The 228080-nt window shown below is 71.3% G+C and carries 207 protein-coding genes, 7 tRNA genes, 1 pseudogene and 1 riboswitch (2 of these 216 only partly in view); of the genes and pseudogenes, 65 read left to right on the plus strand and 150 right to left on the minus strand.

From position 1 onward, the window contains the following. Positions 1-367, minus strand: partial view of a hypothetical protein gene (locus ACTWOL_RS05740; protein WP_474294976.1) — the beginning only. Its footprint begins 1160 nt before the window's first position; only the first 367 of its 1527 coding nucleotides appear in the window; the start codon lies at positions 365-367; the stop codon falls past the left edge of the window. A 320-nt stretch (positions 368-687) separates the two neighbouring features. On the opposite strand from ACTWOL_RS05740, the gene ACTWOL_RS05745 reads away from it, so the two are divergent. Further along, positions 688-1974: a hypothetical protein gene (locus ACTWOL_RS05745; protein WP_474294979.1), complete on the plus strand. Its 1287-nt coding sequence runs from the start codon at positions 688-690 to the stop codon at positions 1972-1974. 130 nt (positions 1975-2104) lie between these two features. On the opposite strand, the gene ACTWOL_RS05750 is transcribed toward ACTWOL_RS05745, so the two are convergent. Further along, positions 2105-2815 (minus strand): GntR family transcriptional regulator, encoded by a 711-nt coding sequence (locus tag ACTWOL_RS05750; protein WP_474294981.1) that lies wholly within the window; start codon positions 2813-2815, stop codon positions 2105-2107. A gap of 316 nt (positions 2816-3131) precedes the next feature. Here ACTWOL_RS05750 and ACTWOL_RS05755 point away from each other — a divergent pair, with 316 nt between their 5' ends. From ACTWOL_RS05755 to ACTWOL_RS05770, 4 genes are all read left to right on the plus strand, one after another. Further along, a complete protein-coding gene (locus ACTWOL_RS05755; RefSeq protein WP_474294983.1) occupies positions 3132-4409 on the plus strand; it encodes an MFS transporter in 1278 nt (425 codons plus the stop codon). Between the two features lie 86 nt (positions 4410-4495). Beyond that, complete coding sequence (locus tag ACTWOL_RS05760) at positions 4496-5245, plus strand: LamB/YcsF family protein (RefSeq protein ID WP_474301091.1); 750 nt, start codon at positions 4496-4498, stop codon at positions 5243-5245. Further along, positions 5242-5877: a 5-oxoprolinase subunit PxpB gene (gene pxpB / locus ACTWOL_RS05765; RefSeq protein ID WP_474294985.1), complete on the plus strand. Its 636-nt coding sequence runs from the start codon at positions 5242-5244 to the stop codon at positions 5875-5877. Before ACTWOL_RS05760 ends, pxpB begins: the two co-directional genes overlap by 4 nt. Further along, positions 5874-6773 carry a 5-oxoprolinase subunit C family protein gene (locus tag ACTWOL_RS05770; RefSeq protein ID WP_474294987.1) on the plus strand — a complete coding sequence of 300 codons (900 nt, stop codon included), beginning with the start codon at positions 5874-5876 and terminating at the stop codon, positions 6771-6773. Before pxpB ends, ACTWOL_RS05770 begins: the two co-directional genes overlap by 4 nt. Here the strand turns inward: ACTWOL_RS05770 and ACTWOL_RS05775 are convergent. The 5 genes from ACTWOL_RS05775 to ACTWOL_RS05795 all read right to left on the minus strand — a co-directional run bounded on the left by ACTWOL_RS05775 (position 6758) and on the right by ACTWOL_RS05795 (position 15460). After that, complete coding sequence (locus ACTWOL_RS05775; RefSeq protein ID WP_474294989.1) at positions 6758-10375, minus strand: hydantoinase B/oxoprolinase family protein; 3618 nt, start codon at positions 10373-10375, stop codon at positions 6758-6760. The genes ACTWOL_RS05770 and ACTWOL_RS05775 overlap by 16 nt on opposite strands. After that, positions 10372-11490: an SGNH/GDSL hydrolase family protein gene (locus ACTWOL_RS05780; protein ID WP_474294990.1), complete on the minus strand. Its 1119-nt coding sequence runs from the start codon at positions 11488-11490 to the stop codon at positions 10372-10374. The genes ACTWOL_RS05775 and ACTWOL_RS05780 overlap by 4 nt, the downstream gene beginning before the upstream one ends. Then, positions 11487-12668, minus strand: a complete 1182-nt coding sequence (locus ACTWOL_RS05785) for a glycosyltransferase (protein WP_474294992.1) — start codon at positions 12666-12668, stop codon at positions 11487-11489. The genes ACTWOL_RS05780 and ACTWOL_RS05785 overlap by 4 nt, the downstream gene beginning before the upstream one ends. Then, positions 12665-13780 (minus strand): glycosyltransferase family 4 protein, encoded by a 1116-nt coding sequence (locus ACTWOL_RS05790; RefSeq protein ID WP_474294994.1) that lies wholly within the window; start codon positions 13778-13780, stop codon positions 12665-12667. Before ACTWOL_RS05790 ends, ACTWOL_RS05785 begins: the two co-directional genes overlap by 4 nt. 261 nt (positions 13781-14041) lie before the next feature. Beyond that, a complete protein-coding gene (locus ACTWOL_RS05795) occupies positions 14042-15460 on the minus strand; it encodes a hypothetical protein (RefSeq protein WP_474294996.1) in 1419 nt (472 codons plus the stop codon). A gap of 738 nt (positions 15461-16198) precedes the next feature. Here ACTWOL_RS05795 and ACTWOL_RS05800 point away from each other — a divergent pair. After that, a complete protein-coding gene (locus ACTWOL_RS05800) occupies positions 16199-16393 on the plus strand; it encodes a hypothetical protein (RefSeq protein ID WP_338675385.1) in 195 nt (64 codons plus the stop codon). A 46-nt stretch (positions 16394-16439) separates the two neighbouring features. Beyond that, the gene (locus tag ACTWOL_RS05805; protein WP_474294998.1) at positions 16440-18137 is read left to right on the plus strand and encodes an ATP-binding protein; all 1698 of its coding nucleotides are present in this window, start codon (positions 16440-16442) and stop codon (positions 18135-18137) included. Between the two features lie 24 nt (positions 18138-18161). On the opposite strand, the gene ACTWOL_RS05810 is transcribed toward ACTWOL_RS05805, so the two are convergent. Then, on the minus strand, positions 18162-19661 hold the full coding sequence (locus tag ACTWOL_RS05810) for an SCO1417 family PLP biosynthesis transcription factor (protein ID WP_474295000.1): 1500 nt from the start codon (positions 19659-19661) through the stop codon (positions 18162-18164). A gap of 193 nt (positions 19662-19854) precedes the next feature. Between ACTWOL_RS05810 and yczE the strand changes: the two genes are divergently transcribed. The 4 genes from yczE (at position 19855) to ACTWOL_RS05830 (ending at position 23305) form a co-directional block, all read left to right on the plus strand. Then, complete coding sequence (yczE, locus tag ACTWOL_RS05815) at positions 19855-20478, plus strand: membrane protein YczE (RefSeq protein WP_474301092.1); 624 nt, start codon at positions 19855-19857, stop codon at positions 20476-20478. Next, complete coding sequence (locus ACTWOL_RS05820; RefSeq protein ID WP_474295002.1) at positions 20475-21248, plus strand: glycerophosphodiester phosphodiesterase family protein; 774 nt, start codon at positions 20475-20477, stop codon at positions 21246-21248. Before yczE ends, ACTWOL_RS05820 begins: the two co-directional genes overlap by 4 nt. A gap of 52 nt (positions 21249-21300) precedes the next feature. Further along, the gene (locus ACTWOL_RS05825; RefSeq protein ID WP_474295005.1) at positions 21301-22662 is read left to right on the plus strand and encodes an MFS transporter; all 1362 of its coding nucleotides are present in this window, start codon (positions 21301-21303) and stop codon (positions 22660-22662) included. A 268-nt stretch (positions 22663-22930) separates the two neighbouring features. Beyond that, entirely contained in the window at positions 22931-23305 is a 375-nt protein-coding gene (locus ACTWOL_RS05830; RefSeq protein WP_030757047.1) for an RNA polymerase-binding protein RbpA, read from the plus strand. A gap of 240 nt (positions 23306-23545) precedes the next feature. Here the strand turns inward: ACTWOL_RS05830 and fxsA are convergent, their stop codons facing one another. The 4 genes from fxsA to ACTWOL_RS05850 all read right to left on the minus strand — a co-directional run bounded on the left by fxsA (position 23546) and on the right by ACTWOL_RS05850 (position 27745). Then, a complete protein-coding gene (gene fxsA / locus ACTWOL_RS05835) occupies positions 23546-24136 on the minus strand; it encodes an FxsA family membrane protein (RefSeq protein WP_474295008.1) in 591 nt (196 codons plus the stop codon). A gap of 47 nt (positions 24137-24183) precedes the next feature. Further along, entirely contained in the window at positions 24184-24999 is an 816-nt protein-coding gene (locus ACTWOL_RS05840; RefSeq protein ID WP_474295010.1) for a polyprenol monophosphomannose synthase, read from the minus strand. A gap of 672 nt (positions 25000-25671) precedes the next feature. Next, positions 25672-27294 (minus strand): amidohydrolase, encoded by a 1623-nt coding sequence (locus tag ACTWOL_RS05845; protein WP_474295013.1) that lies wholly within the window; start codon positions 27292-27294, stop codon positions 25672-25674. Between the two features lie 10 nt (positions 27295-27304). Beyond that, the gene (locus ACTWOL_RS05850; protein ID WP_474295015.1) at positions 27305-27745 is read right to left on the minus strand and encodes an Lrp/AsnC family transcriptional regulator; all 441 of its coding nucleotides are present in this window, start codon (positions 27743-27745) and stop codon (positions 27305-27307) included. Between the two features lie 246 nt (positions 27746-27991). Between ACTWOL_RS05850 and ACTWOL_RS05855 the strand changes: the two genes are divergently transcribed. Beyond that, on the plus strand, positions 27992-28405 hold the full coding sequence (locus ACTWOL_RS05855) for a hypothetical protein (protein ID WP_474295017.1): 414 nt from the start codon (positions 27992-27994) through the stop codon (positions 28403-28405). A gap of 451 nt (positions 28406-28856) precedes the next feature. Here the strand turns inward: ACTWOL_RS05855 and ACTWOL_RS05860 are convergent, their stop codons facing one another. From ACTWOL_RS05860 to ACTWOL_RS05870, 3 genes are all read right to left on the minus strand, one after another. After that, on the minus strand, positions 28857-30029 hold the full coding sequence (locus tag ACTWOL_RS05860) for an acyl-CoA dehydrogenase family protein (protein ID WP_474295019.1): 1173 nt from the start codon (positions 30027-30029) through the stop codon (positions 28857-28859). Between the two features lie 307 nt (positions 30030-30336). Further along, positions 30337-30504, minus strand: coding sequence for an SCO1431 family membrane protein (locus ACTWOL_RS05865; RefSeq protein ID WP_474295020.1), 168 nt, complete (start codon positions 30502-30504; stop codon positions 30337-30339). Between the two features lie 114 nt (positions 30505-30618). Beyond that, entirely contained in the window at positions 30619-32028 is a 1410-nt protein-coding gene (locus tag ACTWOL_RS05870; protein WP_474295022.1) for a C39 family peptidase, read from the minus strand. Positions 32029-32283: 255 nt separating this feature from the next. Here ACTWOL_RS05870 and ACTWOL_RS05875 point away from each other — a divergent pair, with 255 nt between their 5' ends. Both ACTWOL_RS05875 and ACTWOL_RS05880 read left to right on the plus strand, forming a co-directional pair. Then, positions 32284-32928, plus strand: coding sequence for a uridine kinase family protein (locus tag ACTWOL_RS05875; RefSeq protein ID WP_474295024.1), 645 nt, complete (start codon positions 32284-32286; stop codon positions 32926-32928). Positions 32929-33288: 360 nt separating this feature from the next. Beyond that, on the plus strand, positions 33289-35217 hold the full coding sequence (locus tag ACTWOL_RS05880; protein ID WP_474295026.1) for an AAA family ATPase: 1929 nt from the start codon (positions 33289-33291) through the stop codon (positions 35215-35217). 76 nt (positions 35218-35293) lie between these two features. Here ACTWOL_RS05880 and ACTWOL_RS05885 read toward each other — a convergent pair whose 3' ends face one another. The 11 genes from ACTWOL_RS05885 to ACTWOL_RS05935 all read right to left on the minus strand — a co-directional run bounded on the left by ACTWOL_RS05885 (position 35294) and on the right by ACTWOL_RS05935 (position 45887). Next, the gene (locus ACTWOL_RS05885; RefSeq protein WP_474295027.1) at positions 35294-36451 is read right to left on the minus strand and encodes a hemolysin family protein; all 1158 of its coding nucleotides are present in this window, start codon (positions 36449-36451) and stop codon (positions 35294-35296) included. Next, positions 36448-37788 (minus strand): hemolysin family protein, encoded by a 1341-nt coding sequence (locus ACTWOL_RS05890; RefSeq protein ID WP_474295029.1) that lies wholly within the window; start codon positions 37786-37788, stop codon positions 36448-36450. Before ACTWOL_RS05890 ends, ACTWOL_RS05885 begins: the two co-directional genes overlap by 4 nt. 183 nt (positions 37789-37971) lie before the next feature. Continuing rightward, positions 37972-38457, minus strand: coding sequence for a PH domain-containing protein (locus tag ACTWOL_RS05895; RefSeq protein WP_474295031.1), 486 nt, complete (start codon positions 38455-38457; stop codon positions 37972-37974). 202 nt (positions 38458-38659) lie between these two features. After that, a complete protein-coding gene (gene hisG / locus ACTWOL_RS05900; protein ID WP_474295034.1) occupies positions 38660-39508 on the minus strand; it encodes an ATP phosphoribosyltransferase in 849 nt (282 codons plus the stop codon). Between the two features lie 68 nt (positions 39509-39576). Continuing rightward, entirely contained in the window at positions 39577-39849 is a 273-nt protein-coding gene (locus ACTWOL_RS05905; RefSeq protein WP_093658196.1) for a phosphoribosyl-ATP diphosphatase, read from the minus strand. Positions 39850-39882: 33 nt separating this feature from the next. Further along, positions 39883-40368 carry a 6,7-dimethyl-8-ribityllumazine synthase gene (gene ribH / locus ACTWOL_RS05910; protein ID WP_474295036.1) on the minus strand — a complete coding sequence of 162 codons (486 nt, stop codon included), beginning with the start codon at positions 40366-40368 and terminating at the stop codon, positions 39883-39885. 51 nt (positions 40369-40419) lie between these two features. After that, positions 40420-41736, minus strand: coding sequence for a bifunctional 3,4-dihydroxy-2-butanone-4-phosphate synthase/GTP cyclohydrolase II (locus tag ACTWOL_RS05915; RefSeq protein ID WP_474295038.1), 1317 nt, complete (start codon positions 41734-41736; stop codon positions 40420-40422). Next, on the minus strand, positions 41733-42380 hold the full coding sequence (locus ACTWOL_RS05920; RefSeq protein ID WP_474295040.1) for a nicotinamide mononucleotide transporter family protein: 648 nt from the start codon (positions 42378-42380) through the stop codon (positions 41733-41735). The genes ACTWOL_RS05915 and ACTWOL_RS05920 overlap by 4 nt, the downstream gene beginning before the upstream one ends. Further along, positions 42377-42985: a riboflavin synthase gene (locus ACTWOL_RS05925; protein ID WP_474295043.1), complete on the minus strand. Its 609-nt coding sequence runs from the start codon at positions 42983-42985 to the stop codon at positions 42377-42379. The genes ACTWOL_RS05920 and ACTWOL_RS05925 overlap by 4 nt, the downstream gene beginning before the upstream one ends. Next, on the minus strand, positions 42986-44068 hold the full coding sequence (gene ribD, locus ACTWOL_RS05930) for a bifunctional diaminohydroxyphosphoribosylaminopyrimidine deaminase/5-amino-6-(5-phosphoribosylamino)uracil reductase RibD (protein WP_474295045.1): 1083 nt from the start codon (positions 44066-44068) through the stop codon (positions 42986-42988). It lies immediately after the preceding gene. 156 nt (positions 44069-44224) lie between these two features. After that, positions 44225-44355: riboswitch (FMN riboswitch) on the minus strand. A gap of 305 nt (positions 44356-44660) precedes the next feature. Next, positions 44661-45887 carry an ROK family transcriptional regulator gene (locus ACTWOL_RS05935; RefSeq protein ID WP_474295047.1) on the minus strand — a complete coding sequence of 409 codons (1227 nt, stop codon included), beginning with the start codon at positions 45885-45887 and terminating at the stop codon, positions 44661-44663. Positions 45888-45999: 112 nt separating this feature from the next. Here ACTWOL_RS05935 and ACTWOL_RS05940 point away from each other — a divergent pair, with 112 nt between their 5' ends. After that, complete coding sequence (locus ACTWOL_RS05940; protein WP_474295049.1) at positions 46000-47220, plus strand: MFS transporter; 1221 nt, start codon at positions 46000-46002, stop codon at positions 47218-47220. A gap of 100 nt (positions 47221-47320) precedes the next feature. Here the strand turns inward: ACTWOL_RS05940 and ACTWOL_RS05945 are convergent, their stop codons facing one another. Continuing rightward, complete coding sequence (locus ACTWOL_RS05945) at positions 47321-48085, minus strand: hypothetical protein (protein WP_474295051.1); 765 nt, start codon at positions 48083-48085, stop codon at positions 47321-47323. Positions 48086-48365: 280 nt separating this feature from the next. Beyond that, positions 48366-49571 (minus strand): glycoside hydrolase family 6 protein, encoded by a 1206-nt coding sequence (locus tag ACTWOL_RS05950; RefSeq protein WP_474295053.1) that lies wholly within the window; start codon positions 49569-49571, stop codon positions 48366-48368. A 133-nt stretch (positions 49572-49704) separates the two neighbouring features. On the opposite strand from ACTWOL_RS05950, the gene ACTWOL_RS05955 reads away from it, so the two are divergent. Continuing rightward, complete coding sequence (locus ACTWOL_RS05955) at positions 49705-50427, plus strand: DUF5995 family protein (protein ID WP_474295055.1); 723 nt, start codon at positions 49705-49707, stop codon at positions 50425-50427. 34 nt (positions 50428-50461) lie between these two features. Continuing rightward, a complete protein-coding gene (locus ACTWOL_RS05960; RefSeq protein WP_474295057.1) occupies positions 50462-51391 on the plus strand; it encodes an LLM class F420-dependent oxidoreductase in 930 nt (309 codons plus the stop codon). 150 nt (positions 51392-51541) lie between these two features. On the opposite strand, the gene ACTWOL_RS05965 is transcribed toward ACTWOL_RS05960, so the two are convergent. Further along, positions 51542-53245 (minus strand): flavin monoamine oxidase family protein, encoded by a 1704-nt coding sequence (locus ACTWOL_RS05965; protein WP_474295059.1) that lies wholly within the window; start codon positions 53243-53245, stop codon positions 51542-51544. Between the two features lie 42 nt (positions 53246-53287). Next, entirely contained in the window at positions 53288-54088 is an 801-nt protein-coding gene (locus tag ACTWOL_RS05970; RefSeq protein WP_474295061.1) for a carbon-nitrogen hydrolase family protein, read from the minus strand. A 277-nt stretch (positions 54089-54365) separates the two neighbouring features. Between ACTWOL_RS05970 and ACTWOL_RS05975 the strand changes: the two genes are divergently transcribed. Continuing rightward, complete coding sequence (locus tag ACTWOL_RS05975) at positions 54366-54914, plus strand: hypothetical protein (protein WP_474295063.1); 549 nt, start codon at positions 54366-54368, stop codon at positions 54912-54914. A gap of 20 nt (positions 54915-54934) precedes the next feature. Here ACTWOL_RS05975 and ACTWOL_RS05980 read toward each other — a convergent pair whose 3' ends face one another. The 5 genes from ACTWOL_RS05980 to ACTWOL_RS06000 all read right to left on the minus strand — a co-directional run bounded on the left by ACTWOL_RS05980 (position 54935) and on the right by ACTWOL_RS06000 (position 60798). Beyond that, positions 54935-55390: an Lrp/AsnC family transcriptional regulator gene (locus ACTWOL_RS05980; protein WP_474295065.1), complete on the minus strand. Its 456-nt coding sequence runs from the start codon at positions 55388-55390 to the stop codon at positions 54935-54937. A 10-nt stretch (positions 55391-55400) separates the two neighbouring features. Beyond that, complete coding sequence (locus tag ACTWOL_RS05985; protein WP_474295067.1) at positions 55401-56873, minus strand: amino acid permease; 1473 nt, start codon at positions 56871-56873, stop codon at positions 55401-55403. A gap of 269 nt (positions 56874-57142) precedes the next feature. Then, complete coding sequence (locus ACTWOL_RS05990; RefSeq protein WP_474295069.1) at positions 57143-57514, minus strand: DUF742 domain-containing protein; 372 nt, start codon at positions 57512-57514, stop codon at positions 57143-57145. A gap of 4 nt (positions 57515-57518) precedes the next feature. Further along, entirely contained in the window at positions 57519-57968 is a 450-nt protein-coding gene (locus tag ACTWOL_RS05995; protein WP_474295071.1) for a roadblock/LC7 domain-containing protein, read from the minus strand. Then, the gene (locus ACTWOL_RS06000; protein ID WP_474295073.1) at positions 57961-60798 is read right to left on the minus strand and encodes a sensor histidine kinase; all 2838 of its coding nucleotides are present in this window, start codon (positions 60796-60798) and stop codon (positions 57961-57963) included. Before ACTWOL_RS06000 ends, ACTWOL_RS05995 begins: the two co-directional genes overlap by 8 nt. Before the next feature lie 356 nt (positions 60799-61154). Here ACTWOL_RS06000 and ACTWOL_RS06005 point away from each other — a divergent pair, with 356 nt between their 5' ends. Then, positions 61155-62192 carry a GDSL-type esterase/lipase family protein gene (locus ACTWOL_RS06005; protein WP_474295076.1) on the plus strand — a complete coding sequence of 346 codons (1038 nt, stop codon included), beginning with the start codon at positions 61155-61157 and terminating at the stop codon, positions 62190-62192. A 251-nt stretch (positions 62193-62443) separates the two neighbouring features. Here the strand turns inward: ACTWOL_RS06005 and ACTWOL_RS06010 are convergent, their stop codons facing one another. From ACTWOL_RS06010 to ACTWOL_RS06020, 3 genes are all read right to left on the minus strand, one after another. Beyond that, positions 62444-63910: a GuaB1 family IMP dehydrogenase-related protein gene (locus ACTWOL_RS06010; RefSeq protein WP_474295079.1), complete on the minus strand. Its 1467-nt coding sequence runs from the start codon at positions 63908-63910 to the stop codon at positions 62444-62446. Positions 63911-64124: 214 nt separating this feature from the next. Further along, on the minus strand, positions 64125-64463 hold the full coding sequence (locus ACTWOL_RS06015) for a barstar family protein (protein WP_474295081.1): 339 nt from the start codon (positions 64461-64463) through the stop codon (positions 64125-64127). Continuing rightward, positions 64460-64852 (minus strand): guanyl-specific ribonuclease, encoded by a 393-nt coding sequence (locus ACTWOL_RS06020; RefSeq protein ID WP_474295083.1) that lies wholly within the window; start codon positions 64850-64852, stop codon positions 64460-64462. Before ACTWOL_RS06020 ends, ACTWOL_RS06015 begins: the two co-directional genes overlap by 4 nt. Positions 64853-64920: 68 nt before the next feature. Between ACTWOL_RS06020 and ACTWOL_RS06025 the strand changes: the two genes are divergently transcribed. Together ACTWOL_RS06025 and ACTWOL_RS06030 are read left to right on the plus strand one after the other, a co-directional pair. Beyond that, complete coding sequence (locus ACTWOL_RS06025; protein ID WP_474295085.1) at positions 64921-66441, plus strand: type I glutamate--ammonia ligase; 1521 nt, start codon at positions 64921-64923, stop codon at positions 66439-66441. Beyond that, positions 66442-67656: an amidohydrolase family protein gene (locus tag ACTWOL_RS06030; protein ID WP_474295087.1), complete on the plus strand. Its 1215-nt coding sequence runs from the start codon at positions 66442-66444 to the stop codon at positions 67654-67656. Here ACTWOL_RS06030 and ACTWOL_RS06035 read toward each other — a convergent pair. After that, positions 67598-68611 (minus strand): sugar-binding transcriptional regulator, encoded by a 1014-nt coding sequence (locus tag ACTWOL_RS06035; protein WP_474301093.1) that lies wholly within the window; start codon positions 68609-68611, stop codon positions 67598-67600. The genes ACTWOL_RS06030 and ACTWOL_RS06035 overlap by 59 nt on opposite strands. Before the next feature lie 108 nt (positions 68612-68719). Further along, a complete protein-coding gene (gene rpe, locus ACTWOL_RS06040) occupies positions 68720-69403 on the minus strand; it encodes a ribulose-phosphate 3-epimerase (RefSeq protein ID WP_474295089.1) in 684 nt (227 codons plus the stop codon). Positions 69404-70275: 872 nt separating this feature from the next. Here rpe and ACTWOL_RS06045 point away from each other — a divergent pair. The 5 genes from ACTWOL_RS06045 to ACTWOL_RS06065 are packed head-to-tail and all read left to right on the plus strand — an operon-like array spanning position 70276 to position 75290. Continuing rightward, positions 70276-70860: a type 2 periplasmic-binding domain-containing protein gene (locus ACTWOL_RS06045; protein WP_474295091.1), complete on the plus strand. Its 585-nt coding sequence runs from the start codon at positions 70276-70278 to the stop codon at positions 70858-70860. Next, complete coding sequence (locus ACTWOL_RS06050) at positions 70857-72140, plus strand: DUF6421 family protein (RefSeq protein ID WP_474295093.1); 1284 nt, start codon at positions 70857-70859, stop codon at positions 72138-72140. The genes ACTWOL_RS06045 and ACTWOL_RS06050 overlap by 4 nt, the downstream gene beginning before the upstream one ends. Beyond that, entirely contained in the window at positions 72134-73138 is a 1005-nt protein-coding gene (locus ACTWOL_RS06055; protein WP_474295095.1) for a DMT family transporter, read from the plus strand. Before ACTWOL_RS06050 ends, ACTWOL_RS06055 begins: the two co-directional genes overlap by 7 nt. Then, positions 73135-74421: an ATP-grasp domain-containing protein gene (locus ACTWOL_RS06060; protein WP_474295097.1), complete on the plus strand. Its 1287-nt coding sequence runs from the start codon at positions 73135-73137 to the stop codon at positions 74419-74421. Before ACTWOL_RS06055 ends, ACTWOL_RS06060 begins: the two co-directional genes overlap by 4 nt. Next, on the plus strand, positions 74418-75290 hold the full coding sequence (locus tag ACTWOL_RS06065) for a branched-chain amino acid aminotransferase (protein ID WP_474295100.1): 873 nt from the start codon (positions 74418-74420) through the stop codon (positions 75288-75290). The genes ACTWOL_RS06060 and ACTWOL_RS06065 overlap by 4 nt, the downstream gene beginning before the upstream one ends. A gap of 109 nt (positions 75291-75399) precedes the next feature. Here ACTWOL_RS06065 and ACTWOL_RS06070 read toward each other — a convergent pair whose 3' ends face one another. Both ACTWOL_RS06070 and fmt read right to left on the minus strand, forming a co-directional pair. Then, positions 75400-76833: an RsmB/NOP family class I SAM-dependent RNA methyltransferase gene (locus ACTWOL_RS06070; RefSeq protein ID WP_474295102.1), complete on the minus strand. Its 1434-nt coding sequence runs from the start codon at positions 76831-76833 to the stop codon at positions 75400-75402. 60 nt (positions 76834-76893) lie between these two features. Next, positions 76894-77838, minus strand: a complete 945-nt coding sequence (gene fmt, locus ACTWOL_RS06075; RefSeq protein WP_474295104.1) for a methionyl-tRNA formyltransferase — start codon at positions 77836-77838, stop codon at positions 76894-76896. A gap of 224 nt (positions 77839-78062) precedes the next feature. On the opposite strand from fmt, the gene ACTWOL_RS06080 reads away from it, so the two are divergent. Continuing rightward, positions 78063-78563 carry a hypothetical protein gene (locus tag ACTWOL_RS06080; RefSeq protein WP_474295106.1) on the plus strand — a complete coding sequence of 167 codons (501 nt, stop codon included), beginning with the start codon at positions 78063-78065 and terminating at the stop codon, positions 78561-78563. Positions 78564-78685: 122 nt separating this feature from the next. On the opposite strand, the gene ACTWOL_RS06085 is transcribed toward ACTWOL_RS06080, so the two are convergent. From ACTWOL_RS06085 to pyrR, 14 genes are all read right to left on the minus strand, one after another. Beyond that, a complete protein-coding gene (locus tag ACTWOL_RS06085) occupies positions 78686-80830 on the minus strand; it encodes a primosomal protein N' (RefSeq protein WP_474295108.1) in 2145 nt (714 codons plus the stop codon). A gap of 454 nt (positions 80831-81284) precedes the next feature. Then, the gene (gene metK, locus ACTWOL_RS06090) at positions 81285-82508 is read right to left on the minus strand and encodes a methionine adenosyltransferase (protein ID WP_474295111.1); all 1224 of its coding nucleotides are present in this window, start codon (positions 82506-82508) and stop codon (positions 81285-81287) included. A gap of 389 nt (positions 82509-82897) precedes the next feature. Further along, positions 82898-84115 carry a bifunctional phosphopantothenoylcysteine decarboxylase/phosphopantothenate--cysteine ligase CoaBC gene (gene coaBC, locus ACTWOL_RS06095; RefSeq protein WP_474295113.1) on the minus strand — a complete coding sequence of 406 codons (1218 nt, stop codon included), beginning with the start codon at positions 84113-84115 and terminating at the stop codon, positions 82898-82900. 161 nt (positions 84116-84276) lie between these two features. Beyond that, positions 84277-84549: a DNA-directed RNA polymerase subunit omega gene (rpoZ, locus tag ACTWOL_RS06100; protein ID WP_030810584.1), complete on the minus strand. Its 273-nt coding sequence runs from the start codon at positions 84547-84549 to the stop codon at positions 84277-84279. Between the two features lie 42 nt (positions 84550-84591). Continuing rightward, complete coding sequence (gene gmk / locus ACTWOL_RS06105) at positions 84592-85155, minus strand: guanylate kinase (RefSeq protein ID WP_474295116.1); 564 nt, start codon at positions 85153-85155, stop codon at positions 84592-84594. Between the two features lie 38 nt (positions 85156-85193). Beyond that, complete coding sequence (locus ACTWOL_RS06110) at positions 85194-85517, minus strand: integration host factor (RefSeq protein ID WP_005319887.1); 324 nt, start codon at positions 85515-85517, stop codon at positions 85194-85196. A gap of 388 nt (positions 85518-85905) precedes the next feature. Beyond that, positions 85906-86751: an orotidine-5'-phosphate decarboxylase gene (gene pyrF / locus ACTWOL_RS06115; RefSeq protein ID WP_474295118.1), complete on the minus strand. Its 846-nt coding sequence runs from the start codon at positions 86749-86751 to the stop codon at positions 85906-85908. Then, complete coding sequence (locus ACTWOL_RS06120; protein ID WP_474295120.1) at positions 86748-87860, minus strand: quinone-dependent dihydroorotate dehydrogenase; 1113 nt, start codon at positions 87858-87860, stop codon at positions 86748-86750. Before ACTWOL_RS06120 ends, pyrF begins: the two co-directional genes overlap by 4 nt. Positions 87861-88006: 146 nt before the next feature. Next, on the minus strand, positions 88007-91315 hold the full coding sequence (gene carB / locus ACTWOL_RS06125; RefSeq protein ID WP_474295122.1) for a carbamoyl-phosphate synthase large subunit: 3309 nt from the start codon (positions 91313-91315) through the stop codon (positions 88007-88009). Then, a complete protein-coding gene (gene carA, locus ACTWOL_RS06130; RefSeq protein ID WP_474295124.1) occupies positions 91308-92447 on the minus strand; it encodes a glutamine-hydrolyzing carbamoyl-phosphate synthase small subunit in 1140 nt (379 codons plus the stop codon). Before carA ends, carB begins: the two co-directional genes overlap by 8 nt. After that, positions 92444-93025 (minus strand): PH-like domain-containing protein, encoded by a 582-nt coding sequence (locus ACTWOL_RS06135; RefSeq protein ID WP_474295126.1) that lies wholly within the window; start codon positions 93023-93025, stop codon positions 92444-92446. The genes carA and ACTWOL_RS06135 overlap by 4 nt, the downstream gene beginning before the upstream one ends. Next, complete coding sequence (locus ACTWOL_RS06140; protein ID WP_474295128.1) at positions 93022-94329, minus strand: dihydroorotase; 1308 nt, start codon at positions 94327-94329, stop codon at positions 93022-93024. Before ACTWOL_RS06140 ends, ACTWOL_RS06135 begins: the two co-directional genes overlap by 4 nt. Positions 94330-94331: 2 nt before the next feature. Further along, positions 94332-95318, minus strand: coding sequence for an aspartate carbamoyltransferase catalytic subunit (locus tag ACTWOL_RS06145; protein WP_474295130.1), 987 nt, complete (start codon positions 95316-95318; stop codon positions 94332-94334). A gap of 135 nt (positions 95319-95453) precedes the next feature. Beyond that, the gene (gene pyrR, locus ACTWOL_RS06150; protein ID WP_474295132.1) at positions 95454-96029 is read right to left on the minus strand and encodes a bifunctional pyr operon transcriptional regulator/uracil phosphoribosyltransferase PyrR; all 576 of its coding nucleotides are present in this window, start codon (positions 96027-96029) and stop codon (positions 95454-95456) included. 221 nt (positions 96030-96250) lie between these two features. Between pyrR and bldD the strand changes: the two genes are divergently transcribed. Continuing rightward, positions 96251-96751 carry a transcriptional regulator BldD gene (gene bldD / locus ACTWOL_RS06155; RefSeq protein ID WP_017945577.1) on the plus strand — a complete coding sequence of 167 codons (501 nt, stop codon included), beginning with the start codon at positions 96251-96253 and terminating at the stop codon, positions 96749-96751. A 211-nt stretch (positions 96752-96962) separates the two neighbouring features. Here bldD and nusB read toward each other — a convergent pair whose 3' ends face one another. The 5 genes from nusB to ACTWOL_RS06180 form a co-directional block, all read right to left on the minus strand. After that, complete coding sequence (nusB, locus tag ACTWOL_RS06160; RefSeq protein ID WP_474295135.1) at positions 96963-97394, minus strand: transcription antitermination factor NusB; 432 nt, start codon at positions 97392-97394, stop codon at positions 96963-96965. Positions 97395-97396: 2 nt separating this feature from the next. Further along, a complete protein-coding gene (gene efp, locus ACTWOL_RS06165) occupies positions 97397-97963 on the minus strand; it encodes an elongation factor P (RefSeq protein ID WP_474295137.1) in 567 nt (188 codons plus the stop codon). Positions 97964-98021: 58 nt separating this feature from the next. After that, the gene (locus ACTWOL_RS06170; protein WP_474295139.1) at positions 98022-99137 is read right to left on the minus strand and encodes a M24 family metallopeptidase; all 1116 of its coding nucleotides are present in this window, start codon (positions 99135-99137) and stop codon (positions 98022-98024) included. A gap of 172 nt (positions 99138-99309) precedes the next feature. After that, the gene (locus ACTWOL_RS06175; RefSeq protein ID WP_474295140.1) at positions 99310-100614 is read right to left on the minus strand and encodes a cation:proton antiporter; all 1305 of its coding nucleotides are present in this window, start codon (positions 100612-100614) and stop codon (positions 99310-99312) included. 99 nt (positions 100615-100713) lie between these two features. After that, positions 100714-101061 carry a hypothetical protein gene (locus ACTWOL_RS06180; protein WP_474295142.1) on the minus strand — a complete coding sequence of 116 codons (348 nt, stop codon included), beginning with the start codon at positions 101059-101061 and terminating at the stop codon, positions 100714-100716. 260 nt (positions 101062-101321) lie between these two features. On the opposite strand from ACTWOL_RS06180, the gene ACTWOL_RS06185 reads away from it, so the two are divergent. Together ACTWOL_RS06185 and ACTWOL_RS06190 are read left to right on the plus strand one after the other, a co-directional pair. Further along, positions 101322-102275, plus strand: a complete 954-nt coding sequence (locus ACTWOL_RS06185) for a HAMP domain-containing sensor histidine kinase (RefSeq protein WP_474295144.1) — start codon at positions 101322-101324, stop codon at positions 102273-102275. 2 nt (positions 102276-102277) lie between these two features. Next, positions 102278-102937 carry a response regulator gene (locus ACTWOL_RS06190; protein ID WP_474295145.1) on the plus strand — a complete coding sequence of 220 codons (660 nt, stop codon included), beginning with the start codon at positions 102278-102280 and terminating at the stop codon, positions 102935-102937. A gap of 96 nt (positions 102938-103033) precedes the next feature. On the opposite strand, the gene ACTWOL_RS06195 is transcribed toward ACTWOL_RS06190, so the two are convergent. From ACTWOL_RS06195 to rpsD, 12 genes are all read right to left on the minus strand, one after another. Further along, positions 103034-103843, minus strand: a complete 810-nt coding sequence (locus ACTWOL_RS06195; protein ID WP_474295147.1) for an AAA family ATPase — start codon at positions 103841-103843, stop codon at positions 103034-103036. Positions 103844-103976: 133 nt separating this feature from the next. Further along, positions 103977-104417 carry a type II 3-dehydroquinate dehydratase gene (aroQ, locus tag ACTWOL_RS06200; RefSeq protein ID WP_474295149.1) on the minus strand — a complete coding sequence of 147 codons (441 nt, stop codon included), beginning with the start codon at positions 104415-104417 and terminating at the stop codon, positions 103977-103979. Beyond that, the gene (gene aroB, locus ACTWOL_RS06205; RefSeq protein ID WP_474295151.1) at positions 104414-105514 is read right to left on the minus strand and encodes a 3-dehydroquinate synthase; all 1101 of its coding nucleotides are present in this window, start codon (positions 105512-105514) and stop codon (positions 104414-104416) included. The genes aroQ and aroB overlap by 4 nt, the downstream gene beginning before the upstream one ends. Then, entirely contained in the window at positions 105511-105993 is a 483-nt protein-coding gene (locus ACTWOL_RS06210) for a shikimate kinase (protein WP_474301095.1), read from the minus strand. Before ACTWOL_RS06210 ends, aroB begins: the two co-directional genes overlap by 4 nt. A 47-nt stretch (positions 105994-106040) precedes the next feature. After that, on the minus strand, positions 106041-107225 hold the full coding sequence (aroC, locus tag ACTWOL_RS06215; RefSeq protein ID WP_474295153.1) for a chorismate synthase: 1185 nt from the start codon (positions 107223-107225) through the stop codon (positions 106041-106043). A 179-nt stretch (positions 107226-107404) separates the two neighbouring features. Further along, positions 107405-108244, minus strand: coding sequence for a shikimate dehydrogenase (locus ACTWOL_RS06220; RefSeq protein WP_474295155.1), 840 nt, complete (start codon positions 108242-108244; stop codon positions 107405-107407). Further along, positions 108225-110048, minus strand: coding sequence for an endolytic transglycosylase MltG (mltG, locus tag ACTWOL_RS06225; protein ID WP_474295156.1), 1824 nt, complete (start codon positions 110046-110048; stop codon positions 108225-108227). The genes ACTWOL_RS06220 and mltG overlap by 20 nt, the downstream gene beginning before the upstream one ends. A gap of 102 nt (positions 110049-110150) precedes the next feature. Beyond that, a complete protein-coding gene (ruvX, locus tag ACTWOL_RS06230) occupies positions 110151-110627 on the minus strand; it encodes a Holliday junction resolvase RuvX (protein WP_474295158.1) in 477 nt (158 codons plus the stop codon). Continuing rightward, the gene (gene alaS / locus ACTWOL_RS06235; RefSeq protein WP_474295160.1) at positions 110624-113308 is read right to left on the minus strand and encodes an alanine--tRNA ligase; all 2685 of its coding nucleotides are present in this window, start codon (positions 113306-113308) and stop codon (positions 110624-110626) included. The genes ruvX and alaS overlap by 4 nt, the downstream gene beginning before the upstream one ends. Continuing rightward, the gene (locus ACTWOL_RS06240; protein ID WP_474295161.1) at positions 113308-113667 is read right to left on the minus strand and encodes a hypothetical protein; all 360 of its coding nucleotides are present in this window, start codon (positions 113665-113667) and stop codon (positions 113308-113310) included. Before ACTWOL_RS06240 ends, alaS begins: the two co-directional genes overlap by 1 nt. Before the next feature lie 7 nt (positions 113668-113674). Next, positions 113675-114115 carry a DUF948 domain-containing protein gene (locus ACTWOL_RS06245; RefSeq protein WP_474295163.1) on the minus strand — a complete coding sequence of 147 codons (441 nt, stop codon included), beginning with the start codon at positions 114113-114115 and terminating at the stop codon, positions 113675-113677. A gap of 352 nt (positions 114116-114467) precedes the next feature. Beyond that, positions 114468-115079: a 30S ribosomal protein S4 gene (rpsD, locus tag ACTWOL_RS06250; protein ID WP_384938055.1), complete on the minus strand. Its 612-nt coding sequence runs from the start codon at positions 115077-115079 to the stop codon at positions 114468-114470. Positions 115080-115201: 122 nt separating this feature from the next. Between rpsD and ACTWOL_RS06255 the strand changes: the two genes are divergently transcribed. Continuing rightward, a complete protein-coding gene (locus tag ACTWOL_RS06255) occupies positions 115202-116026 on the plus strand; it encodes a DUF2470 domain-containing protein (RefSeq protein ID WP_474295166.1) in 825 nt (274 codons plus the stop codon). 76 nt (positions 116027-116102) lie between these two features. Here ACTWOL_RS06255 and ACTWOL_RS06260 read toward each other — a convergent pair whose 3' ends face one another. Further along, positions 116103-117452: a replication-associated recombination protein A gene (locus ACTWOL_RS06260; protein ID WP_474295168.1), complete on the minus strand. Its 1350-nt coding sequence runs from the start codon at positions 117450-117452 to the stop codon at positions 116103-116105. A 51-nt stretch (positions 117453-117503) separates the two neighbouring features. Continuing rightward, positions 117504-118154 (minus strand): vitamin K epoxide reductase family protein, encoded by a 651-nt coding sequence (locus tag ACTWOL_RS06265; protein WP_474295170.1) that lies wholly within the window; start codon positions 118152-118154, stop codon positions 117504-117506. 135 nt (positions 118155-118289) lie between these two features. On the opposite strand from ACTWOL_RS06265, the gene ACTWOL_RS06270 reads away from it, so the two are divergent. The 4 genes from ACTWOL_RS06270 to ACTWOL_RS06285 are packed head-to-tail and all read left to right on the plus strand — an operon-like array spanning position 118290 to position 121823. After that, positions 118290-119165: an ABC transporter ATP-binding protein gene (locus tag ACTWOL_RS06270; protein WP_474295172.1), complete on the plus strand. Its 876-nt coding sequence runs from the start codon at positions 118290-118292 to the stop codon at positions 119163-119165. Further along, a complete protein-coding gene (locus ACTWOL_RS06275) occupies positions 119162-120010 on the plus strand; it encodes an ABC transporter permease (protein WP_474295175.1) in 849 nt (282 codons plus the stop codon). The genes ACTWOL_RS06270 and ACTWOL_RS06275 overlap by 4 nt, the downstream gene beginning before the upstream one ends. Then, a complete protein-coding gene (locus ACTWOL_RS06280; RefSeq protein ID WP_474295177.1) occupies positions 119968-121206 on the plus strand; it encodes a sensor histidine kinase in 1239 nt (412 codons plus the stop codon). Before ACTWOL_RS06275 ends, ACTWOL_RS06280 begins: the two co-directional genes overlap by 43 nt. Further along, the gene (locus tag ACTWOL_RS06285; protein WP_474295179.1) at positions 121203-121823 is read left to right on the plus strand and encodes a response regulator; all 621 of its coding nucleotides are present in this window, start codon (positions 121203-121205) and stop codon (positions 121821-121823) included. The genes ACTWOL_RS06280 and ACTWOL_RS06285 overlap by 4 nt, the downstream gene beginning before the upstream one ends. Before the next feature lie 54 nt (positions 121824-121877). Here ACTWOL_RS06285 and hisS read toward each other — a convergent pair whose 3' ends face one another. Further along, positions 121878-123140 (minus strand): histidine--tRNA ligase, encoded by a 1263-nt coding sequence (hisS, locus tag ACTWOL_RS06290; RefSeq protein WP_474295181.1) that lies wholly within the window; start codon positions 123138-123140, stop codon positions 121878-121880. Between the two features lie 11 nt (positions 123141-123151). After that, a complete protein-coding gene (locus ACTWOL_RS06295; RefSeq protein WP_474301096.1) occupies positions 123152-123865 on the minus strand; it encodes an MBL fold metallo-hydrolase in 714 nt (237 codons plus the stop codon). 217 nt (positions 123866-124082) lie between these two features. Between ACTWOL_RS06295 and ACTWOL_RS06300 the strand changes: the two genes are divergently transcribed. Next, positions 124083-124880, plus strand: a complete 798-nt coding sequence (locus ACTWOL_RS06300) for a peptidylprolyl isomerase (RefSeq protein WP_474295182.1) — start codon at positions 124083-124085, stop codon at positions 124878-124880. 175 nt (positions 124881-125055) lie between these two features. Continuing rightward, positions 125056-126285 carry a DUF349 domain-containing protein gene (locus ACTWOL_RS06305; protein WP_474295184.1) on the plus strand — a complete coding sequence of 410 codons (1230 nt, stop codon included), beginning with the start codon at positions 125056-125058 and terminating at the stop codon, positions 126283-126285. A 419-nt stretch (positions 126286-126704) separates the two neighbouring features. Here ACTWOL_RS06305 and relA read toward each other — a convergent pair whose 3' ends face one another. The 16 genes from relA to pgsA all read right to left on the minus strand — a co-directional run bounded on the left by relA (position 126705) and on the right by pgsA (position 143431). Further along, a complete protein-coding gene (gene relA, locus ACTWOL_RS06310) occupies positions 126705-129047 on the minus strand; it encodes a GTP pyrophosphokinase (protein WP_474301097.1) in 2343 nt (780 codons plus the stop codon). 489 nt (positions 129048-129536) lie between these two features. Next, on the minus strand, positions 129537-129923 hold the full coding sequence (locus ACTWOL_RS06315) for a hypothetical protein (RefSeq protein ID WP_474295186.1): 387 nt from the start codon (positions 129921-129923) through the stop codon (positions 129537-129539). 212 nt (positions 129924-130135) lie between these two features. Further along, the gene (locus tag ACTWOL_RS06320; RefSeq protein WP_474295188.1) at positions 130136-130678 is read right to left on the minus strand and encodes an adenine phosphoribosyltransferase; all 543 of its coding nucleotides are present in this window, start codon (positions 130676-130678) and stop codon (positions 130136-130138) included. Further along, entirely contained in the window at positions 130675-131793 is a 1119-nt protein-coding gene (gene secF, locus ACTWOL_RS06325; protein ID WP_474295190.1) for a protein translocase subunit SecF, read from the minus strand. Before secF ends, ACTWOL_RS06320 begins: the two co-directional genes overlap by 4 nt. Before the next feature lies 1 nt (position 131794). Next, complete coding sequence (gene secD, locus ACTWOL_RS06330; RefSeq protein WP_474295192.1) at positions 131795-133579, minus strand: protein translocase subunit SecD; 1785 nt, start codon at positions 133577-133579, stop codon at positions 131795-131797. A 147-nt stretch (positions 133580-133726) separates the two neighbouring features. Further along, a complete protein-coding gene (gene yajC, locus ACTWOL_RS06335) occupies positions 133727-134215 on the minus strand; it encodes a preprotein translocase subunit YajC (RefSeq protein WP_474295194.1) in 489 nt (162 codons plus the stop codon). A 165-nt stretch (positions 134216-134380) separates the two neighbouring features. Then, positions 134381-135451, minus strand: a complete 1071-nt coding sequence (gene ruvB, locus ACTWOL_RS06340; protein ID WP_474295196.1) for a Holliday junction branch migration DNA helicase RuvB — start codon at positions 135449-135451, stop codon at positions 134381-134383. Positions 135452-135470: 19 nt separating this feature from the next. Continuing rightward, positions 135471-136082: a Holliday junction branch migration protein RuvA gene (ruvA, locus tag ACTWOL_RS06345; protein WP_474295198.1), complete on the minus strand. Its 612-nt coding sequence runs from the start codon at positions 136080-136082 to the stop codon at positions 135471-135473. After that, positions 136079-136612, minus strand: coding sequence for a crossover junction endodeoxyribonuclease RuvC (gene ruvC, locus ACTWOL_RS06350; RefSeq protein WP_474295200.1), 534 nt, complete (start codon positions 136610-136612; stop codon positions 136079-136081). The genes ruvA and ruvC overlap by 4 nt, the downstream gene beginning before the upstream one ends. 151 nt (positions 136613-136763) lie before the next feature. Then, a complete protein-coding gene (locus ACTWOL_RS06355) occupies positions 136764-137516 on the minus strand; it encodes a YebC/PmpR family DNA-binding transcriptional regulator (protein ID WP_474295202.1) in 753 nt (250 codons plus the stop codon). A 63-nt stretch (positions 137517-137579) separates the two neighbouring features. Next, entirely contained in the window at positions 137580-138170 is a 591-nt protein-coding gene (pdxT, locus tag ACTWOL_RS06360; RefSeq protein WP_474301098.1) for a pyridoxal 5'-phosphate synthase glutaminase subunit PdxT, read from the minus strand. Between the two features lie 24 nt (positions 138171-138194). After that, on the minus strand, positions 138195-139121 hold the full coding sequence (gene pdxS / locus ACTWOL_RS06365; RefSeq protein WP_474295204.1) for a pyridoxal 5'-phosphate synthase lyase subunit PdxS: 927 nt from the start codon (positions 139119-139121) through the stop codon (positions 138195-138197). A 113-nt stretch (positions 139122-139234) separates the two neighbouring features. Then, a complete protein-coding gene (locus tag ACTWOL_RS06370; protein ID WP_474295206.1) occupies positions 139235-139777 on the minus strand; it encodes a LemA family protein in 543 nt (180 codons plus the stop codon). Positions 139778-140637: 860 nt separating this feature from the next. Continuing rightward, positions 140638-141849, minus strand: coding sequence for a glycosyltransferase family 4 protein (locus tag ACTWOL_RS06375; protein ID WP_474295208.1), 1212 nt, complete (start codon positions 141847-141849; stop codon positions 140638-140640). After that, the gene (locus tag ACTWOL_RS06380; RefSeq protein ID WP_474295210.1) at positions 141846-142769 is read right to left on the minus strand and encodes a phosphatidylinositol mannoside acyltransferase; all 924 of its coding nucleotides are present in this window, start codon (positions 142767-142769) and stop codon (positions 141846-141848) included. The genes ACTWOL_RS06375 and ACTWOL_RS06380 overlap by 4 nt, the downstream gene beginning before the upstream one ends. After that, positions 142766-143431 carry a phosphatidylinositol phosphate synthase gene (pgsA, locus tag ACTWOL_RS06385; protein ID WP_474295212.1) on the minus strand — a complete coding sequence of 222 codons (666 nt, stop codon included), beginning with the start codon at positions 143429-143431 and terminating at the stop codon, positions 142766-142768. The genes ACTWOL_RS06380 and pgsA overlap by 4 nt, the downstream gene beginning before the upstream one ends. A gap of 260 nt (positions 143432-143691) precedes the next feature. On the opposite strand from pgsA, the gene ACTWOL_RS06390 reads away from it, so the two are divergent. Both ACTWOL_RS06390 and ACTWOL_RS06395 read left to right on the plus strand, forming a co-directional pair. Then, the gene (locus ACTWOL_RS06390; protein WP_474295214.1) at positions 143692-145896 is read left to right on the plus strand and encodes an elongation factor G-like protein EF-G2; all 2205 of its coding nucleotides are present in this window, start codon (positions 143692-143694) and stop codon (positions 145894-145896) included. A gap of 171 nt (positions 145897-146067) precedes the next feature. Next, the gene (locus ACTWOL_RS06395) at positions 146068-147726 is read left to right on the plus strand and encodes a hypothetical protein (RefSeq protein ID WP_474295216.1); all 1659 of its coding nucleotides are present in this window, start codon (positions 146068-146070) and stop codon (positions 147724-147726) included. A gap of 300 nt (positions 147727-148026) precedes the next feature. On the opposite strand, the gene ACTWOL_RS06400 is transcribed toward ACTWOL_RS06395, so the two are convergent. Further along, positions 148027-148575, minus strand: coding sequence for an HIT family protein (locus tag ACTWOL_RS06400; protein ID WP_474295217.1), 549 nt, complete (start codon positions 148573-148575; stop codon positions 148027-148029). Positions 148576-148654: 79 nt separating this feature from the next. On the opposite strand from ACTWOL_RS06400, the gene ACTWOL_RS06405 reads away from it, so the two are divergent. Then, positions 148655-149347: a potassium channel family protein gene (locus tag ACTWOL_RS06405; protein WP_474295219.1), complete on the plus strand. Its 693-nt coding sequence runs from the start codon at positions 148655-148657 to the stop codon at positions 149345-149347. A 36-nt stretch (positions 149348-149383) separates the two neighbouring features. Here the strand turns inward: ACTWOL_RS06405 and thrS are convergent, their stop codons facing one another. The 3 genes from thrS to ACTWOL_RS06420 all read right to left on the minus strand — a co-directional run bounded on the left by thrS (position 149384) and on the right by ACTWOL_RS06420 (position 153350). After that, the gene (thrS, locus tag ACTWOL_RS06410; protein WP_474295220.1) at positions 149384-151360 is read right to left on the minus strand and encodes a threonine--tRNA ligase; all 1977 of its coding nucleotides are present in this window, start codon (positions 151358-151360) and stop codon (positions 149384-149386) included. Positions 151361-151518: 158 nt separating this feature from the next. Beyond that, positions 151519-152787 carry a serine/threonine-protein kinase gene (locus ACTWOL_RS06415; RefSeq protein ID WP_474295222.1) on the minus strand — a complete coding sequence of 423 codons (1269 nt, stop codon included), beginning with the start codon at positions 152785-152787 and terminating at the stop codon, positions 151519-151521. Then, positions 152787-153350 (minus strand): DUF4365 domain-containing protein, encoded by a 564-nt coding sequence (locus tag ACTWOL_RS06420; protein WP_474295224.1) that lies wholly within the window; start codon positions 153348-153350, stop codon positions 152787-152789. The genes ACTWOL_RS06415 and ACTWOL_RS06420 overlap by 1 nt, the downstream gene beginning before the upstream one ends. A gap of 197 nt (positions 153351-153547) precedes the next feature. On the opposite strand from ACTWOL_RS06420, the gene ACTWOL_RS06425 reads away from it, so the two are divergent. Then, positions 153548-154276: an exonuclease domain-containing protein gene (locus tag ACTWOL_RS06425; protein WP_474295226.1), complete on the plus strand. Its 729-nt coding sequence runs from the start codon at positions 153548-153550 to the stop codon at positions 154274-154276. A 143-nt stretch (positions 154277-154419) separates the two neighbouring features. On the opposite strand, the gene ACTWOL_RS06430 is transcribed toward ACTWOL_RS06425, so the two are convergent. Then, positions 154420-154491: transfer RNA gene (locus ACTWOL_RS06430), tRNA-Val, on the minus strand. 39 nt (positions 154492-154530) lie between these two features. Continuing rightward, entirely contained in the window at positions 154531-154992 is a 462-nt protein-coding gene (locus ACTWOL_RS06435; RefSeq protein ID WP_474295228.1) for an SRPBCC family protein, read from the minus strand. Positions 154993-155085: 93 nt separating this feature from the next. On the opposite strand from ACTWOL_RS06435, the gene ACTWOL_RS06440 reads away from it, so the two are divergent. Next, entirely contained in the window at positions 155086-157596 is a 2511-nt protein-coding gene (locus ACTWOL_RS06440) for an SCO7613 C-terminal domain-containing membrane protein (RefSeq protein ID WP_474295229.1), read from the plus strand. A gap of 139 nt (positions 157597-157735) precedes the next feature. Here ACTWOL_RS06440 and ACTWOL_RS06445 read toward each other — a convergent pair. Together ACTWOL_RS06445 and ACTWOL_RS06450 are read right to left on the minus strand one after the other, a co-directional pair. After that, a tRNA-Val gene (locus ACTWOL_RS06445) sits at positions 157736-157807 on the minus strand. Between the two features lie 67 nt (positions 157808-157874). Then, a complete protein-coding gene (locus ACTWOL_RS06450) occupies positions 157875-158354 on the minus strand; it encodes a TIGR02611 family protein (protein ID WP_474295231.1) in 480 nt (159 codons plus the stop codon). Between the two features lie 189 nt (positions 158355-158543). Between ACTWOL_RS06450 and ACTWOL_RS06455 the strand changes: the two genes are divergently transcribed. Together ACTWOL_RS06455 and ACTWOL_RS06460 are read left to right on the plus strand one after the other, a co-directional pair. Next, positions 158544-158957: an SsgA family sporulation/cell division regulator gene (locus ACTWOL_RS06455; protein WP_003959770.1), complete on the plus strand. Its 414-nt coding sequence runs from the start codon at positions 158544-158546 to the stop codon at positions 158955-158957. Positions 158958-159152: 195 nt separating this feature from the next. Next, on the plus strand, positions 159153-159710 hold the full coding sequence (locus ACTWOL_RS06460) for a CGNR zinc finger domain-containing protein (RefSeq protein WP_474295233.1): 558 nt from the start codon (positions 159153-159155) through the stop codon (positions 159708-159710). A 42-nt stretch (positions 159711-159752) separates the two neighbouring features. On the opposite strand, the gene ACTWOL_RS06465 is transcribed toward ACTWOL_RS06460, so the two are convergent. After that, positions 159753-159905: a hypothetical protein gene (locus ACTWOL_RS06465; RefSeq protein WP_474295235.1), complete on the minus strand. Its 153-nt coding sequence runs from the start codon at positions 159903-159905 to the stop codon at positions 159753-159755. A gap of 286 nt (positions 159906-160191) precedes the next feature. Beyond that, positions 160192-160632 carry a hypothetical protein gene (locus ACTWOL_RS06470; protein WP_474295237.1) on the minus strand — a complete coding sequence of 147 codons (441 nt, stop codon included), beginning with the start codon at positions 160630-160632 and terminating at the stop codon, positions 160192-160194. 275 nt (positions 160633-160907) lie between these two features. Here ACTWOL_RS06470 and ACTWOL_RS06475 point away from each other — a divergent pair, with 275 nt between their 5' ends. Further along, positions 160908-161426, plus strand: a complete 519-nt coding sequence (locus ACTWOL_RS06475) for a DsbA family protein (protein WP_474295239.1) — start codon at positions 160908-160910, stop codon at positions 161424-161426. A 28-nt stretch (positions 161427-161454) separates the two neighbouring features. Here ACTWOL_RS06475 and ACTWOL_RS06480 read toward each other — a convergent pair whose 3' ends face one another. The 3 genes from ACTWOL_RS06480 to ACTWOL_RS06490 are packed head-to-tail and all read right to left on the minus strand — an operon-like array spanning position 161455 to position 164236. After that, entirely contained in the window at positions 161455-162300 is an 846-nt protein-coding gene (locus tag ACTWOL_RS06480; protein ID WP_474295241.1) for a GNAT family N-acetyltransferase, read from the minus strand. Between the two features lie 59 nt (positions 162301-162359). Then, positions 162360-163190, minus strand: a complete 831-nt coding sequence (locus ACTWOL_RS06485; protein ID WP_474295243.1) for an aminotransferase class IV — start codon at positions 163188-163190, stop codon at positions 162360-162362. After that, positions 163187-164236, minus strand: coding sequence for a chorismate-binding protein (locus ACTWOL_RS06490; RefSeq protein WP_474295246.1), 1050 nt, complete (start codon positions 164234-164236; stop codon positions 163187-163189). Before ACTWOL_RS06490 ends, ACTWOL_RS06485 begins: the two co-directional genes overlap by 4 nt. A 302-nt stretch (positions 164237-164538) precedes the next feature. On the opposite strand from ACTWOL_RS06490, the gene ACTWOL_RS06495 reads away from it, so the two are divergent. The 5 genes from ACTWOL_RS06495 to ACTWOL_RS06515 all read left to right on the plus strand — a co-directional run bounded on the left by ACTWOL_RS06495 (position 164539) and on the right by ACTWOL_RS06515 (position 165008). Then, a tRNA-Gly gene (locus ACTWOL_RS06495) sits at positions 164539-164611 on the plus strand. Positions 164612-164643: 32 nt separating this feature from the next. Beyond that, a tRNA-Cys gene (locus ACTWOL_RS06500) sits at positions 164644-164717 on the plus strand. 1 nt (position 164718) lies between these two features. Next, positions 164719-164790 (plus strand) — tRNA-Val (locus ACTWOL_RS06505). Between the two features lie 37 nt (positions 164791-164827). After that, positions 164828-164899, plus strand: a tRNA-Val gene (locus ACTWOL_RS06510). Positions 164900-164936: 37 nt separating this feature from the next. Then, positions 164937-165008, plus strand: a tRNA-Val gene (locus tag ACTWOL_RS06515). Between the two features lie 72 nt (positions 165009-165080). Here ACTWOL_RS06515 and ACTWOL_RS06520 read toward each other — a convergent pair. The 3 genes from ACTWOL_RS06520 to ACTWOL_RS06530 form a co-directional block, all read right to left on the minus strand. Continuing rightward, positions 165081-165359: a TFIIB-type zinc ribbon-containing protein gene (locus tag ACTWOL_RS06520; protein ID WP_474295248.1), complete on the minus strand. Its 279-nt coding sequence runs from the start codon at positions 165357-165359 to the stop codon at positions 165081-165083. Between the two features lie 48 nt (positions 165360-165407). Further along, positions 165408-166370: a phosphotransferase family protein gene (locus ACTWOL_RS06525; RefSeq protein WP_474295251.1), complete on the minus strand. Its 963-nt coding sequence runs from the start codon at positions 166368-166370 to the stop codon at positions 165408-165410. Between the two features lie 277 nt (positions 166371-166647). Continuing rightward, positions 166648-166854, minus strand: coding sequence for a hypothetical protein (locus ACTWOL_RS06530; protein ID WP_474295253.1), 207 nt, complete (start codon positions 166852-166854; stop codon positions 166648-166650). Between the two features lie 622 nt (positions 166855-167476). On the opposite strand from ACTWOL_RS06530, the gene ACTWOL_RS06535 reads away from it, so the two are divergent. Further along, on the plus strand, positions 167477-168652 hold the full coding sequence (locus ACTWOL_RS06535; RefSeq protein ID WP_474295255.1) for a serine/threonine-protein kinase: 1176 nt from the start codon (positions 167477-167479) through the stop codon (positions 168650-168652). A gap of 11 nt (positions 168653-168663) precedes the next feature. Here the strand turns inward: ACTWOL_RS06535 and ACTWOL_RS06540 are convergent, their stop codons facing one another. The 9 genes and pseudogenes from ACTWOL_RS06540 to ACTWOL_RS06580 all read right to left on the minus strand — a co-directional run bounded on the left by ACTWOL_RS06540 (position 168664) and on the right by ACTWOL_RS06580 (position 180128). Further along, positions 168664-169482: a TrmH family RNA methyltransferase gene (locus tag ACTWOL_RS06540; protein ID WP_474295257.1), complete on the minus strand. Its 819-nt coding sequence runs from the start codon at positions 169480-169482 to the stop codon at positions 168664-168666. Positions 169483-169546: 64 nt separating this feature from the next. Continuing rightward, positions 169547-170830 carry a uroporphyrinogen-III C-methyltransferase gene (gene cobA / locus ACTWOL_RS06545; protein ID WP_474295259.1) on the minus strand — a complete coding sequence of 428 codons (1284 nt, stop codon included), beginning with the start codon at positions 170828-170830 and terminating at the stop codon, positions 169547-169549. A gap of 337 nt (positions 170831-171167) precedes the next feature. Next, a complete protein-coding gene (gene cobT / locus ACTWOL_RS06550) occupies positions 171168-172217 on the minus strand; it encodes a nicotinate-nucleotide--dimethylbenzimidazole phosphoribosyltransferase (protein ID WP_474301099.1) in 1050 nt (349 codons plus the stop codon). Positions 172218-172277: 60 nt separating this feature from the next. After that, positions 172278-174800 (minus strand): annotated as a pseudogene (bluB, locus tag ACTWOL_RS06555) (5,6-dimethylbenzimidazole synthase); the annotation flags it as partial. Positions 174801-175282: 482 nt separating this feature from the next. Next, the gene (gene cbiE, locus ACTWOL_RS06560; protein ID WP_474295261.1) at positions 175283-176491 is read right to left on the minus strand and encodes a precorrin-6y C5,15-methyltransferase (decarboxylating) subunit CbiE; all 1209 of its coding nucleotides are present in this window, start codon (positions 176489-176491) and stop codon (positions 175283-175285) included. Positions 176492-176564: 73 nt separating this feature from the next. After that, positions 176565-177197 carry a GNAT family N-acetyltransferase gene (locus ACTWOL_RS06565; protein ID WP_474295263.1) on the minus strand — a complete coding sequence of 211 codons (633 nt, stop codon included), beginning with the start codon at positions 177195-177197 and terminating at the stop codon, positions 176565-176567. 200 nt (positions 177198-177397) lie between these two features. Further along, positions 177398-178270, minus strand: coding sequence for a MetQ/NlpA family ABC transporter substrate-binding protein (locus ACTWOL_RS06570; RefSeq protein ID WP_474295265.1), 873 nt, complete (start codon positions 178268-178270; stop codon positions 177398-177400). 89 nt (positions 178271-178359) lie between these two features. Continuing rightward, on the minus strand, positions 178360-179028 hold the full coding sequence (locus tag ACTWOL_RS06575; RefSeq protein WP_474295267.1) for a methionine ABC transporter permease: 669 nt from the start codon (positions 179026-179028) through the stop codon (positions 178360-178362). Continuing rightward, a complete protein-coding gene (locus ACTWOL_RS06580) occupies positions 179025-180128 on the minus strand; it encodes a methionine ABC transporter ATP-binding protein (RefSeq protein WP_474295269.1) in 1104 nt (367 codons plus the stop codon). The genes ACTWOL_RS06575 and ACTWOL_RS06580 overlap by 4 nt, the downstream gene beginning before the upstream one ends. A gap of 562 nt (positions 180129-180690) precedes the next feature. Here ACTWOL_RS06580 and ACTWOL_RS06585 point away from each other — a divergent pair. Further along, complete coding sequence (locus tag ACTWOL_RS06585) at positions 180691-181050, plus strand: hypothetical protein (protein WP_474295271.1); 360 nt, start codon at positions 180691-180693, stop codon at positions 181048-181050. Between the two features lie 2 nt (positions 181051-181052). After that, positions 181053-181496 (plus strand): hypothetical protein, encoded by a 444-nt coding sequence (locus tag ACTWOL_RS06590; RefSeq protein WP_474295275.1) that lies wholly within the window; start codon positions 181053-181055, stop codon positions 181494-181496. Positions 181497-181535: 39 nt separating this feature from the next. Here the strand turns inward: ACTWOL_RS06590 and ACTWOL_RS06595 are convergent, their stop codons facing one another. From ACTWOL_RS06595 to ACTWOL_RS06605, 3 genes are all read right to left on the minus strand, one after another. Next, the gene (locus ACTWOL_RS06595) at positions 181536-182054 is read right to left on the minus strand and encodes a GNAT family N-acetyltransferase (protein ID WP_474295278.1); all 519 of its coding nucleotides are present in this window, start codon (positions 182052-182054) and stop codon (positions 181536-181538) included. A 30-nt stretch (positions 182055-182084) separates the two neighbouring features. Beyond that, on the minus strand, positions 182085-182672 hold the full coding sequence (locus tag ACTWOL_RS06600; RefSeq protein WP_474295281.1) for a sigma-70 family RNA polymerase sigma factor: 588 nt from the start codon (positions 182670-182672) through the stop codon (positions 182085-182087). 135 nt (positions 182673-182807) lie between these two features. Beyond that, entirely contained in the window at positions 182808-183983 is a 1176-nt protein-coding gene (locus ACTWOL_RS06605; protein WP_474295283.1) for a glycerophosphodiester phosphodiesterase, read from the minus strand. Between the two features lie 275 nt (positions 183984-184258). On the opposite strand from ACTWOL_RS06605, the gene ACTWOL_RS06610 reads away from it, so the two are divergent. Next, entirely contained in the window at positions 184259-184948 is a 690-nt protein-coding gene (locus tag ACTWOL_RS06610; RefSeq protein WP_474295285.1) for a lysophospholipid acyltransferase family protein, read from the plus strand. A 180-nt stretch (positions 184949-185128) separates the two neighbouring features. Here ACTWOL_RS06610 and ACTWOL_RS06615 read toward each other — a convergent pair whose 3' ends face one another. Both ACTWOL_RS06615 and ACTWOL_RS06620 read right to left on the minus strand, forming a co-directional pair. Next, positions 185129-186676 carry an MFS transporter gene (locus tag ACTWOL_RS06615; protein WP_474295287.1) on the minus strand — a complete coding sequence of 516 codons (1548 nt, stop codon included), beginning with the start codon at positions 186674-186676 and terminating at the stop codon, positions 185129-185131. Next, a complete protein-coding gene (locus tag ACTWOL_RS06620; protein WP_474295290.1) occupies positions 186673-187224 on the minus strand; it encodes a TetR/AcrR family transcriptional regulator in 552 nt (183 codons plus the stop codon). Before ACTWOL_RS06620 ends, ACTWOL_RS06615 begins: the two co-directional genes overlap by 4 nt. Before the next feature lie 84 nt (positions 187225-187308). Here ACTWOL_RS06620 and ACTWOL_RS06625 point away from each other — a divergent pair, with 84 nt between their 5' ends. Then, the gene (locus tag ACTWOL_RS06625) at positions 187309-187815 is read left to right on the plus strand and encodes an HAD domain-containing protein (protein WP_474295292.1); all 507 of its coding nucleotides are present in this window, start codon (positions 187309-187311) and stop codon (positions 187813-187815) included. Positions 187816-187904: 89 nt separating this feature from the next. On the opposite strand, the gene ACTWOL_RS06630 is transcribed toward ACTWOL_RS06625, so the two are convergent. The 3 genes from ACTWOL_RS06630 to ACTWOL_RS06640 form a co-directional block, all read right to left on the minus strand. Next, positions 187905-190124 (minus strand): NADP-dependent isocitrate dehydrogenase, encoded by a 2220-nt coding sequence (locus ACTWOL_RS06630; protein WP_474295294.1) that lies wholly within the window; start codon positions 190122-190124, stop codon positions 187905-187907. 185 nt (positions 190125-190309) lie between these two features. After that, positions 190310-191737, minus strand: a complete 1428-nt coding sequence (argH, locus tag ACTWOL_RS06635) for an argininosuccinate lyase (protein ID WP_474295296.1) — start codon at positions 191735-191737, stop codon at positions 190310-190312. A 93-nt stretch (positions 191738-191830) separates the two neighbouring features. Then, positions 191831-193024, minus strand: coding sequence for an argininosuccinate synthase (locus ACTWOL_RS06640; RefSeq protein WP_474295298.1), 1194 nt, complete (start codon positions 193022-193024; stop codon positions 191831-191833). A gap of 117 nt (positions 193025-193141) precedes the next feature. Between ACTWOL_RS06640 and ACTWOL_RS06645 the strand changes: the two genes are divergently transcribed. The 5 genes from ACTWOL_RS06645 to ACTWOL_RS06665 all read left to right on the plus strand — a co-directional run bounded on the left by ACTWOL_RS06645 (position 193142) and on the right by ACTWOL_RS06665 (position 198623). After that, the gene (locus ACTWOL_RS06645; protein ID WP_474295300.1) at positions 193142-194677 is read left to right on the plus strand and encodes a hypothetical protein; all 1536 of its coding nucleotides are present in this window, start codon (positions 193142-193144) and stop codon (positions 194675-194677) included. A gap of 177 nt (positions 194678-194854) precedes the next feature. Further along, positions 194855-195436, plus strand: a complete 582-nt coding sequence (locus ACTWOL_RS06650) for a pyridoxamine 5'-phosphate oxidase family protein (RefSeq protein ID WP_474295301.1) — start codon at positions 194855-194857, stop codon at positions 195434-195436. 108 nt (positions 195437-195544) lie between these two features. After that, a complete protein-coding gene (locus ACTWOL_RS06655; RefSeq protein ID WP_474301101.1) occupies positions 195545-196912 on the plus strand; it encodes a ferredoxin reductase family protein in 1368 nt (455 codons plus the stop codon). An 8-nt stretch (positions 196913-196920) separates the two neighbouring features. After that, positions 196921-197817, plus strand: coding sequence for an FMN-binding protein (locus ACTWOL_RS06660; RefSeq protein WP_474295304.1), 897 nt, complete (start codon positions 196921-196923; stop codon positions 197815-197817). Beyond that, a complete protein-coding gene (locus ACTWOL_RS06665; RefSeq protein ID WP_474295306.1) occupies positions 197814-198623 on the plus strand; it encodes an FAD:protein FMN transferase in 810 nt (269 codons plus the stop codon). The genes ACTWOL_RS06660 and ACTWOL_RS06665 overlap by 4 nt, the downstream gene beginning before the upstream one ends. A 45-nt stretch (positions 198624-198668) precedes the next feature. Here the strand turns inward: ACTWOL_RS06665 and ACTWOL_RS06670 are convergent, their stop codons facing one another. The 7 genes from ACTWOL_RS06670 to ACTWOL_RS06700 all read right to left on the minus strand — a co-directional run bounded on the left by ACTWOL_RS06670 (position 198669) and on the right by ACTWOL_RS06700 (position 206062). Then, the gene (locus ACTWOL_RS06670) at positions 198669-199232 is read right to left on the minus strand and encodes an arginine repressor (RefSeq protein WP_474295308.1); all 564 of its coding nucleotides are present in this window, start codon (positions 199230-199232) and stop codon (positions 198669-198671) included. A gap of 7 nt (positions 199233-199239) precedes the next feature. Continuing rightward, positions 199240-200442: an acetylornithine transaminase gene (locus ACTWOL_RS06675; protein ID WP_474295310.1), complete on the minus strand. Its 1203-nt coding sequence runs from the start codon at positions 200440-200442 to the stop codon at positions 199240-199242. After that, positions 200439-201344, minus strand: a complete 906-nt coding sequence (argB, locus tag ACTWOL_RS06680) for an acetylglutamate kinase (RefSeq protein WP_474295311.1) — start codon at positions 201342-201344, stop codon at positions 200439-200441. The genes ACTWOL_RS06675 and argB overlap by 4 nt, the downstream gene beginning before the upstream one ends. Positions 201345-201364: 20 nt before the next feature. Then, positions 201365-202519, minus strand: coding sequence for a bifunctional glutamate N-acetyltransferase/amino-acid acetyltransferase ArgJ (argJ, locus tag ACTWOL_RS06685; RefSeq protein ID WP_474295313.1), 1155 nt, complete (start codon positions 202517-202519; stop codon positions 201365-201367). Further along, positions 202516-203544, minus strand: a complete 1029-nt coding sequence (gene argC / locus ACTWOL_RS06690) for an N-acetyl-gamma-glutamyl-phosphate reductase (RefSeq protein WP_474295315.1) — start codon at positions 203542-203544, stop codon at positions 202516-202518. The genes argJ and argC overlap by 4 nt, the downstream gene beginning before the upstream one ends. A gap of 333 nt (positions 203545-203877) precedes the next feature. Further along, positions 203878-205089, minus strand: a complete 1212-nt coding sequence (locus tag ACTWOL_RS06695; RefSeq protein ID WP_474295316.1) for an amino acid aminotransferase — start codon at positions 205087-205089, stop codon at positions 203878-203880. After that, the gene (locus ACTWOL_RS06700) at positions 205082-206062 is read right to left on the minus strand and encodes a DMT family transporter (protein WP_474295318.1); all 981 of its coding nucleotides are present in this window, start codon (positions 206060-206062) and stop codon (positions 205082-205084) included. The genes ACTWOL_RS06695 and ACTWOL_RS06700 overlap by 8 nt, the downstream gene beginning before the upstream one ends. 146 nt (positions 206063-206208) lie before the next feature. Here ACTWOL_RS06700 and ACTWOL_RS06705 point away from each other — a divergent pair, with 146 nt between their 5' ends. After that, positions 206209-206682 carry an Lrp/AsnC family transcriptional regulator gene (locus tag ACTWOL_RS06705; RefSeq protein ID WP_474295320.1) on the plus strand — a complete coding sequence of 158 codons (474 nt, stop codon included), beginning with the start codon at positions 206209-206211 and terminating at the stop codon, positions 206680-206682. A 61-nt stretch (positions 206683-206743) separates the two neighbouring features. Here ACTWOL_RS06705 and ACTWOL_RS06710 read toward each other — a convergent pair whose 3' ends face one another. Continuing rightward, a complete protein-coding gene (locus tag ACTWOL_RS06710) occupies positions 206744-207469 on the minus strand; it encodes a DUF899 domain-containing protein (protein WP_474295322.1) in 726 nt (241 codons plus the stop codon). Between the two features lie 316 nt (positions 207470-207785). On the opposite strand from ACTWOL_RS06710, the gene ACTWOL_RS06715 reads away from it, so the two are divergent. Next, positions 207786-208802, plus strand: coding sequence for a pyridoxal-phosphate dependent enzyme (locus ACTWOL_RS06715; protein ID WP_474295325.1), 1017 nt, complete (start codon positions 207786-207788; stop codon positions 208800-208802). On the opposite strand, the gene ACTWOL_RS06720 is transcribed toward ACTWOL_RS06715, so the two are convergent. Both ACTWOL_RS06720 and ACTWOL_RS06725 read right to left on the minus strand, forming a co-directional pair. Next, on the minus strand, positions 208779-209354 hold the full coding sequence (locus ACTWOL_RS06720) for a histidine phosphatase family protein (RefSeq protein WP_474295327.1): 576 nt from the start codon (positions 209352-209354) through the stop codon (positions 208779-208781). The two genes, ACTWOL_RS06715 and ACTWOL_RS06720, sit on opposite strands and share 24 nt — an antisense overlap. 169 nt (positions 209355-209523) lie before the next feature. Continuing rightward, on the minus strand, positions 209524-210960 hold the full coding sequence (locus ACTWOL_RS06725) for an aminotransferase-like domain-containing protein (protein WP_474295328.1): 1437 nt from the start codon (positions 210958-210960) through the stop codon (positions 209524-209526). Here ACTWOL_RS06725 and ACTWOL_RS06730 point away from each other — a divergent pair. Both ACTWOL_RS06730 and ACTWOL_RS06735 read left to right on the plus strand, forming a co-directional pair. Further along, a complete protein-coding gene (locus tag ACTWOL_RS06730) occupies positions 210959-211972 on the plus strand; it encodes a DMT family transporter (protein ID WP_474295331.1) in 1014 nt (337 codons plus the stop codon). The two genes, ACTWOL_RS06725 and ACTWOL_RS06730, sit on opposite strands and share 2 nt — an antisense overlap. 67 nt (positions 211973-212039) lie before the next feature. Continuing rightward, a complete protein-coding gene (locus ACTWOL_RS06735; RefSeq protein ID WP_474295333.1) occupies positions 212040-212234 on the plus strand; it encodes a DUF1918 domain-containing protein in 195 nt (64 codons plus the stop codon). Between the two features lie 8 nt (positions 212235-212242). Here ACTWOL_RS06735 and ACTWOL_RS06740 read toward each other — a convergent pair whose 3' ends face one another. Continuing rightward, entirely contained in the window at positions 212243-213502 is a 1260-nt protein-coding gene (locus tag ACTWOL_RS06740; RefSeq protein ID WP_474295335.1) for a glycoside hydrolase family 10-like protein, read from the minus strand. A 190-nt stretch (positions 213503-213692) separates the two neighbouring features. Here ACTWOL_RS06740 and ACTWOL_RS06745 point away from each other — a divergent pair, with 190 nt between their 5' ends. After that, positions 213693-214553 (plus strand): 3-hydroxybutyryl-CoA dehydrogenase, encoded by an 861-nt coding sequence (locus ACTWOL_RS06745; protein WP_474295337.1) that lies wholly within the window; start codon positions 213693-213695, stop codon positions 214551-214553. Positions 214554-214778: 225 nt separating this feature from the next. Here ACTWOL_RS06745 and ACTWOL_RS06750 read toward each other — a convergent pair whose 3' ends face one another. The 13 genes from ACTWOL_RS06750 to mycP all read right to left on the minus strand — a co-directional run. Further along, entirely contained in the window at positions 214779-215276 is a 498-nt protein-coding gene (locus tag ACTWOL_RS06750; RefSeq protein ID WP_474295339.1) for a hypothetical protein, read from the minus strand. 423 nt (positions 215277-215699) lie between these two features. After that, positions 215700-216230, minus strand: coding sequence for an NUDIX hydrolase (locus tag ACTWOL_RS06755; RefSeq protein WP_474295341.1), 531 nt, complete (start codon positions 216228-216230; stop codon positions 215700-215702). 299 nt (positions 216231-216529) lie between these two features. Then, the gene (locus ACTWOL_RS06760) at positions 216530-217900 is read right to left on the minus strand and encodes a hypothetical protein (protein ID WP_474295343.1); all 1371 of its coding nucleotides are present in this window, start codon (positions 217898-217900) and stop codon (positions 216530-216532) included. Between the two features lie 402 nt (positions 217901-218302). Continuing rightward, entirely contained in the window at positions 218303-220867 is a 2565-nt protein-coding gene (gene pheT / locus ACTWOL_RS06765) for a phenylalanine--tRNA ligase subunit beta (protein WP_474295345.1), read from the minus strand. Continuing rightward, positions 220867-222009 carry a phenylalanine--tRNA ligase subunit alpha gene (gene pheS / locus ACTWOL_RS06770; protein WP_474295347.1) on the minus strand — a complete coding sequence of 381 codons (1143 nt, stop codon included), beginning with the start codon at positions 222007-222009 and terminating at the stop codon, positions 220867-220869. The genes pheT and pheS overlap by 1 nt, the downstream gene beginning before the upstream one ends. Positions 222010-222143: 134 nt before the next feature. Next, positions 222144-223277, minus strand: coding sequence for a sensor histidine kinase (locus ACTWOL_RS06775; RefSeq protein ID WP_474295348.1), 1134 nt, complete (start codon positions 223275-223277; stop codon positions 222144-222146). Between the two features lie 217 nt (positions 223278-223494). Further along, a complete protein-coding gene (locus ACTWOL_RS06780; protein WP_474295350.1) occupies positions 223495-224343 on the minus strand; it encodes a TrmH family RNA methyltransferase in 849 nt (282 codons plus the stop codon). A 271-nt stretch (positions 224344-224614) separates the two neighbouring features. Next, on the minus strand, positions 224615-225007 hold the full coding sequence (gene rplT, locus ACTWOL_RS06785) for a 50S ribosomal protein L20 (RefSeq protein ID WP_474295352.1): 393 nt from the start codon (positions 225005-225007) through the stop codon (positions 224615-224617). 105 nt (positions 225008-225112) lie between these two features. Further along, positions 225113-225307: a 50S ribosomal protein L35 gene (gene rpmI, locus ACTWOL_RS06790; RefSeq protein ID WP_017945471.1), complete on the minus strand. Its 195-nt coding sequence runs from the start codon at positions 225305-225307 to the stop codon at positions 225113-225115. A 105-nt stretch (positions 225308-225412) separates the two neighbouring features. Beyond that, positions 225413-226063, minus strand: coding sequence for a translation initiation factor IF-3 (gene infC, locus ACTWOL_RS06795; protein ID WP_474301102.1), 651 nt, complete (start codon positions 226061-226063; stop codon positions 225413-225415). A 472-nt stretch (positions 226064-226535) separates the two neighbouring features. Further along, complete coding sequence (locus tag ACTWOL_RS06800) at positions 226536-226913, minus strand: DUF1844 domain-containing protein (protein ID WP_474295354.1); 378 nt, start codon at positions 226911-226913, stop codon at positions 226536-226538. Between the two features lie 24 nt (positions 226914-226937). Further along, positions 226938-227669 (minus strand): SseB family protein, encoded by a 732-nt coding sequence (locus tag ACTWOL_RS06805; RefSeq protein WP_474295357.1) that lies wholly within the window; start codon positions 227667-227669, stop codon positions 226938-226940. Positions 227670-227760: 91 nt separating this feature from the next. Then, a protein-coding gene (gene mycP / locus ACTWOL_RS06810) for a type VII secretion-associated serine protease mycosin (RefSeq protein WP_474295359.1) crosses the window boundary here: on the minus strand, positions 227761-228080 show its 3' end. Its footprint extends 907 nt past the window's final position; 320 of the gene's 1227 nt are visible here — the last part of the coding sequence; the start codon falls outside the window, past its right edge — the gene reads right to left on this strand; the stop codon is at positions 227761-227763.

Raw genomic sequence — 228080 nt, forward strand, 5'->3', positions numbered from 1 at the left:
CCACGTTGATCAGGTTCTCCAGCACCCAGCGTGCGACCCGCTCGTGCTCGGCGAGGGGCCGCGCGGGAGCCTGCGCGGCGATACGGGGAAGCACCTTCGCCACTATCTGGTCGTGGTCGGCGCCGGTGTCGAAGTCCATGTGGAGCGTGACGAGGTCGATGGCCGCGAGGGCGACTTCGGCCATCGCGTACACCGAATACTCACCGGCCAGATTCGCCTTGCGGGCGTCCAGGTCGTGCAGCGGCGCCGTGCACGCGAGCGCGCGGAGCCGCCGCGCCAGCCCTTCGTCGGCAGCCGGGCCCTGCGCGGGCCGCGGCCCCGTGCTGAGCTGGGGCGGAACGAATTCCGTCGAGGCAGGCGAAGTCACGGTGCACAGACTAGGTCCTCGCACTGACAACGGTCGAAACAGCGCAGATACGACGGGGGACGCGGCGGAGGAAGCCCGACCGCCGATGACATGGGTCACAGAAAATGTGCAGCCTCCCTGGGCAACTGGTCATGTTTGGGCAGTTTGTTCGCCCGGTCCTGCATTCCCGCCGTTCAGGGGTGCGGAAAACCGCTCCGACCCACGTCTGCGCTGGTCATACGATCTCGTCTCGTCGCACCGCGTGACCGTTCCGCAGACGCGACTGGCGCCCCCAAGCCTTTTTGCCCCTTTCGTCTTTTACCGACCAGAAAAGGTCTGCCTTGAACAATCGCCGTGTCCTCGCGACCGCTGTCGCCGCCGCCATGGCCGCACCGGTCGTTCTGCTGTCCGCCCCCGCCGTCTTCGCCGACGAGAAGCCGGCCGCGTCGCGGGCGCAGGGTGAGCAGCCGACGCTCGAGCAGCTGAAGCTCGCCGTCTCCGTGGCCCAGAAGGCCTACGACGACGCCGTGGCCGCGACCGCCGAGGCCAGGAAGGCCCTCGATGCCGTGGACGGCCCGGCGCACCCGCTCGCGATCGCCGAAGCGGAGGCGAAGAAGGCCGCCGAAGCAGCGGCCACAGCCGCTGCGGCCGCGGACAAGGCCGTCGCGGATGCGCAGGCCAAGCTGGACAACGCCGCCACCGACGAGGAGAAGGCCGCGGCGCAGCAGGCGCTGGACGAGGCCAGGAAGACCGCCGAGACCGCCGCGGCGGCCAAGAAGGCGGCGGACGCCAAGCGGACCGAGGCGGAGCAGGCTCGCCAGAACGAGCGGATCGCCAAGGCCGGGCTCCTCTCCGCCGCCGGCGACGCGGAGCGGGGCGCCAAGAAGCAGCTGAAGGCCGCGAAAAAGGCGCTGGCGGACGCCGAGGCTGCGGCCGAGGACTGCGTCCCCGAGCCCAAGTTCACCACCGTCGTGCGCGGTCTGCCGAAGAAGGTCGTCGGCGGCACCACCGTCGACTTCACCCTGCGTGTCACCAACGGCACCGGCAAGACGATGGACGAGGTGTACCCGTACGCCGCCGTTCACGCCTTCGACTCGAAGGGCCTGAAGGAACTCGACAAGCACCTGAATCTGAAGTGGTCCACCGCCGCCCACACCAACTGGGAGGACGTGGACCTGGACATGGGCCTGTTCGTCGGTTCACTGAAGGCGCACTCCTCGGTGGACGTCAAGCTGCGCCTGAAGGTCGACTCCAGGGTCCCGGCCGGCCAGGGCGCCGCCTTCGTCGCGGGCACCTACGTGAACAAGGACGACTCCTGCGGTGGCACGCCGGACGTCGACTTCTACGAGTTCCGGATCCTGCCCAAGGGCAGCAACCCGGGCAAGGTCGAGGACGCCGAGGCCGAGAAGGGCGGGAAGGACGGCAAGGGCGGGTCCAACGCCCCGACCGCTCAGGGCGGCACCGCGGACACCGCGGTGGACAAGACGGCCAAGTCCGACGGCTCGCTCGCCACGACGGGCTCGAGCAGCGTCATGCCGACGGTGGCCCTCGCGAGCGGTCTGGCCGTCGCGGTCGGCGCCGGAGCGATGTTCGTCGTCCGCCGCCGCAAGGCCGGCGCCGACGCCTGACACACACGGTGAGTCAAGGGCCCGCGTTCCTCCGGGGACGCGGGCCCGCCGCGTTCGGCACCCAAATGACCGCCCTTAGTGCTGTGACCGGCGACCGCCCGGTCGCCCCGGGGACCCGCCGCGATCTTCCTCAGCGCGCGACCGTGTTCCCGTCACGGACCAGCCCCGCGTACACCCGCACGAGCCTGTCGCGGGAGTCGTCGAGGTAAGCGGCGAGCAGTCCCTCCGCCCGGTCCGCTTCTCCCTCTGCAAGGGCGTGAAGAATCTCCCGGTTCCGCACGAGATAGGGCTCATACAGCGCCCGTGGGTCGTCCACGACGTGGAAGGCGAGCCGGAGTTCGGCGAGGACGCCGCGCATGAGCTCGTCGGTGCGGACACCGCGCGCGAGCGAGACGAGTTCCCGGTGGAAGTGGATGTTCGCCGTGGAGGCCCCCTTCCAGTCCTCCTCGCGCGCCGCCCGCTCACCGGCGGCGACGGCGGATCGCAGACCGTCCAGAGCGAACGGGGGCCGGCCGAGTCCGCGCACGACGGCGCACTCGACGAGTCTGCGGGTGCGGTAGATGTCCTCCACGTCCTCGACGGCGAGAACCTTCACGAACACTCCGCGGTTGAGCTGGTGGACGAGCAGCCGCTCATGGGTCAGCAGCCGGAAGGCCTCACGCAGGGTGTTCCGTGAGACGCCGAGCGCGCCCCCGATGCTGTCCTCGGAAAGCCGCGTACCGGGAGGGAAGAAGCCCTCGGCGATCCGGGTGCGCAGGATGTCCGCCACCCGCTCGGCCGTGCTGGTGCGGTCCAGCATCGGGCGGTCGTCCGCGAGTTGGCCCACATCGGACTCCGCCATCGTCACAGCGCCTTCCGTTCCGGCCGTTCCGGCCATCGTGGCCCCCCTCGCCCCGGGCCCCGCCGACGCTGTGGGGATTCAATCGCAGAAATCGGAACAGGACAACATGCCTCTTGTCGGATCGTTGAACAATCCTCTACGTTAGCTGTGGTCGGCGTCACAACCCCTGACGGCGGCGCACATCCGGGCAACTCCCCCGCCACACAACACCTCAGATGACCGGAAACATCACTTGTGTGGCAGTTCACCCTTTTCGCGCCTTTCCTCTTCATCCCCGCACGTCTCGGCAGCACCCCTCCCCCTCTGCGAGGTGCAGATGAGTACGACCCAGTCACAAGAGACTCACGGCGAACTCGCCCACGACGAAGGCCCGTTCGCCTGGCTGCGTGCCCTCGGTCCGCGCGGGCGGCGCGCCTTCGCCGGAGCCTTCGGCGGATTCGCCCTGGATTCCTACGACTTCTTCACGCTGCCGCTCAGCATGGTGGCGATCGCCGCGTACTTCGGTCTCGACAGCGGCGAGACCGGTCTCCTGACCACCGTCACCCTGGTCGTCTCGGCCGTCGGCGGCGCACTGGCCGGGATCCTCGCCGACCGCATCGGCCGGGTCCGGGCACTGATGATCACGGTGATCACCTACGCCGTCTTCACCGTTCTGTGCGGTTTCGCGCCCAACTACGAAACCCTGCTGGTCTTCCGCGCCCTCCAGGGACTCGGCTTCGGAGGGGAATGGGCCGTCGGCGCCATCCTGGTCGCGGAGTACGCCTCCGCCAGGCACCGGGGCCGCACCCTGGGGGCGATCCAGAGCTCCTGGGCCGTCGGATGGGCACTCGCCGTCGTCGTCTACACGGTGGTGTTCCAGTTCCTCGACGCCGACACCGCATGGCGGGTGATGTTCTGGACCGGCGCGCTTCCCGCCCTGCTGGTCGTCTACGTACGCCGGAACGTGAGCGACGCGCCCGAGGCGGCCGAACGCCGCCGGGCGAGCGGCGACCGCGGCTCGTTCTCCGCCATCTTCCGCGGCGGCATGCTGCGCACCACCCTCTTCGCGGTGCTGCTGTCCACCGGTGTCCAGGGCGGCTATTACACGCTGGCCACCTGGGTCCCCACGTATCTGAAGACCGAACGCGGTCTGACGGTGGTGGGCACCGGCGCCTATCTGACCTTTCTGATCTCGGGTGCCTTCATCGGCTATCTGACCGGCGGGATTCTCACCGACGTGCTCGGACGCAAGCGGAACATCGTCCTGTTCGCCGTGCTGTCCGCGGCGTGCATCCTCGCGTACACGAACATCCCGTCCGGGGCGAACGGGCTGCTGCTGGTCCTCGGATTCCCGCTCGGTTTCTGCATGTCGGCGATATTCAGCGGCTTCGGCTCCTTCCTCGCCGAGCTCTATCCGACGGCGGTGCGCGGCACCGGACAGGGCTTCACGTACAACACCGGACGTGCGGTGGGCGCGTTCTTCCCGGCCCTCGTCGGATTCCTCGCCGACAGCTGGGGGGTCGGCGGTGCACTGGTGTTCGGCGCGATCGGATACGGACTGGCCGTCCTCGCTCTGCTGGGTCTCCCGGAAACACGTGGCCGCGAGCTCGTATGACATCCGCGTGAAGGCCGTGCGACCCGCACGAGCCGCATGACCGGTACGACCCGCACGAAAGGACAACGCCCGTGACCTGGGCCTCGATCGATCTCAACGCCGACCTGGGTGAAGGTTTCGGCCGCTGGCGGCTCACCGACGACGAGCAGCTGCTCTCCGTCGTGACCAGCGCCAATGTGGCCTGTGGCTTCCACGCGGGGGACGCGGCCACCATGCGGCGGGTCTGCGCCCTGGCGGTCGAGCGCGGGGTACGGATCGGCGCCCAGGTCTCCTACCGCGATCTGGCGGGTTTCGGCCGCCGCTCGATGGACGTCCCCGCCGACGAACTCGCCGCCGAAGTCGCCTACCAGATCGGTGCGTTGGAGGTGTTCGCGCGAGCTGCCGGCGCCCGCGTCTCGTACGTCAAGCCGCACGGGGCGCTCTACAACCGCGTCGTCCACGACGAGATCCAGGCGGAGGCCGTCGTCGAGGGCATCGTCCTCACCGGCGAACGGCTGCCGGTGCTGGGGCTGCCCGGCTCGCGGCTGCACACCATGGCCGAGAAGGCCGGACTGCCCGCCGTCACCGAGGCGTTCGCGGACCGGGCGTACACGGCGGACGCCACCCTCGTGCCACGGGGGCAGGAGGGCGCCGTCCTCAGCGATCCGGACACCGTCGTGGAGCGGTCGGTCTCCATGGCCAGGTTCGGGACGGTCACCTCCCTGTGCGGCAAGCCCGTGCCCGTGCGCGCCCGCTCCCTGTGTCTGCACGGCGACACTCCCGGAGCCGTGGACCTGGCCCGCAGGGTCCGCTCGGAGCTGGTGGCCTCGGGGGTCCGCGTGGAGGCCTTCGTATGAGACTGCTGCCCGTCGGCGACCGTGCGCTCCTGGTGGAGCTGGACAGCGCGGCCGAGACCGAGTCGTTCCACGCCGAGCTGCTGCGGCGCCGGTCCGCGGGCACGCTGCCCGAGGTGCGGGAGATCGTGCCCGCGGCACGGACCGTGCTGCTCGACGGGGTCGACGATCCGCGGCGGCTGGCCGCCGAACTTCCCCACTGGACCGCACCGCCGCTCAGGGTGGACTCCGGCCCCGTGGTGGAGATCCCCGTACGCTACGACGGGCCGGACCTCGCCGAGGTCGCGGCGCTGTGGGGGGTCGGTGTGCACGAGGTCGCGGGCATCCACGCGGAGGCCGAATTCCATGTGGCCTTCTGCGGGTTCGCCCCCGGATTCGGCTATCTGACCGGGCTTTCCGAGCGGTTCGCGGTGCCGCGCCGGGGCACACCCCGGACATCGGTGCCCGCGGGATCGGTCGCACTGGCCGGCCCGTACACGGGCGTCTACCCCCGCTCGTCGCCGGGCGGCTGGCAGATCGTGGGGACGACCGACCTCACCCTGTGGGATCCGGCGCGCGAGCCCGCCGCCCTGCTGTCCCCGGGGGTGCGCGTGCACTTCGTGCCCGTGACCGGGCCGGCCGGAGGGGGACGGTGACCGACAGGGCCCTCGCCGTCGTCCGGGCCGGTGCGCTGACCACCGTGCAGGACCTGGGGCGACCGGGGTACGCGCACCTCGGGGTGCCGCGCTCGGGAGCGCTCGACCCGAACGCACTGCGGCTGGTCAACCGGCTGGTGGGCAACCCGGAAGGGGCCGCGGCCCTGGAGACCACGCTCACCGGGTGCGCGGTGCGCCCCCGGTGTGCGGTGACCGTGGCCGTGGGCGGGGCTCCCTGTCCGGTCCGCGTCGGCGGACGGCCCGTGGCCTGGGGTGCCCCGGTACACGTCGGGCCCGGCGCCCTGCTGGAGGTGGGAGCGGCGGTGCGCGGCGTGCGCGCGTACGTGGCGTTCGCCGGAGGCATCGGTGCCGAACCGGTGCTGGGCAGCCGCTCGGCCGACCTGCTGTCGGGGCTCGGCCCCGCACCGCTGGGCGACGGCACGGTGCTGCCACTCGGCGCTCCGGTGGGTATCCCGGCACGGTTCGACGGCGCACCGTGGCCCGCCCCGCCGTCGGAGCTGGTGCTGCGGGTGCGGTTCGGGCCCCGTGACGACTGGTTCACCGGGTCGGCGCTGCGGACGCTGACGGGCTCCGTCTACCGGGTCTCGGCCTCGAGCAACCGGATCGGTCTGCGCACCGAGGGTCCACCGCTGGAGCGCGCTCTCGCGGGCGAACTGCCCAGCGAGGGCATGGTGCTCGGCGCGGTCCAGGTGCCGCCGGACGGAAGGCCCGTCGTGTTCCTCGCCGACCATCCGACGACCGGCGGCTATCCGGTGGTGGCGGTGGTCCGCGAGCGGGACCTCAGGGCGGCGGCGCAGGCACTGCCCGGCATCCCGGTGCGTTTCGTGGCGGGGCCGCCCGGCGCGTCCCGGCTCCCGGGTCACGGCGCGCCGTAGCCGCCTCCGCCCGGTGTGCGCACCACCAGGACGTCATCCGCCCCGACCGCCAGCGAGTCCACTCCCCGCAGGTCCTCGACGCTCCCGTCCGCCCACTCCACGCAGTTCGCGCCCAGTGCCCCCGGCTCGCCGCCCGCCATGCCGTACGGCGCGACCCGCCGGTGGCCGGTGAGGAGCGCGATCGTCATGGGCTCGAGGAAGCGGATCCGGCGCACCACTCCGCAGCCGCCGTGCCAGCGCCCCGCGCCCCCGCTTTTCTCGCGGATGGTGAAGGAGTCGACCCGCACCGGGTAGCGCAGCTCCAGGACCTCCGGGTCGGTGAGACGCGAGTTGGTCATATGGGTCTGCACGGCGTCGGCGCCGTCGAAGCCGTCGCCCGCGCCGGAGCCGCTCGCCACGGTCTCGTAGTACTGCACACGGTCGTTGCCGAAGGTGACGTTGTTCATGGTGCCGGAACCCTCGGCCTGGATGCCCAGGGCGGCGTAGAGGGCGCCGGTGACGGCCTGGGAGGTCTCGACGTTCCCGGCCACCGTCGCTGCGGGATGGGCGGGGGCGAGCATCGAGCCGTCCGGCACCCGTACCTCGAGCGGCTCGAGGCAGCCGCTGTTGAGCGGGATGTCGTCGGCGACGAGCGTACGGAAGACGTACAGCACGGCGGCCATCACCACGGACTTGGGGGCGTTGAAGTTCCCTGGCTGCTGGGGCGACGTTCCGTCGAAGTCGATGACCGCACTGCGGGCCTCGCGGTCCACGGTCAGCGCGACCTCGATGACCGGGCCGCCGTCGGTCTCGTAGCGGTACGAGCCGTTGCTCAGGCCGGCGACGATCCGGCGCACCGACTCCTCGGCGTTGTCACGCACGTGCCGCATATACGCCTGGACCACGTCGAGGCCGAATTCCTCGACCATACGGGAGAGTTCGACGATGCCCTTCTCGTTCGCCGCGATCTGGGCCCGCAGATCGGCGAGATTGGCTTCCGGGTCACGGGAGGGGTGGGCGGCTTCGGTGAGGAGCTCCCTCGTCTCGGTCTCGCGGAGCTCTCCGCCGCGTACGAGCAGCCAGTTGTCGAAGAGGACGCCCTCTTCGTCGATCGTGTGGCTGAAGGCGGGCATGGAGCCGGGGGTGATACCGCCGATCTCGGCGTGGTGGCCGCGGGACGCCACCAGGAAGAGCAGCTCGGGTGTGTCCCCTTCGCCTCGCGGGCCGTCCGGGAACACGGGCGTCACGACCGTCACATCGGGAAGGTGGGTCCCGCCGTGGTACGGGTCGTTGATGGCGTACACATCGCCGGGGCGCACGGTGCCCTGGTTGCGGCGGAGCACTTCCTTGATGGACTCGCCCATCGAGCCGAGATGTACGGGGATATGGGGCGCGTTGGCGATGAGATTGCCTTCGGCGTCGAACAGCGCGCAGGAAAAGTCCAGCCGTTCCTTGATGTTGACGGAATGGGCGGTGTTCTCCAGCCGCACGCCCATCTGTTCGGCGATGGCCATGAAGAGGTTGTTGAAGACCTCCAGCAGCACCGGGTCGACGTCCGTCCCGACGGCCGTGCGTTCCGGCCGCGGCCGCACACGGGTGAGCAGCAGATGCCCGTGCTCGCCCACCGCGGCCTGCCAGCCGGGGTCGAGGACCGTGGTGGCGTCGGCCTCGGCGATGATCGCCGGCCCTTCGACGGTGTCGCCCGGGGACAGGTCCTCCCGCCGGTACAGGGGGGTGTCCGCCCGGCGCCCGTCCAGGACCATGCCCACGGTGGCCCGCACCCGGGGCCCCGCGCCGCCTTCGGTCGCCTCGTCGACGACCACGGAGCCATGGGTCCCCGCCGTCCCCACCGCCTCGACCGAGACCGCCTCCACCACGAGCGGCTTGTCCATGGTGAAGGCGTAGCGCGTCCGGTGCGCCGACTCGAACGCCTCCCGCATCCCGGCGACCGGGCCGAGCGGCACGGGCAGGGCCGCGTCCGTGCCCGCGTAGCGGACCAGCACGCGTGCGCGGGTGGTGATCGCGTCGTCGGGGACGGCGTCGTCGCGCAGTTCCGCCCTGGTGCGGTCGGCGAGTTCTCCGCACAGCTCCTCGACCCTGCCGATGGTGTGCTCGTCCAGTGGGTCCTCGACGGACTGCTCGCGCATGGCCGTCGCGTCGGCGAGACCGATGCCGTACGCGGAGAGCACCCCGGCGAGCGGCGGCACGATCACGGTGTCGACGCCGAGGGCGTCGGCCACGGCGCAGGCGTGCTGGCCGCCGGCGCCACCGAAGCAGGTCAGGGCATAGCGAGTGACGTCGTGACCGCGCTGCACGGAGATCTTCTTGACGGCGTTCGCCATGTTGAGGACGGCGATCTCCAGGAAGCCCGCGGCGACTTCCTCGGGGCTGCGGTCCGTGCCGGTCGCTTCGCGGACTTCCCCGGCCAGGGCCGTGAAGCGCTCCCGTACGACCCGCTCGTCCAGCTGCTGGTCGCCTTCGGGCCCGAAGACGGCGGGGAAGTGGGCGGGCTGGATGCGGCCGAGCATCACGTTCGCGTCGGTGACGGTGAGCGGGCCGCCGCGCCGGTAGCAGGCGGGGCCCGGGTCCGCGCCCGCGGAGTCCGGCCCCACACGGAAGCGCTGGCCGTCGAAGTGGAGGACGGAGCCGCCGCCGGCCGCGACGGTGTGGATGTTCATCATCGGGGAGCGCATCCGCACACCGGCGACCTGGGTCCCGAGCTCGCGCTCGAACTCGCCCGCGTAGTGCGACACATCGGTGGAGGTGCCGCCCATGTCGAAGCCGATGACACGGCCGAACCCGGCCTGTTCGGAAGTGCGGGCCATACCGACGACACCACCGGCCGGACCGGAGAGCACCGCGTCCTTGCCGCGGAAGTGGGCGGCCTCGCGCAGTCCGCCGTTGGACTGCATGAACATCAGGCGGACGGATCGGAGTTCGGCGGCGACCTCGTCCACGTACCGCCGCAGGATCGGGGAGAGATAGGCGTCCACGACGGTGGTGTCGCCCCGTGGGACCAGCTTGATCAGCGGGCTGACCTCATGGGAGCAGCTGACCTGGGTGAAGCCGGCGTCACGGGCGGCGTCGGCGACGGCGCACTCGTGGGCGGTGTGGCGGTAGCCGTGCATGAGGACGACGGCGGCGCTGGTGAAGCCGTCACGGCGGGCGGCCTCGAGCTGCCGGACGACCGGGTCCAGCTGGAGGGGCCGGACCACGCTGCCGTTCGCGTCGACCCTTTCGGGGACCTCGATGACACGGTCGTACACCGCTTCGGGGAGCAGGATCCGGCGGTCGAAGAGCCGCGGGCGGTTCTGGTACGCGATGCGCAGCGCGTCGCGGAAGCCCTCGGTGATGACGAGGACGGTCGGTTCACCGCGGCGCTCCAGCAGGGCGTTGGTGGCGACGGTGGTGCCCATCTTGACGACGTCGATGCGGTCGGCCGGTACGGGGGCGTCGGGGGCGAGCCCGAGGAGCAGCCGGATGCCCGCGACGGCCGCGTCGCGGTAGTGCTCGGGGTTGTGGGAGAGCAGTTTGCGGGTGACGAGATGTCCGTCGGGGCGTTTTCCGACGATATCGGTGAACGTCCCGCCACGGTCGATCCAGAATTCCCAGCGCCCGTTCATTCCCCCATTCTGGCAAGAGGCGGGTCCGGGGACAGGGAGGCGAGGGCGGAGGACAGGGCGCTTTCGGCTACGTGGTCCAGGCGGGCGCTGGTGCCACGGGCCCAGTGGCGCACCTCCGCACCGGCGAGTGCGAGGAGCTGGGGCAGCAGATCGGTGCACCGGCGCGTCACCCATGCGGTGCCGGCGGTCGCCAGCCACAGTGCCTTGGCGGCGCGGCTGGGCGCGGGCTGCTCGGGGGCGGCTCCGGGCGGGGTTCCGGTGGCGAGGCCCTCGGCGGCCAGCAGTTCGTGGAAGCGGCGGGCGATCATCCGGTGGCCGCGTTCGCCGGGGTGCAGCCGGTCCGCGCTCCACATGGTGCGGTCCTCGACCCAGGCGGCATCGGCGATGTGCAGATGGACGGCCCCGTAGCGTTCGGAGAGTGCGTGGACGACGGCGTTCACGGCCCGCTGCCGGCGGGCGAGCGGACGGGCGAGCGGTGCGGGCAGGGCGAGCATCGTGCCGGGGTCGGGGAGGCAGGCCGTCAGGACCCGGGTCCCGTTTCCGCTGAGCGCGGCGCAGATCTTGTCGAGGCGCACCGCGATGTCGTGGATGTCGAAGGTGTGGCGCAGGGTGTCATTGACCCCGACGACCACGGAGGCGACGTCGGGCGCGTAGGCGAGGACCTCGGGGGTCTGCCGCTCGTGCACATCGCGGGTCAGCGCCCCGCTCACGGCGAAATTGTGGAACGCGGCGGGTCTGCCGGGCTCACCCAGCCCCTGGGCGAGCAGTGCGGCCCAGCCGCGCCAGGTTCCGTCGACCCGGTCGCCGACGCCTTCGGTGAGCGAGTCGCCGAGTGCGGCGAAACGCGGGGGGTGCGCAGGTGCGGGGGCGGGAGGCCGTACCGGGGCGGGGGCCGGTACGCGGGCCGTGCCGTCCGCTCCGGTGGCCCGGGCCCCGGGAGTCCTGGTTGCGGTGCGGGCGCCGACGAGGGTCGCGGTCTGTCCCGTCGGCCGCACCAGCTGACGACCCGTGGGCTCCGCGCCACGGGAGGCACCGCATCCGGGGAGCCGGGCCTGCCCGGCCACCGCACCGGTCACGCCCGGGGCAGCGCCCGGCGGGCTCTGGTCCCCGGTCATGCCCGGACCTCCGGATGACCGGATATACGGTTCAGGGCGTCGTGCGCCGTGAGGAAGGCGGTGACCGCGCGGTCCCAGCCGAAGAGTTCAGCCCGGGCGCGGGCCGCCCCACGGCGCAGGGCCTCCGGGCGTGCCAGCAGCTCCCGGACCGCGCCGGCGAAGGCGTCGGGGGTGTCGGACGCCGCGATGCCCGCGTCGCCGATGACCTCGGGGAGTGCGGACGAGCCACTGGCGACGACCGGGGTGCCGCAGGCCAGGGCCTCCAGCGCGGACAGACCGAAGGTCTCCGCGGGCCCCGGCGCCAGACAGATGTCCGCCGCCGCCTGCAGATCCGCCAGGGTCTCGCGGTCCGCGACATGGCCGAGGAAGCGGACCGGCAGCCCGGCCTCCTGTGCGCGCCGCGCCAGTCCGCCGCGCAGCGGGCCGTCCCCGGCCACGACCAGGGCCGCACGCACTCCCCGCTCACGCAGTGCGGCGAGCGCGTCGAGCGCCATCCCGGGACGCTTCTCGACGGACAGCCGGGAGCAGAGCAGCAGCAGGACCTCGGCGCCCTCGGCGTAGCGGGCGCGCAGCACCGTGCTGCGCCGCCCGGGGCGGCAGCGGTCCAGCTCGACGCCCAGCGGAGCGCGCACCACATTGCCGGCGCCGATGCGGATGAACTCCCGCTCCGCCCACTCCGTCGTACACACGATCCGCGAGTACGACCAGGCGCTGCGCCGGTTGAGCCGGTCGGCGGTGCGCTCGGCGAAGGCACTCGGGACGCCCCAGGTGCGCAGCACGCCGTCGGCCGTCTCGTGGGACACCATCACCGAGGGGATACGACGGCGCCGGGCCCACTCACCGGTCCACCGCAGGGTGGTCCGGTCGGAGACCTCCAGCCGGTCGGGTGCGAGCTCGTCCAGCAGCCGGCCGAGCCGGGAGCGGCCCGCGAGGACGCGGTAGCCGCCGGTGCCCGGCAGTACGGGTCCGGGCAGGGTGATGACCCGCCCCTGCGGTGTCATCGTGTCGCTGTGCGCGTCACCGGGCACGACGAGCACCGGCTCGTGTCCGGCCGCCAGATAGCCGCGGCCGAGCTCACGCAGCGCGGTCCGCAGTCCGCCCGACGCGGGGGTCACGAAGTTGGCCAGACGCACGATGCGCAGGCCGTGTGCCCCGCGCCGGTCCTGGATGCCGCTCATGCCGCCACCGCCGTACGCTCGCTCAGCACCGCGTCGTAGTGGCCGAGGAGCTGGTCGCCGACGGCTGCCCAGGTGCGGCCCTCGACGGTGGCCCGGCCGGCACGCCCGTAGGCATCCCGGCGCGCGGGGTCGGCGACGAGTGCCGCCACCGCCTGGGTCACCGCGTCCGTGTCGCGGGGCGGCACCAGCAGTCCGGTGCGGCCGTGGTCGACCAGGTCCAGCGGTCCGCCGGCGGCGGGCGCGATCACGGGCACCCCGCTGGCCATGGCCTCCTGCACGGTCTGGCAGAAGGTCTCGTACGGGCCCGTGTGCGCGAACACGTCGAACGAGGCGAAGATGCGTGCGAGGTCCCCGCCGGTGCGGCGGCCCAGGAACACCGCGCCCGGGAGCGCTTCGCGCAGCGACACCTCGCTCGGGCCGTCGCCGACGACCACGACCCGTACGCCCGGCAGTCCGCAGGCTCCGGCGAGCAGTTCGACGCATTTCTCGGGGGCGAGGCGGCCGACGTACCCGACGATCGTCTCGCCGTTCGGTGCCAGCTCCCGGCGCAGCGCCTCGTCCCGCAGCTCGGGCCGGAAGCGCACCGTGTCGACACCGCGCGGCCACAGCCGTACCCGGGGAACCCCGTGCTCCTCGAGGTCGCGCAGTGCGGCGGTGGACGGAGCGAGGGTCCGGTCGGCGGCGGTGTGGACGGTGCGGATGCGCCGCCACGCCGTACTCTCGCCGGCGCCCATGTACGTCCGCGCGTAGCCGGCGAGGTCGGTCTGGTAGACCGCGACGGCGGGCAGCCCGAGCTTCGCCGCCACCCCCATGCCCCGGACCCCGAGCACGAACGGGCTGGCGAGATGGACGACATCGGCCCGGTGCGCGGTGAGAGCCGCTGCCAGCCGCCGGCTGGGCAGGGCCACCCGCACCTGTGGATAGCCGGGCAGCGGCAGAGACGGCACCCGTACCACGGGACAGGGCGCCTCGATGTCGGGCCCGGCGACGGCCGGGGCGATGACGAGCGGATCATGACCGCGGGCGGCGAGGTGCCGGGCGGTCTGCAGGGCGCAGTGCGCCACACCATTGACGTCTGGCGGGAAGGATTCGGTGACGATGACGACACGCATAGGGGTGTTGTCGTCCCACCGGTGGTGGTGCGGCCAACGTGGATCTTTCCGCTCGGGGAACGTCCCATGAGCGTTTGGGCCACGCCCCCGGATCCCGGACCGTACGGGCCCGGACCTGCCCCGCGATGTCCCGCCCTGCCCTTTTCGCCCCGCACCGGCCGGGCACCGGCGGTGTTCCCGCCACCGGCCGCCCGGTGCGGCGGATCCGTGCCGCGGGACAGCCCGCGGCAGCGTGGTGTGCGCGTGGTGCGGTAGCCGCGGTCAGACGGGGGGCGTGTCCGGTGCGATCCGGCTGCGGACCGCCGTCTGTACCTCGGCCTCCTCCGCGGGATCGGCGGCGAGCCTGCGCAGTCGCTCGGCCACGCGGGCGTCACCGGTCTCGGCGTGCAGGGCGGCGATCTCCCGGGTGGTCTCCTCGCAGTCCCAGAGGCATTCGACGGCGAAGCCGGTGGCGAACGAGGGATCGGTCGAGGCCAGCGCGCGGGCCGTCCGGCCGCGCAGCTGCGAGGAGGTGGTCTCGCGGTAGACGTGGCGCAGTACGGGAGCGGCGGCCTCGATGCCCAGTCGGCCCGTGCCGTCGACGAGGGTCCACAGCAACAGGGCGTCGGGGCCGTCGGCGCGCACGGTCTCGCGGAGCGCGCCGAGCACGAGACCGGCGTCCTCGGCGCCGCCTCTGCAGGCCAGCACCCCGGCGGCGGAGGCGCCGAGCGCGTCGGGGCGCTGGACCCAGCGGCGTGCCCGCTCCACCGCGGGCTCGCCGCATGTCCGCTCGAACGCGGAGACGGCCGCGTCGGCGACCGTGCGGGACGGGTCGCCCGCCGCGGTCTCGATGAGGTCGAGCACGGCGGGGTCCCGTGACTCGGCCAGGTAGTGCAGTGCGGTGCAGCGGGCGCCGTCGGGTCCGCTGCGCGCCACCTCGATGATCATGTCGCGGTCGTCGGGGCCCGCGACCGCGCCGAGACAGCGGGAGGCGGGCACATGCAGTTCGCTGCCGCGCTCGAGCCCCTGCTGGGCCCATGCGAAGACGGCATCGACGCTCCAGCCGGGGCGGGGTCCGCTGGGCTGTAGCTGGCGCTGCCAGCGGTCGAAGGAGCCGCGTTCCTGTGCGGCGCGCACCCGGGGGCCCACGGCTTCCCGCCGGTCCTCGGCCCACAGCCGCCACGGGCGCGGCTCGAAGGCGTCCCGTACCGCAGCGGCCAGTTCGGCATCGCCCTCCGGGGTGGCCGGAAAGCGTGCCAGCACCGGGCCTGCGAGCGAGCGCAGTCCGTTGTCGTCGTCGCGCAGGGCGAGCTCGTCGAGCGCCCAGGCCCAGTTGTGTCCGGTCGCGGCGTAGCGCCGCAGCAGGGACAGGGCGTCGTCGCGTCCGTAGGAGGCGAGATGGCCGAGCACCGCGAGCGCGAGCCCGGTCCTCGACTCGTCCGTGTCGAAGTGGTCGCGGGCCTCGAAGAGGTGGGTCTCGATCGCCTCGAGACCGCCGCCCAGGTCCAGGTAGAGGCGCGCGTAGTAGAGGGAGCGGTTCTCCACCTGCCAGTCGTGGCGGGGGTCGCTCAGCACACAGTGGTTGAGGGCCTCGAGGGCTTCGGCGCGGGGGGCGGCGAGCGCGTGCAGCGTGCCGTCGCCGCGACCTCTCTGCAGCAGGCCGAGCAAGGTACCGCTCGGCGCTATGACTGGTTCGAACATGGAAAGTGCCTCACATCAAGCTGTCGACGCAACCGGGGGTGTGTTCGCCTAGGCCGCGCGGCAACATGATCGGCTGCCCGTCGTCTTCCGCTTGATGAAGTCCATCTTCCTCTGCCTCTCGTCGGTGGCCCCGAGCGGGCCCGACGTCATGATGACCCAGCCGTTTCGCCACCGCGACCACATTTACGGTGACGCTCTCACCTGGTGTTCAGCACCCGTTCACCCGGCGCCGAACCGTTCCAGGAGGTCTCTCTGCCCAAACATCCGCGCAGTATCCACGGCGGACGGAGTTCCTGCCTCCGGATCGGCCCCGCCGTCGAGCAGGACCCGGATCACCGCGTCGCCACCGCCAGATCGAAGACCTCGGAGGCGAAATCGATCGCCTCGGAATCCGGGGTTTCACTCACCGGACGGACCGCCTTCCCATCCCCTTGACGCCCGACGACCGTGCACGGCCGAACACGAACGCGCACCGACCGGCGGCTGACCTGCACCGACCGGAACACCCGCCGGGACCTCGGCAGCACCGTACGAGTGAATCGCCAGGGTACTGCCCGTGGCACGACATGGCCGAGTCCGCGCACGGCAAAGATCGACGAGCCCCCGGCAACGATCCCCTGTGGTCCATTCGGGTGAAATATGCCACTTTTCACCCATTTGCCGCTTTTATCACATACATACTTCCTGTGAGGCTGGAAGAACTCATGGTGACCGTCCCCTCAACCAGGAGAGCACCTCATGATCCTGTCCATCTCAGGCGTCGTACTGCTGGGAATCATCGTCTTCCTCTTCTTCAAGAAGGACGGGCTGAAGGCGTCCCACATGCTGGTTTCCGCACTCTTCGGCTTCTATCTCGCAGGCACGGCCATCGCCCCGAGCATCACGGCGGGCGGCGCGAGCCTCGCCAGCCTCCTGGGCGGGATCAAGTTCTGACTCCCCCGCACGACCGCACCCACAGCTCGAGGAGCAGGAGTACCACGTGGCCCGGCGACCACTCCCCCGCATTCCGCTCGGCGGCACCGACCGGATCGCCCGCAGCCGAGAGTTCGCGCGGACGGCCGCCGACAACGCCACCGACGTTCTCCATCCGCTGATCACGATCAGCCGCGGTCTTCGGCTGCTGGCCGTCGCCGGGCGGCGCAAGTGGACCGGCACGCCCAAGGAGCGGCGTGGCCCCACCCTGTTCCTGGCGGCGGCCTGCCTGCTCGTGGTCGTGCTCCTCCCCTACGGCCCGCTGCTCGGCCTCATCACGGTGATGGGCGTGGCCGCGTGGGCGGGCCGTGAGCGTACGCCGGTCAAGACGGGGCCCGACGAGGCGGAGGTCGCGCGGCTCCGGGCGCTCTACGAGGCGCTGGTCCCGCACTTCTCGGTCCCGGAGGACCCCGCCCCGCTGTTCGCCCACGGCGGTGAGTGGGCCACCGTGTTCAGCGACCACGCGTTCGACGAGCACGGCCGGCTGACACGGCTGAAGGTCCGGTACCCGGCCTACTTCCCCGACGGCGAGGCCGAGGCCCGCACCCGGATCGAGCAGCTGATGCACGCCAAGTCGGGGCGCGGCCGCGAGTACCTCTTCGTCTGGGACGAGGAGAACAACCATCTGGTGCTGAACGTGCTGCCCGCGCTCCCCACGACGATCGCCGCCCAGCCGTTCGTCACCGCTCCCGGTGAGACGGTGCTGGGCTTCACCGACCCGGGCGCCGTGCCGCGGACCGTGCCGGTGGCCGACGTCGACGGCAGGAAGGACGCACCGCCGGTGATGTGGCGCACCGGCCCCCGCTCGACGGAGCCGCATCTGCTGGCCGTGGGACTTCCCGGCAGCGGTACGACGACGCTGCTGCGGTCGATCGCGCTCCAGGCCCTGCCGCACGGCGATGTGCTGGTCGTCGACGGCAGCGGGACCGGCGAATACACCTGCCTCGCCGGGCGCAGAGGTGTCCTGGCCGTCGAATGCGGACTCGCCGGGGCGCTCTCCAGCCTGGAGTGGGCCGCGCACGAGACGGAGCGCCGGCTGATCACCGCCAACCGGGCCCGCCAGGCAGGACACCAGGCCCCGGACGACACCCGCCGGCCGCTGTGGATCCTGGTGGACCGGCCCAGCGTCTTCGGTCATCTCGCCGCCGCGGACGGACGCCAGGATCCGCAGCAGTTGCTGCAGGTGCCGCTGCGGCACGGACGCGCGGCGTCGGTGACTGTGGTGGTGGCCGAGCAGACCGAAGGCCTCGAGTCCCTGTCCGAAGCGGTGCTCGGGCACACCCGCGCCCGGATCGCGCTCGGCCCCATGGCGCCCGGTCAGATCGAGAGCGTGCTCGGCGCCCCGCCGCACACGACCCCGACGCCCGAAGTCCCGCCGGGCCGCGGCTATGCCCGGCTGGGCGAGGGATCCGTGCTCCGCCTCCAGGTGCCGGCGACACCCGACCCCCACGACGACGACGCGGCCGAGGTCCACCGCCGGGCGGTGCTCGCTCTGCTTCCGGACCGTGAATCACCCGGCCCGGTGCCTGATGCGGTGCCCGGTGCCGTCCGCGAACCGGTGCTCGAAGCCGCGGCCGGGGCCGTGCCCGAAGCGCCCGCGCCGGAGGCCGCGGCCGAGCCCGTGGAAACCGCGCCCGGTCCGCGCGAGGCCGCTCCGGCCCCCCAGCGCCTTCCGTCCGCCGCCCCCGTACCCGCCGAAGGCTGAGCGCGGGGGAAGGCGGCGGGGCGCTCAGGCCACGAAGGTCCGCGGCGCCTCAGTGCCCGTCGACGCACCCGTCTCGACCAGGCGCGCCGCCGCGGCCAGCCGGGCCGCCGCCTCGTCGGCGACGGGGCCGCCGACCGTGAACGGCAGGCGGACATAGCCCTCGAAGGCACCGTCCACTCCGAAGCGGGGGCCGGAGGGGACTCGGACGCCGACGCGTTCGCCGACCTCGGCCAGCCGGGACCCGGACAGCCCGCCCGCACGCACCCAGAGGGTGAGCCCGCCCCCCGGGACCTCGAACTCCCAGTGCGGCAGCTCCCGCCGGACGGCCGCGACCAGGGCGTCGCGGTTCTCCCTGGCCTGGGTACGCCGGATGGCGACCGCCTCCTCCCATCCGCCGGTCTGCATCAGCCAGTTGACACCCAGCTGCTCCAGAACGGGTGTGCCGAGATCGGCGTAGGCACGGGCCGCCACCAGCGAGCGGATGACATCGGGCGCCGCCCGGACCCAACCGATGCGCATGCCCGCCCAGAAGGCCTTGCTCGCCGAGCCGACGGTGATGACCGTGGAACCGGCCGCGTCGAAGGCGGACACCGGCCGCGGCAGCTCCAGGTCCTCGTCGAGTCGCAGCTCGGACATGGTCTCGTCCACGACCAGCACGGTCCCCGCGGAGCGTGCTGCGTCCACGAGCCGCCGCCTCTGGTCCTCGTCGGCCAGCGCCCCGGTGGGGTTGTGGAAGTCTGCGACGACATAGGCGAGCCGGGGGGCGGCGTCGCGCAGGACCTGGCGCCATCGGGGCATGTCCCAGCCCGTCAGCCCCTCGGCCATGGCGACGGGCACCAGCCGCGCCCCGGCCTCCCGCATCAGCTGGAGGATGTTGGCGTAGGAAGGGGACTCGACGGCGATGCGCTCCCCGCGCCCCGCGAACAGATGGCAGATCGCGTCCATCGCACCCATCGCACCCGTGGTGACCATGATCTGCTCGGGCATCGTCGGGATCCCGCGTGCGGTGTACCGCTCCGCGATGGTCCGGCGCAGCGCGGGCAGGCCCGCCGGGTAGTCGCCGTGGGTGTGTGCGTACGGCGGCAGTTCCTCGAGGGCTCCCTGGACGCTGCGGGTGAGCCAGGGCTCGGGGGCAGGCAGCGCGGCGCAGCCCAGGTCGATCATCGATCCGAGCGTCTCGGGCGGCAGGGGTTCCAGACCGCGGGCGGGCAGCGGGTTGCCCGCGGGGACGGCGGTCCAGCTGCCGGCGCCCCTGCGTGACTCGAGGAAGCCCTCCGCCCGAAGCTCCTCGTAGGCGGCCGCCACCGTCGTACGGCTCACGGCGAGCGACACGGCGAGCTCGCGCTCGGCGGGGAGCCGTGCCGCTACGGGCACCCGGCCCTCGAGCACGAGGAGCCGGATGCCGTCGGCGAGCGCGCGGTAGGCGGGGGGCTTGCGCGTGCCGGGGCCGGCCGGACGCGGCTGCTGCGCGCTGAGCTGCCGGGCAAGCTGGGCCGCACCCACAGCCGAAGTCCAATGGGTCATGGAAGTCAGTCCACCTTCCTTGAATTGGCCATGGATGGCATCGGTTTCCCAGCCACAGAGTGTCACGAGTCAGTCCACTCACACCACCGGGGGGTACGTCATCGTGTCCATCACGTCAGCCGGCACGGACCACACAGGCTCGTCGGACGGGCCGGGCGCTTCACGTCTCAGGGGCAGACACGTCCCCCGTCGGCTGCTCCAGCTCTATGCCGGACTGGCCCTGTACGGCGCCAGCTCCGCCCTCCTGGTGCGCGGCGGCCTCGGCCTGGAGCCCTGGGGTGTGCTGCATCAGGGGCTGGCCGAACTGACCGGGCTGACGATCGGTGTCGTCTCGATCGTCGTCGGAGCCGTCGTCCTGCTGCTGTGGATCCCCATGCGCCAGAAGCCGGGCCTCGGCACGGTCTCGAACGTCGTCGTCATCGGCGTCGCGATGGACGGCACCCTGGCGGCCGTGCCCGGTCTGCACGGTCTCGCGGTGCGGATCCCGGTGGTGATCGCCGGGATCGTCCTCAACGGGGTCGCCACCGGCCTCTACATCTCGGCCCGCTTCGGCCCGGGGCCGCGCGACGGTCTGATGACCGGTCTGCACCGCCTCACGGGACGGTCGGTCCGCCTCGTCCGCACAGCCATCGAGATCGCGGTGGTGGGCACCGGTTTCGCACTCGGCGGCTCGGTGGGCATCGCCACCGTGGCCTACGCGCTGGCCATCGGGCCGCTCGCCCAGCTGTTCCTGCGCGTGTTCGCCGTCCCCGCTGCGGAATCCGGCAGCCGGGTGGTCGCCCGGTCGACACCTGAGCAGGTCATACTGCCCGGGTGACGCGTGTACAGCACCCCAGGCATCCGTATCTGGACCATCCCACCCCCATACCGTTCGCCCACCGGGGTGGCACGGCCGACGGTCTCGAGAACACGGCGGCCGCGTTCCGCCGGGCGGCGGCCACCGGCTACCGCTACTTCGAGACGGATGTGCACACCACCGCGGACGGCAGGCTGGTCGCCTTCCACGACGCGACCCTGGACCGCGTCACGGACGCGCGGGGCCGGATCGCGGAGCTCCCCTGGAGCGAGGTGGCCCAGGCCCGGGTGGCCGGCAAGGAGCCGCTGCCGCTGTTCGAAGAGCTCCTGACGGAGTTCCCCGAAGCCCGCTGGAACGTCGACATCAAGGCCGAAGGGGCCCTGGAGCCGCTCGTCGACCTGATCCGCCGCACGGCGGCCTGGGACCGCGTCTGCGTCGGTTCGTTCTCCGAGAGCCGGGTGGCGCGGGCGCACCGGCTCGCGGGCCCCCGTCTGGCGACCTCGTACGGGGTGCGGGGCGTGCTCGGACTGCGGCTGCGCTCGCTGGGGATTCCGGCGCCGCTGCGCTCGGGCACGGTCTGCGCCCAGGTCCCCGAGGCGCAGAGCGGCATCAAGGTCGTCGACCGGCGCTTCGTGCGGGAAGCCCATGCACGGGGACTCCAGGTGCACGTCTGGACGGTGAACGACGCCGAGCGGATGGCCGCCCTCCTGGACATCGGAGTGGATGGCATCATGACCGATCATCTGGAGACACTGCGCAGGGTGCTCACGGACCGGGGAGTCTGGCACTGAGCGGCCGCAGGCCGCGGCGCAGCTCCGCCGGCACGATCGAGGGGGGCGCGGCGTGACCGCTGAGACAGCGGACCGGACCGCCGGCACGGGCGACGGCGACCGCCGGCGCGAACAACGCGGCTGGTACTTCTACGACTTCGCCTGCTCCGTCTATTCGACGAGCGTGCTGACGGTCTTCCTCGGCCCCTACCTCACGGCCGTGGCCAAGTCGGCGGCGGACGCGGACGGCTTTGTGCATCCGCTCGGCGTCCCGGTCCGGGCCGGCTCGCTCTTCGCCTACGCGGTCTCGGCATCCGTGGTGGTCGCGGTGCTGCTGATGCCCCTCGTGGGCGCCATCGCGGACCGCACCGGTCGCAAGAAGCCGCTGCTCGCCGCCGCCGCGTACCTGGGCGCGACGGCCACGGCGGCGATGTTCTTCCTGGACGGCGACCGCTATCTGCTGGGCGCGTTCCTGCTGATCGTGGCGAACGCCTCGCTGTCGGTGTCGATGGTCCTCTACAACGCGTATCTGCCGCAGATCGCCGAGCCCGACGAACGCGACACGGTGTCGTCCCGCGGCTGGGCCTTCGGATACACGTCCGGAGCGCTCGTCCTGGTCGCCGATCTTGCGCTCTACACCGGGCACGAGTCCTTCGGGCTGACCGAGTCGGAGGCGGTGCGCATCTGCCTCGCCACGGCGGGTCTGTGGTGGGGCGCTTTCACCCTCGTGCCGCTGCGACGGCTGCGCGACCGGCGACTGGCACCGTCCGACGGGCACGCCGAGGGCGCGGTGGGGGCCGGCTGGCGTCAGCTCATCGCGACCCTGCGCGATATGCGCCGTCATCCGCTGACGCTGTCGTTCCTGCTCGCGTACCTCATCTACAACGACGGCGTGCAGACCGTGATCTCCCAGGCGTCCGTGTACGGCTCCGAGGAACTCAAGCTGGACCAGACGACACTCATCACGGCGATTCTGCTGGTGCAGGTGCTGGCGGTGGCGGGGGCACTGGGCATGGGACGCCTCGCCAGGTCGTACGGCGCCAAGCACACGATCCTCGGTTCCCTGGCCGTCTGGGCGGTGATCCTGGGCGCCGGATACTTCCTGCCGGCGCGGACACCCGGCTGGTTCTACGTACTCGCCGCCTCGATCGGACTGGTGCTCGGCGGCACCCAGGCGTTGTCGCGTTCGCTGTTCTCGCATCTGGTGCCGCGCGGCAAGGAGGCCGAGTACTTCTCCGCCTACGAGATGAGCGACCGCGGTCTGAGCTGGCTGGGGCCGCTGGTGTTCGGTCTGACGTTCCAGCTGACGGGCAGCTACCGGGATTCGATCATCTCGTTGGTGATCTTCTTCGTTATCGGTTTCGTCCTGCTCGCACGGGTGCCCGTACGGCGTGCCGTAGCCGCCGCGGGGAACCCGGTGCCGGAACGGATTTAGACGTCGAAGTGAAAGGCCGGTAGTATACGCCTTTGGCCTGCCAGGCGGACCGTTACTGCGCGCTGAAATCCTCAGGACGCTGGGTGACACTTTCTGCCAGATGTGACAAACCGGGCACTGGTGGGTACAACAAGGGGCGGCACGACGGGCAACGACGCATGGACCGTAATGGGCATGCGCGGGAATCTTTACCGCCGACCGGACGTTGACCGGATGACGACGACAGCGACACCTGTCCTGTGGGCGACAAGCCCGGGAGGCACGATTCATGAGTGAGCGAGCTCTTCGCGGCACGCGCCTCGTGGTGACCAGCTACGAGACCGACCGCGGCATCGATCTGGCCCCGCGCCAGGCGGTGGAGTACGCATGCCAGAACGGACATCGATTTGAGATGCCGTTCTCGGTTGAGGCGGAAATTCCGCCGGAGTGGGAGTGCAAGGCGTGCGGCGCCCAGGCACTTCTGGTGGACGGGGAAGGCCCCGAGGAGAAGAAGGGCAAGCCCGCGCGTACGCACTGGGACATGCTCATGGAGCGCCGTACGCGCGAGGAGCTCGAGGAGGTGCTGGCCGAGCGGCTGGCAGTCCTGCGCTCCGGGGCCATGAACATCGCGGTGCACCCCCGCGACAGCCGGAAGTCCGCGTAGCGACCGGACCGATCCGCTACGGATGACAGAAGCCGCGGGCTGCCGTACACGCATGTGTGCCGCAGCCCGCGGCTTCTGCATGTCCGCATGCGCGACCGTAGCCCGCGGCTTCTGCATGTCCGCGTGTCTGCCCGCGGCCGTCTGGCTGATGGCCGCCGCGCTCGGCGGCAGCGGACACCGGCACGGCCGCCGGAACCGCCAGGGGCGGGCAGACCGCTCGTACCGCGCCGTCGCGCCGAGCTACGGAGTCAGCGGAGGGCGGGGAGCCGTCTCCTCCTGCCGAGGCGCAGTCGACGCGTCCTGACGGATGACCTCACCCTGGACGACCTTTCCGTCCGGCCGGTGCATACGGGCCTGCCGGAGGGCGTCACCGAGTGAACCGGGGGCGGCTTTCCGCATCCGCCGCTCCAGCGACCTCTCCCCGTACCGCCCGAGCATCCGGCGCACGGGCGGGACGAGCAGCAGCAGCCCCATCGCGTCGGAGATCAGGCCGGGCAGCATCAGAAGCAGCCCTCCGAGCATCAGCAGGCCGTTGCCCTGGGTCTGGCCCTGGCGGTCGCCCGAGGACGCCGCCGGAGTGGCCCCGGGCTGCTGCTGCTGAAAGGTCTCGGCAAGGTTGCGGAAGGCGCGCCGGCCGGCTCGTTTGACGACCACGGCACCGAGCACCCCGCCGCCCACGAGCACGGCGAACACAGTGAAGCCGCTGGCCGCCGAGGCCAGGACCGTCAGCAGCCAGATCTCCAGCAGCAGCCAGACGGCGATGCCGACGGGGAGCAGGGTTCGGGCGCGTGAGCGCCTTGGGGCGGTCGGTGTCTGTACGCCGGTCGTCATGCCCCCCAGTGTGCCTGGCCGCCCGCTCGGACGGCGTAAGAGGGGGATCAGGACGACGAGGAGGGTGAGGACGGCGGTGGGGGCGGGGAGGGCCGCTTGGACGGGCGGCGCCCGAGCAGTCGGCCGGCTCGCGCGCCGACGCCCCAGGCGGTGACCCTCCACAGTGCCTCGACGAGGATGTCCTTGCTCATCTTGGAGTCGCCGCGCTCACGCTCGACGAAGGTGATCGGGACCTCCACGACATGGAAACCGGCGCCCACCGCACGACGGGCCAGGTCGACCTGGAAGCAGTAGCCCGCGGAGGCCACGTCGTCCAGGCCGAGGCCTTCCAGGGTCTCCTTGCGGAAGGCGCGGTAGCCGCCGGTGACATCGCGGATCGGCACGTCCAGCAGGACGCGCGAGTAGAGACTGCCGCCCCGGGAGATGAACTCGCGTGACTTGGGCCAGTTGACGATCCGGCCGCCGGGCACCCAGCGTGAGCCGAGGACGAGGTCCGCGCCCTTGAGCGCCGTGAGCAGCCGTGGCAGCTCCTCGGGCTGGTGCGAACCGTCGGCGTCCATCTCGACGAGGACTCCGTAGCCGTGCTCGATGCCCCACCGGAAGCCCGCGAGATAGGCGGCGCCGAGCCCCTCCTTGCCCTTGCGGTGCAGAACGTGCACCTGGGGGTCATCGGCGGAGAGCTCATCGGCGATCTTGCCGGTGCCGTCGGGGCTGTTGTCGTCGGCGACCAGGATGTCCGCCTCAGGCACGGCGGAGCGCACCCGGGAGACGATCGGCTCGATGTTCTCGGCCTCGTTGTAGGTGGGGATGATCACCAAGGCTCTGCCGAGCGGGCCGTACCGCCTTTGACCACCGTCGTTCACTGCTGCCCCTTAACGTCCGTAACGCAGGACCCAACCATAGCGAGCGCCGGTGACGCCGCCGCGACGGCACGGGCCCCAAGCGCACGCCGGCGGCGGGACGGGGCCGGCGCACGCCCCCCGGCCCGCGCCGGAGATCCGGGCAGAGGCGGGAACGGACGAGGACGGGCCGCGACGGGTCGGCCGGGTGTGCCGGCCGTCACCTGGGCCGGAAGGCCCTTCCCCGAGGGCCGGGAATCCGGAACGGTCGGAACCCGGCGTCCTTCGGGCCGGCCTGGGACCCGCTGGCTGCGGGTCGACCGAGTGCCGTTGTCTACTGAACGCCGGGCCCCACCCGGGTCGCACCTTCCCCCGAGCTCCTGTGGAGCAGGGGGGACCCCCACCGGCCGCAGCCTTCCCTCGCCCCGAGGCGCGGGCGCTGAACCTGGCTCCCGATGGTGGTGTGCCGGTGCGGCGCACCACCACATGACCCAGCGGCGTTCGACGACTGCGTGGAAGCTCGACCGGTCGGACGTCCTGTGGTGGACCCGGCCGAACCTACCGGCCTGCCGCGGCACTCTGTCAACAGTCGTGCCATCTGCGGCGATTGGCTGAACGGGCTGGTCAGGGACGAAGATCCGCAGGTAGCGCCCGAACCGCCGGCCACGGGAAGCGCCGGTGCGGAAAATCCCGATGTCACTCGTTAGGCCGCACATAGACCGTCTGTCCGAATACCACCGTGCGCAGACACACCGGAAGGGCCGTTCCCGGGGTGAGATCGGGCAGGCCAGGGGTGCCGGAGCGGGGGTCCGTCGACCAGCGGGCGACGCGGTCGTCGGGGGCCTGGACGACGAGTTCACCGGTCCGCCAGATCGCGTAGTCGGCCGGCGCACCGGGCACCAGGGTGCCCGCGTCGTCCCGGCCGATCGCCCGCCAGCCGCCCCGCGTATGGGCCGTGAACGCGGCGCGTACCGAGATCCGGTGCTCGGGTGTGCGGTGGAAGGCGGCGGCACGGACCGTGCCCCAGGGATCGAGCGGGGTCACCGGGCTGTCCGAGCCGAAGGCCAGCGGGACTCCGGCGCGCAACAGCGCGGCGTACGGGTTGAGGGTGCGCGCCCGCTCGATGCCGAGGCGCTGGGCGTACATGCCCGTGTCACCGCCCCACGCGGCGTCGAAGGCGGGCTGCACGGAGGCGGTGAGGCCGAGCTCGGCGAAGGCGGCGACGGTCTCCGGAGTCAGCATCTCGGCGTGCTCGACGCGGTGCCGGGCGGCGCGCACCCGGCCGAGGCCGAGAGCGCCCGCGGCGGCCCGTACGCCCTCGACCACATTGCTGATCGCATGGTCGCCGATCGCATGGAAGCCTGCCTGGATCCCGGCTTCCGTGCAGGCGGTGACATGGGCGGCGACGGCGGCCGCATCGAGGTGGGCGACACCGGAATGCGCCGCGTCGGCGTACGGCTCGTGCAGGCAGGCCGTGTGCGAACCGAGCGAGCCGTCGGCGAAGAGGTCCCCGGCCGCCCCCGCCGCCCCGAGCGCACATGCCCGCTCGACGTCCGTGTCGGCCCAGTAGCCGACCACCCGGGGACCGTGCCCCTCGGCCGCGGTCTTCAGCAGGCCGGTGAAGTCGTCCTCGGACGAGATATCGGGCCCCGCGCACTCATGGACGGTCCCGATCCCGAGCGAGGCCGCGTGCCGCAGTGCCGTGCGCTGGGCCTCGGCCCGCTGCTCCGGTGAGACGGCGGCGTACGCGGCGGAGCGCACGGCGTGGTGGGCATCCCCCGTGAGCGGTTCGCCGTCGCGGAAACCGTTCATGGAGCGGACACCCGGCACCTGGTCGAGCAGCGCGGTGGTGACGACCGCCGAGTGGACGTCGATCCGGGTGAGGTAGAGCGGCCGACCGCCGGTGAGGCCGTCGAGTTCGTCCCGTCGGGGCGGACGCTGCTCGGGCCAGCGGGAGGCGTCCCAGCCGTGTCCGATGAGGATGCGGTCGGCGGGCCTGGCCGCGGCGTAGTCGCGGATGCGGCCCGCCGCCTCGGCCAGGGAGGCGGCACCCGAGAGGTCGAGCCCGGTGAGCGCGAGACCGGTCGCCGTGGTGTGCACATGGGCGTCCACGAACGCCGGTGTCACCAGGGCGCCTTCCAGGTCGACGACCTCGTCGACGCCGGACGCGAAGGCGTCCGCCGCCCCTTCCGAGCCCACCCAGGCGACATGGCCGCGCTCGACGACCATGGCCGTGGCGAACGGATCAGCGGGGCTGTGTACGTCTCCGCCGCGCAGCAGCACGGTGCGGTGTTCGCCCGGGGGCACGCTCTCACTCATGGGGAACAGCCTAGATTCGCGGCGGCCGTGCCTCGTACGGGGTGGAGAGCACCACGGTCGTACGGGTCGACACCCCTGCCAGCGAACGGATCTGGCCGAGCAGTTCCTCCAGCTCGAGCGGTGATCCGACGCGCACCTTGAGGATGTAGTTCTCGTCGCCGGCCACGCTGTGGCAGGCCTCGATCTCGGGGACCCCGGCGAGCCGCTCGGCGATGTCGTCGGGAGCGCTGGGGTCGAACGGTTTCACCGAGATGAACGCGGTGAGCGGCAGTCCCACCTCTTCCGGGTCCACGACGGCGGCGTACCCGCGGATGACACCGCGCTGCTCGAGCCGCCGCACACGCTGGTGCACCGCCGAGGTGGACAGGCCCGTGGCCTTGCCCAGGTCGGTGTAGCTCATGCGCCCGTCCTTGACGAGCAACTCGACGATCTGACGATCCAGCTCCTCCATGCGGATCAACCTATTGCCCCCGACGGCTTCCGGCACAGTCGGGGGCGTCCGTGGAGGTCCGTGAGGGCGCGCGGGGGTGGTCCGTCGGGGTGCGGGAACCCGGCGGTGGCAAGCATGTGACGAATGCCACAGGGTCGTGACCGTGTCCTTCGGGACCGCATGGTTATCCAGGAAGCCGCAAGGGAAGTGCTTGCTGTGGTCGAGGCCGCATATGCCTGGTCGGCCCACCCGAGGGGGAGATTCTCCATGCAGAGTGTGAAGCGCACCGGACGTACCGAACCGGAGCCTGTTGATTTCGTCGGACCGGACGGCAACACCACGGACGACGAGCGAGACGCCTACGACACCTTCGAGATGTACCGGGTGATCTGCCCGGACTGCGCGCAGCCGATCGCGCTGCTCGCCGACGAGGACGCCCTGCCGGAACACGCACTGTGCCCCACCCCGTGGAATCCGTTCGTGCTCTCCGTCTGCCCCGGCACCGGGAGGCCTGCGGCGGACGCCGCCCCGGCCGACGAGTCGCTGGAGGTCCAGGAGCAGGACACCGCACTGCTGCTGACGCTCCCGCAGGGCCTCGACTGGCGGATGCAGCCCTTCTCGCACGTCGGCGGTCCGGGCTCGCGCCCGCTCAAGGTGCCCCCGATGCGCCGGGCCGCCTGAGCCGGCCCGATCCGCGCCCGCTTCCGCGCGACTTCCCCTGCACCAGGGCGGTGAGACCCGCCGTGGTGCAGGGTTTCGTCCCCGCCGGGACACCCCGCCGGACCTCCCCGCCCGGGGGTGTGCCGGGCCGGTGCCCCGGCACCCCGCGATGTACGCCGCCCCGCGATTCGGGGACATCACGAACTGGCTCTCGGATGGACGCGGCGGTGACCCGGCCGGGCAGCAGAGCGTTCTGACGGTATGACCCCGCAGTACTCCACGAGCAGCCCGGGCCGCCGGCGCCTGATGACAGCACGCGAGGAAGAATCGGTTCCGCGATCGGCGGATCCGCCCATCTACCGCGATCTGATGCGCAACTGGGCCAGCGCGGGACGCACCGTGCCGGGCCGCCGTGACCAGGAATGGAACAGACTCACGGCGGCGCCGGCGTGGACGCGGCGGACCGGATGGGTCAGCGGGACTCTGGCCCCGCGAGGTGACGGGCGATGACCATCCGCTGGATCTGATTGGTGCCTTCGACGATCTGCAGCACCTTGGCCTCGCGCATGAGCCGCTCGACCGGGAAGTCGGCCGTGTAGCCGTAGCCGCCCAGTATCTGCACCGCGTCGGTGGTCACCTGCATGGCGACGTCCGTGCAGAACAGCTTGGCCATGGCGGCCTGGCGGGAGTACGGCTTGCCCGCGTCCCGCAGCCGGGCGGCGGCGAGATACAGCGAGCGGCCCGCCTCGACCTTGGTCGCCATGTCGGCGAGCATGAAGCGCAGTCCCTGGAAGTCCGCGATGGGACGGCCGAACTGCTGCCGGCCGACGGCATACGAGAGCGCCTCGTCCACCGCCGCCTGGGCCACGCCGATACCGCAGGCCGCGATCCCGAGGCGCCCGGCGTCCAGCGCGGCCAGCGCGATCGCGAAGCCCTGCCCCTCGTCGCCGATACGGCGGGAATCGGGCACGCGCACACCGTCGAAGTGCAGCTGCGCGGTGGGCGAGCCCTTCATCCCCATCTTCTTCTCGGGCGCGGCGGCACTCAGCCCCACGGCGTCGCCCGGCACCAGGAACGCAGTGATCCCGCGCGCCCCCTCGCCGCCCGAGCGGGCGAGGACGGTGTAGAAGTCGGCGATCCCGCCGTGGGTGATCCAGGCCTTGGTGCCGTTGATCACCCAATCGTCCCCGTCGCGCACGGCCTTGGTACGCAGCGAGGCGGCGTCGGAGCCGGACGAAGGCTCGGAGAGACAGTACGCGCCGAGGAGCCCGCCTCCGAGCATCGCCGGGAGGAAGTCCGCCTGCTGCTCCTTGGTGCCGTAGTTGGCCAGAGCGTGGCACGCGAGGGAGTGGACGCTGACGCCGAGCCCGACGGTGAGCCGGGCGGCCGCGAGCTCTTCGAGGACCTGGAGATACACCTCGTACGGCTGGTCGCCACCACCGAACTCGGAGTCGTACGGAAGACCGAGCAGTCCGGACTCGGAGAGCAGGGCGAAGGTCTCCCGCGGGAAGACACCCGCTTCCTCCTCCTCGGCCGCACGGGGGGCGATCTCCCGCTGGACGAGCTCGTGGACCAGGGCGATCAGATCCCTGGACTCCTCGGTGGGCAGTATCCGGTCCACCGGTTGCGGGGCGCGGTCGGGCATTGCGGCGCTCTCCTCCCTGTAGGGCGCTGCGGCGGACGCGCGCGGGGTGGGACGGCGCCGCCGGATTTCACCTGGTGCGCCGATGCTGCCCTCCCGGATCACGGAAGTGGCTGACCAGCGGCTGTGGCGGGTTGAGTATGCCCGATCGGACGCCGTCCGTCACTCGTCGCCCGGACGCCGGCCGTACGGCGGAAATCCGCGGAGGGACCGGGGTACCGGACCGGGGCGGCGGCACCGGGGAGGGAGCGGGGTGCCGGAGTGCCCGCGGAACCGGGGAGGATCCGGGAGGCGATCGCCCCGGAACGCGTCAGAGCAGACCGGTCTGCGTCACGAACATGGCGATGACGACCACGAGCGTCCAGCCCATGATGTGCTCGAGGATCTTGGGTCCGTTGTCCTTGGGGCCGCCGGTGCGGGCCCGGGTGCCGACTGCGGTGGTCGTGGTCATGGTGTCTCGCTCGGTCGTCTCGGTCATGGACGTCCCCCCGATGAAGCAGCCCCGCCAGAGTGCCAGGCGCACCCACGGGCGGGCAGTGACCGGTGTCACTGCCCGCCCGTGGTCCCGACGGCTCGCGCGGGCCGTCGGGACTCAGTGAATACCGAGCGCGGCGAGCGTGTTGCGCTGGGCGGCGGACGGGGCCTCGGGCCAGTAGAGGTAGCAGACGCCTCCGGTGCCGGACACCACTTTCCCGCTCGCGTTGTACCGCTTGGTCCGGAGCCAGATGTTCTCCCACTCCCGGCGCCGGTACACCCTGCGGACTGCCGCGTTGCCCGGGGACGCGGGATCGTTCGCGATCACGTCGCCGCGGGAGGTGAAGCCGATGGCGGTCATCAGATGGCCCGCGGTCCCGTACCCCGCGCCGGTGAGCTCCTCCTTGAGGAACGACTGCGAGGTGATGGCCGGGATCCCGGCCCGGACGAGCGTCTCGAGCTCGCCGAGCGACTGCAGTCGGGTCACGACACCGTTCATGCCCTGGTACGTCGCCGCGTAGGCGGCGTTGAAGGGCCAGTTGCCGCAGCCTTCGTACTGGTAGTCGTAGGTGTGGCGGGCCGCGTGGCAGACCTGCGGGTCGGCGAAGTCGGGATCGACCCAGGCGAGGTCCTTCGCGGTGGGTCTGCGGCCCCAGTACTCGATGATCATCTGCGAGGAGGTGGGGCTGCACCAGGCCTCACCGCCGCCGTCGTACTCGGGGTACTGGCCGATGTGGGTGTTCTGCGAGTACCGCGGCACCACCAGCTCGCGGGCGAGTCCGGGAGTGGATGCGGGCACGGTGAACCGGTCCGGCACGGCGGAGGCCATCGCTCCGGTCCGCCACACGGTCGGGGTGAGGAGGGTGCCGGGCTTGCGGCAGAGGGTGAGCCGCACCCGGTGGGAGACGATCCGCAGTCCGCTCGCCGGGTCGTCCACGGCCAGCGTGTCGGTCGAGACGGCGCTCTTGCCGTCGCCCTGGCCGTCCACGGAGGTGCGGCGGATGTCGCCGTCGCCGGAGGCCCAGCGGCCCATGACGTACCAGGGGGTCTTCGTGCCGTCCGGGTATACGCCCTGCAGTTCCGTCTGCAGCCAGGTCCCGGCCGGGGTGCGGGCGTTCCAGGAGGCGATGATCTCGGTCGCGGGGACGGCGGAGCGGTACCACGGCGAGGTCCAGCGGGCGTAGTCCCAGGACGTCGTGCGCCCCGTGTGCGGGTCGCGGTAGCCGAAGCGCCCGGCCGGAGCCGAGATGACCAGTCCGGGGCGGGAGCCCACGACCGGGCGGGTGCCCTGGTGGGAGCCGCCGGCCCAGTCGTTGTACGTGGCCCAGAAGCGGTTGTCGACAAGGCGGCTTCCGGCAGCCACCGAGACGACGGGCCCGGACCGGGCCGGCGCGGGTCCTGGAGCGGTGGACTCGCGGCTGGACGCGGCCGATGCGGACGCGGCCGGCGAGAGGCCGCCCGCTCCGGAGGCAGCGGCGGCGGCGAGTGCGGCGGTGAGGACGGTTCTGCGCGAAGCGGTTCCGGTCATGGGACCTCCGTCTTGTGGGCAGGACGGTCTGGCGTCTTGCGGACACGGCAGCGCGAGGGCGTGCGGCCCGGGAGCGCTCCGGGGCGCAGGTGCCGGAGCGCTCCCTGGGCGCGGGGCCCGTGCCACTATCCCGGGTCCTGTGCGCCTTCGGCCACAGACGCGCGCGGCGCCACCCGTTCGCCGGGCCGTGTCCGGCACCGGTACGGCCGGGCGGTCCCCGCCGGGTGCCGCGGTGCGCCCCGTAGGGTGACGCCTGTGAGTACCGGCGTCCGTCTCGATCCCGACCGCGCCGCCGCGGGTCTGCGCGCGCTGCCGCCGTCCTGCGGCCCCGTCCGGCTGATCGCGGTCGACGGGCACGCGGGCTCCGGCAAGAGCACCTTCTCGGCGCTGCTGGCCGCGGCCCTGGGGGATGCCCCGGTGCTCCATCTCGACGACATCGCCACGCACGACGAACTCTTCGCGTGGACGGAACGCTTGCTGGACCAGGTGATCGCACCCCTGTCGCGGGGAAGGGGCGCGCTCTACCGCCCGTACGACTGGAATGTGCGCCGCTTCGGTCCCCCGCGCCCGCTCCCTCCCGCGCCCGTCGTCCTGGTCGAGGGGGTCGGCGCCGGTCGGCGGGCCCTGCGTCCGCATCTGGCCTGGCTGCTCTGGATGGACCGGGGTGCCGAGGAGTCCTGGGCACGCGGGCGACGTCGCGACGGTCCGGCGCTCGCGGAGTTCTGGGACGCGTGGACGGCGGCGGAGGCGCGGCATTTCGCCGATGACCCTTCGCGCCCCTTCGCCGACACTGTGGTGCGCGAGTGTTTCGAGGGGTACGAGTGGCGCCCGGGACCTGGTATGACAGCGAGCACGAGTCAACTCCTCACGGAATGTGACGGGCCTCAGTCTCCGTACTGAGCAGTCGGAAATCGGCCGCGGTGAGTGCCTCAACTCCGCTTGACCCAAGGGCCTTACAGGTCTTACGTTCTCAATGTGCGGCTTTTCGGAGCCGCCCCCACACGCGAAGCCCCCGGTTGTTCCCCCGTGACCGGGGGCTTCGTTCTACCCTCTCCGCGCTCCCCGGAGCAGTCTCCCCCGCCGGGTGCTCACGCTGGGTCACCGGCCTGAGGCCCTTTGCGCCGCCCTTATTCACCTGCCCCTGCGCAGGTACGATGCACTTCGGTGCGGTCAATTCCCGTCCGCGACAAGGTGGTTCGGCACGCTCCGACGGGCGCCCGCCCGGCGGGAGGTCACGGGGGCACATATGTGGGGGACCCGATGGACATCGGCACGCAGGGCTCACCGGCCCCGGCCGACCTCGCTTGGGTGCGCGGCGTGGACGCCTACACCATGGGCGCGTACCCGCAGGCGGAAGAGGAGTTCAGAACCGCGGTGCGGCTCGACCCCGCGATGGCGGACGGCTGGCTCGGCCTGCACGCCCTGCGCGTCGACACCACGACCGCACTGCTGCGCATGTATCGCAACCGGGAGCGCTTCGGCGAGCAGCGCGCCCGCCACCGGCGCACGCTGAACTCCTGGTACTGGCTGGGCTGGTGGGTCCAGCCGGTGCTGGAGAGCCCGCGCGATCTGCTGCTCGCGCACGCCTCGCACTGGCTCGACGGCCGCCACGTACCCGAGCTGGACCGCGCGCTCGCAGGGCTGCCGCCCATCGACACCGACCCCCAGGTGCGCTTTCTGCACGCCTGCCGTGCCTACCTGGTCAAGGACTGGGATCAGCTCGTCCGGCACACGGAACCGCTGGTCGACGATCCGCTCCTCGGCATCGAGACGGGACTGTTCGGCGGAATGGCACGGGTACGGCTCGAGATGTACGGGCAGGCCGAACCGCTGCTGTCCGCGTCGCTGATGCGCTGCCGCAGCGAGCAGCCGCAGCGCAAGGAGCTGCGCTACTGGCTGGCGCGCGCCCATGAGGGCACCGGTCGCAGCGCGGCGGCGCTGCCGCTGTACCGGGCGGTGCACCGGGTCGACCCCGCGTTCATGGACACCTCGGCACGGCTCGCCGCGATCTCGGAGTACGACGGGATCGACGGGATCGACGGCCTTGGCGGCCCCGACGAGGCACCCGGGCTCGCCGCGGTCTCGCTCGCCGGCCCGGGCTACGGCCAGGACACGGTCGACGGCCAGCAGTCCGAGGCGGAGCCGCCCCCACCCGAGCCCCGGTTCGGGGGCGACTCGCAGACGCAGTTCGGCGCCGTGGGGCCGGCCGCGCCGGTGACCCCGCCCCACGGCGTACGGGAGAAGTCGGGTGTCCCGTCCCAGCCCCGTCCGCCCGCGTTCCCTGCGGGCCCCACGGACCCGGTGCTGCTCGCCGAGGCGCTGGCGGAACTGGAGCGGATGGTGGGTCTGGAGCCGGTGAAGCGGCAGGTGAAAGCACTGTCCGCGCAGCTGGAGATGGCCCGGCTGCGGGCCGGCCAGGGGCTGCCCGTGCAGCCGCCCAAGCGCCATTTCGTCTTCTCCGGGCCCTCGGGTACCGGGAAGACGACGGTGGCCCGCATCCTCGGCCGGGTCTTCTACGCTCTCGGGCTGCTCGGCGGGGACCATCTGGTGGAGGCGCAGCGCTCGGACCTGGTCGGCGAGTTCCTCGGCCAGACCGCGGTGAAGGCCAATGAGCTGATCGACTCCGCGCTCGGCGGGGTGCTGTTCGTCGACGAGGCCTACTCCCTCTCGAACACCGGCTACAGCAAGGGCGACGCCTACGGCGACGAGGCCCTGCAGGTGCTGCTGAAGCGCGCCGAGGACAACCGCGACCACCTGGTGGTCATCCTCGCCGGCTATCCGGAGGGCATGGACCGTCTGCTGGCCGCCAATCCGGGGCTGTCCTCGCGTTTCACGACCCGGGTCGACTTCCCCTCGTACCGCCCGCTGGAACTCACGGCGATAGGCGAGGTGCTCGCGGGCACCAACGGGGACTGCTGGGACGAGGAGGCGCTGGACGAACTGCGTTCGATCAGCGGGCATGTGGTCGACCAGGGCTGGATCGACGAGCTCGGCAACGGACGTTTCTTGCGCACGCTGTACGAGAAGAGCTGCGCCTACCGGGATCTGCGGCTCTCCGGCTATACCGGCACTCCCACCCGCGACGATCTGGCGACGCTGAGACTGCCCGATCTGATGCAGGCCTACGGGGAGGTGCTGTCGGGCCGCGGTCCCACGGGACGCGGCCCGCAGGACCCGATGGGGCCCTGAGACCCCGGGCGGCCCGTGAGAGCCCGGGGCCTCCCCACTCGGCTGTAGTCCACCCCACGGGGTGGACCCGGTCCGCTCAGAGGGCCGGTGCGTCCGTGCTCAGACTCCCCCGGACGGCGTCCGCGGAGATCGCCGGCACACCGGGAGACGGGGCCGTCGCCGACCCGTTCACCGGGCGGCGCGGGGCAGGGGCGGCGCGGTGCGCCGGGTCCCGCACCTCACCGACCAGCATCTCCAGGACGTCCTCCAGCGCCACCAGGCCCAGCACCCGGCCCGAGGCGTCGGCGACCTGGGCCAGATGGGTCGCGGCGCGGCGCATCACCGTCAGCGCGTCGTCGAGCGGCAGTTCCGCCCGAAGGGTGGCCATGGGGCGCCAGATCTGCTGGGGCACGGCCCGGTCGCCGTCCTCGAGGTCGAGGACGTCCTTGACGTGGAGGTAGCCCATGAACCGGCCGTTGCCCTCACCCCCGACCGGGAAGCGGGAGTAGCCCGTCCGTACCGTCAGCTCCTCGATCTGCCGGGGGGTCACCGCCGGCGGCACGGTCACCAGGGCCGAACGGGCGATGAGGACGTCCGTCACCGGGCGGCTGCCCAGCTCGAGTGCGTCCTCGAGGCGCTCCTGCTCCTCCGGGTCGAGCAGTCCGGCCTGGCCCGCGTCCTCGACCAGCTGGCCCAGCTGGTCGCTGGTGAAGACGGCCTCGACCTCGTCCTTGGGTTCGACCCGGAACAGCTTCAGCACGACCCGGGCACACGCCCCGAGCCCCACCGTCACCGGACGGCACAGCCGGGCGAAGCCGACCAGGGGCGGTCCGAGCCACAGCGCGGTCTTCTCCGGGGCCGCCATCGCCAGGTTCTTCGGGACCATCTCGCCGATGACGAGGTGCAGGAAGACCACGACGGCGAGGGCGACGACATAGCCGAGCGGATGGATCAGGGCATCGGGCACATGGACGGCGTGGAAGACGGGCTCCAGCAGGTGCGCCACCGTCGGCTCGGCGACCGCGCCGAGCGTCAGCGAGCAGACCGTGATGCCGAACTGGGCGGCGGCCATCATCTGGGGCAGGTTCTCCAGGCCGTGCAGGACCTGGCGGGCGCGCGCCGACCCCCCGCCGCGTGTGGCCGCGAGCGGCTCGATCTGGCTGCGCCGGACCGACACCAGGGCGAACTCGGCGCCCACGAAGAAGCCGTTGGCCAGCACCAGCAGCACGGCGAAGAGCAGTTGGAGCAGGCTCATCGGGCGCCCTCCATGACCGCGGGGACCTCTGCGGTGCGCACCAGCCGGACACGCTCGGCCCGGTAGCGGTCCACCTGGCGTACGGAGAGCTTCCAGCCGGGGAGCTCCGCCTTGTCGCCGGGGGCCGGGATGCGGCCGAGCAGATCGGCGACGAGCCCGGCGACGGTCTCGTACGGCCCGTCGGGCACCTCGAGGCCTATCCGGCGCAGGGTGAGCACCCGGCAGCTGCCGTCGGCCTCCCAGGCGGGCCTGCCCTCCTCCGGGGCGACCGGGGCGAGCTCGGGCCGGGCGTCGGCCTCGCGGTCGTGCTCGTCGCGGACCTCGCCGACGAGTTCCTCGACGATGTCCTCCAGGGTGACGACGCCCGCCGTGCCGCCGTACTCGTCCACGACGACGGCTATGGGCTGCTCGCTGCGCAGCCGCTCCAGCAGCTGGCGCACCGGCAGGGTCTCGGGCACCAGCAGCGGCTGCACCGCGATACGGCCGACCGGGGTACGCAGCCGCAGGTGCGCCGGTACGGCGAGCGCGTTCTTGAGGTGGACCATGCCGACGATCTCGTCGATGCGGTCGCGGTACACGGGGAAACGGGACAGGCCCGTGGCCCGGGTGAGGTTGAGGACGTCCGCCGCGGTCGCGTCGGACTGCAGGGCGCTCATCTTCACCCGTGGCGTCATCACGTGCTGGGCCGTGAGCCGGCCCAGTGACAGGGTCCGCACGAACAGGTCGGCCGTGTCCTGCTCGAGAGCTCCGGCACGGGCCGAGTGGCGGGCGAGGGAGACCAGTTCGCCGGGGGTGCGGGCCGATGCCAGCTCGTCGGCCGGTTCGACGCCGAGCATCCGCACCAGCCGGTTCGCGACCGCGTTGAGCAGCGCGATCACGGGCCGGAAGAGCGCGGAGAAACGGTGCTGCGGACCGGCCACGAACCGGGCGACCTGCAGCGGCCGGGACACGGCCCAGTTCTTCGGCACGAGCTCGCCGACCACCATCTGCACCGCCGACGCGAGCAGCATGCCGATCACGACGGCCGCACCGGGGACGGCGCCATCGGGGAGGCCCACCGCGGTCAGCGGCGGGCTGAGCAGCTGGGCCAGGGCCGGCTCGGCGAGCATGCCGACGACCAGGGAGGTGATCGTGATGCCGAGCTGGGTGCCGGACAGCTGGAACGACAGCTCGCGCAGGGCGCGTACGACACCGTGGGCACGGCGGTCACCCTCCGCCGCGGCGCGCTCCGCGTCCGCACGCTCGACGGTGACCAGGCCGAACTCGGCGGCCACGAAGAAGCCGTTCGCGAGGATGAGCACCAATGCCGCGCAGAGCAGCAGTAGCGGGATGATCATGCCGCCGCCTCGGGTGAGGGGGCGGCGCAGGTACTACCGGACGATCCGTCCATTGCCGGAGGGAGTCACTCCTCGGGTCGTAGGTGCCTCACGGGCCGGCGTGGCCCCGTGGGTGTGAGGCGGAGGTGCACTCGGCACCTCCGCCTCAAGAGTAATCATGTCCTTGCCCCCTGGGGCAGGGGCTCAGTCGCGGTCCGTTCCGGTGCCGCGCGCTTCGGCGAGGGCGCGCAGGGCGCGTGCGTCGCGAATCGCTTGGTGCCGGGCGATTCCCGGCTGGATTCCGAGGGCCGGCAGACTCGTCCCGTCACTCAGATCGAGGAAGACCCAGGGGTCACCCGGCCGGAGGTTGACACGGAGGATCTCCGCCCACTCGAGCCGTCGGGTACGGGTGAGGTTGACCACAGTGACCCCCTGTTCCTCGGCGACGACCTTGGGGCGGCTGAGGAGGGCCAGCACCCCGAAGAAGAGCAGCGCGGTGAAGACGAAGCTGATCCGCTCCCCCGTGCCGAGCTTCTCCAGGGCGAGGGCGACGGCCGTGATGACGGCGAACATCACCGTGCCCACGGTCAGCAGCACGGCCCGGGTCCGGGTCGGCCTGAAGGTGACCGGGAGAGCCGGGAGTTCCTCCTGGTCCACGGGGGACGACGACGATGACGGTGGCGAAGACATGGCCCCTCTGCTGTGGTGTTCTCTTTGCCGTCGGCCGCTAGGGGGTTTCTGATGGATCTCCGTGGAGGAAGGAGCGGCGTCCGGTGCGTGCTCTCGGAGTGCCGGCCGGAAGCTCTCGTACGGGACGTACTTGGGCTTTCGGCCGGTGCGGCGAGAGTGAGGGCCGGGCGTCGCGACGCCGCGGAGATCCATCAGAAGCCCCCTAGAGGCGGCAGGCGTGGATCGCCGTGGTCAGGATCGCGCGGGCGCCCAGTGCGTAAAGGTCGTCCATCACGCGCTGCGCCTCCTTGGCGGGGACCATGGCGCGCACGGCGACCCAGCCCTCGTGGTGCAGCGGGGAGATGGTCGGCGACTCCAGGCCCGGGGTGAGGGCGACGGCCTGCTCCAGGTGCTCGACCCGGCAGTCGTAGTCCATCATCACGTAGGAGCGGGCGACCAGGACGCCCTGGAGCCGGCGCAGGAACTGCTGGACCTTCGGGTCGTCGGCGCCGGCACCGGTGCGGCGGATGACGACGGCCTCGGAGGTGAGGATCGGCTCGCCGATCACGGCGAGTCCCGCGTTGCGCAGGCTGGTGCCGGTCTCGACGACATCCGCGATGATTTCGGCGACGCCCAGCTCGATCGCGGTCTCGACGGCGCCGTCGAGGTGCACGACCGAGGCGTCGATGCCGTTGTCCGCGAGATGCTTGGCGACGATGCCCTCGTACGAGGTGGCGATCGTCATCCCGCCGAAGTCCTCGACGCCCGAGGCGGTGCCGGGCTTGGTGGCGTAGCGGAACGTGGAGCGGGCGAAGCCGAGCTGGAGGATCTCCTCGGCGCCGGCGCCGGAGTCGAGAAGCAGGTCGCGGCCGGTGATGCCGATGTCGAGGCGGCCCGAGCTGACGTAGATCGCGATGTCGCGCGGGCGCAGGTAGAAGAACTCGACCTCGTTCTCCGGGTCGACCAGCACGAGCTCTTTGGAGTCCTTGCGCTGCAGGTAGCCCGCCTCATGGAGCATCTCTCCCGCAGGCCCGGAGAGTGAACCCTTGTTGGGGACGGCGATGCGCAGCATGAGGTGGGCTTCCTTTGTGCGTAGGTGCGTGCGGGGTGGGTGTGCGTAGGGAACGAGTACGCGTGTGCTCAGAGGTGGGCGTAGACGTCGTCGAGGCTGATGCCCCGGGCGACCATCATCACCTGGACGTGGTACAGCAGCTGGGAGATCTCCTCGGCTGCCGCCTCCTTGCCCTCGTACTCGGCGGCCATCCAGACCTCGGCGGCCTCTTCGACGACCTTCTTGCCGATGGCATGGACGCCCTTGTCCACGAGCTCGGCGGTGCGGGAGGTGGCGGGATCGCCGTTGGCTGCCTTGTGCTGGAGCTCGGCGAAGAGCTCCTCGAACGTCTTCTTGGACATGGTGGTCCCACCCTACGCGGAAGTGCCCTCTCCTCAGCGCCAGGGTTCAGATACTGAACGCAGGGTGGCCGCGGTGGCCACGGCCGCGGTCACGGCCTCGTGTCCCTTGTCCTCGTTCGAGCCCTCGAGACCGGCCCGGTCGAGCGCCTGCTCCTCGGTGTCGCACGTCAGTACGCCGAAGCCGACGGGGACGCCCGTCTCGATGGAGACCTGGGTGAGGCCGTGGGTGACGCCCTGGCACACGTACTCGAAGTGGGGCGTGCCGCCCCGGATGACGACGCCGAGCGCGACGATCGCGTCGTAGCCGCGGCCGGCCAGGACCTTGGCGACGACGGGGAGCTCGAAGCTGCCGGGGACCCGCAGCAGGGTCGGCTCGTCGATGCCCAGCTCGTGCAGCGCGCGCAGGGCGCCGTCGACGAGGCCGTCCATGATCTTCTCGTGCCACTGGGCCGCGATCACGGCCACGCGGAGGTCTCCGCAGTTGCGTACGGACAGTTCGGGTGCGCCCTTGCCGCTCACGTTTCTCCTTGGTTCTGTGTGGTGCCGTCTGCCGGTGTCGCCGGGGACGCGTTACTGGTTGCCGCAGGTGGACGCGATCACCGGAGTCGCCCCGGGGGTCCGGGAGGAACCGTCCAGCCAGGGCAGGTCGTGTCCCATGCGGTCGCGCTTGGTCAGCAGGTAGCTCAGGTTGTGCTCGCCGGCCTGGATCGGCACGGCTTCGCGCCCTTCGACCTTCAGGCCGTGCCGCACCAGCGCGCTGATCTTGTCGGGATTGTTGGTCATCAGCCGGAGGCTGCGCACTCCGAGGTCGTCGAGGATCTGGGCGCCTGCGGCGTAGTCCCGGGCGTCGGCCGGCAGGCCGAGCTCCAGATTGGCGTCCAGGGTGTCCCGTCCGCGCTCCTGCAGTTCGTACGCCCGCAGCTTGGACACCAGGCCGATGCCGCGGCCCTCGTGGCCGCGGAGGTACACGACGACGCCGCGTCCGGCCTCGGTGATGCGCTCCATGGACGCCTGCAGCTGGGGGCCGCAGTCGCAGCGCTGCGAGTGGAAGATGTCGCCGGTCAGGCACTCGGAGTGGACGCGGACCAGCACGTCCTCGCCGTCGCCGATGTCCCCGTGGACGAGCGCGACGTGCTCGACGCCGTCGACGGTCGAGCGGTAGCCGTACGCCGTGAACGCACCGTGCGCGGTGGGCAGGTTCACCTCGGCCTCACGTCGCACGGTCGGCTCGGAGCTGCGCCGGTAGGCGATCAGGTCCTCGATGGAGATGATCGTCAGGCCGTGCTTGCGGGCGAACGGGATCAGTTCGGGCAGCCGCAGCATGGCGCCGTCCTCACCGGCGATCTCGACGATCGCTCCGGCGGGGCGCAGTCCGGCCAGGCGGGCCAGGTCGACGGCGGCCTCGGTGTGGCCGCTGCGCGCCAGGACACCGCCCGGCTTGGCGCGCAGCGGGAAGATATGGCCGGGGCGTACGAAGTCGGAGGCCCCGGCCCTGCCGCCGGCCAGCAGCCGCAGTGTGGTGGACCGGTCGGCCGCGGAGATTCCGGTGCTCACGCCGTGGGCGGCGGAGGCGTCGACGGACACGGTGAAGGCCGTACTCATCGACTCGGTGTTGTGCGCGACCATCTGGGGCAGCTCGAGCCGCTCCAGTTCGTCGCTCTCCATGGGGGCGCAGATCAGCCCGCGGCACTCGCTCATCATGAAGGCGACGATCTCGGGCGTGGCCTTCTCGGCCGCGATGACGAGGTCGCCCTCGTTCTCGCGGTCCTCGTCGTCGACGACCACGACGGGGCGCCCGGCGGCGATGTCGCGGATGGCCTGTTCGACGGGGTCGAGGCGGAGGTCCTCGATGTCGTCGGCCGGGTTCCAGACGGGCAGGGCACTCATGCTGCCACTCCTTCCAGGGCAGGAGCGGTGCGGGACCGCTGCCACCAGTCGCGCAGGCCCCACAGGACCAGCGCGCCGTAGATCACATAGACGAAACCGGAGAAGGCGTAACCGTTCGCGAAGTTGAGCGGTACGCCGACGAGGTCGACGAGCAGCCATGCGAACCAGAACTCGACCATGCCGCGGGCCTGGGCGTACATCGCCAGGAGCGAGCCGACGAAGATGTAGGCATCCGGCCACGGGTCCCAGGACAGGGCCGGGTACAGGGTGAACAGGCCGCCGACGGCGACGGTGCCGAGCAGTGCCGCGCCGGCCATCGCCCCGCGCTCGCGCCAGGTCGCGAAGCGGACGGCGATCGAGCCGTCCTGGGCCTGCTCACGGCCGCGGGTCCACTGCCACCAGCCCCAGGCCGCGACGGCCATGACCACGACCTGCTTGCCGGCGCTGCCGGTGAGGTGGGAGGTGGCGAAGGCGGCGAAGAGGATGAGGCCGGAGGCGAACTGGGCGGGCCAGGTCCACACGGAACGGCGCCAGCCGAGTGCGAGGGCCGTCAGACCGATCAGGTTGCCGGTCATGTCGGACCACTTGATGTGCTGGCCGAAGGCGGTGAACGCCTCCGCGTTCAGCCAGCTCAGGCTGCTCACTTGGCGTCCTCCTGGCTGCCGGCGCCGAGCAGCCGCTCGACGTACTTGGCGATCACGTCCACCTCGAGGTTGACCGGGTCGCCCGGCTGCTTGATGCCGAGCGTGGTCAGCGCGAGGGTGGTGGGGATCAGGCTGATGGTGAAGTAGTCGGGGCCCGCTTCGACGACGGTCAGGCTGACTCCGTCGACGGTGATGGAGCCCTTCTCGACGACGTAGCGCGAGAGGTCCGCCGGGAGGGAGATCCTGACGATCTCCCAGTTCTCGGACGGGGTGCGCTCGACGATCGCGCCGGTGCCGTCGACGTGGCCCTGGACGATGTGCCCGCCGAAGCGCCCGTCGGCGACCATGGGCCGCTCCAGATTGACCCGGGAGCCGACACCGAGCGCGCCCAGGCTGGAGCGCTTCAGGGTCTCGGCCATCACATCGGCGGTGAACTCGCCGTCGGCGGTGTCCACGACGGTCAGACAGACGCCGTTCACGGCGATGGAGTCGCCGTGCTTCGCGCCTTCGGTGACCACGGGGCCGCGCAGGCGGAAGCGGGAGGCGTCGCCGAGTTCCTCGACGGCGGTTACCTCACCCAGCTCTTCGACGATTCCGGTGAACACTCAAGCTCCCTTGGGGACGGTCGCGGAGATCCGCAGATCGGGGCCGATACGGACGGTCTCGGTCACGTCGAGCCGCAACGCCTCGGTGATGGTGGTGATTCCGGCGTCGGCGAGGGCCGGCCGGCCCCCGCCGAGGAGTACGGGCGCGATGTAGCCGACGACTCGGTCGACGGCGCCCGCGGCGATGAAGGATCCGGCCAGGGTCGGGCCGCCCTCGAGGAGTACGGAGCGGACGCCGCGCGCGTACAGCTCGCCGAGCAGGGCTTGGACGCCGATGCCGCGTTCGTCCGCGCTCAGCCGGGCGAGGTCGGCTCCGGGCAGATGCCGGGTGTCCGCGTCCTCGGCGACGACGACGAGCGTGGGCGCCGCGTCGTCCAGGACCCGGGCCGTCGGCCGGACGGTCGCGTGGGTGTCGAGGACCACGCGCAGCGGCTGAGTGGCGCCCTCGATGCCGCGTACGGCGAGGTGCGGGTCGTCGGCGCGCAGTGTTCCGGAGCCGACGACGACCGCGTCGGCCTCGGCGCGCAGCCGGTGGACGTCGGCACGGGACTCGGGCGAACTGATCCAGCGGCTGGTGCCGTCGGCGGCGGCGATACGCCCGTCGAGGGTGGCGGCATACTTCCACAGGACGTACGGCCTGCCGAGGCGTACCGAGGTGAGCCAGGCGATGTTGCCTTCCCCGGCCTCGTCGCCGAGCAGCCCCTGCTCGGCGTGGACGCCCGCGGCGCGCAGGGTCTCGGCGCCTCCGGTCGCCTGCGGGGTGGGGTCGGCGACCGCGTACACGACGCGGGCGATCCCGGCCTCGATCAGGGCCTGGGCACAGGGGCCGGTGCGGCCGGTGTGGTTGCAGGGCTCGAGGGTGACGTACGCGGTGCCGCCCCTGGCGCGCTCCCCCGCGTCCCGGAGCGCGTGGATCTCGGCGTGCGGGCCTCCGGCGCGCTGGTGGTAGCCCTCGCCGACGGTGGCTCCGGACGCGTCGGTGATGACGCACCCGACGACGGGGTTGGGGCTGGTGGAGCCGAGTGCACGGGCGGCGAGCTCGATGGCTCGGCGCATGGCGCTGATGTCGGCTGCGGTGGCCACCCGGTCCTCCTGCCTCTTCGGGCACGGACTCCGGGGGCTGTCGTCGAACGACAGAGCAAGCGGTACCAACGCCTCTGGGGAAGGTCGGGCCGACGGAACCGGTCGTCGACGAGGACGATCGGCCGCAGACGGCCGACGAACCACGAGGGTCGCCCGCCGCGCACTGCCTCCCATCCGGACTTTCACCGTCGGTCCAGGAATTTCACCTGGTCAACCGACCACTGGATGCGGTCGGGTCGCGGACTGTAACCGCCGGTTCGGAATTACACCGACCCCGGAGTGCGCTGCTGCTGATACAGGGCCAGTCTGCCACGCTCCGGAGTGGGCCATGCGAGTGACTTCCTGTGTCCTGGCTCACAGCGCGACGTCCGAGCATCGTCGACGGCGCATGGTCCAGACCTATTGACTTATTGGTCTAGTCCTCTTAGCCTCTCTGTCACTCCATGGACCAGTCCCCCGCCGCATCCCCGACCGGACGTCAACACAGCCCGGACGGCTTCGGGTTGAGCGGCGACAGGTCTCCCGGCGGCGGTTCACCGGCCCTTGCCGCCGCCGGGCCCCTCGCCGCCTTCCCCCGCCCCACCCCCGGGACTCACCTCTGGCCGGCGGGCGTGAACAGTTCGTCCTGCGCCGCGTCCCGCGCGGTCAGCAGTGCGCCGTGGAGCACCCCCGCGCCGCCGAGCCGGCCGGCCCGGACCTCGGTCATCAGCGGTGACAACCCGTTCAGCCGCCGCTCGACCCGCTTCGCCAGCGCCTCTCCGCCCGCGTGCCCGATCTCCCCGCCGAGCACCACACAGCCGGGGTCAAGCACGGCGACGGCCGCCGCGACCCCGACCGCGATGCGCTCGGCCAGTGCGTCCAGGAAGGCCTGTGCGCCGGAGAAGGAACCGGCGTCAGGAAGAGAACGGGCATCCAGGAGGGACCGTGCATCCGCGGTATCGGTGCCGGCCGCCGCGGCCGCCCGGACCGCGGACTCCGCATCACCCCGCAGCCCGCACTCCTGCGCGAGCCGGGCCACCGCGGCTCCGCTCGCCAGCGAATGGAATCCCCCCTCGCACCGATCCGCGGCGGGCAGACCGTCGGTGCCCGGCACCGGCAGAAAGCCGATCTCCCCGGCACCGCCCGAGGCCCCTCGCCGCAAACGGCCGTCGAGGACCAGCGCCGCACCGACCCCCTGGCCGAGCCAGAGCAGCACGAAGGTGTCCCGGTCGCGGGCGACCCCGAGGCGCTGCTCGGCGACCGCGGCCAGATTGGTCTCGTTCTCGACGAGCACCGTGGCGGGCAGCCGCAGTTGCAGGGCGGCGACCAGTCGGCGATGCCAGGCGGGCAGACCGGTGGAGTCCCTCAGTTCCCCCGTCGTGGGATCGATCAGCCCGGGTGCGCCGACGACGGCGGTGTGGAGCCGGTTCGCGCCCGCTTCGGCCGCCGTGCGTTCCAGCAGGGCGACGGCGCGTTCGACGGCCGGCCCGGTGTCCGTGTCCCCGCCGATCGGCAGTGTCGCCTCGGCGAGCGTCGCACCGAGCAGATCGGCGACCGCGACCGAGACACCCTGGGTGCGCACATCGAGGGCCGCGAGGTGGGCCTGATCGGCGACGATCCCGTAGAGCCGGGCGTTCGGGCCCCTGCGCTGCGCGCCCGCCTCGCCGACGACCCGGATCAGACCGGAACCCTGCAGCCGGTCCACCAGATCGGCGACGGTCGGCCGGGAGAGCCCGGTCAGGGTCTTCAGCTGCGTCGCCGTCAACGGGCCTTCGTCCTGCAGCAGTCGCAGGGCGAGCCGGTCGTTGATGGCCCGGGCGGTGCTCGGGGATGCGGGCATACCGGCGATCCTTCCAGAAGACCTCGCCGGCCCAGTGCCGCGGAGACTATTTATCAGGCAGGGTTCCTGATAATTTTACGTCCACGGGCAGCCCATGGGGAGGACGGCGCCGATGCCGAGCGAAGTGACCTTCGACCCACGGCAGTTGAACCGGGCGCGGTATGCCGTGGCGGCTGTCTTCTGTGTGCACGGCGCGGTGACCGGCAGCTTCGCCACCCGGATCCCCTGGATTCAGGACCATGCCGGGGTCGGGGCGGGACAGCTCGGCCTCGCGCTCGCCTTCCCCGCGATCGGGGCGTCGCTCGCGATGCCGCTCGCCGGAGCCGTCAGCCATCGCTTCGGTGCACGGGCCGCGCTGCGCGGACTGCTGACGCTGTGGACCCTCGCCCTCACGCTCCCCACGCTGTCGCCGAATATGTACGCGCTGTGCGCCGCACTGTTCGTGTACGGCGCCACCGCGGGGATGTCCGACGTCGCCATGAACGCGCTCGGCGTCGAGGTCGAGAACCGGCTCGACCGCTCGATCATGTCCGGTCTGCACGGGATGTGGAGCGCGGGCGCCCTGATCGGCTCCGCGGCGGGCACCCTCGCCGCCCATCTGGGCAGTGACGCACGGCTGCACCATCTGGTGGCTTCCCTGGCGCTCACCGCGCTGGGGCTGCTGGCCTGCCGGCATGTGCTGGATCTGCGCAGCGCCCCGGACACCGATCCGCCGCCGCGCTTCGCGCTGCCGCCCCGCTCGGCGGTGGTCATCGGCGCGATCGGCTTCTGCGGGGTGTTCGCGGAGGGTGCGAGCCTGGACTGGTCGGCGGTCTACCTGCGGGACGCACTGGGGACGTCGGCCGGTCTCGCCGCGGCTTCGACCACGGCGTTCGCCCTCACCATGGCGGTGGCCAGACTGCTGGGCGACAGGATCGTCGACCGGTTCGGACCGGTCCGTACCGTACGCGTCGGCGGGGTGCTGGCGACGGCGGGCGGCGTGCTGGTCGTCCTGGCCCCGCATCCCGTCGTGGCGATGGCCGGATTCGGGTGCATCGGGCTCGGTGTCGCGGTCGTCGTGCCACTGGCCTTCGCGGCGGCGGGACGCAGCGGCACGAATCCGAGCCTGTCGATAGCGGGTGTCGCCACGATCACGTACACCTCGGGGCTCATCGCCCCTTCGGCCATCGGCGGGATCGCCGATCTGACGTCGCTGGCCGTGTCGTTCGCGCTGGTGACCGTGCTGGCCTTCGGGCTGGTCGCCGGAGCGGGAGTGCTGCGCGGCAGCACGCGAACGGCCGCCGCCGACTCCGGGGTCACGGCCAGGGCGGCCGCACCGGAGATCCAGGCGTGAAGACGGCCGTCCGCAGCACCGGAGTTCAGACCACCCGGTGACCGGGCACGGGCATCGTGGCCCGCACCCGGCCGCCGCCGAACCCGCTGACGCGGATGACTCAGCCGAGCTTCTTCATCTGGGCGTCGATGACGGTCTTCGGCTGCTCGGCCTTGCCCGCGAAGCTCTGCGCGAGGAAGGAGGCGACCGTGCCGCCCTTGCGGACCACGACGAGGTGCGCCGTGCCGGTCTCGCCCTCGAGGTCCACGCTGAGCGTGAAGGCCACGGACTCCTCGCCCGCCGTGTAGGAGGCGGGCTCGACCTTGGTGATCTTCGTCTTGTCGGCACCCGCGATCAGGGTGAAGCCGCCGGTGCAGTCGGCCCCGGCCTTCTTGTAGGCGGCGACGGCGTCCGCGGCCCCCTTGCCGTCGTAGGAGCTCAGCGTGTCGGCCGTGACCGTGGCACCGAGGGCTCCGAGGGCGGCCTTCGCCTTCTCCTCCGGAGAGGCATTGGCACCGGGGGCCTTGGGGATGCCCACGATCTTCCGGCTGGCGGTCGCGCCGGGAGCTCCTACCGGCCGCAGGGCCATGGTGTCGACCAGGGTCTTGCACTCGGGCTTGTCACCGGTGACGGACTTCGCCGCGGCGAGGTCGGCCGCGTTGGGCTTGGCGATCTTGTGGTTCTGCAGATCGCTCTCGGCCAGGATCAGCTTCTCCACCTCGGCCTGGGACAGGGCCTTCGCCGCCGGCTCGGCAGCCGCCCCCGACGAACCGCCCTTGGACGAGTCCTTGCCGGCCGGCTCCTCGGAACCGCAGGCGCTGACGAGCATGGCCAGGGAGACGGCGGATACCGCGACGGCGGCGCGGCGGACGGTGATGCGACGCATGAGACTGCTTCCTTCTCGATCGGTGAAAAACGTTCCCCCCGCGACGAGTCCACCCAGCAGTACTCACGCGGAATCTGTTGCATGGTCAACTTAATGGCCGTACCGACGCGAGGACCTGCGGGGAGCCTTCGGCGAACGGATCGTGATCATGGCGCAATATCAGCTGTACACAACCGAGACGAACCGGAGGGCAACCCTCCTCGCGGCGGACGTCGAGTTCACCGGCGGATGCCGACCTCACCGGCCGACACCGACCTCGCCGCGCGCGTCTCGGCGCCGCTCAGCCCGTCGCCAGGTCGAAGGCTTCATCCGGACTGAAGGTGCCGGCCATGCCCCGGCAGCCGTCCGACTCACCGGGCAGTTTGATCCACAGATAGGCGTCGATGCGTGACTCCGCGGTCCGGGTCGTCGGCGCCCGGCCGAGCGCGCGCCCGGACGGATCGCACCACACCCCGGCCTCCGGTGCGCCGTTGCCGTTGCGGCTGGTGTCGATGACGGCGCCGAGGTGCGCGGGGCCGCCCAGCGCGTCCAGCACCTGCCTCGCGTAGCGGGCCTCGTCGGCCGTGCGCCGGAAGTTGGACACATTGGTGAAGACGCCGTCCCCGCTGGTCGCCGCCCCGGCGGCGCGCAGCAGCCGGGCCATCACCGCCGGGGGGTGCCATCCCGAGTGGCCCGCGTCGAAGTAGACCTTCGCCCGGGAGTTGGCGGCCTGCAGGGTGCGGCCGGCCCTGGCCAGCGAGGCGTTGCGGGCGGCCCGACCGCCGTCGGAGAGGCAGTCCGACAGCGCCAGCGAGTCGGGTTCGAGGACGACGATCACGGGTCCGGTCCCGAGGCCGTCCGCGAACTCCCCGATCCATCCGTCGTAGGCGGCGAGATCGGGCGCCCCGCCCTGGGACGCGCCCCCGCAGTCCCGGTCGGGGATCGCGTACGGCACGAGGACCGGGACCCGCCCGGCAGCCGCGGCCGCGGAGGTCACCGCGCTTACCTCACGGGTGATCTCGCCCGGGTTGTACGCGGTGAACCACACGGCGGCGGGCCGGTCCGCGATCCGCGACTCGATGAGCGGTCTGCGCGGGTCGTCCGGGTGGGCGCGTACCCAGTCGAGGACCTGCGACTCGGGGTGCCGGTACAGCGGTCCGCCGCCGGGGACCGGCCCCGGCGAGGCGGCTTGCGGCGCCCGCGGGGCGGATCGCGGGTTCACCTCCGGCGAGGGTCCGGGTGAGGACGGAGGGGACGAGGTGAGGGACGGGGCGGGCAAGGGGCCCGGGCGCACGGTCGACGGCACGGCCGTCGGTGAACTGCCCGTCTCCACACGCACCGTGTCGCGCGCGGTGCCCTGCCCGGCCGTGCCACCCGCTGCGGACACCAGTCCCGTGACCGTGCCCACGACCACGACCGCCGAGGCCCCTGCGGCCATGAATCCGCGGCGCGCCGCGCGGCGCCGCTCGATCCGCTGCGCCCGCCGCCGGATGCGTACGCCTGACACCGTCCGTTCCCCCCTGTGCCGAAGGCCCTCACCGGGCTCTCTGGTGGCCGCCCGTCATCCGGTCCTTCCCCCGTTCCGGGGAAGCCCGGGCCGGGCGGCACCCGTCCGAGCCTAGGACTGGGACGCTGCCTCCATGGCCCAGACCGAAGAGTTCGCAGCACACGTCGACGCCCCCTGCGGGCCTGGTGATCCCTCGGTCGGCCCGGTGGTGACGCGGATGCGCGCGCTCCGCTCGCGCTGGCCGGCACACGACGGCGTCGCGGTCTTCAACCGGGTGTACCTGGCGGTCACGGAGGAGCTCGGCCGGCGAATCGGCCGCGGGGAGTTCCCGGACCGGCGATCCGCCGTCACGCTGGGCGTTCTGTTCGCCGAGCGCTATCTCGACGCCGTCGAGGAGACCTCGGCGGGAGGCCGGGCGCCGGCCTGCTGGCGTCCGCTGTTCCAGTACCGGTGCCATCCCGGCGTACGTCCACTGCAGTTCGCGCTGGCCGGAATCAACGCGCACATCGGCCACGACCTCGCGCTCGCGGTCGTCGACACCTGCCGTAGGCTCGGCTGCGAACCGCCGCGACTGGAGGGGGCGTTCGACCGCGTGGGTGACATCCTCACCCTGCTGGAGGAGCGCATCCGCGAAGATCTGATGCCCGGTCCCGATCTGCTGGAGATCGCCGACCCCGTCACTCATCTGCTGGGCTCATGGAGTCTGGAGCGGGCCAGGGACGGCGCGTGGTCGGCCGCCCGGCTGCTGTGGAGCATCAGGGAACTCCCGGAACTGACCGATGAGTTCACCGAGAGGCTGGACGCGGGTGTCGGGCTCGTCGGGCGCTGCCTGCTCACCCCCTGGCCCCTGAGGTGACGCCCGCTGCGCGCCCCGACGCGAAGGAGCACAGATGACGATCCGGCTCGGACTCGGCCTCCCCCAGATGAGGCAGTACGACATCGGCCGCGACATCCCCGCGGTGGCCAGGGCCGCGGAGGAAACCGGCTACGACAGTCTGTGGGTGTTCGAGCGTGTGCTGTTCCCCGAGCCGATGGTGCACGGGCTGTACGGCATCCCCGGTCTGGCCTGGCCCGACGCCTACCGCGCGGTGGCGGATCCGCTGGTGTCGCTGACGCTCGCCGCGGCGGCGACGGACCGGGCGAGGCTCGGCACGAGTGTGCTGATCGCGCCCCTGCACATCCCCTTCCAGCTGTCGCGCGCCCTCGCCTCGCTGGACGCGGCCAGCGGCGGGCGGGTCGTCGCCGGTTTCGGCACCGGCTGGTCCGTCGACGAGTACGCGGCCGCTTCCGTCGCCCCCTTCGAACAGCGCGGGGCGGTCCTCGACGAACTGCTCGACGTCTGCCGCGCGGTGTGGGGCCCGGACCCCGTCGCATACGAGGGCCGGCTGACCCGGATCGCCCCGTCCGTGGTCGGACCCAAGCCGGCCCGGCCCATCCCGGTGCTGCTGCCGGCGCTGAGCCCGAAGGCCACCCGCCGGATGGTGGACCGGGCGGACGGCTGGATGCCGTTGGCCATGGGACCGGAGAAGCTGGCCGAGGACTGGCGGCGGGTCCGGGAGGCGGCGGCCGAGCGCGGGCGGGAGCGGCCCCTGGAGGTCGTCGTCCGTGCGAACGCGGTCTACAGCGAGAAGCCGCTGGAGGACACGGACCGCAAGCCGTTCCACGGCAGTGTGGACCAGATCGTGGCGGACCTCGCGGCCCATGTGGCTCCCGGACTGGGCGAGTTCCTGGTGGATCTGCAGGGCACCACGCGTGATGCCGAGGAACTCAAGGACGTCGCCGCCGCGGTGTACGAGGGCGTGCGGGGCGCGGGGCTCTGACCCGTTCCGCGCGGGAATCCGGGCGGATGCGGAGCCGCCGCCGACCGGGATGTCCGGCCGGCGGCGGCGTAGGCGACCTCCCGGGACCGACCGGGTCACGATCGGCGGCGGGGGCTCATCCATGGGGCACGGCTCTACGGGCAGAGCGGTTCAGTCCTCCGGCAGTTCCACCGGGGCGAGTTCGTCGAACAGGTCACCCGGACCGGGGTTGGTGGCGTCCGTGGCACCGCCGAAGTGGTGCATCACGCCCCACACCGCGTTCAGCGCCGTCTGCACCGCGCCCTCGGCCCAGCCGGCCGTCCACGAGATGTCGTCGCCGGCGAGGAAGACACCGCGCTTGTCGGCGGGCAGCCGGTCCTGCATGAAGTGGGTGAACAGGCGCCGCTGGTAGCGGTAGTGACCCGGCAGGTTGGCCTTGAACGCGCCCATGAAGTAGGGCTCGTTCTCCCAGGACACGGTCACCGGGTTGCCGATGATGTGCCCCCGGATGTCGACGTTCGGGTAGATCTCGCCGAGCGACTTGAGCATGACCTCCATACGCTCGTTCGCGGACAGCGGCAGCCACTTGAGGCTGTCGTCGCACCACGTGTACGAGAGGCAGATGACGGCCGGCTTGTCGGGACCGTCGTCGAGGAGGTACGTGCCGCGCGTCATACGGTCGGTGAGCGTCATCGACATGACGTCACGGCCCGTCTTCTCGTCCTTGTCCAGCCAGAACGGCCGGTCGACCGGCACGAACAGCTTGGACGACTCCATGTAGTGCGTCCGCTCCATCGCCGTCCAGTGGTCGATGGGGAAGAGCGAGTCATCGCAGTCGATCTTGGACAGCAGCATCCAGGACTGCGCGGTGAAGATCGCCGCCTGGTAGCTGCGGATGTCGCCTGCCGCGTCGGTGACCACGATCCGGTTGCCGGTCACACGGTGCAGACGGGTCACCGCGGGCCGCGGCTCGCCCTCGTGCAGGGACTTCAGCGAGGTGCCCTGCGGCCAGTGCACGATCTTCTGCGGCTCGCGCTCCCACAGTCGCAGCGGCAGCTGCTGGGAGCCGCCGACAATGCCGCGGTGGTGGTCGTCGGCCTCGGTGTAGACGACGCGCAGGATCTCCAGGATGGAGTTGGGGAAGTCGGTGTCCCAGCCGCCGGTGCCGAAGCCGACCTGGCCGAAGATCTCGCGGTGCCGGAAGGACTTGAACGCCTCGGAGTCGCAGAGGAAGCCGTAGAACGTCTGGTTGTCGAGCTTCTCGACGAGCCTCGCCCAGATCTCCCGGATGCGCGGGACGTCGCGCTCGCGCATGGCGCGGTTCATGTCGGTGAAGTCGGCGCCCTCCTCCAGGCAGGCGTTCCACGCGTTCATGACGTCGCGGTAGACCTGCGGGAGGTCGTCGATGGTCTCCGCGTAGTGCGACTCGCCCTTGAGATCGACGACGGTCGACGGGGTCGACTCCGCCAGCGGGTTGGGGAACGGCTCGGTCTTCAGGTCCACCAGGTCGATGTAGTGCTGCAGCGCGGTCGACGAGGGCGGGAAGCGCATGGCGCCCATCTCGGCGGTGAGCTCCTCGCCGCCCTGGGCGGCGACACCGTCGAAGCCGACGGTGCGCAGCCGTCCGCCGATCTGGTCCGCCTCGTAGACGACCGGCTTGAGGCCCATCTTCATCAGCTCGTACGCGGCGATGATGCCGGAGAGTCCGCCGCCGATCACCGCGACCTCGGCGCCGTGCTCGGTCGCCGGGATCTGGCCGAGGCCCGCCGGGTGGGCGAGGTAGTCGTCGTACGCGTAGGGGAAGTCCGGCCCGAACATGGTGATGGGCGGCTGGGCGTCGGAGTGCGGGACGGCAGTGGGCACCGTGGACGTCATGGGGGTGTTGCTCCTGGTGTGGCGGGGGCGGGGCGGCAGGTCTCAGCGGGTGAGCGACCCGTACAGGCCGGGGCGGCGGTCACGCAGATACGGGTTGGCCGCGCGAGAGGCGGCGAGGAAGTCGGGATCGGCGTCGGCGAGCACCAGGTCCTCGCCGTGGCCCGCGCGGGCCCGGGCGATGCCGTCGGGTCCGGCGAGGCAGCTCAGCCCGGCGAAGTCGAACTCGCCCTCGGGGCCGGTCCGGTTGGCGTACGCGATGTACATCTGGCTCTCGAAGGCGCGGACCGGGAGGAGCTTCTCGGCGACGAACTGGAAGGGGTTCATCAGCGCGGTCGGCACGAGCAGCAGATCGGTCCCGGCGAGGGCGTGGGCCCGTACGTTCTCGGGGAACTCGACGTCGTAGCAGATCAGCATGCCGATGCGGAGGCCGCCGAGCTCGGCCTGGACGACCTGCTCGTCACCGGGGGTGAACCACTCCTGCTCGAAGCAGCCGAAGAGATGCGTCTTGCGGTAGTTCGCGAGGGGCTCGCCGTCGGGGCCGATGAGCTGCGCGGAGTTGTAGACCCGCTCGCCGTCGCGCTCCGGGTAGCCGTAGAGAACGGCGATGCCGTGGCGACGGGCGATCCCGGCGACGGCCCGGGCGGAGACACCGGCGGCGGGCTCGGCGAGCCGGGGGATGTCGGCGCCGATCGCATAGCCGGTGAGGAACATCTCGGGGGTGACCAGCAGTCCGGCACCGGCCGCCACGGCATCGGCGGCGTGCGCGCCGAGGATCTCGAGGTTCTTCGCTGTGTCGCCGGGGGTCCCGGAGCTCTGGAGCAGGGCTGCGCGCAGCGGCGGCATGGGCGTACCTCGGAAGGGGGAACGGGGGTGTCAGGACGACGTCAAAACGGTACGTTCCGGCGCTCCACCCGGACAAGGCGAGACTGTTGCGTTCCTCGTGCCGATCCATTGCGCACATCGGCCACCCGGCGGCGATTCGTTGCGCGCGGGGTCCTCCCGCGGGTGTACCGGTCTCCCCGCCGGGCGGCGGAGGTGGTCACGACCGCGGGCCGATGTTCCGCGCGGCCCGGGCCGGAACAGTGGGTGATGGCCGGATCACCTGAGGAAAGGAAGTCATGTGAACCGACGTACGAAGGCCGTGGTGCTCGCCGCGGCGCTGCTGATCACTGTGGGGGTCACGGGCTCCGCCGCCGCCTCGGGGGATGGCGACGGAGGGGTCCACCCGCGCGAGGCGGCGGCGCTGACCGGGACGGCGAAGCTGTACCGCCCCGCCGGGGACGACATCACCTTCTCCTTCGACGCCCATCTCGCGGCGAAGGACAACATGGACCCGTACAAGGCCTACGGGACATTCCGCTTCAGCCACTACACGGCGAACGGCGGGGGCGGCTGGGCGAAGGTGAAGGTCGACTGCCTGACAACCGGGGGCAAGGTGGCGGTCGTGACGGGTGTCGTCACCGACAGCGACACCCCGTTCAAGGGGAAACGGGTCGGTGTCACCGTCCACGACCAGGGCAGCGGCGACCGTCTGGGCTACAGCTGGATCGGGGAGGGCGGGGCGGCGGACGTGCCCAGGTGCCTCAGCGCGGCACCGTTCGAAACCGTCAAGAAGGGCACCGGGGACTTCAAGGTCGTCCCATGGCAGCCGGAGTACCCGCGGGAATGAGCCTCTCGCAGGGCTGAGGATCAGCCGGGCGAGCCTGACGAGAACCGCCTGAGCAGCGGCGACAGCACCAGGACCGACTTGGTGCGCTCGACGAAGGGCTCGCCCGCGATCCGCTCGAGGACGCGCTCGAAGTGGCGCATGTCCGAGGCGAAGACCTGGACGATCGCGTCCGCCTCGCCGGTGACGGTGGAGGCGGACGCGACTTCCGGGTAGCGCTCGAGACCGCGCTGGATGGTCTCGGGCGAGGTGTTGCTCCGTGCGTAGATCTCGATGAAGCCCTCGGTCTCCCAGCCGAGCGCCGCGGGATCCACCCGCACCGTGAAGCCGGTGATGGCTCCCTCGGCCCGCAGCCTGTCCACGCGCCGCTTCACGGCGGGCGCGGACAGACCGACGAGTGCGCCGATGTCGGCATAGGAACGACGGGCATCCTCGGCGAGGGCGTGGACGATGCGTTCGTCGAGATCGTTCAGTCGCACAGGGGGTGGATCACTTCTCTGCTGTTGCCAACCGGGACCGGCGAAGGCCGTACAGGAAGTAGAACACGAGCCCGGCGACCATCCAGCCACCGAACCACAGCCAGGTGATGCCGGGCAGGCTGTACATCATGTAGGCGCAGAAGAGGAAGCCGAGGGCCGGCGTGACCGGGAAGAGCATCACCTTGAAGGTGCGGTTCATCTCCGGCCGCTTGTAGCGAAGGATGACCACGGCCACGTTGACCAGGGCGAAGGCGAAGAGCGTGCCGATGCTGGTGGCGTTGGCCAGCTCGCCCAGCGGGATGAAGGCGGCCAGGGCACCGCAGAAGAGCGAGACGATCACGGTGTTCGCCCGCGGGGCGCCGGTCTTGGCGTCGACCTTGGCGAACACCTTGGGCACCAGCCCGTCACGGGACATCGCGAACAGGATGCGGGTCTGGCCGTACAGCACGGCGAAGACGACGCTGGCGATCGCGACGACCGCTCCGGCGGCGAGCACCACGCCCCAGAAGCTCTGGCCCGTGACGTCCTTCATGATCTGCGCGAGCGCCGCCTCGGTACCCTCGAAGTCCTGCCAGGGCATGGCGCCGACGGCGACCAGGGCGACGAGGCAGTAGAGCACCGTGACGACCAGCAGCGACAGCATGATCGCGCGCGGGAGGTCCTTCTTCGGGTTCTTCGCTTCCTCACCGGCGGTGGAGGCGGCGTCGAAGCCGATGTACGAGAAGAACAGCGTGGCCGCGGCGGCGCTGATGCCCGTGACGCCCAGCGGGGCGAGCGGGGCGTAGTTGCCGGCCTTGATGCCCATGAAGCCGATGCCGATGAAGAGCAGCAGCGTGACGATCTTCACGCCCACCATGATCGAGTTGACCCGGGCGCTCTCCTTGGCGCCGCCCATCAGGAAGACCATGGCGAGCAGCACGACCACGAGGGCCGGCAGGTTGATGAAGCCGCCCTCACCGAGCGGGGCGGAGACCGACGCGGGAATCGTGACGCCGATCGTGCCGTCGAGCAGCTCGTTGAGGTACTCGCCCCAGCCGACCGCGACGGCGGCGACCGAGACCCCGTACTCCAGCACCAGGCACCAGCCGCAGACCCAGGCGACGAGTTCGCCCATGGTCGCGTACGAGTACGAGTACGAGGAGCCGGAGACCGGGATGGAGCCGGCGAGCTCGGCGTACGAGAGCGCCGAGAACAGGGCGGTCAGGCCCGCGACGACGAACGAGATCGCGACGGCGGGTCCGGCCAGGGGGGTGGCCTCGCCGAGCACGACGAAGATTCCGGTCCCGAGCGTCGCACCGATGCTGATCATGGTCAGCTGCCACATGGTGAGCGAGCGGCGGAGGCTGCCGCCCTCGCCCTGGCCGCCTTCGGCGACGAGTGTCTCAACGGGCTTGCGCCGCATGAGGCGGGCGCCGAGGCCGAGCTGCGGGCCCGCGGGCCCCTGCTGAGGGGTGACGGGCGGCGCTGCGCCGTGGTCCAACACTGGGGAGGCTCCTTATCGCTGCCTGGCGAGAGGCGGGCGACCTGGACGACTCCCCCTTAACGGATTCGCTCCGGTGAATTGCGGGCATGGCTGCGCAAGCCCTGAGCGGGGGGATCGCCGAGCAGACGGTCCCCGCCAAACTCCACGTACAGCGTGTGACCTTACGAGGCGAGCGTTCCGAACGGAAATGCACGAGCTTTGCGCATCCGCGAATGATCGTTGCGTGGTTCGGGCGACCGCGAAGGAACGTTGCACGGGCACGCAAAGCCTCACAGCTCGCGCAGCCGCTCGGCGATCTCACGCAGCAGGGAGGGGTCGTGCGAGCCCCGCTGGACCGGGGGCTCGGAGACGCGTACCAGCCCGGCCTCGACCAGGTCGGCGAGCAGCACGCGGACGACGGTGAGCGGCAGGTCCGCGTCGGCCGCGATCTCGGCGACCGGACGCGGCCCGCGGCGCACCAGGTCCAGCAGCGAGCTGCGGGCATGGTCCAGCGCAGCCGCCGGCCTTCCCTCCTGCTCGACTGCCGTGACCTGCGACATCATGTCGATGTGATGCTCGGCGGCGGGGCGGGTCCGGCCTCGGGTCACGGTGTACGGGCGCACCATCGACCCGGTCTCGTCCTCGTACCAGTGGTCACTCACGGGATCAGACGTCGGTCGCCTCGCGGACGGCGCGGGCGGGCACGGCCATATGCCGGCCCACCCGTCTGACCAGCAGGGTCATCTCGTGGGCGAGCTGTCCGACATCGGTCTCGATATCGGACAGCACCGCGAGACGGCTGCCGTCGCCGGCCGGCGTGATGAACAGGTACGCACCGTCGAGCATGACCATGGTCTGGCGGACGTTCCCCGCTCCGAAACGGTCCCCGGTCTCCCTGGCCAGGCTGTGGAATCCGGCGCAGACGGCGGAAAGGTGCTCGACGTCACGCGCCGGCAGCCCGCGGGACGCACAGGTGACCAGCCCGTCCGCGGTCAGCAGCACGGCCTGGCGGACGTGGTCGGTCCTGGCCACCAGTTCGTCGAGCAGCCAGCCGAGGTCGCCCGCGGCGGTCTGCTCGGCCGGCGCCGCCGGCGTGCGGTCTCTCGGGTCATCCATCCCGGCCCGTCCCTTCGTCACTCATGCTGTCCCGCCCGGCCGGATCGCCTTTGCGGCCCCGGTCGAGCCCTCGCTGAAACGCCCCGAAGATGGCGCGCATCTCCTCCGCGCTGACCTCCTTCGCGGGTTCGCCGCGCACTGCCTCGTCCGGCGCGTTCCGCAGCGGCGCAGCGAGCGACGCCTGCCGGACCCTCTTGGGCAAGCCCCCGGAGCCGGCGCCGCCGTCGGCCCCGGCCGGTGCCGCAGTCTCCATCGAAGCCGCCGTCGCGGTGTCCGGCTCCCCGGACCCGTACGCCGACGACGCGGCCGAGGTGGTGCCTGTCGGTGCGGGCTCGCTCGGGGTGTCCGGTCGCGACCGGCCGTCCGGGGTGAGCCCGCTCTGTGTCATCCGTACGTCGTCCTGCACGGGCGTAGCCTGCCCGCTGCCGTGCGGTCCGTCATGCCCTTGGGAATCGGGCGATTTCCCTTCGGTCCGCAGGCCGCGAGCCGCGCCTGGCTCGCCCGGAGCGCCGGGTTCCAGGGGGCCGTCCTGACCGGAGCCCGCGGTTGTGGCGTTTCGCACCCGCTGGGGCAGCGCCCTGGGCGCCGCACCCTCCGCACCCTCCGCACCGGAGGCCGAGGCCACGGCCCCGGGAGCACCGGAGGCCGAGACCACGGTGCCGGAAGCACCGGAGCCCGACGGCACGGTGCCAGAAGCAGCGGCCGGTGCCGGCTGGGGCGGCTCCGCGGCCCCGGTGTCGTTCCCCGCGCCCGGAACGGGACGGCCCGCCCCGGCCTCATCGGCCGGTCCGCCCTCCACCGCTCTCAGGCCACGGCCCGCGGAGCCGGAGCCGACGGCGGTCGTCGACGCCCTGCGCCCCGGTACCGGCAGCGCGCGGACCACGGCCCCCGAGGAGGTCTCCGGCGCCTCCTCACGGGGCTCGGGCACCTCGGTCTCCATGACGGAGGTGATCGTGTTCGGAAGGAGCACGACCGCGGTCGTACCCCCGAAGGGGGACCGGGTGAGGGTCACCGTGATGCCGTGCCGGGCCGCGAGGCGGCCGACGACGTAGAGGCCGAGGCGCTCGTCCTGCACCGGGTCGAAATCGCCGGGGCGCGCCAGTGTGCGGTGGGCCTGGTCGAGTTCGTCGCGGTCCATGCCGAGGCCGCGGTCGTCGATCTCGAGGACGAATCCGTTGCGGGCCGGGCTCGTACGCATGGTGACCTGGGTGTGCGGCGGGGAGAACACCGTCGCGTTCTCCACCAGCTCCGCGACGAGGTGCACCACATCGGCGACGGCCTCCGCGGCGACGCCGACCGGCGGCATCGTCGGTACGACCACCCGCGTGTAGTCCTCGATCTCCCCCACCGCGGCCGCCACGACGTCGACGAGGGGCACCGGCTGCCGCCAGCGCCGTCCCGGCGCCGCGCCCGAGAGAATGATCAGACCCTCGGCGTGACGCCGCATCCGGGTGGTCAGATGGTCGATGCGGAAGAGGTCCTCGAGTGTGTCCGGGTCGCTGGTGCGCCGCTCCAGCGTGTCGACGAGCTTGGACTGCCGGTGCACGAGCGCCTGGTTGCGCCGGGCGATGTTGAGCAGCACCGCGAACACCCCGCGCCGGAGCGTCGCCTGCTTGACCGCCGCAGCCACAGCGGCCCTGCGCGCCGCGTTCAGCGCATGGCCGACCTGCGCGATCTCGTCCGCACCCCGCTCGTCGTCGTGCTGGTCGTCGCCGAAGCGGATCGGCGGGGCGGCCTGGGCGGCGTCCACCTCCTCGCCCGCGGCGAGCCGTTCCATGACGTCCGGGAGCTGACGTGTCGCCAGCAGGTCGGCGGCGTCCCTGAGCTCCTCCAGCCGCCTCGCGATGCGGCGGCCCGCGGACACCGAGAGCCAGATCGAGACCACGACGGCGACGAGTCCCACACCGCCGACGACGCCCGCCTTGATCATCTCGCGATAGGCGAAGGCCCGTCCGCGATCCGCCGCGTTGAGCGCGGACTCGGTGCACAGCAGCATGTACCGCTTGACCGCGCGGTCGGTCGTCGTACGCCATGAGTCGGCGGCTATCGCCTCCCCCGCGCGGGACGCCCCGGCCCGCAGCAGTGCGTCCTCTCCGGAGACCAGCGCCCGGTACTCGGCGTCCTGCTCGAAGTCCGTGAAGAGGCGCAGTGAGTCGGCCGGGAGATCCGCGACGTAGGTCCGGTGGAAGACCCGCCGGTCCTCGATCGTGGCCGTCAGCGCGTCGTACTGGGTGTCTCCGAGGCGGCCGGCGGCCCGTGCCCCGGCGACCATGGCGTCCTCGCGGGAGACGAACTCCCGCACCCGCACCAGCTCCACCACCACCTGCGCCTCACGGGCCAGCTGACCGGCCTGCAGTGCCGTGAGGTTGGACTGCACGTCGAAGGTCGGCTCGACGACCGCGGTGTAGGCGTCCACGGCCCGGCTCCAGGACAGGTCCCGGTCGAGCACCTGCTTGCGCAGCCCCTCCAGACGCGCCGCCGCCGACTGCATCGCGTCCAGCGACTGCCGCTGGCGATCCGACAGGTCGTCGCGGCGTTCCGGGTCCGCGATGGCCTCGCGCATCGTCTGCACGGCCCGGTCGGTGGACCGTTGCTGGGCCAGATACGCGGCCGCGTCGGCCTTGCCTGCCTCGCGCTCCGCGGAACCCAGGTATCCGGCCGCCAGCCTGCGTTCGATCTGGATCTGCCCGACCGCGGTGTCGACGGGGGTGCCGAAGGTCTCGTAGACCCCCTGCAGGCGGATCAGCGCCCGCAGATCACCGGTAACGGACACCATCGCGAAGGTCCAGAGCGTCATCAGCGCGATGATCGGCAACACGGTGAGAGCCACGATCCGGCCTCGGACCGTGGGACGGCGCAATCGCCGGCGCATGAGCTCCCCAGAGCGTTCGTAACTGACTGACCAGCGGCTGTTACCGCTCGGTAGGGGCAGTCAAGCTACGCGATGCCGAGCACGGGGCGCAATGCTCCCCGCGGTAACCCTGGTGATCATGACCTCGAGGTCCGTATTGACACCGCACCAGGGCTGCTGCACGGTGCACGAAGCGGCCGACAGCAGCGGGGACGCGCCGCGACCGGGCAGGACAGGGCGCACGGACATGCGCGGGACGCCGGGATCCGGGCGCGGCACGACTCGCGCACGAGGGGGTAGGGGTCACCTTCCGTATCCGACGATCGGAGGCCCGTATGACGTCCGACACGGCGCGGGACAACGGCTGGCTCGACCCGGGGCCGTTCCTGCGCGGCATCGCCTGGCGGGACGGCGCACGGGCGGTGCGGGCCGATCCCCTGGACCTGGCCCGGCTGCCCTGGGACACCCGTGAGCGAGCGGCGCTGCCGATCGGTGTGCGGCTGGAGTTCACCGCCCCGGGCGGGGCGAGGGCGGTCCGGGTCCGCTACCGCGCCCGGGTTCCGGAGCTGACGGACGGGCTGCGCGACCTCGCCCACTGCTTCTCGCTCTGGCGGGGTGAGCGGTGTCTGTACGAGTCGTTCACCGAGCCCGCCGAAGAGGCCGCGGTCACCCTTGAACTCCCACCGGGAGAAGGGCCGTTCACCATCCACCCGCCGGAGTCCCAAGCGCCGGTGATCCTCGGGCTGCGGGGTATCGGCGGGACGGTGGCACCCGCCCCCGTACGCCCCCGCTGGGTGGTGCACGGGGACTCCATCACGGAGGGCTGGTGGTCGACCCGTCCCGCGCACTCCTGGCCGGCCGTCGCGGGCCGGGCCCTCGGTCTGGACACCGTCAATCTGGGCTACGCGGGCGCCGCCCGCGGCGAACTCCCCACGGCCCAGCAGCTCGCGACGCTCCCGGCGGATCTGCTCACCCTCGCCTTCGGCACCAACTGCTGGTCCCGCATCCCGTACAGCGCGGCCCTGATGTACGAGACGGTCCGCGTCTTCGTCTCCCTGGTGCGACAGGGGCATCCGGACACACCGCTGCTGCTGCTCTCCCCCGTGCTGCGTCCCGACGCCGAGTCGACGCCCAACGCGGTCGGCACCACGCTCGAGCAGCTGCGCACGGCGATGGAGTCCGCGGTGCGGGACCTCGTGGCGGCGGGAGACGGGCGGCTCGTTCTGCTGCCGGGCCGGGGGCTGCTGACGGACCGGCAGCTGGCCGACGGACTGCACCCGAACGACGCGGGGCACGCGCTGATCGCCTCCGCGGTGGCGGACGCCGTGCGCACGGCGGGGTTCACCGGCTCCGCGGTCAGCCCGGCCGCCTGACGGCCGGGCTGACCGGGAGGCCGCACGGCCTCCGGGCGGGATCCCGGAGACCGCGCGGCATCGCCCTTGACCGGCCTGGGGCAGCCCTGGGGGGTTTCTGATGGGTCTCCGTGGAGGAAGGAGCGGCGTCCGGTGCGTGCTCTCGGAGTGCCGGCTGGAAGCCCTCGTACGGGACGTACTTGGGCTTTCGGCCGGTGCGGCGAGAGTGAGTGCCGGGCGTCGCGACGCCACGGACATCCGTCAGAAGCCCCCTAGCTCCAGCTGGCGTGCAGCGGCTGGCCCTCGGCGTAGCCGGCGGCACTCTGGATACCGACGATCGCCTTTTCCGCGAACTCCTCGAGCGAGCCCGCACCCGCGTACGTGCACGAGGAGCGGACGCCCGCGATGATCGAGTCGATCAGGTCCTCGACGCCCGGGCGGGCCGGGTCGAGGAACATCCGCGAGGTGGAGATACCTTCTTCGAAGAGCGCCTTGCGGGCCCGGTCGTAGGCCGACTCGTCGCTGGTGCGGTTGCGGACGGCACGCGCCGACGCCATGCCGAACGACTCCTTGTAGAGCCTGCCGTCGGCGGTCTGCTGGAGGTCGCCCGGGGACTCGTACGTCCCCGCGAACCAGGAGCCGACCATCACGTTGGACGCGCCCGCGGCCAGCGCCATCGCGACATCGCGCGGGTGGCGGACACCGCCGTCGGCCCACACGTGCTTGCCGTACTTCTTCGCCTCGGCGGCGCATTCCAGCACGGCGGAGAACTGCGGGCGGCCCACACCGGTCATCATCCGGGTGGTGCACATGGCGCCGGGGCCCACACCGACCTTGATGATGTCCGCGCCGGCCTCGATGAGATCCCGGACGCCCTCGGCGGCCACGATGTTGCCCGCGACGATCGGGACCTGCGGGTCGAGGCCGCGGACAGCCCTGATCGCGGAGATCATCGACTCCTGGTGGCCGTGTGCGGTGTCCACGACGAGCGTGTCGACGCCCGCGTCGAGAAGCTGCTTGGCCTTGCCCGCCACATCGCCGTTGATGCCGACGGCGGCGGCGACCCGCAGCCTGCCCCGGTCGTCCGTGGCCGGGGTGTACAGCGTCGCGCGCAGGGCGCCCTTGCGGGTCAGGACACCGGCGAGCCTGCCGTCCTTGCCGACGGCGGGAGCGATCTTGCGGTTGGCGTTGTCCAGGGTCGTGAACGCCTCGCGCGGGTCGATGTCCGCGTCGATGAGGAGGAGGTCCTTGGACATGACCTCGGACAGCTGGGTGAAGCGGTCCACGCCCAACAGGTCGTGCTCGGTGACGATGCCGACCGGGCGCCCCTCCCCGTCGACGACGACGCCCGCGCCGTGCGACCGCTTCGGAAGCAGGGAGAGCGCGTCGGCGACGGTCTGGTGGGGCGTGAGCACGATCGGGGTGTCGAGGACGAGGTGGCGCGTCTTCACCCAGGAGATGACCTCGGTGATCACGTCGATCGGGATGTCCTGCGGGATGACGACGAGGCCGCCGCGGCGGGCCACCGTCTCGGCCATCCGGCGGCCGGCGATCGCGGTCATGTTCGCCACGACCAGCGGGATGGTGGTTCCGCTGCCGTCCGGAGAGGCGAGGTCGACACCCTGACGGGAGCCCACGGCCGAACGGCTCGGCACCATGAAGACATCGTCGTAGGTCAGGTCGTAGGGGACCGGAGAAGATGCAACAGGCCGTCCGGTGCCAGGCTCAAGGAAACGCATAAGTCTCACATTTTCACGCGAAACGTCGCAGGTCACTCCCACAAGGACACAGCAAAACGCCCCCGTGTTCGGATATTCCTCCAAGGAGGTACGGGGGCTTCCGTGCCAGGCAGTAGTAGGACCCTGCCTTACATCAAGAGATTACCCGAACGGCGGACGGAGCGGCGAACAGCTGAGCCAGGGCCACCCGCGGACCGCCGCCCCGGGCGGCTCCTCAGTCCGTGTCCCCCATGGCGACCAGCACCGCGAGCCGCCGCGGCATCGTGTCGACCGCCTGGCCGAAGACCTCCTGGGCGGTCTGCCACTCCCGGGGGCGGGCCGCCGCGTACTCCTGCCAGCGGCGGACGAGCACCAGGGTGCCCGCGTCACCGGGGAGGTCGGTGAGGCAGTCGGCGAGCGCGTCCCAGTTCCTTCCGAACCAGGCCGGCAGCTCCAGATCGCTCGCACAGCGTTCCATGAAGGCGGCCTTGTCGGTGACCCCCTGGAGATCGAGCACGGTGATGTTCCGTCCCGCGGCGGCTTCGAACAGAGCCGTGAGGGGGCTGTTCCTCATGGAAGCACTTCCCTGAAGGTCCGATAGTGATCGCTGGTGTAGTAGACCTCGCCGCCCGTGCCGGTGACAATGCGGCGAGCCCCGCGGTCGCGCTCTCCGGGGGTCTTGACGGTGTACTCGTGGTAGTAGCCGCTGCGCTGTTTCGGCAGGATCCCTTCGAAGTTCCGGAACACCGTGCCGTCCTTCGCGTACGGATACGGACCGCCCCGGTCGATGAGGCGCAGCATCTCGCGGGCTTCGGTGGGCAGTTCGGCCACTCGGACGGTGCCGAGCCGGGCCGTCGTCGGCGCCGGGCGCCCGGCATCGGTGCCGGTGGAGCAGCCGGTCAGCAGGAGCCCGGTGAACAGTGACAGGAACGTGAGAAGCCGCAGGAGCGGCCTGGGCAGCATGGCGAGATGCTGCCACGCTCGCGTGGTACGGGCGGTGAACGTGGGGCCGGGCGGGTAGGGAATGCCCCGTGCAGCACAACGACGAGACTCGCAGCGACCGGACGCGGACCGAGCGGACGCGCACCGACCAGGCATGGCAGGCCCCCGGCCCGGTCCAGGAGCAGGGCCAGGACCGGGACAGGGAGAGGGCCCGGAACGAGGACCGGGACCGGGGCGGGGACCAGGAGCGCATCCGCCGCGGCATCCGGCAGGAGGCCCGTCAGGAGGCCGCCAGACTCACCGCCGAGAGCGCCCATGGCGTCGCCCTGACCTGGGTCGACAACGCCGGACTCACCCGCGTCAAGACCGTCCCGGTCGGCCGGCTGGCACAGACCGCGGTCAGGGGCGTCGGCATGTCGCCCGTCTTCGACGTCTACCTCGTGGACGACTCGATGACCACGAGCCGCCGTGTCGGCGGCCCCGACGGCGATCTGAGACTGCTGCCGGACCTCGGCAGGCTCACCGTGCTCGCCGGTCAGCCCGGCTGGGCGTGGGCGCCCGTCGACCGCTACGACCAGCAGGGACGGCCGTACGCCGGCTGTCAGCGGCTGTTCGCCCGGCGTATGGCCCGGCTCGCGGCGGAGCGCGGCGTCGAGCTGCGGATGGGCTTCGAGACCGAGTGGGTCGTGCAGCGTGACGGTGCGGCCGCCTGCGGCGGACCGGCCTACGGGATGGCCCGGGTCGCCGAGCTCTCCGACTATCTGGACGAGGTGATGCGCGCGCTCGTCGCCCAGGGCGTCGAGGTGCTCCAGCTCCATCCGGAGTACGTCGCCGGGCAGTTCGAGGTGTCGGTGGCACCGTCCGATCCGGTGGACGCCGCCGATCTCGCGGTGCTGGTGCGCGAGACCGTGCGGTCGGTGTCGCTGCGCCACGGGCTGACACCGCTGTTCGGACCGGTGGTGGAGGCGGGAGGCGTCGGCAACGGGGGCCATCTCCACCTCAGTCTGTGGCGGGACGGTAGGAACCTCTGCCGGGGCGGCGACGGCCCCTTCGGGATGACCGCCGACAGCGAGGCGTTCCTCGCGGGCGTGCTGGACGCGCTCCCGGCGCTCCTGGCGATCGGCGCCCCCTCCCCCGCCAGCTATCTGCGGCTCGAGCCGTCCCGCTGGGCAGGTGTCTTCCAGTGCTGGGGCCTGGAGAACCGGGAAGCCGCGCTGCGCTTCATCACCGGTGCGCCGGACGATCCCGACGGAGCGAACGCCGAGGTCAAGTGCTTCGACGCGGCGGCCAACCCGTATCTGGTGGTGGGCGCGGTGATCGCGGCCGGCCTCGCCGGGCTCGCTGCCGGAGCGGTGCTGCCGGCTCCCGTCCAGGGCGATCCCGCCGCCGACGACGCCTCCGGCGGCTCTTCGGGCACCGGTCCGGCACCGGCGCGGCTGCCGCGTTCACTGCCGGGAGCGCTGGAGCACTTCGAGCGCTCGGCTGTGCTGCGGGAGGCGCTCGGCGAGACGTTGTTCGAGGCGATCGCCGCCGTACGCCGGGCCGAGACCGAGCTGTTCGACGGAAAGTCCCCGCAGGAGATCGCCGACGCCACGCGCGGGCGGTACTGAATGCCGCTCACGCTGCCTCCGCTCGTCGACCACCACTGCCACGGGGTGCTGCGCCGGGAACCGGACGCGGAATCCTTCGCCTCGTACCTCACCGAGTCGGATGCCCCCGCCGCGCCCGGGACGAGCTTCTTCGACACCCAGCTCGGTTTCGCGGTGCGGCGCTGGTGTCCGCCGCTGCTCGGACTGGAGCCACACTGTCCCCTCGAGCGGTATCTGGAACGTCGGCGCGAACTGGGCCAGGAAGAGGTGACCCGCAGGCTGCTGCGGGCGAGCGGCACCGGCACGTATCTGATCGACACCGGGCTGCCGGGCGATCTGACGGGGCCCACCGAGCTCGCTGCGCTCGGCGGGGCGGAGGCACGGGCGATCGTGCGGCTGGAGTCACTCGCCGAGCGGACCGCGGACGCCTGTCACAGCGCCGACGACTTCGTCGAGGTCTTCGACCACGCCGTCACGGCGTCCGCGCGTACCGCTGCCGGATTCAAGTCGATCGCCGGCTACCGCCACGGCCTGGGGCTGGACCCCGAGCCACCGGGGGACGCGGAGGTACGCGCCGCCGCGGGGCGCTGGCTGGACGCCCGTCCGCCGGGCGGCCGGCTCACCGACCCGGTGCTGCTGCGTCATCTGCTCTGGTCGGCGGTGCGCACCGGGCTGCCGCTCCAGCTGCACACCGGTTTCGGTGATCCCGATCTTCGCCTGGACCGCTGCGATCCGCTGCAGCTCACGGACTTCATCCGGGCCGCCGCCCCCTACGGCTGCCCGCTCGTGCTGCTGCACGGCTACCCGTACCACCGCCACGCCGCCTATCTCGCCAACGTGTTCACGCATGTGTACGCGGACGTAGGCCTGGCGCTCGCCCACACCGGAGCGCGTGCCGAGGCGGTCCTCGCCGAGGCTCTGGAGCTCACCCCGTTCGGCAAGCTTCTCTATTCGAGCGATGCCTATGGCCTGCCCGAGCTGTACGTGGTCGGAGCCCGGGTCTTCGAGGAGGCGCTGGACCGGCTCATCGGTGCCTGGACCGCCTCCGGCGCCTGGTCGGACGAGGACGCCGGACGCGTGGCACGGCTGCTGGCCGCGGACAACGCCCGCCGGCTGTACGGTCTCGGCCCCGCGGATCCGCGTCCGGCGCCGCAGCCGGCACAGGGCGGGGAGCCCGTCAGACGTCCGGGTCGGCCCGCTCCAGAGCCGGACGCGGGCCCGGGAGGAACTCGGTGAGCAGGAAGTCGGCCGCGGAGGTGTCGGTCACCAGGCTCGTCACCAGCCCCGAGCGCAGGACCGCGCCGATCGCCGCCGCCTTGCGCTGGCCTCCCGCGATCGCGACGACCTCGGGAATACGGCGCAGCCGGTCGGCCTCGACGGTGATGCAGCGCTCGCCGAGGTCGCGGCCGACGCGGCGGCCGTCGGCGTCGAAGAGATGGGCGGACATCTCCGCCGCGACGCCGAGCGAGGCGTAGTGGGCGCGTTCCTCGTCCGAGAGCATGTCGTGGACGGTCGAGATGCCCGGCTCCCAGGAGCCGATGGAGACGCAGGCGACGGTCACCTTGTCGAAGTACTCGAAGGCGCGCGCGATGCCGGTCTGATTACGCAGGGCGGCCGCGGTGGCCGGGTCCGGCAGCAGCATGGGCGCGTAGATCGGATGCGCCTCGCCGCCGGAGACCTGGGCGGCACGCCGCACGGCCTCCACCGAGCCGCGCTCGGCGGTCCCGGCGTCGTACACACCCGTCAGCTGTACGACGGTGCACGGTGGCAGCCGGTCCAGCGCCGCCGCCATGTGGATGGTCGAGCGCCCCCAGGCCAGACCGAGGACATCGCCCTCGGTGACCAGCTCGCCGAGGAGGTCCGCGGCGACCTCGCCGAGGTTCTCCGGGTCGGGAGACTCGTCCTCGCCCTCCGTCGGCGACTCGACGACCACGGCGTGTCGCAGGCCGTAGCGGGCGCGGAGCGCGTCGGAGCGCTCGGCGTCCAGCTCGGCGGGCACACGGATCTCGATCCGTACCAGATCGCGCTCGAGCGCCGTCTCCAGGACCCTCGCGACCTTGAAGCGGCTGACGCCGAACTCCTCCGCGATCTGGATCTTGGACTTGCCCTCGAGATAGAAGCGACGCGCCATGGCCGCCGCCTGCACCAGCTCCGCGGGTCCCATCCGCAGGGCTGGCCGTCCCGCCGACATTGCAGACACCGCGCTCTCCTCACTGCTGTTCACACTCCGGAACCGTCATCCTGTCAGATCCGGAGCTTGTCGATCAGCCCGGTCGGGCCCCGTTCACGTAAGCGTGGCTCAGTGGTCGCATGCCCAGGGTGCCGACGCAATCGTCCGGTCCGCCATGTCACGCAGTGTGCGGACCGCCTGCGCGGGGTCCTCGGCCCCGTACACGGCGGAACCCGCCACGAAGACATCCGCTCCGGCCTCCGCGCACTGCTCTATCGTCGCCTCCGAGACTCCTCCGTCGACCTGGAGCCACAACTCCAGTCCGTGCTTGTTGATCAGCTCCCGGGTGCGGCGGATCTTCGGCAGCATGATGTCCAGGAAGGCCTGGCCGCCGAAACCGGGCTCCACGGTCATGATCAGCAGCATGTCGAGCTCGGGCAGCAGGTCCTCGTACGGCTCGATGGGCGTGGCGGGCCTGAGAGCCATCGACGCACGCGCACCCTTCGCCCGGATCTCCCGCGCCAGCCGCACCGGTGCCGCGGCGGCTTCCACATGGAAGGTGACGGACCCGGCGCCGGCCTCGACGTACTGCGGAGCCCAGCGGTCCGGGCTCTCGATCATGAGATGGCAGTCGAGCGGGGTGTCCGTCGCGCGGCTGAGCGACTCGACCACGGGCACGCCCAGCGTCAGATTGGGCACGAAGTGGTTGTCCATGACATCGACATGGAGCCAGTCGGCCCCTTCGACGGCCTTGGCCTCCTCGGCGAGGCGGGCGAAGTCGGCGGAGAGGATGCTGGGATTGATCTGGGCCATGTGCCAAGACTGCCATGCGGCCGCACCGGCTTGCGCGGGAGGACCACAAGGCCGGGCAACCGGGGGCTGCCGACGGGCCTGGCCGGGCACCCGCTGGCTCCCGGCGCGCTTGACCGGGCATCCCGGGGCCTGCGGGCGGGCCCAGCCCGGCACCGGGGCCTCGTCGAAGCAGCGTGCCACACGGACGACCGGGCCCTCCCAGGCACCGGCACGCTGCCCGCCGGGCCCGGGTATGCCCGGGTAGTGGAATGCCGTCGTGATCTCACAATCCCCTTGCGGGGCATCTCCACCGCACGCGGCGGCACTGGCTCGGTAAAAGTCACGTCGATATCCGGCCATTTCTCGCGCACTACTGCCAGCGCCGACGGCAGGAGTTTCGCGGGGCCATCGAGGAAAGACGCGAGCGGCAACCGGCCGGTATGCGGGCCACCAGTACCTGCCATCCCCTCCGCCGCGACTCCGACAAGGATTCCCACGGTGTGCCGGACCAGCATTCCGCCGGCCACGGTCGGCCCCACGGACCGGCCCACGCGGGCGGGCACCGGCATCTCCACGGAGTTCCCAGGCCCCTTTGTCCGCCGACCGACCGCGGCCTGACCACAACCGAGCGAGGCCACCGTCACCGCCCTGCCGGGGTCGCACGACACTGCTTCCGTCTGAACGCGGCATGCCATCCGGCAGTGCCGCGCGAGGCGTTGGACCGGATCGGTGGCGAATTCCGACCCGTCCGCATCTCGTGATGCGGGACACCACCTGAAGGTGTTGATCCGATATCCGACCGCTGTTTTGATCTTCGAATACGCCACGGGCGCCGTACGGGCGCCCCGGCGCATTGCACCGCGCACCAGAGCGCGCATCACAAGGGGGGATCCTTGAACCACTCCGGCGACTCCGGCTCCGGACACGTGCGTCATCTGCACACACTCGGCCCGCAGGGCACCAACTTAGAGGCCGCGTCCCACGAATGGCTGCGCCTGCGCGGCATCGACGACGGCACCGTCTCACTCCACACTTCCATCGAGTCCGCGCTCGAGGCCGTCCCCACGGACGGGAGCCACGCCCTGACCGCCTGTGCGGTCTATCCCGCCCTGCACACCCTGGTCTTCGGCAATCTGCACCGGCTGCGTATGGTCGACAGCTTTGTGATGCCGACGCACAACATGGTGCTCGCCTCCACCGGCACCACGCGTCCGCGCACGGTGGCATCGCACCCCGCGCCCAAGGGCCTGGTTCCGCAGGAGGCGGCCGTGCGGGAGGTGCTCAGCAACTCCCAGGCCGCCATCGACTGCGCCTCCGGCCAGGTGGAGGGGTGCATCACCACCATCGTGGCCGCCCAGGCCCATGGTCTGCGGGTGCTGCGGGACTTCGGGCCCGTACCCATGGTCTTCACCGTCCACCAGGTCATGGCCGCCGACAGGGCCGCCGTCGAAACGAAGGTGCTGGAGCCGGCTCTGTGAACGCTCACTCCCCCGCTCTCGTCGCCCCGGTCGGCACGGGCGTCCTGGCCGAGGCAGAGGAACTGCGCCGTACCCTCGTACCGCTGGTCGACCGCTTCCGCGCCCGGCAGGCCGACGACGGCACGATCGGCCGCCCGACGCCCGAGGACCGTGAACTGCTGCTGGCCGTGCGGGACGTGGCGTGCGACTGGTACGCGCGCCATGGGCTGGGGCACCAGGCCGACGCCCTGGCCGAGGACGTCGACGGCTGGCTCGCGGCAGGACTGGACACCGCGCCGCACTTCGCCCGCTCGCGGGACGCGCTCGAACCGCCCGCGGACGGCGAGACGGTCTTCTTTCTCGCCCCGCTGCAGAGCACCAACAGCGCCCCGCCCGTCGGCAGGCGACTGGAGTTCTTCTTCGCACTGCGCAAGGAGCCGGACGCCCTGCCCGCGCTGGCTGTCAATCACCCGCACCCCAAGAACAATTGCCAGTCGCTCGTCCTCGTCACCGGCAGCGCGGGCTTCGCCCAGGGCAACTGCATCGTCTTCTTCCCCGAGAACGTGGCCGCGCACGACAAGGTGCGCGAGCAGCGCTACGCCATGTTCTTCTACAACAAGTTCCGCAGGATCCACGAGACGTACGCCCTGCCGGGCGCCGCCGCCGTGCTGACCCCCGAATCCCTGCCGCGCTCCTCGACGGGCCTGGCCCCGGACGTCTGCTTCGAGGCGCGCGCCATCTGGGGCTATCTGCACGACTCGATGCACTACCAGGGTCTGTGGCCGTTCGACCAGCACATCTCCCTGAAGATGAACTGGTTCGTCGGTCTGCTCGAGGAGATCAAGGTCGACGCCCGGACCGTACTGACCTGTGTGGACGACGACATCCCGTATGCGCAGGAGCAGATCGACATGGTCCTGCTGGAACGTGTCTTCCGCTATCCGCAGGCGGACGACGCCACCCGCAACTTCGACTCCGGCACCGGGGTGTTCCTCTACTCCTGGCTGCGCGAGCACGGCGCGCTGACCGGTTCCCCGGCGGACGGCGGTCTGCTGCGTCTGGACCGCGCCGAAGCACTGGAGGCGCTGCGCGACTTCGTCACGACGGTGGAGAAGCTCGAGGCGGACGTCACCACCGACGACGAGTACCGGGCGGCGGCCCGGGCCCTGGTGCGCGGCCACCTGCCCGCCGGGGAGGACAAACAGCGTTACGCCTTCACCGGGGACCAGCGCACGTTGCTGCGTGCCAAGGGCGGCCTCGACCGGCTGCCGGCCCTGCGGTTCGGGCCTGCGGAATGGTGAGTGGGGACGGCCGGCCGCACGGAAGGGGCGGGGCGCTCGTCGTCCCCGCCCTGTCCGCGCTGATGGTGCTGCTGCTGGCCGCGGGGTGGCTGATGTCGGGCCGCCTGGTCAGCGGCGCTCCCCCGCTCGCGGTGGCCGCGGGACGTACGGCGGCGAGCTTCGCGACACTCGTCGCCATCGCGGCGCTGCGGCCCCGCAGCTGGGCCGACATACGCACGGGCAGCCGCCGCACCGGAGCCGTGGCGCTGCTGGCGTTCCTGGGCTTCTTCGCGTACTACACGGGAACGCTGCTGGGCATCGGCCGCATCGGGGCCTCACGCGTCGGCCTGATCGTCTCGCTGCTGCCCTGCCTCACCTTCCTGATCGGCATCGCCGCCTTCCGCGAACGGTCCACCGTCCGCAAGGGGATAGGCACCGCGCTCGCCGTGGCCGCGGCGATGGGCTATGCGGCGGCCGACGGACCGGCGGCTTCCGCCACCGGGGACGGCTTGCTGACGGGCGCGTTCCTCGCCCTGGCCGGCACATTCGCGTACGCCCTGTACGGGCATGTCTACCGGCGGCACATGGCCGATGTCTCACCGCTGGCCGCCCTTCCCGCGATCACGGGTGCGGGCACGGTCATGCTCGCGGCCGCCGCCTTCCTCTTCGTCCCGCTCGACGGGGTGTCCTGGGCCGACTGGGGCGGGATCGCACTGCTGGGCGCGGCCTTGACGGCACCGGTCTTCCTCATCTCGCACCAGCTCATCCTGCGCAAGGGGCCGCTGTTCACCTCGGCCCTGGCCCTCGTCGTGCCCTTCCTCGTGCGGCTGGGCGAGTGGGCACTGGGCTGGGCGAGCGCGCCTCGCCCCCTCTCCCTCGTGCTGATCTGCCTGTGCTCGGCCGGCGTGTGGCTCACCGTCGGCGGGAAGACCGCCCACCCCCCGGCTGCCCGGGCAGTCCCCGATGTGCGCGAACGGGATGCCGCACAACCCGTACGACACGAACAAGGAGCGCCGTGAACACTTCCGCACCCACTTCCGCACCCACTTCCGCACCCACCGTCGTCCTGGTCTACCAGCGCACCTCGCTGCCGTGGGTCTTCGAGAGCGCAGAGCGGGCCGGGATCGGGATCGTCCTCGTGCCGCGGCCCGACGAGACCACCGCCCCGGACCGGCTGCCGGCCGCGGTCACCGGCATCCTGCCGCTCGACATCGAGGGCGACCCCGAAGGCGCGCTCCGGGCACTGCGGCAGCGGCACCGCGAGAGCCCTTTCGACGGCATCGTCACGCTCTACGACCCGGCCGTGCCCTTCGTCGCCGAGGCCGCCCGCCTGCTCGGCCTGTCCGGCATCTCCCCCGCCACCGCGGCGGGCGTACAGGACAAGCGCGTCATGCGAGAGCGGCTGGCGGCGGCAGGGCTGCATGTGCCCCGCTTCGTGCGCCTCGACGGGCCCGGCGCCCACCCGGACACCGCACAGCTGACCTTCCCCGTGGTCGTCAAGCCGGCCCACGGCTACTCGAGCCTCGGCGTGACCCGGGCGGACAGTCCCGAACAGCTCGCGGCGGCCGTGGCGGAGGTGAGCGAGATCTGCCGCGGCAAGCTCGGACAGAGCCCGGCCCTGGTGATCGAGGAGTATCTGGACGGTCCGGAGTACGCCGTCGAGTCGCTCGCCCACCGGGGCGAGGTGACGGTGCTGTCCATCGGCTACAAGGGCGAGCCCAAGGGGCCCTATTTCGAGGAGACCGTCTACCGGGCACCCGCCTGTCTGCCGCCCGCGGTCGAGGAGGCCGTACGGCGCGAGGTGACGGCCGCCCACGCGGCGCTCGGCGTCACCGACGGTCCCACCCACACCGAGCTGCGTCTGCGCAGCGGCACCGAGCCGTATCTGCTGGAGATGGGCGCCCGCGTCGGCGGATCGGGCGTCTCGCACTACATCGCCTCGCATGTCACGGGCGTGGACCTGGCGGCCGAAGCGCTGCGCATCGCCGCGGGGCTCCCGCCCGCGTACACCGGCGCGGAGCCGGCCGTCGTCGGCGCGGCGGCCAACTACATCGTGCCGTGCGGCGGCCACGGCCGTATCACCGCGATCCACGGCCTGGACGAGGTGCGCGCCGATCCACGCGTCGACCACGTCGTGCAGATGCTCCACCCCGGTGATGTCGTACACCCCTACCCCGACTTCACCGGTTACCCCGCGTTCGTGCTGTCCCGGCACGCCCGCACCGAGGAGGCGGAGGAGTTCCACCGCCATCTGGAGCGGACCATTCGCATCGACTACGCGCAGGAGAACGACGTCCGATGACCCTCCTTCCCTTCGACGACCGCGACGGGGTCATCTGGCTGGACGGCGCGTTCGTCCCCTGGCGCGAGGCCCGTTTGCACGTGCTGTCGCACGGACTGCACTACGGCGGCGGCGTCTTCGAGGGCGAGCGTGTCTACGACGGGCGCGTCTTCCGTCTCACCGAGCACTCACGGCGCCTGGCCGCCTCGGCCCGCGAACTGGGCTTCGCACTCCCCTTCGGGACCGACGAACTGGACCGGGCGACCGTCGAGCTCGTCGGTCGTCTGGGCATCCGCGACGGCTACGTACGGCCGGTCGCCTGGCGGGGCAGCGAGCAGCTGAGCGTCTCCGGCGCGGGCACCTCGGTGCATGTGGCCGTCGCCGCCTGGGAGTGGCCGGACGTGTTCTCCTCCACGGCCCGGGAGCGCGGCATCAGCCTGGGCACGTCGCGCTGGCGGCGTCCGGCGCCGGACACCGCGCCCGTACGGGCCAAGGCCGCCTCGCTGTACAACATCTGCACGCTGGCACGCGACGAGGCCGAGGCGGCGGGCCACGACGACGCCCTGCTGCTGGACTCCCGCGGCTACCTGGCCGAGGCCACGGGCGCCAACCTCTTCCTGGTGTGCGGCGGCGCGCTGCACACGCCTGTGGCCGACGTCTTCCTCGACGGCATCACCCGGCAGACCGTCATCGACCTGGCACGCAAGGCGGACGTCGCGGTGCACGAGCGCCATATCAGCCCTGGGGAACTCGACCGGGCCGAGGAGGTGTTCCTCACCGGCACCGCCTACGAGGTCCAGCCCGTCCGCTCGATCGACGGCAGGGCGTACGGGATCGGCCCGGTGACCCGCTCCCTGGCCGATGCCTACGCACGGCTGGTCCGCGAGTGAGTGCGGTCCCGGCGCGCGGCCAAGACCGGTAGGTCCTGTCCGGGCGGTCTTCTCGGGCCCGGACAGGACCTGGTGCCGGCGCTGTGAGGCGTCGCGGCCCGGTCCGGCGTCAGGCCGTACGCCGCAGCAGGGCCAGATACATCGCGTCCGTGCCGTGCAGATGCGGCCACAGCTGTACGTCGGGGCCGTCGCCCAACGCGGGTACGCCCGCCATCAGCGGGCGGGCGTCGACCCACTCGGCTTCCACCGGGGCGCCGCCCCGGCCCTTGAGCACGTCCTCGACGACCACCCGGGTCTCGGCGAGGTGCGGCGAGCAGGTCGCATAGCCGACGACTCCGCCGACCCGGACCGCCGCGAACGCCTCGCGCAGCAGCGCGCGCTGAAGCGGGGCGAAGCCTTCGAGGTCCTCGGGGCGGCGGCGCCAGCGGGCCTCGGGGCGGCGCCGCAGGGCGCCGAGGCCCGAGCAGGGGACGTCGACCAGGACACGGTCGAAGGATCCCGGCCGCCACGGCGGGCGGGTGCCGTCCGCGGCGATGACCTGGTACGGGCCGGGGTTGCCGGCCAGCGCGCGCTCGACGAGGCGGGCACGGTGGGGCTGCTTCTCGGCGGCCAGCAGCGCCGCGCCGCGCTCGGCGGCGAGTGCGCCGAGCAGGGCCGCCTTGCCCCCGGGACCGGCACAACCGTCGAGCCAGCGCTCGTCCGGGCCGTCCAGCGGCGCGTTCGCCAGCGCCAGCGCGACGAGCTGGCTGCCCTCGTCCTGCACTCCGGCGCGCCCCTCGCGCACGGGGTCGAGCGCACCGGGCTCACCGCCCTCCGTGAGCCGTACGGCGTAGGGCGACCAGCGGCCCGGCAGGCCGGCCTCCTCACCGAGGATGCCCAGAAGCTCGTCCGTCGTCGCCCGTCCGGGGCGGGCGACGAGGGTGACCTCGGGCCGCTCGTTGTCGGCTTCCAGCAGGTCTTCGATCCCGGCGCGGCCGCCCCCGAGGGCGTCCCACAGCGCCGATACCACCCACCGCGGATGCGAGTGCACCACGGCCAGGTGGTCCTCGGCGTCCTCGTCGTACGGCGGGGCGACCCGCTCCAGCCACGCGTCCAGGTCGTGCTGCGAGATCTTCCGGAGCACCGCGTTGACGAACTTCGCCCGGCCATCCCCGAGCACCACCCGCGCCAGCTCCACGCTCGACGACACCGCCGCGTGGGTCGGGATCCGCGTGCCGAGCAACTGGTGGGCGCCGAGCGCGAGCACGTCGAGCACCGGCGGGTCGACCTCGCGCAGCGGGCGGTCCACACAGGCGGAGATGATCGCGTCGTAGGTGCCCTGGCGGCGCAGGGTCCCGTAGACGAGCTCGGTGGCCAGTGCCGCGTCCCGGTTGTCGAAGTCGCCGTTCTCCCGGGCCTTGCGCAGCAGCGGGGGGAGGACGAGGTTGGCGTAGGCGTCGCGCTCGTCGACGGCCCGCAGCGCGTCGAAGGCGAGGATCCGCACGGGGTCCTTCTTCGGGCGGCGGTACGGCTGATGGGGACGGCGACGGCTCTGCTCGCTCAAAAGGTGCTCCGCGTTTCGAAAGGGTCGAACCCCTTCAGCCTACGACTCCCGGGCCACGGGTCAGGCTCCGCCCGCCGCGCCCAGCCGCTCGCCGGCGACGATCCGTACCCCGCGCGCCCAGTCGGCGGCACGCATGGGCTTCTTGCCCTGGGGCTGCACCCACAGCAGCTCGACGGCGTGCGAACCGGTACCGGCGTACACGTTGTTCTTCCCCACCGCGAGCTCTCCGGGTGCCAGGTCGGTGCGGTCCGCGACCGGCCGTGCGTTGACCAGCTTGAGCCGCTCGCCGCGGAAGGCGGTCCAGGCACCCGGCGCCGGTGTGCAGCCGCGGACGACCCGGTCGACCCGGAGCGCCGGCGCCTGCCAGTCGACATGCGCGTCCTCGACGGTGATCTTCGGGGCGAGCGTGATGCCGTCCGCGGGCTGCGGCACGGCCTCCAGGGTGTCGTCCTCGATGCCGTCCATGGTGGCGACGAGCAGACCGGCCCCCGCGAAGGCCAGCCGGGTGAGCAGGTCGCCACTGGTGTCGGTGGGGCGTACGGTCTCGGTGATCACGCCGTAGACCGGTCCGGAGTCCAGTCCCTCCTCGATCTGGAAGGTGGACGCTCCGGTCATCTCGTCCCCGGCGAGGATGGCGTGCTGCACGGGTGCCGCGCCCCGCCAGGCGGGCAGCAGCGAGAAGTGCAGATTGACCCAGCCGCGGGCGGGAACGTCGAGCGCGACCCTGGGCAGCAGCGCGCCGTAGGCGACGACCGGGCAGCAGTCCGGCGCGATCTCACGCAGCCGCGCCAGGAACTCCTCGTCACGCGGCTTGGCGGGCTTGAGCACCTCGATCCCGGCCTCCTCCGCGCGCTGCGCGACGGGGCTGGCGACCAGGCGGCGGCCGCGGCCTGCGGGGGCGTCCGGGCGCGTGACGACCGCGGCGACCTCATGCCGGTCGGAGGCGATCAGCGCGTCCAGGGCGGGTACGGCGACCTCGGGGGTGCCTGCGAAGACAAGTTTCACTGGGGGTTACCTCGCTCTGTGTGCCGTGTGGACGCGACGCACCAGTCTATTTGGCCCCGCTGACGGGGGGCGCACGGCGGCCCGCGCGCCCTGCGCATATGCCCTCACTCTCCCGCACCGTGACCACAACGCAGGCTGGAGCGTTGGTCAAGAGAGATTGACCGATACGGGCCGCCCCAGAGACACGGCCCGACCCCTTTCACGCCGGTTCGAGAGGCTTGTTCATGGCCGACCACGCAACCCACGACGCCCAAGCCCGGGCCAGCCTGCATCTGTTGGTGCGGGACATCGAGCGGGTCCGCCGGCAGGTGGACGCACTGCGCACGCTCACGGCCCAGTTGGGCAATGTCTACCGTCCGCGTCGCTCCGGCCCGTCCACGGGCTTCGTCGTCTACGGCAGGGCCCCCGCGCCGACCGTGCGCCTCGCGCAGGAACTGCGGGACAGCGTCGAGACGTTGGTGACCGCGGCCGTGGACTTCGACCGTTCGCTGGGCTTCTCGTGGGACGCGGTCGGCTCCGCACTGGGCGTCACCAAGCAGGCCGTGCACCGCCGTTATGGTTCGCGGCGGGCGACGCAGGCGACCGCTGCGGCGAGCGCCGCGGCGGAGGCGGTGGCCGCACCGGCGGTGCCGGCCGCGCGCGCCATGCCGCCGCAGTCGGCGTCGGCGCATGCGCTGTGCGAGGAGGTCCGCCCGAGCGCACTCCCGGGCCCGCGCAACGGCTGACCTCCCGCCGGGCCGCCTGCCGTCTGTGGGCAGGGCGGCGCGAAAAGGCCGCGTCCGGGACACCGAAGCTCCCCCAGACTTCGTCCGGGGAGGTACGAGGACGGGCACACCGGGCGCCTCTCCTACCCAATGTCCGGCGGGTCGATCCTGACCCGCACCGGATCGCCCCCACCCCGCGCCAGCCTCGCCGCCTGCGCCTCCTTCAGGGCGGCCGCCAGTGCGGCGCCACTGCCCGGAGGCACCCTCAGAAGCACCCTCTCCCACTGCTCACCGAGCGGGGGGTCCGACGGCCGCCGCGGCCGCCCCGCCGGCACCGCAGGCAGCGGCACCGGCCCCAGCACCTCCGCGTCATCCGGCAGTGACGCCGCCGCCAGGAAAGCGGTCACCGCGTCCGCCCGCCCCGTCACGGACGCCATCCGGGACACCGGAGGAAATCCCAGCTCGGCACGCTCGGCCAGCTCGCGCTGTGCATGTCCCACCGGGTCCCAGCGCACCAGCGCCTGCACGGGCCGCAACGTGGGCTCGGCGACGACCACCACGGTGCCGCCGTCCTCCTGGCCGCGCACCAGTGAGGCCGCGCCCAGCCAGCGGCGCAGGGCCTCCTCACCCGACCTCAGATCGGGGCGGCCGAGCATCGCCCAGCCGTCGAGCAGCAGCGCGGCCGCGTACCCGCCTTCGGCGATCGGTTCCGCACCCGGGGTGCTGACGATCAGCGCGGGCCGGCCCGGCACCGTGTCCAGGACGTGGTCGCGCCCCGACGTCCGCACCGGCACCGCCGGAAACGCCCGCCCCAGCTCCTCCGCGGTGCGCCGGGCGCCGACCACCTGAGCTCGCAGCCGTGTGCTGCCGCATTCGGCGCAGTGGCGGCCCGCCGCGTCCCTGCCGCACCACCCGCACCGCAGTTCACGCTCCCCGGGCGCTTCCAGAGGCCCGGCACAGTGCGCGCACCGCGCGGGCGCCCGGCACCGCTCACAGGCCAGCTTCGGCACATAGCCCCTGCGGGGGACCTGCACCAGCACCGGCCCGCTGCCCAGCCCGTCGCGGACCGTCTGCCAGGCCAGCGTGGGCAGTCGCGCCGCCCGTGCCGCCTCGTCCCGGGCGAGCTCTCCGTCACCCACGGTCCGTACCAGTGGCGCAGCTCTTCGCACCTCGCCGCGGTCGGCGGCCAGCGGCTGAGCCCAGCCGCTCTCGACGAGCTGGGCGGCCTCGACGGTGCAGCTCGTCGACCCGAGCAGAAAGGCGCATCTGTCGTGCGCGGCCCGCAGCAGCAGCACCTCCCGTGCATGGGGCAGCGGGGCGTGCTGTTCGCTGTGGCTGGCGTCCCCGTCGTCCCACAGGGCGACCAGGCCGAGATCCCGTACCGGGGCGAACATCGCGCCACGGGTGCCGATCACCGCCCGCACCGATCCCCGGCGCACCGCGAGCCATTGCCGGTAGCGGCGCTCGGGCCCTGCCTCCGCCGTCAGCACCGCGTGCCGTCCCTCGCCGATGAGCGCGGTCAGCGCGGCGTCGACCCGTGCGACGGCCCTTCCGTCCGGCAGGACGACCAGCGCGCCCCGGCCGGACGCCAGAGTGGCCGCGACGGCCCCGGCCAGTTCCACCGGCCAGTGCGGCCCGGGCAGCGCATTCCATACGGCCCGCGGTGCGCCGCCGCGTGCGAGTGCCTCGAGAAACCCGGGGCCCCGCCCGTATCGCTCCCAGGTCCCCGGGGCGGGCGGGCTCGGCGGCGGCAGCGGCTCGGGCGAAGGCTTCGCCTCGGCCCGGGCGCTGCGCGGTGGCACCGCGAGTTGCAGTACGTCGGCGAGGCTTCCCGCGTACCGGTCGGCCACCGCACGGGCCAGCGCGAGGAGCCCGGGACTCAGCACCGGTTCGGGCGAGACGACATCGGCGAGCGCGGCCAGCGGTCCCGCGTAGTCCGACGCGGCCCGGCGTTCGACGATGAACCCGTCGGTCAGCCGGCCCCCCTCACGACGCCCCTCGCGCACCTGGTGCGCCCCGGCTCCGAACCGGACGCGCACCCGTACTCCGGGCTGAGCCGCGGCGGCCAGCTCCTCGGGCACGGCGTAGTCGAAGAACTGGTCGAGATGCAGCACGCCCTTGTTGACCACGACCCTGGCCACCGGCAGCTCCGTGGCCAGCGCCGCTCCGCGCCAGGTGCGCGGTTTGGCCCGCGGGGCCTTGGCCTTGCGTACGGTCTCGCGTATGAGCGCAAGCTGCTCCGGCGGGCCGTCGCCCGTCCGTCCGGAACTTCCGTCGTCGCTGCTCACAGCCCCATTCCTACCAGACAGGACCGACAGTGACGGCTGTGCTGAAGGGCGCCCGAGATCAGGGGCGGCGACGGTGTGCACTCTGCCTTGGACCACTCGGCCACACCGGTCGACGACCGGCGGCGGGATTCGAACCCGCGAGGGGATTACCCGAAGTAACCGTCACCTTCGCACCGGGCGCCGGCGCGCAGGGACTCCCGAGATCACGTCGGCGGCGGAATCGTGGTTCCTTCACCGCGGGGCTCCCGCCCCGCTCCAGAAGTATCCGTCACCTGCGCACCGGGAGGCCGTCAGCGTAGCGAGGAGCGGCAGCCGAGTGCCACGGAATTCACCAGGCGCCGCGGCGGCCGCGCACGCCACCGCACGATGCGGACAGCACACCGAGAGCCGCGCCACGGAACGCGAATGCCCCGGACGGCATCCGTCCGGGGCATTCGCGCGATGCCTTCCGGGGTTACAGCCCCGCAGCCGCGCGCAGCGCGTCCACGCGGTCCGTGCGCTCCCAGGTGAAGTCCGGGAGCTCGCGGCCGAAGTGACCGTACGCCGCGGTCTGCGCGTAGATCGGGCGGAGCAGGTCGAGGTCGCGGATGATCGCGGCCGGGCGGAGGTCGAAGACCTCCGCGATGGCGTTCTCGATCTTGTCGGTGTCGACCGTGGCGGTGCCGAAGGTCTCCACGAAGAGGCCGACCGGCTCGGCCTTGCCGATCGCGTAGGCGACCTGGACCTCGCAGCGCGCGGCGAGACCGGCGGCCACCACGTTCTTGGCGACCCAGCGCATGGCGTAGGCGGCCGAGCGGTCCACCTTGGACGGGTCCTTGCCGGAGAAGGCACCGCCGCCGTGGCGGGCCATGCCGCCGTAGGTGTCGATGATGATCTTGCGACCGGTGAGACCGGCGTCGCCCATCGGGCCACCGATCTCGAAGCGGCCGGTCGGGTTCACCAGGAGGCGGTAGCCGTCGGTGTCCAGCTTGATGCCGTCCTCGACGAGCTCCTTGAGCACGTGCTCGACGACGAACTCGCGGATGTCGGGCGAGAGCAGCGACTCCAGGTCGATGTCGGAGGCGTGCTGCGACGAGACCACGACGGTGTCGAGCCGGACGGCCTTGTCGCCGTCGTACTCGATGGTGACCTGGGTCTTGCCGTCGGGGCGCAGGTAGGGGATGGTCCCGTTCTTGCGGACCTCGGACAGACGCCGGGAGAGCCGGTGCGCGAGGTAGATCGGCAGCGGCATCAGCTCGGGCGTCTCGTCACAGGCATAGCCGAACATCAGGCCCTGGTCGCCGGCGCCCTGCTTGTCGAGCTCGTCCGCCTTGTCCTTCTGGGAGGCACCCTCGACACGGGACTCGTACGCCGTGTCGACACCCTGCGCGATGTCGGGCGACTGGGCGCCGATGGAGACCGAGACACCGCAGGAGGCGCCGTCGAAGCCCTTCTTCGAGGAGTCGTAACCGATCTCGAGGATCTTGTTGCGCACCAGGGTGGGGATGTCGGCGTAGGCCTTCGTGGTCACCTCGCCGGCCACGTGCACCAGGCCGGTGGTGATCAGCGTCTCGACGGCGACGCGGGAGGCGGGGTCCTCCTGGAGCAGCGCGTCGAGGATGGTGTCGCTGATCTGGTCAGCGATCTTGTCGGGGTGGCCTTCGGTGACGGACTCCGAAGTGAACAGGCGACGGGACACAACGCTCCCTGGGGTTGCAGCGGCTGCTGGCTGATCATTGGTGGACGGGCAGGGGGCTGCGCCCCGCGTCGTTCCGAGGACAGTTTATCGGGAGCAGTCGGCGATTGGACCACGTGTCTCGCCTCACGGGAGTCGATCAGCCACAGAAAGTGCGCGCAGTAGCACGTGAGGCCGTCCGTTACACACGACCGGAGCACTCCATTCCGCCGTCTGCCACGGCGACGGAGCGGATATGCGGCATTCGTCCAGGATCCTCTCCGGCACAGCCGGTCAAGCCGATTGCGGTGTGCGTCACACTCGGCGCGTCGTGGCGCGCCCCGGTTCGACCCGGTACGCCACGCGGGCGGGGGTGAACCGCTCTCCCGGCCCGGCCGCGGACCGGACCCGGCTCAGGACAGGCGCGGGACCACCAGATCCCACACCGTGTCCGCGAGGGCCTCCTTGGGCCCGTGCGGTACGGCCGTCTCGCCGCCGTCCGACGCCAGGACCACGGCTTCGTTCTCCTCGGAGCCGAAGGTCTTGCGCTCCCCCACCTCATTGACGACGAGCAGGTCACAGCCCTTTCGGCGGAGCTTGTCGCGGCCGTTGGCCAGCACGTCGTCGGTCTCGGCGGCGAAGCCCACGACCACCTGGCCCGGGCGGGGACGGTCGGCCGAGATCTCGGCGAGGATGTCCGGATTACGCACCAGGGCGACCGGTGCGGGCTCCTGGCCGTCCTTCTTCTTGATCTTGCCTTCCGCGTAGGCCGCCGGGCGGAAGTCGGCGACCGCGGCGGCCATCACCACCACATCGGCCTGAAAGGCCGCCTTGACGACCGCCTCGCGCAGCTGCAAGGCCGTGCCGACATGGACCACGTCCACGCCCGCCGGGTCCGGGAAGCCGGTGTTGGCCTCGATCAGGGTCACCCTGGCACCTCGGGCCGCCGCCGTACGCGCCAGGGCGTATCCCTGCTTGCCGGAGGAGCGGTTGCCCAGGTAGCGCACGGGGTCGAGGGGCTCGCGGGTGCCGCCCGCGCTGATGACGACATGGCGGCCGGCGAGGTCGGGGGCGAGGGCGCCGCGCCCCTGGCCGTGCCGCCTCAGGACATGGCGGCAGACCTCGAAGATCTCGCCCGGCTCGGGCAGCCGGCCCTTGCCGGTGTCCACACCGGTGAGGCGGCCGACTGCGGGCTCGATGACCACGGCGCCGCGGCGCCGCAGCGTCGCCACGTTCTCCTGGGTCGCCGGGTGCTCCCACATCTCGGTGTGCATCGCCGGGGCGAAGACGACGGGACAGCGGGCGGTGAGCAGGGTGTTGGTCAGCAGGTCGTCCGCGAGGCCGTGGGCGGCCTTGGCGAGCAGGTCCGCGGTGGCGGGCGCGACGACGACGAGGTCGGCGTTCTGCCCGATCCGCACATGCGGGACCTCGTGGACGTCCGACCAGACCTCGGTGGACACGGGGTGCCCGGAAAGCGCCGACCAGGTGGGAGCGCCGACGAAGTTCAGGGCCGAAGCGGTGGGCACGACCCTCACGTCATGCCCGGACTCGGTCAGCCGGCGCAGCAGCTCACACGCCTTGTACGCGGCGATTCCGCCGCTCACTCCCAGAACGACCTTCGGCTTGTCCACTGCGTTCCCGCTCCCCACGGACGGCGATCACCGTCGCTGCTGACGGCACTCGACTGCGACGACACACATCAGGCTGACACACCACAGGCCCGGCGGACGCTCCCCTTCGCTTGGCGGTGGGAAGTGCCCGGCCCGGGCCTGGGACGTAACGAAAAGTGCGCCTACTGCACCGGGCCCTCGATGGCCTCGGAGGTCAGCAGACCCGCGTTGATCTCGCGCAGGGCGATCGAGAGCGGCTTCTCGTGGACGTGGGTGTCCACGAGCGGACCGACGTACTCGAGCAGGCCCTCGCCGAGCTGCGAGTAGTACGCGTTGATCTGACGAGCGCGCTTGGCCGCGTAGATCACGAGGCTGTACTTCGAGTCGGTGGCCTCGAGCAGCTCGTCGATCGGCGGGTTGATGATGCCCTCGGGCGCGGTGATGGAAGAGGACACGCTCTAGCCTTCCGAAGAAACTTCAGGGAAATCAAACAAAGATCAAACGACTTCCATCAAGGCTAGCAGCTCACGAGCCACGTCCTCGACGGAGGTATTGACCAGGGTGGTGTCGAATTCGGACTCGGCGGCCAGCTCCACCTTGGCGGCATCGAGACGGCGCTCGATGACATCGGGAGCCTCGGTGCCCCGGCCGGTGAGCCGGCGCACCAGCTCGTCCCAGCTCGGTGGGGCCAGGAAGACCAGCTGCGAGTCCGGCATCGAGTCCTTCACCTGGCGGGCGCCCTGAAGATCGATCTCCAGCAGCACCGGCTCGCCGGACTCGAGGCGCTCCTGGACGGCCTTGCGCGGGGTGCCATAGCGATTGCCCGCGAATTCCGCCCATTCCAGCAGCTCACCGTTGGCGATCAGCTTGTCGAACTCGTCGTCGGTGACGAAGTAGTACTGAACGCCGTGACGCTCGCCGGGGCGCGGCTTCCGGGTGGTGGCCGACACCGAGAGCCAGACCTCGGGGTGGACCTTGCGCATATGGGCGACGACCGTGCTCTTGCCGACCCCGGAGGGGCCGGAGAGCACGGTCAGCCGCGGACGTACCTCTGCTGCCATGCAGCGATTATCCAGGTTCTCGGGGGTGCCCGGGAACGTCAGGCGGCGCCGCCGCCGAACTCGCGCTCGAGAGAGGCGATCTGGTTGGAGCCGAGACCCCGGACGCGACGGCTCTCGGAGATGCCGAGCCGCTCCATGATCTGCTTGGCGCGGACCTTGCCGACGCCGGGGAGGGACTCGAGCAGGGCGGAGACCTTCATCTTGCCGATGACGTCGTTCTCCTGGCCCTGCTTGATGACCTCGTGGAGAGAGGCGCCGGAGTGCTTGAGTCGATTCTTGACCTCGGCCCGCTCCCGGCGAGCCGCGGCGGCCTTTTCGAGCGCGGCTGCGCGCTGTTCAGGGGTAAGGGGCGGAAGAGCCACGCCTACGTCACCTCGGATGTCGAACTGTCGGATACGGACCGGTGAGGAACCTATTGGCCCCACACCAGGCGAGCAACGAGCAACGCAGTCGCCGCGTTGCATCACTGACTCTCGACGGAGACTAGCGGCCTGAACCGCTCCCGTCAGCGAGAACAGCGGAAAAGTCCTGGTCAGCATCGGCCGACCAGGACATTCCAGACATATCAACCCGGTTTCTGTCAAGAAACCGTCAGTGAAACGTGCAGGTGGCGCCGATACGGAGGGCGAGACCGGGGGCGGGGCAGGCGCACCCGGCATGATCCGGACGCGCGAGACCGGGGCAGGTGCACTCCTGCCCGGCAAGATCCAGACGAAGGGCGCGAGGTCCTGTCCGGGCGGACAGGACCTCCTACTGGGCCCCGGCGACGGCTGCCCGTACCTCGTCCGTGAAGCGGGCGGCCGATTCCCGCAGCGCGGCGGCGTCCGGACCGTTCCGCAGGATTCCACGGCTCACACTCGGGACGACGTTGCGGACCTGGGTGCCGAAGACGGCCGGCAGATCGGCCGGGGTGGCACCCTGGGCACCGATCCCCGGGGCGAGCAGCGGGCCGTTGATGTCGAGATCGGCACCGGCCTGCCCGAGCGTGGCTCCGACGACCGCGCCGACGGACCCCATCGGCCGGGCGCCCGCGTTCTCGTCGGCCATGTGGTTCAGCATCAGCTGGGCCAGCGAGACGCCTCCCGCCGCCGTCGCCCGCTGGACCTCGGCGCCCTCCGGATTGGACGTGAGGGCCAGCACGAACACTCCCGCGCCGCTCTCCCGCGCCAGGTCGAGCGCCGGACGCAGCGAGCCGAAGCCGAGGTACGGCGAGACCGTCACGGCGTCGGAGAACAGCGGTGAGTCCTTGCGCAGATAGGTCTCGGCGTACGCGGCCATCGTCGATCCGATGTCACCGCGCTTGGCGTCCATCAGCACCAGGGCGCCCGCGGCACGGGCCTCCTCGACGGCCTTCTCCAGGACGGCGACGCCGCGGGAGCCGAAGCGCTCGAAGAACGCCGACTGCGGCTTCAGTACCGCGACCCGGTCGGCGAGCGCCTCGACGACGGTGCGGGTGAACCGCTCAAGACCGGCCACGTCGTCGTTCAGGCCCCAAGCGGTGAGCAGGGAGGCGTGCGGGTCGATGCCGACGCACAGCGGGCCGCGGGTGTCCATGGCACGGCGCAGCCGGGCGCCGAAGGCTTCCTGGGGGCTCATGCGGTCGTTGCCTTTCGGGTCTCGGCGCCGACGGCCTCGGCGAGGGTGGCGTACGGGCTTGCGGCCAGGCGGGCGGCCAGGCCCTTGTGGATCGCGCGGGCGTAGAACGGGCCCTCGTAGATGAAGGCGCTGTACCCCTGGACGAGCGTGGCACCGGCCAGGATGCGCTGCCAGGCGTCCTCGGCGTTCTCGATGCCCCCGACGCCGACGAGGGTGATCCGGTCGCCCACACGGGCGTACAGGCGGCGCAGGACCGCCAGGGAGCGCTCCTTGACGGGGGCGCCGGACAGCCCGCCGGTCTCCTTCACCAACTGGGGGCCGGATTTCAGGCCGAGGCCGTCGCGGGCGATGGTGGTGTTGGTGGCGATGATGCCGTCGAGACCGAGTTCGACCGCGAGGTCGGCGACGGCGTCGACGTCCTCGTCGGCCAGATCCGGGGCGATCTTGACCAGCAGCGGCACCCGGCGGCCGGTGACGGTGCGGTCGGCGGCCTCGCGGACGGCGGTGAGGAGGGGGCGCAGGGACTCGGTGGCCTGGAGGTTGCGCAGGCCGGGGGTGTTGGGCGAGCTGACGTTGACGACGAGGTAGTCGGCGTGGGCGGCCAGCCGCTCGGTCGAGGTCACATAGTCGGCGACGGCCTCCGCCTCGGGCACGACCTTGGTCTTGCCGATGTTGACGCCGACCACGGTCCTGAAGACCGCGCGACGGGCCGCGAGGCGGGCGGCGACCGCGGCCGAGCCCTCGTTGTTGAAGCCCATGCGGTTGATCAGCGCACGGTCGGGGACCAGCCGGAAGAGGCGCTTCCTGGGGTTCCCGGGCTGCGGCTGCGCGGTGACCGTGCCGATCTCGACATGGTCGAAGCCGAGCATGCTCATGCCGTCGATGGCGATGGCGTTCTTGTCGAAGCCGGCGGCGAGACCGAACGGGCCGTGCATACGCAGGCCCAGGGCCTCGGTGCGCAGCTCCTTGTAGCGGGGCGCCAGCGCGGCGGCGACGAAGGTCCGCAGGACGGGGACGCGGGCCGCGATGCGGATCCAGCGGACCGCCATGTGGTGGGCGTCCTCCGGGTCCATCCGCTTGAAGACCAGGTGGAAGAAGAATTCGTACATCTCAGTGGTGTCCTGTGTGTCCGCACGAAGACATGCGTCTTCATGAAGAGGGGGACACCGTTGCCGGTGTCCCCCTCGTGGGCTGCTAGGGGGCCTGTCTTTCGGATCTTGCCGGGCTCACGTGCCCTGATCCAAAAGACACCCCTCTAGTCGCGGGCCGCGGTCAGGTGTTCCGCGTGTTCCTGGAGTGAGCGGACGCCCACGCCTCCGTGGTTGAGGGCGTCGATGCCCTGGACGGCGGCGGCGAGCGCCTGGACCGTCGTCAGGCACGGGACTCCGCGGGCCACGGCCGCCGTGCGGATGTCATAGCCGTCGAGGCGGCCGCCGGTGCCGTAAGGGGTGTTGACGATCAGGTCGACGTCGCCGTCGTGGATCAGCTGCACGATCGTCTTCTCGCCCGCCGGGCCCTCGCCCTCGGACTGCTTGCGCACGATGGTGGCGTTGATGCCGTTGCGCTTGAGGACCTCGGCCGTGCCGGACGTGGCGAGCAGCTCGAAGCCGTGCGCCACCAGCTCGCGCGCCGGGAAGATCATCGAGCGCTTGTCGCGGTTGGCGACGGAGATGAAGGCGCGGCCCTTGGTGGGCAGCGGGCCGTACGCACCGGCCTGCGACTTCGCGTAGGCCGTGCCGAAGACCGAGTCGATGCCCATGACCTCGCCGGTGGAACGCATCTCCGGGCCGAGGATGGTGTCGACGCCACGCCCGTGGATGTCGCGGAAGCGGCTCCACGGCATCACGGCCTCCTTGACGGAGATCGGGGCGTCCATCGGCAGCGTGCCGCCGTCTCCCTCGGCCGGGAGCAGACCCTCCGCCCGCAGTTCGGCGATGGTCGCCCCGAGCGAGATGCGTGCTGCCGCCTTGGCGAGCGGCACGGCGGTCGCCTTGGAGGTGAAGGGCACGGTCCTGGAGGCACGCGGGTTGGCTTCCAGCACGTACAGGATGTCGCCGGCCATCGCGAACTGGATGTTGATCAGGCCGCGGACGCCGACGCCCTTGGCGATCGCCTCGGTCGAGGCCCGCAGGCGCTTGATGTCGAAGCCGCCGAGGGTGATCGGGGGCAGCGCGCAGGCGGAGTCGCCGGAGTGGATTCCGGCCTCCTCGATGTGCTCCATGACGCCGCCGAGGTAGAGCTCGGTGCCGTCGTAGAGGGCGTCGACGTCGATCTCGATCGCGTCGTCGAGGAAGCGGTCGACCAGCACCGGGCGGTCCGGGCCGATCTCGGTGGACTCGGAGATGTACGCCTCGAGGCGGTTCTCGTCGTAGACGATCTCCATGCCGCGGCCGCCGAGCACGTACGACGGGCGCACGAGCACCGGGTAGCCGATCTCGTCGGCGATGGCCTTGGCCTCGGTGAAGGTGGTCGCGGTGCCGTGCTTGGGGGCGGGCAGTCCGGCCTCGGCGAGGACACGGCCGAAGGCGCCGCGGTCCTCGGCGGCGTGGATCGCCTCGGGCGAGGTGCCCACGACCGGGACGCCGTTGTCCTTCAGCGCCTGCGACAGACCCAGCGGGGTCTGGCCGCCGAGCTGGACGACGACACCGGCGATCGGGCCCGCCTGCGACTCGGCGTGGACGATCTCCAGCACGTCCTCCAGGGTGAGCGGCTCGAAGTAGAGCCGGTCGGAGGTGTCGTAGTCGGTGGAGACGGTCTCCGGGTTGCAGTTGACCATCACGGTCTCGTAGCCGGCGTCGCTGAGTGCGAAGGAGGCGTGGACGCAGGAGTAGTCGAACTCGATGCCCTGGCCGATGCGGTTCGGGCCGGAGCCGAGGATGATCACGGCGGGCTTCTCGCGCGGCGCGACCTCGGTCTCCTCGTCGTAGGAGGAGTAGAAGTACGGGGTCTTCGCGGCGAATTCGGCGGCGCAGGTGTCGACCGTCTTGTAGACGGGGCGGATGCCGAGGGCGTGCCGCACCTCGCGGACGACGTCCTCACGCAGGCCGCGGATGCCGGCGATCTGGGCGTCGGAGAAGCCGTGCCGCTTGGCCTCGCCGAGCAGCTCGGGGTCGAGCTTGGCGGCAGCGGCCAGCTCGTCCGCGATCTCCTTGATGAGGAACAGCTGGTCCACGAACCAGGGATCGATCTTCGACGCCTCGAAGACCTCCTCGGGGGTGGCACCGGCGCGGATCGCCTGCATGACGGTGTTGATCCGGCCGTCGGTGGGACGGGCCGACTCGCGCAGCAGCTCGGCCTTGTCGCCGGTGGGCCCCGTGAAGTCGAACTGCGAGCCCTTCTTCTCCAGGGAGCGCAGGGCCTTCTGCAGGGCCTCGGTGAAGTTGCGGCCGATGGCCATGGCCTCGCCCACCGACTTCATGGTGGTGGTGAGGGTGCTGTCGGCCGAGGGGAACTTCTCGAAGGCGAAGCGCGGTGCCTTGACCACCACGTAGTCGAGCGTCGGCTCGAAGGAGGCCGGGGTCTGCTCGGTGATGTCGTTGGGGATCTCGTCCAGCGTGTAGCCGACGGCAAGCCGGGCAGCGATCTTGGCGATCGGGAAACCGGTGGCCTTGGACGCCAGCGCGGAGGACCGGGAGACACGGGGGTTCATCTCGATGACGATGACCCGGCCGTCCTCGGGGTCGATCGCGAACTGGATGTTGCAGCCGCCGGTGTCGACGCCGACCTCGCGGATCACGGCGATGCCGATGTCCCGCAGGATCTGGTACTCGCGGTCGGTCAGGGTCATCGCAGGGGCGACGGTGATCGAGTCACCGGTGTGCACGCCCATCGGGTCGAAGTTCTCGATGGAGCAGACGACCACGACGTTGTCGTTCTTGTCGCGCATCAACTCCAGCTCGTACTCCTTCCAGCCGAGGATGGACTCCTCGAGGAGCACCTCGGTGGTCGGGGAAAGGGTGAGGCCCTGGCCCGCGATACGGCGCAGCTCGTCCTCGTCGTGCGCGAAGCCGGAGCCCGCGCCGCCCATGGTGAAGGAGGGGCGGACGACCACGGGGTAGCCGCCGAGGGTCTCGACGCCCTTGAGGACGTCGTCCATGGAGTGGCAGATGACCGAGCGGGCGGACTCGCCGTGGCCGATCTTGCGGTTGACGGCCTCGACGACCTCCTTGAACAGGTCGCGGTCCTCGCCCTTGTTGATGGCCTCGACATTGGCGCCGATGAGCTCGACACCGTACTTCTCCAGCGTCCCGGCCTCGTGCAGGGAGATCGCGGTGTTCAGCGCGGTCTGGCCGCCGAGGGTGGGCAGGAGCGCGTCGGGGCGCTCCTTGGCGATGATCTTCTCGACGAACCCCGGGGTGATCGGCTCGACGTAGGTGGCGTCGGCGATCTCCGGGTCGGTCATGATCGTCGCCGGGTTGGAGTTCACCAGGATGACCCGCAGGCCCTCCGACTTGAGGACCCGGCAGGCCTGGGTGCCGGAGTAGTCGAACTCGGCGGCCTGGCCGATGACGATCGGGCCGGAGCCGATGACCAGGACGGACTGGATATCGGTGCGCTTAGGCACGCTGGCCCTCCATCAGGGAGACGAAGCGGTCGAACAGGTACGCGGCGTCGTGCGGGCCTGCGGCGGCTTCAGGGTGGTACTGGACGCTGAAGGCCGGCTGGTCGAGCAGCTGGAGGCCCTCCACCACATCGTCGTTGAGGCAGACGTGGGAGACCTCGGCACGGCCGAAGGGGGTTTCGGAGACCCGGTCGAGCGGGGCGTCGACGGCGAATCCGTGGTTGTGCGCGGTGACCTCGACCTTGCCGGTCGTACGGTCCTGCACGGGCTGGTTGATGCCGCGGTGGCCGTACTTGAGCTTGTACGTGCCGAAGCCGAGCGCCCGGCCGAGGATCTGGTTGCCGAAGCAGATGCCGAACAGCGGCGTCCTGCGCTCCAGTACGGCCCGCATGACCGCGACGGCGTGGTCGGCGGTCGCCGGGTCGCCGGGGCCGTTGGAGAAGAACACCCCGTCGGGGCCGACCGCGTACACGTCCTCGGCCGTGGCGGTGGCGGGCAGGACGTGCACCTCGATGCCGCGCTCGGCCATGCGGTGCGGGGTCATGCCCTTGATGCCGAGGTCGACGGCCGCGACGGTGAACTTCTTCTCACCGATCGCGGGGACGACGTACGCCTCCTTGGTGGCGACCTCCGCCGACAGGTCCGCGCCCTTCATCTCGGGGGCCTGGCGGACCTCGGCGAGCATCGTGCCCTCGTCGGGCAGCGCGTTGCCGGAGAAGATCCCGACGCGCATCGCCCCGCGCTCACGGAGGTGGCGGGTGAGGGCGCGGGTGTCGATACCGCTGATGCCGACGACGCCCTGACGGGCCAGCTCCTCGTCCAGGGAGCGCCGGGAGCGCCAGTTGGAGGGGACGCGGGCGGGGTCGCGGACGACGTATCCGGACACCCAGATGCGGGATGACTCGGGGTCCTCGTCGTTGACGCCGGTGTTTCCGACGTGCGGGGCGGTCATCACGACGACCTGGCGGTGGTAGGACGGATCGGTGAGGGTCTCCTGGTAGCCGGTCATACCGGTGGAGAACACGGCCTCGCCGAAGGTCACCCCCACGGCCCCGTAGGCACGGCCGCGGAACGTGCGGCCGTCCTCCAGGACGAGTACGGCGGGAACACGGGTTCCCCTGGTGGAGGTCGTCATCGTGCGGCGCCTTCCGTCGTTTCTGTCGTGTTCATGGAGGTGATGGCGTCGACCCACGCGCCGTGCTCGGCCGCGCGGTCGGAGCGGAAACCGGAGTCGATCTGCGTGCCGCCGTGCTCCCAGGTGACGACCAGCAGTCCGCCATCGGCGAGCACCTTGCCGGCGATGCCCTTGTCGAGGCGGGCCCCTCGCAGGGCCCCGGCGGGGATGAAGAAGTCGGTGGCCCCCGGACGTACGACGGTGACGCCGGCGTCCGTGAGGGTCATGTCGACCCGGCTGCGGGTGCCAAGGCCGCGCGCCACGATCCGGTCGAGCCACTGGCCCGCTGTCGTCGAGCCGTGGTAGCGGCCGCTGAGCGCCAGTTTCGCGGGGTCGGGGGTCTCGGGCGCGGTGGGCAGCTCGGGCAGACCCGACTGGAGTTCACCGCGCCACTTCCAGCCCTGGCGCATCAGCCAGTAGACGAGGGCGACGAAGAGGAGCAGTCCGGCCACCCAGCCGAGACGGGCGGCCCAGTCGGTCACCTCCGCGGACTTCTCCTCGACCGCTTCGGCTGCCAGGTTGATCAGTGCAGGTGTCACGCCAGCTTCCCGTCCATGAGCGTCGCCCGGCCCCGCAGGAAGGTGTGGGTGACGCGCCCCGGCAGCTCGAGACCCTCGTAGGGGGTGTTGCGGCTGCGGGAGGCGAAGCCCGCGGGGTCCACGGTTCCACGGTATGCCGGATCGACCAGCGCGAGGTTGGCGGGCTCACCTGCCGAGACGGGACGGCCGTGGCCGTCGGCGCGTCCGATCCGGGCGGGTGCGAAGGACATCCGCTCGGCGACGCCCTCCCAGGTCAGCAGGCCGGTCTCGACCATCGTCCGCTGGACGACGGACAGGGCGGTCTCCAGACCGACCATGCCCATCGCGGCCGCGGCCCACTCGCAGTCCTTGTCCTCGTGCGGGTGCGGGGCGTGGTCGGTCGCGACGATGTCGATCGTGCCGTCGGCCAGGGCCTCGCGCAGCGCCATGACGTCCCGTTCGGTGCGCAGCGGCGGGTTGACCTTGTAGATCGGGTTGTACGTACGCACCAGCTCGTCGGTGAGGAGCAGATGGTGCGGGGTGACCTCGGCGGTGACGTCGATCCCGCGGGACTTGGCCCAGCGGACGATCTCGACCGAGCCGGCGGTCGACAGATGGCAGATGTGGACGCGGGAGCCGACGTGCTCGGCGAGCAGCACGTCGCGGGCGATGATCGACTCCTCGGCCACGGCGGGCCAGCCGCCGAGGCCCAGCTCGGCGGAGACGATGCCCTCGTTCATCTGGGCGCCCTCGGTCAGCCGCGGCTCCTGCGCGTGCTGGGCGATGACACCACCGAAGGCCTTCACGTACTCCAGTGCGCGGCGCATGATCACGGCGTCGTCGACGCACTTGCCGTCGTCGGAGAACACGGTGACACCGGCGGCGGAGTCGTGCATCGCGCCCAGCTCGGCGAGCTTCTTGCCCTCGAGGCCGACGGTGACGGCGCCGATGGGCTGGACGTCGCAGTAGCCGTGCTCCCTGCCGAGCCGCCAGACCTGCTCGACGACACCGGCGGTGTCGGCGACGGGGAAGGTGTTGGCCATGGCGAACACGGCCGTGTAGCCGCCGCTCGCGGCCGCGCGGGTGCCGGTGAGGACGGTCTCGGAGTCCTCACGGCCGGGCTCGCGCAGATGCGTGTGCAGATCGACCAGACCGGGCATCAGGATCTTTCCCTCGGCCTCGACGACGGTGGTGCCGTCCGGGCCCGCGCCGCTCGGGTCGATTTCGCCCTGACGTGCGGTGGCGGCGATGTTCTCGCCGTCGATCAGGACGTCCTGTGCCTCGCCGCCCAGTACCTTCGCGCCGCGGATAAGGATCTTGCTCATGGTTACTTCGTCTCCTCGGTGCGGGCGTGGGTGGCGGGCGCGGCGGGCTCGGAGCCGCCGAGCAGCAGGTACAGGACGGCCATCCGGATGGACACACCGTTGGCGACCTGCTCGACGGCGGTGCAGCGGTCGGAGTCGGCGACCTCGGCGGTGATCTCCATGCCGCGGTTCATCGGGCCGGGGTGCATGACGACGGCGTGCTCGGGCATCCGGGCCATGCGGTCGCCGTCGAGGCCGTAGCGGCGGGAGTACTCGCGCTCGGTCGGGAAGAACGCCGCGTTCATCCGCTCGCGCTGCACCCTCAGCATCATCACGGCGTCGGACTTCGGGAGCACGGCGTCGAGGTCGTAGGAGACCTCGCACGGCCAGGTCCCGACACCGACCGGCACCAGGGTGGGCGGTGCCACCAGGGTGACCTCGGCGCCGAGGGTGTGGAGCAGATGGACGTTGGAGCGGGCCACGCGGCTGTGCAGGACGTCGCCGACGATCGTGACGCGGCGGCCGTCCAGACCGGCTCCAATGCCGGCGTCGCGGCCCACGAGGCGCCGTCGCAGGGTGAAGGCGTCGAGCAGGGCCTGGGTGGGGTGCTCGTGCGTACCGTCGCCCGCGTTGACGACGGCGCCGTCGATCCAGCCCGAGTTCGCGAGCCGGTAGGGGGCTCCGGAGGCGTGGTGGCGGATGACGACGGCGTCGGCGCCCATCGCCTCGAGGGTGAGCGCGGTGTCCTTCAGGGACTCGCCCTTGGAGACCGAGGAACCCTTGGCGGAGAAGTTGATGACGTCCGCCGAGAGGCGCTTGGCCGCGGCCTCGAAGGAGATCCGGGTCCGCGTCGAGTCCTCGAAGAAGAGGTTGACGACGGTACGTCCGCGCAGGGTGGGCAGCTTCTTGATCGGCCGGTCGGCGACCCGGGCCATCTCCTCGGCGGTGTCGAGGATCAGGACGGCGTCGTCACGGGTGAGGTCGGCGGCCGAGATGAGGTGACGCTTCATCTGGGTGTGCTCCGGTGAGTGGCGGTGTGCGGGGCATTCGGGCGCGCAGGCACGGGCCCGTGGGCCGGTCCGGGCCGTGTGGCCGTGACCGCGGGGGCCGTGGCCGCAGGGCTTTCCGGGGGCCTTACGGGGGCGCTACTGCTCGCCGGCCGGGGCGGTCTCGCGGACGCCGAGCAGCACGGTGTCGCGACCGTCCTCCTCGGCGAGCTGGACCTTGACCGTCTCCCGCAGCGACGTGGGGATGTTCTTCCCGACGTAGTCGGCGCGGATGGGCAGTTCACGGTGGCCGCGGTCGACGAGGACGGCGAGCTGGACCGCCCGGGGCCGGCCGATGTCGCCCAGCGCGTCGAGCGCGGCGCGGATGGTGCGGCCCGAGAAGAGCACGTCGTCGACGAGGACGACCAGACGGCCGTCGATGCCGTCGGCGGGAATGTCCGTGCGCGCGAGGGCACGCGCAGGACGAAGCCGCAGGTCATCGCGGTACATGGTGATGTCGAGAGAGCCGATCGGGACCGTGCGGCCGGTGATCTCGGCGAGCTTGTCGGCGAGTCGGCGTGCAAGATGGATCCCGCGCGTCGGGATGCCGAGGAGCACCACGTCTTCGGCGCCCCTGGCGCGTTCGACGATCTCGTGGGCGATGCGGGTCAGTACCCGCGCGATGTCGGGGCCCTCAAGGACGGGGCGCGCGACATCGGAGGTGTGTGCGTCCATACGAAACGGACCTCCTTCTCCGCCTCACGGGACGGACCTTAAAGGACGTCGGATTGTGCGTCGTCCACCGTACCAGGGCCCGGCCCGGACCCTGGTCACACCCCACGGGAGGGTCGTACGAACCGTTCGGCTTGACGCATCCAAATCACGCTGCGTAACCTCACAGTGAGTGACCAGCCGCGCGGCTCAGCCGCACGTCGATTCAGTGTCCGGGGAGCTATATGTCCAGCGAATACGCAAAACAGCTCGGGGCCAAGCTCCGCGCCATCCGCACCCAGCAGGGGCTCTCGCTCCACGGGGTGGAGGAGAAGTCCCAGGGCCGCTGGAAGGCCGTCGTCGTCGGGTCCTACGAGCGTGGGGACCGCGCCGTGACGGTCCAGCGTCTGGCCGAGCTGGCCGACTTCTACGGTGTCCCGGTGCAGGAGCTTCTCCCAGGTACCACGCCCGGCGGTGCCGCCGAGCCCCCGCCGAAGCTCGTTCTCGACCTGGAGCGCCTGGCCCACGTCCCCGCGGAGAAGGCCGGACCGCTGCAGCGTTACGCGGCGACGATCCAGAGCCAGCGTGGCGACTACAACGGCAAGGTGCTCTCCATCCGCCAGGACGACCTGCGCACGCTCGCCGTGATCTACGACCAGTCGCCTTCGGTCCTGACCGAGCAGCTGATCAGCTGGGGTGTGCTGGACGCGGACGCGCGTCGCGCCGTCGCCCACGAGGAGGGCTGACACCGGCTGACGCCGGTTTGCAGAAACGTGCCGCCGGGTCGGGGGAAGCGCTACTCCCCGGCCCGGCGCCGTGTTTTCCACCCCATGGGTGATCCCGGGCGACCGGGGAGCCCGCGCTGCCGCGAGGCCTCGCGGCGGCCGGGGAGCCATGCCGAAGGCCCGCAGCGCTGTGTGCGCACTGCGGGCCTTCGAAGGCTTTGCCCCGCCAGGACTACGCCTCGCGGCGCAGGCTCGGCTTCAGGTCCTTGATGCGGCCGAGGAGACCGTTCACGAAGGACGGGGAGTCGTCCGTGGAGAACTCCTTGGCGAGCTGGACCGCTTCGTCGATCACGACCGCGTCCGGAGTGTCGTCCACCCACAGCAGCTCGTACACGCCGAGCCGCAGGATGTTGCGGTCGACCACCGGCATACGGTCGAGCGTCCAGCCGACCGCGTAGGTGGCGATGAGCTCGTCGATGCGATCGACGTGCTTCGCGTACCCCTCGACCAGCTCCATCGTGTACTCACCGACCGGCGGCTGACGGTCGTCGGTCCGGGCGTGCCGGATCCAGTCGGCGAGGACGGTCTGCACGGAGGCGCCGCGCTGGTCGGCCTCGAAAAGGATCTGGAAGGCGCGCTTGCGGGCCTTGTTCCGGGCAGCCACGGTTAGCTGTTCACCCGGCCGAGGTAGTCGCCGGAACGCGTGTCGACCTTGATCTTCTCGCCCGTGGTGATGAAGAGCGGGACCTGGATGGTGTAGCCGGTCTCCAGGGTGGCGGGCTTGGTGCCACCGGTGGAGCGGTCGCCCTGGACGCCGGGCTCGGTCTCCTGGATGGTCAGCTCGACGGCGGCCGGGAGCTCGACGTAGAGCACCTCGCCCTCGTGCGTCGCGACGGTGGCGGTGAAGCCCTCGATCAGGAAGTTGGCGGCGTCGCCGACGGCGGCGCGGGTGACGTGCAGCTGGTCATAGGTCTGCATGTCCATGAAGACGAAGTAGTCGCCATCCATGTACGAGAACTGCATGTCGCGGCGGTCGACGGTGGCCGTCTCGACCTTGACGCCGGCGTTGAACGTCTTGTCGACGATCTTGCCGGACAGCACGTTCTTGAGCTTGGTGCGCACGAAGGCCGGGCCCTTGCCGGGCTTGACGTGCTGGAACTCGACGACGGACCAGAGCTGGTCGTTGTCGAGCTTGAGCACCATGCCGTTCTTGAGGTCGTTCGTGGTGGCCACGGTTGCGGATTCTCCTGGACTGACGCTGGTGGACGACCCAGGAGTGCGAAGGTTCGCGCTAGAGCGCGAGCAGCTCCTTGGTCGTGATGGTGAGTAGCTCGGGTCCGCCGTCCGCCTCCCGGCGCACGACGAGCGTGTCATCGATCCGGACCCCGCCCCGGCCCGGGAGGTGGACTCCCGGTTCGACGGTGACCGGCACACAAGCGTCCAGTTTACCCATGGCCGCAGGTGCCAGCTGCGGGTCTTCGTCGATTTCGAGCCCGACCCCGTGCCCGGTCCAGGGTGGGAGGCCGTCGCCGTGGCCCGCGGCGTTGAGGACCTGGCGGGCGGCGCGGTCCACATCGCGGTATTCGGCGCCGGGTACAAGGGCCTCGCGTCCCGCTCGCTGAGCGGCGAAGACCAGGTCGTACAGCTCGATCTGCCAGTCCGCCGGGGTGGTGCCGATGACGAAGGTGCGGCCGATCTCGCAGCGGTAGCCACGGTAGTTGGCGCCGAGGCAGACGGAGAGGAAGTCGCCCTCCTCGACACGGCGGTCCGAAGGGCGGTGTCCGCCGAGTCCGGCGTTCGGGCCGGTGGACACGGAGGTGGGGAACGCGGGGCCGTCGGCACCGTGGTCGACGAGGCGCCGCTCCAGTTCGAGCGCGAGATGGCGCTCGGTGCGGCCGACGAGGATGGATTCGAGGAGCTCGCCGAGAGCCTGGTCGGTGATCTCGGCGGCGATACGGATGCAGGCGATCTCGTCCTCGTCCTTCACCATCCGCTGCTGCTCGACGGCGCCGCCCAGATCGCACAGGCGCAACCGGGTGTCCGCGGAACACAGGGCGCGGTGGCGGGCCACGGTGAGATGGTGCTCTTCGACGGCGAGGGACTCGGCCCCGGCCGCCTGTGCGGCCCGGGCCGCGGCGACCGCCGGGTCGCCGCCCTCGCCCGACAGCACGGTCTGCCGAAGCTCCTCGTCGAGCCGGCCTTCCGCGGGATCCCCGGAGGGCTTGTCGGGGCACACCAGCATGTCGGTACCCGGTCCGTCGGGACCGAGTAGCAGCACGGCGCCCGGAGGCGCGCCCCCCGCGAGATACCGGACATTGGCGGGCCGCGACACCAGCGCCGCGGCGCTTCCGGCGGCCGCGAATCTGTCGCGCAGACGCCCTCGGCGGGCAGCGAACACCTCGGACATGACTCGAGCCTAAGAGCGCGGCGGCGAATCGGCCGGTCGAGCGCGTCCGTGTGGGGGGGGTGCGGGGCGGTGATCGATCGCTGATGCGGCCGCGCCGCGCCCGCCACACGGGGTGTCCCGCTGCCACCGTTCGATCGAGCGGGGCCGGCGTCCGAGCCCGCCCCGCGCGCCGCTACCGCTCGGCTTCCGCGGCCGGCCCGGACGAGGACGAGGGGATTGCCCGCCCGACGGCACCCGCCGCGGCGGCCGGATCCCGGGCGGCCCCGGAAGCCGGGGCATCCGGCGCGAAGGCACCGCCGCCGGGCAGGAGCGCGGGCACGACGCGCAGGGCACGGGCGAGCAGATGCGCGTGCCCGGCCATGACGGGGCCGAGAACGGCGAGTACGAGGACGTACCCGGCGATGAACGGGGTGAGACGGCCGTCGAGTCCGGCACCCGCCGCCATGGCAGCCAGGATCAGTGCGAACTCGCCGCGGGCCAGGAGCGTCGTGGCGATGTCCGCGGCGGCCTCGGAGCCGTATGCGTACGAGCGCGCGACCAGTAGCCCGGCGGCCACGTTCGTCACGATGGTCAGCGCCGCCGCGGCGGCGACCGGGCCGGCGACGGAGGCGATGTCCCCGGGATCGATGGCCAGCCCGAAGGCGAAGAAGAAGATCGCGGCGAAGGCGTCGCGCAGTGGATGCACCAGCTCGCGGATGCGGGGCCCGGAGGGAGTGCCCGCCAGGATCAGTCCCGCCATGAAGGCACCGATGGCGTCGGCGACTCCGAGGACCTCGGAGACCCCGGCGACCAGGACGGCCACGCCGAGGAAGCTGATGACCAGGAGTTCGTTGTCGCGCACGGCGATCAGGCGCCCGATCAGCCGGGTGCCGTAGCGGGCGCCCGCGGCCAGGACCAGCAGAAAGGCGAACGCCTTGCCCGCCTGCAGAATCGTGTCCCCAACGCCCTCGGCACCGCTGACGACCGGCTGGAGCGCGGCGAGGTACAGCGCGAGGAAGAGGTCCTCCACCACGATCACGCCCAGGATCAGGCGCGTCTCGGGGTGGGCGATACGGCCCAGATCGATGAGGATCTTGGTGACGATCGCGGAGGACGAGATGCCCAGGACCCCGGCGAGTACCAGAGCCTCCCGCGCACCCCAGCCGAGGGCGAAGCCGAAACCCAGGCCCGCCCCGACGTTGAGCAGCAGATAGATCCCACCGGCGGTCAGCAGGCGTCTGCCGCCGCTCCTGAGGTCGTCGAGGTGGAACTCCAGGCCCAGATAGAACAGGAGCAGCACCAGGCCGAGCGCGGACAGCATCTCGAAGTCGTGGGCGTCGTCGACCAGGACCGGGCCGGGGGTGTGGGGGCCGAGCAGAATGCCGGCGAGCATGAACAGCGGGATGGTCGGCAGACCGATTCGGCTGCCGAGACGGGCCAGGAAGGCGGCGGCCAGGAAGGCGCCGCCCATGGCGAGCAGGGTGTCGGCATGTCCCACGGGTCACCACCTTCGGCGGCGTGGGCGGGCGGGATCGTCGCGGCGTGCGGGGCGGATACGTCCTCCTTCGATCGATGGGCGGCGGGACCCCGGCCTGCGTCAGAACGGGCCGGGCAGGTGTCCTCGGGGATGCGCGAGCAGATGTGCCGCGGCCGCTGCCGTGACCAGACCCGCCGCGAGCAGCAGACCCTGCGGCAGCACCAGACCGGTCAGCACCATCGTCAGAGCGGTGACCAGCAGGGCCCGGCACGCTCCTCGCCGGTACGCGTACCGGCGCCGCGCCGGACCCGCCCCCGGTCCGGGGGCACGGCGTGGGGTGCTCGGCCGGGTCTCCCCGTCGTGAGCGTGCGGTTCTTCGCGGGCGTGCGGTTCTTCGCGAGCATGCGGTTCCTCGCGAGCATGCGGTTCCTCGCGGGCATGCGGTGCTCTGCCTCCGGGGTGCGCCATGGCTCCTCCTCCCGGGATTCGGCGGTCACGGCATCGCTGTCACGGTCACATTCCGACCGCCGGCCGCACTATCCGGGCAGGCACCCATTTCCGCTGGTGGCGGGCCCCGATGCGCAAAGCATCGATCGCCGGGAGGATGACCGTGACGGTCCCCGGCCCCGGGCATCGCAGTGGGGCACGCGCGGGAACGCGGGGACGTGCTCACGGGACGAGGATGGGCACCGTGGGGGAAACCGCCAGTGGAGGGAGGCTGGGACGCGATGCCGTTGTTCTGGCGGATCTTCCTGCTCAACGCCGTGGTGCTGACCGGGGCCACCGCGCTGCTGCTGGGACCGGTCACCGTCTCCACACCGGTCCTGCTCACCGAGGCGGCCGTACTCGGCGCGGGACTGGTCGCCATGCTGCTCGCCAACGGCGTACTGCTGCGCATCGGCCTCGCTCCTCTGCAGCGGCTCACGCGCGCGATGACCACGATCGACCTGCTGCGCCCCGGGCAGCGGCCGGCCGTGGCCGGGAGCGGCGAGATCGCGGAGCTCATCACGGCCTTCAACGCCATGCTCGACCGGCTGGAAACCGAACGCGCCACCAGTGCGGCGCGCGCCCTGTCCGCCCAGGAAGCAGAACGCCACCGCGTCGCCCGGGAGCTTCACGACGAGGTCGGCCAGAGCCTCACCGCCGTCCTGCTCGAACTGAAGCGGGTCGCGGACCACGCCCCCGCCGCCGTGCGCGAGGAACTGCACCAGGTCCAGGAGACCACCCGCGCCGGCCTGGACGAGATCCGCCGCATCGCCCGCCGCCTTCGCCCGGGCGTCCTGGAGGAACTGGGCCTGACCAGTGCCCTCAAGGCGCTCACCAACGAGTTCGCCAGTGCCGCCCTGACCGTGCGCCACCGCATCGACGCCGGACTCCCGGCGCTCGGGCAGGACACCGAACTCGTCATCTACCGCGTCGCCCAGGAGAGCCTGACCAACGCGGCACGCCACGCCGCCGCCCGCCATGTCGATCTGACCCTCGAGTGCACGCCCGCCGGCGTGGAGCTGCGCGTCCACGACGACGGCCGCGGTCTGGGCGGCGCCCCCGAAGGCGCCGGCATCCTCGGAATGCGCGAACGCGCCCTCCTCATCGGCGCCGAACTCGCCGTCGGCCGCGGTGGCGACGGCGTAGGCGGCACGGAAGTACGCCTGGCCGTCCCCACCCATCGCGGGAGGGACTGACCATGCCGGAGGCGACCGGGACACGCATCCTGCTGGCCGACGACCACGCCCTGGTGCGCCGCGGAGTCCGTCTCATCCTCGAGGCGGAACCCGGCCTGACCGTCGTCGCCGAAGCGGGCGACGGCGCCGAGGCCCTCGAAGCCGCGCGCACCCACCAGCCGGACCTGGCCATCCTCGATATCGCCATGCCGCGTCTGACGGGACTGCAAGCCGCCCGTGAGCTCTCGCGCACCCGGCCGCAGACGCGCATCCTCATCCTGACCATGTACGACAACGAGCAGTACTTCTTCGAGGCGCTGGCGGCCGGCGCATCGGGCTACGTCCTGAAATCCGTCGCCGATCGCGACCTCGTCGAAGCCTGCCGCGCCACCATGCGCGGCGAGCCCTTCATCTACCCGGGTGCCGTCAATGCGCTGATCCGCAACTACCTCAACCGTGTCAGGGAGGGCGAGAGCCTCCCCGAGCGTGCCATCACCGACCGTGAGGAGGAGATCCTCAAACTCGTTGCGGAGGGCCATAGTTCGCAGGAGATCGCCGACCTGCTCGTCATCAGCGTCAAGACGGTCGAGCGCCACCGCTCCAACCTGCTGCAGAAGCTCGGGCTGAAAGACCGGCTGGAGCTCACGCGGTACGCGATCCGGGTCGGACTGATCGAGCCGTAGCCCCTGAGCCTTTGAGGGCTGTTCCGGTGACGCCCCGCCGCCCCGGAAAGAGCCGGACGGCGGGACGGGACCGGGACTGGCACCCCAGGCCGCCGCCTACCAGGCCGGAGGGCTCGCGATCGAGCGGGCCAGGACGTCGTCGAGGATGCGGGCCGTGGTCTCCACGTCGCAGTGCGAGTTGTCGATGATCGGCAGCCCGGAGCCGTACCAGCCGGCCATCCGGCCGTGGATGCCGGCCACCTCCTCGTCGGAGAGACGGCGGTTGCCGCTGCGCTCCGCGTTGCGCTCGAGGACGACCTCGAGGCCAGGCAGAAGGACGACGGGGAGCAGACCGGGGCCGACATGGCGCTTCCAGCCACCGAGGCCGACGACGGGACGGTCGGGGAAGACCGCGTCGTCGAGTATGCAGGAGATGCCGTTGGCCAGGAAGTTGCGCGCGGCGAATCCGCAGGTGCGGCGGGCGAGGCGGTACTGGGCCTCGGAATGTTCGTTCCACCCGGACTGGGGGTCGGCGAAACCGGAGCAGACCCATTCGCGGACGTCGTCGAGGCTGACGTGCGCGGTGGGCACGCGGCGGCTCGATGCCCAGTGGCGGGCCACGGTCGTCTTGCCCGCGCCGGCCGGGCCGATGAGGAGCACCGCGAGCGTGGCGGATCCGGTGCTGCCGGTGGTGCTCCCGGGCGAAGCCATGGGAGGCGCGGGGGTCCCCACGGGTGGCAGCAGCACATGCCCGGTGGTGTCGGGCGACGGGGGCAGCGGGGCCTGGGGCTGCTGGGCGGCACCGGGCCAGCCGGGGGCGGGCCCGCCTTGCGGCTGAGCCGGCGGGCCCGGCCGCCGGGCCTGGTGCCCCCACCCGGCCGGCCCGTGCCCGCCCGGCGGAGGCGGAGCCCCCACTGCGTCCTGCATCCCGCGCCACTCCGTCTCGTGCGAGTTCATACTGGTCGGGCGGCAGTTGAGCGGCCCGGACGGAACGGTACCCTCCCCGGTCCCCTGGAAGAGAACGCCCGGGGCCGGTCCCGAGTGCCCGTACCGGCTTCGCTCAGCCGGTGAGTTCATCCGCCAGCGCTCGCAGGGCCAGCCGGTACGAGCCGATACCGAAACCCGCGACCGTACCGGAGGCGACGGCGGCGATCACCGAAGTGTGGCGGAATTCCTCCCGTGCGTACGGGTTCGAGATGTGCACCTCGATGAGCGGCGCGGTCCGCTGGGCCGCTGCGTCGCGCATCCCGTACGAGTAGTGCGTGAACGCACCCGGGTTGAGGACGACCGGGAGGGAGCCGTCGGCCGCCTCGTGCAGCCAGCGGATCATCTCCCCCTCGTCGTTGGTCTCGCGTACGTCGACGTCGAAGCCCAGTTCCTTGCCGAGGGTGCGGCAGGCGTCGACGAGCCCCGTGTACGAGGTGGAGCCGTACACATCGGGCTCGCGCGAACCCAGCCGCCCCAGGTTCGGCCCGTTGAGCACGAGGACCCGCCGGTTCACGCGGACACCTCGCCGAAGGCCGCGACCAGAACCGCCGGGTCAGGGCCCTCCAGAACGGTCGGCTTGGCCAGGCCGTCCAGGACGATGAAGCGCAGCAGGTCTCCGCGGGACTTCTTGTCGACCTTCATGGTCTCCAGGAGCTTCGGCCACTGGTCGCCCCGGTACGTGAGCGGAAGCCCGACGGATTCCAGGACCGTGCGGTGGCGGTCGGCGGTCGCGTCGTCCAACCGCCCGGCCAGCCGGCCGAGTTCGGCGGCGAAGACCATGCCGACGGAGACGGCGGCGCCGTGCCGCCACTTGTAGCGCTCGTTCTGCTCGATGGCGTGCGCCAGCGTATGGCCGTAGTTGAGGATCTCGCGCAGTCCGGACTCCTTGAGGTCGCTGGAGACGACCTCGGCCTTGACCCGGATGGAGCGCACGATGAGCTCGGCGGTGTGCGGCCCGGCCGGAGTGCGCGCGCCCTGCGGGTCCGCCTCGACCAGGTCGAGGATCGCGGGGTCGGCGATGAAGCCGGCCTTGATGATCTCGGCCATGCCGCTGACGTAGTCGTGGACCGGCAGCGAGTCGAGCGCGCCGAGGTCGCAGAGCACCCCGGCCGGCGGGTGGAAGGCTCCCACCAGGTTCTTGCCCTCGGCGGTGTTGATGCCGGTCTTGCCGCCGACGGCCGCGTCGACCATGCCGAGGACCGTCGTCGGTACGGCGATCCACCGCACTCCGCGCAGCCAGCTGGCGGCCACGAATCCGGCCAGGTCGGTCGTGGCGCCGCCGCCGACGCCGACGATGACGTCGGTGCGGGTGAAGCCGGTCTGGCCGAGCGCCTTCCAGCAGTACGCGGCGACCTCTGCGGTCTTGGCCTCCTCGGCGTTCGGCACCTGGATCGCGATGGCCTCGTACCCCTGGCCGGCAAGGTCCTCGCGGACCGCCTCACCGGTCTCGGCGAGCGCCTCGGGGTGAATGACGGCGACGCGCTTGGCGCGGGGGCCGATCAGCCCGGGGAGTTCACCGAGCAGCTGACGGCCGACGAGCACCTCGTACGGGTCGGTGCCCGCCGTGCCGGCGACCTGGATGCGGGTGAATGCCTGGTCCTGGTCCGTCATGCGTCCTTCAATTCGAGTGCGTCGAGGACCGCCTGGGCGACCTCTGCGGGGGTGCGCTCGTCGGTGGCGACCACGACGCGCGCGGCTTCGGTGTACAGATGGCGCCGGGCGTCCATCAGCTCTCGCCACTGGCGGCGCGGATTGACGGCGAGCAGCGGACGTGCGGTGTTCAGCCCGACGCGCCGTACGGCCTCATCGACGTCCATCGAGAGATAGACGACGGGCAGGGGGGCCAGCAGTTCCCGGGTGGCCTCGTCGAGGATCGCTCCCCCGCCCAGGGAGAGCACGCCCGTGTGCTCGGAGACCGCCGCCCGTACGGCGGCGCGTTCGAGCGTGCGGAAGTGCGGCTCGCCGTCCTCGATGAAGATGTCCGAGATCTCCCGGCCCTCGGCGGTCACGATGTCGGCGTCGGTGTCCCGGTAGCCGATACCGAGACGCTCGGCCAGCAGGGCGCCGACGGTGGACTTGCCGACGCCCATGGGCCCGATCAGCACGACCCGCGGTCCGGCGGGCGTGTGCGCGCTGCTCACCGGATGGCCAGGTGCTCGAGGTAGGACTGAACATTGCGGCGGGTCTCGGTGACGCTGTCGCCGCCGAACTTCTCGGCGACCGCGTCGGCCAGCACCAGCGCGACCATCGCCTCGGCGACGATCCCGGCGGCCGGCACGGCGCAGACGTCGGAGCGCTGGTGGTGCGCCGCCGCGGCCTCGCCGGTGGCCACGTCCACGGTCTTCAGCGCCCGGGGCACGGTGGCGATCGGCTTCATCGCTGCCCGTACGCGCAGCAGCTCGCCGGTCGTGAGTCCGCCCTCGGTGCCGCCGGAGCGGCCCGAGGTGCGCCGGATGCCGTCCTCGGTGGCCACGATCTCGTCGTGGGCCTTGGAGCCGGGCACCCGTGCCAGCTCGAAGCCGTCGCCGACCTCGACGCCCTTGATGGCCTGGATGCCCATGAGGGCGGCGGCCAGCCGGGCGTCGAGACGCCGGTCCCAGTGGACGTGGGAGCCGAGGCCCACGGGCACGCCGTAGGCGAGGACCTCGACCACTCCACCGAGGGTGTCGCCGTCCTTGTGGGCCTGGTCGATCTCGGCGACCATCGCCTTCGACGCGTCGGTGTCGAGGCAGCGCACCGGGTCGGCGTCCAGCTTCTCGACGTCGGCGGGCGTCGGGTACACGCCGTAGGGGGCCTTCGCCGCGGCCAGTTCCACGACGTGCGAGACGATCTCGATGCCCGCGGTCTCCTTGAGGAACGAGCGGGCCACGGCGCCGAGGGCGACACGGGCGGCGGTCTCCCGGGCGCTGGCACGCTCCAGGATCGGCCGGGCCTCGTCGAAGCCGTACTTCTGCATGCCGGCGAGGTCCGCGTGGCCGGGGCGGGGCCGGGTCAGGGGGGCGTTACGGGCCAGCTGGGCGAGCTCGTCCGGGTCCACCGGATCGGCCGCCATGACCTTGTCCCACTTGGGCCACTCGGTGTTCCCGACCATGACCGCGAGCGGGGAGCCGAGCGTGAGCCCGTGCCGTACGCCGCCGAGGAAGGTGACCTCGTCCCGCTCGAACTTCATCCGCGCACCGCGTCCATAGCCGAGGCGTCGCCGGGCCAGGTGATCGGCCACCATCTCGGTGGTGACCGGGACACCGGCGGGAAGACCCTCCAGCGTCGCCACCAGTGCGGGGCCGTGCGACTCCCCCGCGGTCAGCCAGCGCAACCTGCTCAACGGTGCTCCTCATGCTCGCGCCTGGAATGCGGCGGCGCGACCCGGGGGCACCTCCCAGCGATGGCTGGGGGGCGCGCGGCCCTGGTCCGCCTCCTTCGATCCTCCCACGTCCGGGGCGCGCGGCTGATCGTGGTCCAGCTTTCGGACGTCCGCGTCCGCGTCGCGGCGGGGGTTCGCGGTCAGCGATCCGCGAGGGCCCGCTCCCCGGCGGAACGCATCGCGGCAAGCGGCCCCGGGATAAAGCCGGTCATCAGCTCGACCTGGAGGACGGCCTGGTGCACCAGCAGGTCGAGCCCGCCCACGACGGCTCCGCCCTGTTCCGCCCAGGCGGCCGCGAGCGCGGTCGGCCAGGGGTCGTAGACGACGTCGAAGAGGGTGCCGGGACGCTCGGGGACGTAGGGCGTGAGGACGTCCGTGGCCCCGGCCGGAGTGGTGGCGATGACCAGCGGGGCGTCGAAGGCATGACCGGCTTCCGCCCAGTCGGCCGTGTGCACCTCCACACCGAGCCGCTCGCCCCAGCCGCGCATCTCCTCGGCGCGGGCGGAGGTGCGTACGTAGGCGGTGACCGGTCCCGTGCAGATCCGGGAGAGCGCGGCGAGCGCGGAGGAGGCGGTGGCACCCGCGCCGAGCACAGCGGCGTACTCGACCTTGTCGACCCCACGCTCCCGCAGTGCGGCGATGATGCCGGGGATGTCGGTGTTGTCCCCGGTACGCCGGCCGTCCTCGGTGAACACGACGGTGTTGACGGTCTCGACGGAAGCCGCGGTCTCGCTGATCTCGTCGAGCAGCGGGATGATCGCGCGCTTGAGCGGCATGGTCAGTGACAGTCCCGACCAGCCCGCACCGAGCTCCTCGACGAAGTCCGGCAGCTCCGCCTCGTTCACCTCGAAGCGGTCGTAGGACCAGTCGGCGAGGCCGAGTGCCGCGTAGGCGGCGCGGTGCAGTACGGGGGACAGCGAGTGGGCGATGGGCGAGCCGAGGACGGCGGCCCTTCGGGCGTCACCCGCCGCGCTGGTCATTGAACTTGTCCTTCAGCTTCTGGAACTCGTCGTGCGTCTTGGCGAACTCGGTCTTGTGCTTGCCGTCGGTGGCGACGAAGTACATCCAGCCGTCGGACGTCGGATTGATCGCGCTCTGGAGGGCCAGCTGACCGGGGTTGCTGATGGGTCCGGGCGTGAGCCCCTTCTGGGTGTACGTGTTGTACGGGTCCTTGTTGCTGTTGATCTCGGACTCGCTGATATCGATTTTGCTCTGGCCCTTGAGGTAATTGAAGGCCGAGTCGAATTGCAGCAGCTGATTCGTTTCGGTGTTGCCGGGCTTGAGGCGGTTGTAGACGACCTCGGCCATCTTCCGGTAGTCGTCCTGCGTCTTGCCCTCGGCCTGGACCAGGCTGGCCACCGTGAGCAGCTCCCAGGGGCCGTCGAGCCCGAGCTTCTTCGCCTTGGCGTCGAGATCGGCCTTGGCGTACTCCTGGTTGGCACGGGCCACCATCGCCTTGAGGACGGCCTCGGGCTTGGCTCCCTTGGCCACCGGATAGGTGGCGGGGTAGAGGAAGCCCTCCAGCGGGTCCTTGAGTTTCTCGTGGCCCTGGGCCCACTCGGGCAGGCCGAGTTTCCCGGCCTGCTCTTTGGCGACGGTCGCCGTCGAACCGGCCTTGAGGCCGAGGCGTTCGTCGATCTGCTTGTAGACCTGAGCGTTGCGCTGGCCTTCGGGGATGGTGAAGCCGTTGCGGCTGGCCGGGCTGAGCATCATGTCGACGGCGCTCGCCGCCGACATCTCCTTCTTGAGCGTGTAGACGCCGGCCTGGATCTTCTTCCCGTCCGGGTTCTCGCTCTGGGCGGCGACGAAGGCGTCGACGCTCTTGACCACACCGGCGTCCTTGAGGACGTTGCCGATGACCGCGCCGGTCGCCCCCTGCGGGATCTCCACCTGGACGCTGCCGCTGCCAGCGCCGGCGAAGTCGGGCGCCGCGCCGAACTTGCTCTGCCAGAACTGGTATCCGACGTAGCCCACGCCGCCGACACCGCCGACCAGGACGACGGCGACGAACAGGCAGGCGACACCGCTGCGGCCCTTCTTCTGCTTCTTGGGAGTCCGCCCGCGCTCACCGCCCGAGCCGCGGCGTGATCCGCCCGGCTCGTCGCCCTCGTCGGCGGGGTCCTCTCCGGTGAAGAAGGGGTGGGTCTCCTCTTCCTGCTCGTCCTGCCATTCCTGATCAGACCGGGTCTCCGGGGCCCGCTCGGCGGCCATGGCGGTGCGGCGACCCGGGGGTTGCGGCGGCGGATAGGCGTCGGGAGTGCCGTAGAGATCGGGACGCTCGCCGTCGTAGGGCGCGCCCGGGGTGGGCTCGTACGGCATCGCCGCCTGCTGCCCGGTGTCCCAGCCCCCCGCGCCGTACTGCGGCTGCGCGTAGCCCGGGTCGGCGTATCCCTGCGCGGGGTGCTGCTGTCCGACGTAGGGCTGGGAGCCGGTGTCGTAGAGCTGCTGATCGGCGTACTGCTGCTGTCCCTGGTAGCCGCCGTACTGCTGCTGGTTCGGGTACTGCTGACCGTACTGCTGCTGGCTCGGGTACTGCTGCTGGTTCGGGTACTGCTGCCCGTACTGCTGCTGGTTCGGGTACTGCTGCTGGTACGGGTCACTCCCGGGCTGCTGTGCGCCGTATGCCGGATCGTAGCCGGGCGGTACCTGTCCGTAGCCGGGCGGGCCCTGATGACCTTGCCATCCCTGGTCCCCGTTGTTCCCCTCCCGCCCGTAGGCGGAGGGGGAGGCAGGGTCCTCGGGATGCCACGGTTCGGAGCCAGGGCTCCGGCCATACTCAGTCATCGATCCCCAAACAGCCGTGAGGCGTCCGGGACGGTCCGCCTCTACGTGGTGCGGCAGCTGTTCGAAAGCGACCGCAACGCGCGGAACGTTACCGTATCGCGATCAGATGACCACTTCGACGCTCTCCCCGGGAGGATTACCAGATACCCGTTCGGACTCAAGAGCGTTCTGAAGGATGATCACAGCGGCTGCCTGGTCGATGACGGAGCGGCCTTTCCGGGATTTCACGCCGGATGCCCGTAGTCCCTGAGTGGCCGACACCGTGGTCATCCGCTCGTCCACCAGCCGTACCGGCACCGGTGCGATGCCGCGGGCGAGCTCCTGGGCGAAGGCCCTGACCTTGGCGGCCGCGGGGCCTTCCCCGCCGCTGAGCGAGCGGGGCAGGCCCACGACGACCTCGAGCGGTTCGTACTCCTCGGTGAGCTGCCGCAGCCGCCGGTGCGCGGCCGGGACATCACGTCCCGGCACGGTCTCCACCGGGGTGGCGAGGACCCCGTCGGGGTCGCACGAGGCGACCCCGATCCGGGCGTCCCCGACGTCGATGGCGAGCCGACGTCCTCGGCGCATGACGGATGTCACGCCGATTCGGTGACGAGGCGCTCGACGGCGTCGATGGCGTCGCCGATCGCATCCGGGTTCTGGCCGCCGCCCTGGGCGACGTCCGGCTTGCCGCCACCGCCGCCGCCGAGGGTCTTGGCGGCCGTGCGGACCAGGTCACCGGCCTTGAGACCGCGCTCACGGGCGGCCTCGTTGGTGGCGATGACGGTCAGCGGGCGGCCGTTCGCCGTGGTGAACAGGGCCACGACGGCCGGGCGGTCGCCGGCTCCCGACAACTGCTGCAGCCGGCCTCGGACGTCCAGGACCAGCTTGCGCAGGTCGTCGGCGGACGTGCCGTCCGGGACCTGCCCGGTGACAAGTGCGACGCCCCGCACGTCCTTGGCGCCCTGGGCGAGCCCGGCGGCGGCCTGGAGGACCTTCTCCGCGCGGAACTTCTCGATCTCCTTCTCGGCGTCCTTCAGCTTGCCGAGCATGGCGGCGATCTTCTCCGGCAGCTCCTCGGAACGGCCCTTGACCAGCTCCTGGAGCTGGGCGACGACCGTGTGCTCCTTGGCCAGGAAGTTGTAGGCGTCGACGCCGACGAGGGCCTCGATCCGGCGCACACCGCTGCCGATCGACGACTCGCCGAGCAGCTTCACCAGGCCCAGCTGGGACGTGTTGTGGACGTGCGTACCGCCGCAGAGCTCCTTGGAAAAGTCCCCGATGGTGACGACACGGACCCGCTCGCCGTACTTCTCGCCGAACTCGGCGATGGCGCCCTGCTTCTTGGCCTCGTCGATGCTCATGACCTCGGCCTGGACGTCGAGCTCTCGCGAGAGGACCTCGTTGATCTTCTGCTCGACATCGGTGAGGACCGTGCCGGGCACGGCGGCCGGCGAACCGAAGTCGAAGCGGAAGCGGCCCGGCGAGTTCTCGGAGCCGGCCTGGGCGGCCGTCGGGCCGAGGGCGTCGCGCAGGGCCTGGTGGGTGAGGTGCGTGGCGCTGTGGGCGCGGGCGATGGCCCGGCGGCGCCTGACGTCGATGGCGGCGTAGGCCGAGGCGCCCACGGTCACCTCGCCGACCTGCACCGAGCCCTTGTGCACGGAGACACCGGGGACCGGCTGCTGGACGTCGCGGACCTCGATGACGGCACCGGTGTCGAGCCTGATCCGGCCGTGGTCGGCGAGCTGGCCGCCGCCCTCGGCGTAGAACGGGGTGCGGTCGAGGACGACCTCGACCTCGTCGCCTTCGGAGGCGGCGGGCGAGGGCACACCGTCGACGAGCAGACCGACGATGGTCGACTCGCCCTCGGTGCTGGTGTAGCCGGTGAACTCGGTGGAGCCGGAGGTGTCGGCGACCTCGCGGTAGGCGGACACATCGGCGTGGCCGGTCTTCTTGGCCTTGGCGTCGGCCTTGGCGCGCTCCCGCTGTTCCTTCATCAGACGGCGGAAGCCGTCCTCGTCCACGGTCAGACCCTGCTCGGCGGCCATCTCGAGGGTGAGGTCGATCGGGAAGCCCCAGGTGTCGTGGAGCAGGAACGCCTTGTCGCCGGCCAGGACGGTGCCACCGGAGGCCCTGGTCTCCGTGACGGCCGTGTCGAGGATGTTCGTGCCGCCCTTGAGGGCCTTCAGGAAGGCGGCCTCTTCGGCGAGCGCGACGGTCTCGATGCGCTTGCGATCGGTCTCCAGCTCCGGGTACTGCCGGCTCATGGTCTTGATGACCACGTCGACGAGGGTCGAGACGACGGGGTCGGTGGCGCCGAGGAGGCGCATGTTGCGAATGGCGCGGCGCATGATGCGGCGCAGGACGTAGCCACGGCCCTCGTTGCCGGGCGTGACGCCGTCGCCGATGAGCATGACGGACGTACGGAGGTGGTCGGCGACCACGCGGAGGGACACGTCCGAGTCGTGGTTCTCGCCGTAGCGGACGCCGGTGAGCTCGGTGGCCTTGTCGATGACGACCCGCAGGGTGTCCGTCTCGTACATGTTCTGCACGCCCTGCAGGATCATGGCGAGGCGCTCGAGGCCGAGACCGGTGTCGATGTTCTTGCTCGGCAGGTCGCCGACGATCTCGAAGTCCTCCTTGCCGGAGCCCTCGCCGCGCTCGTACTGCATGAAGACCAGGTTCCAGATCTCCACGTAGCGCTCGTCGTTGACGGCCGGGCCGCCTTCGACGCCGAACTCGGGGCCGCGGTCGTAGTTGATCTCGGAGCACGGGCCGCAGGGGCCGGGCACGCCCATGGACCAGTAGTTGTCCTTCTTGCCGAGGCGCTGGATGCGCTCGGCGGGGACGCCGACCTTGTCGCGCCAGATGCTCTCGGCCTCGTCGTCGTCGAGGTAGACCGTGATCCACAGGCGCTCGGGGTCCAGCCCGTAGCCGCCCTTGTCCTGGGGTGTGGTGAGCAGCTCCCAGGCGTAGGTGATGGCGCCTTCCTTGAAGTAGTCACCGAAGGAGAAGTTGCCGCACATCTGGAAGAACGTGCCGTGGCGGGTGGTCTTGCCGACCTCTTCGATGTCGGGGGTGCGCACGCACTTCTGCACGCTGGTCGCGCGCGGGAACGGCGGCTTGACCTCGCCCAGGAAGTAGGGCTTGAAGGGCACCATGCCGGCCGGGACGAGCAGCAGAGTCGGGTCGTCCGCGATGAGCGACGCCGAAGGCACGACGGTGTGCCCGCGCTCCTCGAAGAAGCTCAGCCAGCGGCGGCGGATTTCAGCCGACTCCATCAGTGGTCCTCATTCCGGTCGTACGGGTAGCTGCTGTCCAGCATCCCGTAGTGCTTCGTGTCCTGCTTCTGGTTTTCGTCGCGGTTCCCGAGGGCGATGGGACGCCGCTGCGGGGGAAGGCCGCGCTCGGGGGGTGCTTCGATGCCGAGCGCCTCGCCGAGTTCGGCCTCGCGCCGGGCCATGGAGGACCTGACGTCAAAGGCGAAGTCCTTGAGGCGGTGCCCGGTCTCGACGGCCTTGTTCGCCGCCTGGGCGGCGAGGCTCTCCGGGGTCAGCTGCCTGAGCTTGCGGTTGACCTTGGTGGTGGCCCACACGCCGGCCGCTGCGCCGGCGGTGAACCAGAACGTACGGCGGAACATCGCTGGTTCAGCCCTTCTGCTTCCTGTTCCTGCGCCGGGCGGCCGGCACGGTGCGTCCCACGACGACGGTGCGGGGGGTCCGCTCGGACGGCGCGTCCGCGGTCTTGCTGCGGCTCATGGCCTGGCGCACCCCGTAGCCGAACGCCGCCACCTTGACCAGCGGGCCGCCGAAGGTGGAGGCGACGGTGCTGGAGAGCGCCGACGCGTTGGAGGTGACTTCCTGGACGTCGGAGGCGATGGCGTCGACCCGGTCGAGCTGGGTCTGCGCGGAGCGCACGGTCGCCGAGGCGTCCACCAGCAGCGGCACGGCCTGCTCCGTCACATCCGTCACCAGCTTGGTGGTCGCCTTGAGCGTCTGGGTCAGCCTCACCAGCACCACGGCGAGGAAGGAGACCAGGATCGCCCAGAAGACGGCCACCAGAATCCCGGCAACCTCTCCACCGGTCACGCTGCACCGCTCTCTGCTCGTTGTCGGGGCTTGCTGTCGGGACTCGGAAGTCGTTCTCCGACCCTATCGCGCCCAAGGTGGCGTGCCGTACCGGACGGGGGCCCGCGGGACGGGAGTTGCCCCCCGGCCGATTGTACGGAGTGCGCAGACCCCGACACGTTCCGTGCCCGGTGGCCGCGAGGCAATCCCCGGACGGGTCCGGGGAGTTCACGGAAGGGCCGGTGGATACGAGCCGCCGGGGGCGCGCAGCGTGCCCGGGCGGGACCCGGCAACGCGAGAGCCCGCCTCTCCTGCCGGGAAGGCCAGGAGAGACGGGCTCGTGCGTGAGGCCGGTGGTGCTACGTCCGCTGGATCAGCGGGCGTAGTACTCGACGACGAGCTGCTCGTCGCAGATCACCGGGATCTCCTTGCGGTTCGGCTCCCGGTCCAGGCGGAAGGCGAGCGCCTTGAGGTTGACCTGCAGGTAGCGCGGGGTCTCACCGTCGGGCGCGTAGCCACCCTCACGGGCGACCTGGAACGGGTGCTTGGCGCGGGAGCGCTCGCGGACCATGACGACGTCGTCGGGGCGCACACGGAAGGACGGCTTGTCGACCTTGCCGCCGTTCACCTCGATGTGGCCGTGGACGACCATCTGACGGGCCTGGTAGATCGTGCGAGCGATACCGGAGCGGAGCACCAGGGCGTCGAGACGGCGCTCGAGCTCGATGATCAGAGCCTCACCGGTCTTGCCCTGGACCTTGCTGGCGCGCTCGTAGGCGCGGACCAGCTGACGCTCGGAGACGTCGTACTGAGCGCGAAGGCGCTGCTTCTCGAGCAGACGGACCTTGTAGTCCGAGTTCTGCTTGCGGCCACGGCCGTGCTCACCCGGCGGGTAGGGGCGAGCCTCGAAGTACTTGACGGCCTTCGGCGTCAGGGCGATGCCGAGTGCACGCGACTTCTTGACCTTGGGTCGCGACTGGTTCACGGGGAACCTACCTCCATGTAAGTTAGGTGAGCCTTACCTTATTCGAGGAGGACGTAATGTCTCGACCACATGGGATCCCCCTGCCCAGTGCGCGTCGCAGTTCAGATCACTCGAGCGAATCGGTGTCTGCTTACGACGACGATGAACAAGGTCAGCCGCGTCCCAGGGAAGACGCTCGGCAGCCCACCAAAGCCGAGCGCGTACGAACCCTCGTTGAGTACAACGCCTCAGTATCCCTCACGCTGCCGGGTGCTCGCGACCAAGGTCCCGGATGGTGGGAACCGGCGGCGCGCACGGTCACGCCCGAGGGGGACGTCGTTCTCCTTCTGCCCTGGGATTCTCCCACCGCCAAGGCGGCCGCATACGCCCAGGACGACGATCTGGCCTGCGTGATGGAGATCACGGACGTCGCTCCCGTCGCGGTGCGCCAGCGGGTGCGCGGCCGCGCCTGGCTGGCCGGATGGCTGACCGCCGTGCGGGGTGAGGACCGGGGCCGGTGCATCGAACTGCTCGCCGAGCGGCACCCCGCCGGCGCCGTGCCACAGGGCCCCGGCGAGCAGCCCGCGTGGATGCCGGTGCGGCTGGAGGTCGGGGAGATCTCACTGGACGACCTCTGGGGCGCGGGCTGTGTGGATCCCGGGCATCTCGCGCAGGCGCTGCCGGATCCGATCACCCGGCACGAGGCGGACCTGCTGCAGCATCTGCACTCGGCGCACGGCGATCAGGTGCGTACTCTGTGCACCCTGCTGGGCGACCGGGCGGGCACGGATCCGACGGCGGTGCGCGAAGTGGTGCCGCTGGCGCTGGACCGCTTCGGGCTCCGGGTGCGGATCACCGGGGCGGAGCGGCAGACCTTCGACGCGCGGTTCGACTTCCCGGAGCCGGTGGGGGACATCGGGGGGCTGCGGTATGCGATGCACACCCTGTTCAGCGCGGCGATGGGTTGACCATTGGGTTGACCACACCGGGAACGGTGCCGACCGCGCCCGTGCCCGTGCCGGGCGCATCCGGGTCCCCGTCCGGCTATTCGCCCTTCAGCCGCTCGCGGACCTTCTCCACCACGTCCGCGTAGCGCGCCTCCGCGCCGTAGCGCGTCGGCTCGTAGTAGCGCTTGCCGTGGATCGCGTCCGGGGCGTACTGCTGGGGGGCGATGGCACCCGGGACGTCGTGCGGATACACATAGCCCTGGGCGTGACCGAGCTTGGCCGCGCCCTTGTAGTGGCCGTCGCGCAAATGGGGCGGGACGGGGCCCGCGAGGCCGCTGCGCACATCCGCGAGGGCGGCGCCTATCGCGGTCGTCGCGGCGTTCGACTTCGGCGCGAGGGCCAGGGCGATGGTGGCGTGGCTGAGGGTCAGCGCCGCCTCCGGGAAACCGATCATGGCCACGGCCTGGGCGGCGGCGACCGCCGTCGGCAGCGCCGTCGGATCCGCGAGGCCGATGTCCTCGCTCGCCGAGATCATCAGTCGCCGGGCGATGAACCGCGGGTCCTCTCCCGCCTCGATCATCCGCGCCAGATAGTGCAGCGCGGCGTCCACGTCGGAGCCCCGGATGGACTTGATCAGTGCGCTCGCGACGTCGTAGTGCTGGTCGCCGTCGCGGTCGTACTTCACCGCCGCGCGGTCGACGGTCTCCTCCACGGTCCGCAGCAGGATCTCCTGCTCGCCCTTGGCGAGAGCCGCGCCCGCCGCGGCCTCCAGCGCGGTCAGTGCCCGCCGGGCGTCTCCCCCGGCGATCCGCAGCAGATGCGCCTCCGCGTCCTCCGGAAGCGCCAGGGCCCCGCCGAGCCCCCGCTCCTCGGTGAGCGCCCTGCTCAGCAGCCCGCGTACATCGTCGTCGGTGAGCTGCTCCAGCGTGAGCAGCAGCGAGCGGGACAGCAGCGGGGAGATCACCGAGAAGTAGGGATTCTCGGTCGTCGCGGCGATGAGCGTCACCCAGCGGTTCTCCACGGCCGGCAGGAGTGAGTCCTGCTGGGCCTTGCTGAAGCGGTGGATCTCGTCCAGGAAGAGCACGGTCTCCTTGCCGAAGCCGCCCGCCGCCCTGCGGGCACCGTCGATGACCGCCCGCACCTCCTTGACGCCCGCGGTGATCGCCGACAGCTCGACGAACCGCTTGTCGGTCGCCTTCGAGACCACGTACGCCAGGGTCGTCTTGCCCGTACCCGGCGGGCCCCAGAGGATCACGGACGAGGCGCCCGCGGGTCCGCCCCCGCCCTCCCCGACCAGACGCCGCAGCGGCGAGCCGGGCTTCAGCAGGTGCTGCTGGCCGACGACCTCGTCCAGGGTGCGCGGACGCATCCGGACCGCCAGGGGGCTCGCTGACGGGTCCTTCTCCTGCCGCTCTTCGGCGGCCGCGGTAAAGAGATCCGGCTCCACGTCATGAAGCCTAGGTCAGAGCTCTGACAACGCCGCACGGGCGGCTTGCCGTCAGCTGGTCCAGAACTCCCACCAGCGGGTCAGCACCAGCATTCCGATGACACCGGTGTGCAGCACCGGCAGGACCCAGGTGAACTCCGCGAGGAAGCCCTTCGCCCACGCCGGCGCCGGAAGCAGGCCGTGCCGGATGTTGTGCGAGGTCACGTACCAGAACATGAAGATCGTGGCGACCCAGGCCAGGGAGCACCACAGGCACAGCGCGTTGATGTTGTACAGCGACTGGTACTGCAGCCAGGTGCAGAATCCGACGCCGAAAAGGGTGCCCGCGTTGAACGTCAGCCAGTACCAGCGGCGGAATCGGGCACCGGCCAGCAGGCTCATCCCCACGCAGATCACGATGCCGTAGGCGACCAGACCGAGCATGGGATTGGGGAAGCCGAAGGCGGACGCCTGGTCGCTCTCCATGACGCTGCCGCAGGAGACGATCGGGTTGAGGCTGCAGCCGGGTGTGAAGGTCTCGCCCGCGACCTTGGCCTCGAGGATCTTGAACTTGTCGATCGTGATGACCCAGGCGGCCAGCAGTCCGGCGGCACCGGTGATCACCAGCAGCCAGGCGAAGGCACGACCGCCCCCGACCACGCCGTGCGCACCGCCTTCCCTTTCCTGACCGGAGGACACACCGTCAACCGCTGCAGTCGTCATATCGCCGTTCCATCACTCGGGTCACTGCCTGGCATGGTCATTCTGCCGCACGGCTGACCTTGTCCACCGTTCGATGGACATAAGGACGTACGCTCGGGGGGCCCGGCGGCCGGGATTCCGCACGAGTCTTGCGGCATGACGACAACGGCGGTGGAAGTACGCGGGCTTCGCAAGCAGTACGGCGAGGTCACCGCGGTGGACGGGCTGGACCTCACGATCCGGCGGGGCGAGGTCTTCGGTCTGCTCGGGCACAACGGCGCGGGCAAGAGCACGACGGTGGAGATCCTCCAGGGGCACCGCGACCGGGACGGCGGCGAGGTGCACGTCCTCGGCGCGGACCCGGCCCGGGCCGGCAGGGCCTGGCGGTCGAAGGTGGGCATCGTCTGGCAGGACGAGTCGGCGCCGGCGGATCTGACCGTGCGCGAGAGCGTGGAGCACATCGCCGGGTACTACCCCGCACCCCGCGACGTGGCCGAGGTGATCCGGCTCGTGGGCCTGGAGCAGAAGGCGGACGAGCGGATCAAGGGGCTGTCCGGGGGGCAGCGTCGGCGGCTCGACGTGGCCCTCGGGGTGATCGGCGATCCGGAGCTCCTGCTGCTCGACGAACCCACGACCGGCTTCGACCCGGCGGCCCGCCGGCAGTTCTGGGAACTGATCCAGCTGCTCGCCGAAGAGGGCACCACGATCCTGCTCACCACGCACTACCTGGAAGAGGCCGAGGCGCTCGCCGACCGTCTCGCCGTGGTCAGCCGCGGCAGGGTGGTCGCCGAGGGCGCGCCGGCCGAACTGCGCACCCGCTTCGGGAGCGGCGCCACCGTCGGATGGACCGAGGCGGACGGCACGCCCCGCACGCTCACCACGGACACCCCGACGCGCACCGTCGCCGAGCTGACGACCCGCTTCGACGGCGAGGTCCCCGGCCTCACGATCAGCCGCCCCACCCTCGAGGACGTCTATCTGCGCCTCACCGAACAGCTCGAAGCCACCTCCCAGCCCAAGGACGCCCGATGAGCACCCGGACCACCACCACCGCACCCGCCGTCCGCATTGCCGCCGCCCTGCCCGGCGCGTGGGCGCTAGGCCTGAGCCGCGGCGCACTCGAGCTGAAGCAGTTCGTCCGCAGACGCGAGGCGGTGATCTTCACCTTCGCCTTCCCGATCGTCTTCCTGGTCCTCTTCGCCTCGATATTCGACGACGATGTGCGGGGCGCCGGGGTGAGCGCGCCCCAGCTCTACGCGGCCGGCATGGTCGCCGCGGGCATCATGTCCACGAGCTTCCAGTCGCTCGGTATCTCCATCGCGGTCGAACGCGACGAGAAGGTACTGCGGCGGCTGCGCGGCACGCCGATGCCGCCCGCCGCGTACTTCCTCGGCAAGGTGTGGATGGTGCTGGTCACCGGACTCGCCGAGACCGCGCTGCTGCTGCTGGTGGGCGCGACGCTGTTCGACCTCGACCTGCCCACCACGGCCGCCAAGTGGCTCACGTTCGGCTGGATCTTCGTCCTCGGCATCACCGCCTGTGCGCTGCTCGGTATCGCGATCAGCAGTCTGCCCCGGTCCGGCAAGACCGCCAGCTCCGTCGTCGTCCTGCCCTTCCTGATCCTTCAGTTCATCTCCGGGGTGTTCATCCCGGTCGGCACCATCCCGTCCTGGCTGCTGAACATCAGCTCGTTCTTCCCGCTCAAGTGGATGTGCCAGGGCTTCCGCGGGATCTTCCTGCCGGAGTCCGCCGCGGTGCTCGAACCGGCCGGCGGGTGGGATTTCGGGAAGATCGCCCTGGTCCTCGGGGCCTGGTGCATCGGAGGATTGGTCCTGTGTCTGCTGACCTTCAGGTGGAAGAGCCACCGCGACGGATGACGGTGCCCGGATTCAGGGGAGGGGCGCGCGACTCCCATGTGTGGGACCGCTCGTCCCGGGCGTGGGAGCTCTACTACGCCACGGTGTGGCTGGCGACCCTGGCCTTCGTCCTCGGCTCCGACGCACCCCTGCCCTACCGGACCGCCACCGTCGTCCTCCTCTCGCTGCTGGTCCCCTGGTACGTACTCGCCGGCCGGCCACAGATGTTCAGCACGGCTGCCGACGACGATCCCGCGTCGATGCGCTACCTGGCCGTGGCGATCCTGGTCTTCCTCGCGGCCGCCGTGCTGCTGGGCGAGACACGGGTGGCGACGTTCGCACTCGCCCCGCAGTGCTTCATGCTGCTGTCGCCGCGACGCGCGATGGTCTGGATGGCCACGCTGAGCCTGGCGCCGGTGGCGGGCTGGGTGCTCCTGTGGCGTCCGCCCGCCCATCTGGCCTTCGCCAACGCCCTGTTCGCGGTGATCACCCTCGTGTTCTCCGCCTTCTTCGGCATCTGGATCGACCGGATCATCGCGCAGAGCAGGGAACGGGCGGTGCTCATCGCCGACCTGGAGGCCAGCCGCGAGGAAGTGACCCGGCTCTCGGCGGAGCGCGGGGCCCTCACCGAAAGGGAACGGATGTCCCGGGAGATCCACGACACGCTGGCGCAGGGCTTCACCAGTCTGCTCATGCTCGTGCAGGCGGTGCAGTCGGAACTCGAGACGGACCCTGCGCAGGCGCGCCGGCATCTCGACCTGATGGCCGTGACGGCACGCCAGAACCTGGCCGAGGCACGAGCGCTGGTCGCCGGGGGCGCTCCCGCCGACCTCGACGGCGGCTCGCTCCCCGACGCGGTGTCCCGGCTGGCGGCCCGGCGCGATCCGCCGGCCGCGGTCTCGGTGACCGGTGAGGTCCGGGCGCTGCCCGCGGCCCTGGAGGTGGTCGCCCTGCGCGCCTGCCAGGAGGGCTTGGCGAACGCCACGAAGCACGCGGGCCCCGGGGCGGAGGTGAGGCTCTCGCTGGCCCACGGTGATCGTCGGCTGATCGTCTCGGTCCGGGATTCGGGCCGGGGCTTCGACCCGTCCATGGCCGGCCAGGGCTACGGACTGCGTGGTCTGCGCGCCCGGGCCGAGGAGGTCGGCGGCACCGCCGAGATCACCAGTGCGCCCGGTGAGGGCACGACCATCACCGTCACTTTGAGGAGCCGGCCGTGATCCGCATCCTGCTCGCCGACGACCACCCGGTCGTACGGGAGGGCCTGCGCGGCATGCTCAGCGCGGAGCCCGATCTGGAGGTGGTCGCCGAGGCCGCGAACGGGCCGCAGGCAGAGGCCCTGGCCGCCGAACTGCGGCCGGATCTCGTGCTGATGGACCTGCGGATGCCCGGTGGTGACGGCGTCGACTCCATCGCCCGGATGACGGCGGCGGGGCTGCCCTGCCGGGTCGTGGTGCTGACGACGTACGAGACGGACCGGGACATCCTGCGGGCCGTGGAAGCGGGCGCCGCGGGCTATCTGCTGAAGGACATGGCCCGGGCGGACCTCGCCGACGCCGTACGCGCGGCAGTGCGCGGTGAGACGGTGCTGGCGCCCACGGTGGCGGCCCGTCTGGTGGACCAGCTGCGCACCAGGCCTGATCGTCCACGGCTGTCCGACCGCGAGGTGGCGGTGCTCCGCCTGGTCGCGGAGGGCGCGACGAACGCGGAGATCGGCCGGCGTCTCTATGTCGCCGAGTCGACGGTGAAGACGCATCTGCTGCGGATCTTCAACAAGCTGGACGTCACGGACCGCACCGCGGCCGTGACCAGCGCCATGCGCCACGGCCTTCTGTAGTGGCACGGTTCGGAGGCGGGCTCCACTGGAGCCCGCCCCCGGTCCGTCCCTACGTCAGGACAGACGCGTACGGATCTCCGCCACCAGGGCGTCCAGCGGGACGGCACTCTGCTCACCGGACTCCATGTCCTTGAGCTGCACCGCACCCTCGGCGAGGTCCCGCTCGCCGGCCACGATCGTGTAGCGGGCACCGCTGCGGTTCGCGTTCTTCATGGCGCCCTTGAGGCCCTTGCCGCCGTAGCTGAAGTCCGCGGCGACACCGGCCTTGCGCAGCTCCGTGACCACACCGAAGAGGACCCGTCGTGCCTCCTCGCCGAGCGGGACGGCGAACACGCTGGTGGCCGCGGGCAGTTCGAGCTCGATGCCCTCCGCCTCCAGAGCGAGGACCGTGCGGTCCACACCGAGGGCCCAGCCGACGGACGGCAGTGCCGGGCCGCCGATCATCTCGGACAGTCCGTCGTAACGGCCGCCGCCGCCCACCGCCGACTGGGAGCCGAGACCGTCGTGGACGAACTCGAAGGTCGTACGCGTGTAGTAGTCCAGGCCGCGCACCAGCTTCTCGTCGTCCTCGAAGGAGACCCCGGCCGCCGTCAGCAACCCGCGCACCTCCTCGTGGTACGCCTTGCACCCGTCACACAGGTAGTCGCGCAGCAGGGGCACGCCCACCAGTTGCTTCTGGACCGATTCGCGCTTGTCGTCGAGGACCCGGAGCGGGTTGATGTCGACGCGGCGTCGGGTGTCCTCGTCCAGGTCGAGCCCGCGCAGGAAGCCCTGGAGCGCGTCCCGGTAGACGGGGCGGCACTCCTTGTCGCCGAGCGAGTTCAGCAGGATGCGGAAATCGCTCAGACCGAGTGAGCGGTACGCCTGGTCGGCCAGGATGATCAGCTCGGCGTCGAGCGCCGGGTCCTCGGCCCCGATCGCCTCGGCACCGACCTGGGAGAAGTGCCTGTAGCGGCCCTTCTGCGGACGCTCGTAGCGGTAGTACGAGCCCGAGTACCAGAGCTTCACCGGCAGATTGCCGGCCTTGTGCAGATTGGCCTCCAGAGCCGCGCGCAGAACGGAGGCGGTGCCCTCGGGGCGCAGGGCCAGCTTGTCGCCGCCCTTGGTCTCGAAGGCGTACATCTCCTTGGTGACGATGTCGGTGGACTCTCCGACACCGCGCGCGAACAGCTCGACGTTCTCGAAGCCGGGGGTCTCGATGTATCCGTACCCGGAGTTCCGCAGCGGCGCGGCGATCGCCTCGCGCACCGCGAGGTACTTCGCGGAGTCCGGCGGGATCAGGTCGTAGGTGCCCTTGGGGGCCTGGAAGGTGCTCACGGAAAGTCTCGTCACATTCCTCGTCGGGGAGCGGCGGTCGAACCGTCTCCCTGGCCGGAGGCCACCTCCCGCAGATACGGGTTGGTGGCGCGCTCGCGGCTGATGGTCGTCTGGGGGCCGTGGCCGGACAGCACCACGGTCGAGTCGTCGAGCGGCAGGCACACGCGGGCCAGCGAGTCGAGCATCTCGGCCATGTCACCGCCGGGCAGGTCGGTGCGTCCGATGGAGCCGGCGAAGAGCAGATCGCCCGAGAAGAAGACCGGCGGGATGTCCGCGGCCTCGGGCAGGCTGAACGTCACCGACCCCTTGGTATGGCCGGGCGCGTGCCTCACGGTCAGCTCCAGACCCGCCAGCTTCAGCGCGGCGCCGTCCGTCAGCTCGTGGACGTCGTCCGGCTCCCCCACGGTCAGCTCGCCCATGAGCGGCATCCCGATGGAACGGCCGAGGGCCTTCTCCGGGTCGCTCATCATGTAACGGTCGGCGGGGTGGATCCACGCCGGCACGTCATGGGCTCCGCACACCGGGACGACCGAGGCGACATGATCGATGTGGCCATGGGTGAGCACGACGGCGACGGGCTTGAGCCGATGCTTCTTGAGCGCCTCCTCGACTCCCTGGGCGGCTTGGTGGCCCGGGTCGATGATCACGCACTCCTCGCCTGCGGCGGGGGCGACCAGGTAGCAATTGGTCCCCCAGGCCCCTGCGGGGAACCCGGCAATAAGCACGATCGTCCTCACGGTGTCGTCCGACGGGATGGCTGCGACGGAATGCAGCAGATCAGAGCCTACCGGCGGTGCTCATTACACAGCCAACCCGTATACGGTACGGGCACGCTCGGCCGGACATGTCGGACGGCGCGCGCGACGACGTCGCGGCCGCCGCCGAAGACCCTTCGGGCGGGGAACCACTCGACCTCTACGCGACCGACAAGGAGAAGACCCGGTGGTCAGCAGCGATCAGCGACGGCGCCAGCTCGCCAGGGAGAAGTTCGAGCGGCAGCAGCAGCGCCGTGAGACGGCGAGGAAGAAGGCAAGGCGCCGCAACACGGTCATCGCGGCGGCGCTCGCCGTGGTCCTGGCCGCGGGCGCGGCGGTCTACGCCTCGGTGGGTCTCTCGGACGGCGGCTCGAAGAGCGACGCCGCGGCGCCCCCGCAGGAGGTGAGCTCCTCTCCCACGCCTTCGGAGCGCGAGAGCAGCTCTCCCGAGCCCAAGATGGCCATCGACCAGAAGGCCACGTACACGATGTCGCTGAAGACCAACCGCGGCGACATCACACTGACGATGAACGCGGCCAAGACCCCGCACACGGTGAACTCGTTCAAGCACCTCGCGGACAAGGGCTACTTCGACAGCACCAAGTGTCACCGGCTGACCACGGCCGGCATCTTCGTGCTGCAATGCGGCGACCCCAAGGGCACCGGCAGCGGCGGCCCCGGCTACACGATCCCGGACGAGGACCTGGCCTCGCTCGGCAAGCCGGGCGCCGACGGCACGGTGACCTACAAGGCGGGCACGGTGGCCATGGCGAATACCGGCCAGCCGCACAGTGGTGGCAGCCAGTTCTTCCTGGTCTACAAGGACAGCAAACTACCGCCCGGCTACACGCCGTTCGGCACCATCGACGAGGCCGGACTGGCCAAGCTCAAGGAGATCGGAGCCGCGGGTGTCGCGGGCGGTGCCTCCGACGGGGCTCCGAAGACGTCCGTCACCCTGGAGAAGGTGACCGTCGCCAAGGCATGACCCAGCCGAATTCGGCGGCGCCGAGTGCGGACAGCCGGGCGGCCGGTCGCCTAGATTGGCGTTGTGCAGCGCGGCCGGGGTCCGCGTTGTGGGGGACGGGCGAGGCCCGTCCAGGAAACTGTGGACGATGCCCAGGGGCCTGAGCCCTTCGCAGGCATCATGTGGAGGAGGCGCTGTGAGCAGCGACCCGTGGGGCCGCGTCGACGAGACGGGCACCGTGTACGTGCGGACTTCCGAGGGCGAGCAGGTCGTCGGATCGTGGCAGGCCGGCACTCCCGAGGAGGCACTGGCCTACTTCGAGCGCAAGTACGAGGGCTTGGTGGTCGAGATCGGCCTCCTCGAGAAGCGGGTGAAGACCACCGACCTGTCCGCCAAGGACGCGACGACCGCCATCGAGCACATCCGTCAGCAGGTCGATGAGCATCATGCCGTCGGTGACCTCGACGCACTGCGCAAGCGGCTGGACGCCCTTGTCGCCGCGGTCGAGGCACGCCGTGAGGAGCGCAAGGCGCAGAAGGCCCAGCAGACCGACGAGGCCAGGCACGCCAAGGAGGCCCTGGTCGTGGAGGCCGAGGAGCTGGCGCAGAGCGAGCAGTGGCGGTCAGCGGGTGAGCGGCTGCGGGCACTCGTGGACAAGTGGAAGAGCCTGCCCCGGCTCGACCGGAAGTCCGACGACGAGCTGTGGCACCGGTTCTCGCACGCGCGCTCGGCGTTCTCCAAGCGCCGCAAGGCGCACTTCGCCTCGCTGGACTCACAGCGCGAGGTCGCCCGGCAGACCAAGGAGCGGCTGGTCGCGGAGGCCGAGTCGCTGTCCGGTTCGACCGACTGGGGTGCCACCGCGGCGCGCTACCGCGACCTGATGGCCGAGTGGAAGGCGGCGGGCCGCGCCCAGCGCGAGCACGAGGACGACCTGTGGAACCGTTTCCGCGGTGCTCAGGACGTCTTCTTCGCCGCCCGCAGCGGGGTCTTCGCCGAGCGTGACGCGGAGCAGACCGAGAACCTGAAGCTCAAGGAGGAGCTGGCGGCCGAGGCCGAGAAGCTCATGCCGGTGACGGATTTGAAGGCGGCGCGTTCCGCCTTCCGTTCCATCAACGAGCGCTGGGAGGCCATCGGCCACGTCCCGCGCGACGCCCGTCCTAAGGTCGAAGGGCGGATGCACGCGGTGGAGCGGGCGATCCAGGAGGCCGAGGAGGCCGAGTGGCGCCGCACCAACCCCGAGGCGCGGGCCCGTGCCGAGGGTCTGACGGGCCAGCTGCAGGCCGCCGTCGACAAGCTGCGCGGGCAGATCGACACGGCGCGTGCGGCGGGCAACAACGCCAAGGCCGACAAGCTCGCCAAGGAGCTCGAGGGCCGGCAGGCGCTGCTGGACCAGGCACTGAAGGGGCTCCAGGAGTTCGGCGGCTGAGTTTTGCCCCGCCCCGCTGGGGCGGGCTATGCGAAGGGGCTCGGCAGCGTGCGCGCTGCCGGGCCCTTCGGCGTTTTCGCGCCGGGCGGCGCGGGGGTCTCGCGGGGCGCCGTCCCGGCGCGGGGCCGGTGCGGTTGTTGGGCTTGGCCGGTGCGGGGCCGGTGCGGTTGTTGGGCTTGGTCGGTGCGCGGGTTGGCGCCCGGTGTGTCCGTCCTCAATCGGCGGACGGCCTTGGAATGCGCGCCCGGTGCGTTGGGATGGGGGTGGTGGGTGGTGGGGTGGGGCCCCTCCGGGCTCGTCCCCTTCGGGAGCGGCGGCGTCGCCGTGACGCCCAGCACACGCCCCGGGCACGCCCCGCACCCTAGGCCCGTCCGGGGGTCCCCCAGACTTCGTCTGGGGGAGCTTGAGGACTGATACCCCTACGGCCGCCTCGCCGACGTCACGCGGTACACGTCGTACACACCCTCCACGCCTCTGACTGCCTTCAGGACGTGCCCCAGGTGCTTGGGGTCGCCCATCTCGAAGGTGAAGCGCGAGGTGGCCACCCGGTCGCGGGACGTCTGGACGGCCGCCGACAGGATGTTGACGTGCTGGTCGGACAGCACCCGTGTGACGTCGGACAGCAGCCGTGAGCGGTCCAGCGCCTCGACCTGGATGGCGACCAGGAAGACCGAGGACTGCGTGGGCGCCCACTCGACGTCCAGGATCCGTTCGGGCTGCTGCGAGAGGGAGTCCACGTTGACGCAGTCCGCGCGGTGGACGGATACGCCGCTGCCACGGGTGACGAAGCCGATGATCGGGTCACCCGGCACCGGCGTACAGCAGCGGGCCAGTTTGACCCAGACGTCGTCGACGCCCTTGACGACGACTCCCGGGTCGGCGTTGGCACGGCGCTTGCGGCCACGGGTGCGCGACGGCGGTACGGACTCGGCGATGTCCTCGGTCGCGGCCTCTTCGCCGCCGAGTGCCTGCACGAGCTTCTGGACGACGCCCTGCGCGGCGACGTGCCCCTCCCCGATCGCCGCGTACAGCGACGAGATGTCGGGGTAGCGCATCTCGTGCGCCAGCGTCACCAGCGAGTCCCCGGTGAGGATGCGCTGGATCGGCAGGTTCTGCTTGCGCATGGCGCGGGCGATGGCGTCCTTGCCCTGCTCGATCGCCTCGTCTCGGCGTTCCTTGGAGAACCAGGCGCGGATCTTGTTCCTCGCCCGCGGCGACTTGACGAAGCCGAGCCAGTCCCGGGACGGAGCCGCGCCGGGCGCCTTCGAGGTGAAGACCTCGACCAGGTCGCCGTTGTCCAGGGTCGACTCGAGCGGCACCAGACGCCCGTTGACGCGGGCCCCTATGGTTCGGTGGCCGACCTCGGTGTGGACGGCGTAGGCGAAGTCGACCGGGGTGGCGCCCGCGGGCAGCGCTATGACATCGCCCTTGGGGGTGAAGACGAAGACCTCGTTGCGCGACAGGTCGAAGCGCAGGGACTCCAGGAACTCGCCCGGGTCCTCCGTCTCCTTCTGCCAGTCCAGCAGCTGCCGCAGCCACGCCATGTCGTTGAGCGTGTCCTTGTCCTTGCCGGTGGCCTTGGGGACATCGGTGCGGATTTTGGAGGCGCCCGCCACGGCCTCCTGCTTGTACTTCCAGTGCGCGGCGATGCCGTACTCGGCCCGGCGGTGCATGTCGAACGTGCGGATCTGGAGTTCGACGGGCTTGCCGTTGGGTCCGATGACCGTCGTGTGCAGCGACTGGTACATGTTGAACTTCGGCATCGCGATGTAGTCCTTGAACCGCCCCGGAACCGGGTTCCAGCGGGCGTGGACGGTGCCGAGCGCGGCGTAGCAGTCGCGGACCGTGTCGACGAGGACGCGGATGCCGACCAGGTCGTAGATCTCCGCGAAGTCACGGCCGCGGACGATCATCTTCTGGTACACGCTGTAGTAGTGCTTGGGGCGGCCGGTGACGGTGGCCTTGATCCTCGCGGCCCGCAGATCGGACTGGACCTCGTCGGTCACTATGGCGAGGTACTCGTCGCGCTTTGGGGCGCGCTCGGCCACGAGGCGGACGATCTCGTCGTACATCTTGGGGTAGAGGATCGCGAAGGCGAGGTCCTCGAGTTCCCACTTGATGGTGTTCATGCCGAGGCGGTGTGCCAGCGGGGCGTAGATCTCCAGCGTCTCGCGGGCCTTCTTCTCCTGCTTCTCCCGCTTGAGGTAACGCATCGTGCGCATGTTGTGCAGGCGGTCGGCGAGCTTGATGACCAGCACCCGGGGGTCCTTGGCCATGGCGACGACCATCTTGCGCACGGTCTCGGCCTGTGCGGCCTCACCGAACTTGACCTTGTCCAGCTTGGTCACACCGTCGACGAGCAGCGCGACCTGGTCGCCGAAGTCGCGGCGCAGGGTGTCCAGGCCGTACTCGGTGTCCTCGACGGTGTCGTGGAGCAGCCCCGCCATCAACGTCGCCGGGTCCATGCCAAGCTCGGCGAGGATGGTGGTGACGGCCAGCGGGTGCGTGATGTACGGGTCACCGCTCTTGCGCTTCTGGCCCCGGTGCCAGCGTTCGGCCACCTGGTAGGCACGCTCGACCTGGCGCAGCGTCGACGTCTCGATCTTCGGGTCGTTGCTGCGGACGATCCGAAGCAGGGGCTCGAGCACCGGGTTGTACGCGCTGGAGCGCTGCACACCGAGCCGGGCGAGCCGGGCGCGCACGCGGTTGGAGGAGCCGCCCGAACGCGAGGGCGCGGCCGGAGCGGGCTTCGGCGTGGTCATCGGTGCGGGTGCCTGGCCCTTCGCACTCCCCCAGCCCTCTGCGGGGCGGACTCCCGTCCCGCTCCGCTCGGGCGCGGCGGGCGCCGCCCGCTCCGCGGACTTCTTCTCGGGCGTGGCGGAGTCCGCGACAGCCTTCTCGGCCTGCTGGTCGGGCTGCGCGGTGGCGTGCTGGGCCTCGTCTGGCAAGGGCGCTCCTCAGGCGGATCCGGGTCCCCCGGTCAGGCCCGGAAAGCCCATGGTATCGATCCCGGGCGTACACCTCGCCCGGGGACCGGGGTCTGTTCACAACGCGGAACGGGCACCCGGTGTTCCCGGATGCCCGTTCCGTGGTCCTGCTCTGCGTCTGGCTCGGCGCCGGGTCGTCACCTGAGTCCACGAGGCGGTGCCAGCAACTTCCGGCGCCTCGGTTACCTGGTGTCGATGAGTGACTCAGGGTCTCGATGGCAGACTGCGCCACATGACCTTCCAGAGGCAGGTGTCAGGAGCCCGTCACCTCCAATCGAAGAGGGCTGCGCCCTTGACTTCGATGGCCTTGAAGGAGGCAACATTCCCCCACGGAACGTTCTTGATGGATCCGGTCTTGCCACAACCCGCGTCATACCAATTGCGCTTGCCCTGGCTGTTGTACCCCAGCACCTTGATGCAGGGCGTACCCCGCACGGCCTTCCACTGATACGCCGCCTTGTAGCCCGCGTGACCGAATATGTTGCAGGTGCTGTCCTTGAGCACCGTCCACCGACCGGGCACGCCTACCGCACGCTTGTAGTCATCGCAGGTGCTGTCGACACCGACACTCGCGTCGCTCGTTCCGGTCAGTGGCGCCGCGTTCGCAGGCGCAGCGGTGACGGACAGCACCGCGACGGACACGAGAGCCATGGCACCCATAGCAATCTTGCGCGAGACTAACATTGATGTTCCTCCGTTTTTCGAAATCTTGTTCGGGCGATCGGGATCATCCTCCCAGTAACCGATCTGCGACTCAATGCCATTTGAGGAACATCTGAGGTACGTGAGGCGAGTCGGGCACATAAGGCAATTCGGGCGCCCGGAGGATCCGGGCGCCCGACCGTGTCAACTCGATCACCGTCTCAAATGGTGATCAACGCCTCCACGGGCACCATGCCGGGGAACCGTTCGAGTCGCTCGCGGCCGCCGAGGAAGCTGAGTTCCATCAAGAACGCCACGGCTGCAATCTCGGCCCCGGCTGCACGGATGAGCTCCAGTGACGCTTCGGCTGTGCCGCCGGTGGCGAGCACATCATCGATGACCATTACGCGGTCCCCCGCTGCCAGGTCCTCGCGGTGAATCTCGATCTCGGCCGTGCCGTACTCCAACTGATACGACCGGGAGAGCGTCGCTCCCGGCAGCTTTCCGGCCTTGCGCACCGGGATGAAGCCCACGCCCGCCTTGACCGCGACCGGAGCGGCCAGGATGAAGCCGCGGGCCTCAAGGCCGACGATCTTGGTCGCGCCCTGGCGTACGCACAGCTCGGCGAGCGTGTCCGTGAGCGCGGTGAACGCGTCCGGGTCCGCGAGCAGCGGAGTGATGTCCTTGAACAGCACACCCGGCTTCGGATAGTCCGGTACATCGCGGATGCGGCTCAGCAGCAGCTCGCGCGTGGCCTTCGTCATCGGCGCTTCCCCGGCGACGGACGGCCGCGGCGGCGCTCACGCTGACCCACCACAGCACGGCCTGCAGTGGCCGTCTCGTCCTCGTCGTGGGTACCGGCTTCGGCGCCCTCCGCTGCGGCGTCGTCGGCGGACTCGCCCTTGGCCGCGGCAGCGGCGCGCTTGGCGAGGACCCGCTTGCGCAGAGCCTTCATCTGCGGCTCGCGCTCCTTCAGGTCGGCGACGAGCGGCGTGGCGATGAAGATCGACGAGTAGGCACCGGCGGCGAGACCGACGAACAGCGACAGCGAGATGTCGTTGAGCATGCCCGCGCCGAGGAAGCCGCCGCCGATGAAGAGCAGACCGGCGACCGGCAGCAGCGCCACAACCGTGGTGTTGATCGAACGCACCAGGGTGCCGTTGATCGAGCGGTTGGCGATCTCGCTGTACGTCCAGCGGGTCTGCTTGGTGATGTCCTTCGTGCCTTCCTTGAGGCTGTCGAAGACGACCACCGTGTCGTAGAGCGAGTAACCGAGGATCGTCAGCAGACCGATCACGGTGCCCGGCGTGACCTCGAATCCGACGAGTGCGTACACACCGACGGTGATGGTGATGTCATGGATCAGGGCGACGAGGGCGGCGATCGCCATGCGCCACTCGAAGGCGATCGCCAGATAGATCACCACGAGGATCATGAACACGCCGAGGCCGGTCCATGCCTTGCCGGCGATCTGCTCACCCCAGCTGGGGCCGACCAGCTCCGCGTTGATGTTCGATGCGGGGATCTTCAGCTCGGTGGAGAGCTGCTTGCTCACCTTGTCGGCCTGCGCGGTGTCCAGTTCGCTGACCTGGATGCGCATCCTGCCGTCGCCGAGCTTCTGGACGATCGCCGGGTGACCCGACGCCTCCTGAGCGACTTCCTGGGCCTGTGTGACCGAGACCGAGGACACCTTCTCGGCGGTGAACACGGCACCGCCCTTGAACTCGATGCCCATGTTGAGACCCCGCACCGCAAGGCCGACGATGGCCGTGATGGTGATCAGGATCGAGATGCCGTACCAGATCTTCCGCTTGCCGATGAAGTCATAGCCGACTTCGCCGCGGTAGAGCCGGGCGCCGAGATTACCGAGTCGGGACATCTCACGCCTCCTTCGGGTCGACGGGGGCGGAGACACGACGGGTGCGGCGCAGCGGGGGCTTGGCACCCAGCCGCTTCGGGTCCAGTCCGGACCACGGGTGACCGCTCGCGAAGAACTTCTGGCGGGCGAGGATCGTCATGAACGGCTTCGTGAAGAAGAACACCACGACGACATCGAGCAGGGTGGTCAGGCCGAGCGTGAACGCAAAGCCCTGGACCTTGCCGACGGTGACGAGGAAGAGCACCGCCGCGGCGAGGAACGACACGAAGTCGGAGACCAGGATGGTGCGCCGGGCACGGGGCCAGGCCTTCTCGACGGCCGGCCGGAGCGAACGGCCGTCACGGATCTCGTCCCGGATGCGCTCGAAGTACACGATGAACGAGTCCGCGGTGATACCGATGGCGACGATGGCGCCACAGACCGCGGGCAGGTTCAGCGCGAAGCCGATGGCGGGACCGAGCAGCGACATCAGGGTGTACGTCAGGATCGCCGACACCAGAAGGCTGAGCAGGGCCACGATCGACAGACCGCGGTAGTAGACCAGAAGGTAGATCACGACCAGTGCGAGGCCGATGGCACCCGCGATCAGGCCGGCCCTGAGCTGGTCACCGCCGAGGGCGGCCGTGACAGTGGTGGCGCTCTGCTCCTTGAACGTCAGCGGGAGCGCACCGTAGCTCAGGATGTTTCCGAGGTCCTGGGCGGACTGCTGGTCGAAGCTGCCGGAAATCTCGGCACGCCCGCTGAGCGTCTCGTTGACACTCGGAGCCGAGACCACGTTGCCGTCCAGCACGATCGCGAACTGGTTCATCGGCGGCTGCTGCTGCGAGAGCTTGCTGGTGATCTTGGCGAACTTCTTGGAGCCGGCGCTGGTGAAGTCCATGTTGACGATCCAGATGCCGCGCTGCGGGTCGAGCACGCCCTGGGCGTCGTCGACATCCTTGCCGTCCACCTCGGCCGGGCCGAGGATGTACTTCTCCCACTGGCCCGCGCTGTTCTGGCCACACGCCACGATCGGGTTCTCGGGCTTGGTGCCCTCGGCGACCGTGGTTCGCTGCTTCGAGTCCAGGCAGTTCACCTCGGCGAACTTCTTCTGCAGCGCGGCGTCCGGGGTGGGCGGGGTGGGGCTGGGCGTGGCACCCGGCTTACCCGAGGGAGAACCGCTCGGCTTGGCCGAAGGAGAGCCGCTCGGATTGGGAGAGGGGGCCTTCAGCGCGTCGGTGACGGCGCGGCCCTGAGTGGTGGCGCTGGGCTTGGTGCTCGGGGTGCCGGCGGGGGCGCTCGCCTTGGGCTCGGCGTCCCCGGCCTTGGCCGACGGCTTGGCGCTGGGCTTGGTGCTCGGGGCGCCGCTCTTGGCGGGCTCGGGCGCGATCGGACCGCCGGCGGCCACGGTGAGGACCGGGCGGAAGTACAGCCGGGCGGTGGTGCCCACCTGCTTGCGGGCCTGCGCCGAGTTCGTCCCCTTGGGGATGTTGACGATGATGTTCTCGCGGCCCTGGGTCTGGACCTCCGCCTCGGAGACACCGAGACCGTTGACACGGCGCTCGATGATCCCGACCGCGGTGTTCATGTTGGTCTCGTTGACCGCGTTCGCCTTGCCGGGTTCCGGCACGGCCTGGAGCGTGATCGACGTACCGCCCGCCAGGTCGATGCCGAGGCGGGGGGTCGTCTCCCCGGACCAGAACATCCCACCGATCAGCGCGGCCATGACGATCAGGAGCATCGCCAGGGTGCGCCCTGGCTTGCCCTGACCGCCGGGCGCCCTTCGGCCCTTCTTCGGTGCTGCCACCTTCTCGATTCTCCCTGTCCAACCGCTGCGCGCCGAATGTGCGACGGAGCGGCCACGAAGTGTTGTGGGGACCTGCCCCCGCAGTGGTCGGCACGAACCGGGGACCGCAGGCTGCGCCGTCAGGCGCGCCGCGGTCCCCGGTCGCTGTTACTTCGCGTCGGTGTCGCCGTCGGACTTCTTCGCGTCGTCCTTGGCGTCCTTGGCCTCAGGCGCGGAAGCGGCGTCATCCGCCTCGTCCTTCTTGCCCAGGTCGATCTTGCCATCCCCGGCGTCGGCGGCGTCACCCTGGACGTCGGTCAGCGAGGAAGCGTCGTCCGGCACGATCGGCGTGTCGCTCTTGAGGGCGTCGTCGCCGTCACCGTGCACGAGCCGGTTGTACTCGTCGTCGTCGAGGACCGCGCCGATGGCGTTCTTGGCGAACATCAGGTGGACGCCGGGCGCGGCCTCGAGGAGGACCGTGTCGTCGCTGACCTCCTTGACGGTGGCGTAGAGGCCGCCGATCGTCCGCACGCCGGTGCCGGGCTGCATCTGGTTGCGCATCGTCGCCGCCTGCTGCTGCTTCTTCTTGGCAGAGCGGGTCATCAGGAACATGGCCCCGATGAGCACGATGAAGGGGAGGAGGGTCACGATATTCACGGGACGGAATTCCTTCGCACGACCGCGCTGGGATGCGGCCTGGTCTACGGGGGTGGGCACGCCGACCGTGACAGGTCGGCATCGGCGGAGTCTAAGCGAGTCCGCATCGATGGAACAACGCCCAGCATGGCACCGTCGTTCCCCGGCGGGCGACCGTCCGCGCCGTCACGCCCCGAACAGACCCTGCTGCCCGCCGGCGCCCTGCGGGGGTACGAGCCCCAGATGCGCCCAGGCCGCGGGGGTGGCGACGCGTCCCCGCGGAGTGCGCGCGAGGAGCCCTTCGCGTACCAGGAACGGCTCGGCGACCTCCTCGACCGTCTCGCGCTCCTCCCCCACGGCCACGGCCAGCGTGGACAGGCCGACCGGTCCGCCGCCGAACAGCTTGAGCAGCGCCCGGAGCACGGCGCGGTCGAGCCGGTCGAGACCGCGCCCGTCCACCTCGTACACCCCGAGGGCCGCCTCCGCGATGGCACGCGTGATCCGGCCGTCGGCCTTGACCTGGGCGTAGTCCCTGACCCGGCGCAGCAGCCGGTTGGCGATACGGGGCGTGCCACGGGAGCGGCCGGCGATCTCGGCGGCCCCCTCCGTGTCGATGGCCACATCGAGCAGCTGGGCGGAGCGGTGGATCACCCGCTCGAGCTCGGCCGCCCCGTAGAACTCCATGTGCGCGGTGAAGCCGAAGCGATCACGCAGCGGCGGAGGCAGCAGCCCGGCCCGGGTGGTGGCGCCGACCAGGGTGAACGGCGGGAGCTCGAGGGGGATCGCCGTGGCGCCGGGGCCCTTGCCGACGATCACGTCGACGCGGAAGTCCTCCATGGCCATGTAGAGCATCTCCTCGGCCGGCCGGGACATCCGGTGGATCTCGTCGAGGAAGAGGACCTCGCCCTCCTGCAGGGACGACAGGATGGCCGCGAGATCACCGGCGTGCTGGATGGCGGGGCCGCTGGTGATCCTGATGGGGGCGCCCATCTCCGCGGCAATGATCATGGAGAGGGTCGTCTTGCCGAGCCCCGGAGCGCCGGAGAGCAGCACGTGATCGGCGGTGGCGCCGCGTGCGAGTGCCGCCTTCAGGACCAGGTCGAGCTGTTCCCTCACCCGCTCCTGGCCGACGAACTCGTCGAGCGACTTGGGGCGCAGGGCGGCTTCGACGGCCTGGTCCTCGCCGTCGGCGGACGCGCCCACGAGCCGCGCGTCGGCGGATTCGTCGGTCGTCGGTGCGGTGTCGTCCCAGTTCACAGTGGATCGCCTCGGGGTGTCAGCGGGTGCGGTTCAGGGTCTGGAGGGCGGCCTTGAGCAGCCGGCCGATCTGCGGCGCCCCGTCCGTCTCCTCCGCGAGAGGCGTGACGGCGGTGACGGCCTCGTCGGCTTCGCGGGTCGCATAGCCGAGGCCGATCAGCGCGGCGTGGAGCTGGTCGCTCCAGGACTGGGTGACGGGGGCCCCGATCGCACGCGCCGGGGAGCCGACGGGCTCGCCGAGACGGTCCCTCAGCTCCAGGAGGAGCTTCTGTGCGCCCTTCTTGCCGATGCCCGGCACCGCGGTGAGCGCCTTCTCGTCACCGGTGGCGACCGCGCGGCGCAGCGCGTCCGGGCTGTGCACGGCGAGCATCGCCTGGGCGAGGCGCGGGCCGACGCCGCTGGCGGTCTGCAGCAGCTCGAACACCTGGCGCTCGTCGTCGTCCGCGAAGCCGTACAGCGTCAGTGAGTCCTCACGCACCACCAACGACGTTGCCAGCGTGGCCTCCTGACCGATCCTCAGCCCGGAGAGGGTGTTGGGCGTGCACTGCACGGCCATGCCGACGCCGCCGACCTCGATCACGGCCGTCGTCGGGGCGAGGGCCGCAACCGGGCCCCTCACAAAGGCGATCATGCGCTACGGCCTTTCGTCGCGTGGTGTGCGGCGACCGCCTGCTGCAGACGGTTCTGCGCGGGGGCGCGCCAGATGTGGCAGATGGCGAGCGCGAGTGCGTCGGCCGCGTCGGCCGGCTTGGGGGCCGCGTCCAGCCGCAGCAGCCGGGTCACCATGGCCCCGACCTGCGCCTTGTCGGCCCGCCCGCTGCCGGTGACGGCGGCCTTGACCTCGCTGGGGGTGTGCAGCGCTACGGGCAGCCCACGGCGGGCGGCGCAGAGCATGGCGACCGCGCTGGCCTGGGCCGTGCCCATGACCGTCCGCACATTGTGCTGGCTGAACACCCGCTCGACGGCGACCACTTCGGGCCGGTGGGCGTCCAGCCACGCTTCGATGCCCTGCTCGACGGCCACCAGGCGCTGCCCGATGTCCTCGCCGGCCGGGGTACGGACGACCCCGACACCGAGCATCGTCAGCGGACGGCCCGCGATGCCCTCCACGACACCGATGCCGCACCGGGTCAGACCCGGGTCCACCCCCAGCACTCGCACGCGCCCACCCTTTCTCGTCCCCCGGCTACCGCTGGGCGGTACCCCCCATGTTCGTTGTTCGTGCAGGCTATCGGCTCGCACCGACAACGCCCGACAACGCGACGGGCCGACGGGGGATGCGTCCCCGTCGGCCCGTCGTGCGAAAGCGGGATCAGGCGTCGACCTTCTCCATGATGTCGTCCGCGACGTCGAAGTTGGCGAAGACGTTCTGCACGTCGTCGCTGTCCTCCAGCGCGTCGATCAGCTTGAAGATCTTGCGCGCGCCTTCCTCGTCCAGCTCGACCTGCATGGTCGGGACGAAGTCGGCCTCGGCCGAGTCGTAGTCGATGCCGGCCTCCTGGAGCGCGGTGCGCACCGCGACCAGGTCGGTGGCCTCGCTGATGACCTCGAAGTTCTCACCGAGGTCGTTGACTTCCTCGGCACCGGCGTCCAGCACCGCACCCAGCACGTCGTCCTCGGACAGCTCGCCCTTGGGGAGTACGACGACGCCCTTGCGGTTGAACAGGTACGACACCGAGCCGGGGTCGGCCATCGAGCCGCCGTTGCGGGTCATGGCGACCCGCACGTCGGACGCAGCACGGTTGCGGTTGTCGGTGAGGCACTCGATGAGCACCGCGACACCGTTCGGACCGTAACCCTCGTACATGATCGTCTCGTAGTCGGCGCCACCCGCCTCGAGACCGGCACCGCGCTTGACCGCGGAGTCGATGTTCTTGTTGGGAACCGACTGCTTCTTCGCCTTCTGAATGGCGTCGAACAGCGTGGGGTTGCCCTCCACGTCGGCACCACCGGTGCGGGCCGCGACCTCGATGTTCTTGATCAGCTTCGCGAAGAGCTTGCCGCGCTTGGCGTCGATCACGGCCTTCTTGTGCTTCGTCGTGGCCCATTTAGAGTGGCCGGACATCTGCCTGTCTCCTTCGCGTAACCAATCCCTGCTGCGTTCGCCTGTGATCCTACCGGGGCGAGGTCAGTGCGCGGAGCGCACCATGTCGACGAACAGCGCGTGCACGCGGTGGTCACCGGTCAGTTCGGGGTGGAACGAGGTGGCCAGCGCGTTGCCCTGCCGTACCGCGACGATGTGCCCGCCGTGCTCGGCGAGCACCTCGGTCTCGGCGCCCACGGACTCGACCCACGGTGCGCGGATGAAGACGCCCTCTACGGGGTCGCCCTCGATGCCCTCCACCTCGACCGCGGACTCGAAGGACTCGTTCTGGCGGCCGAAGGCGTTGCGGCGCACGATCATGTCGATGCCGCCGATGGTCTCCTGGCCCGAGCGCGGGTCGAGGATCTTGTCGGCGAGCATGATCATGCCCGCGCAGGTGCCGTAGACAGGCATGCCCGCGCGTACGCGCTCACGCAGCGGCTCCATCAGTCCGAAGAGGTGGGCCAGCTTGGAGATGGTGGTGGACTCTCCACCGGGTATGACGAGACCGTCGACCTCGGCGAGTTCCTCGGGGCGCCGGACCTGCCTGGCCACGGCATCCGCCGCGGCCAGGGCGATCAGGTGCTCCCGTACGTCGCCCTGGAGGGCCAGGACACCGATCAGCGGGGGTGTCACGGAGAGGGTGCTGCTCATGGGTGCTTACCAGCCGCGGTTCGCGTAGCGCTCGGCCTCGGGGAGGGTGTCGCAGTTGATGCCGACCATGGCCTCGCCCAGGTTGCGGGAAGCGTCCGCGATGATCTTCGGGTCGTCGTAGAAGGTGGTGGCCTTCACGATGGCCGCGGCGCGCTTGGCCGGGTCGCCCGACTTGAAGATGCCGGAGCCGACGAAGACGCCCTCGGCACCGAGCTGGCGCATCAGCGCGGCGTCGGCGGGGGTGGCGACACCACCGGCGGAGAACAGCACGACCGGCAGCTTGCCGAGTTCGGCGACCTCCTTGACCAGCTCGTACGGGGCGCGCAGCTCCTTGGCGGCGGCGTACAGCTCGTTGTTGTCGAACCCGCGCAACTTGGCGATCTCGTTCTTGATCTGGCGCAGGTGACGCACGGCCTCCACGACGTTGCCGGTGCCGGCCTCGCCCTTGGAGCGGATCATGGCCGCGCCCTCGGCGATTCGGCGCAGGGCCTCGCCCAGGTTGGTGGCACCGCAGACGAACGGGGTGGTGAACGCCCACTTGTCGGAGTGGTTGACCTCGTCGGCCGGGGTCAGCACCTCGGACTCGTCGATGTAGTCGACGCCGAGGGACTGCAGCACCTGGGCCTCGACGAAGTGACCGATCCGGGACTTGGCCATGACCGGGATGGAGACGGCGTCGATGATGCCCTCGATCATGTCGGGGTCCGACATCCGCGCCACGCCGCCGTCCTTGCGGATGTCGGCCGGGACCCGCTCCAGGGCCATGACCGCGACGGCACCGGCGTCCTCGGCGATCTTCGCCTGCTCCGGGGTGACGACATCCATGATCACGCCGCCCTTGAGCTGCTCGGCCATGCCGCGCTTGACGCGGGCGGTGCCGGTCTCGGGGGACTGGGGCGTGGTGGGAAGCGTGCTGGACACGATCGACCTCATTCGGTGACGACGGGGTTGCTGCGGTAGTGCTCCGTCGAGGAAACAGGGCGGGACCAGTCCACTGCAAGGGCCAATGGTGAGGCTGTGGCTCGTTTTGCGACGAGAGCCCCGGGTCAGGCGGGGCGGTCCGCGAGCGCGACCGGGGGCTCGTCGTCCATTTCGAACGCCAGCGGAAACGGGGCGTGACCGGCGAGCCGGAACCAGCGGACCTTGCGGTGCCGGCGCAGGGCGCGGGCGGCGCGTACGGCGTCGTTGTGGAACCGGCGGGCCATGGGCACCCGGCGCACCGCCGCCGCGAGTTCGTTCGCGGCGTCGTCGCCACCAGGGGCCTCTCGCACGGCCTCGACCTGCTCCGGCTCGCCGAAGACGGCGCGCAGTGCCTGGCTGAGTTCGCTCTCGGCGACCTCGCGGTGCTCTTCGTCGGCCTGGCGGGCGGCGTGTGCGGCCTCGTACAGCACGATCGAGGAGGCCGGATCGAGCACGCCTGAGGTGGCGAGCTCCTGCGTGACCGACGCGCGCCGCAGCAATTGGGCGTCGAGCGCGGCGCGGGCGGCGTCGATCCGGGCGTGCAGCCGGTCGAGGCGGCCTGCGGTCCAGCTCAGATAGAGCCCGGTGAGGACGAGCGCGACGAGGATCCAGATCAAGGTTGCGGTCACGGGCGGCAAGGCTACCGCCGGTTGGTTCCGGCGGCGGTGGGGGCGCGGGCGCCTGTGCGGCGGCGGGGTGTGCCGGTGCCTTGGCGGCGCCCGGGGTGTCCGTCCTCAAGTGCCGGACGGGCTGGGTATGTGCCCTCTGCCGTGGGCGTGGCCGGGGTGTCCGTCCTCAAGCGCCGGACGGGCTGGGTATGTGCCCTCTGCCGTGGGCGCGGCCGGGGTGTCCGTCCTCAAGCGCCGGACGGGCTTGAAGGTGTGGCCGGTGCGTTGGGGCGGGGGTGGTGGGTGGTGGGGTGGGGCCCCTCCGGGCTCGTCCCCTTCGGGAGCGGCGGCGTCGCCGCTGTCCGCATCGAGGCGGGTGGTATGCCACCACTCCCTACGGGGCCGACCCTGCACGGCCCCACCCCGGGCCGCCTGCCGACTGCGGGAAGGGGGGACGCGGAGGGATCGTGTCCGGGACACTAGAGCTCCCCCAGACTCCGTCCGGGGGGACCCCCATTGTGTTGCGCCCCAACGAAGACGGTGACCGCACGGCACGCCGTCCAGGGCGCGAGGCCCGCAGCGGCACCCAACGCCCAGCACACGCCCCGGGCACGCCCCACACCCCAAGCCCGTCCGGCGTTTGAGGACGGACACCCCGGGTGCCGCCAAGGCCCCGGGCAAGCCCAACAACCGCACCGCAGCGCGCAGCACACGCGCTAGGGGGTTTCTGATGGATCTCCGTGGAGGAAGGAGCGGCGTCCGGTGCGTGCTCTCGGGGTGCCGGCCGGAAGCCCTCGTACTGGACGTACTTGGGCTTTCGGCCGGTGCGGCGAGAGCGCGTGCCGGGCGTCGCGACGCCACGGAGATCCATCAGAAGCCCCCTAGTCCCGCGCCAGGCCGAACCTCGCCATCAGTCCCGGACGTTCCACCGCCGCCACCGACGCCGCGCCGTCCGTCACCGTCTCGTAGACCGCGAGGATGTCCGCCCCCACCGTCGACCAGTCGAAGCGCCGCACATGCGCGCTGCCGCGCGCGCGGAGCTCCTCGCGGCGTTCCGGATCGCCCAGCAGCCGTACCGCCGCCGAGGCCAGTGCGTCGGCGTCCTCGTTGGTGAAGAGTTCGCCCGCCGCGCCCTGGTCGAGGACCTGGGCGAAGGCGTCCAGGTCCGACGCCAGCACCGGCGCGCCCGCCGACAGGGCCTCGACCAGGATGATCCCGAAGCTCTCGCCGCCGGTGTTGGGCGCGACGTACACGTCCACGCTGCGCAGCAGCCGGGCCTTGTCCTCGTCGCTCACCATGCCGAGGAACTCCACGCTCGAGCGCATCTCCGCGGGAAGCGAGGCCACGGCCTCCTCCTCGTCCCCGCGTCCCGCGACCAGGAGCCGTGTCCCGGGGCGCTCCGCGAGGATCTTCGGGAGGGCCTTCATCAGCACGGGCAGGCCCTTGCGGGGCTCGTCGATGCGGCCGATGAAGCCGATCGTGTTCCCCCTGGCTTCGCCCGAGGTACCCCCACTGGCTTCGCCGGAGGTACCCCCGCCCTGCCACTCCGCCTTGGGCTCCGCCTTGGCGAAGAAGTCCACGTCGACGCCGTTGGGGATGACGACCGCGTCGCCGCCCAGGTGCTCGACCAGCGTCCGCCGTGCGTACTCGCTGACCGCGATACGGGCGTTGATCTTCTCCAGCGCGGGCTGGAGGATCGGATACGCCGCGATCATCGCCCGTGACCGCGGGTTCGACGTGTGGAAGGTGGCGACGATCGGGCCCTGGGCCGCCCAGCAGGACAGCAGTCCGAGCGAGGGTGACGCGGGCTCGTGGATGTGGATGACGTCGAAGGTGCCGTCGTGCAGCCAGCGCCGTACCCGCGCCGCGGACAGGAAGCCGAAGTTGAGCCGGGCGACCGAGCCGTTGTAGCGCACGGGCACCGCACGGCCGGCGGAGACGACGTACGGCGGCAGCGGGGTGTCGTCGTCTGCCGGGGCGAGCACGGACACCTCGTGCCCCAGCCGGATCAGGTGCTCCGCCAGGTCCCTGATGTGGAACTGCACGCCTCCGGGCACGTCCCAGGAGTACGGGCAGACGATGCCGATCCTCATGCCCGCCGCTCCCCCGTGTCCTGTCCGCCCGCCGTGTTCTCGAGGTCCGACAGCCACAGCCGCTGCAGCATGTGCCAGTCCTCCGGGTGGTCGGCGATTCCCGTGGCGAAGGCGTCTGCAAGCGCCTGTGTCATCACCGCCGTCTTCTCTTCCCGGGTACCCGTCTCGGGCACGTCGACGGGCGGGTGGACACGGCCCTTCATCACCTCGGTGTCGTCGTACCAGAGGGTGACGGGCAGCAGCAGCGCCCCGGTCTGCTGGGCGAGCAGCGCGGGCCCGGCGGGCATCCGGGCCGTCTCGCCGAAGAACTTCACCTCGATGCCCGAGGCGGACAGATCGCGGTCGGCGACCAGGCAGACCAGGCCTCCCTCGCGCAGCCGGCGGGCGAGGGTGCCGAACGCGGAGCCGCCGACATGCGGCAGCACCTCCATGCCGAGCGACTCGCGGTAGGCGACGAACCGGTCGTAGAGGGTCTCCGGCTTGAGGCGTTCGGCGACCGTGGTGAACGGGGTGTCGAGTGCGCGGGTGACCCAGACGCCCGCGAGGTCGTAGTTGGCCATGTGGGGCAGTGCCAGCACGAGCCCCCGGTCCGAGGCGATGCCGTCGGTCAGCCGGTGAGCGTCATGGATGTGGACGCTGCGCTTGACGCGTTCCCGGTCCCAGGTGGGCAGCCGGAACGACTCCATCCAGTAGCGCATGTACGAGCGCATCCCGGCCTTGGAGAGCTCGGCGAGCCGCTCGGGCCCCGCGTCGGGGACGACCCGGGCCAGATTGGACTCCAGGCGCAGCACGCCCTTACCGCGCCGCTTCCAGACGGTGTCGGCGATGCTCCGGCCCAATCCCGTCGCGACGGGCTCGGGGAGCTTCTTGACCGCGGTCCAGCCCAGTCCGTACAGCCCGTCCGTCAGCCGTTCCTTCATGATGCCGCCCCACTCCCCTCCGGCGACGCCCCAGCGTCCGCCTCGGCCGCCTCACGGCGTACCGTCACCACCCGCTGTCCCAGGGTCACCAGCGACCCGACCGCCACGATCCACAGCGCGATCGGCAGCAGGATCTGGACGCCGGGGACGCCGAAGGCGTGGAGTCCGGCGAGACCTGCCGCGACCAGCGAGATCACCAGCCGCTCGGCACGCTCGACCAGCCCGTTCACGGCGACGGGAAGTCCGATCGACTCACCGCGTGCCTTGGTGTACGAGACGACCTGCCCGCTGGCCAGACAGAAGATGGCCACGGCACACATCACATTGTCGTCGCCCTTGCCCGCGTACCAGAGGGCGAATCCGCCGAAGATCGCCCCGTCCGCCACCCGGTCCAGCGTCGAGTCGAGGAAGGCGCCCCAGCGGCTGGAGACCCCGGCCTGGCGCGCCATGTTCCCGTCGACGAGGTCCGAGAAGACGAACAGGGTGATGACGATGGTCCCCCAGAAGAAGTCTCCGCGCGGGAAGAAGACCAGCGCGCCCACCATGACCCCGGCCGTGCCGACGAGCGTGACCGCGTCGGGGCTCACTCCCCTGCGGAGCAGAAACGCGGCGAACGGTGTGAGGACACGCGTGAAGAACGCACGCGCGTACTTGTTCAGCATGACCTTCCCGGAGGTTCGGTGGGCCGCGCGGCCCTGATGGCCACCGGTGGGCCCATCGTAGTCACGCCGTTCCCGCGCCAGCGGACTCCCCCGGTCACGTACGACGTATGGACGCACCATGAAGGGAGTGGAAAGCTCGAAAGACCACCGCGGGCATGTGCCGGAGCGCCTCCCTCGCTCCGGCCGGGGGTCTCCCCGACACGGCAGGCCCCGGGTCCGCGCCCTCACCTCACCGTGCAATCAGTCGGGAGGAACGAATCATGGGCGACAAGGCGAACGCACACCCCGGAGCCGCCGGCAGGGCTACGACGGCCGACCGGCCCTCATCGGTACGGAACGTGGTGCTGGTCGGCCACAGTGGATCGGGCAAGACGACGCTGGTCGAGGCCCTCGCGCTGACCGCCGGTGCGGTCAACAGGGCGGGCCGGGTCGAGGACGGCGGGACGATCTCGGACTACGACGAGATCGAGCACCGTCAGCAACGCTCCGTACAGCTCAGCCTCGTCCCGGTCGAATGGGGCGGGTACAAGGTCAATCTGCTGGACACCCCCGGATACGCCGACTTCGTCGGGGAACTCAGGGCCGGTCTGCGAGCCGCGGACGCGGCCCTTTTCGTTGTCTCCGCGGCCCAGGAGGCGGATGCCGTGGCGAGCTCCACCCGGATGGTGTGGGAGGAGTGCGCCGCCGTGGGCATGCCCCGGGCCATCGTGGTCACCCATCTGGACACGGCACGCACCAACTACGACGACCTCACCCGGATCTGCGGTGAGATCTTCGGGGGCGACGATCCCGACGCGGTACTGCCGCTGTATCTGCCCCTGTACGGCCCCGAGGCCGCCGATGGGCACGCCCCCGTGACGGGACTGCTCGGTCTGCTGTCCCAGCAGGTGTTCGCCTACGCGGGCGGCGAGCGTGCGGAGCAGGCTCCGGACCCGGACCAGCTGCCGCTCATCGAGGAGTCACGGAACCGGCTGATCGAGGGGATCATCGCGGAGAGCGAGGACGAGACCCTCATGGACCGCTATCTGGGCGGCGAGGGGATCGACCTCAAGACGCTGATCGACGACCTGGAGAAGGCCGTCGCCCGCGGCGTCTTCCATCCCGTGCTGTTCGCGGCTCCGGCGGCGGACGGCGGCAAGCAGGGACTGGGCACGGTGGAGCTGCTGGAGCTGATCACGGGCGGGTTCCCGACCCCGCTCGAGCGGGAGGCACCGGCGGTCACCACCCCGGAGGGCGCCCCGCGCCCCGTGGTCAGCTGCGATCCCGACGGCCCGCTGGTCGCGGAGGTGGTCAGGACCGCGTCCGACCCCTATGTCGGACGGCTGTCGCTGGTGCGGGTCTTCTCGGGGACGCTGCGCCCGGACGAGACGGTGCACGTCTCCGGGCACGGTCTGACGGACCGCGGCCACGAGGACCACGATGTCGACGAGCGGGTCGGCGCGCTGACCTCCCCGTTCGGCAAGCAGCAGCGCACGATGGGCGCGTGCATCGCCGGTGACCTCGCCTGCGTCGCCAAGCTGTCGCGTGCCGAGACGGGTGACACGCTCTCGTCGAAGGACGACCCGCTGCTGATGGAACCGTGGGCGATGCCCGACCCGTTGCTCCCGCTGGCCATCCAGGCGCACAGCAAGGCCGACGAGGACCGGCTCTCCCAGGGGCTGTCCCGGCTGGTCGCCGAGGATCCGACGATGCGCCTCGAACAGAACCAGGACACGCATCAGGTGGTGCTGTGGTGTCTCGGCGAGGCGCATATGGACGTGGCGCTGGAGCGGCTGCGCAGTCGTTACGGCGTCCAGGTCGACGTCGTTCCGCACAAGGTGTCGCTGCGGGAGACGTTCGGTGAGCCGTCGGCCGGGCGCGGCCGTCATGTGAAGCAGTCCGGTGGCCACGGCCAGTACGCGATCTGTGAGATCGAGGTCGAGCCGCTGCCCGCCGGCTCGGGCATCGAGTTCGTCGACAAGGTGGTGGGCGGTGCGGTGCCGCGCCAGTTCATCCCGTCCGTGGAGAAGGGGATCCGGGCACAGGCGGCGAAGGGCGTGGCGGCCGGCTATCCCCTGGTCGATGTGCGGGTGACACTGCTCGACGGCAAAGCCCACTCGGTCGACTCGTCCGACGCCGCCTTCCAGACCGCCGGCGCTCTGGCGCTGCGCGAGGCGGCGGCCGACGCCCGGATCCATCTGCTGGAGCCGGTGGCCGAGGTGCAGGTGATGGTGCCCGATGACTACGTCGGGCCGGTCATGAGCGATCTGTCGGGTCGCCGGGGCCGCGTGGTCGGCACCGAACAGGCGGGCCAGGGACGGACGCTCGTGCGGGCCGAGGTGCCGGAGATCGAGATCGGGCGGTACGCGGTCGATCTGCGGTCGATCTCGCACGGCACGGGCCGCTTCGACCGCTCGTACGCCCGTCATGAGGCGATGCCACCGCAGTTGGCGGGCAAGATCCGCGAACAGGCCGAGGCAGCATAGGAGTTGCGTGTGCCGCCCGTCGTACCCCCTTGCGGCGGGCGGCATTTCATGGTGGTGAGGCGGACACGGTGCGTCCTCGATACGCTGGGGTGTCCAGCTCAGAAGGTGTGCGGGGCGCGGTAGTCGGGAACAGGTCGCGGTGCGGACAGTTGCGGCGATGGGGGCGGTGCGGTGGCGGAGCAGGCATTCGATTTCTCTCCAGGGGCACAAGTCCCGTTGCAGGGTGCGGCCGGGCAGACGGCGGCGACGCATGCGCTGGCCTCGGCGGCGTACCGGGACGGCAAGCTCGAGGACATCCTGAAGGCCAACAGCGAGTGGCACGCGTCCAAGGTGACCAAGCCCAAGCTCTCGCTGTTCGAGCCGAATCTGGGCGAGGCCTTCTCACGGGCGGTGCAGGTGCGGATGCTGGGCGGCGGGCGCAAGCCGCTGATCCAGTCGTTCGGCACCGAGCCGCAGACGGTCGTGGAGCATGCGCTCGCGGCGAACGGCATCCGCAAGGAGCGGGACGCCAAACTCACCGCGATCATGGTGGTGTTCGGGCTGCTGTTCCTGCCCGGGATGCTGCTGTGGATCGGGGTGTTCCAGCTGCGCCGGATGATCGCGGGGGCGAAGGACAAGCGCACGGGAGCGCTGGGCGGTGCGCTGATGGCCGGATTCGGTCTGCTGGCGGTGATCTTCCTGCTCAAGCTGCCCTTCGACGGCTTCTGGGGGTACTACCTGCGCGGCATGATCGTCGCCCCGGTCGTCGGCTGGCTGCTCGCCAAACGGATCTGCGAGGCGACGGCCAAGGACATGCGTGCGCGCTGGGACAGCCTGCTCTCCGGCGGCGGGATCGGCGCGAAGGTCCCCGAGGCGGTGCCCGGGAACCCGAACGAGACCGCGGCCGAGCAGCTGCGCCAGGGGCTGGAGCTGCTCACGGCCGAGCAGCACGCCAACTCGGTGTTCTACGCGGGCCCCAAGGGGATACTCGGCATGGGCACCCGCTGGGGCAGCTGGCAGCTGGCGGAGGAGCTGGTCGCGAAGGAGCCCGGCAAGGAGTTCCACCAGTTCCGCAGCTGGGACGTCATCAGGGTCATCCACGACCAGCTGACGCTGCTGCAGCGCGGCCCGCTGAACTCGGGGGGCTTCCCCGCGCCTTCGGTGAAGCACTGGATCGTGGTGCCCGTCGCGGAGGACGCGGCGGAGGTGGCGAGGCCCGAGGGCCAGGACGTGGACAACAGGTACCAGGTCAGGCGTCACGAGATACAGCGCATCTGCGACCACCAGCAGTTCGGCAGCGGCAACCGCCACTATCTGGGCGTGCAGTTCACACTGTGGGACGGCCAGTTGGTGATCACGATGATGATCACCGTGACGGTGCTCTACGAGACCCTGCGCATCGAGGTGACCGGGCATGCGCTCGGCCCGGTGCACTCCCTGTTCACCAGCAAGCCCGCGCCGAAGACCGTAGAGGTCGCCAAGACCGTACGGTTCTGGGAGACCGTCACACGGACGCTGCCGCTGGTCGACACACCCGAGGTGGTGCGGCTGATGGTCCGGGCGCCCTTCACCTGGTACCCGCCACTGCTGGACTTCCTCGGCGGGAAGCTGGTCCTCCCGGAACCCTTCGGGCTCCGGCACGCCTGGGCGGACAAGCCCTGGCGGCACCGGTTCATGGCGGATGACGCGATGCGCGCGGCGACACCCGTGCTGCGGGTGACGCACGCCGCCGCGATGAGGGTGCTGGAGGAGAACGGGGTGGACACCGAGCGCTTCAGCAACCGCTCCCTGATCGTCAGCGGCATGGTGCAGGACCCGTCGCCGCGCAAGGCGGACGTGTACGACGCGTAGCAGCAGGCGTGGGAGGTCCTCGCGCCGACCAGGCACGAGGACCACCGACGATCGCGCCGGCGACCCTGCCCCGGGCCGCGGCGGTAGGGCGCCCGGGGCTGTTGCCTAGGGGGTTTCTGATGGATCTCCGTGGAGGAAGGAGCGGCGTCCGGTGCGTGCTCTCGGAGTGCCGGCTGGAAGCCCTCGTACGGGACGTACTTGCGCTTTCGGCCGGTGCGGCGAGTGGGGGTACCTCCCACGCCGTAAGGCCGTGGGGGCGTGCCGGGCGTCGCGACGCCGCGGAGATCCGTCAGAAGCCCCCTAAGCCTGCGGCCAGGCCTCCGCCAGCATCTTCCGTGTGTCGGCGAGGAGTTGGGGCAGCACCTTGGTGTGCCCGACCACCGGCATGAAGTTGGTGTCGCCGCCCCAGCGGGGCACCACGTGCTGGTGGAGATGGGCGGCGATACCCGCGCCCGCGACGGTGCCCTGGTTCATTCCGATGTTGAAGCCGTGCGCCCCGGAGGCCGTGCGCAGTGCCGTCATCGCCCGCTTGGTGAACGCGGCGAGCTCGGCGGTCTCCGCCTCGTCGAGGTCCGTGTAGTCGGCGACGTGCCGGTAGGGCACCACCATCAGATGCCCGCCGTTGTACGGGTACAGATTGAGCACCGCGTAGACGCTCTCACCGCGCGCGATGACGAGTCCGTCCTCGTCGGACTTCGAGGGGATGGAGCAGAACGGGCAGCCATCGCCGGCCCCCGGCCCGGTCGGCTTGTTCTCCCCCTGGATGTACGCCATCCGGTGGGGGGTCCACAGACGCTGGAAGGCGTCCTGGATTCCTACTCCGATCTGCTGTTCCGGCTCACTCGTCATGTGGTGCAGCATATGACTTCAACCGTACGGAGCGTGTCGCCGGGGCGGACCCGAACGGCCCCCGGGCGATGCTGGGCCGATGGACGTCGACGACACGGTCACCCCCCTCCAGCGCTGGGAGCAGCGGGTCGAGCTGCCGCTGTTCTGGGCCTCGCTGGTCTTCCTGGCGGCGTACTCGGTGCATGTACTCGCTCTGGGCGCGGACCGGGTCTGGCGGGACGTCGCCCTGGGGGTCGCCCTCCTCATGTGGTTGATCTTCGCCGCCGACTACGTGGTGCGGCTGCGTCTCAGCGGTCAGCGGCTGCACCGCTTCCTGCGGACGCACTGGCTGGACACCGTGGTCCTGGTGCTTCCGCTGCTGCGTCCCCTGCGGCTGCTCAAGGTCTACACCGTGGTGCAGCGCCGGCGGGACCAGCCGAAACTCGGTCTCCATGCGCGGGTGATCGCCTACGCGGGGACCTCCGCCCTCCTGCTCGGCTATGCCGGGGCCCTCACCGTCTACCAGGCCGAGCGGTCGGCGCCGGGGGCGACGATCACGACCTTCGGGGACGCCCTGTGGTGGGCGTCCGAGACGCTGACGACCGTCGGTTACGGGGACGTCACGCCCGTGACCCGGTGGGGGCGGCTTACCGCGGTCGGGATCATGCTGTGCGGACTTGCCCTCCTGGGCGCGGTGACGGGTTCGTTCTCGTCCTGGCTGGTCCAGGTCTTCACCAGGGAGGACGAGAAGAGGCCCCCGGAGGACGGGCGTCCTCCGGGGGCCTCTTCCTGAGCGTGCCGGACCTTCGCGGGCCGCACGGCATGCGGGTCAGAGCTGGATGCGCTCCTCCACCACCTTGGCGATCTTGGCGATGGCCTCGTCGACCGGGATGCCGTTCTCCTGCGAACCGTCGCGGTAGCGGAAGGAGACCGCGCCGTTCGCCATGTCCTCGTCGCCCGCGATGACCATGAAGGGCACCTTCTGCTTCTGGGCGTTGCGGATCTTCTTCTGCATGCGGTCCGACGAGGAGTCCACCTCGACGCGCAGTCCACGCTGCTTCGCCTTGGCGGCGAACTCCTCCAGATACGGGATGTGGGCGTCGCCGATCGGGATGCCCAGTGCCTGCACCGGCGCCAGCCACGCCGGGAACGCGCCCGCGTAGTGCTCCAGCAGCACCGCGAAGAAGCGCTCGATCGAACCGAACAGAGCGCGGTGGATCATGACCGGACGCTGCTTGGTTCCGTCGGGCCCGGTGTATTCGAGGTCGAAGCGCTCCGGCAGGTTGAAGTCGACCTGGATGGTCGACATCTGCCAGGTGCGGCCGATGGCGTCCTTGGCCTGGACGGAGATCTTCGGGCCGTAGAACGCGGCGCCGCCCGGGTCGGGGGTCAGCGGCAGGCCCTGCTTCTCCGCGGCCTTCCGCAGCACCTCGGTGGCCTCTTCCCAGACCTCGTCGGAACCGACGAACTTCTCCGGGTCCTTGGTGGACAGCTCGAGGTAGAAGTCGGTGAGGCCGTAGTCGCGCAGCAGGTCGAGCACGAAGGTCAGCAGCGAGTCGAGCTCGTCCGCCATCTGCTCCTTGGTGCAGTAGATGTGCGCGTCGTCCTGGGTGAAGCCGCGGGCCCGGGTGAGGCCGTGCACGACACCGGACTTCTCGTACCGGTACACGGTCCCGAACTCGAAGAGCCGCAGGGGCAGTTCACGGTAGGACCGGCCCCGAGCGTCGAAGATCAGGTTGTGCATCGGGCAGTTCATGGGCTTGAGGTAGTAGTCCACGCCCTCGTCGAGCTGCATGGGGGGATACATGCCCTCCGCGTACCAGTCCAGGTGGCCGCTCTTCTCGAAGAGCTTCCCCTTGGTGGCGTGCGGGGTGTAGACGAACTCGTAGTCCGCCTCCTCGTGACGGCGGCGCGAGTAGTCCTCCATGGCCCGGCGGATGATGCCGCCCTTGGGGTGGAAGACGGCGAGACCGGAACCGATCTCGTCCGGGATGGAGAAGAGATCCAGCTCAGTGCCCAACTTGCGGTGGTCGCGCTTCTCGGCCTCGGCGAGGAAGTCGAGGTGCGCCTTGAGCTCTTCCTTGGACGGCCAGGCGGTGCCGTAGATGCGCTGCAGCATCGGGTTCTTCTCGCTGCCGCGCCAGTAGGCCGCGGCGTTGCGCATCAGCTTGAACGCCGGGATGTTGCGGGTGGTGGGCAGGTGGGGACCGCGGCAGAGGTCCTTCCAGCACAGGTCACCGGTCTTGGCGTCCAGGTTGTCGTAGATGGTCAGCTCGCCGCCGCCCACCTCGACATCGGCGCCGTCGTCGCTCGATGCCGAGCCCTTGATGCCGATGAGCTCCAGCTTGTACGGCTCGTCGGCGAGCTCTTCGCGGGCGGCGTCGTCGCTGACGACGCGCCGCGAGAAGCGCTGGCCGCGCTTCTGGATCTCCTGCATCTTCTTCTCGATGGCCTTGAGATCCTCAGGGGTGAACGGCTTCTCCACGTCGAAGTCGTAGTAGAAACCGTCCTTGACCGGCGGGCCGATGCCCAGCTTGGCCTCGGGGAACAGCTCCTGCACGGCCTGCGCCATCACATGCGCGGCGGAGTGGCGCAGGATGTTGAGGCCGTCCTGGGAGGAGATCTCGACCGGCTCGACCTCCTCGCCGTCCTTGACCTCGTACGCCAGGTCCTTGAGCTCACCGGCCACCCGGGCGGCGACGACGGTGCGGTCGCCGGCGAAGAGGTCGGCAGCCGTGGTGCCCGTGGTCACCACGCGCTCTTCCCGCTCGGAATCGCGTTGGATGATCACACGGACGTCTGACACCGGTCTCTCCTGCCTGATGGGGAAGCGCGCTCACGTCGTCTTGCGCACGCAATACGCCATGCTACCGAGCCGGAGAGCCCGCCCGCGAAACGGTTACGTCCTGTCCGGGCGATCTTCGGGGACCGGCCCGCGGCGTCAGACGCATGGGCCCGGTCCTGTCAGTCGTCCCCGCCGCACGCCTCCTCGAAGTAGTCGAGGTTCTCGTGGAGCGCCTTCATCAGCCGGTCGCGTTCGGACTCGTCGACATGCACCGGCACCACACCCGTCGCGTCGCTCAGACGCCGGAAGCCGCCGCGGCTCTCGAGGCGGCCGACGACGCGGATGGGCAGGCCGACGAGATGGGCGTGCCCGGCCGTCCGGTAGGAGTCCTCGTCGAGCACCGCACGGACATGGGGGACCTCCGCGCCCGCGAGGACCCGCAGCCGCACGGTGCCCTCGCCGCGCGTGCCCGAGCGCCGCATCCGCACCACCGCTCCCGTGATGCGTACCGGTACGGATGGCTCGGCACGGAGATAGCGGGCACCGGCCTCACGCAGGGCGGGAAGGTCACCCGGGGAGAACTCGACGGGCTCGGGCCTCGCGGCACATCCTTGCGGCACTCCCGCGGCAGGTGACCAGGCCAGGGCGACCCGTGCTCCCTCGGTTCCGCGCACCAGCGCCACGACGGCCTCCGTCAGCTCCCGGCTCACCCCCGCCTGTACCGCCGTGTCGAAGGCCTCCATCCCACCGGTGGTCCGCTGGTAGTCGACGGCCTCGCGGGTGGCGTGCAGGGCGTGGTGCAGGCTGACGGCAACGGCCCGGCCGGTCGCCACCGGTACGAACGCGGTGAGTCCCCGGCCACCGGGCGCGGGGCCGACCAGAATTCCCTCGAGCGCCGCCAGCGCCTGCCTGCGGTGCCGCGCCCCGTAATACCCGGCACGTCCGCGCACCGCGAGGGCGCCGGCGAGCAGCAGCTGCCGTGCGGCCGACCGCAGCTGCTCCTGCACCGTCCAGGCCACCGCCCCGGACGGCCCCTGCGGAACGTCCCGCCACCAGCGGATCTCGTCGCTCGGCACGGACAGTCCGACGAGCACCTCCCGGGCCGAGGGTGCGGCCGACCGGGCGAGGGCCGTGAGCGCCTCGCTCAGCAGGTCCTCCGAGTCCGGGAACGCCCGGCTCTCCGGGACGAGCAGACTCGTGCCCCCGCCGGCCGGGCCCGGCGGGGTCCAGCGGGCGTACCGTCCGGCCGCTCCCCCGCGTCTGCGCCAGCCGTGCCGGTCGAGCAGGGCCCCCAGCACGACCGGATCGACCCGCGCCGGATCCGGCCCCTCGCCGCCGTACCAGGGCGCGGGCACATCGTCCGGGAGCGGCAGCGGAAGGGGGCGTGGCGGGGGCAGCGGCGGGGAACCGGTCCTCGGCGGTACCGGTTCGTCGATCGGGCGGTGCATCAGGGTCTCCCTCCCGTCCCGACCCGGGTCATGATCTCGCACAGCGCCCGGTCGTCGAAGATGCGCGAGGTCGGGATACGCACGGTGGTCCTGCGCCGGCCGGTCACCGGGTGGCCGGCCAGGTTGGTCCAGTAGCAGCAGTGCCTCAGGTCGAGCCGGTCGTGGCTGGCCCGCAGCCACTCCTCCCGGGTCCGCGGCACGATCATCACGACGAGGATCTTGTGCACGGACACCGGTGTCCGTGCCAGCTTCACCAGGTGCTCGTTGTCGAGGGTGAACGAGAACGCCGGGCCCGGCGGATGGGGCGGGACCTGGTAAGTCGCCTTGAGCTGGACCTTGATGGTCACTTCGTCGTCGACGGTGTGTCCGGGAGCGCTGTGACTCACGTGCCAGTCGATCCCGTTGTCGGGGAAGGGCTGGGACAGTGAGCACCCGGCGGCCGCCGCCACCGCGTGCAGATACCCCACCTGGAGGGTCTCCATACAGGCGGTGGTGGCGAGTGCTCCGCGCAGCGGTACGGTCCGCTCGGGCAGCGCACCCGGTTCGGGCTGCGCGAGCGCCATGGCTCCGTCTGCCTTCCGGGCTGTGCCGATCGATCTGGGCCTTGTTCGGGCTCGGTTCCCTGGATCAGGACGGGGCGTCAGCTTCCCTGCCCGTCATCTGTGTTGTCACCCGCCTGCGTACCGCGCAAACAGTGCGGGTATCACCGGTTCGGGCAGGGGATCACGCCATCTGCCCGGCTTGGGCGAGGAGTTCGGGGATGACGCGATGGTATGAGGGCCCCCTGGCCGCATTTGACACCGAGACAACAGGCGTGGACGTCGAGGGAGACCGGATCGTCTCCGCTGCGCTGGTCGTCCAGGATTCAGCGGGTGGACGTTCACGCGTCACCACCTGGCTGGTCAATCCGGGCGTACCGGTGCCCGCGGAGGCCACCGCCGTCCATGGCCTCACCGAGGAACACCTGCAATGCAACGGCCGCTGGCCCGCTCCGGTCATGGAGGAGATAGGGCGGGCGCTCGCCGAGCAGTGCGCGGCGGGCAGACCGCTCGTCGTGATGAACGCGCCTTTCGATCTGACTCTGCTGGACCGCGAACTGCGGCGCCACCGTGCCTCGTCACTGGCGCACTATCTGGAGCACGTGTCGATGTGCGTCCTGGATCCGCGGGTCCTCGACAAGCATCTGGACCGCTACCGCAAGGGCCGGCGCACACTCACCGATCTCTGCGCCCAGTACGAGGTCCCGCTGGACGGGGCGCATGACGCCGCGGCCGACGCGACCGCGGCACTGGAGGTCGTACGGGCCGTGGGGCGGCGGTTCGCGGCGCGGCTCGAGCGGCTCTCGCCACCGGAGCTGCACACGTTGCAGGCGGTGTGGCACGCGGCGCAGGCGCGGGGCCTGCAGGCGTGGTTCGCACGCAACGGTTCTCAGGAGGCGGTGGATCCCGCGTGGCCGCTGCGTCCCGAAATGCCCGCGCGGGCGGCCTGAGCCGCCCGGCTCCCCGGCCCTCGTCCAACGGTCCGTGAGACAACCGATGGCAGCGAAGGGAAGGCGCGGGCGATGACCGGGGCCCAACCAGTTCCGGAACGCACAGAGGCCGGTCCGTCGGATGACGGACCGGCCTCTCCCGGTGGGCGATACTGGGTTCGAACCAGTGACCTCTTCGGTGTGAACGAAGCGCTCTCCCACTGAGCTAATCGCCCGGGAACGCACTGAACCATACAGGTAGCGGCGGGTTTCCTTCAAACTCCCTTCGGGGCCCGAGCCAGATACGCGCTGAGCCCGCGCCGCCCGGCACGCATCATCGCCGCGTGGTTGGCCCGGAACACCGGACGGCCGACCAGCGCCAGGCGCCGCATCAGCGGACGGTGCACCACCACGTCCTGGTCGTAACGGGCCCGGGTGCCGCCGCGGGCGTCCGGCGTCAGGGTCCAGCGCGCCCAGCCGTCGAGGTCTCCCGTCAGTTCCGCCTCCAGGATCCCGGCCGCGGGTTCCCGCCGGGCGCTGCGTGCGGTGACGACGAGGTCGTACGGGAGGAGGGACCGGAAACGGGCGGTGCCGGCGCACTCGTCGAGCCGGGTGACCTCGCGTACCTGGGGCCACCAGCGCGGGTAGTCCTCCACCCGCTCCAGCACGGAGTAGACGTGTGCGGGCGGCGCCTGCAGCCACCAGACGCTGTGGAAGCGGTAGCGGTGCCAGTCCATGTCCCGAGTGTGCGCCCTGTGCGGTGTACTCACAGACCATCTGAGTAGCCGCGCGCATGACGGCGCCCCGTGCCGCTCACCACACTGCCCGGCATGGAGAACGTGCTGCCGCCGGCCGACGAACTGCGGCTGCTCGACGGCGAGCTGGCCCGGATCGAGGCACGGCGTACCCAATTGCTGCACCGGCGGGCCTGGCTGGTGCGGACGCTTCAGGCCCTGGAGCCGCAGGGTCCCGCTGCCACGGGTGCGGGGAACCCCGCCGGGCGGGTGGGGGCCAAGGGGGCGGTGTGGCCCGTGGGCCCCGCCCCTGAGACCTCGCCGCCGAGTGCGCAGAATGTGCTGCTCGCTCTGGGCGGGATCCTGCTGACGATCGCCGCGATCGCCTTCACCGTGGTCAGTTGGGGGCATCTGGGCATCACAGGGCGCTCCCTGGTGCTCGGTGCGGTGACGGTCACGGCCCTCGCGGCGCCCGCCCCGCTGCTGCGGCGCGGGCTCACGGCGACCGCGGAGGCGGTGGCGGTACTCGGTCTGGTCCTGACGGTGCTGGACGCGTACGCCCTGCACCGCGTGGCGCTGCCGGACACCGGCGCCGTGGCATACGCGGCCGTCGCCTCCGGTGTGCTCGCCGCGCTGTGGGCCGGGTACGGGACGGCGCAGCGCGCCCTGCGCACCCCGTTGCCGGTGGCCGTCGTCGCCCTTCAACTCCCGCTGCCGCTCTGGGCTCTGGGGGCGGACGCGAGCCTGTCGGTGACGGCCTGGGCGACGCTGGCCACGGCCGCCGCCGACATCGCCGTCGCGCTCGTCGCGAAGCCGGCGGCGGTCCGTGCGACGGCGATCACAGGAGCCGTGGTCACCGGCGGCTGGTCGCTGCTGGCGGGCGGCTCGCTGTCCCTGACGGCGGACTCTCCCGTGCGCGCCGTGGGACCGGGTCTGCTGCTTCTGGGGGCCTGCGGTCTCGCGCTGGTCGCCGCATTGCGGTCGCCGTCGTCGGCCCCGGCGACGGCGGCGGTGGCGGGGCTCGCCGCGGTCGCGGCGGTGGGCGGAGTGGTGCGTGCGACGGTGCCGGCACCATGGGCCGTGCCCGGTTACCTGCTGTGCGCCGTCGCCCTGCTCGCCGCCCTGCGGACACGGGCGCCGGGCGGCGTCCGCGCGGGTTTCGGCACCGCTGCCGGACTGGCCCATGCGGCTTCGGTGCTCTGGGCGCTACCACCGGTGGTGCTCGCTCTGCTGCACCCGCTCTCCGGTCTCGGAGCGATCTGGTCCGGCGCCCCCGTCCCGATGGCGGCTCCCTACGGGCTGGCCGCCGCCGTGGTCGTCCTGGCCGCCGTGGCCGCGGTGCTCGGGGCGGGGCCGCGGCTGCTCCCGGACGTCCCGTTGCCCCGGGCGGCCATGACCTGTGCGGCACTCGCCCTGGCCTGCTGTGCGGCGTTCGCGACGGCCACGGCGAGCGCCCTGCCCTACCCCGCGGTGGTGGCGGTCCGGCTCACGGTGGTGGCTGCCGTGCTCGCCGTCGCCGTCGTGGCCGGCCGTGGCGTACGGGGACGTGCGGCTGCCGACGGTGCCCGATCCGCCATGGTCGACGGCGCCCCCGGCCCCGGTACGGCCCCTGGTTCCGTGCCTGCCCCCGGCCGGGGCGCCGGGAACCCGCTCGCCGTCACCGCTCTCGTCTGCGGGTCGGCCGCCGCACTGGGGGCGGCCCTTTCGGGCCTGGCCACCCGGCCCGCCACCCTCGTCGTGCTCGCCGTGCTGGGTGTCCTGTCCGCCGCGGTGGCCGCGGCGGCACGCGGATCCGTCCGCACCGTGCAGGCGTGTGCCACCGTCCTGTGGGGCACCGCGCTGGCCGGAGCCGCCGCTGCCGCCGCGGGTCTGCCCGCACACCGGGTCGGGCTCGCGCTTCTGGTGGCGCCCGCCGCCACCGCGCTGTTCGGGGCACGGCTGCGCTCGCACCCCCTCACGCTCCCGGTCGAGCTCACGGGCGCCGCGGCCGGGCTGTTCGCGATCGGTCTCGCGGTGCCGCACACCCCGACGCTGGCGCTGGTGCTCGCCCTCGGGGGCGTCGTGGCCGCGGGCACGGCGGTGCGCAGCGAGCGCCGCCTCGTCGCCGGATATCTGTCCGCGGTGCTGTTCATCGCGGCGACATGGGTACGGCTGGCCGCGTCGGATGTCTCGGCCCCGGAGGCGTACACCCTGCCGGTGACCGTTCCGGCGCTGGCAGTCGGGCTGCTGCGCAGGCGGCGGGACCCGGCGGCATCGTCCTGGACGGCGTACGGCCCCGGTCTGGCCGCGACCCTGGGGCCCAGCCTGTTCGCGGCCTGGGGCGACGCTCACTGGCTGCGTCCGCTGCTGCTGGGGGCGGCCGCACTGGCGGTCACCCTCACAGGAGCCCGGCTGCGTCTGCAGGCCCCGCTGGTGCTCGGCGGACTGACGCTGGCCCTGGACGCCCTGCACGAGCTCGCCCCGTATGCGGTCCAGGTCGCCGGTGCGCTGCCCCGCTGGCTGCCCCCGGCCGTCGCCGGCCTGCTGCTCCTGGTGGTCGGGGCCACCTACGAGCGTCGGCTGCACGATGCCCGCAGGCTGCGCGACACCCTGAGCCGGATGCGCTGAGCCGGATCCTGGACGACCGGCTCACCGACCCGGGGACGCGTCAGGGGCCGGCGGCCGGGCCGGGCCGGCGCTAAGCCGAACGGGTGAAATACCGAAGGCCTCGGAGACCGTGGTCTCCGAGGCCTTCGGCTCCGGACGGTGGGCGATACTGGGTTCGAACCAGTGACCTCTTCGGTGTGAACGAAGCGCTCTCCCACTGAGCTAATCGCCCGGGCGCACGGCAAACATTACCCCATGTCAGGGGCGCTCTTTGACCATCGACCGAGCGGTGGGCGCCGCTACTCGTCGATCTTCCAGGGCATCACGATCCCGAACTTCCAGAGGTAGATGCCGAGCAGCACGCCGATGATCACCAGGCCGACGACGGTCAGGATGATGTTGCGTCTGCGGACCTTGGGGTCGAGGGCCCGCTGTGCCGCCTCGGTGACCTTCCGCTTGGTCCAGCGCAGCACGAGCTGTGCCCAGACGAACTCGGTCGCCCAGATCGCCATACCGCCGAAGATCACCAGCCAGCCGGGACCCGGCAACGGCAGCATGATCACGCCCGCCACGACGACGGCGAGGCCCACGATGAACACGCCGACCTGCCAGCTCAGATGCAGCGTGCGGCGCGCCTTCACGAATTCGGGCGCCCGGGATCCCAGCGGCCGCTCGGATGCCTCCCCGGCAGCGCTCACGCCCTCGGTCACGTCCCCCGTGACGGGAGCGGGGGCCATCGTCGCGGCACCCCTCTCCCGCTCGTCACTCTCCGCATTCATGGAGCCCAAAGTACCTGACAGGGCCTGCCGCGGGAATGACCACAGGGTCGTAGATCGGACTCCTCCGTACGGGGTACCCGAAGGATCACAAAACAGACAGAGGGGTTTACATCGGCACCGTAGGTGGCATGTCGATTTCGCCGACGTGCGAATCCCCGAGCGCACACTGAGCGAAAGGCCCTGGCGCTTATGAACACCACGGTCAGCTGCGAGCTGCACCTGCGCCTCGTTGTGTCGAGCGAGTCCTCACTGCCTGTACCCGCGGGCCTGCGGTATGACACGGCCGATCCCTATGCCGTGCACGCCACCTTCCACACCGGAGCCGAAGAGACGGTCGAATGGGTGTTCGCCCGCGATCTTCTCGCCGAAGGGCTGCACCGGCCCACCGGCACCGGCGACGTCCGAGTCTGGCCATCGCGCAGTCACGGCCAGGGTGTCGTCTGCATCGCGCTGAGCTCCCCGGAGGGCGAGGCTCTGCTAGAGGCCCCGGCGCGGGCCCTGGAGTCCTTCCTGAAGCGCACCGACGCAGCGGTGCCGCCCGGCACCGAGCATCGCCACTTCGATCTGGACACGGAGCTCTCGCACATCCTCGCCGAGAGCTGAGCCGGACCGAGAGCTGCTCGGCGCCGTCCGACTCGGGGAGACGGCGCCGCGCGAAAATCGCGGCACACAGCACACGGCGGCGCCGTCACGGCGGGATCATCACCCGCGGTGACGGCGCCGTCGCGTTCGTGTGCGAGACGCTAGAGTCAGCGCAATTCGGCGGGCGCCCGCCCGCAGCAGGCCAGGGAGCGAATCGTGCTGATCCCCCACGACACCCGCATTGCCCTCGACACCGTCGTCGATCTGGTGAACACCGCGCCGGAACGTGCGGGGAACGACGAGATCAAGGACATCCCGTCCCTGTACGAGTTCGTACGAAACCACAAAGTCAGTGGCGTGGGTGAGCTGACCGACGCCGACCTCGGTGCCGTCCGGGACGTACGCAACCGCTTCACCGAGATCTTCGCGGCGCCGGACCCGCGCGCCGCGGCGGAGCTCATCAACCAGCTCGTGGCAGCGGCGGGCACCACGCCCCAGCTGACGAACCACGACGGCTACGACTGGCATGTCCACTACTTCGCGCCCGGCGCCTCGGTCGCCGACCACCTCGCGGCCGACTGCGGCATGGCGCTGGCCTTCATCCTGGTTTCGGGCGAGCAGGAGCGGCTCCGCCGCTGCGAGGCACCGGACTGCGGGAATGCCTTCGTCGACCTCTCGCGCAACCGTTCCCGCCGCTACTGCGACAGCCGCACCTGCGGCAACCGCCTGCACGTCGCCGCGTATCGCGCGCGGCGCAAGGAAGCTGCCGGCTGATCCCCGCCGCAGCCCCAACACCCCCGGAGCGGTAGGCAGGTCTCAGAGCAGGAACAGGTCGTGGACCGCGGCCATGAGCAGCAGACAGCCGATCACGGCGAGGAAGATCATCAACGGCGGCTGAGAGAGCGCGAAAAGACAGCCACGCGGCTCGTCGGCGGGGGCGGGGGGCTGACCCCGGGAGGTATCCAGCATCTCCGGGTGATAATGGCGCAGCCGGAGTGCCGGAGATCGGGCAACACGCCCCGCGAGTCGGCGAGTTCACCGGATTCCGTGGCGCCGGACCCGGCCCCGGCCGCCAGGGGCCTCCTGAGCCGCACGTTCGCGCCGCAGTCGGCGCGACGGCCCCTGGCCCCGCGGTCGTTGCCGACCCCTGGCCTCCGACTCGGTTCCATGGCGAGGACGTTGGCGTCAGCCGCACGCACCGGTCCGCCCGCGTGGTCGCCCGGGGCGATGGCGGGCTGGAACTCGGCCGGTCGCCTCAGATGCCGTGCTTCTTGAGGATCGCCTCGATGTCGCTGAAGTCGTCGCCGTCGCCGGAGGCGGCCTGCTTGGTCTGCGCCCGGCCCGCCGGCCGCGACGGCCGTGCCCCCTTGCCCACGGCCGCGGGCGTGGACGACGGGGCCACCGCGTCCTGGCGCGTACCGGCCTGGTTCTTCTTGTCCAGCGCGCGGCGTTCCACCCGGCGGGTGGTCGAGAAGAGCACCCAGGACAGGCCCAGCACACCGACGCCCGCCCAGGCGACCGGGCTGAAGGCCGTACCGGCGAGCCACTCGACCGCACCCGTCAGCACCAGCCCGAGCGGGACGAGGGCGTACGCCGCGATCCGCGCCGCGGTCAGGAAACGCTTGCGGTACGCCATGACCGCGGCGATCCCCAGCCCGGCCGCGGACACCGCGGAACAGATGGTCTCGGCAAGCATCCGGTCCTCCTGGACGAGCGGGTCACCCCGGGCAGAGCCGTGGGGAGGGTGGATACGCCCTCTCCCTCCATCCTGCACCGCCGCGCCCGGTGCGTGCCACGGTCCGGCCCCACGTCAGGGAGATCTCCGGGACGGCCTCCTCCCCAGGTCTGGGCCGGGGAGGAGGCCGTCCGGGAACCACCCCCGGTCGGCATCGCACCGGCCCCGGTCCGGACAGGCCAGGCCCGTGCGGATCCCGTTTGGGCCGCTCCGCGCCCGGCTGGAAGACTGTGCGCATGAGCGAGACCTCCCCACAGCCGATCGTCCTGGACGTCTGGTGCGAGTTGCAGTGCTCCGACTGCCGCACCGCCCTCACCGATCTCCGAGCCCTCCGGGAACGCTACGGCGACCGGCTGGACATACGGTTGCGCCACTTCCCGCTCGAGAAGCACAAGCATGCGTTCGCGGCGGCGCAGGCGGCCGAGGAGGCCGTGGTCCAGGGGCGGGGCCGGGAGTACGCGGAGGCCGTGCTGTCCCAGGTCGAGCGGCTCGGCGCCGAGGGTGAGCCGTTCCTTCTGGAGGTCGCCCGCGAACTCGGCCTGGACGCCGAGGAGTTCGACACCGCGCTCATCGACGGCCGGCACATCCTGATCGTCGACGCCGACCAGGCCGAGGGCAAGGCGCTCGGCGTCACGGGCACCCCGACCTATGTCATCGGGGGCGAGCGTCTGGACGGCGGCAAGAGCCAGGACGGGCTGCGCGAGCGCATCGAGGAGATCGCCGACCGGCTGCTCGCGGAGCAGCGGACCGTCTGAGACCTGGACCGCCGTACCCGCGAGGCGCTCAGAGCAGCCGCTTGCCCACGTTGATGTGGGTCGTCCGGTAGCCGAGCGACTCGTACAGACGAAGCGCCGGGGTGTTGTCCGCGAAGACATGCAGTCCCAGCAGGTCCACCCCGGCCTTCGCCCTGGCGATCCGCTCCGCGAGGAGCATGAGCGCCCGCCCGTGGCCCCGGCCGCGGTGCGGCTCGGCGACCGCGATGTCGTACACGTACGCGCCCCGCTCCCCCGGCCGTATGTCGCGCTCGGCCACCCAGACGTGCCCCACCGGCGCTCCGTCCGCCATCAGGACCTCGATCCAGGTCCCGGGGGTGGCGAGCCCGTCGGGGAGCAGATCGCGATGGTCGGCCTCGGACTTCGCACGGGCCTGCTCGGGCGAAATGCCGCGGTCGACCCAGCTCCGCGCGTAGTTCTCGACTTCCGTGACCGACCAGTCCCCGAACTCCGCCTCGGTCATGGGCCGGCACTCGACCCCGCCGGGCAGCTGCGCCGGAGGGCCGGAATCCAGCTCCTTGAGCATGTTGCGGCCGTGTTCGACGTATCCGAGCGCGGTCGCCAGCCGCAGTGCGGCCTCCGCCGCGGCCGGGACGGAGGCGCTGATCCGGGTGCAGCCCCAGTCGCGCAGCACCTCCTCCGCGGCGAGCACGGCGACCGTGCCGCGACCGCGGCGCCGGTCGGGTTCGTCGATGGCCAGCGACCGCAGAACGCCGGCCGTCGGCCCGATCGCCGGATCGGTGCCGAGCTCGATACCGCCGACACGCCTGCTGTTCACGCACACGTCGTAGGTGCGCGACCGGGAGCCCCGGTCTTCGTGCTGGAGCGGCCCGGACGGCCGCAGGGTGGTGGTCATCAGGGGTTGTTCTACCTGTCCTGCGGCCGTCCGTCACCACGTTTCGCAGGCTTACGGGGTCACGGGGCCTGCGGATCCGGGTCGGCGGCCGCTCGCTCCTCGAAGATCCGCATGGCCTTGGCGGTCACCGGTCCGGGAGCGCCGGACAGCTCGCGCGCGTCGACGCGGTGGACCGCCTGCACGTCCCGGGTCGTGGACGTCAGGAAGATCTCCTCGGCACGCTCCAGGACGTCCTTCGGCAGATCGGTCTCCCGCGCCCCGGTCCACTCGACGGTCAGGGCACGGGTGATCCCGGCGAGGCACCCCGAGGCGAGCGGTGGCGTGTGCAGTTCGCCGTCGACGACCACGAAGACGTTGGAGCCCGTGCCTTCGCAGAGCCGGCCGACCGTGTTGGCGAACAGGGCCTCGGACGCGCCCTGCTCATGGGCCCGGGCGAGGGCGACGACGTTCTCCGCGTACGAAGTGGTCTTCAGCCCGCTCAGCGCGCCGCGCTCGTTGCGGACCCAGGGGACGGTGATCACGGCGGTGGTCTCGGGCCGGCGGGTGGTCTCGGCGACCGCGACGACGAGGGAGGGACCGGAGTCGCCGCGGTCGGAGCCGAGCGGGGACAGCCCGCCGGTGTAGGTGATCCGCAGTCGGCCCAGTGCCATGGGGTTGGCGTCCAGCACGGCGTCACAGGCGCGGCGCACCTCGTCGTGGTCCGGGTCGGGCAGACCGAGGCCGCGGGCCGAGCGGGTGAGCCGGTCGAGGTGCCAGGTGAGAGCGAAGGGGCGGCCCTCGGTCGCCTTGACGGTCTCGAAGACGCCGTCGCCCACGGTCATCCCGTGATCGAGTACGGAGACGACGGCGGTGCCGGGTTCCCGCAGTGCGCCGTTCACCCAGATCCTCATGACGCGGTCCTTCCCGTGTGCGCGTAGCTGCCCGACGCCAGCGCGAGCAGCCGCGATGCCTTCAGTTCGGTTTCGTCCCACTCCCGCTCCGGGTCGGATCCCCAGGTGATGCCGGCGCCGGTGCCGAAGCGGAGCACCCCGTCCGCACGGTCGATCCAGAACGTCCGTATGCCGACGGCCAGCTCCCCGGTGCGGCGGTCGGCGTCGACCCAGCCGATGCCACCGCAGTAGGGACCGCGGGGAGCGGTCTCCAGCGCGTCGATGATCCTCAGGGCGCTCGACTTGGGCGCCCCGGTGACCGATCCGGGCGGGAACGTCGCGTCCAGGAGCTGCCGCCAGCCGGCGCCGGGGGCCAGTTCGCCGCGGACCGTCGAGACGAGATGGACGAGACCGGGATGGGCCTCGACGGTGCAGAGGGCGGGGACGGTCACGGTTCCGGTGGCGCAGACCCGGCCGAGGTCGTTGCGGACCAGGTCGACGATCATGACGTTCTCGGCGTGGTCCTTCTCCAGCAGATCGCGGGCGGTCCGGCCGGTCCCCTTGATCGGTCCGGACTCCACGGTGCGGCCATCGCGGCTCAGATAGAGCTCGGGAGACGCGGTGGCGATCTCCACACCGTGCGCGGGCAGCCGGATCGTCCCTGCGTACGGGGCCGGGTTGCCGCGCGCCAGCAGCGCCGTCAGGGCGTCGACGTCGGCGGCGTCCGGGTCGGGCAGCGGCGCCGACAGCACCCGGCACAGATTCGCCTGGTAGACGTCGCCGGCTGCGATGTGCTCACGGATCCGGCGTACGCCCGCCGTGTACGCGTCCCGGTCCAGGGACGACGTCCAGTCCTCCGCGGCCGGGCCCCGCCAGCGTCCCGGGGCGGGCTCGGGCACCGGCGCCCGGCGTACGTCGCCGAAGCGGGCGCAGGTGAGGCGACCCTCGAAGTCCGCGGCGACGGCCCAGAAGCCGGACGATTCGAGGGCCCCGGGGTCACTGGTGACATCCCTGAGGTCGGTGGCGACAAGGCCGCCGAAGCGGGCCAGAGGAGCGAGGTCGTGCACGGCTGTGAGTCTATGGCGGGTGCGCCGCCTGCCGCTCAGCACCGTCTCTCCCGCTGGGCACGGGGTCGCTCGGAACCGTTCCTCCCGCTCGGCAGGGGCCGCTCGGGACCGAGGTCACACCCTGTACGGGCGGTGTACGGGCGGCGCTCCGGGTCCGCGCGGACCCTGGCGGCGGCGCACCCGGCGGTGAACCCGCCGTGACCACAGCTCAGCACGCTGCGGAAACGCGTTTTTGTGCTGGCCCGGGAATCCGCTAGAGTTCAACACGTCGCCGGGACGCGAAAGCGGGCCGGAAACGACAAGCGGACGTGGCTCAGTTGGTAGAGCATCACCTTGCCAAGGTGAGGGTCGCGAGTTCGAATCTCGTCGTCCGCTCGAAGAGGGGATCTTCCCGTCCCCCGCTCCGGGGTGGAGTGGCCGAGAGGCGAGGCAACGGCCTGCAAAGCCGTCTACACGGGTTCAAATCCCGTCTCCACCTCCAAGGACGATTAGCTCAGCGGGAGAGCGCTTCCCTGACACGGAAGAGGTCACTGGTTCAATCCCAGTATCGTCCACTCAGCACCACCCACGATCTTCGGATCGTGGTCCCGAGGACGATTAGCTCAGCGGGAGAGCGCTTCCCTGACACGGAAGAGGTCACTGGTTCAATCCCAGTATCGTCCACTCAGCACCACCCACGGCCTTCGGATCGTGGTCCCGAGGACGATTAGCTCAGCGGGAGAGCGCTTCCCTGACACGGAAGAGGTCACTGGTTCAATCCCAGTATCGTCCACAGTCCGGAGCCCCCGGCCGCCTCTGCGGCCGGGGGCTCCGTCGTTGTCCGCCCCTCCCCCTCAGGGGGAGGTCAGGAGGAGAACAGCATCCGCCCGAAGCTCTTGTGGCGGTGGTGACCGCCGTGGTGGCCGTGGTGCGGAGCACCCCACGCCGGGGCGGCCGGAGCCGGGGCGGCGGGGTACGCCTGCGGCGCGGGCGGGGCCTGCTGGGTCCACTGGGATTCCAGGCGGGTCAGCGACTCCAGCTCGCCGTAGTCGAGGAATATCCCCCGGCACCCGCTGCACTGCTCAATCTGGACGCCGTTGCGGTTGTACGTGTGCATGGGCGCATGGCACTTGGGACACTGCATCTTCGGCTCAGCTCCTCGCCGGTCGGTCGGTGTGCTCGGATGCACACCCTACGACGGGCCGATGTCGTCCAACTCGGTCGGGAGGGCCGCAATTCGGGCACAGGCCTCGATCATGAGGAGCTCCACCTCGTCGGGCTCCCGGCCCTCCGCCGCGCCCCTGGCGAGGCCGAGGGCTGCGGTCTGGACGGTCAGGGCCCGGGCGGCGACGTCGAGTTCGGACCAGGGGTCGTGGGGAGCGGGCGGGACGGCGGGGCCGCCGGCCGCGCGGTAGGCGCCGAGGAAGCGGGCCCAGTCGTCGGGCGGCAGCAGCCCCGCCGCGAACCAGGCGGCGGGACGGGCGAGATCCCAGGAGGGGTCGCCGAGGCCGAGGTCGTCGACGTCGATGAGCAGCCAGGGGCCGCCCTGTGCGGGGTGGCGGACCAGCTGGCCGAGATGCAGGTCTCCGTGGCAGAGCCGGGCCGGGCCGGGCATCGGGGCGTCACCACGCGCCCAGGCAGGCAGGGTGCGCCACGCCTCGAGCACGGTCCGAGCCGCGGGATGGTGCGGGAGGCGCGCCACGGCCGCAGCGGCCTTCGCGGGGCCGCGCATCACGGGCAGCGGCCCGGGCAGTCGCCCCGCCTCCACGCGGTGCAGCCTGGCCAGGAGCACGGCGGCGGCCTCCCAGGGGGCGTCGTCCGGTGCGGTGGGATCGACGGGGCTCCCGTAGGGCCAGGCGGTGACGAGGCGCCCGCCGACCGCGGCGCCCGAGTGGTGGATGGGCGCCAGCAGAATCCCCTCGAGCTCCGGATGCGCCGCAACGGCGAGTCGCCGCCGGTGCTCGTCGGGATCCGTCCCCGGGGCATGCGCTTTGGCGACGGCCTGCCCATGACGTACCACGACTCCGTCGTCCCGCCGGGCCAGCACATCGGCGTCCCGCCCGCAGGCCCGGCACGAAGCCTGGCCGGGCACATGCGCGGCCGCCCGCGCCGTCTCCGAAAGCGCACGCACCAGCGTGGCGTTGCCCTGGTCCACCGGGCGAGCGTACGCGGTGACCGGTACGCCCCGGAACGCCCCGGCCACACCGGATCAGGGCGGAGGAGCATTGCAGAGGGGCCGCGGAGGGCCCCGGTTCGGTAGGAACGCCGGCTCGCGGCACCCGGGCAGGACCTCGCCGACCCCGAAGAGGCGCCGGCCGGCCAGCTCCCCAGCTGGCCGGCCGAGCGCGTGTCGTCCGCCGCACCCCCGTCCCCACGGGGTTTCGGGTGGGATGTCCCCGACCCGGGCCGCTCACCCGGGTCCGGGGCGCCGCTCAGCGCCCCAGCATCACGCCCACGGACGACGCCTGTGTGACCACTGCCTCCCAGCCGCCGAAGACGACGACGAGCAGGGTCGCGAGAGGGAGGACCATCGCCGTCGCCACCAGCGGGTGGCGGTGGGCGGACGGGCGGACACCGGACACGGCGATCGCCTTGCGCCCCCGCGAGCGGATCATCGTCCGCGATGCCGTGTACGCCATGGGTCCTCTCCTGTCGTAGTCGGCAGCGGCGGATGTCCGACCTCGGGGGACGAGTTGTGCACCCGCCGCTTGACCACAACATTAGGGACGCGGGTGACTCCGGTCGTCATGCCCGCGTACCGAATCCCGGGCCTCCCGGAGGATGAGCCGGACGCCGGCGAAGTACTCCCCTGGGTGGAGATCGGTACCCGGGGCCTGGGGGTCTTCCCGGAAGGGGCCCCCTCCGGAGCGGGGCCGGGGTGCGCACCTCCGCGGGCTGCCCCGAGGGTGCCTCGATCGCGTGACTTCGGTCACGTAAGCCGTTCCGCGTAGCGGGGACCGGCCTCCGGCGCACTGTCCGGATCGGCGAGCCGTTCGAGGGCGGCGGCCGGGCCGGTCCGGCGGCGGCGGTGACAGCCGGCACTCCTCGATCGGCCCAACCGCCCTTCTGCAGCGCCCCCTTGGACGGCCGCGTTCCCCGGAAGCCCCTGGACTGCGGCACCCTGACCGTCCCTCAACTGTCCCCGGTGGGCACTGACGATCGATCGAGTGCCGAGGGCGCGGCCTATGAGCACACCGGCCTACGGGTACGTAAGCTGTGCCACGTCAAACGGACAGGGACAACCGGCCGGCGGGGATGGACATGGCGATGATGCGGCTGCGGCGCGAGGATCCGCGTGTCGTCGGCTCGTTCAGGCTGCACCGGCGGCTCGGCGCCGGCGGGATGGGCGTCGTCTACCTCGGTTCCGACCGCCGCGGCCAGCGCGTCGCACTGAAGGTGATCCGGCCCGATCTGGCGGAGGATCAGGAGTTCAGGTCCCGGTTCGCCCGCGAGGTGTCCGCCGCCCGGCGGATCCGGGGCGGCTGCACGGCCCGTCTGGTCGCGGCCGACCTCGAGGCCGAGCGCCCCTGGTTCGCCACCCAGTACGTCCCCGGTCCCTCCCTGCACGACAAGGTCGCCGAGGGTGGCACTCTGTCGGCGGCCGAGACCGCGGCGATCGGGGCGGCTCTGTCCGAGGGCCTGGTGGCGGTGCACGAGGCCGGGGTCGTCCACCGCGACCTGAAGCCGTCGAACATCCTGCTCTCCCCCAAGGGGCCGAGGATCATCGACTTCGGGATCGCCTGGGCGACGGGGGCCTCGACGCTCACACACGTCGGCACCGCCGTGGGCTCGCCGGGCTTCCTCGCACCCGAGCAGGTGCGCGGTGCCGTGGTCACACCGGCGACCGACGTCTTCTCACTGGGGGCGACGCTCGCCTACGCGGCGACCGGCGACTCCCCCTTCGGACACGGCAGTTCCGAGGTCATGCTCTACCGGGTGGTGCACGAGGAGCCGCAGCTGAACGGCGTACCGGACGCGCTGGCCCCACTGCTGCGAGCGTGTCTGGCCAAAGAGCCGGAGCAGCGCCCCAGCACACTGCAGTTGTCGATGCGGTTGAAGGAGATCGCGGCACGCGAGGCCCAGGGGCTGCCGGTACTGCGACCTCCGGCGCAGCGAGAGCGGATCGAGCAGGACCTGCCGTCCGGACGGCAGACCGTGCGGTACACGGCGCGCAACACCCAGGGGCAGCGGCGTCCGGGACCCGCCGGTGAGCGGGGACCGCGCCCGTCGGGTCCGCGTACGGGAGGTTCGCGCCCCGTGCCGTCCCGGGGCGGCACGGGAGCCGGGCGCACGCCGTCCCGGCCGGGTGTGCGCACGACGTCCACCGGGCGCAGGCCCGCCAATCCGCGGCTGCTGCGTCAGAGGATCTTCGTGTTCGTGGTCGTGACGCTCGTGGTGGCGCTCGGGATCACGGTGGCGCAGGGGCTGAGGGGCTGAGGACCGGGTCTTCAGCCGGCGGGGCGCCCCGTCGCCACCGCGTAGAAGGCGACCGCTGCCGCCGCACCCACGTTCAGCGAATCGACGCCGTGCGCCATGGGGATGCGCACCCACTCGTCGGCGGCAACCAGGGCCTGCCTCGACAACCCGTCACCTTCGGCGCCGAGCATCAGCGCGACCCGGTCGAGGCGGTGCGGCGCCGCCTCGTCGATGGGTGACGCCTTCTCGTCCGGTGTCAGCGCGAGCAGCTTGAAGCCCGCCTCGCGCACCGCCTCCAGGTCCTTGGGCCAGCTTTCGAGCCGGGTGTAGGGAACGGAGAAGACCGCGCCCATCGAGACCTTCACCGAGCGTCGGTAGAGGGGGTCGGCGCAGTCCGGCGAGAGCAGCACGGCATCCATGCCGAGCGCGGCCGCACTGCGGAAGATCGCGCCCGTGTTGGTGTGGTCGTTGACCGATTCCATGACGGCGATCCGGCGGGCACTGGACAGCAGGTCCTCGGCGGACGGCAGCGGCTTGCGCTGCATCGAGGCGAGGGCGCCACGGTGCACGTGGTAGCCGGTGACGCGTTCCGCGAGCTCGGGGGTCACGGCGTACACGGGCGCGGGAAGCTCGTCGATGACGTCCCGCATGACGTCCACCCACTTCGCCGAAAGCAGCATGGAACGCATCTCGTATCCGGCGTCCTTGGCCCGTCTGATGACCTTCTCGCCCTCGGCGATGAAGAGGCCCTCGGCGGGCTCGCGCTTGCGCCGGAGCTCGACGTCGGTCAGGCCCGTGTAGTCACGCAGGCGCGGGTCGTCGGGGTCTTCGACGGTGATGAGTTCAGCCACAGGGTGATACTGCCTTGTCCGGGTGGTGCTGCCAACGGCACGGTCGGATATGGGTTACCGCTGGTTACTGATGGGGGTTCGTGCCGACGGAGACCACGTCCCCGATGACGATGACCGCGGGGGGCCTGACCTCGTGCGTCCGGACGGCTTCGGCGACCGTCGCGAGGGTCGCGTCGACACGGCGCTGGGAGGCGGTGGTGCCCTCCTGGATCAGGGCCAGAGGGGTTTCCGGCGCCCTGCCGTGCGCCACGAGCGCCTCGGCGATCGCACCGATCTTGTCGACGCCCATGAGGATCACGAGCGTGCCGCGCAGCCGGGCGAGCGCCTGCCAGTCGACGAGGGAACGCGCGTCGTCGGGGGCGACATGGCCGCTGACGACCGTGAACTCATGGGCCACCCCCCGGTGGGTGACCGGAATGCCCGCCGCAGCGGGGACCGAGATGGAGCTGGAGATCCCGGGCACGACCGTGCAGGCGATGCCGGCTTCCGCGAGCGCCTGGGCCTCCTCCATCCCGCGGCCGAAGACGAACGGGTCGCCGCCCTTGAGGCGGACGACCGACTTGCCGGCCTTCGCGTGTTCGATGAGGGCGTTGTTGATGGCCTCCTGGGCCATGAAACGGCCGTACGGGATCTTCGCCGCGTCGATCACCTGTACATGCGGGGGGAGTTCGTCGAGCAGATCGCGGGGGCCGAGACGGTCGGCGATGACGACGTCGGCCTCGGCCAGCAGACGGCGGCCGCGGACCGTGATCAGGTCGGGGTCGCCGGGGCCGCCTCCGACCAGGGCGACGAAGGGTGCCCGGGTCCGGTGGTGCGGTGCGGCCAGGGAGCCGTCCCGGAGGCCCTCGACGATGGCGTCGCGCACGGCGGCGGAGCGCCGGGGGTCCTTGCCGGTGAGGACCGCGACGGTCACGCCCTCGCTGCGGCCGGTCGCGGGAGTCCAGGCGGTGGCGGCTTCGGCGTCGTCGGAGCGTACGCACCAGGTCCTGGTGCGCTCGGCTTCGGCGGACGCGGCCTCGTTGGCGGCCGGGTCGCCGGTGGCGACGAGGGCGTACCAGGTGTCCGCCAGATCCCCGTCCTGGTAGCGGCGCCTGGTCCAGGTGATCTCGCCGGTCTCCGCCATGGCCTCGACCGACGCGGTGGCGGACGGGGAGATCAGGGTGACATCGGCACCGGCCGCGACGAGTGCCGGCAGGCGTCGCTGGGCGACCTGGCCGCCGCCGATGACGACGACACGGCGCCCCTCGAGCCGGAGTCCTACGGGATAGGCGGGGCGCACGGCGCTCTCGGCCTGGTCGGCGTGCTCGGCCTGCTCGGCGTGCGGGGCGCTCTCGGCGTGCTCGGCCATGGCGGTGCGGCTCCTCGGTGCGGCGGTGCGGGCCGCTGCGACGGTGAAGCGGCTGGTGGGGACGGGGATCACTTTACGGGGGCGCGGGCGGGGAGCGCGTGTGCGATTCCCCGCAGGGGGCTCTCCGGCCGGGCCTCGGCAGCACGCGTGGTCCGGCTCGGCCGCCGCCGTCACCCCGGGTGCGCAGTCGAGCCCGCCGCAGGCAAGGCGCGGTCCCCCCTGGCCCCAGGGCCAGGGGGAGAACCCACTCCCCAACGAGCGCCCCGCACCGGCGGCGGCCTCTAGGTCCTGTCCGGGCGACGCGTACTTCTCAGTGACGCCTACTTCTCGGTGACGCCTACTTCTCGGTGACGCCTGCCGAATCGAACGTCGCCACCTCGTGCATCGCGCGGGCCGCGCTCTGCACCAGCGGCAGCGCCAGCAGCGCGCCCGTACCCTCGCCGAGCCGGAGGTCGAGGTCCACCAGGGGCCGCAGACCCAGCTTGTTGAGCGCGGCGACATGGCCCGGCTCGGCACTGCGGTGGCCCGCGATGCACGCGGCCAGGGCCTCGGGCGCGACGGCCCGTGCGACCAGGGCGGCGGCGCCGGCGGAGACTCCGTCGAGGACGACCGGCGTACGCAGCGACGCGCCGCCGAGGATGAAGCCGACCAGCGCCGCGTGCTCCAGACCGCCGACGGCGGCGAGGACGCCGACCGGGTCGGCCGGATCCGGCCGGTGGAGCTCCAGGGCCCGCCGGACGACATCGACCTTGCGGGCGTGCATCTCGTCGTTGATACCGGTGCCCCGGCCGGTGACCTCCGCCGGTTCGACCCCGGTGTACACGGCGATCAGCGCGGCCGACGTGGTGGTGTTGGCGATGCCCATCTCGCCCGTGAGCAGCGCCTTGTTGCCCGCGGCGACCAGGTCGCGGGCCGTTTCGATGCCGACCTCGATGGCGGCGACCACGTCCTCCCGGCTGAGCGCCGGCCCGGTCGTGAAGTCGGCCGTACCCGGGCGGACCTTCCTCGGCAGCAGTCCCGGGGTGGCCGGCAGGTCGGACGCCACACCGACGTCGATGACGCACACCTCCGCACCGACCTGGTTGGCGAAGGCGTTGCACACCGCTCCCCCGCCCAGGAAGTTGGCGACCATCTGGCCGGTCACCTCCTGGGGCCAGGAGGTGACGCCCTGGGCGTGCACCCCGTGGTCACCCGCGAAGATCGCGACGGCGGCGGGCTCCGGAATGGGCGGCGGGCACATCCGGGACAGGCCGGCCAGCTGAGCGGAGATGATCTCCAGCATGCCGAGCGCGCCGGCGGGCTTGGTCATCCGCTTCTGCCGCTCCCATGCCTCGCCGAGCGCCTTGGCGTCCAGCGGGCGGATGTTGGAGACGGTCTCCTGCAGCAGATCGTGCGGATCCTCGCCGGGCAGGGCGCGGCGGCCGTACGTCTCCTCGTGGACGACCCAGGAGAGCGGACGGCGCTTGGACCAGCCCGCCTGCATCAGCTCGGGCTCCTGGGGGAACTCGTCGACGTATCCGACGCAGAGGTACGCGACGACCTCGAGGTGCTCGGGCAGTCCCAGGGCACGGACCATCTCGCGCTCGTCGAAGAAGCTGACCCAGCCCACTCCGAGGCCCTCGGCGCGCGCGGCGAGCCAGAGGTTCTCGACGGCGAGCGCGGAGGAGTACGGGGCCATCTGCGGCTGGGTGTGCCGGCCGAGGGTGTGACGGCCGCCGCGGGTCGGGTCGGCGGTCACCACGATGTTGACCGGCGTCTCGAGGATGGCCTCGATCTTGAGTTCCTTGAACTGCTTCGCCCGGCCCTTGGGCAGCGACTTGGCGTAGGCCTCGCGCTGGCGCTGGGCGAGTTCGTGCATCGTGCGCCGCGTCTCGGCGGAGCGGATGACCACGAAGTCCCAGGGCTGCGAGTGCCCGACACTGGGCGCGGTGTGCGCCGCTTCGAGGACTCTCAGGAGCACCTCGTGCGGGATGGGGTCACTGCGGAAGCCGTTGCGGATGTCGCGGCGCTCGCGCATGACGCGCAGGACCGCCTCGCGTTCGGCGTCCTCGTAGCCGGGCGCGGGCGCGCCCGCCGTCTCCGCGTCCGGGCCGGTGCCGCCGGCAGCGGTGGCCGTCTCGGTGTTCGCACCGGCTTCCGCGTTCAGGCTCGACTCGGTGTGTGCGCTGCTCTCGATGTTCGCGCTCGTTTCGGTGTTCACGCTGGTCCCGGTGTTCGCGGTGTTCGCGGTGTTCGCGGGGATCTCTTCGGCACTGACCGGCTCCACAGGGGTGACCACCTCCACAGGGGTATCCCCCTCCGCAGGGATGACCGGCTCCACGGCGGGCGTGGCGGCTGTCTGCGGTTCCGCCGCTTCGGCTCGCGGCGCGGGCTCTGCCGCCGGTGCTTCCCGGGGCTCGCCAACCGGGCCGTCCGCGCTGCCGTCACGCGGCGCGGGCACCACGACCGAGGTCGCGTGCTCCGGCGGTACCGCCGCTGCGTGGTCGTCCGCGACCTGCTCGGGCGCGCCCGCCTGCTCCGGAAGGACGATCTGCTCGGCGGCGACCGGGGTCTGGCCGACGGGCACGGCGACCGGCTCGGGCTGGGGCACGGCGACCGGCTCGGAAGCGGGCCGCAGCGCATCGGACACCGGCTCCGTGGGCTGCGGTCCCGGCACGACGGCCACAGGCTCCCCGACCGCGGACCCGGTCGTCGCCGGGTCGGCCGCGACGGGCTGCGGCGGCACGGGGTGATCACCCGGCACGCCCGCCGTCGCGGTCGTCTCCTCGGGCTGCGCCGTCACCGCTTCGGGCCGTGCCGTCAGGTCCGTCAGCGGTGCGGCAGGGGTCGCGCCGGCCGGAACGACGGCCTCGGCGGGCACGAACTGCCCAAGGTCCGCGGACTCGAAGGCCTCGGGAGCCATGGGGACCGGCTCGGCGCCGCCCGCTTCGGCAGGGGCGGGCGTGGCCGCCGGGACGACCGTTTCTGCGGGCGTGGTGAAGGACGGCACCGGTACGGGGGTCCAGGGCGTGGCGCCCTGGGAGGCACCGTCGCCGTGCTGCGCCACGGCGAAGTCCACCGGTTCCTCACGAGGGACGTCGAGGTACTCGGGACCCGTCGTCGGCGGGCCGGACTGGCGCACGGGGATGGGGTGCGGCGGCGTATGACCGGTGCCGGCGCCCGCGGGTCCGCGGTCCGCCAGCGAACGCACGACGCCGCCGGTGGCGTCCGGCACGGGCGGGCCCATGTGGAGCGGACGGCGTCCGGGGGGCGGCGTGGGGGTGGACGTCGACGGCGGCACCCGGACGGCACCGAGGTCGAGCGAGCCGGAGTCCCTGCCGCCCGCTTCGTGCGCCCCCGTCTCGTGCGCCCCGGTCTCGTGCGCGGCCGACTGCTGCGGTGCGGCCTGCTGGGCGGGCACCTGCTCGGCGACGGTCTGCTGCGCCACGGGCTGTCCGGCGAGGTCCGGCTGGGCCGGCATCTGCTCGGGAACGGTCTGCTGCGGTACGGACTGCCCGGGCACCACCGGCTCGGGGGCGCCCGGAGCCACGGGCTCCGACATCCCCGCGGTGACGGCAGCGGACTCGTGGACCTGCGTTGCGGGCGGCATCACCGGCTGGGGCGAGGCGTACTGCACCGCGGCCCGTACGGCCGCAGCCGCGGCGTCCGGAGCCACGGACCGGGCGTCCGCAAGCACGGGCCGGGCGACCGGAGTCTGCTGCGGCGCCCCGGGAGGGGCCGGTGCGGCGGACGGGGCGAGCGGCGGCGCGGGGGTGGGGTGCCCACCCGTGGGAGCCATCGGCTGCGCATCGCTCCATGCGCCCTGAGCGCCCGGCATCAACAGCAGGTCGTCGTCATCGCCGACGGACTCGGCTGCGCCTTCGGAGGGGTCGAGGAAGGTGTACGCGCCCGGAGCGGGGATGCCCGGCTGCTCCACCATGCCTGCGTTCTCCGGCAGCCCCTCGCCCGGGATCTGGCCGGTGTCGGTCATGCGTTCCCCTCGCCCATCGGTTGTGCTCCTTCAGACCTTCGCCCGGGGCGCCCGATCGCGGCACACAGGGCACCCGTCACAACAACAACGAGCGTGTGCGCCGCGCGGCACGAAAGCCCACGGACACCAGCATTGTCGTGGTCGTTCGCGTGCCGTGGCAGCAGGATGCGCCACGGTCGGCTGTGGACTGCGCCACGTTGCGCGTCCCCCGGTCGCGCCGTACCACATCAGGGCCCAAGGCAGCCCCCTTTTCCGGACGTTGGCCGGGTTTCCCTCCGGCGTAGCCAGGGGGAGATTCGGCGAACGGCCGGCTGCGGTGCAACGATCTGCCAGCCTACCGCGCCTGGCCGTCCCGCCAGGGCCTGGGGGCGCGATCCGGTCGCCGGTCCGCGCCCGCCCGGGGGTCTCTCGGCGGCTCTCGTCGCGCGGGGTGTTCACGGGCGCGCCGGACGGACGCGGGCCCCTTCCGCCACGGCGATCCGTCAGCCGGACCCCAGCTGCCCCGACAGCAGGAAGACGACCGAGCGCTCACGCTCGGACCAGTCACGGGGATCCAGCTCCACGGACTGGAGCAGGGCGCACTCGACGGTGTAGCCGCCGTCGGCGAGCGCCGTTCCCACCGCCTCCGCCTCGTCACGGGTGGATGCGTGGGTGACGATGCGCTCGGGACGGCGGTCGGCGCAGGCGGTGACCACCGGAACGCCTCCGCCGCCGATGCGCACGACATCGGGTTCGGAGAGCCGCTCCAGCACATGCGGAGCGCGCCCGTGCACGGTCTGCAGCTGGACTCCGTGCCGGCGGGCGGCCGCGTCGGTGCGGATGCACGCGGCCGGGTCGGCGTCGACGGCGATCACCGCCGCGCCGAAGCGCGCCGCGTCCGCGGCGAGCTCACCGCTGCCGCAGCCGATGTCCCAGACGAGATCGCCCAGGCGCGGTCCGAGCCGGGCGAGCTGGGCGGCGCGCAGCCGGACCGACTCGCCCTCTGCGGCCGGCGGTCCTTCCGGCCCCGGGGCGAGCGCCCAGCCGCGGACCGCGGACGGGTATCCGGGTTCTCTGCCCGCCACCCAGCCTCCGCCGGACACCGCCGCGGAACCCCCGATGACGATCACGACGTTGGGGTCGCGCCAGCTGTGGTCGGCGACCTTGTCGGAGGTGAGCACGGTGACCTGTTCGCGTTCGGTGCCGAGCTCCTCGCAGATCACGAAGGTGCGGTGGACGCCGTCGAGCAGCAGGGCGAGCTCGGCCGGACCGGCACCCGGGGAGGTGAGCACGGCGACCTTGGGGTGCGCCCGGCAGACGTTGACCGCCCTGCGGAGCGTACGTCGCTGGGCGACGACGATCTGGGCGTCGTCCCAGGGCATGCCGGCCCTGGCGAACGCGGCGGCGACCGACGAGACCGCGGGGACGACCTCGACCTCGAGCCCGTGCTGGGGTGCACGCAGAATACGTACGACGCCGAAGAAGCCGGGGTCGCCGTCGGCCAGCACCACGGGGCTGCCACGGTGTCCCGCGATCCTGCGCGCTGCCAGGTCGACGCTGCCGAGCCGTATCCGCTCGGCGTTGGCGGGCACCTCGGGGAGCGCCAGGTGGTGGGCCGCTCCGGCGACGAGGGTGGCGGCGGACAGGGCGGATCTGGCGGCCGAGGTCAGGGGGGAACCGTCCCAGCCGATCACCGTGACCCGGTCGGCCATCGTCGTGTGTCTCCCGGTTCGCTCATGGTCGCTGTGTTCGCGGCGTCGCCGCAGGTCGTGAGCGTACCTGGTCTCAGTTCCAGTCGGCGAAGGCGGAATATCCGGTTTCGCCCATCTGATCGGTGACGCCCTCCAGATCCTCGGGAAGCAGACTCCAGATGATCAGATCCGTTCGGACGTCGGCCCAGCCGCCGTCGGTGCGGGTGCGCACTATCCCGGCGTTGCGGAGCACGCCCTCGCTGATGCAGCCGATCTTCTGGGCGACCTGCTGGGAGGCGGCGTTGTCGGCCGCGGTGCGGATCTCGAGCCGTTCGAACCGCTGGTCGCGGAAGAGCCAGTGGGCGGTGGCGAGCGCCGCTTCGGTGGCATAGCCCTCCCCGCGGGCCCAGGGGGCGGTGACGTACGAGATCTCGGTCGACCGCACCGTCCAGTCGGTGTTGCCCAGCCGGATGACACCGACCAGACGCTGGGTGAGGAATTCGGTCACGGCGAGGTCCAGACCGCGACCCGCGGCGCGTTCCGTGGGCGCGTACTCGGCGATCCAGCCGCGTGCGGCGGCCTCGGTGTAGGGCTGGGGCACGGCGGTCCAGGCAGCGACCTGTTCGTCGTTCATCATCTCGGTGAGAGCCGGGGCGTCGGCGGGTTCGAGCGCGCGCAGCACCAACCGCTCCGTGCTGATGGAGATGTCCGGAAAGGTGGTAGTCATGCGCAACTCCATGCCGAGACCGTCGTAAGGGCCGTACGCGTAAAGGCCCAGCATGCAACATCGGCTGACGGATGCGCATGGCCGGGTCGGTACGCCGAAGATACGCCGAAGGCCCCGCGCACCACGGAGGATGTGCGGAGCCTTCGTCCACGCGGACCGGCCACAAGGGGCCGGTGACTGCGGCTACTTGGCGCGGGGCGTCACTTGACGGGACCGAAGGCCGGGATGACCGAGCCGGCGTAGGTGTCCTCGATGTACTTCTTCACTTCGGGAGAGTTGAGGAGCTTCGCGAGCTTCTCCACCCGCGGGTCCTTCTCGTTGCCCTTCTTGACGGCGAGGAAGTTGGCGTACGGGTTGCCCTCCGCCTTCTCCAGCGCCAGGGAGTCCTTCGCGGGCTTGAGGTCCGCCTCGATGGCGTAGTTGCCGTTGATGACGGCGGCGTCGACGTCGTTCAGGGCGCGGGGCAGCGTGGCGGCCTCCAGCTCCTTGAACTCCAGGCCCTTCTTGTCGGTGATGTCGGAGAGCTTGGCGTCGGTACCCGCGCCCGGCCTGAGGGTGATCAGGCCGTTGTCGGCGAGCAGCTTGAGCGCGCGGCCCTCGTTGGTGGTGTCGTTGGGCACCGCGATGGTCTGGCCGGCCTTGATGTCCGCCAGCGACCCGGCCTTCTTGGAGTAGAGGCCGAGCGGCTCCAGGTGGACGTTGACGACCGGAACGATGGTGGTCTTGTTCTTCTTGTTGAAGTCGTCCAGGTACGGCTTGTGCTGGAAGAAGTTGGCGCCGACCTGGCCCTGCTGGGTGGCGGTGTTCGGCAGGACGTAGTCCGTGAACTCCTTGACCTCGAGCTTGAGTCCGGCCTTCTCGGCCAGGTTCTTCCTGACGTACTCGAGGATGTCGGCGTGCGGGGTCGGGGAGGCGGCGACGACGAGGGGCTCGTTCGCCGCCGCGGCCTTGTCCCCGGAGACGGTCTTGGCGCCCGGGTCGGAAGCCGTGCCGCAGGCGCTGAGGCCGAGGGTGAGCGCGGCGGTGGCAGCGGTGGTGGCGGTGAACTTGATGTACTTGCGGTGGTTGCGCACGAAAAGTGCCTCTTTCTGGTGGTGCGTACTGACAACGCCCGGACAAGGAGTGCGGGCTTGCGGATGTGCCGGGTGAAGCGGAAGGACGCTCAGGCGGTGCGGCCCCGGCGGGCCAGCAGCCGTACGACTCCGTCGCCGATCAGCTGTGCGGCCGTGACGATGGCGATCAGGACGACGACGGTGATGAGCATGAACGAGGTCTCGAATCGCTGGAAGCCGTAGGTGACGGCCTTGGATCCGAGCCCTTCGCCGCCGACCGCGCCCGCCATCGCCGAATACCCGACGAGGACGATCACGGTGGTGGTGACGGCCGCGGCGATCGAGGGCAGTGCCTGCGGGAGCAGCACCTTCCGGACGATCGTCGGAATGGAGCCGCCCATGGACTGGACCGCTTCGACCAGTCCGTGGTCGACCTCGCGGATCGCCGTTTCGACGAGCCGCGCGAAGAAGGGGATGGCGCCGACGGCGAGCGGCACGATCATGGCCGTGGGGCCGATGAAGGTGCCGACGACCGCGGTGGTGAAGGGGATCAGCGCGATCAGCAGGATGATGAACGGCAGCGAGCGGCCGATGTTCACGATCACGCCGACGGCCTTGTTCACCGGGGTGTTCTGCAGCAGTCCGCCCCTGTCGGTGAGGACCAGCAGAATGCCGAGCGGGAGTCCGCCGACGACGGTCGCGACCGTGGACCACAACACCATGTAGAGGGTGTCGATGGTTCCCTGGGCCAGCAGCGGCTGCATCTCCGACCAGGTCACTTGGCGGTCTCCTTCACCAGTTCGGGCCGCGGCGCGGGGAGTTCGCCGGACCCGCCGCGCTCGTTCTCGGGTGCGTGCCCGCGCTCGTGCCCGTCCTCGTACTCGACGATCTCGACCTGCAGGCCCTGCTCGCGCAGGAAGCCGACCGGCACGACGTTGTCCTCGTAACGGCCCGGCAGTTCGATGCGCATCCGGCCGATCTGCTTGCCGCCGACGGTGTCCATGGCGGCGCCGAGGATCGAGATGTCGATGTTGTACGTGCGCGAGAGCTGGGAGATCACGGGCTGGGTGGCGGCGTCTCCCTGGAAGGTGACGTCGACGACCGTACGGTTCGGGCCCGTGGCGTCCCCGGTCACCGGGAACAGCTCCTGGGCGAGTTCCGACCCCGGTGTGGCGAGCAGCTCGGCGACCGTGCCGGACTCCACGATCCGGCCCTGCTTCATCAGGGCGGCCGAGTCGCAGACCGTCTTGACGACGTCCATCTCGTGCGTGATGAGCAGGACGGTCAGACCGAGCTCCCGGTTGAGGTCGCGCAGCAGCTGGAGGATGGAGCGGGTGGTCTCGGGGTCGAGGGCACTGGTGGCCTCGTCGGAGAGCAGCACCTTCGGGTTGCCGGCCAGGGCGCGGGCGATGCCGACGCGCTGCTTCTGCCCGCCGGAGAGCTGTCCCGGGTACGCCTTGGCCTTGTCGGCGAGGCCGACGAGGTCGAGCAGTTCGAGGGCGCGGCGGGAGCGCTCGGCGCCGGAGACACCGAGGATCTCCAGGGGAAGCTCGATGTTGTCCTTGACGCTGCGCGAGGACAGCAGGTTGAAGTGCTGGAAGACCATGCCGATGCGGCTGCGGGCCTGGCGCAGCTCCCTGCCGGCGCGGTTGCCGCGCCCGGCGAGAGCGGTGAGGTCCACGCCGTCGACCGTCACGGTTCCGGAGGTGGGCCGTTCCAGGAGGTTGACGCAGCGGATGAGGGACGACTTTCCGGCGCCGCTGCGGCCGATGACGCCGAAGACCTCGCCCTCGCGGACGTGGAGATCGACCCCGTCCAGGGCGGTGACGTCGCGGCCTCGCGACTGGTAGACCTTCGTGAGGCCCTTGGTGGTGATCACAGGGATTTCCGTCGTTGTCGAGTGGCACGGCGCAGGGGTGCGCCGGGCATGGGTGTGTCGCCTAGTGGACAGGCAGGCGCAGCACAGACGGCCAGGGGGACGGTGTGTGCGCGGGGCGGGCACGGTCCGGCGGTCCGGACGCCGTGCTCTGGCTGCTGTCGGGGTCTCGCTTCGGGGCGCGAGGCTCAGGCAGGGGCCCTCAGAAGGCGCACATTCGACACATACAGCGAGCACCGGGCGTCATGTTCGCCTCGGTCGCAAGGGTGCGGCTGCTCGTCGTGGTCATGCGGCCCAGTAAAGCAGACGAGCATCCGAGCCGATCTCCAGCGTCCGCATTTCGGGACGGAATCGTCCGGACTTCGGACGCACTGCCGCCGTCACGGTTGCCCGCGTCAGTCCATCGACCTGCATGGATACCGGGGAATCGGCCGTGACACCCGTGTCCCACCGCCACCGCCCCGAACGACTTCTGTGGTCAAGACCACGGTGGTGTGGACGGTGAGCGCCCCGCCCGCGGGGGCCGGGCGCATCGGGCCTTTCGGCCCGTAATACGCTCGGCTGCATGCTCGACGCCCTGACGGTCGCCGTCTCCGCGGCCGCCCTCGCCCTCGCCGCCTGGTGCGGTTACGCCGCCTACCGGGACCAGCCGACGAAGGACTGGCACTTCATCGGTATGGCGGTGGTGACGGTCCTGGCGCTGGCACAGCTGGTCACGGGCATCGTGCAGCTCGCGCGCGGCGAACGGGCCGACGAGGGCTCGGTGATCTTCATCTCGTATCTGATCGGCGCCTTCGCCGCGGTACCGGCCGCCGGCTTCCTGTCGCTGGCCGAGCGGACCCGCTGGGGCTCGGTGACGGTCGCGGCGGGCGCGGTGGTGCTCGCCGTGCTGGAAGTACGGCTCTACGACATCTGGAAGGCCTGAGCATGACCGAGTCCGCCGCGGGTACCGGCGACATCACCGAGGGAGGCGGGAAGGGTTCGCGGACACGGCTCGTCCGCGGCCCCGGGCTGCTGCTGGTCTGGCTGTACGGCGTGATGTCGGTGGGTGCGGTGTCGCGCTCCGTCTACCAGATCGCCACCGAGTACGAGCGCGCCCCGCTCGCCTACTCCCTGTCGGCCGTGGCCGCCGCGGTGTACGCGTTCATCACGTACACCCTGGTGCGCGGCGGTGAGACGGCGCGCAGGGCGGCACTCGTCTCCTGTGCCGCCGAGCTGGTGGGCGTCCTGACCGTGGGCACCTGGACGCTGGCGGAACCGGGCGCGTTCCCGGACGCCACGGTGTGGACCGACTACGGCATGGGCTATCTCTTCATCCCGGTCCTGCTCCCGGTCACCGGGATGCTGTGGCTGCGCACGTCCCGGCGCTGAGCCGGGACGTGCCCGTGTCACTTCAGGCGCGGGTCGGCTTCAGGCGCTGGCGGTGTAGTCCTGCGTGCTGTGCCCCGCACCGGCGCCCAGTGACCCGACCCTCTTCTCCAGGGTGATCACGGTCAGCCTCGGCCCGGCGGCCAGCTCCGACACGGGCGCGTAGCCGTGGCGCCGGTAGAGGCGCAGATTGCGGTCGCTGCGGTGCCCGGTGAAGAGCTGGAAGCGCTTGGCCGCGGAGGCTTCGGCGAAGTGCGCCTCGATGGCGTCCAGCAGCCGTCCGCCGAGGCCGTGGCGCTGCATTCGCGGGTGAACGATGAGCTTGGCGATACGGGCGGTACCGTCCTCGTCGATCTCGCCGCGTACGGACGCGATGACCTCGTCGCCGAGCCTGGCCACCAGTGCGTGTCCGCGGGCCAGTTCGGCCCTCAGGTCGTCGAGGGTCTGCGTGAGGGGTTCGATGGCGTAGTCGCCGTAGAGCTGCGCCTCGCTCTGGTAGCAGAGGTACTGCAGCTTGAGGATGTGTTCGGCGTCCTGCACCGTCGCCGCTGAGATGCTCACGCTCATGCCCATGTGTGGCGCGCCTCCCGCTCACCTGTCACCTGAATGTCTACCGCTCCTTTCCCGGAGTTCAGGAGCGGCAACCTCTGCCGCGAGCATTCTGCGCAGACATCCCAGGCAACGGGAACGCATGGGTCCCAGACTGCCTTGTGACATACCCAACTGTCCTGCGATTTCCCGGTATGTGGGGTCTGCCGGGGACAGCATGGCCGTCAGCAGCCGCGGACAGGATCCCGGGGTCCGGGCCACCGCGGCGCGCAGCGTCCGCCGCCGCTCGGCGACGAGGAGGGCCCGTTCGGGACAGGTGGCGGGGCCGGCCGCCGGCTCATGGGCCCAGGGCCGTTCACTCAGGGCCCGGTGGCGGGCCCTGCGCGCCTCGTCGCGTACGGCACCGCGTACCCAGGCCGCCGCGTCACGGGGCGGCCCTTCGGCGCCGAGTCGCTCCAGCAGACGTACCCACACGTCCTGTTCGAGGTCGGCGGAGTCCAGGGCGCCGTCCTGCGCCTCGGCGTCGGCCTCCGCGGCGACGAGCGGACGCAGCACCGTCACCAGCGCGCCCGCCCCGGCGGGTGGGCCGACCGGGGCGGGCACCGGCCGGGTCGGCTGGGGCGAGGGCACGGGTGAGGGTGCGGCGGGGCCGCCGGGCCGCTGCGGCTGTGGCGTCATGCAGGGCGTGACGTCACCGCGGCGGCCGCGGTTTCGGCCCCGTCCCGCTCTCACCCGACGGTATGACGGCCTCCGGTGTGCTGACGGTCAGCGGGCGAGGAAGTCCGCCCTGGCCAGCAGCCCGGTGTCCGCGTTGTCGGTGAAGATGCCGTCGATTCCCTGCTCGAAGTAGACCTTGAAGGCGCCGAACGCGTCGCCGTAGGCGTTCGGGTCGGTGCCGCGACGGAAGTCGGCGGGCAGGAAGGCGTTCTCGTTGCGCATCGTGTAGGGGTGCAGGATCAGACCCTTGGCGTGCGCGTCGCGGACCAGGGTGGTGGGCGTACCCAGCTTGCCGTCGGCGTCCTTCGGGATGATCAGGTCGACCGTCGGGCCTATGCCCTGGGCGAAGGAGGCGATCCACGTCAGGCCCTCCGGCTTCACCAGGTCCGCGACCGTCCGCGGGTCACCGGACTGGACGAAGTCCCAGGGGCGGGTGGCGGCGCCCGAGAGCAGCACGACGCGCGGCGACGCGACGAGGCGGGCGAGTCTCTGGATGCTGCCGGGCTCGAACGACTGGAGGAAGACGGGCGAGTCGGCGCGGTGGCGCCCGTAGCGGCGCAGCAGCTTGGCGAGCGGCTCCTCGAGTCCGAGGCCGATTCCCCGGAAGTACGTGGGGTGCTTGGTCTCCACGTGGAGCCACACCGGGTGTCCGCGCCTGCGGCCTTCCTTCTCGGCCCAGCGCAGGACCTCCTCGAAGGTGGGGATCTCCCAGCGGCCGTCGTAGAGGGTGTTCTCCTGGCGGACGGCGGGGATCCGCTCCTTGGCGCGCAGGGTCTTCAGCTCGGCGAGCGTGAAGTCCTCGGTGAACCAGCCGGTGATGCCGACGCCGTCGACGGACTTGGTCGTCCGGCGGGAGGCGAACTCGGGATGCGCGGCGACGTCCGTGGTGCCCGTGATGTCGTTCTCGTGGCGGCAGACCAGATGCCCGTCCTTGGTGGGCACGAGGTCCTGCTCGATGACGTGCGCGCCCATGTCGAGGGCCAGTTGGTACGAGCCGAGGGTGTGCTCCGGGCGGTAGCCGCTGGCACCTCGGTGGGCGATGACCGTCGGGACGGGGAGGTGCCGGTGGCCGTACGCGCCGCCGTCGCGCCCGGTGGCCGCGGCGGGAGTGGCGGCCACGGCGCTCGCCGCCGCGGACCCGGCGATGCCGAGAGCCGCCGATCCGGCCACCGCCGCTCCGAGAACGGTCCGGCGTCCGGGAGTGGTGCCCGCGCCCTGAGCCATGAGTGATCCTCCGTCGGGTTCGATGGTGACGAACATGGTGATGTGGGGTGGTACTCCGCACCCGGCACGCAGGGCCGGGGCGGCCCCCACGCTAGGTCGCCGGCGTTACGTACGGGAGACCCAGGGCAAACGCGTCCCAAACTCAGGTCAACACTGCGTATCTGGTCCGTGAACCCCGTGTGCGTCCGACCCCTGCCCGCGAGTATCGTCCTCACCTGCAGAGATTTCGTCGGCCACACGACCTTGGGCACACCAAGTGCCGTAGAGACCGCCCCATGACTTCGGAGGACCCGTTGTCCCGCTTGTCGCTCATCAAGGCAGTGCTCGGACCGTTCCTGCGCCTGATGTTCCGCCCCCGGGTGGAAGGCGTCCAGCACATCCCCGCGGACGGTCCCGTCATCCTCGCCGGCAATCACCTGACCTTCATCGACTCGATGGTGCTTCCCCTGGTGTGCGACCGGCCGGTCTTCTTCATCGGCAAGGACGAGTACGTCACCGGCAAGGGCCTGAAGGGCCGGCTCATGGCCTGGTTCTTCACCGGGGTCGGCATGGTCCCGGTGGACCGCGACGGCGCGAACGGCGGGGTCGCGGCGCTGATGACGGGCAGCCGGATCCTGGAGGAGGGCAAGGTCTTCGGCATCTACCCGGAGGGCACCCGCTCTCCCGACGGCCGCCTCTACCGGGGCCGTACGGGCATCGCCCGGCTGACCCTGATGACGGGCGCGCCGGTCGTGCCGTTCGCGATGATCGGCACGGACAAGCTGCAGCCGGGCGGCGCGGGGATGCCGCGCCCCGGCCGGGTGACGATCCGCTTCGGCGAGCCGATGGAGTTCTCCCGCTACGAGGGCATGGACCGTGACCGCTATGTGCTGCGGGCGGTGACGGACTCGGTGATGGCCGAGGTGATGCGGCTTTCCGGCCAGGAGTACGTGGACATGTACGCCACCAAGGCGAAGGCGGCCTGAGCGCCGCACCCGCCCCGCTTCCGGTCCCGCCGCGCACTGCGGTGTGACCGGACGTCCCGCCGCACGAAGCGGCGCGACACGACGCGAGACGCCCCCCGGCGCATCCGCCGGGGGGCCGTGTCGTATACGGCCCGTCGTATATGACCGGTCGTCTATGACCCGTCGTATGCGCCGGGGCCGTCAGTGCTCGACGTGGTCGGCGAGCTTCTGGCCGCGCAGCAGGAACCACGCGGCGACGGCGGTGGCCAGCAGGACCGCCGCGCCGATGCCCGAGGCGAGGCGCAGCCCCTCCGTGAACGCGTCCTGGGCGGCGCCGAGCAGCGCCGCGCCCTGCTCGTGCGGGAGCTTGGCCGCCGCCTCGACGGCGCCCCCGAGCGACTCGTGAGCCGCGGACGCCGCGCCCGAGGGCACTCCGGCAGGGACGGCGAAGCCGCTGTAGACGCCCGTCACGATCGAGCCGAGCAGCGCGATTCCGAGCGCCGCGCCGAGTTCGTACGCGGTCTCGGACACCGCGGACGCGGCACCCGCCTGCTCCTTCGGAACGGCCGAGAGAATGACGTCGGCCGTGACGGTGAAGGAGAAGCCGGCGCCGACACCGACCACGAGCAGGGCGGCGCCGAGGACCGGGTATCCGGTGGACTGGCCGATCACGGTCAGTGCGGCGAGTGCGGCACCCACCGCGGCGAGACCGCCGGCGACCACGGACCGTACGGAGAACCGCCGGGCGAACCTGCCGGCGATCAGACCGGTGACCACGGCGCCGATCGCGGCGGGGAGTTCCGCGAGTCCCGCCTCGAGCGGCTCCCGGCCCTGGACGAGCTGCAGGAACTGGGACAGGAAGAAGACCAGTCCGGACAGCCCCAGGATGGTCAGCAGATCGGCGAGCACCGCCGCGGAGAAGCCCCGGTGGCGGAACAGACGCATGTCCAGCAGCGGCGCGGGCAGAGTGAGCTGCCTGCGGACGAAGCCGTAGAGCGCGGCGGCACCGATGAGCAGCACGGCGGCCGAAGTGGGGCCCGGGCCCTCGCTCGCGACCTCCTTGACGGCGTACACGACACCGACGATGCCGACGAGGGACAGGGCGACGCTGATCAGGTCCCACGGCCCTGCGACCGGGTCCTTGGACTCCGGCAGCGTCCTGCTGCCGACGAGGACCAGCACGATCATCACCGGGACGTTGATGAGGAAGACCGAACCCCACCAGAAGTGCTCCAGCAGGAAGCCTCCGACGACGGGCCCCACGGCGGCACCGGCCGAGGCCATGGCGCCCCAGACGCCGATGGCGAGACTGCGCTCGCGCGGGTCGTGGAAGATGTTGCGGATAAGGGCGAGCGTGGCCGGCATGAGTGTGGCGCCGGCGACGCCCAGCAGCGCCCGGGCGAGGATCATCATCTCGGGCGTGGTGGCGTAGGCGTTGAGGACGGACAGCGCGCCGAAGGCGGTGGCGCCGGTCAGCAGCAGCTTCTTGCGGCCTATTCGGTCACCGAGGCTGCCCATGGAGACGAGCAGTCCGGCGATGACGAACGAGTAGACGTCGCCGATCCACAGGAGCTGGATGCCCGACGGCTGGAGGTCCTCGCTGAGGAAGGGTGTCGCGAGACCGAGCACGGTCGCGTCGACGGCGACCAGCAGCACGGCCAGCACAAGGACCGCCAGCGCGAGCCAACGCCCGGGGCGGTATACGGTGTTGTCCGTCCCGCTCGTGCGCTGGGCGGTACTGGTGGTCATTTCTCCACACTCCGTCGTGCTCCGCCGAGCAGCAGCTCGGCGATCATGAATTGAAAGTCGTTCTTGGCGACCCGGCCGTCCATGACGGCCCAGGCGCAGCTGCCGAGGAGCCCGTAGAGCGCCTCGGTGAGCCACGCGGCCGGGAGGTCGATCCGGAACGCGCCCTCCTCCTGGCCTCGCCGGAAGAGGGCGGATACGCGGGCGTCGAGCCTGGCCCAGCCTTCGTTGATCTCGTCACCCTCGAACAACTGGTTCTCGGTGACGAGGAAGGCGAGCAGCTCCGCTCCGGGCTCCATCTCGGCGATCAGCCGGCGCAGCCCCTCGACCGCGTCGCCCCGGTCGATCCCGGCACGGTCGAGCGCCGCCTCGCATTCCTGGATGCCCAGCGCTTCGAGTGCCTTGACCAGGGCGTCGCGCCCGGCGAAGTGCCGGTGCAGGGTGGCGCGCCCGATGCCCGCAGCGCGTGCGACCTCGTCCATCGTCGCGGTCGATTTGCGGGCGAGCAGCGCGGCGGCAGCGCGCAGCACCTGTTCACGGTCCATGGCCATGAGACAAGCGTACCCCAAATGAGACGTCATTGTCTCATTCAATATTTCAGTGCCTCACAGGGGACTGGAAAGGATCATGACGAGATGAAACCCCTGCTGCTGATCGACATCGACGGCCCGCTGAATCCCTACGGCGGCAAACCCGAGCGACGCCCTGAGGGCTATACGACACACCGGATGCGGCCGAACGGCTGGACCGGCCCGAAGCCGCTACGGGTGTGGCTCAATCACGGCCACGGCGCGGAGCTGCTCGCTCTCGCGCGCCGGTACGAGCTGGTGTGGGCGACGACCTGGAAGGACGAGGCGAACGAGTGGATAGGTCCGCATCTGGGGCTGCCCGAGCTGCCGTACATCGACTGGCCGGTGATGCACGGGGCCTCGCCGCGCGGCACGTTCTGGAAGACGCAGTACGTGCTCGACTACGCGGCCGGCCGGCCCTTCGCGTGGATCGACGACGAGATCACGCACCTGGACAGGGAGTTCGTCGAGCAGCGGTACCTCGCGGCCGCTCTGCTGCTGCACGTCGACCACCGGATCGGGCTGACCGGGCCGGACTTCGACGCGCTGGAGGCCTGGGCGCAGGCGCTGTAGCCCGCGGCAAACGGAACCGCCCCCGGCCGGGCGGGAAGCCGAGCCGGGGGCGGTACGAGTGGTGCGGAGAACGTCCGCAGCCGCAGGGATCAGACGAGGGCGGCGACGGCCTCGTTGAAGGTCGCCGACGGGCGCATGACGGCGGCGGCCTTGGCCGGGTCGGGCTGGTAGTAGCCGCCGATGTCGACCGGGGAGCCCTGGACCGCGATCAGCTCGTCGACGATCGCCGACTCCTTCTCGGCCAGCGTCTGGGCGAGCGGGGCGAACGCCTTGGCGAGCTCCGCGTCGTCCGTCTGCCTGGCCAGCTCCTGGGCCCAGTACATGGACAGGTAGAAGTGGCTGCCGCGGTTGTCGATGCCGCCGAGGCGGCGGCTCGGCGACTTGTCCTCGTTGAGGAAGGTGCCGGTGGCGCGGTCGAGCGTGTCGGCCAGCACCTGCGCGCGGGCGTTGCCGGTGGCCTTCGCGTACTGCTCGAAGGCGGGCACGAGCGCGAAGAACTCGCCCAGGCTGTCCCAGCGCAGGTAGTTCTCCTTGACCAGCTGCTGGACGTGCTTCGGCGCGGAGCCGCCGGCGCCGGTCTCGAAGAGACCGCCGCCCGCCATCAGCGGGACGACCGACAGCATCTTGGCGCTGGTGCCCAGCTCCAGGATCGGGAAGAGGTCGGTGAGGTAGTCGCGCAGCACGTTGCCGGTCACCGAGATGGTGTTCTCACCGCGGCGGATGCGCTCCACGGACAGCTTGGTCGCCTCGACCGGGGACAGGACACGGATGTCCAGGCCCTCGGTGTCGTGCTCCGGCAGGTACTGGTTGATCTTGGCGATCAGGTTGGCGTCGTGCGCGCGGGTCTCGTCCAGCCAGAACACGGCCGGGTCGCCGGTGGCGCGGGCACGGGTGACGGCCAGCTTCACCCAGTCCTTGATCGGGGCGTCCTTGGTCTGGCAGGCGCGGAAGATGTCGCCCGCGGAGACCGTCTGCTCGATGAGGGCGTTTCCGGCCTCGTCGACCAGGCGGACGGTACCGGTCACCGGGATCTCGAAGGTCTTGTCGTGGCTGCCGTACTCCTCGGCCTTCTGCGCCATCAGACCGACGTTCGGGACCGAACCCATGGTCGACGGGTCGTAGGCGCCGTTGGCGCGGCAGTCGTCGATCACGGCCTGGTAGACACCGGCATAGCTGCTGTCCGGGAGGACGGCGATGGTGTCGTGCTCCTGGCCGTCCGGGCCCCACATGTGGCCGGAGGTACGGATCATGGCCGGCATGGAGGCGTCGACGATCACGTCGGACGGCACGTGCAGGTTGGTGATGCCGCGGTCGGAGTCGACCATGGCCAGCTCCGGGCCCTCGGCGAGCTCGGCGTCGAAGGACGCCTTGATCTCGGCGCCCTCGGGCAGCGACTCCAGACCCTTGTAGATGCCGCCGAGACCGTCGTTCGGGGTGAGCCCCGCCGCGGCGAGCGCCTCGCCGTACTTCGCGAACGTCTTCGGGAAGAAGGCCCGCAGGACGTGACCGAAGACGATCGGGTCGGAGACCTTCATCATCGTGGCCTTGAGGTGCACGGAGAACAGCACGCCCTCGGCCTTGGCGCGGGCGATCTGCGCGGTGAGGAACTCGCGCAGCGCCGCCACCCGCATCACGGAGGCGTCGACGACCTCGCCCGCCTGTACCGGCACGGACTCGCGCAGCACCGTGGTGGAGCCGTCGTCGCCCTTGAGCTCGATACGCAGGGAGCCCGCCTCGGAGATCACCGCGGACTTCTCGGTGGACCGGAAGTCGTCCACACCCATGGTGGCGACGTTGGTCTTGGACTCCGCGGACCAGGCGCCCATGCGGTGCGGGTGCGCCTTGGCGTAGTTCTTGACCGACGCGGGGGCGCGGCGGTCGGAGTTGCCCTCGCGCAGGACCGGGTTGACGGCGCTGCCCTTGATCTTGTCGTAACGGGCGCGGATGTCGCGCTCCTCGTCCGACTTCGGGTCGTCCGGGTAGTCCGGCAGCGCGTAGCCCTGCTGCTGGAGCTCGGCGACCGCGGCCTTCAGCTGCGGGATCGAGGCCGAGATGTTCGGCAGCTTGATGATGTTCGCACTGGGCGTCTTTGCCAGCTCGCCGAGCTCGCCGAGCGCGTCGCCGATCCGCTGGTCCTCTTCGAGGCGCTCCGGGAACGCGGCGATGATCCGTCCGGCCAGGGAGATGTCACGGGTCTCCACAGCGACCCCGGCGGCCTGGGCGTACGCCTGGATCACCGGCAGGAACGAATACGTCGCGAGGGCCGGAGCCTCGTCAGTGTGCGTATAGATGATGGTCGAGTCAGTCACCGTGCGCTCCGCTCCACGTCTCCACGTCTGCAACATTGCTTGACATCAAGATATCTCGCGTCCGGCCGCTCTCCGACAGGGCCCTGCCCATGCGGCCGGAACGCGTCTTCTCGTGCCGGTGTCCTGCCGGTGTCCTGCCGACCATGTCCCGTCGGCGGCCCGGTCGACGCCGTCGGCCCCGCCGGCTACCGCTTGGCTGCGGCCCAGGCCTGCTGCACCGCGAGGTTCTCCCTGACCTCGGCGAGCTGGACCGCGACGGCCGACGGGGCGGTGCCGCCGCGTCCGTTCCGCGACGCGAGCGCACCGGGGACGTTCAGGACCGTGCGGACCTCGGGCGTCAGATGGGGTGAGATCGCGGCGAACTGGTCGTCGGTGAGCTGGTCGAGCTCGATGCCGTGCGCCTCGCACTCCTTGACGCACTCGCCGGCGACCTCGTGCGCGACCCGGAACGGCACGCCCTGCCTGACCAGCCACTCGGCGATGTCGGTGGCGAGCGAGAACCCGGCGGGGGCCAGCTCCTCCATCCGTTCCCTGTTGACGGTCAGCGTCGCCATCATCCCGGTGAAGGCGGGCAGCAGCACCTCGAGCTGGTCACAGGAGTCGAAGACGGGCTCCTTGTCCTCCTGGAGGTCGCGGTTGTACGCGAGCGGGAGGGCCTTGAGCGTGGCGAGCAGCCCGGTCAGATTGCCGATGAGTCGGCCGGACTTTCCACGTGCCAGCTCTGCGATGTCCGGATTCTTCTTCTGCGGCATGATCGACGAGCCGGTGGAGAAGGCGTCGTGCAGGGTCACGAAGGAGAATTCCTTCGTGTTCCAGATGATGATCTCCTCGGCGATCCGGGACAGGTTCACGCCGATCATCGCCGTGATGAAGGCGAATTCGGCGACGAAGTCGCGCGAGGCCGTGCCGTCGATCGAGTTGGCGGCCGAGCCGTGCTCGAAGCCCAGGTCCCGGGCGACCGCCTCGGGGTCGAGCCCGAGGGAGGACCCGGCGAGCGCGCCGGACCCGTACGGGGAGACGGCGGTGCGCTCGTCCCACTGCCGCAGCCTCTCGGCGTCCCGGGAGAGGGACTGGACATGGGCCAGGACATGGTGGGCGAAGAGCACGGGCTGGGCGTGCTGGAGATGGGTCCGGCCCGGCATGGCGACGTCCGGGTGGGCCTCGGCGAGGCCCACCAGCGCGTCCTGGAGGTCGGCGATCAGCCCGCCGATGATCCGGGCGTGATCGCGCAGATACATCCTGAAGAGCGTGGCGACCTGGTCGTTGCGGGACCGGCCCGCGCGCAGCTTGCCGCCGAGGTCGGGACCGAGCCGCTCCAGCAGACCGCGTTCCAGGGCGGTGTGGACGTCCTCGTCGGCGACGGTGCCGGTGAACTCGCCCGAGGCCACGTCCGCTTCGAGCAGGTCGAGCCCTGCGAGCATGCGCTCCAGTTCTCCGGCCGTGAGCAGACCCGCCTTGTGGAGTACGCGGGCGTGGGCGCGGGAGCCGGCGATGTCGTACGGCGCGAGCCGCCAGTCGAAGTGGACGGACGCGGACAGCTTCGCCAGCGCCTCTGCGGGACCGTCCGCGAAGCGGCCACCCCAGAGCCGGACGTCACCGTTGTTGCTGCTCACAGCTCTTGCTCCTCAAGACTTGCCAAGTTCTGGACATGCAGCCGCCTCCCTGCCGCGGACCGGCGGGGAGGCGGCTGTCGTACGCGTATCGAATCAGGCGAGGTCGCGCTTCGCCGCGATCTTCGACGACAGGCCGAAGATGTCGATGAAGCCCTGCGCCTTCGACTGGTCGAAGGTGTCGCCCGAGTCGTAGGTGGCGAGGTTGAAGTCGTACAGCGACTGCTCGGACTTCCGGCCGGTGACGACGGCACGGCCGCCGTGCAGGGTCATCCGGATGTCGCCGGTGACGTGCTGGTTGGCCTCGTTGATGAAACCGTCCAGAGCCCGCTTGAGCGGGGAGAACCAGAGGCCGTCGTAGACGAGCTCGCCCCAGCGCTGCTCGACCTGCCGCTTGTAGCGGGCGAGCTCACGCTCGACCGTGACGTTCTCCAGCTCCTGGTGGGCGGTGATCAGCGCGATCGCGCCCGGGGCCTCGTAGACCTCCCGGGACTTGATGCCCACCAGACGGTCCTCGACCATGTCGATCCGGCCGATGCCCTGGGCCCCCGCGCGCTCGTTGAGCTGCTGGATGGCCTGGAGGACGGTGACGGGCTTGCCGTCGATGGCGACCGGGACGCCCTCCTTGAAGGAGACGATCACCTCGTCGGGCTCACGCGGGGTGGCCGGGTTGGAGGTGTACTCGTAGATGTCCTCGATCGGCGCGTTCCAGATGTCCTCGAGGAAGCCGGTCTCGACGGCACGTCCGAAGACGTTCTGGTCGATGGAGTACGGCGACTTCTTGGTGGTCGCGATCGGGAGCTGCTTCTCCTCGCAGAAGGCGATCGCCTTGTCCCGGGTCATGGCGTAGTCACGGACCGGGGCGATGCACTTCAGGTCGGGCGCGAGGGAGGCGATGCCGGCCTCGAAGCGCACCTGGTCGTTGCCCTTGCCGGTGCAGCCGTGGGCCACGATCGAGGCGCCGTGCTTCTGCGCGGCGGCGACGAGGTGCTTGACGATGGTCGGCCGGGAGAGGGCGGAGACCAGCGGGTAGCGGTCCATGTAGAGGGCGTTGGCCTTGATCGCCGGGAGGCAGTACTCGTCGGCGAACTCGTCCTTGGCGTCCGCGACCTCGGCCTCGACGGCACCGCAGGCGAGCGCGCGCTTGCGGATGACGTCCAGGTCCTCGCCGCCCTGGCCGACGTCCACGGCAACGGCGATGACCTCGGCGCCCGTCTCCTCGGCGATCCAGCCGATGGCGACGGAGGTGTCCAGACCGCCCGAGTAGGCGAGTACGACGCGCTCGGTCACGGGTTTCTCCTTACAGTGCATGGCGTGATGGGTATAACTATGCAGACCTCTGTATGTTTTGTCAATGGCGCCGAATATTCGGCGGCGCTCCGAGTTGCCCACCCCTACGCTCTCGCCATGCGAAGTCTGCTGAAACGGCTGGTGGGCGGCGGTCGGGCGGTCCGGAGCCCGGCGGAGGAGACGGGGGACCACCTCCCCCGGACTCCTGGGGCACCGGCCCACGATGGTTCCGCCCCGGTCACCGAACCCCTGGACATCTCGTCGGCGGAGACCCTGGCCCAGACCTGGGACACCCTGGCCCGGAAGGTGACGTCGACGTCGGCCCCGGAGGCGTGGCTGGCCCTCGATGCCGAGATCCGGGCTTTCACCCTGTGGGCGGCCCGCCTCGCACGCCCGTCCGGCGCTCATGGTGAACCCCCTCTGGGCGTCAGGCTGTGCCACGGCGACGGCCGGGTCCGGGAGGCCGCGCTCAGCGAGGCCGCGTCCGAACCCGCGCTGCTGCCTCTCATCGTCATCCGCACCGCCGACTGGGCGGCTCCGGTTCGGGAGCGGGCCAGGGAGGCGCTCCGCGCGTTGCTCGCCGCGGTCGAGCCGGAGACCCTCCCGCCCGTCGCCGCCCTCGTCCTGCGCATCGGCCGCAGGGAGCGCGGCGACTACGCGCGTGACGTACTCGCCGATCTCGTTCGGACGACACCGCTCGAACACCTCGAACCGCTGCTCTCGAGCCGCGACCGCGCCGCGTGCCGCTTCGTGCACGCCGTCCTGATCGAGGAAGGCGCGTTCTCCCCGGGTGATCTCGCCCGTATCGCGATGACCGATCCGGACGTCGTCGTCCAGGATCTCTGCGCCGAGGCGGCCCTCGCCAAAGCGACGAAGACGCATGCCACGGACGTCGCGCAGGTGATCGACCGGCTGCTCACCGCCCGCCGGGGGAGGGTGCGCTCCGCCGGCGTCACGGCGCTGCGCCGCGCCGGGCGCCATGCCGAAGCGGAGCCGTATCTCACCGACGAGTCCGGGCTCGTACGCGCCTGCGCGCGCTATGTGCTGAGGCAGGGCGGCATCGAGCCGCTGCCGCTCTACCGGGCGCTGTGCTCCGACCCCGTCTCCCCGCACCTTCCGTCCTGGGCGCCGCTCGGACTGGCGGAGTGCGGCGAGCCCGCGGACGCCGCACTGCTGTGGCCGCTGATCACCCATCCCACCGGGGCCGTCCGAGCCGCCGCGATCGCCGGGCTGCGGGTCCTCGGCAAGACCGACTACCTGCGGCTGCGGCCGTTGCTCGACGATCCGTATCCGGCCGTCGTACGCGAGACGACGGAGGCCCTGCTGCCGTCGGCGGAACGCATCCCCACCGAGTGGCTGCTCGCCCTGCTCAAGTCCCGCCGGTCCATACCCTTGCGGCGGTCCGCGTCCCGCCTGCTGCGGGCCCAGGGCGGGATGGCACGGCTGCGCGGCGCCGTGGCTCTGCTTCGGGACCAGGAGCCCGGGCTGCGGCGGCGGGCCATCGCCGATGTGCGGCGGCAGGACTGGCCCTCCCTTCTGCTGTCCGGGGACGCGCAGCCGGCCGAGCTGGCGAAGCTTCTGCGCCGCTGTTCCCCGGCCCTCGACGACCACGAACTGCGCCTGCGCATGGCCGCCCTGGGCCTGGGGCGCTGACCGCCCCACGGCCGACGGCGGCCCGGGCGGGCGACTCGCCGGTCACGGTCGCTCCGCGCAGCGGGGGCCGTGTGCCCGGAGCCGGTCGCCCGCATGGGTGGCGGTCCTGGCCCGCCGAGGCGCACGGCCTGGTGGGAGAGGCCCACGAACGCGGCGGCTACACGCGACAATCAGGCCATGGGACAGACGTATGAGCGCATAGAAGGCCGTATCCGCACGTTCATCGAAGAGCAGCCCGTCTTCTTCACGGCCACCGCGCCCCTCGCGGGCGACGGCCACATCAACCTCTCCCCCAAGGGCCGCAAGGGCACCCTCGTCGTCGTCGACGAACTGACCGTCGCCTACCTGGACTTCGGCGGCAGCGGCGCCGAGACCATCGCCCATGTCCGGGAGAACGGGCGCATCACCCTGATGTGGTGCGCGTTCAGCGGACCCCCAAAGGTGCTGCGGGTACACGGACAGGGGGAGGCGGTCTTCCGTGACGATCCGCGCTGGGCCGGGCTGGTCACGCTCTTCGAGGAGGCCGACGGCGCGGGTGCCCGCGCGATCATCGTCGTGCGCGCCCGGCGGATCGCCGACGCCTGCGGCTTCGCCGTCCCCTTCATGGACTACCGCGAGGAGCGCACCCAGCACGCGGAGCACCTCGCGCGCAAGACGGACGAGGAGTTCGCGGCGTACTGCGAGAAGAAGCCGCACGTCGGCGTCAGTCTCGACGGACTCCCCGCGCTGCCGCTGCCTCTCCCGGCCCGCACCAGCTGAGCTCCGCCGGGTTTCCCGTTCTGCCGTCCGTCGCGATTGAACTCCAGGCTGCCCCGCTCCGTATTCACGTGAGCGATACGGAGGAGCCGAGGAGCAGCCGTGGCGACGATGATTCAGAGCGGTCGGGCAGCACGACGCCAGACCATGCGCGCGATCCGGCCGCGCCGCAATCCCGCAGCGATGCTGCTGGGACTGGCGTGGGCGGGAGCGACAGCCGTTCTGTGGCTGTGGTGGGACAACACCACGGTCGTGCGAATGGACACCGCCCAGTGGCTGATCGGAGCCGGGCGGATCACGGGCCTGCTCGGCGGCTACATGATCGCGCTCGTGGTGCTGCAGATGGCGCGGGTGCCGGCGCTGGAGCGACGCGTCGGTTCCGACCGGGCGACCCGATGGCACGCGATGAGCGGACGGTACGCGATCAGCCTGATCGTCGCCCATGTCGTCCTGACCGTCTGGGGTTACGCGGTCCAGGCCCGCACCGGCTTCGTCGAACAGACCGTCACGGTCGTCGTCGACTTCCCGGAAATGATCAACGCGGCCATCGGCACCGGGCTCTTCCTGCTGATCGGCTTCGTATCGGCCGGCATGGTGCGCCGCCGCATCAGCTACGAGGCCTGGTACTACCTGCATCTGCTCACCTATGCCGCGGTCTATCTGACGTTCTGGCACCAGCTGGCCACCGGTGCCGAGTTCGTGGCCAGCCCGACCGCCCGCACCGTCTGGTACGTGATGTACGGGGCCGTCGGGGCACTGCTGCTCTGGTACCGGGTGCTGGCCCCCATCCGGCTCAACCTCTGGCACCGCATGGAGGTGGAGGCGGTCGTGGAGGAAGCACCCGGAGTGGTGTCCGTACTGATCACCGGGCGACGCCTGCACCGGCTCGGTGCGGAGGCGGGTCACTTCTTCCGCTGGCGGTTCCTCGCCAGGGGCCTGCGCTGGAGCGCCAACCCCTACTCGCTCTCCGCCCCTCCCCGGCCGGATCTGCTGCGCATCACCGTCAAGGCGGCCGGCAACCACAGCACGGCCCTGTCCCGGCTGGAGCCCGGCACCCGGGTCTGGGCGGAGGGCCCGTACGGCGCCATGACCGCCTCCAGGCGCAGCCGGAACAAGGTGCTGCTGATCGCCGGTGGCGCCGGAATCACCCCGCTCCGGGCCCTGTTCGAGACGCTGCCCGGCGGCCCCGGTGATCTGACCCTGCTCTACCGCGCCGGCAGCACCGGGGACCTGGCGCTGTGGAGCGAGCTGCGGGAGATCGCCGAGGTACGGGGCGCCAAGCTGATGTACGCCGTCAACGGGCCTGACGGGGCGAGGCCCGAGATCACCACCGAACGGCTCAAGGAAGTCCTGCCGGACATCGACGAGCACGACGTCTATCTCTGCGGGCCGCCCGGGCTCGCAGAGGAGTCGTACAACGCACTGCGCGCGGCGGGCGTGCCGTCCCGCCGCATCCATCACGAGTCCTTCGAGATGTGAGGCCCTCCGTGAAGAGGAAGCATCCCCTGCGCCGGATCATGATCGCCGTCGCCGGCACCACCTCGGCGGTGGTGCTCCTGCTCGCCATGAAGCAGCCGGGCGCACCGCTGGCGGGCGCGTCGTCACAAGTCGGCGGTGCGGTGCCGCCCGCCGCGTCGGCGTCCGCCGGCGGTGGAACCGAGCCCGCGGGCGGGCAGACGGTGCTCGGTGAGGAAGCCCAGACCCAGTACGGACCGGTGCAGGTCCGGCTGACCATGGGCGGCGGGCGGATCACCAAGGCCGAAGCCGTGAAGACCCCCGACACCGACCCCAACAGCCGCAAGATCGCCGCCGGCGCCGTCCCCCAGCTCAACAAAGCCGCCATCACTGCCCAGAGCGCACAGATCGACACCGTCTCAGGTGCCACGTACACCAGCCAGGGCTACATCAAGTCGCTGCAGAGCGCGATCGACAAAGCCGGCGCCGCAGGGGCCGCGGGTGCGGCGCAGGGGCAGGGTGCGGGTGACGCCTCCGGCACGGGCGGAGCGGCGGCCGGCGCGGATCCGGGCACCGGGGAGGAAACCGGCAACGGTGCAGGGGGCGGATCGGGATCCGGTACGGATCCGGGGGCGGGCGCGGACGCCGCCGCACCCACGACCGTGCTCGGCAAAGAGGCGCAGACCCAGTACGGACCGGTGCAGGTCCGGCTCACCGTGAGCGGCGGGCGGATCACCAAGGCCGAGGCCGTCAAGGCCCCCGACACCGACGCCAACAGCCGCAAGATCGCCGACAATGCCGTCCCCCAGCTCAACAAAGCCGCCATCACGGCCCAGAGCGCACAGATCGACACCGTCTCGGGCGCCTCGTACACCAGCCGGGGCTACATCGAGTCACTGCAGAGCGCGATCGACGAGGCCGGCCTGTGACGGCGGGCCAGGGACGGCTGCGCCATGTCGAGCATGTGATGGGCACGGTGTTCTCGTTCGACGTCCGCACCTTCGGCGGAGCAGACGGCGAGGACGGTGACGCGCGGGTACGGGCCGGACTCGCGGGGGCCGTGGCGGGCCTGCACCAGGTCGACGAGGTCTTCTCGACCTTTCGCGCAAACAGCCAGATCAGCAGGCTCGCCCGGGGTGAGATCGCCCTGGAGGACTGCACCGCGGATGTGATCGAGGTGCTGCGGCACTGCGACGCCGAGGAACTCCTCAGCGACGGCTACTTCACGGCACGCTATGCCGACAGGCTCGACCCCACGGGACTGGTCAAGGGATGGGCGGTGGAACGCGCGGTGCGCATGCTCGCCTCGTCGGGTGCCGCGGCGGTCTGTCTCAACGGCGGCGGGGACATCCAGCTCCACGGCGGTCCTTGGCGGGTCGGGATCTCCGATCCGCTGGGGCCCGGCGGGCTGGTCGCCGTGGTCGAGGCCCACCGCACCCTCGCGGTCGCCACATCGGGCCCGGCCGAACGCGGCTGCCACATCGTCGATCCGCACACCGGCGAACCTCCCGTCGACGGCCTGGCGTCCCTGACCGTGGTGTGCCCCGGTCTCACCCAGGCCGATGCCCGGGCGACGGCGGCGTACGCCATGGGCGGGCGGGCCCGCGACTGGCTCGAGGCGCTCCCCGACACGGAGGGCTTCGCCGTCACCGCGGACGGCGGCATCTGGCAGACCAGTGGATTCGCCCGCCATCTGGCGACGGCTCCGCTCCGCCCGGACGGCAAGGCCGCCTGACACTCCGGCCGGGGTGAGTGCCGGGCCGGCACTCACCCCGGAACCTCAGCGCTCCTTCTGCGCCAGCCGCAGCAGATGGTCGGCCAGTGCCTGACCGCCGACCGGATCGCGCGAGATGAGGAGCAGCGTGTCGTCGCCGGCGATCGTGCCGAGGATCGCGTGCAGTTCGGCCTGGTCGATGGCCGAGGCGAGAAACTGGGCCGCGCCCGGCGGCGTACGCAGCACCACCAGGTTGGCCGATGCCTCCGCGGAGATCAGCAGCTCCCCCGACAGGCGCCGCATCCGCTCCTCCTTGGCGGACTCCCCCAACGGCGCCTGCGGGGTACGGAATCCGCCCTCGCTCGGCACCGCGTAGATCAGTTCGCCTCCGGTGTTGCGGATCTTCACCGCGCCGAGCTCGTCGAGGTCACGCGACAGGGTGGCCTGGGTGACACTGAGCCCGTCGTCGGCGAGGAGCTTCGCCAGCTGGCTCTGCGAGCGCACCGGCTGCCGGTTGAGGATGTCCACGATCCGGCGGTGGCGGGCCGTGCGGGTCTGCGGCACGGCGGGCCCTCCCCCGGACTCCGTCTGGGGGGAATCCCACTCCTCGGTCTGCTGCGCCTCGGTCATCGTCGTCTCATTCTCCGGATCGTCCGTCCCCGTGCCGTGCTTCGTCGAGGATGCCGGGGAGCGCCCGGAGGAACGCGTCCACCTCCGCGTCGCCGATGATCAGCGGCGGCATGATCCTTACGACATCGGGGGCGGGCGCGTTGACCAGGAGGCCGGCACTCTGAGCCGCCTGCTGCACGTGGGACGCGAGCGGCTCGTTGAGCACGATACCCAGCAGCAGGCCCGCGCCGCGGACATGCGAGACCAGGGGGTGGCCCGACGACTCGATTCCGTCCCTGAGACGCTCCCCGGTGCGCTTCACCTCGTCGAGCCTCCCGTCGAGGGTCCTGAGGACGGCGAGTCCGGCCGCGCAGGCGACCGGGTTGCCGCCGAAGGTCGTGCCGTGGTGCCCGGGCCTGAAGAGGTCGGCGGCCTCGCCGAAGGCGACGACGGCGCCCAGCGGCAGGCCGCCTCCGAGGCCCTTGGCGAGGGTGACGATGTCCGGCTCGATGCCGTGCGCCTTGTGGGCGAACCAGTGCCCGGTCCGCCCGACCCCGGTCTGCACCTCGTCGAGGACGAGCAGGGTGCCGGTGGCCCGGGTGATCTCGCGCGCGGCCTCGAGGTAGTCGGCGGGCGGGACCACCACACCGTTCTCGCCCTGGATCGGCTCGATGACCACCAGGGCGGTCTCGTCCGTGACGGCCGCCCGCAACGCGTCGGCGTCACCGTAGGGGACGTGGGTGACGTCGCCGGGCAGCGGAAGGAACGGCTGCTGCTTCGCGGGCTGGCCGGTGAGTGCCAGGGCCCCCATGGTGCGGCCGTGGAAGCCGCCTTCCGTGGCGACCATGTGCGTGCGCCCGGTGAGCCGCCCGAGCTTGAACGCGGCCTCGTTCGCCTCGGCCCCCGAGTTGCAGAACAGGACACGGCCGGGGCGGCCGAAGAGATGGAGCAGCCGCTCGGCGAGCGCGATGGGCGGCTCGGCCGCGTACAGGTTGGAGACATGGCCGAGGGAGGCGATCTGGCGGGAGACGGCCTCGACGATCGCGGGGTGGGCATGGCCGAGTGCGTTGACCGCGATACCGCCGACGAAATCGAGGTACTCGGTGCCGTCGGCGTCCCAGACCCGTGCCCCCTCGCCGCGGACCAGAGACAGCTGCGGGGTGCCGTAGTTGTCCATCATGGCGCTCTGCCAGCGCTGCGAAAGCCCCTGCCGGGACTTGGCGTCGGTCATACGGCTGCCCCTTCGGCTCCGTCGGGCACGACCATCGTGCCGATGCCCTCGTCGGTGAAGATCTCCAGCAGGATCGAGTGCTGTACCCGGCCGTCGATCACGCGCGCGGTGTTGACGCCGTGGCGCACGGCGTACAGGCAGCCCTCCATCTTGGGGACCATGCCGCTGGACAGCTCCGGCAGGAGCTTCTCCAGCTCGCTCGCGGTGATACGGCTGATCACCTCGTCGCTGTTCGGCCAGTCCTCGTAGAGCCCTTCGACGTCGGTGAGGACCATCAGGGTCTCGGCGCCGAGGGCGGCGGCGAGTGCGGCCGCCACGGTGTCGGCGTTGACGTTGTAGACGTGGCCGTCGTCCGCGGAGCGTGCGATGGAGGAGACGACGGGGATGCGGCCGTCCTCCAGCAGCGCGTCGATCGCACCGGTGTCGATCGCGGTGATCTCGCCTACCCGGCCGATGTCGACGAGTTCGCCGTCGATGCTGGGCCGGTGCTTGGTGGCGGTGATGGTGTGGGCGTCCTCGCCGGTGAGGCCGACGCCGAGGGGGCCGTGCTCGTTGAGGAGCCCCACCAGTTCACGCTGGACATGGCCCGCCAGCACCATGCGTACGACGTCCATCGCCTCGGGCGTCGTCACCCGCAGCCCGGCCTTGAACTCGCTGACCAGCCCGTGCTTGTCGAGCTGTGCGCTGATCTGCGGCCCGCCGCCGTGCACCACGACGGGCTTGATACCGGCGTGCCGCAGGAAGACCACGTCCTGGGCGAAGGCCGACTTGAGCTCCGCGTCGACCATGGCGTTCCCGCCGAACTTGATGACTACCGTCTTGCCGTGGTGCCGGGTGAGCCACGGCAGCGCCTCGATCAAGGTCTGCGCCTTGGGAAGTGCGGTGTGCTTGCGAGTGCTCATCGTTCCCTTGTCCCTGGTCGTCAGGATGAGTAGGCGCTGTTCTCGTGGACGTAGTCGGCGGTGAGGTCGTTGGCCCAGATGACGGCCGACTCGGCGCCGGCCGCCAGGTCCGCGGTGATCCGCACCTCGCGGTAGCGCATGTCGACCAGGTCGCGGTCCTCGCCGACGGAACCGTTCCTGCACACCCAGACGCCGTTGATGGCGACGTTCAGCCGGTCGGGCTCGAACGCGGCCCCGGTGGTTCCGATCGCGGACAGCACCCGGCCCCAGTTGGGGTCCTCGCCGTGGATCGCGCACTTGAGGAGGTTGTTGCGAGCGATCGAGCGGCCCACCTCGACGGCGTCGTCCTCGCTCGCGGCATTGATCACCTCGATACGGATGTCCTTGGACGCGCCTTCGGCGTCGCCGATGAGCTGGCGGGCGAGGTCGTCGCAGACGGACCGTACGGCCCCGGCGAAGTCCGCGTACTCGGGGGCGATGCCCGAGGCGCCGGAGGCCAGCAGCAGCACGGTGTCGTTGGTGGACATACAGCCGTCGGAGTCGACCCGGTCGAAGGTGAGGCGGGTGGCGTCGCGCAGCGCGCGGTCCAGGACGTCGCTGCCGAGGTCGGCGTCGGTGGTGAGCACGACGAGCATGGTGGCGAGGCCCGGGGCGAGCATGCCGGCGCCCTTCGCCATGCCTCCGACGGTCCAGCCCCCGGCTTCGTACACGGCGGTCTTGTGCACGGTGTCCGTGGTCTTGATGGCTGTCGCGGCCTTCTCGCCGCCGTGCGGGCTGAGTTCGGCCGCGGCCTTCTCGATACCCGGGAGCAGCTTGTCCATGGGCAGCAGGACGCCGATCAGTCCGGTGGACGCGACGGCGATCTCGCCCGCGCTGTGGCCCTCGAGGACCTCGGCGGCCTTCTCGGCGGTGGCGTGGGTGTCCTGGAAGCCCTTGGGGCCGGTGCAGGCGTTCGCTCCGCCGGAGTTGAGGACGACCGCGGAGACCTCGCCGCCCCTGAGCACCTGCTCGGACCACAGGACGGGCGCGGCCTTGACCCGGTTGGAGGTGAAGACCCCGGCGGCGGTGTGGCGCGGTCCGTTGTTGACCACGAGGGCGAGGTCGGGCTTGCCGTTCTCCTTGATTCCGGCGGCGATGCCCGCGGCGGTGAATCCCTTTGCTGCCGTCACCGTCATGGCGCGACTCCGATCGTGGAAAGTCCCGTGGTCTGGTCGAGACCCAGGGCGATGTTCATGCTCTGGACCGCGCCGCCCGCCGTGCCCTTGGTGAGGTTGTCGAGGGCGCTGATCGCGATGATGCGGCCGGCGGCCGCGTCGTGGGCGACCTGGATCTGAACGGCGTTGGAACCGTAGACGGACGCCGTGGCGGGCCACTGTCCCTCGGGCAACAGACGGACGAACGGCTCGTCCGCGAAGGCCTTCTCGTAGGCGGCCCGGACGGTCTCGGCCGTGGCGCCGGGGACGGCCTTCGCGCTGCAGGTGGCGAGGATGCCACGGGGCATGGGCGCGAGGGTGGGCGTGAAGGACACCGTGACGGTCTCTCCGGCCACCGCGCTGAGGTTCTGGATCATCTCCGGTGTGTGCCGGTGTCCGCCGCCGACGCCGTACGGGCTCATGGAGCCCATGACCTCGGAACCGAGCAGATGCGGCTTGAGGGCCTTGCCCGCTCCGGAGGTGCCGCTGGCGGCGGTGATCACGGCCTCGGGCTCGGCGATACCTGCCGCGTACGCGGGGAAGAGCGCGAGCGAGACCGCGGTGGGGTAGCAGCCGGGGACCGCGATGCGCTTGGACCCCTCCAGCGCGGCGCGGGCACCGGGCAGTTCGGGGAGTCCGTAGGGCCAGGTCCCGGCGTGCGCGGAGCCGTAGAACCGCTCCCAGTCGGCGGGGTCCTTCAGCCGGAAGTCGGCACCCATGTCGACGACGAGCACATCGTCGCCGAGCTGTTCGGCGACGGCGGCGGACTGGCCGTGCGGCAGTGCGAGGAAGACGACGTCGTGTCCGGCGAGCGCCTCGGCCGTGGTCGGCGCGAGGACGCGGTCGGCCAGGGGCAGCAGATGCGGCTGGACGGAGCCGAGCTTCTGCCCGGCGTGGGAATGGCCGGTCAGGGTGCCGATCTCGACCCCGGGGTGGGCGAGGAGCAGCCGGAGCAGCTCTCCGCCCGCGTATCCGCTCGCACCTGCGACTGCTGTTCGTACCACCATCGACATCCTCCACCTCGACGGAGCATGACTATACGTAGAGGCACAGATTTATGCAACGCTGCTGTCTTGCGGTCGGCTCCGAAGAACGGTCTTCCCGTCGCCGGTCGGGTGGTGCTGCCGTGGGTGTGTGGGCGAGGCGGCGAGCGCGAAGATCCCGCGTCGGATTCACGTCACCTGAACCAGCTTGTCACGGCACACGACGAGGATGCCGGGCTGCGGGATCCGGGCGTGAGCGGTCGGGGTACGGCGAGTGCCGCTGAGATGGGTCCTGCTGGGGGCGCCTGCCTCGTCGGTGCTTCGAGCCTGCGGGGTAGGCGCCCGCCCCGAGTTCGTTCAGGTCCGGGATGTGGCTGCAGAAGGGGCCCGGCGGCACACCGCGGCGATGCCCTGCGCCAGATACGGGATCCGGTGCGCCGGAATCCCCGCGATGTTGATGCGCCCCGAAGCCGTGCCGTAGATGGCGAACTGCCTGCGCAGCCGGCGCATGCCGTCCGACGCCAGCGGCAGCATCGAGAACATGCCCTTCTGCCGCGCGAGCGACTCGGCCTCGGCGCCGCAGCCCAGCGCGTCCAGGTGCCCGACCAGATCCGACCGGTTGGCCGTGATCCGGTCGCGCATGACCTCGAGCTCGGCCCGCCACGCGGTCCGCAGCGCCTCGTCCTCCAGGACGGTGGCGACGATCGCGGCACCATGCTCCGGCGGCATCGAGTACAGGGTCCGAGCGGCGTTCTGCAGCGCCGTCTCCACATGGCTCAGCGCCTGCCGCGTCGGCCCGAGGACAATGGCGCAGCCGGTGCGGTCGCTGTAGAGACCGAAGTTCTTCGAGCAGCTGACGGCGATCAGCATTTCCGGAAGCCGGTCCGCCAGCATCCGGGTGGCCCTCAGGTCGGCCTCGAGACCGTCGCCGAGTCCGTGGTACGCCAGGTCGATGAAGGGCACCCAGCCGCTCGTCGCGGCGAGCTCGGCCAGTGCCTCCCAGGTCTCGGGAGAGGGGTCGATGCCCGTGGGGTTGTGACAGCAGCCCTGAAGGAGCACCACGTCGTCGCGTCCGGCGCCACGCAGGTCCTCGAGGATGCCGGTCGTGCCGGTCGGCCCTTCGGAGCCCGGCCCGCCGTACGTCCGCACCTTCAGGCCCGCGGCCTCGAGGATGGGCCGGTGGTTGACGTAGGCGGGGTCACTGATCCACACCGATGCCCCCGGGCGGGTCTGGCGCACCAGATCGGCGAGCAGCCGCAGGGCGCCGGTGCCCGCCACGGTCTGGACGACCGTGGCCCGTGCCGTGCGCTCCTCGGCCCCCAGCACCATCGACACCATGGCCCGGTTGAAGGCGGCGTTACCGGAGAGGCCGCGGTACTCCTTGGAGGCGGAACGTTCCGCCAGACGGATCTCGGCCTCTCTGACCGCTGACATGACGGGCGTGGCCCCCGTGTGGTCCCGGTACACACCGAGGACGAGGTTCAGGCGCTCCGGGCGCGTGTCGGCCGCGAACTCGGCGGCGAGATCCCACAGCGGGTCGGCCGGCGGGCGAGCGAGGAGTTCAAGCATCTGCGGAGACCTTGGATCGGGGGCGTCTGTTGGCGAGAACGACACCGACGGTGATGAGGGGTACGCCGAACAGGACGGGCAGGGTCGGCGACTCGCCCAGGAGTGGGATGGCGAGCAGGACGACGGCGACCGGGCTGAGGCTCCCGACGACCGAGCAGCGCTGCGGCCCCAGCCGCCGGATGGCGAAGGCGTACAGCAGTCCGGCACACAGACCGACGCCCAGACCCTGGACGACGAGGAACAGCACGAGATCGCCCCCGGCCGCCCGCGCGAGGTTGGTCGGCAGGACGCCGCTCAGGACGAGGAGCGCGATGACGGCGAACGACGGCAGGCACAGCAGCCCTATGGAGCCGACGGGGTCGAGCTCCACCTCCCGCAGCCCCACCGTGTACAGGGCCCACAGTCCGCTGGCGAGGAGCAGGACGCCCGAGCCGAGGAGGACGTCCGTGTCCAGTACGACGGTGTGGCGGCAGACCAGCGCGATCACTCCCGCGACGATCAGCACCAGCCCTGCCGTCTGCGTTCCCCGTGGAACGCCGCGCCCGCTCGCGACGAGAAGTCCGGAGACGAACAGCGGGACCATCCCGGGGACGATCGCCCCCACGAAAGCAGCGGACGTCAGTGAGCCGCCGTACATCGCCGCGAGGAAGAACGGCACCCCGGCACCACAGATGATCTTGGCAGCGGGTCCCGGCCGCACACCGGCCAGCTGGTGCCGGCGCCGCCACAGGGCAGGCGCCAGAACCAGGAGGGGCACGCCGAACCGCAGCAGGGCGGCGTCGGCCGGCAGCAGGGTGGAGGCGCTGAGGGCGCGTGCGCTCAACGCGAACGCCGCCCAGATCGTCACGGTCATGAGCAGCGCCAGCGTGCCCGCCGCCTGCGGAGAGAGCCGGTTCCCGGTGCCGCGGAGCGTCAGCGACCTGCTCCCCGGCTCCGGGGGCGCTGTCGCAGCGGCTGTGTTCGTCGCGGTCACCAAGAATCCTCCCGCCCATGACCGATCGGCCGGAATCCATGGCGACCCCGACCGATACGGCAACGCTAGGCCAATCCCCGGGGCAGTCGATTGCCAGTTGTGCCCTTCAGACCTAGGTTTGAGGCAGAATCTGCCAAGGAGGGGCCATGGACGCCGTCGATCTCAAGATCGTTCACGAGTTGCAGGCGGACGGTCGGCTGTCCAACCAGGACCTCGCCGACCGTGTAAGGCTGTCCCCCTCGCCCTGTCTGCGACGCGTCCGCCGCCTCGAGGAGTCGGGGCTGATCCGTGGCTACACCGCGATGGTGGACCAGGTCGCCTTCGGCCTCCCGATCACCGTCTTCGTACGGATTCGCCTCGAACGGCACACCGCCGATGCCGTCAATGTGTTTGAACAGCACGTCGGGCTCATCGAGCACATCCAGGACTGCTACCTGATGGCGGGGAGCAGCGACTATCTGCTCAGGGTCGTCATCGAAAGCCTCGAAGCCTACGAAGTCCTGGTGCGCACGCGGATCCACGCCATTCCCGGCATCACGTCAATCGAGTCCAGCTTCGCGTACGGGAGCGTCAAGCAGTCCAAGGTGTATCCGCGGCCCGGCACCGGGATCAACGGCTGAGGGGACGGCTCGGGCAGAGCGGCCGGGGTGAAGGGCCGGGGTCAAGAGTCAGGGAGAGGACTCAGTCGCCCTGTTCCGCTGTGCCCCGGCGAGTCTGGGCCAGCCACTCCGGTGCCGGCTCGGCCGCGCCGTACGCGTCGTGCCAGTTCCACCACTCGTACGGCGGGGTCTGCGGATAGCCCTCGGGCGAGTCCTCCCATTCCTCCTGCCGGCCGAGTGCGGTCATGTCGAGGTAGCTCCATGTGCTCCCCAGCGCCTCGTCCCCGCGGGCGTTGACGAAGTAGGTGCGGAACACCCTGTCGCCGTCGCGGATGAACGCGTTGGTGCCGTGCCACTCGTCCACATCCAGGTCGCGGTCGAACTCGTCGGTGAGCGTGTACCAGGGGATCGCCCAGCCCATCCGCGCCTTCAGCCGCTCGATGTCGGGCTGCGGCGCGCGCGAGGCGAAGACGAGCGTGGTGTCGCGGGCGTTGAGATGAGCGAGATGGCCCACGTGGTCGGCCACCATCGAACAGCCACGGCAGGCGTGGTCGGGCCAGCCGAACACACCGGGCTCGAAGAAGGCACGGTAGACGATCAGCTGCCGGCGTCCTTCGAACAACTCGAGCAGGCTCTGCCGGCCCTCGGGCCCGTCGAACTCGTACCGCTTGTCCATCTCCAGCCACGGCATCCGCCGCCGCTTGGCCGCCAGGGCGTCCCGGGCGCGGGTCAGGGCCTTCTCCTCGACGAGCAGCTGCCGGTGGGCGGCCTCCCACTCTCCCTGCGAAACGATCGGGGGTGTCTCCATGGCGACGTTCACCTCCGGCTCACTGGGCAGTCCCCTGACTCCAGGGTCGGCCGCCGCCGCCACGAGCGCATTCCGGTGTGGACAAAACCGGTCGTGCGCCCTCATGGGTGTACGGACCCGGAGCGTTTCGGCTGCGGGTCCGGCGGGCCGGTGCGCCCGGGCTCACCGGCCCGCCGGCGCCCGTGGTCCTGCAGCGCACGGTGCACCCGCGGGGTGACGAACGCCGCGTCGGCCGCCACCCGCGAGCGAGGAGCGCCGGGACTCGCGCGGACGAACCGACCGGCGCGGTCCGGCCCCGGCAGGGATCATAGGGCGCATGGTGCGTGCGGAGAGCGGCGGCTGGGCGGCGGAGGCGGTTCGTGCGCTGTGCGCGGAGGCCCGGCCGACGCCCCTGCTCCGGGCACCCGGCGTGCCCGGCGCACGGGTCGGGCTCGGCGAGCTCTACGTCAAGGACGAGTCCGCCCACCCCTCGGGGACGCTCAAGCACCGCCTGGTACGGGCGCTGCTGTGCGAGGCGATCGTGGACGGGGCGGTGCGCGACGGAATGCCGGTGGTGATGGGGACGGGCGGACCGGCCGCTGTGGCGGGTGCCTACTGCGCGCGCCGCGCCGGGCTGCCCTTCGTCGCCCTGGTGCCCGCCAAGACTCCCCCGGCGGTACGGGAGTCGGTCGAGCGCCACGGGGGACGCTGGCGGATCGCGACGGTGCCCGCGGACCTGCAGGAAGAGGCGCGTGGTCTCGCGGCACGTCTGGGCGGCTGCTTCCTCGACCACTTCGCCGACTCGGAGCGTGCGCTCGCACGCTGCCCCCTCCCGGATCTCGCCGAGGAGATCTACGGCCAGCTGGCCGCAGTGGGCGCGTCCCATCCGGCATGGCTGGTGGCGGGCCTCGGCACGGGCACGACCACGGCGACGCTCGGCCGGTATGCGAGCGCACGCGGCGGGAACGGGAGCCGCGCCAGGGTCGCGGGGGTGGACGCCGAGAACTCGGCGTACTTCCCGGCCTGGGCGAACGGCTGCGCCGACTACACGACCGGGATGCCGTCCCCGATTCCGGGGATCGGGCGGCCTCGCACGGAGCCCGCGTTCCGGCCGGAGTTGCTGGACCTGGTGATCCCGGTGTCGGAGTCGGCGGCGGAGGAGGGCCTGACCTGGCTGCGGTCGGAGGCGGCGTACGGGAGCGGGGGCGGGCCGGGGCTCGCGACGGGCGCCGTGGGCTGGGCCGTGCGCCATCTTCTGACCCGTATGAGGGAGTCCGGCACACCGGGCAGTGTGGTGATGGTGACCGGGGAGCGCGCGCCCCGGCCCTGCTCAGCCGCCAGTCTCCAGGCGTAGGTTCCAGCGGCCGGACCTGCCGATCAGCACGACGGTGGACAGCGGGCGCACATCGAGGTCCCAGTAGGTCGTCGGCGGGACCTTCAGCGCGTAGACTAGCGCGGCGCGTACGACGGCGGGTTCGGCGACGGCCAGCACGGTGTCGCCGTCGCCCACGGGCCGGGTGTCCAGCCAGCCCCCTATGCGGTTGATGAAGCCCAGCAGCGGCTCTCCCCCGTGCGGAGCGGCCCGCGGGTCGGCGAGCCACACGTCGACCGCGTCCGGTTCCCTCGCCGCCACCTCGGTCAGCGTGTGGCCGCGCCAGCGGCCCATGTCGCAGTCGCTCAGCGCGGGCTGCAGGAGGGGGGCGTAGCCGAGCGCGTCGGCGGTCGCCCTGCTGCGGGCCGTGGGCGAGCAGTAGCGCAACTCGGCCGCGCCGAGGGGCACGAGCGCATGCGCGGCGAGCTGGACCTCGTACCAGCCGGCCTGGTCCAGCGGCCGGTCGTCGTCGAAGCGCTCGGCCAGCCGCGAGGAACTGCGCGCGGCGGTGACGAGGGTGACCCGAACACTCATGGCGGGATCGTGATGCCGCGCGCCCTCCAGGTCAAGAGAGGTTACTCACCGTTAGCCGGTTGCTCCGCAGAGCGTTTCCCGCCAGGGTGCGCGGGTTCGCCCGTCCCTCTGATCAGGGGACCGGCTGATCAAGGGACCGGCATCCCTGACCGGGGGCCGGCACCGGCCGTCACCCCAGGACCTCGTCACAGGCCGCGCGCAGCCGCCGCACACCCTCCGTGATCTCCTCGGCGCCCGCGACACCGGCGAAGCTCAGCCGGATGTGGCCCGCCGGGGGTTCGGCACTGAAGTAGGGACGGCCGGGCGCGACGGCCACTCCGGCGCGCAGTGCGGCCGAGACGAGAGCGGACTCGTCGGTGCCGTCGGGGATGCGGAGCCAGAGGTGGTAGCCGCCGGAGGGGACGTGCGGAAGGACGAGTTCGGGGATCTGTGCGTGCAGGGCGGCGGTCAGGGTGCCGCGGCGGGTCGTCAGCTGGGCCGAGACGGCACGCAGATGCCTCTTCCAGGGTGGGGAGCCGACCAGTTCGAGTGCCGCCTCCTGGAGCGGGCGCGGCACGAAGAAGGCGTCCACGACATGGATGGCCCGCAGGCGCTCCAGGACGGGACCACGGGCGATGAGGGCACCTACGCGCATGCTCGGTGAGGTGACCTTCGTCAGCGAGCAGACGTGCACGACGACACCGTCGGGATCGTCCGCGGCGAGCGGGGCGGGCAGCGGCCCCGCGTCGTCGTGGCCGAGCCTGCGGGCAAAGTCGTCCTCGACGACGAAGGCGCCGGCGGCGCGGGCGATCCGCAGCACCTCGGTGCGGCGGTCGGGGGCCAGTACGGCCCCGGTGGGGTTCTGGAACAGCGGCTGGGAGACCAGGACCCGGGCCCCGGTGGCGGCGAAGGCCGATGCGAGGAGTTCGGGGCGTACCCCGCAACGGTCGGCGGGGACCGGCAGCGGACGCAGTCCGGCGGCACGGGCGATGGCCAGCATGCCGGGATAGGTGGGGGATTCGACGAGCACGGGGGCACCGGGCGGGGCGAGCGCGCGCAGTGCGGTGGCCAGGGCCGGCTGGCCCCCTCCGGTGACGAGCACGTCGGCACCGGTGAATCCGGGGCCGACACCGCGTGCGAACCAGTCACGCAGTTCGGGCAGCCCCTCGGCGGGCGGCCGCCCCCAGGCGCCGGGGCGTCGCCCGGCCCGGGCGAGCGCGGCGGCCATCGCGTGCTCGGGCTGGAGAGAGGGGTGTAGATAGCCGCCGTTGAACTCCACGACGCCGGGCGGCGGCGCCGCCAGGGTCACGAGCACACCGGACGCGTCCACGACCCTGGGCACCACGTCGTTCGCCGAGTCCGCGCTGAGGGAGACCTCCTGCCAGGAGGTGTCACCGCACTGCACGCCGCCGTTGCGGGGCTGTGCGCGATAGGCGCCGGCACCCGGCCGGGTCACGACGAGGCCTTCGGCAGCGAGCTGCGCGAGGGCCCGGGACACCGTGACCGGGGAGACCCGGTAGCGCTCGACGATGGTCCGGCTCGAAGGGAGCTTCTCACCGATGGAGTATCGACTGAGCTGCTTCTTCAGCGATTTCGCCAGCTCTTCGACACTGCTACCCTCATTCATGAGATCAAAGGATAGCGCTACTGGTTCGGGTGCGATAGCGGTCGCCACCGGAGCCCGACGCACGGACGTCCGCGCCGGCGGCACCGTGCTGGCCATGCTCGGCATCGTCGCCTTCTCGCTCACGTTCCCCTCCACGGCCTGGGGACTGGAGTCCTTCGGGCCCTGGTCGCTGGTCGGGCTGCGGAGCGTCCTCGCCGCCCTGATCGCCGGCGTCTTCCTCGTGGCGCTCCGCGTACCGGTCCCACCGCGACGGCACTGGCCGTCCCTCGTGGTCGTCGCCGGCGGGGTGGTCCTGGGCTTCCCCCTGCTGACGACACTGGCCCTGCGGACTTCCACGACCTCGCACGCCGCCGTCGTCGTCGGTCTGCTCCCGCTGACCACCGCGGTCTTCGCCGCCGTACGCACCGGGCGTCGCCCCTCACGGACCTTCTGGACTGCCGCGCTGGCGGGAGCGGTGGTCGTGGTCGGGTTTGCGCTGCAGCAGAGCGGGGGCGCCCCCTCCACGGGCGATCTGTATCTGTTCGGTGCCCTGCTGGTGTGCGCCGCGGGCTACACCGAGGGCGGACGGCTGGCCCGGTCGATGCCGGGCTGGCAGGTGATCGGCTGGGCCCTGGTCCTGTGCCTGCCCCTCGCCGTCACGGTCTCGGGTGTCGCTCTTACGGCCGAACCGGTCCGGCCGACCGTGCACGGTGTGGCCGGACTTGTCTGGGCGGCCGCCGGATCGACGTTCTTCGGGCTGTACGTCTGGTATCGCGGGATGGCTTCGATCGGCATCGCGAGGGCCAGCCAGCTGCAGCTCGCCCAGCCGCTGCTGACGCTGGTCTGGTCGGTCCTGCTGCTGTCGGAGCAACTCACGCCCGCCGCCCCGGCCGCGGCCGTCGCCGTGCTCGTGTGCATCGTGGTCACCCAGCGAGCCGGCGCCCGGCCTTCCTCCGCCGCCACAGCAGTCACGGCGTCACACCGGCCGCGTCCGGCAGCGCCGCCGAAGCACTCGGCTGCCGTTCCGGAGTGATGCGCGTCACGCTCCGGCACGTAGACTCAGGAATACCGATCGCGCTCCCACAAGGAGGTCACGCCCGATGGAAGCGAGTGTGGGCGACAAGCTGCTCGTGCACGGCCGGGTCGTCGGCCAGCACGACCGGCTCGCCGAAGTCATGGAGGTCCTGGGCGATCACGGCACTCCGCCGTACCGAGTCCGCTTCGAGGACGACGGCCACGAGTGCCTCATGTCACCGGGCCCCGACACCGTCGTACGCCACCACGAAAAGGGCTGACCAACGGCTCATCGCGGTGACCGGACCCGGGTCGGGTAGTGATCGGCCACCACGTTGTCCATCGCCCCGATCCGGTCCGTCACCACTTCCTTGGCCGCGAAGAAGCAGTGTCCGCGCACGTCGGCATAGCGCCCCGCGAGCGTGAGGTGACGCGACAGCTCCTTCGGGTCCTGCCAGGCCCTTGCCTGTGCGGGATCCCCCGCCTTGTAGAGCGCCTCGCCGATGTAGAGGTCGACGCCGCTCCCCTGCGCGACGGACGCCCACCAGGGCACCAGCCGGGCGTAGTCGGCGACGTTCAGACCGATGTGCCAGTACAGCTGCGGGACGACGTAGTCGATCCAGCCCTCGCGCACCCAGGTACGGGTGTCCGCGTAGAGGTCGTCGTAGGTCTCCACGCCCGCCGAGGTGTCGGAGCCGAGGGGGTCGGTGTCCGCGTTGCGCCAGACCCCGAAGGGGCTGATGCCGAAACGGACGCCGGGCCGCAGCGCCTTGATCCGTGACCCCATCTCCCGCACCAGGCGGTTGATGTTGTCGCGCCGCCAGGCCGCACGGGAGGGGAAGCCCGCACCGTACCGCTCGTACGCGTCGCCGTCGTCGAACTCCTGCCCGCCCTCCGGATAGGGGTAGAAGTAGTCGTCCCAGTGCACGGCGTCGATGTCGTAGCGCGCGACGGCGTCGAGCATCGCGTCCTGGACGAACTTCCTGACCTGCGGAAGCCCGGGGTTGTAGTAGAGCTTCCCGCCGTACGTGACCACCCAGCCGGGGTTGCGGCGCGCCGGGTGGTTCCTGACCAGCCGGGTGAGGTCCGCGTGGGTGGCCACCCGGTAGGGGTTGAACCACGCGTGCAGTTCGAGCCCCCGGGCATGGGCCTCCTTCACCGCGGTGCCGAGCGGGTCCCAGCCCGGATGCCGCCCCTGGACCCCGGTGAGCCACTGGGACCAGGGTTCGTACGGGGACGGCCACAGGGCGTCGGCGGCCGGCCGGACCTGGCAGACGACCGCGTTGAGCCGCCGGGCGACGGCCGCGTCCAGGTAGCGCAGCAGCTCGGAGCGCTGCCGGGCCGCGCTCAGCCCCGGAGCGGAAGGCCAGTCGCGGCCCGCCACGGTGGCCAGCCACATCCCCCGGAACTCGTTGCCGCCGCGCTTCCCCGCCCGTCCCCCGACGGCCGCCGCGGCCGGCAGGCCCGGCAGGCCCCGCTCGTCGGTCACGGCCAGCGCGGTGAGCGCGCCGGCCGCCATGACGAGTCCTCTTCTGCTGATCTGTCCCATAACGGCTCCGCACACCTCTCTGTGCCGAATGCTCACGCACCGTACTCGATGTCCCGCCCAGCATGCCGCCCCGGCCCCCCGAGCACACGCACCCCCGGAGTAACGTCGTGGGGTCGAGGCGGGCGACGGAGCGCGGGGGACCCGTACAAAGACCACGAAGACCAGCGAAAGGCACGATGTGACCGAGACTGTGGCCGACGTAACCCGCGTCGGAGTGGTGGGCTGTGGCCAGATGGGCGCGGGCATTGCCGAGGTGTGCGCCCGCAGTGGACTCGAGGTCAAGGTCGCCGAGACCACCGGTGAGGCCCTCGAGATCGGCCGTACGCGTCTGCACAACTCCCTCTCCAAGGCCGCCGAACGCGGAAAGATCACCGCGGAGGAGCGGGACGCCACGCTGGCGCGGCTGAGCTTCACCACGGATCTCGGGGAGTTCGCCGACCGCGATCTCGTCATCGAGGCCGTCGTCGAGAACGAGCAGGTCAAGACGGAGATCTTCCAGGTGCTCGACCAGGTGGTGACCCGTCAGGACGCCATTCTGGCCTCCAACACCTCCTCCATTCCGCTGGTGAAGCTGGCCGTCGCGACATCGCGCCCCGACCAGGTGATCGGCATCCACTTCTTCAACCCGGCCCCGGTGCAGAAGCTCGTGGAGCTGATCCCGGCGCTGACCACGTCCGAGGAGACCATCAAGCGCTCCGAGGCCGTGGTCCAGCAGGTGCTGGACAAGCACGCGATCCGTGCCCAGGACCGCTCGGGCTTCGTGGTGAACGCGCTCCTGATCCCGTATCTGCTCTCGGCGATCCGCATGTTCGAGTCGGGCATCGCGAGCCGGGAGGACATCGACAACGGCATGGAGCTGGGCTGCGCCCATCCGATGGGGCCGCTGAGGCTCACGGACCTGATCGGTCTCGACACGGTCGCGTCGGTGGCCGACTCGATGTACTCGGAGTTCAAGGAGCCGCTGTACGCGGCCCCTCCGCTGCTGCAGCGGATGGTGGACGCGGGCCGGCTCGGCCGCAAGTCCGGCTCGGGCTTCTACTCCTACTCCTGACCTGCTAAAATCTCTCCCCCGCCAGGCAGTTCACGCGCTCTTGGCGGTAGCGATCGGGGCCGCTACCTCGGCGTAAGGCAGCGGCCCCGGATGATCGTCAAGAAACTCAGGGAGTTCTCAGGGAGTTTCAGCCGGAGATCACTCCCAGCCACGCGTCGACCGCCGTTCTCCCGCGCTCGCCCCGGTCGGGCATGAAGTGCGCATAGATTCTGAACGTGCGGAGGATTAAGGCCACAGGGCGTGAGTGACCCTTATGTTCGCCCGAGCCCAATCGGCCGAGAGGAACAATTCACTGGGAAGATACATGTCCCAGCCCATCGTTCCCCTGCCCCCGGGCATCGCCAGGCTCTGAGGATAGGCCGTTGCGGCAAGGCCATCGCTTCGGCATCCTTTCGCTACGTGCAGACGCAGGGTTGGCCTTACCCTCACCTGTTCGTCATCCCCAAGGGTCGCACGCAATTTCAGAGTAGCCAGGGCATAACCTGCGCACACACTGACCTCGAACTTCGCCGATCGGTTGCCGTGCGTGAGGTTGATTTCCTTTCGAAACGGCTTAGATTCCAGCTCGCCACCCGATTTGAAGGGGGCTGGCGCGTCGAGCACAGTCAGACCTCCTTTGAGGACGACGATGTGGTTGATCGCCGCCGCAGCGGGCATCGTCATTGCTGCGAACGGAATTGGGGTCAGCAGAACGGCGGCTGCTATGGCATGTCCGAGTTTCATTGCGAAGCCTCGTGTCTATTTCCGGTAGGAGGAATAGGAGGGGGGCCGATCACTCGTCAGGATTCACTCCCCGTCAGCCGTGCACCCCGGTCATTTCCGGATGGTGCGGGGGCCGCTTTCCATCCATGTGAATCTGCACTTCAAGTAAGCCCTGCCACAAAAAGCCCGTCACGCCCCTGAATCTCGGGACTTGACAGAGGGACGAACGACCGGCAGCCCCACGGGCCGTACAGCCAAGCCTCGCGACGCGAGTACAGGTGTCCGGGGCAGTCCCGTCGCATCGCAGCGGATGGTGGACGCGGGCCGGCTCGGCCGCAAGTCCGGCTCGGGCTTCTACTCCTACCCCTGACGCGTCGGCCGGGCCCGGTCACGAGGGGGCCGAGGCGCACGGCCCGGCGGGCATCAGCCCCCTCGCCGGCCCGGTCAGCCGAGCCGCAGATGGTGCAGCATCAGCAGCCCGGCCGCCATGTTGGCGGCCGGGATCTCGCCCCGGGCGATCATGTCCGGGACCAGCTTCAGCGGTATCCACTCACGGCGCGAGGACTCGAAATCGTCCTCGGGGTGACCGGTGTACGTCGCCTCCTCGGACCAGTACAGATGGTGCCGGGCGTCGGTCAGCCCGTTGGACGGCTCGACGGTCAGCAGATGCCGCAGGGGACCCGGCCGCCAGCCGGTCTCCTCCTCCATCTCCCGGGCCGCCGCGGTCTCGATGTCCTCTCCGTCCTCCACGACTCCCGCGGCCAGTTCCCAGCCCCAGCTGTCGGTGATGAACCGATGGCGCCAGAGCATCAGGACCTCGTTGGCGCCGTTGACGGCCGTCGCGACGGCGACCGGGCGGAGGCGGATCAGGAAATGGTCCAGGTGCCGGCCGTCGGGCAGTTCCACGTCGGCGAGGTTGACCCGGAACCAGCGGTTCTCATAGACGGTGCGTTCGCTCAACTTCGTCCACTCCACGTTCTGCCACCTTTCGACGAGACGGCGGCGTACGAGTACGCAGAGGGGATCCGGGACGACCACGACCACTGCGTCGCTTCCGGAACTCAGCCCCGCGAAGCGAGGCCGGACTCGTACCCGGACCCGCACGCCGGACTCGTACGCCGCGATGACCGCCCGCGTGCGGTCCGCGCGCCAAGTGTCGCCAGTACGGAACGACGGAACTCACAACGGATGTGACCGTCCCGGTCCCCGCCGGGGGCGAGTTCGCGCATCGGCGTCCGGGACCGGGCTGCCCGCGGGGAAGCCCCCGAAGCGGCTCACAGGGGTACGCGCAGGGCTCCGTCGATGCGTTCGGCCGCTTCGGCCGCCCGTACGGACCCGTTCGCCACGAGTTGCCGCCGGACCTCTCTGAGCCGGTCTCTGAGGCGCTGCGACTCCATGCCCCGTGCCCGCTCGGCCATTTCGCTCGCCGTCCACGCGGCACGATCGGCCTCGCCCTGGCGCAGTTCGAGCTGGCTGAGTATGGCGAGCCGGTGCACCCGGCCCCGGTCGTGGGCGGGTGCCGCTGCGGCCGCGGCGGCGTGCTCCCGGGCGGCCGTGAGGTCCCCGAGGCTCAACAGCGCCTCCGCCACCTGGACGTTGACCAGCCCGGGCTGCACATAGCCCGTCTCGTCCGGCTCGTGTCCCGGACGGATCCGCTGTGCCTCCGTCTCGGCGCGCCGGATGCAGCCGAGCGCGCTGCCCGTGTCCCCGAGCCGGGCGTACGCCTTCGCCTGCATCGCGCAGAGGTCGGCCGCCAGCGCGGGAGTGATCTCACGTCCGGCCGCCCTCAGCGCGGTTCCCGCGAAGGCGACCGCCTGCCGGTACTCCTCCATGAACAGCGACTGGTTGACGAGCAGGGCGACGACATAGGCACCGAGACCGCGATCGCCGCTCGCCTTCGCCAGGCGCAGCGCCTGGTGGAAGTAGCGCTGCGCGAGCCCGTGCGCGTCCGAGTCGTAGGCGCAGATTCCGGCGACGGCGACCAGTGAGCCCGTGGCGCGGTGGAGACGGCGCCCGAGGGCGTCGCTGTACGCGCCGCGCAGCAGCGGGGCGGCTTCGGCGTTCAGGAAGCCGACGACCCGGGAGCGGGTGGCGATGCCGCCCGCCTTGCGGTACATCAGCTCGTAGTGGGCGCGGGCAGCACGGAGCATGGTGACGTCGGCCGGGCTCGGGGGGTGCCTCCCGGGCCGAAGACCCTGCGGGAGAGTCCGGCCGTCACGGGAGACGTCGGCGTCCTCCGGAGGGTTCTCCCACTCCCACACCGGCATCACCGCGGGTGTGCCGGTGACCACCGCCGTGCCGATGAGGTGCGGGCGCTGCTGCTCGTCGGACCGCCACAGCGCGGTGGCCCGCTCGACGAACCCGGGGAGCGACGATCCGGCGGGGCCCGCGACGGCCCCGTGGACTCCCAGACCGATGTCGTCGAGGGTGACCACCCGGTGCAACCTGGCCGCGAGGACCTCGCAGATCAGATCGGGCACCTGCCCCCTGGGCCGCTGCCCCTTCAGCCAACGGGCCACGGCCGTGTGCTCGTACCGCAGGGCCAGGCCCCGCGCACGGCCGGCCTGGTTCACACGGGCGGCGAGGCCCGCGTGTGAAATGGCGGCCTCGTCCAGCAGGGCGTCGAGCAGGGTATTGGGCTGCATGGGGCCCTCCGTTGGCTCGGTGCGGCCAGCGTAGTGGAGTGCGGTTCGCACGGGGTGTGAAACAAGTGCATATATCCGTGCCGCACACGCTCTGCCGCATCGCCGTCCCGGTCGGTTGACTGAGCTGCCTCACATGGAGGCGGCCGGGCCGCCGGCTCCCCCTCGTACAGTGCGGCGGCCCGCTCCCGCGCCGTCCGTCCTGCCGGTCTGCCCGATACTCCGCGGCAGGGCGGGCGGCGCACACCAGGGGCACTGCGGTTCAGGCGACGCCTTCTCGGTGTGCCGGGCCTCTCGCGGCGCGCCACGGGCCCTCCCGCACCGCGAGAGGCGCGGCACACCGTGCAACGCCGCGTGGGCGCACCCGGATGGATCCGGGTGCGCCCACACAGGCATCAGCGGCCGTCAGGCTCCGCGCAGCACCGCGCCCACGCGCTCGGCAGCCAGCGCGATCGCCGCGTCACGAGCGGCAGAGGCCTCGTCGACGGTCAGCGTGCGGTCCGGAGCGCGGAAGCGGAGCGCGTACGCCAGCGACTTCCGGCCCTCACCGATCTGCGAACCGGAGAACACGTCGAACAGCCGGATGGACTCGAGCAGTTCGCCCGCGCCCTCCCTCAGCACCCGCTCGACCTCCGCCGACGGCACCTCGGAGTCGACCACCAGCGCCACGTCCTGTGTGGCCACCGGGAACGTGGAGATCCGCGGCGCCTCGAGAGCACCCTGTCCCGCCCGCTCGAGCAGGTCCAGCTCCATCTCCATCGCGCAGGTGCGCTCCGGCAGTCCGAGCGCCTTGATGACGCGCGGGTGCAGTTCGCCCGCGTGGCCGACGAGGGTCTCCTCGCCGTCGACGGTGGCGTACAGCGCGGCGCAGCGGCCAGGGTGCCACGGTGTGTGCTGGTCGGCGCGGATGACGAGCTCGACCCCGGCCTCGCGGGCCACGGTGCGAGCCGACTCGACCGCGTCGGCCCAGTCGGCCGGGCGTCCCCCGCCCCACCAGCCGGCCTGCTCGCGCGCGCCGGCGAGCACGGTGGCGACGCGACGCGGCTGGCGCGGAAGGGCCGCGTTCAGCAGGGCGATCTCCTCGTCCGTGGGCCGGCGGTCCACGGAGAGCGTCGCCGGGAGGGCCGTCTCCTCGTCGCCCGTGGGCCGGAAAACCAGTCCGGTCTCGAAGAGGGCCAGGTCGTTCCCGCCGCGGCCGACGTTGCGCCGCAGCGCCGTGAGCAGTCCGGGCAGCAGCGTGGTGCGCAGCGCCGGCTCCTCGTCCGAGATCGGGTTGGCCAGCGTGACGACGGTGCGCCGCGGGTCGTCCGCCTCGAATCCGAGCTGGTCGAGCACGCCTTCGCCGATGAACGGGTAGTTCAGCGCCTCGACGTAGCCCGCGCCGGCGAGCGCGCGGCCGACCCGGCGGTGCAGCCGCTGGCGCGCGGTGAGTCCGCGGCCGGACGGCGGCGTGGGCAGGGTCGACGGCAGGTTCTCGTAGCCCTCGAGCCGGATGACCTCTTCGGCGAGGTCGTTCGGCGCGTGCAGGTCGGGGCGCCACGACGGCACGGTGACGACGAGCTCGTCCTGTCCGTAGACGTCGCAGCCGACCTGCTGCAGACGGCGTACGACGGTCTCACGGCCGTACTCCACACCCGCGACGCGGTCCGGGTGGTCGGCGGGCATGGTGATCGTGCGCGGCGCGGACGGGGCGATGATCTCGGTGACGCCGGCCTCGGCGGTGCCGCCGGCGAGCAGCACCAGCAGGTCCACCGTGCGCTGGGCCGCGGCGGCGGCAGCCTGCGGGTCGACGCCGCGCTCGAAGCGCCGGGACGCCTCGGACGACAGCTTGTGGCGGCGTGCCGTGCGGGCGATGGAGACGGCGTCGAAGTGCGCTGCCTCGATGACCACTTCGGTGGTGCCGCGGACCGCGCCGGTCTCCGGGTCGGTGACCGAGTCGGCGATCTCGGTGTTGGCACCGCCCATCACTCCCGCGAGGCCGATCGGCCCTCGGTCGTCGGTGATGACCAGGTCCCCGGCGTCCAGGACGCGCTTGACGCCGTCCAGGGTGGTGAACTTCTCGCCCTGCTCGGCACGGCGCACCCCGATGGCGCCTTCGAGGCGGGACCGGTCGTAGGCGTGCAGCGGCTGACCGAGCTCCAGCATCACGTAGTTGGTGATGTCGACGGCGAGCGAGATCGGACGCATGCCCGCCTTCTGCAGCCGGCGCTGCATCCAGATCGGGGAGCGGGCCTCGGGGTCCAAACCGACGACGGTGCGCGCGGTGAAGCGGTCGCAGCCGGCCGGGTCGCCGATCCGCACCGCGTGACCGAACGAGTTGGGCGCGGGCACGTCGAGCAGCGCAGGGTCGCGCAGCGGCAGCCCGTAGGCGATGGCGGCCTCGCGGGCGACACCGCGCATCGACAGGCAGTAGCCGCGGTCGGGTGTGACGGCGATGTCGAGGACCTCGTCGTACAGCTCCAGCAGCTCGGTGGCATCGATGCCGATCTCGATCTCCGGGGGCAGCACGATGATGCCGTGCGTACCGTCGTCGCCGAGGCCGAGCTCGTCGCTGGAGCAGATCATGCCGCGGGACACCCGGCCGTACGTCTTGCGCTCGGCGATACGGAAGTCGCCGGGCAGGACGGCTCCGGGGAGCGCCACGACGACCTTGTCGCCGACGGCGAAGTTCCGGGCGCCGCAGATGATCTCCTGCGGCTCGCCGGTGCCTCCCCCAGAGCCTTCGGCTTGGGCGGTGCCCCCAGCCTGGCCCACGTCGACGGTGCAGAAGCGGATCGGCTTCTTGAACTCGGTCAGTTCCTCGACGGTGGCCACCCGGCCCACGACGAGGGGGCCGGTGAGCCCGGCGCCGAGCTGCTCGACGGTCTCTACCTCGAGGCCGGCGGCGATGAGTTTGGCCTGTACGTCACGGCCGGTCTCCGTCGCCGGCAGGTCGACGTACTCCCGCAGCCATGAAAGCGGGATCCGCATCAGATCTCCATCCCGAAGGGCCGGGTGAACCGGACGTCACCCTCGACCATGTCTCGCATGTCTTCGACGTTGTGACGGAACATCAGCATCCGCTCGATGCCGAATCCGAAGGCGAACCCGCTGTACTTCTCGGGGTCGACGCCACAGGCGACGAGTACCTTCGGGTTGACCATTCCGCAGCCGCCGAGCTCGATCCAGCCCTCGCTGGAGCAGGTACGGCAGGGGCGGTCCGCGTTGCCGACGGACTCGCCGCGGCACACGTAGCAGACCATGTCCATCTCGGCCGACGGCTCGGTGAAGGGGAAGAAGTTCGGCCGCAGCCGCGTCTTCATGCCCTCGCCGAAGAGCGCCTGGACCATGTGGTCGAGGGTGCCCTTGAGGTCGGCCATGGTCAGCCCCTCGTCGACGGCGAGCAGCTCGACCTGGTGGAAGACCGGCGTGTGGGTGGCGTCAAGGTCGTCGGTGCGGTAGACGCGGCCGGGGCAGATCACGTACAGCGGCGGCTCGCGGTCCAGCATCGAGCGGACCTGCACGGGCGAGGTGTGGGTGCGCAGCACGACACCGGAGCCCTGGTCCGCTGCCCCTGAGCCCTCAGAGCCCTCGGCGCCGCGGACGAAGAACGTGTCGTGCTCACCGCGGGCGGGGTGGTCCGCCGCGATGTTCAGCGCGTCGAAGTTCAGCCATTCGGACTCGACCTCGGGGCCTTCGGCGACCTCGTAGCCCATGGCCGTGAAGACGTCCTCGATGCGCTCCATGAGCGTGGTCAGCGGGTGCCGGGCGCCGGACGGGGTCCGGTCGTACGGCAGCGTGACGTCCACCGCCTCCTCGACCAGCACACGTGCGTCCCGCTCGGCCTCCAGCTCGGTCTGGCGCGCGGCCAGTGCCTTGTTCACGGCGCCACGGGCCTGGCCCACACGCTTGCCGGCGTCGGCCTTGGCGTGCGGCGGCAGGGCGCCGATCTCACGGTTGGCGAGGGCGAGCGGCGAGGCGGGGCCGGTGTGCGCGATCTTCGCCTCGTGAAGAGCGTCGAGGTCGCCCGCGGCGGCGAAGGCGGCGAACGCCTCGTCCCGCATGCGCTCGATCTCTTCCGGTTTCAGTGCCTCGACCTCGACAGGGTCGTACGACTTATTGGGTGCCGACATCTCTTCCCGTGCTTCCGATGGGGTGACTGGGGCCCCCGCTCGACGACCGAGGACGCAAAGGTGCCAAAGGTCGAGTTTAGCGGGGTGAGGTATGCGTGAGAGCCCGTGGGCCGAGGGGCGAGACTCAGCGTGTGTCAGCTGAGATACGCGGGGGCGCCGACGGGCAGGATAAATCGGAACTCGGCTCCGCCGCGGGGACCGCGTCCGACGGTGATCGTGCCGCCGTGCGCCTCGACGATGCCCTTGACGATGTACAGCCCGAGACCGGTGCCGCCACGCTTGCTCCCCCGCCAGAAGCGGGTGAAGACACGGCCCATCGACTCCTCGGGGATACCGGGGCCTTCGTCGCTCACGGTGACGGCCGTTCCCTTCTCGTCGCACTCTCCGGGCGCTGGTGCCACCTCGATGGTGACGGTTCCCTCTCCGTGGCGCACCGCATTTTCCAGCAGGTTGCCGAGCACCTGGTCGATCTTGTCCGGGTCTGCCCACAGATCGGGCAGCCGGCGCTCGACGCGTACGAAGAAGCGGTCCGGGGACTGGCCGCGGGCGGTGTGCGCCTGGATGTGACGGCCCACGGCCGCGGCTATGTCCACGGGCTGGCGCCGGACCTCGAGCCGTCCGGAGTCGATGCGGGAGATGTCGAGGAGCTCGGCGATCAGACGGGTGACCCGGCCGGCGTCGGCGTCGACGGTCTCCAGCATGAGGCGTTTCTGGTCGTCGGTGAAGCGCTCCCACTTGGCGAGCAGGGTGGCGGTGAAGCCTTTGACCGAGGTCAGCGGAGAGCGCAGCTCATGGGCGACGGTGGCGATCAGCTCGGCGTGGCTGCGCTCGGTACGGCGCCGGGCCTCGGTGCCGCGCAGGGTGACCACGACACGCCGGACCGGTCCCTTCGGGGTCTCGCGCACGTACCGCGCGGAGACCAGCACCTCACGGCCGCCGGGCAGCAGCAGATTGCGCTCCGGCTGGCCGACGCGGGTGGCGAGCCCGCCGTACGGATCGGTCAGCGGCCACCAGCGGTGTCCCTTGAGGTCTTCCAGGGGCAGGACGCGCTCCAGCGGGAGCCCTATCGCCTCGGCCCGGGGGGTCGCCGTAATCCGCACCGCCGCGGCGTTGAAGCAGATCACCCGGCCGGTCTCGTCGGCGACGACGAAGCCGTCGGGAAGGTCGTCGGGATCGATGCCCAGGTCGCCGAGGCCCGTGGCCGGGCATGCGAGAGCGGTGTGCGTCCGCGCAGCGGTCTTCGACGGTCTGCTCGTGCCGACAGCCATCCCCGTACCCCACCTCTCGAACCGGTGCAGTGGGTCCCCGAATGCGTCACCCTACTAGGCGCCGGTGACGGAGCGACACCCTGATGACGATGCGTCATCGCCCCTCGTCGCACCTCATCGCACCTCATCGGCCGGACAGGGCCTCGTCGGCGGCTGTACCCGTGTTCCGTACGGGTCCCCGGCGCGGCGGCACCGGCCGCCGGGCGGGACGGGCGGATCAGCTCGCCCGGCAGCCGCCGGGGGTGCGCTGGGCCCGTGCGGACGCGTAGAGGCAGACGGCGGCGGCGGTCGCGAGGTTGAGGCTCTCGGCCCTGCCGTGGATCGGCACGCGGACGACGGCATCCGCGAGCGCACGGGTCTCCTCGGGCAGCCCCCAGGCCTCGTTGCCGAAGATCCACGCGGTGGGCCCGCCCATCGTGCCGGCGTCGAGCTCGTCGTCCAGGTCGTCGTCCCCGGCTCCGTCGGCGGCGAGGATGCGCACCCCGGCGTCCTTCAGCCCGCTGACGGCCTGCTCGACGGGTACGCCGACGGCGACGGGCAGATGGAACAGGGAACCGACCGACGCCCGCACCGACTTGGGGTTGTAGAGGTCCACCGAGGCGTCGGTGAGCACGACCGCGTCGGCGCCCGCGGCGTCCGCACAGCGCAGCACGGTGCCGGCGTTCCCGGGGTCGCGTACGTGCGCGAGGACGGCGACGAGCCTGGGCCGGGCGGCGAGGATCTCATCGAACGGCGAGTCGAGGAACCGGCAGACGCCCACGAGCCCCTGCGGGGTGACGGTCTGCGAGACCTCGGCCAGCACGGTGTCGGCGGCGTAGTGGATCCGTGCCCCGGCCGCACGGGCGGCGTCCACGATGTCCCCGTACCGCTCCGCGGCTTCGACGGTGGTGAACAGCTCGGTCAGTGTCGGTTCACCGTCCCCGCCCCGGTGTGCCACCGCCTCCCGTACGGCCTGCGGTCCTTCGGCGATGAACCGGCGGTCCTTCGACCGGAAGTTCCGGCGGGCGAGCCGTCGGGCGGCGACGACGCGCGGGGATCGCGGGGAGATGAGCTCGAAGGTGCCCATGGGGGTGCACTCACTTCTTCTTGTGGCTGGCGCTCGGGTCTCTCGTGGCGCTCGGGGCGCACGGAGGGCTGTGTGCGGGGAGCGGGGGGCCGGGAGGCGCACGGGGTACCGGCCCGAGGCCCGGCCGTCTCCGGGCAGGTCATACGGTCCCGCGGCCGGGCACCTCCTGGTGCCGGCACGGCGCGGCCGAACCGCACCCCCGACGCACACGGACCCGCAGGCCAGGGGCCTGCGGGTCCGGGACGGTCCGGAGGGACGCGATGGGCGGCCGTCAGGCCGCGGACGCGGCCTTCGGGGCGTTGACGTCGCTCGGGAGCGCCTTCTGGGCGACCTCGACGAGCGCGGCGAACGCGCCGGCGTCGTTGACCGCGAGCTCGGCCAGGATCTTGCGGTCCACCTCGATGTTGGCGGCCTTCAGACCCTGGATGAAGCGGTTGTAGGTGATGCCGTTGGCGCGGGCAGCGGCGTTGATGCGCTGGATCCACAGCTGACGGAAGTCGCCCTTGCGCTTCTTGCGGTCGTTGTAGTTGTAGACGAGGGAGTGGGTGACCTGCTCCTTCGCCTTGCGGTACAGGCGGGAACGCTGACCGCGGTAGCCGCTGGCCTGCTCGAGGATCGCCCGGCGCTTCTTGTGGGCGTTGACTGCCCGCTTGACGCGTGCCACTTGTTAACTCCTTGTAGCGGGGCCGTGGTTGTCCTCACACGACCCGGAAACGAATGGGTCCCGGTCTTTGCCCGGAGGCCCCCGTCCGGGGGCACGAAATCAAGCTCAGATGCCCAGCATCTTCTTGATCTTGGCGGCGTCACCCGGGGCCATCTCGGCGTTGCCGGTGAGGCGACGCGTCAGCTTGGACGACTTGCGCTCGAGCAGGTGGCGCTTGCCGGCGCGCTCGCGGAGCACCTTGCCGGAGCCGGTGATCTTGAAGCGCTTCTTGGCACCGCTGTGCGTCTTGTTCTTCGGCATCGCGCCGTTCTCTCCTCGTCAGTGGCGCTCCCGCTGGCCGGTCCGCAAACCGGCAGGCGAAAGCGTCAGGTGTATCGGTTGATGTCCGGAACGGTTGCTCCGGAATCAGGCCTCGGCGGGCTCCTCGGCGGAGTCCTCGGCGGAGTCCTCGACAGAGTCCTCGACAGAGTCCTCGACGGAGTCCTCCGCGTGGGCGGACAGACCCTGGCGCTCCGCCTTGCGGGCGGCCTGCGCCTCGCGGGCCTCGGCCATCGCCTCGGTCTTCTTCTTGTGCGGACCGAGAACCATGATCATGTTCCGGCCGTCCTGCTTCGGGTTCGACTCGACGAAACCGAGGTCCTGGACGTCCTCCGCGAGCCGCTGCAGCAGTCGGTAGCCGAGCTCCGGCCTGGACTGCTCGCGACCACGGAACATGATCGTGATCTTGACCTTGTCGCCCTGCTTGAGGAACCGGACGACGTGACCCTTCTTGGTGTCGTAGTCGTGCGGGTCGATCTTCGGCCGGAGCTTCATCTCCTTGATGACCGTGTGCGCCTGGTTCTTGCGCGCCTCACGGGCCTTCATGGCCGACTCGTACTTGAACTTCCCGTAGTCCATGAGCTTGCACACAGGCGGACGGGCGTTCGCCGCGACCTCGACCAGGTCGAGGTCGTACTCCTGGGCAAGCTCCAGGGCCTTGGCAAGCGGAACAATCCCGACCTGCTCGCCGCTGGGACCGACAAGTCGCACCTCGGGAACGCGAATCCGGTCGTTGATGCGGGGCTCGGCGCTGATGGATCCTCCTCGGTAGCACCACGCGGCGGTCTGGCGGACAGCCACGCAACGTCTGTTTCGTAGACCAACCGCGCCGGTACATGAAAAATGCCCCGACGGGCACAGGCGGGGCTCCTGGAACTACCGGAACACCGCCGCGTCAGCCGCGGGGCGCTGGTTCGGACGGCTCCATCGTCCGTACGGAACGATGGACGCCGTCTGACCGGTGACCCGCCGCCCTGAAGGCGGTCGGGTGGGAGATCGGAGCCTCCACTTGTGGGTCGGGCACATGGGTGTCCGACCGGTCGTTACACGAGGTTAGCAGCTCCGGGCGGCGGGGGCGAACCGGGGCGTCTCCACGCGTGCTGCGCACGTGGGGCGCCTGCTGCGCGGACCGGGGGGCCACCCGCCCGTACGGGCACCCGCCACCGCCTCGCCCGGACGAGCGGCGGGACCGCCGTCCGGCGGAAAGGCGTCAGCCGAAGACCGGCCCGGTGTACTTCTCACCAGGGCCCTGGCCCGGCTCGTCGGGGACGAGCGACGCCTCTCGGAACGCCAGCTGGAGCGACTTCAGCCCGTCACGCAGCGGCGCGGCGTGGAAGGAGCTGATCTCCGTGACGCCCGCGTCGAGCAGTCCGGCCAGCGCGTGCACCAGCTTGCGTGCCTCGTCCAGGTCCTTGTGCTTCTCGCCGTCCTCGGTCAGACCGAGCTTGACCGCGGCGGCGCTCATCAGGTTCACCGCGACCGTGACGATCACCTCGACCGCGGGGACCTCCGCGATGTCGCGGGTCATGGCGTCGAAGTCGGGGGACTCGCCGCTCGGCGTCTCATTGCTGGGGGTCGCGTCACTCATGCGCCACACGATATGCGGTGTCCCCTACCGCCGTACGTAGAGGGGTTCCCCCGGAGGCACGGCGTCCGGATGCAGCACGGCCAGGTCGAGGCCGCGGACCAGACGGGCCCGCAGCGTCTCGTCGGCCGCGAGCGCCCGGGCGACGCGCTGGGCGGTCTCACCGGGAGCGGCGCCCGAAGCGGGCACCAGGGCGAGGGTGCCGTCGGCGCTGCCGGGACCGAGGTGGGCGCGGGCCACGCCGGGTTCGGCGGCGACCACCGTCCGCACGGCCTCCCGTACCGCCGGATCGGTCAGCGGATCGGTGCTGGTGCGGCCCTCCGCGAGGGCGAGCAGGGCACGGCCCGTGAGCGGATACGCCACCGGGCCTGCGACGTCCAGCAGGAGCGTGTCCGCCTTCTCGTGCACTGCGGCCGCGAGCGCCTGGTGCAGCGGCACGGCGACGGGCCGGGCGGCCGGATCCCACAGGGCCAGCGACGCCGTGGAGGTGAAAGCGGGCAGCGCCCGGCGCTCCCCCAGGGTCAGCGTCGGCACGGCCATGTCGCTGGTCTTCTCCCGGCGCAGCCCCTTCTCGTCCTCCTCGACCTCACCGAGCAGGGCGACGACGGGGACCAGCAGCCGGGCTCCCCTGAGCGCCTCGAGCACGGGCTGCTCGGCGCTTGTGTCCTCGGCCCAGGCGGCGAGCGCCGCGGTGAGGGCCGGGTCGGCGGAGCCGTCGTCGTCGGGGAATCCGGAGTCGGGGATGTTCTTGAGCGCCACGTGACGAGCCTAGTTCCTGGACGGCGGCCGTCATGACGCCGGGCCCCTGCTGCGACCGCACGGTGCACCTCCGCGCACCGTGCCGCCCGGCTCAGCCGCTGCGGCGGCCTCCGCGCCACAGGACGGTCGCACAGACCAGCAGCAGTGCACCGAGGCCGCCGGCGGCCGGTACGAGCAGGCCGCCCGGCTTGTCAGCCGCGGCCCGGGGCGCCGGCCCGGGGCCGAAGTAGCGGCTGTTGTAGCCCGGTGCGGCTGCGGCCTTCGGCCCGCCGGGGGTGAGCTTTCCACCCGCCTCGATGGCGGCCGCCGGGTCGGCGATGCCGTAGCCCTTGGCGTCGTCGCGACCGTCCTTGGGGCCGCTGCGCGCGGTGTCCGCGAGGAGCTTCTTGATCTGAGCGGGCGTCAGTCCGG

It is taken from the genome of Micromonospora sp. IBHARD003 (assembly GCF_056106285.1).

Bases quoted from the DNA above. Each gene is read 5' to 3' on its own strand.
- ACTWOL_RS06590 (WP_474295275.1), top strand. From the start codon at position 181,053: ATGACCGAGTCCGCCGCGGGTACCGGCGACATCACCGAGGGAGGCGGG.
- ACTWOL_RS06190 (WP_474295145.1), top strand. From the start codon at position 102,278: ATGCCGGAGGCGACCGGGACACGCATCCTGCTGGCCGACGACCACGCC.
- ACTWOL_RS06725 (WP_474295328.1), bottom strand. From the start codon at position 210,960: ATGAATGAGGGTAGCAGTGTCGAAGAGCTGGCGAAATCGCTGAAGAAG.
- ACTWOL_RS06450 (WP_474295231.1), bottom strand. From the start codon at position 158,354: ATGAATGCGGAGAGTGACGAGCGGGAGAGGGGTGCCGCGACGATGGCC.
- ACTWOL_RS06705 (WP_474295320.1), top strand. From the start codon at position 206,209: ATGGACGCCGTCGATCTCAAGATCGTTCACGAGTTGCAGGCGGACGGT.
- pheS (WP_474295347.1), bottom strand. From the start codon at position 222,009: ATGTCGGCACCCAATAAGTCGTACGACCCTGTCGAGGTCGAGGCACTG.
- ACTWOL_RS05790 (WP_474294994.1), bottom strand. From the start codon at position 13,780: ATGCGTGTCGTCATCGTCACCGAATCCTTCCCGCCAGACGTCAATGGT.
- ACTWOL_RS06080 (WP_474295106.1), top strand. From the start codon at position 78,063: ATGGCCGACCACGCAACCCACGACGCCCAAGCCCGGGCCAGCCTGCAT.
- ruvA (WP_474295198.1), bottom strand. From the start codon at position 136,082: ATGATCGCCTTTGTGAGGGGCCCGGTTGCGGCCCTCGCCCCGACGACG.
- ACTWOL_RS05800 (WP_338675385.1), top strand. From the start codon at position 16,199: ATGATCCTGTCCATCTCAGGCGTCGTACTGCTGGGAATCATCGTCTTC.
- ACTWOL_RS06615 (WP_474295287.1), bottom strand. From the start codon at position 186,676: ATGACCACCAGTACCGCCCAGCGCACGAGCGGGACGGACAACACCGTA.
- ACTWOL_RS06195 (WP_474295147.1), bottom strand. From the start codon at position 103,843: ATGCAGGACGCAGTGGGGGCTCCGCCTCCGCCGGGCGGGCACGGGCCG.
- ACTWOL_RS06435 (WP_474295228.1), bottom strand. From the start codon at position 154,992: ATGGACTGGCACCGCTACCGCTTCCACAGCGTCTGGTGGCTGCAGGCG.
- ACTWOL_RS06780 (WP_474295350.1), bottom strand. From the start codon at position 224,343: ATGGGCACCTTCGAGCTCATCTCCCCGCGATCCCCGCGCGTCGTCGCC.
- ACTWOL_RS06400 (WP_474295217.1), bottom strand. From the start codon at position 148,575: ATGACGAGTGAGCCGGAACAGCAGATCGGAGTAGGAATCCAGGACGCC.
- ACTWOL_RS06645 (WP_474295300.1), top strand. From the start codon at position 193,142: ATGCGAAGTCTGCTGAAACGGCTGGTGGGCGGCGGTCGGGCGGTCCGG.
- ACTWOL_RS06485 (WP_474295243.1), bottom strand. From the start codon at position 163,190: ATGAGGATCTGGGTGAACGGCGCACTGCGGGAACCCGGCACCGCCGTC.
- ACTWOL_RS06140 (WP_474295128.1), bottom strand. From the start codon at position 94,329: ATGAGCAAGATCCTTATCCGCGGCGCGAAGGTACTGGGCGGCGAGGCA.
- ACTWOL_RS06610 (WP_474295285.1), top strand. From the start codon at position 184,259: ATGACTTCGGAGGACCCGTTGTCCCGCTTGTCGCTCATCAAGGCAGTG.
- hisG (WP_474295034.1), bottom strand. From the start codon at position 39,508: ATGCTGCGCATCGCCGTCCCCAACAAGGGTTCACTCTCCGGGCCTGCG.
- ACTWOL_RS06185 (WP_474295144.1), top strand. From the start codon at position 101,322: ATGCCGTTGTTCTGGCGGATCTTCCTGCTCAACGCCGTGGTGCTGACC.
- ACTWOL_RS05795 (WP_474294996.1), bottom strand. From the start codon at position 15,460: ATGTTCGAACCAGTCATAGCGCCGAGCGGTACCTTGCTCGGCCTGCTG.
- ACTWOL_RS06675 (WP_474295310.1), bottom strand. From the start codon at position 200,442: ATGACCGACGCCAAGTCCCGGCAGGGGCTTTCGCAGCGCTGGCAGAGC.
- ACTWOL_RS06420 (WP_474295224.1), bottom strand. From the start codon at position 153,350: ATGGCGCTCGCGCAGCCCGAACCGGGTGCGCTGCCCGAGCGGACCGTA.
- ACTWOL_RS06800 (WP_474295354.1), bottom strand. From the start codon at position 226,913: ATGAGTGACGCGACCCCCAGCAATGAGACGCCGAGCGGCGAGTCCCCC.
- aroB (WP_474295151.1), bottom strand. From the start codon at position 105,514: ATGACGGACCAGGACCAGGCATTCACCCGCATCCAGGTCGCCGGCACG.
- ACTWOL_RS05905 (WP_093658196.1), bottom strand. From the start codon at position 39,849: ATGTCCAAGAAGACGTTCGAGGAGCTCTTCGCCGAGCTCCAGCACAAG.
- ACTWOL_RS06010 (WP_474295079.1), bottom strand. From the start codon at position 63,910: ATGCGTTTCCTTGAGCCTGGCACCGGACGGCCTGTTGCATCTTCTCCG.
- ACTWOL_RS05960 (WP_474295057.1), top strand. From the start codon at position 50,462: ATGACGATCCGGCTCGGACTCGGCCTCCCCCAGATGAGGCAGTACGAC.
- ACTWOL_RS06535 (WP_474295255.1), top strand. From the start codon at position 167,477: ATGGCGATGATGCGGCTGCGGCGCGAGGATCCGCGTGTCGTCGGCTCG.
- ACTWOL_RS06585 (WP_474295271.1), top strand. From the start codon at position 180,691: ATGCTCGACGCCCTGACGGTCGCCGTCTCCGCGGCCGCCCTCGCCCTC.
- ACTWOL_RS06455 (WP_003959770.1), top strand. From the start codon at position 158,544: ATGAACACCACGGTCAGCTGCGAGCTGCACCTGCGCCTCGTTGTGTCG.
- ACTWOL_RS05775 (WP_474294989.1), bottom strand. From the start codon at position 10,375: ATGAACGGGCGCTGGGAATTCTGGATCGACCGTGGCGGGACGTTCACC.
- ACTWOL_RS06730 (WP_474295331.1), top strand. From the start codon at position 210,959: ATGAGATCAAAGGATAGCGCTACTGGTTCGGGTGCGATAGCGGTCGCC.
- ACTWOL_RS06670 (WP_474295308.1), bottom strand. From the start codon at position 199,232: ATGACCGAGGCGCAGCAGACCGAGGAGTGGGATTCCCCCCAGACGGAG.
- ACTWOL_RS06720 (WP_474295327.1), bottom strand. From the start codon at position 209,354: ATGAGTGTTCGGGTCACCCTCGTCACCGCCGCGCGCAGTTCCTCGCGG.
- ACTWOL_RS05780 (WP_474294990.1), bottom strand. From the start codon at position 11,490: ATGACCGGGGACCAGAGCCCGCCGGGCGCTGCCCCGGGCGTGACCGGT.
- ACTWOL_RS06270 (WP_474295172.1), top strand. From the start codon at position 118,290: ATGACGACAACGGCGGTGGAAGTACGCGGGCTTCGCAAGCAGTACGGC.
- ACTWOL_RS06055 (WP_474295095.1), top strand. From the start codon at position 72,134: ATGGTGAGTGGGGACGGCCGGCCGCACGGAAGGGGCGGGGCGCTCGTC.
- ACTWOL_RS05850 (WP_474295015.1), bottom strand. From the start codon at position 27,745: ATGGAGGAGCTGGATCGTCAGATCGTCGAGTTGCTCGTCAAGGACGGG.
- argJ (WP_474295313.1), bottom strand. From the start codon at position 202,519: ATGACGGTGACGGCAGCAAAGGGATTCACCGCCGCGGGCATCGCCGCC.
- ACTWOL_RS05870 (WP_474295022.1), bottom strand. From the start codon at position 32,028: ATGACCGGAACCGCTTCGCGCAGAACCGTCCTCACCGCCGCACTCGCC.
- ACTWOL_RS05865 (WP_474295020.1), bottom strand. From the start codon at position 30,504: ATGACCGAGACGACCGAGCGAGACACCATGACCACGACCACCGCAGTC.
- ACTWOL_RS06425 (WP_474295226.1), top strand. From the start codon at position 153,548: ATGACGCGATGGTATGAGGGCCCCCTGGCCGCATTTGACACCGAGACA.
- ACTWOL_RS05810 (WP_474295000.1), bottom strand. From the start codon at position 19,661: ATGACCCATTGGACTTCGGCTGTGGGTGCGGCCCAGCTTGCCCGGCAG.
- ACTWOL_RS06035 (WP_474301093.1), bottom strand. From the start codon at position 68,611: ATGTCGGCGGGACGGCCAGCCCTGCGGATGGGACCCGCGGAGCTGGTG.
- ACTWOL_RS05995 (WP_474295071.1), bottom strand. From the start codon at position 57,968: ATGGATGACCCGAGAGACCGCACGCCGGCGGCGCCGGCCGAGCAGACC.
- ACTWOL_RS06470 (WP_474295237.1), bottom strand. From the start codon at position 160,632: ATGCTTGCCGAGACCATCTGTTCCGCGGTGTCCGCGGCCGGGCTGGGG.
- ACTWOL_RS06750 (WP_474295339.1), bottom strand. From the start codon at position 215,276: ATGAAACTCGGACATGCCATAGCAGCCGCCGTTCTGCTGACCCCAATT.
- ACTWOL_RS06695 (WP_474295316.1), bottom strand. From the start codon at position 205,089: ATGCTTGAACTCCTCGCTCGCCCGCCGGCCGACCCGCTGTGGGATCTC.
- ACTWOL_RS06740 (WP_474295335.1), bottom strand. From the start codon at position 213,502: ATGGGACAGATCAGCAGAAGAGGACTCGTCATGGCGGCCGGCGCGCTC.
- ACTWOL_RS06065 (WP_474295100.1), top strand. From the start codon at position 74,418: ATGACCCTCCTTCCCTTCGACGACCGCGACGGGGTCATCTGGCTGGAC.
- ACTWOL_RS06520 (WP_474295248.1), bottom strand. From the start codon at position 165,359: ATGCAGTGTCCCAAGTGCCATGCGCCCATGCACACGTACAACCGCAAC.
- ACTWOL_RS06715 (WP_474295325.1), top strand. From the start codon at position 207,786: ATGGTGCGTGCGGAGAGCGGCGGCTGGGCGGCGGAGGCGGTTCGTGCG.
- ACTWOL_RS06760 (WP_474295343.1), bottom strand. From the start codon at position 217,900: ATGCAGCCCAATACCCTGCTCGACGCCCTGCTGGACGAGGCCGCCATT.
- ACTWOL_RS05830 (WP_030757047.1), top strand. From the start codon at position 22,931: ATGAGTGAGCGAGCTCTTCGCGGCACGCGCCTCGTGGTGACCAGCTAC.
- ACTWOL_RS06655 (WP_474301101.1), top strand. From the start codon at position 195,545: ATGATTCAGAGCGGTCGGGCAGCACGACGCCAGACCATGCGCGCGATC.
- ACTWOL_RS05855 (WP_474295017.1), top strand. From the start codon at position 27,992: ATGCAGAGTGTGAAGCGCACCGGACGTACCGAACCGGAGCCTGTTGAT.
- ACTWOL_RS06210 (WP_474301095.1), bottom strand. From the start codon at position 105,993: ATGGGCGTCGGCAAGTCCACCGTCGGCGCCCTGCTGGCCGAGCGTCTC.
- ACTWOL_RS06180 (WP_474295142.1), bottom strand. From the start codon at position 101,061: ATGGCGCACCCCGGAGGCAGAGCACCGCATGCCCGCGAGGAACCGCAT.
- ACTWOL_RS06390 (WP_474295214.1), top strand. From the start codon at position 143,692: ATGGGCGACAAGGCGAACGCACACCCCGGAGCCGCCGGCAGGGCTACG.
- ACTWOL_RS06465 (WP_474295235.1), bottom strand. From the start codon at position 159,905: ATGCTGGATACCTCCCGGGGTCAGCCCCCCGCCCCCGCCGACGAGCCG.
- secF (WP_474295190.1), bottom strand. From the start codon at position 131,793: ATGTCCCGACTCGGTAATCTCGGCGCCCGGCTCTACCGCGGCGAAGTC.
- alaS (WP_474295160.1), bottom strand. From the start codon at position 113,308: ATGGAGTCGGCTGAAATCCGCCGCCGCTGGCTGAGCTTCTTCGAGGAG.
- ACTWOL_RS06320 (WP_474295188.1), bottom strand. From the start codon at position 130,678: ATGACGAAGGCCACGCGCGAGCTGCTGCTGAGCCGCATCCGCGATGTA.
- pyrF (WP_474295118.1), bottom strand. From the start codon at position 86,751: ATGAGCCCCCAGGAAGCCTTCGGCGCCCGGCTGCGCCGTGCCATGGAC.
- ACTWOL_RS05965 (WP_474295059.1), bottom strand. From the start codon at position 53,245: ATGACGTCCACGGTGCCCACTGCCGTCCCGCACTCCGACGCCCAGCCG.
- ACTWOL_RS06375 (WP_474295208.1), bottom strand. From the start codon at position 141,849: ATGAGGATCGGCATCGTCTGCCCGTACTCCTGGGACGTGCCCGGAGGC.
- cobA (WP_474295259.1), bottom strand. From the start codon at position 170,830: ATGGCCGAGCACGCCGAGAGCGCCCCGCACGCCGAGCAGGCCGAGCAC.
- ACTWOL_RS06440 (WP_474295229.1), top strand. From the start codon at position 155,086: ATGGAGAACGTGCTGCCGCCGGCCGACGAACTGCGGCTGCTCGACGGC.
- ACTWOL_RS05935 (WP_474295047.1), bottom strand. From the start codon at position 45,887: ATGCCCGCATCCCCGAGCACCGCCCGGGCCATCAACGACCGGCTCGCC.
- pgsA (WP_474295212.1), bottom strand. From the start codon at position 143,431: ATGCTGAACAAGTACGCGCGTGCGTTCTTCACGCGTGTCCTCACACCG.
- ACTWOL_RS05845 (WP_474295013.1), bottom strand. From the start codon at position 27,294: ATGAGTGAGAGCGTGCCCCCGGGCGAACACCGCACCGTGCTGCTGCGC.
- ACTWOL_RS05750 (WP_474294981.1), bottom strand. From the start codon at position 2,815: ATGGCGGAGTCCGATGTGGGCCAACTCGCGGACGACCGCCCGATGCTG.
- ACTWOL_RS06710 (WP_474295322.1), bottom strand. From the start codon at position 207,469: ATGGAGACACCCCCGATCGTTTCGCAGGGAGAGTGGGAGGCCGCCCAC.
- ACTWOL_RS06355 (WP_474295202.1), bottom strand. From the start codon at position 137,516: ATGTCCGGCCACTCTAAATGGGCCACGACGAAGCACAAGAAGGCCGTG.
- bldD (WP_017945577.1), top strand. From the start codon at position 96,251: ATGTCCAGCGAATACGCAAAACAGCTCGGGGCCAAGCTCCGCGCCATC.
- ACTWOL_RS06405 (WP_474295219.1), top strand. From the start codon at position 148,655: ATGGACGTCGACGACACGGTCACCCCCCTCCAGCGCTGGGAGCAGCGG.
- ACTWOL_RS06020 (WP_474295083.1), bottom strand. From the start codon at position 64,852: ATGCTGCCCAGGCCGCTCCTGCGGCTTCTCACGTTCCTGTCACTGTTC.
- ACTWOL_RS06220 (WP_474295155.1), bottom strand. From the start codon at position 108,244: ATGACCAGCGCGGCGGGTGACGCCCGAAGGGCCGCCGTCCTCGGCTCG.
- ACTWOL_RS06620 (WP_474295290.1), bottom strand. From the start codon at position 187,224: ATGGCCATGGACCGTGAACAGGTGCTGCGCGCTGCCGCCGCGCTGCTC.
- ACTWOL_RS06240 (WP_474295161.1), bottom strand. From the start codon at position 113,667: ATGTTCCGCCGTACGTTCTGGTTCACCGCCGGCGCAGCGGCCGGCGTG.
- argB (WP_474295311.1), bottom strand. From the start codon at position 201,344: ATGAGCACTCGCAAGCACACCGCACTTCCCAAGGCGCAGACCTTGATC.
- cbiE (WP_474295261.1), bottom strand. From the start codon at position 176,491: ATGGCCGACCGGGTCACGGTGATCGGCTGGGACGGTTCCCCCCTGACC.
- ACTWOL_RS06315 (WP_474295186.1), bottom strand. From the start codon at position 129,923: ATGGCTCTCGTGTCCGTCGCGGTGCTGTCCGTCACCGCTGCGCCTGCG.
- ACTWOL_RS05785 (WP_474294992.1), bottom strand. From the start codon at position 12,668: ATGAGCGGCATCCAGGACCGGCGCGGGGCACACGGCCTGCGCATCGTG.
- relA (WP_474301097.1), bottom strand. From the start codon at position 129,047: ATGACCACGCCGAAGCCCGCTCCGGCCGCGCCCTCGCGTTCGGGCGGC.
- argC (WP_474295315.1), bottom strand. From the start codon at position 203,544: ATGGTGGTACGAACAGCAGTCGCAGGTGCGAGCGGATACGCGGGCGGA.
- ACTWOL_RS05885 (WP_474295027.1), bottom strand. From the start codon at position 36,451: ATGAGCCTGCTCCAACTGCTCTTCGCCGTGCTGCTGGTGCTGGCCAAC.
- pdxS (WP_474295204.1), bottom strand. From the start codon at position 139,121: ATGAGGTCGATCGTGTCCAGCACGCTTCCCACCACGCCCCAGTCCCCC.
- ACTWOL_RS05955 (WP_474295055.1), top strand. From the start codon at position 49,705: ATGGCCCAGACCGAAGAGTTCGCAGCACACGTCGACGCCCCCTGCGGG.
- ACTWOL_RS06145 (WP_474295130.1), bottom strand. From the start codon at position 95,318: ATGAAGCGTCACCTCATCTCGGCCGCCGACCTCACCCGTGACGACGCC.
- ACTWOL_RS06380 (WP_474295210.1), bottom strand. From the start codon at position 142,769: ATGAAGGAACGGCTGACGGACGGGCTGTACGGACTGGGCTGGACCGCG.
- ACTWOL_RS05940 (WP_474295049.1), top strand. From the start codon at position 46,000: ATGCCGAGCGAAGTGACCTTCGACCCACGGCAGTTGAACCGGGCGCGG.
- ACTWOL_RS06775 (WP_474295348.1), bottom strand. From the start codon at position 223,277: ATGGCTGTCGGCACGAGCAGACCGTCGAAGACCGCTGCGCGGACGCAC.
- ACTWOL_RS06170 (WP_474295139.1), bottom strand. From the start codon at position 99,137: ATGTCCGAGGTGTTCGCTGCCCGCCGAGGGCGTCTGCGCGACAGATTC.
- ACTWOL_RS06415 (WP_474295222.1), bottom strand. From the start codon at position 152,787: ATGCACCGCCCGATCGACGAACCGGTACCGCCGAGGACCGGTTCCCCG.
- ACTWOL_RS06625 (WP_474295292.1), top strand. From the start codon at position 187,309: ATGAAACCCCTGCTGCTGATCGACATCGACGGCCCGCTGAATCCCTAC.
- ACTWOL_RS06735 (WP_474295333.1), top strand. From the start codon at position 212,040: ATGGAAGCGAGTGTGGGCGACAAGCTGCTCGTGCACGGCCGGGTCGTC.
- pheT (WP_474295345.1), bottom strand. From the start codon at position 220,867: ATGCGGATCCCGCTTTCATGGCTGCGGGAGTACGTCGACCTGCCGGCG.
- pyrR (WP_474295132.1), bottom strand. From the start codon at position 96,029: ATGGACGCACACACCTCCGATGTCGCGCGCCCCGTCCTTGAGGGCCCC.
- ACTWOL_RS06475 (WP_474295239.1), top strand. From the start codon at position 160,908: ATGAGCGAGACCTCCCCACAGCCGATCGTCCTGGACGTCTGGTGCGAG.
- ACTWOL_RS05945 (WP_474295051.1), bottom strand. From the start codon at position 48,085: ATGCGTCGCATCACCGTCCGCCGCGCCGCCGTCGCGGTATCCGCCGTC.
- ACTWOL_RS05915 (WP_474295038.1), bottom strand. From the start codon at position 41,736: ATGAGTGCCCTGCCCGTCTGGAACCCGGCCGACGACATCGAGGACCTC.
- ACTWOL_RS05970 (WP_474295061.1), bottom strand. From the start codon at position 54,088: ATGCCGCCGCTGCGCGCAGCCCTGCTCCAGAGCTCCGGGACCCCCGGC.
- rpe (WP_474295089.1), bottom strand. From the start codon at position 69,403: ATGGCCCAGATCAATCCCAGCATCCTCTCCGCCGACTTCGCCCGCCTC.
- gmk (WP_474295116.1), bottom strand. From the start codon at position 85,155: ATGGCAGCAGAGGTACGTCCGCGGCTGACCGTGCTCTCCGGCCCCTCC.
- ACTWOL_RS05755 (WP_474294983.1), top strand. From the start codon at position 3,132: ATGAGTACGACCCAGTCACAAGAGACTCACGGCGAACTCGCCCACGAC.
- ACTWOL_RS06015 (WP_474295081.1), bottom strand. From the start codon at position 64,463: ATGAGGAACAGCCCCCTCACGGCTCTGTTCGAAGCCGCCGCGGGACGG.
- fxsA (WP_474295008.1), bottom strand. From the start codon at position 24,136: ATGACGACCGGCGTACAGACACCGACCGCCCCAAGGCGCTCACGCGCC.
- pxpB (WP_474294985.1), top strand. From the start codon at position 5,242: ATGAGACTGCTGCCCGTCGGCGACCGTGCGCTCCTGGTGGAGCTGGAC.
- ACTWOL_RS06605 (WP_474295283.1), bottom strand. From the start codon at position 183,983: ATGGCTCAGGGCGCGGGCACCACTCCCGGACGCCGGACCGTTCTCGGA.
- rpmI (WP_017945471.1), bottom strand. From the start codon at position 225,307: ATGCCGAAGAACAAGACGCACAGCGGTGCCAAGAAGCGCTTCAAGATC.
- ACTWOL_RS06265 (WP_474295170.1), bottom strand. From the start codon at position 118,154: ATGACGACTGCAGCGGTTGACGGTGTGTCCTCCGGTCAGGAAAGGGAA.
- ACTWOL_RS05895 (WP_474295031.1), bottom strand. From the start codon at position 38,457: ATGTCTTCGCCACCGTCATCGTCGTCGTCCCCCGTGGACCAGGAGGAA.
- ACTWOL_RS06530 (WP_474295253.1), bottom strand. From the start codon at position 166,854: ATGGCGTACACGGCATCGCGGACGATGATCCGCTCGCGGGGGCGCAAG.
- ACTWOL_RS05860 (WP_474295019.1), bottom strand. From the start codon at position 30,029: ATGCCCGACCGCGCCCCGCAACCGGTGGACCGGATACTGCCCACCGAG.
- ACTWOL_RS05890 (WP_474295029.1), bottom strand. From the start codon at position 37,788: ATGATCATCCCGCTACTGCTGCTCTGCGCGGCATTGGTGCTCATCCTC.
- ACTWOL_RS06030 (WP_474295087.1), top strand. From the start codon at position 66,442: ATGCCGCTCACGCTGCCTCCGCTCGTCGACCACCACTGCCACGGGGTG.
- mltG (WP_474295156.1), bottom strand. From the start codon at position 110,048: ATGACTGAGTATGGCCGGAGCCCTGGCTCCGAACCGTGGCATCCCGAG.
- ACTWOL_RS06120 (WP_474295120.1), bottom strand. From the start codon at position 87,860: ATGTACGAATTCTTCTTCCACCTGGTCTTCAAGCGGATGGACCCGGAG.
- ACTWOL_RS06275 (WP_474295175.1), top strand. From the start codon at position 119,162: ATGAGCACCCGGACCACCACCACCGCACCCGCCGTCCGCATTGCCGCC.
- ACTWOL_RS05880 (WP_474295026.1), top strand. From the start codon at position 33,289: ATGGACATCGGCACGCAGGGCTCACCGGCCCCGGCCGACCTCGCTTGG.
- ACTWOL_RS06565 (WP_474295263.1), bottom strand. From the start codon at position 177,197: ATGACTACCACCTTTCCGGACATCTCCATCAGCACGGAGCGGTTGGTG.
- ACTWOL_RS06005 (WP_474295076.1), top strand. From the start codon at position 61,155: ATGACGTCCGACACGGCGCGGGACAACGGCTGGCTCGACCCGGGGCCG.
- ACTWOL_RS06480 (WP_474295241.1), bottom strand. From the start codon at position 162,300: ATGACCACCACCCTGCGGCCGTCCGGGCCGCTCCAGCACGAAGACCGG.
- carA (WP_474295124.1), bottom strand. From the start codon at position 92,447: ATGACGACCTCCACCAGGGGAACCCGTGTTCCCGCCGTACTCGTCCTG.
- ACTWOL_RS06650 (WP_474295301.1), top strand. From the start codon at position 194,855: ATGGGACAGACGTATGAGCGCATAGAAGGCCGTATCCGCACGTTCATC.